Annotated in this window: 188 protein-coding genes, 12 tRNA genes, 3 rRNA genes, 3 other RNA genes and 2 pseudogenes (2 of these 208 running past the window's edge); 48 read left to right on the top strand and 160 right to left on the bottom strand. The window is 49.8% G+C overall.

The features are described 5' to 3' along the window. Positions 1-470, bottom strand: partial view of a sensor histidine kinase gene (locus MHI45_RS20290; RefSeq protein ID WP_076111538.1) — the 5' portion only. The gene continues 1,000 nt to the left of window position 1, outside the view; only the first 470 of its 1,470 coding nucleotides appear in the window; the start codon lies at positions 468-470; the stop codon falls past the left edge of the window. Next, positions 467-1,162 carry a response regulator transcription factor gene (locus MHI45_RS20285; RefSeq protein ID WP_076111536.1) on the bottom strand — a complete coding sequence of 232 codons (696 nt, stop codon included), beginning with the start codon at positions 1,160-1,162 and terminating at the stop codon, positions 467-469. Before MHI45_RS20285 ends, MHI45_RS20290 begins: the two co-directional genes overlap by 4 nt. 293 nt (positions 1,163-1,455) lie before the next feature. Between MHI45_RS20285 and MHI45_RS20280 the strand changes: the two genes are divergently transcribed. Next, entirely contained in the window at positions 1,456-1,890 is a 435-nt protein-coding gene (locus tag MHI45_RS20280; protein ID WP_256718147.1) for a hypothetical protein, read from the top strand. 196 nt (positions 1,891-2,086) lie between these two features. Here MHI45_RS20280 and MHI45_RS20275 read toward each other — a convergent pair whose 3' ends face one another. Next, the gene (locus tag MHI45_RS20275; protein WP_076111534.1) at positions 2,087-3,127 is read right to left on the bottom strand and encodes an AI-2E family transporter; all 1,041 of its coding nucleotides are present in this window, start codon (positions 3,125-3,127) and stop codon (positions 2,087-2,089) included. A gap of 205 nt (positions 3,128-3,332) precedes the next feature. On the opposite strand from MHI45_RS20275, the gene MHI45_RS20270 reads away from it, so the two are divergent. Beyond that, positions 3,333-4,172: an SDR family oxidoreductase gene (locus MHI45_RS20270; RefSeq protein ID WP_038584953.1), complete on the top strand. Its 840-nt coding sequence runs from the start codon at positions 3,333-3,335 to the stop codon at positions 4,170-4,172. Positions 4,173-4,215: 43 nt separating this feature from the next. Here MHI45_RS20270 and MHI45_RS20265 read toward each other — a convergent pair whose 3' ends face one another. From MHI45_RS20265 to MHI45_RS20225, 9 genes are all read right to left on the bottom strand, one after another. Next, positions 4,216-5,052, bottom strand: a complete 837-nt coding sequence (locus MHI45_RS20265) for an MBL fold metallo-hydrolase (RefSeq protein WP_340895341.1) — start codon at positions 5,050-5,052, stop codon at positions 4,216-4,218. A gap of 175 nt (positions 5,053-5,227) precedes the next feature. Next, the gene (locus MHI45_RS20260; protein WP_038584947.1) at positions 5,228-5,665 is read right to left on the bottom strand and encodes a hypothetical protein; all 438 of its coding nucleotides are present in this window, start codon (positions 5,663-5,665) and stop codon (positions 5,228-5,230) included. Positions 5,666-5,738: 73 nt separating this feature from the next. Further along, positions 5,739-6,656, bottom strand: coding sequence for an ABC transporter ATP-binding protein (locus tag MHI45_RS20255; RefSeq protein WP_341119339.1), 918 nt, complete (start codon positions 6,654-6,656; stop codon positions 5,739-5,741). Next, the gene (locus MHI45_RS20250; protein ID WP_076114553.1) at positions 6,653-7,666 is read right to left on the bottom strand and encodes an ABC transporter ATP-binding protein; all 1,014 of its coding nucleotides are present in this window, start codon (positions 7,664-7,666) and stop codon (positions 6,653-6,655) included. Before MHI45_RS20250 ends, MHI45_RS20255 begins: the two co-directional genes overlap by 4 nt. 15 nt (positions 7,667-7,681) lie before the next feature. Then, the gene (locus MHI45_RS20245) at positions 7,682-8,527 is read right to left on the bottom strand and encodes an ABC transporter permease (protein ID WP_076114552.1); all 846 of its coding nucleotides are present in this window, start codon (positions 8,525-8,527) and stop codon (positions 7,682-7,684) included. 4 nt (positions 8,528-8,531) lie between these two features. Beyond that, positions 8,532-9,482 (bottom strand): ABC transporter permease, encoded by a 951-nt coding sequence (locus MHI45_RS20240; protein ID WP_076114551.1) that lies wholly within the window; start codon positions 9,480-9,482, stop codon positions 8,532-8,534. An 84-nt stretch (positions 9,483-9,566) separates the two neighbouring features. Next, on the bottom strand, positions 9,567-11,180 hold the full coding sequence (locus MHI45_RS20235) for an ABC transporter substrate-binding protein (protein WP_076114550.1): 1,614 nt from the start codon (positions 11,178-11,180) through the stop codon (positions 9,567-9,569). A gap of 137 nt (positions 11,181-11,317) precedes the next feature. Next, entirely contained in the window at positions 11,318-11,749 is a 432-nt protein-coding gene (locus MHI45_RS20230; protein ID WP_076114549.1) for a peptidylprolyl isomerase, read from the bottom strand. Then, the gene (locus tag MHI45_RS20225) at positions 11,746-11,958 is read right to left on the bottom strand and encodes a hypothetical protein (RefSeq protein WP_038584928.1); all 213 of its coding nucleotides are present in this window, start codon (positions 11,956-11,958) and stop codon (positions 11,746-11,748) included. Before MHI45_RS20225 ends, MHI45_RS20230 begins: the two co-directional genes overlap by 4 nt. A gap of 232 nt (positions 11,959-12,190) precedes the next feature. On the opposite strand from MHI45_RS20225, the gene MHI45_RS20220 reads away from it, so the two are divergent. Together MHI45_RS20220 and MHI45_RS20215 are read left to right on the top strand one after the other, a co-directional pair. Next, a complete protein-coding gene (locus tag MHI45_RS20220) occupies positions 12,191-14,128 on the top strand; it encodes a glycosyltransferase family 2 protein (protein WP_076114548.1) in 1,938 nt (645 codons plus the stop codon). Further along, on the top strand, positions 14,125-14,385 hold the full coding sequence (locus MHI45_RS20215) for a hypothetical protein (RefSeq protein WP_144024514.1): 261 nt from the start codon (positions 14,125-14,127) through the stop codon (positions 14,383-14,385). Before MHI45_RS20220 ends, MHI45_RS20215 begins: the two co-directional genes overlap by 4 nt. Positions 14,386-14,857: 472 nt before the next feature. Here the strand turns inward: MHI45_RS20215 and MHI45_RS20210 are convergent, their stop codons facing one another. From MHI45_RS20210 to MHI45_RS20190, 5 genes are all read right to left on the bottom strand, one after another. After that, positions 14,858-15,175: a hypothetical protein gene (locus MHI45_RS20210; RefSeq protein WP_340895347.1), complete on the bottom strand. Its 318-nt coding sequence runs from the start codon at positions 15,173-15,175 to the stop codon at positions 14,858-14,860. 41 nt (positions 15,176-15,216) lie between these two features. Beyond that, positions 15,217-17,859: an ATP-dependent chaperone ClpB gene (gene clpB / locus MHI45_RS20205; protein WP_340895349.1), complete on the bottom strand. Its 2,643-nt coding sequence runs from the start codon at positions 17,857-17,859 to the stop codon at positions 15,217-15,219. A gap of 43 nt (positions 17,860-17,902) precedes the next feature. After that, a complete protein-coding gene (locus MHI45_RS20200) occupies positions 17,903-18,853 on the bottom strand; it encodes a DnaJ C-terminal domain-containing protein (RefSeq protein ID WP_341119338.1) in 951 nt (316 codons plus the stop codon). Positions 18,854-19,255: 402 nt separating this feature from the next. Next, positions 19,256-19,723 (bottom strand): Hsp20/alpha crystallin family protein, encoded by a 468-nt coding sequence (locus tag MHI45_RS20195; protein ID WP_341119337.1) that lies wholly within the window; start codon positions 19,721-19,723, stop codon positions 19,256-19,258. A 198-nt stretch (positions 19,724-19,921) separates the two neighbouring features. Further along, on the bottom strand, positions 19,922-20,476 hold the full coding sequence (locus MHI45_RS20190; RefSeq protein ID WP_076113910.1) for a GNAT family N-acetyltransferase: 555 nt from the start codon (positions 20,474-20,476) through the stop codon (positions 19,922-19,924). A 105-nt stretch (positions 20,477-20,581) separates the two neighbouring features. Between MHI45_RS20190 and pdxR the strand changes: the two genes are divergently transcribed. Next, a complete protein-coding gene (gene pdxR / locus MHI45_RS20185; protein ID WP_076113909.1) occupies positions 20,582-22,000 on the top strand; it encodes a MocR-like pyridoxine biosynthesis transcription factor PdxR in 1,419 nt (472 codons plus the stop codon). A 199-nt stretch (positions 22,001-22,199) separates the two neighbouring features. Here pdxR and MHI45_RS20180 read toward each other — a convergent pair whose 3' ends face one another. Next, positions 22,200-23,159: a helix-turn-helix transcriptional regulator gene (locus tag MHI45_RS20180; RefSeq protein ID WP_340895359.1), complete on the bottom strand. Its 960-nt coding sequence runs from the start codon at positions 23,157-23,159 to the stop codon at positions 22,200-22,202. A gap of 140 nt (positions 23,160-23,299) precedes the next feature. On the opposite strand from MHI45_RS20180, the gene MHI45_RS20175 reads away from it, so the two are divergent. Then, positions 23,300-23,725, top strand: a complete 426-nt coding sequence (locus MHI45_RS20175; RefSeq protein ID WP_341119336.1) for a VOC family protein — start codon at positions 23,300-23,302, stop codon at positions 23,723-23,725. A 111-nt stretch (positions 23,726-23,836) separates the two neighbouring features. Here the strand turns inward: MHI45_RS20175 and MHI45_RS20170 are convergent, their stop codons facing one another. Then, positions 23,837-24,304 carry a L,D-transpeptidase gene (locus MHI45_RS20170; RefSeq protein WP_341119335.1) on the bottom strand — a complete coding sequence of 156 codons (468 nt, stop codon included), beginning with the start codon at positions 24,302-24,304 and terminating at the stop codon, positions 23,837-23,839. A 542-nt stretch (positions 24,305-24,846) separates the two neighbouring features. Between MHI45_RS20170 and MHI45_RS20165 the strand changes: the two genes are divergently transcribed. From MHI45_RS20165 to MHI45_RS35215, 4 genes are all read left to right on the top strand, one after another. After that, positions 24,847-25,653: a DNA-binding protein gene (locus tag MHI45_RS20165; RefSeq protein ID WP_341119334.1), complete on the top strand. Its 807-nt coding sequence runs from the start codon at positions 24,847-24,849 to the stop codon at positions 25,651-25,653. Positions 25,654-25,666: 13 nt separating this feature from the next. Then, on the top strand, positions 25,667-25,816 hold the full coding sequence (locus MHI45_RS20160; RefSeq protein ID WP_179091859.1) for a hypothetical protein: 150 nt from the start codon (positions 25,667-25,669) through the stop codon (positions 25,814-25,816). 177 nt (positions 25,817-25,993) lie between these two features. Beyond that, positions 25,994-26,491, top strand: a complete 498-nt coding sequence (locus tag MHI45_RS20155; protein WP_341119333.1) for a hypothetical protein — start codon at positions 25,994-25,996, stop codon at positions 26,489-26,491. Positions 26,492-26,580: 89 nt separating this feature from the next. Continuing rightward, entirely contained in the window at positions 26,581-26,670 is a 90-nt protein-coding gene (locus tag MHI45_RS35215) for a putative holin-like toxin (RefSeq protein ID WP_368665128.1), read from the top strand. Between the two features lie 214 nt (positions 26,671-26,884). On the opposite strand, the gene MHI45_RS20150 is transcribed toward MHI45_RS35215, so the two are convergent. The 6 genes from MHI45_RS20150 to MHI45_RS20125 form a co-directional block, all read right to left on the bottom strand. Further along, positions 26,885-27,787 carry a DNA-3-methyladenine glycosylase family protein gene (locus tag MHI45_RS20150; RefSeq protein ID WP_083675908.1) on the bottom strand — a complete coding sequence of 301 codons (903 nt, stop codon included), beginning with the start codon at positions 27,785-27,787 and terminating at the stop codon, positions 26,885-26,887. Beyond that, on the bottom strand, positions 27,768-28,334 hold the full coding sequence (locus tag MHI45_RS20145) for a methylated-DNA--[protein]-cysteine S-methyltransferase (RefSeq protein WP_076113902.1): 567 nt from the start codon (positions 28,332-28,334) through the stop codon (positions 27,768-27,770). Before MHI45_RS20145 ends, MHI45_RS20150 begins: the two co-directional genes overlap by 20 nt. Beyond that, the gene (locus tag MHI45_RS20140) at positions 28,309-28,902 is read right to left on the bottom strand and encodes a bifunctional transcriptional activator/DNA repair enzyme AdaA (RefSeq protein ID WP_076113901.1); all 594 of its coding nucleotides are present in this window, start codon (positions 28,900-28,902) and stop codon (positions 28,309-28,311) included. The genes MHI45_RS20145 and MHI45_RS20140 overlap by 26 nt, the downstream gene beginning before the upstream one ends. A gap of 684 nt (positions 28,903-29,586) precedes the next feature. Continuing rightward, complete coding sequence (gene kdgT / locus MHI45_RS20135) at positions 29,587-30,591, bottom strand: 2-keto-3-deoxygluconate transporter (protein WP_076113900.1); 1,005 nt, start codon at positions 30,589-30,591, stop codon at positions 29,587-29,589. Between the two features lie 163 nt (positions 30,592-30,754). Further along, the gene (locus MHI45_RS20130; protein ID WP_231578447.1) at positions 30,755-31,687 is read right to left on the bottom strand and encodes a tripartite tricarboxylate transporter substrate binding protein; all 933 of its coding nucleotides are present in this window, start codon (positions 31,685-31,687) and stop codon (positions 30,755-30,757) included. Positions 31,688-31,942: 255 nt separating this feature from the next. Continuing rightward, positions 31,943-34,261 (bottom strand): helix-turn-helix domain-containing protein, encoded by a 2,319-nt coding sequence (locus MHI45_RS20125; protein WP_076113899.1) that lies wholly within the window; start codon positions 34,259-34,261, stop codon positions 31,943-31,945. 181 nt (positions 34,262-34,442) lie between these two features. Here MHI45_RS20125 and MHI45_RS20120 point away from each other — a divergent pair, with 181 nt between their 5' ends. From MHI45_RS20120 to MHI45_RS20110, 3 genes are read left to right on the top strand one after another with little or no spacing between them, the layout of a single operon-like run. After that, the gene (locus MHI45_RS20120; RefSeq protein ID WP_076113898.1) at positions 34,443-36,077 is read left to right on the top strand and encodes an SWIM zinc finger family protein; all 1,635 of its coding nucleotides are present in this window, start codon (positions 34,443-34,445) and stop codon (positions 36,075-36,077) included. Further along, a complete protein-coding gene (locus tag MHI45_RS20115) occupies positions 36,074-39,112 on the top strand; it encodes a DEAD/DEAH box helicase (RefSeq protein ID WP_076113897.1) in 3,039 nt (1,012 codons plus the stop codon). The genes MHI45_RS20120 and MHI45_RS20115 overlap by 4 nt, the downstream gene beginning before the upstream one ends. After that, positions 39,105-39,239: a hypothetical protein gene (locus MHI45_RS20110; protein WP_256718257.1), complete on the top strand. Its 135-nt coding sequence runs from the start codon at positions 39,105-39,107 to the stop codon at positions 39,237-39,239. Before MHI45_RS20115 ends, MHI45_RS20110 begins: the two co-directional genes overlap by 8 nt. 24 nt (positions 39,240-39,263) lie before the next feature. Here the strand turns inward: MHI45_RS20110 and MHI45_RS20105 are convergent, their stop codons facing one another. Then, positions 39,264-40,058, bottom strand: coding sequence for a hypothetical protein (locus tag MHI45_RS20105; RefSeq protein WP_076113896.1), 795 nt, complete (start codon positions 40,056-40,058; stop codon positions 39,264-39,266). 706 nt (positions 40,059-40,764) lie between these two features. Between MHI45_RS20105 and hflX the strand changes: the two genes are divergently transcribed. Then, positions 40,765-42,033 carry a GTPase HflX gene (hflX, locus tag MHI45_RS20100; RefSeq protein WP_076113895.1) on the top strand — a complete coding sequence of 423 codons (1,269 nt, stop codon included), beginning with the start codon at positions 40,765-40,767 and terminating at the stop codon, positions 42,031-42,033. A 516-nt stretch (positions 42,034-42,549) separates the two neighbouring features. Here hflX and MHI45_RS20095 read toward each other — a convergent pair. The 12 genes from MHI45_RS20095 to MHI45_RS20040 all read right to left on the bottom strand — a co-directional run bounded on the left by MHI45_RS20095 (position 42,550) and on the right by MHI45_RS20040 (position 62,758). Next, on the bottom strand, positions 42,550-42,750 hold the full coding sequence (locus tag MHI45_RS20095) for a hypothetical protein (protein WP_076113894.1): 201 nt from the start codon (positions 42,748-42,750) through the stop codon (positions 42,550-42,552). A 14-nt stretch (positions 42,751-42,764) separates the two neighbouring features. Further along, the gene (locus tag MHI45_RS20090) at positions 42,765-43,781 is read right to left on the bottom strand and encodes an HAD family hydrolase (RefSeq protein ID WP_076113893.1); all 1,017 of its coding nucleotides are present in this window, start codon (positions 43,779-43,781) and stop codon (positions 42,765-42,767) included. After that, positions 43,778-46,570 (bottom strand): glycoside hydrolase family 38 N-terminal domain-containing protein, encoded by a 2,793-nt coding sequence (locus MHI45_RS20085; protein ID WP_076113892.1) that lies wholly within the window; start codon positions 46,568-46,570, stop codon positions 43,778-43,780. Before MHI45_RS20085 ends, MHI45_RS20090 begins: the two co-directional genes overlap by 4 nt. A 40-nt stretch (positions 46,571-46,610) precedes the next feature. Next, a complete protein-coding gene (locus MHI45_RS20080; protein ID WP_076113891.1) occupies positions 46,611-48,326 on the bottom strand; it encodes a hypothetical protein in 1,716 nt (571 codons plus the stop codon). A 60-nt stretch (positions 48,327-48,386) separates the two neighbouring features. Next, positions 48,387-49,469 (bottom strand): glycoside hydrolase family 88/105 protein, encoded by a 1,083-nt coding sequence (locus MHI45_RS20075; protein WP_341119332.1) that lies wholly within the window; start codon positions 49,467-49,469, stop codon positions 48,387-48,389. Further along, positions 49,456-51,183: a glycoside hydrolase family 3 protein gene (locus MHI45_RS20070; RefSeq protein WP_076113889.1), complete on the bottom strand. Its 1,728-nt coding sequence runs from the start codon at positions 51,181-51,183 to the stop codon at positions 49,456-49,458. Before MHI45_RS20070 ends, MHI45_RS20075 begins: the two co-directional genes overlap by 14 nt. A 186-nt stretch (positions 51,184-51,369) precedes the next feature. Beyond that, a complete protein-coding gene (locus MHI45_RS20065) occupies positions 51,370-54,897 on the bottom strand; it encodes a carbohydrate-binding domain-containing protein (RefSeq protein WP_076113888.1) in 3,528 nt (1,175 codons plus the stop codon). Between the two features lie 140 nt (positions 54,898-55,037). Continuing rightward, positions 55,038-56,588, bottom strand: a complete 1,551-nt coding sequence (locus MHI45_RS20060; RefSeq protein WP_076113887.1) for an ABC transporter substrate-binding protein — start codon at positions 56,586-56,588, stop codon at positions 55,038-55,040. A 55-nt stretch (positions 56,589-56,643) separates the two neighbouring features. Continuing rightward, entirely contained in the window at positions 56,644-57,537 is an 894-nt protein-coding gene (locus MHI45_RS20055) for a carbohydrate ABC transporter permease (protein ID WP_076113886.1), read from the bottom strand. A 23-nt stretch (positions 57,538-57,560) separates the two neighbouring features. Beyond that, complete coding sequence (locus MHI45_RS20050) at positions 57,561-58,547, bottom strand: ABC transporter permease (protein ID WP_038584853.1); 987 nt, start codon at positions 58,545-58,547, stop codon at positions 57,561-57,563. 213 nt (positions 58,548-58,760) lie between these two features. Then, positions 58,761-60,890: a collagen-like protein gene (locus tag MHI45_RS20045; RefSeq protein ID WP_341119331.1), complete on the bottom strand. Its 2,130-nt coding sequence runs from the start codon at positions 60,888-60,890 to the stop codon at positions 58,761-58,763. 401 nt (positions 60,891-61,291) lie between these two features. Next, a complete protein-coding gene (locus MHI45_RS20040; RefSeq protein WP_076114254.1) occupies positions 61,292-62,758 on the bottom strand; it encodes an ABC transporter substrate-binding protein in 1,467 nt (488 codons plus the stop codon). Positions 62,759-62,905: 147 nt separating this feature from the next. Here MHI45_RS20040 and MHI45_RS20035 point away from each other — a divergent pair, with 147 nt between their 5' ends. Together MHI45_RS20035 and MHI45_RS20030 are read left to right on the top strand one after the other, a co-directional pair. Beyond that, the gene (locus MHI45_RS20035) at positions 62,906-64,759 is read left to right on the top strand and encodes a cache domain-containing sensor histidine kinase (RefSeq protein WP_076114255.1); all 1,854 of its coding nucleotides are present in this window, start codon (positions 62,906-62,908) and stop codon (positions 64,757-64,759) included. Continuing rightward, a complete protein-coding gene (locus tag MHI45_RS20030) occupies positions 64,734-66,359 on the top strand; it encodes a response regulator (RefSeq protein WP_341119330.1) in 1,626 nt (541 codons plus the stop codon). Before MHI45_RS20035 ends, MHI45_RS20030 begins: the two co-directional genes overlap by 26 nt. A 5-nt stretch (positions 66,360-66,364) precedes the next feature. On the opposite strand, the gene MHI45_RS20025 is transcribed toward MHI45_RS20030, so the two are convergent. From MHI45_RS20025 to MHI45_RS20010, 4 genes are all read right to left on the bottom strand, one after another. Then, the gene (locus MHI45_RS20025; RefSeq protein ID WP_340895401.1) at positions 66,365-67,087 is read right to left on the bottom strand and encodes a protein-glutamine gamma-glutamyltransferase; all 723 of its coding nucleotides are present in this window, start codon (positions 67,085-67,087) and stop codon (positions 66,365-66,367) included. Positions 67,088-67,196: 109 nt separating this feature from the next. Continuing rightward, complete coding sequence (locus MHI45_RS20020; RefSeq protein ID WP_341119329.1) at positions 67,197-68,465, bottom strand: PucR family transcriptional regulator; 1,269 nt, start codon at positions 68,463-68,465, stop codon at positions 67,197-67,199. 247 nt (positions 68,466-68,712) lie between these two features. After that, complete coding sequence (gene ald, locus MHI45_RS20015; protein WP_340895405.1) at positions 68,713-69,846, bottom strand: alanine dehydrogenase; 1,134 nt, start codon at positions 69,844-69,846, stop codon at positions 68,713-68,715. A 315-nt stretch (positions 69,847-70,161) separates the two neighbouring features. Continuing rightward, positions 70,162-71,388, bottom strand: a complete 1,227-nt coding sequence (locus MHI45_RS20010; protein ID WP_341119328.1) for a Zn-dependent hydrolase — start codon at positions 71,386-71,388, stop codon at positions 70,162-70,164. Between the two features lie 215 nt (positions 71,389-71,603). Between MHI45_RS20010 and MHI45_RS20005 the strand changes: the two genes are divergently transcribed. Continuing rightward, positions 71,604-72,479 (top strand): aldose 1-epimerase family protein, encoded by an 876-nt coding sequence (locus tag MHI45_RS20005; RefSeq protein WP_076114261.1) that lies wholly within the window; start codon positions 71,604-71,606, stop codon positions 72,477-72,479. A 96-nt stretch (positions 72,480-72,575) separates the two neighbouring features. Here MHI45_RS20005 and MHI45_RS20000 read toward each other — a convergent pair whose 3' ends face one another. Continuing rightward, positions 72,576-78,905 carry a cadherin-like beta sandwich domain-containing protein gene (locus MHI45_RS20000; protein WP_341119830.1) on the bottom strand — a complete coding sequence of 2,110 codons (6,330 nt, stop codon included), beginning with the start codon at positions 78,903-78,905 and terminating at the stop codon, positions 72,576-72,578. Positions 78,906-79,309: 404 nt separating this feature from the next. On the opposite strand from MHI45_RS20000, the gene MHI45_RS19995 reads away from it, so the two are divergent. Genes MHI45_RS19995 through MHI45_RS19980 form a run of 4 tightly spaced genes read left to right on the top strand, consistent with a single transcriptional unit; the run spans position 79,310 to position 83,965 of the window. Beyond that, positions 79,310-80,215 carry a glycosyltransferase family A protein gene (locus MHI45_RS19995; RefSeq protein ID WP_076114262.1) on the top strand — a complete coding sequence of 302 codons (906 nt, stop codon included), beginning with the start codon at positions 79,310-79,312 and terminating at the stop codon, positions 80,213-80,215. A gap of 30 nt (positions 80,216-80,245) precedes the next feature. Then, positions 80,246-81,301 (top strand): glycosyltransferase family 2 protein, encoded by a 1,056-nt coding sequence (locus MHI45_RS19990; protein ID WP_076114263.1) that lies wholly within the window; start codon positions 80,246-80,248, stop codon positions 81,299-81,301. Beyond that, complete coding sequence (locus MHI45_RS19985) at positions 81,298-82,440, top strand: polysaccharide pyruvyl transferase family protein (RefSeq protein ID WP_076114264.1); 1,143 nt, start codon at positions 81,298-81,300, stop codon at positions 82,438-82,440. Before MHI45_RS19990 ends, MHI45_RS19985 begins: the two co-directional genes overlap by 4 nt. Further along, on the top strand, positions 82,430-83,965 hold the full coding sequence (locus tag MHI45_RS19980; RefSeq protein WP_076114265.1) for a lipopolysaccharide biosynthesis protein: 1,536 nt from the start codon (positions 82,430-82,432) through the stop codon (positions 83,963-83,965). Before MHI45_RS19985 ends, MHI45_RS19980 begins: the two co-directional genes overlap by 11 nt. A gap of 124 nt (positions 83,966-84,089) precedes the next feature. Here MHI45_RS19980 and MHI45_RS19975 read toward each other — a convergent pair whose 3' ends face one another. Then, positions 84,090-85,208, bottom strand: coding sequence for an IS4 family transposase (locus tag MHI45_RS19975; RefSeq protein WP_341119327.1), 1,119 nt, complete (start codon positions 85,206-85,208; stop codon positions 84,090-84,092). Positions 85,209-85,616: 408 nt separating this feature from the next. On the opposite strand from MHI45_RS19975, the gene MHI45_RS19970 reads away from it, so the two are divergent. Beyond that, positions 85,617-86,933 (top strand): glycosyltransferase family 2 protein, encoded by a 1,317-nt coding sequence (locus tag MHI45_RS19970; protein WP_340895415.1) that lies wholly within the window; start codon positions 85,617-85,619, stop codon positions 86,931-86,933. Between the two features lie 153 nt (positions 86,934-87,086). Here MHI45_RS19970 and MHI45_RS19965 read toward each other — a convergent pair whose 3' ends face one another. Beyond that, a complete protein-coding gene (locus MHI45_RS19965) occupies positions 87,087-88,178 on the bottom strand; it encodes a threonine aldolase family protein (RefSeq protein ID WP_340895417.1) in 1,092 nt (363 codons plus the stop codon). A gap of 192 nt (positions 88,179-88,370) precedes the next feature. Between MHI45_RS19965 and udk the strand changes: the two genes are divergently transcribed. The 8 genes from udk to MHI45_RS19925 all read left to right on the top strand — a co-directional run bounded on the left by udk (position 88,371) and on the right by MHI45_RS19925 (position 96,531). Continuing rightward, positions 88,371-89,012, top strand: a complete 642-nt coding sequence (gene udk / locus MHI45_RS19960) for a uridine kinase (RefSeq protein WP_038584819.1) — start codon at positions 88,371-88,373, stop codon at positions 89,010-89,012. Positions 89,013-89,577: 565 nt separating this feature from the next. Beyond that, a complete protein-coding gene (locus MHI45_RS19955) occupies positions 89,578-90,435 on the top strand; it encodes a carbohydrate ABC transporter permease (protein WP_340895418.1) in 858 nt (285 codons plus the stop codon). Further along, the gene (locus MHI45_RS19950) at positions 90,432-91,310 is read left to right on the top strand and encodes a carbohydrate ABC transporter permease (RefSeq protein WP_076113421.1); all 879 of its coding nucleotides are present in this window, start codon (positions 90,432-90,434) and stop codon (positions 91,308-91,310) included. Before MHI45_RS19955 ends, MHI45_RS19950 begins: the two co-directional genes overlap by 4 nt. A 55-nt stretch (positions 91,311-91,365) precedes the next feature. Continuing rightward, positions 91,366-92,754: an ABC transporter substrate-binding protein gene (locus MHI45_RS19945; RefSeq protein WP_076113422.1), complete on the top strand. Its 1,389-nt coding sequence runs from the start codon at positions 91,366-91,368 to the stop codon at positions 92,752-92,754. A gap of 82 nt (positions 92,755-92,836) precedes the next feature. Beyond that, on the top strand, positions 92,837-93,826 hold the full coding sequence (locus MHI45_RS19940; protein WP_038584810.1) for a LacI family DNA-binding transcriptional regulator: 990 nt from the start codon (positions 92,837-92,839) through the stop codon (positions 93,824-93,826). Positions 93,827-93,926: 100 nt separating this feature from the next. Continuing rightward, positions 93,927-94,922, top strand: a complete 996-nt coding sequence (locus MHI45_RS19935; protein WP_076113423.1) for an N-acetylglucosamine kinase — start codon at positions 93,927-93,929, stop codon at positions 94,920-94,922. Positions 94,923-94,928: 6 nt separating this feature from the next. Then, positions 94,929-96,263: a 6-phospho-beta-glucosidase gene (locus MHI45_RS19930; protein ID WP_076113424.1), complete on the top strand. Its 1,335-nt coding sequence runs from the start codon at positions 94,929-94,931 to the stop codon at positions 96,261-96,263. Between the two features lie 76 nt (positions 96,264-96,339). Beyond that, a complete protein-coding gene (locus MHI45_RS19925; protein ID WP_256718228.1) occupies positions 96,340-96,531 on the top strand; it encodes a helix-turn-helix domain-containing protein in 192 nt (63 codons plus the stop codon). Positions 96,532-96,594: 63 nt separating this feature from the next. On the opposite strand, the gene MHI45_RS19920 is transcribed toward MHI45_RS19925, so the two are convergent. After that, a tRNA-Leu gene (locus MHI45_RS19920) sits at positions 96,595-96,678 on the bottom strand. Between the two features lie 186 nt (positions 96,679-96,864). Here MHI45_RS19920 and MHI45_RS19915 point away from each other — a divergent pair. Genes MHI45_RS19915 through MHI45_RS19905 form a run of 3 tightly spaced genes read left to right on the top strand, consistent with a single transcriptional unit; the run spans position 96,865 to position 99,306 of the window. Then, entirely contained in the window at positions 96,865-97,878 is a 1,014-nt protein-coding gene (locus tag MHI45_RS19915; protein ID WP_076113425.1) for a DUF4037 domain-containing protein, read from the top strand. Further along, complete coding sequence (locus tag MHI45_RS19910; RefSeq protein WP_076113426.1) at positions 97,875-98,312, top strand: DUF3788 domain-containing protein; 438 nt, start codon at positions 97,875-97,877, stop codon at positions 98,310-98,312. Before MHI45_RS19915 ends, MHI45_RS19910 begins: the two co-directional genes overlap by 4 nt. 4 nt (positions 98,313-98,316) lie before the next feature. Next, positions 98,317-99,306 carry a hypothetical protein gene (locus MHI45_RS19905; protein ID WP_076113427.1) on the top strand — a complete coding sequence of 330 codons (990 nt, stop codon included), beginning with the start codon at positions 98,317-98,319 and terminating at the stop codon, positions 99,304-99,306. Positions 99,307-99,632: 326 nt separating this feature from the next. Here MHI45_RS19905 and MHI45_RS19900 read toward each other — a convergent pair whose 3' ends face one another. Together MHI45_RS19900 and MHI45_RS19895 are read right to left on the bottom strand one after the other, a co-directional pair. Further along, complete coding sequence (locus MHI45_RS19900; protein WP_076113428.1) at positions 99,633-100,538, bottom strand: copper amine oxidase N-terminal domain-containing protein; 906 nt, start codon at positions 100,536-100,538, stop codon at positions 99,633-99,635. Between the two features lie 90 nt (positions 100,539-100,628). Beyond that, a complete protein-coding gene (locus tag MHI45_RS19895; protein WP_076113429.1) occupies positions 100,629-101,519 on the bottom strand; it encodes a copper amine oxidase N-terminal domain-containing protein in 891 nt (296 codons plus the stop codon). A gap of 319 nt (positions 101,520-101,838) precedes the next feature. Here MHI45_RS19895 and MHI45_RS19890 point away from each other — a divergent pair, with 319 nt between their 5' ends. Further along, a complete protein-coding gene (locus MHI45_RS19890; RefSeq protein ID WP_341119326.1) occupies positions 101,839-103,638 on the top strand; it encodes a helix-turn-helix transcriptional regulator in 1,800 nt (599 codons plus the stop codon). Positions 103,639-103,787: 149 nt separating this feature from the next. On the opposite strand, the gene MHI45_RS19885 is transcribed toward MHI45_RS19890, so the two are convergent. Continuing rightward, the gene (locus MHI45_RS19885; RefSeq protein WP_341119325.1) at positions 103,788-107,528 is read right to left on the bottom strand and encodes an alpha-L-arabinofuranosidase C-terminal domain-containing protein; all 3,741 of its coding nucleotides are present in this window, start codon (positions 107,526-107,528) and stop codon (positions 103,788-103,790) included. A 189-nt stretch (positions 107,529-107,717) separates the two neighbouring features. On the opposite strand from MHI45_RS19885, the gene MHI45_RS19880 reads away from it, so the two are divergent. Then, a complete protein-coding gene (locus MHI45_RS19880; protein ID WP_038584778.1) occupies positions 107,718-108,143 on the top strand; it encodes an LSm family protein in 426 nt (141 codons plus the stop codon). Positions 108,144-108,273: 130 nt separating this feature from the next. On the opposite strand, the gene MHI45_RS19875 is transcribed toward MHI45_RS19880, so the two are convergent. Then, complete coding sequence (locus MHI45_RS19875) at positions 108,274-108,876, bottom strand: lysozyme inhibitor LprI family protein (RefSeq protein WP_081965642.1); 603 nt, start codon at positions 108,874-108,876, stop codon at positions 108,274-108,276. Positions 108,877-109,042: 166 nt separating this feature from the next. On the opposite strand from MHI45_RS19875, the gene MHI45_RS19870 reads away from it, so the two are divergent. Beyond that, the gene (locus tag MHI45_RS19870) at positions 109,043-109,582 is read left to right on the top strand and encodes a response regulator transcription factor (protein ID WP_341119324.1); all 540 of its coding nucleotides are present in this window, start codon (positions 109,043-109,045) and stop codon (positions 109,580-109,582) included. Here the strand turns inward: MHI45_RS19870 and MHI45_RS19865 are convergent. The 7 genes from MHI45_RS19865 to MHI45_RS19835 form a co-directional block, all read right to left on the bottom strand. Continuing rightward, positions 109,567-110,685 carry a GerAB/ArcD/ProY family transporter gene (locus MHI45_RS19865; RefSeq protein WP_341119323.1) on the bottom strand — a complete coding sequence of 373 codons (1,119 nt, stop codon included), beginning with the start codon at positions 110,683-110,685 and terminating at the stop codon, positions 109,567-109,569. The two genes, MHI45_RS19870 and MHI45_RS19865, sit on opposite strands and share 16 nt — an antisense overlap. A 33-nt stretch (positions 110,686-110,718) precedes the next feature. Then, entirely contained in the window at positions 110,719-111,939 is a 1,221-nt protein-coding gene (locus MHI45_RS19860) for a Ger(x)C family spore germination protein (protein ID WP_341119322.1), read from the bottom strand. A gap of 13 nt (positions 111,940-111,952) precedes the next feature. Then, positions 111,953-113,575 carry a spore germination protein gene (locus tag MHI45_RS19855; protein ID WP_341119321.1) on the bottom strand — a complete coding sequence of 541 codons (1,623 nt, stop codon included), beginning with the start codon at positions 113,573-113,575 and terminating at the stop codon, positions 111,953-111,955. A 235-nt stretch (positions 113,576-113,810) separates the two neighbouring features. Next, on the bottom strand, positions 113,811-116,597 hold the full coding sequence (locus MHI45_RS19850) for a glycoside hydrolase family 3 C-terminal domain-containing protein (protein ID WP_341119320.1): 2,787 nt from the start codon (positions 116,595-116,597) through the stop codon (positions 113,811-113,813). Between the two features lie 205 nt (positions 116,598-116,802). Further along, the gene (locus MHI45_RS19845; protein WP_038584764.1) at positions 116,803-116,994 is read right to left on the bottom strand and encodes a hypothetical protein; all 192 of its coding nucleotides are present in this window, start codon (positions 116,992-116,994) and stop codon (positions 116,803-116,805) included. A gap of 186 nt (positions 116,995-117,180) precedes the next feature. Further along, positions 117,181-117,591, bottom strand: coding sequence for a hypothetical protein (locus MHI45_RS19840; protein WP_076113442.1), 411 nt, complete (start codon positions 117,589-117,591; stop codon positions 117,181-117,183). After that, positions 117,584-118,033, bottom strand: a complete 450-nt coding sequence (locus MHI45_RS19835) for a LytTR family DNA-binding domain-containing protein (protein WP_076113443.1) — start codon at positions 118,031-118,033, stop codon at positions 117,584-117,586. Before MHI45_RS19835 ends, MHI45_RS19840 begins: the two co-directional genes overlap by 8 nt. 231 nt (positions 118,034-118,264) lie before the next feature. On the opposite strand from MHI45_RS19835, the gene MHI45_RS19830 reads away from it, so the two are divergent. Both MHI45_RS19830 and MHI45_RS19825 read left to right on the top strand, forming a co-directional pair. After that, the gene (locus MHI45_RS19830) at positions 118,265-119,575 is read left to right on the top strand and encodes a putative DNA modification/repair radical SAM protein (RefSeq protein WP_076113466.1); all 1,311 of its coding nucleotides are present in this window, start codon (positions 118,265-118,267) and stop codon (positions 119,573-119,575) included. Further along, positions 119,575-120,462 (top strand): TIGR03915 family putative DNA repair protein, encoded by an 888-nt coding sequence (locus MHI45_RS19825; RefSeq protein ID WP_083675870.1) that lies wholly within the window; start codon positions 119,575-119,577, stop codon positions 120,460-120,462. The genes MHI45_RS19830 and MHI45_RS19825 overlap by 1 nt, the downstream gene beginning before the upstream one ends. Before the next feature lie 593 nt (positions 120,463-121,055). Here the strand turns inward: MHI45_RS19825 and MHI45_RS19820 are convergent. The 19 genes and pseudogenes from MHI45_RS19820 to MHI45_RS19730 form a co-directional block, all read right to left on the bottom strand. After that, on the bottom strand, positions 121,056-122,183 hold the full coding sequence (locus MHI45_RS19820; protein ID WP_445667506.1) for a glycoside hydrolase family 88 protein: 1,128 nt from the start codon (positions 122,181-122,183) through the stop codon (positions 121,056-121,058). 40 nt (positions 122,184-122,223) lie between these two features. Beyond that, the gene (locus MHI45_RS19815) at positions 122,224-124,554 is read right to left on the bottom strand and encodes a helix-turn-helix domain-containing protein (RefSeq protein ID WP_341119318.1); all 2,331 of its coding nucleotides are present in this window, start codon (positions 124,552-124,554) and stop codon (positions 122,224-122,226) included. Positions 124,555-124,596: 42 nt separating this feature from the next. Continuing rightward, positions 124,597-125,481, bottom strand: coding sequence for a carbohydrate ABC transporter permease (locus MHI45_RS19810; RefSeq protein ID WP_341119317.1), 885 nt, complete (start codon positions 125,479-125,481; stop codon positions 124,597-124,599). Between the two features lie 85 nt (positions 125,482-125,566). After that, on the bottom strand, positions 125,567-126,484 hold the full coding sequence (locus tag MHI45_RS19805; RefSeq protein ID WP_076113447.1) for an ABC transporter permease: 918 nt from the start codon (positions 126,482-126,484) through the stop codon (positions 125,567-125,569). Between the two features lie 86 nt (positions 126,485-126,570). Continuing rightward, positions 126,571-128,148, bottom strand: a complete 1,578-nt coding sequence (locus MHI45_RS19800; RefSeq protein ID WP_076113448.1) for an extracellular solute-binding protein — start codon at positions 128,146-128,148, stop codon at positions 126,571-126,573. 550 nt (positions 128,149-128,698) lie between these two features. After that, complete coding sequence (locus tag MHI45_RS19795) at positions 128,699-129,385, bottom strand: hypothetical protein (RefSeq protein WP_144024451.1); 687 nt, start codon at positions 129,383-129,385, stop codon at positions 128,699-128,701. A 133-nt stretch (positions 129,386-129,518) separates the two neighbouring features. Beyond that, positions 129,519-130,307 (bottom strand): vWA domain-containing protein, encoded by a 789-nt coding sequence (locus MHI45_RS19790; RefSeq protein ID WP_052092410.1) that lies wholly within the window; start codon positions 130,305-130,307, stop codon positions 129,519-129,521. 111 nt (positions 130,308-130,418) lie between these two features. Further along, positions 130,419-131,162, bottom strand: a pseudogene (locus MHI45_RS19785) (serine/threonine protein kinase); the annotation flags it as partial. Between the two features lie 74 nt (positions 131,163-131,236). Continuing rightward, positions 131,237-131,539 (bottom strand): pore-forming ESAT-6 family protein, encoded by a 303-nt coding sequence (locus MHI45_RS19780; RefSeq protein WP_038584744.1) that lies wholly within the window; start codon positions 131,537-131,539, stop codon positions 131,237-131,239. Positions 131,540-131,556: 17 nt separating this feature from the next. After that, on the bottom strand, positions 131,557-131,856 hold the full coding sequence (locus MHI45_RS19775) for a WXG100 family type VII secretion target (RefSeq protein WP_038584741.1): 300 nt from the start codon (positions 131,854-131,856) through the stop codon (positions 131,557-131,559). A 36-nt stretch (positions 131,857-131,892) separates the two neighbouring features. After that, entirely contained in the window at positions 131,893-132,144 is a 252-nt protein-coding gene (locus tag MHI45_RS19770; RefSeq protein ID WP_076113450.1) for a methyltransferase, read from the bottom strand. Continuing rightward, positions 132,137-136,762, bottom strand: a complete 4,626-nt coding sequence (gene essC, locus MHI45_RS19765) for a type VII secretion protein EssC (protein WP_076113451.1) — start codon at positions 136,760-136,762, stop codon at positions 132,137-132,139. The genes MHI45_RS19770 and essC overlap by 8 nt, the downstream gene beginning before the upstream one ends. A 61-nt stretch (positions 136,763-136,823) precedes the next feature. Beyond that, positions 136,824-137,570: a hypothetical protein gene (locus MHI45_RS19760; RefSeq protein ID WP_076113452.1), complete on the bottom strand. Its 747-nt coding sequence runs from the start codon at positions 137,568-137,570 to the stop codon at positions 136,824-136,826. 38 nt (positions 137,571-137,608) lie between these two features. Further along, on the bottom strand, positions 137,609-139,459 hold the full coding sequence (locus MHI45_RS19755; RefSeq protein ID WP_076113453.1) for a hypothetical protein: 1,851 nt from the start codon (positions 139,457-139,459) through the stop codon (positions 137,609-137,611). A gap of 58 nt (positions 139,460-139,517) precedes the next feature. Then, positions 139,518-139,982, bottom strand: coding sequence for a DUF5085 family protein (locus MHI45_RS19750; protein ID WP_076113454.1), 465 nt, complete (start codon positions 139,980-139,982; stop codon positions 139,518-139,520). A 1-nt stretch (position 139,983) separates the two neighbouring features. Beyond that, complete coding sequence (locus MHI45_RS19745; protein WP_076113455.1) at positions 139,984-140,433, bottom strand: DUF5085 family protein; 450 nt, start codon at positions 140,431-140,433, stop codon at positions 139,984-139,986. Then, on the bottom strand, positions 140,430-141,203 hold the full coding sequence (locus tag MHI45_RS19740; protein WP_076113456.1) for a hypothetical protein: 774 nt from the start codon (positions 141,201-141,203) through the stop codon (positions 140,430-140,432). Before MHI45_RS19740 ends, MHI45_RS19745 begins: the two co-directional genes overlap by 4 nt. Positions 141,204-141,212: 9 nt before the next feature. Next, entirely contained in the window at positions 141,213-142,394 is a 1,182-nt protein-coding gene (locus MHI45_RS19735; RefSeq protein WP_038584723.1) for a hypothetical protein, read from the bottom strand. A gap of 24 nt (positions 142,395-142,418) precedes the next feature. Then, complete coding sequence (locus tag MHI45_RS19730) at positions 142,419-142,748, bottom strand: hypothetical protein (RefSeq protein WP_076113457.1); 330 nt, start codon at positions 142,746-142,748, stop codon at positions 142,419-142,421. Between the two features lie 644 nt (positions 142,749-143,392). On the opposite strand from MHI45_RS19730, the gene MHI45_RS19725 reads away from it, so the two are divergent. Continuing rightward, positions 143,393-145,774, top strand: a complete 2,382-nt coding sequence (locus tag MHI45_RS19725; RefSeq protein ID WP_076113458.1) for a GH36-type glycosyl hydrolase domain-containing protein — start codon at positions 143,393-143,395, stop codon at positions 145,772-145,774. A gap of 115 nt (positions 145,775-145,889) precedes the next feature. On the opposite strand, the gene MHI45_RS19720 is transcribed toward MHI45_RS19725, so the two are convergent. Together MHI45_RS19720 and MHI45_RS19715 are read right to left on the bottom strand one after the other, a co-directional pair. Next, positions 145,890-146,861, bottom strand: a complete 972-nt coding sequence (locus MHI45_RS19720) for an aldo/keto reductase (protein WP_076113459.1) — start codon at positions 146,859-146,861, stop codon at positions 145,890-145,892. Between the two features lie 28 nt (positions 146,862-146,889). Next, positions 146,890-147,384, bottom strand: a complete 495-nt coding sequence (locus MHI45_RS19715; protein WP_256718229.1) for a MerR family transcriptional regulator — start codon at positions 147,382-147,384, stop codon at positions 146,890-146,892. A 210-nt stretch (positions 147,385-147,594) separates the two neighbouring features. Here MHI45_RS19715 and MHI45_RS19710 point away from each other — a divergent pair, with 210 nt between their 5' ends. Both MHI45_RS19710 and MHI45_RS19705 read left to right on the top strand, forming a co-directional pair. After that, on the top strand, positions 147,595-148,611 hold the full coding sequence (locus tag MHI45_RS19710; protein WP_076113460.1) for an AraC family transcriptional regulator: 1,017 nt from the start codon (positions 147,595-147,597) through the stop codon (positions 148,609-148,611). Positions 148,612-148,754: 143 nt separating this feature from the next. Then, positions 148,755-149,549 carry an SDR family NAD(P)-dependent oxidoreductase gene (locus tag MHI45_RS19705; protein ID WP_076113461.1) on the top strand — a complete coding sequence of 265 codons (795 nt, stop codon included), beginning with the start codon at positions 148,755-148,757 and terminating at the stop codon, positions 149,547-149,549. 216 nt (positions 149,550-149,765) lie between these two features. Here the strand turns inward: MHI45_RS19705 and MHI45_RS19700 are convergent, their stop codons facing one another. The 9 genes from MHI45_RS19700 to MHI45_RS19660 form a co-directional block, all read right to left on the bottom strand. Beyond that, on the bottom strand, positions 149,766-150,023 hold the full coding sequence (locus tag MHI45_RS19700) for a hypothetical protein (protein ID WP_076113462.1): 258 nt from the start codon (positions 150,021-150,023) through the stop codon (positions 149,766-149,768). 156 nt (positions 150,024-150,179) lie between these two features. Beyond that, on the bottom strand, positions 150,180-150,449 hold the full coding sequence (locus tag MHI45_RS19695; protein ID WP_076113463.1) for a DUF6809 family protein: 270 nt from the start codon (positions 150,447-150,449) through the stop codon (positions 150,180-150,182). Positions 150,450-150,475: 26 nt separating this feature from the next. Further along, positions 150,476-150,637, bottom strand: a complete 162-nt coding sequence (locus tag MHI45_RS19690) for a hypothetical protein (protein ID WP_179091843.1) — start codon at positions 150,635-150,637, stop codon at positions 150,476-150,478. A gap of 298 nt (positions 150,638-150,935) precedes the next feature. After that, the gene (locus MHI45_RS19685; RefSeq protein ID WP_076113464.1) at positions 150,936-151,436 is read right to left on the bottom strand and encodes a hypothetical protein; all 501 of its coding nucleotides are present in this window, start codon (positions 151,434-151,436) and stop codon (positions 150,936-150,938) included. A 164-nt stretch (positions 151,437-151,600) separates the two neighbouring features. Next, a complete protein-coding gene (locus MHI45_RS19680) occupies positions 151,601-151,987 on the bottom strand; it encodes a retropepsin-like aspartic protease (protein ID WP_076113465.1) in 387 nt (128 codons plus the stop codon). Continuing rightward, a complete protein-coding gene (locus MHI45_RS19675) occupies positions 151,984-152,241 on the bottom strand; it encodes a hypothetical protein (protein WP_341119316.1) in 258 nt (85 codons plus the stop codon). The genes MHI45_RS19680 and MHI45_RS19675 overlap by 4 nt, the downstream gene beginning before the upstream one ends. A gap of 267 nt (positions 152,242-152,508) precedes the next feature. Then, positions 152,509-153,084, bottom strand: coding sequence for a zeta toxin family protein (locus tag MHI45_RS19670; RefSeq protein ID WP_076114557.1), 576 nt, complete (start codon positions 153,082-153,084; stop codon positions 152,509-152,511). Next, on the bottom strand, positions 153,077-153,274 hold the full coding sequence (locus MHI45_RS19665) for a hypothetical protein (protein ID WP_076114558.1): 198 nt from the start codon (positions 153,272-153,274) through the stop codon (positions 153,077-153,079). Before MHI45_RS19665 ends, MHI45_RS19670 begins: the two co-directional genes overlap by 8 nt. A gap of 83 nt (positions 153,275-153,357) precedes the next feature. Continuing rightward, the gene (locus MHI45_RS19660) at positions 153,358-153,903 is read right to left on the bottom strand and encodes a DUF6155 family protein (RefSeq protein ID WP_076114559.1); all 546 of its coding nucleotides are present in this window, start codon (positions 153,901-153,903) and stop codon (positions 153,358-153,360) included. Between the two features lie 91 nt (positions 153,904-153,994). Here MHI45_RS19660 and MHI45_RS19655 point away from each other — a divergent pair, with 91 nt between their 5' ends. After that, positions 153,995-156,439 (top strand): TOTE conflict system archaeo-eukaryotic primase domain-containing protein, encoded by a 2,445-nt coding sequence (locus MHI45_RS19655; protein WP_076114560.1) that lies wholly within the window; start codon positions 153,995-153,997, stop codon positions 156,437-156,439. Positions 156,440-156,633: 194 nt separating this feature from the next. Here MHI45_RS19655 and MHI45_RS19650 read toward each other — a convergent pair whose 3' ends face one another. The 7 genes and pseudogenes from MHI45_RS19650 to MHI45_RS19620 all read right to left on the bottom strand — a co-directional run bounded on the left by MHI45_RS19650 (position 156,634) and on the right by MHI45_RS19620 (position 161,112). Further along, positions 156,634-156,987, bottom strand: coding sequence for a hypothetical protein (locus MHI45_RS19650; RefSeq protein ID WP_256718298.1), 354 nt, complete (start codon positions 156,985-156,987; stop codon positions 156,634-156,636). Between the two features lie 78 nt (positions 156,988-157,065). Next, complete coding sequence (locus MHI45_RS19645; protein WP_076114561.1) at positions 157,066-157,443, bottom strand: hypothetical protein; 378 nt, start codon at positions 157,441-157,443, stop codon at positions 157,066-157,068. Positions 157,444-157,461: 18 nt separating this feature from the next. Then, positions 157,462-157,905, bottom strand: a complete 444-nt coding sequence (locus tag MHI45_RS19640; protein WP_076114562.1) for a UPF0158 family protein — start codon at positions 157,903-157,905, stop codon at positions 157,462-157,464. Between the two features lie 494 nt (positions 157,906-158,399). Then, a pseudogene (locus MHI45_RS19635) lies at positions 158,400-158,842 on the bottom strand (Rpn family recombination-promoting nuclease/putative transposase); the annotation flags it as partial. Between the two features lie 13 nt (positions 158,843-158,855). Further along, the gene (locus tag MHI45_RS19630; RefSeq protein ID WP_076114564.1) at positions 158,856-159,707 is read right to left on the bottom strand and encodes a hypothetical protein; all 852 of its coding nucleotides are present in this window, start codon (positions 159,705-159,707) and stop codon (positions 158,856-158,858) included. A 251-nt stretch (positions 159,708-159,958) separates the two neighbouring features. Next, positions 159,959-160,330: a transfer-messenger RNA gene (gene ssrA / locus MHI45_RS19625) on the bottom strand. Continuing rightward, the gene (locus MHI45_RS19620) at positions 160,285-161,112 is read right to left on the bottom strand and encodes an Rpn family recombination-promoting nuclease/putative transposase (RefSeq protein WP_179091892.1); all 828 of its coding nucleotides are present in this window, start codon (positions 161,110-161,112) and stop codon (positions 160,285-160,287) included. Before MHI45_RS19620 ends, ssrA (MHI45_RS19625) begins: the two co-directional genes overlap by 46 nt. Positions 161,113-161,287: 175 nt before the next feature. Here MHI45_RS19620 and MHI45_RS19615 point away from each other — a divergent pair, with 175 nt between their 5' ends. Continuing rightward, the gene (locus MHI45_RS19615; RefSeq protein WP_341159862.1) at positions 161,288-162,406 is read left to right on the top strand and encodes an IS4 family transposase; all 1,119 of its coding nucleotides are present in this window, start codon (positions 161,288-161,290) and stop codon (positions 162,404-162,406) included. A gap of 242 nt (positions 162,407-162,648) precedes the next feature. Here MHI45_RS19615 and MHI45_RS19610 read toward each other — a convergent pair whose 3' ends face one another. The 14 genes from MHI45_RS19610 to MHI45_RS19545 all read right to left on the bottom strand — a co-directional run bounded on the left by MHI45_RS19610 (position 162,649) and on the right by MHI45_RS19545 (position 182,280). Then, complete coding sequence (locus MHI45_RS19610) at positions 162,649-165,216, bottom strand: SNF2-related protein (protein WP_076113217.1); 2,568 nt, start codon at positions 165,214-165,216, stop codon at positions 162,649-162,651. Beyond that, positions 165,209-166,426 (bottom strand): hypothetical protein, encoded by a 1,218-nt coding sequence (locus MHI45_RS19605; protein WP_076113218.1) that lies wholly within the window; start codon positions 166,424-166,426, stop codon positions 165,209-165,211. The genes MHI45_RS19610 and MHI45_RS19605 overlap by 8 nt, the downstream gene beginning before the upstream one ends. Before the next feature lie 53 nt (positions 166,427-166,479). Then, complete coding sequence (locus MHI45_RS19600) at positions 166,480-169,197, bottom strand: DNA-directed RNA polymerase subunit alpha C-terminal domain-containing protein (protein ID WP_179091830.1); 2,718 nt, start codon at positions 169,195-169,197, stop codon at positions 166,480-166,482. A 586-nt stretch (positions 169,198-169,783) separates the two neighbouring features. Then, positions 169,784-170,148, bottom strand: a transfer-messenger RNA (tmRNA) gene (gene ssrA / locus MHI45_RS19595). A 193-nt stretch (positions 170,149-170,341) separates the two neighbouring features. After that, positions 170,342-170,821 (bottom strand): SsrA-binding protein SmpB, encoded by a 480-nt coding sequence (smpB, locus tag MHI45_RS19590; RefSeq protein WP_038584698.1) that lies wholly within the window; start codon positions 170,819-170,821, stop codon positions 170,342-170,344. 396 nt (positions 170,822-171,217) lie between these two features. Then, a complete protein-coding gene (gene rnr / locus MHI45_RS19585; protein ID WP_083675847.1) occupies positions 171,218-174,115 on the bottom strand; it encodes a ribonuclease R in 2,898 nt (965 codons plus the stop codon). 244 nt (positions 174,116-174,359) lie between these two features. After that, positions 174,360-174,593, bottom strand: coding sequence for a preprotein translocase subunit SecG (gene secG, locus MHI45_RS19580; protein ID WP_038584695.1), 234 nt, complete (start codon positions 174,591-174,593; stop codon positions 174,360-174,362). Positions 174,594-174,741: 148 nt separating this feature from the next. After that, a complete protein-coding gene (locus MHI45_RS19575) occupies positions 174,742-175,005 on the bottom strand; it encodes a hypothetical protein (RefSeq protein WP_038584692.1) in 264 nt (87 codons plus the stop codon). A gap of 125 nt (positions 175,006-175,130) precedes the next feature. Continuing rightward, entirely contained in the window at positions 175,131-176,417 is a 1,287-nt protein-coding gene (eno, locus tag MHI45_RS19570) for a phosphopyruvate hydratase (RefSeq protein WP_038584689.1), read from the bottom strand. Between the two features lie 58 nt (positions 176,418-176,475). Then, on the bottom strand, positions 176,476-178,020 hold the full coding sequence (gene gpmI / locus MHI45_RS19565; RefSeq protein WP_076113236.1) for a 2,3-bisphosphoglycerate-independent phosphoglycerate mutase: 1,545 nt from the start codon (positions 178,018-178,020) through the stop codon (positions 176,476-176,478). Then, the gene (tpiA, locus tag MHI45_RS19560; RefSeq protein WP_076113237.1) at positions 178,020-178,775 is read right to left on the bottom strand and encodes a triose-phosphate isomerase; all 756 of its coding nucleotides are present in this window, start codon (positions 178,773-178,775) and stop codon (positions 178,020-178,022) included. Before tpiA ends, gpmI begins: the two co-directional genes overlap by 1 nt. 33 nt (positions 178,776-178,808) lie before the next feature. After that, positions 178,809-179,990 (bottom strand): phosphoglycerate kinase, encoded by a 1,182-nt coding sequence (locus tag MHI45_RS19555; protein WP_076113238.1) that lies wholly within the window; start codon positions 179,988-179,990, stop codon positions 178,809-178,811. Between the two features lie 110 nt (positions 179,991-180,100). Beyond that, a complete protein-coding gene (gene gap, locus MHI45_RS19550) occupies positions 180,101-181,111 on the bottom strand; it encodes a type I glyceraldehyde-3-phosphate dehydrogenase (RefSeq protein WP_076113239.1) in 1,011 nt (336 codons plus the stop codon). 116 nt (positions 181,112-181,227) lie between these two features. After that, positions 181,228-182,280 carry a sugar-binding transcriptional regulator gene (locus MHI45_RS19545; protein WP_076113240.1) on the bottom strand — a complete coding sequence of 351 codons (1,053 nt, stop codon included), beginning with the start codon at positions 182,278-182,280 and terminating at the stop codon, positions 181,228-181,230. Between the two features lie 332 nt (positions 182,281-182,612). Between MHI45_RS19545 and MHI45_RS19540 the strand changes: the two genes are divergently transcribed. Next, positions 182,613-182,687 (top strand) — tRNA-Arg (locus tag MHI45_RS19540). Positions 182,688-182,879: 192 nt separating this feature from the next. Then, entirely contained in the window at positions 182,880-183,476 is a 597-nt protein-coding gene (gene clpP, locus MHI45_RS19535; protein WP_038584671.1) for an ATP-dependent Clp endopeptidase proteolytic subunit ClpP, read from the top strand. Positions 183,477-183,576: 100 nt separating this feature from the next. Here the strand turns inward: clpP and MHI45_RS19530 are convergent, their stop codons facing one another. The 23 genes from MHI45_RS19530 to MHI45_RS19420 form a co-directional block, all read right to left on the bottom strand. Further along, positions 183,577-184,215, bottom strand: a complete 639-nt coding sequence (locus tag MHI45_RS19530) for a GDSL-type esterase/lipase family protein (RefSeq protein ID WP_076113241.1) — start codon at positions 184,213-184,215, stop codon at positions 183,577-183,579. Positions 184,216-184,336: 121 nt separating this feature from the next. Further along, positions 184,337-185,437, bottom strand: a complete 1,101-nt coding sequence (locus MHI45_RS19525) for a PdaC/SigV domain-containing protein (protein ID WP_083675845.1) — start codon at positions 185,435-185,437, stop codon at positions 184,337-184,339. A gap of 236 nt (positions 185,438-185,673) precedes the next feature. After that, positions 185,674-186,432 carry an SIMPL domain-containing protein gene (locus tag MHI45_RS19520; protein WP_076113242.1) on the bottom strand — a complete coding sequence of 253 codons (759 nt, stop codon included), beginning with the start codon at positions 186,430-186,432 and terminating at the stop codon, positions 185,674-185,676. A gap of 126 nt (positions 186,433-186,558) precedes the next feature. After that, on the bottom strand, positions 186,559-187,083 hold the full coding sequence (locus MHI45_RS19515; protein ID WP_076113243.1) for a GNAT family N-acetyltransferase: 525 nt from the start codon (positions 187,081-187,083) through the stop codon (positions 186,559-186,561). Positions 187,084-187,230: 147 nt separating this feature from the next. Further along, on the bottom strand, positions 187,231-187,500 hold the full coding sequence (locus tag MHI45_RS19510) for an HPr family phosphocarrier protein (protein WP_019914358.1): 270 nt from the start codon (positions 187,498-187,500) through the stop codon (positions 187,231-187,233). Between the two features lie 97 nt (positions 187,501-187,597). Then, on the bottom strand, positions 187,598-188,527 hold the full coding sequence (whiA, locus tag MHI45_RS19505) for a DNA-binding protein WhiA (protein ID WP_076113244.1): 930 nt from the start codon (positions 188,525-188,527) through the stop codon (positions 187,598-187,600). Between the two features lie 42 nt (positions 188,528-188,569). Further along, a complete protein-coding gene (locus MHI45_RS19500) occupies positions 188,570-189,505 on the bottom strand; it encodes a gluconeogenesis factor YvcK family protein (RefSeq protein ID WP_179091833.1) in 936 nt (311 codons plus the stop codon). A gap of 57 nt (positions 189,506-189,562) precedes the next feature. Then, positions 189,563-190,462 carry an RNase adapter RapZ gene (rapZ, locus tag MHI45_RS19495; RefSeq protein WP_076113245.1) on the bottom strand — a complete coding sequence of 300 codons (900 nt, stop codon included), beginning with the start codon at positions 190,460-190,462 and terminating at the stop codon, positions 189,563-189,565. A 46-nt stretch (positions 190,463-190,508) separates the two neighbouring features. Then, on the bottom strand, positions 190,509-191,459 hold the full coding sequence (locus MHI45_RS19490; RefSeq protein WP_038584650.1) for an ROK family glucokinase: 951 nt from the start codon (positions 191,457-191,459) through the stop codon (positions 190,509-190,511). 319 nt (positions 191,460-191,778) lie between these two features. After that, the gene (locus MHI45_RS19485; protein WP_076113246.1) at positions 191,779-193,038 is read right to left on the bottom strand and encodes a DUF438 domain-containing protein; all 1,260 of its coding nucleotides are present in this window, start codon (positions 193,036-193,038) and stop codon (positions 191,779-191,781) included. 42 nt (positions 193,039-193,080) lie between these two features. After that, positions 193,081-193,308, bottom strand: a complete 228-nt coding sequence (locus MHI45_RS19480; RefSeq protein WP_038584645.1) for a DUF1858 domain-containing protein — start codon at positions 193,306-193,308, stop codon at positions 193,081-193,083. A 204-nt stretch (positions 193,309-193,512) separates the two neighbouring features. Further along, positions 193,513-194,466 carry a thioredoxin-disulfide reductase gene (trxB, locus tag MHI45_RS19475; RefSeq protein WP_038584642.1) on the bottom strand — a complete coding sequence of 318 codons (954 nt, stop codon included), beginning with the start codon at positions 194,464-194,466 and terminating at the stop codon, positions 193,513-193,515. Positions 194,467-194,626: 160 nt separating this feature from the next. Beyond that, positions 194,627-196,369: a tetratricopeptide repeat protein gene (locus MHI45_RS19470; protein WP_076113247.1), complete on the bottom strand. Its 1,743-nt coding sequence runs from the start codon at positions 196,367-196,369 to the stop codon at positions 194,627-194,629. 351 nt (positions 196,370-196,720) lie between these two features. Next, positions 196,721-197,671, bottom strand: a complete 951-nt coding sequence (locus tag MHI45_RS19465; protein ID WP_038584636.1) for a ribose-phosphate diphosphokinase — start codon at positions 197,669-197,671, stop codon at positions 196,721-196,723. Between the two features lie 23 nt (positions 197,672-197,694). Continuing rightward, a complete protein-coding gene (gene hisJ, locus MHI45_RS19460; RefSeq protein ID WP_076113248.1) occupies positions 197,695-198,522 on the bottom strand; it encodes a histidinol-phosphatase HisJ in 828 nt (275 codons plus the stop codon). 13 nt (positions 198,523-198,535) lie between these two features. Continuing rightward, positions 198,536-199,267 (bottom strand): bifunctional phosphoribosyl-AMP cyclohydrolase/phosphoribosyl-ATP diphosphatase HisIE, encoded by a 732-nt coding sequence (gene hisIE / locus MHI45_RS19455; RefSeq protein WP_076113249.1) that lies wholly within the window; start codon positions 199,265-199,267, stop codon positions 198,536-198,538. Further along, positions 199,264-200,022 (bottom strand): imidazole glycerol phosphate synthase subunit HisF, encoded by a 759-nt coding sequence (gene hisF / locus MHI45_RS19450; RefSeq protein WP_038584629.1) that lies wholly within the window; start codon positions 200,020-200,022, stop codon positions 199,264-199,266. Before hisF ends, hisIE begins: the two co-directional genes overlap by 4 nt. 74 nt (positions 200,023-200,096) lie before the next feature. Beyond that, positions 200,097-200,846 carry a 1-(5-phosphoribosyl)-5-[(5-phosphoribosylamino)methylideneamino]imidazole-4-carboxamide isomerase gene (hisA, locus tag MHI45_RS19445; protein WP_076113250.1) on the bottom strand — a complete coding sequence of 250 codons (750 nt, stop codon included), beginning with the start codon at positions 200,844-200,846 and terminating at the stop codon, positions 200,097-200,099. 41 nt (positions 200,847-200,887) lie between these two features. Next, on the bottom strand, positions 200,888-201,511 hold the full coding sequence (gene hisH, locus MHI45_RS19440) for an imidazole glycerol phosphate synthase subunit HisH (RefSeq protein WP_076113251.1): 624 nt from the start codon (positions 201,509-201,511) through the stop codon (positions 200,888-200,890). A gap of 1 nt (position 201,512) precedes the next feature. Further along, entirely contained in the window at positions 201,513-202,124 is a 612-nt protein-coding gene (gene hisB, locus MHI45_RS19435) for an imidazoleglycerol-phosphate dehydratase HisB (protein ID WP_076113252.1), read from the bottom strand. Continuing rightward, entirely contained in the window at positions 202,114-203,421 is a 1,308-nt protein-coding gene (gene hisD, locus MHI45_RS19430) for a histidinol dehydrogenase (RefSeq protein ID WP_076113253.1), read from the bottom strand. The genes hisB and hisD overlap by 11 nt, the downstream gene beginning before the upstream one ends. Positions 203,422-203,454: 33 nt before the next feature. Next, positions 203,455-204,099: an ATP phosphoribosyltransferase gene (gene hisG, locus MHI45_RS19425; RefSeq protein ID WP_076113261.1), complete on the bottom strand. Its 645-nt coding sequence runs from the start codon at positions 204,097-204,099 to the stop codon at positions 203,455-203,457. A 59-nt stretch (positions 204,100-204,158) separates the two neighbouring features. After that, the gene (locus MHI45_RS19420; protein ID WP_076113262.1) at positions 204,159-205,376 is read right to left on the bottom strand and encodes an ATP phosphoribosyltransferase regulatory subunit; all 1,218 of its coding nucleotides are present in this window, start codon (positions 205,374-205,376) and stop codon (positions 204,159-204,161) included. A 299-nt stretch (positions 205,377-205,675) separates the two neighbouring features. On the opposite strand from MHI45_RS19420, the gene gntK reads away from it, so the two are divergent. The 3 genes from gntK (at position 205,676) to MHI45_RS19405 (ending at position 210,345) form a co-directional block, all read left to right on the top strand. Then, on the top strand, positions 205,676-207,205 hold the full coding sequence (gene gntK / locus MHI45_RS19415) for a gluconokinase (RefSeq protein WP_439823188.1): 1,530 nt from the start codon (positions 205,676-205,678) through the stop codon (positions 207,203-207,205). Between the two features lie 275 nt (positions 207,206-207,480). Further along, complete coding sequence (locus MHI45_RS19410) at positions 207,481-208,869, top strand: MBOAT family O-acyltransferase (RefSeq protein ID WP_076113255.1); 1,389 nt, start codon at positions 207,481-207,483, stop codon at positions 208,867-208,869. Positions 208,870-208,905: 36 nt separating this feature from the next. Further along, positions 208,906-210,345, top strand: coding sequence for a copper amine oxidase N-terminal domain-containing protein (locus MHI45_RS19405; protein ID WP_076113256.1), 1,440 nt, complete (start codon positions 208,906-208,908; stop codon positions 210,343-210,345). A gap of 100 nt (positions 210,346-210,445) precedes the next feature. Here MHI45_RS19405 and MHI45_RS19400 read toward each other — a convergent pair whose 3' ends face one another. The 29 genes from MHI45_RS19400 to MHI45_RS19260 form a co-directional block, all read right to left on the bottom strand. After that, a complete protein-coding gene (locus tag MHI45_RS19400; protein WP_076113257.1) occupies positions 210,446-211,645 on the bottom strand; it encodes an acyltransferase in 1,200 nt (399 codons plus the stop codon). 168 nt (positions 211,646-211,813) lie between these two features. Next, on the bottom strand, positions 211,814-212,332 hold the full coding sequence (locus MHI45_RS19395; protein WP_179091832.1) for an acyltransferase: 519 nt from the start codon (positions 212,330-212,332) through the stop codon (positions 211,814-211,816). Continuing rightward, positions 212,329-212,982 (bottom strand): pyrophosphatase PpaX, encoded by a 654-nt coding sequence (gene ppaX, locus MHI45_RS19390; RefSeq protein ID WP_076113258.1) that lies wholly within the window; start codon positions 212,980-212,982, stop codon positions 212,329-212,331. Before ppaX ends, MHI45_RS19395 begins: the two co-directional genes overlap by 4 nt. 7 nt (positions 212,983-212,989) lie before the next feature. After that, positions 212,990-214,021: a prolipoprotein diacylglyceryl transferase gene (lgt, locus tag MHI45_RS19385; protein WP_076113259.1), complete on the bottom strand. Its 1,032-nt coding sequence runs from the start codon at positions 214,019-214,021 to the stop codon at positions 212,990-212,992. Between the two features lie 12 nt (positions 214,022-214,033). Next, on the bottom strand, positions 214,034-214,972 hold the full coding sequence (gene hprK / locus MHI45_RS19380) for an HPr(Ser) kinase/phosphatase (RefSeq protein WP_038584597.1): 939 nt from the start codon (positions 214,970-214,972) through the stop codon (positions 214,034-214,036). A 300-nt stretch (positions 214,973-215,272) separates the two neighbouring features. Next, complete coding sequence (locus MHI45_RS19375; protein ID WP_038584594.1) at positions 215,273-216,394, bottom strand: ABC transporter ATP-binding protein; 1,122 nt, start codon at positions 216,392-216,394, stop codon at positions 215,273-215,275. 107 nt (positions 216,395-216,501) lie between these two features. Further along, the gene (locus MHI45_RS19370) at positions 216,502-217,596 is read right to left on the bottom strand and encodes a PucR family transcriptional regulator (RefSeq protein WP_038584592.1); all 1,095 of its coding nucleotides are present in this window, start codon (positions 217,594-217,596) and stop codon (positions 216,502-216,504) included. Between the two features lie 109 nt (positions 217,597-217,705). After that, positions 217,706-218,674, bottom strand: coding sequence for an NAD(P)/FAD-dependent oxidoreductase (locus MHI45_RS19365; RefSeq protein WP_076113263.1), 969 nt, complete (start codon positions 218,672-218,674; stop codon positions 217,706-217,708). A gap of 142 nt (positions 218,675-218,816) precedes the next feature. Beyond that, positions 218,817-218,889 (bottom strand) — tRNA-Lys (locus MHI45_RS19360). Between the two features lie 7 nt (positions 218,890-218,896). Further along, positions 218,897-218,982: transfer RNA gene (locus MHI45_RS19355), tRNA-Tyr, on the bottom strand. A 5-nt stretch (positions 218,983-218,987) separates the two neighbouring features. Further along, positions 218,988-219,063: transfer RNA gene (locus MHI45_RS19350), tRNA-Phe, on the bottom strand. 28 nt (positions 219,064-219,091) lie between these two features. Beyond that, positions 219,092-219,169: transfer RNA gene (locus tag MHI45_RS19345), tRNA-Asp, on the bottom strand. A gap of 16 nt (positions 219,170-219,185) precedes the next feature. Beyond that, positions 219,186-219,261: transfer RNA gene (locus MHI45_RS19340), tRNA-Thr, on the bottom strand. A 39-nt stretch (positions 219,262-219,300) separates the two neighbouring features. Beyond that, positions 219,301-219,376 (bottom strand) — tRNA-Val (locus tag MHI45_RS19335). Positions 219,377-219,384: 8 nt separating this feature from the next. Next, positions 219,385-219,461, bottom strand: a tRNA-Met gene (locus tag MHI45_RS19330). A 26-nt stretch (positions 219,462-219,487) separates the two neighbouring features. Further along, positions 219,488-219,579: transfer RNA gene (locus MHI45_RS19325), tRNA-Ser, on the bottom strand. An 82-nt stretch (positions 219,580-219,661) separates the two neighbouring features. Then, positions 219,662-222,588, bottom strand: a 23S ribosomal RNA gene (locus tag MHI45_RS19320). A 239-nt stretch (positions 222,589-222,827) separates the two neighbouring features. Continuing rightward, positions 222,828-222,903 (bottom strand) — tRNA-Ala (locus MHI45_RS19315). 23 nt (positions 222,904-222,926) lie between these two features. Further along, a tRNA-Ile gene (locus tag MHI45_RS19310) sits at positions 222,927-223,003 on the bottom strand. Between the two features lie 39 nt (positions 223,004-223,042). After that, positions 223,043-223,159 (bottom strand): 5S ribosomal RNA (gene rrf, locus MHI45_RS19305). A 105-nt stretch (positions 223,160-223,264) separates the two neighbouring features. Continuing rightward, a 16S ribosomal RNA gene (locus MHI45_RS19300) occupies positions 223,265-224,820 on the bottom strand. Together the 16S, 23S and 5S rRNA genes with 10 tRNA genes alongside form the textbook arrangement of a ribosomal RNA operon. Positions 224,821-225,165: 345 nt before the next feature. Then, on the bottom strand, positions 225,166-225,432 hold the full coding sequence (locus MHI45_RS19295) for a pro-sigmaK processing inhibitor BofA family protein (protein ID WP_076114539.1): 267 nt from the start codon (positions 225,430-225,432) through the stop codon (positions 225,166-225,168). 31 nt (positions 225,433-225,463) lie between these two features. Further along, positions 225,464-225,721, bottom strand: a complete 258-nt coding sequence (locus MHI45_RS19290) for a DUF2508 family protein (protein WP_076114538.1) — start codon at positions 225,719-225,721, stop codon at positions 225,464-225,466. A gap of 231 nt (positions 225,722-225,952) precedes the next feature. Continuing rightward, on the bottom strand, positions 225,953-226,549 hold the full coding sequence (recR, locus tag MHI45_RS19285; protein ID WP_038584584.1) for a recombination mediator RecR: 597 nt from the start codon (positions 226,547-226,549) through the stop codon (positions 225,953-225,955). A 36-nt stretch (positions 226,550-226,585) separates the two neighbouring features. After that, positions 226,586-226,897 (bottom strand): YbaB/EbfC family nucleoid-associated protein, encoded by a 312-nt coding sequence (locus tag MHI45_RS19280; RefSeq protein WP_038584581.1) that lies wholly within the window; start codon positions 226,895-226,897, stop codon positions 226,586-226,588. A gap of 49 nt (positions 226,898-226,946) precedes the next feature. Next, the gene (gene dnaX / locus MHI45_RS19275) at positions 226,947-228,722 is read right to left on the bottom strand and encodes a DNA polymerase III subunit gamma/tau (protein ID WP_076114537.1); all 1,776 of its coding nucleotides are present in this window, start codon (positions 228,720-228,722) and stop codon (positions 226,947-226,949) included. Positions 228,723-228,867: 145 nt separating this feature from the next. Beyond that, an RNA gene (gene ffs / locus MHI45_RS19270) (signal recognition particle sRNA large type) lies at positions 228,868-229,136 on the bottom strand. Positions 229,137-229,277: 141 nt separating this feature from the next. Further along, a complete protein-coding gene (gene rpmE / locus MHI45_RS19265) occupies positions 229,278-229,475 on the bottom strand; it encodes a 50S ribosomal protein L31 (RefSeq protein WP_076114536.1) in 198 nt (65 codons plus the stop codon). A 117-nt stretch (positions 229,476-229,592) separates the two neighbouring features. Further along, positions 229,593-230,686: the 3' portion of a radical SAM protein gene (locus MHI45_RS19260; protein ID WP_076114535.1), read on the bottom strand. Its footprint extends 184 nt past the window's final position; only the last 1,094 of its 1,278 coding nucleotides appear in the window; its start codon lies off the right edge, out of view; it ends in the stop codon at positions 229,593-229,595.

The raw sequence follows: 230,686 nt of genomic DNA, 5'->3' as shown, positions 1-230,686 counted from the left end.
TACTGCAGCTGCACAACACCCATCTGCTTCTCCGGTCCTTGCACAGGAGCCAGATAAAGCAGCTTATCATCCGCTGCGTTCTGGTAGGCGATTTTATTCTGCAACGCATAGGCCAGCGCACCGGAGACATCCTGCCCTGCCGGGTCAGTCTCACCTTGGACCGAGCTGCCAACGATCTGCCCCACCGCATCGTAAAGTGTGACTTCCAGGCCGGTGAACCCGGCCAGCTCAACAGCCAGCGATCTGCCCCGCTGCTGCATGAATGCCTGCGGTTTGAGACGGGCACCCGTATAATATGTCTGCTTCACCCGCAGATTCACTGTTTTGACATGCTGGTCCAGGTAGTCTTCAGCCTGCAGCTGCTGGTTCCTGGCTACACCTTGCAGCACAAAATAGCTCAGCACACTTACAGCCAGAATGAGCAGTACGGCCAGGAACAGGCTGAATTTCAGCTTGATGCTGATCCTCATGGGTAACTCCCGGCAGGAATGGCTTTATAGCCGATCCCATAGACGGTTTGCAGCACATTCTGGTACGGCTCGCCCAGCTTTTTGCGCAGCCGCTGGATGTGGATGTCCACCGTACGTGTACCTCCGGCATAATCCATTTCCCATACCTGTTCCAGCAGCTCTTCGCGCATATAGACACGCTGCGGGTGGGACAGCAGGAGAAGCAGCAGATCAAATTCCTTTGGCGTCAGCTCAAGCTGCTGCCCGTCAAGCTCGGCGCTTCGCCGTCCGGGATACACGCGCAGCGCCCCATATTCGATAATCTCGCCCGGAGTCTCTCCGCCTTGTTTGTCCAGCCTGCGCAAGAGCGCCTTGACACGGGCCAGCAGCTCACGGATTTCGAACGGCTTGGTCATATAATCATCCGCGCCCAGCTCCAGGCCGACGATTTTATCAACGATATCATTTTTGACGGTTAACAGAATAATCCCGATGTCCTTCCGGTTCTCCAGCCTGCGGCATACATCGTATCCGCTCAGCTTCGGCATCATCACATCCAGCACCATGGCATTCGGCCGGAAGGTCAACACCTTATCAAGCGCCTCTTGGCCGTCAGCGGCGGTGTCCACCTCATAACCTTCACGGCGGAGCGCATAGGCAATCGCACTTACAATGCCCGGCTCGTCATCGACAACAAGCACTTTTTTAGCCATCTTCGGTTCACCTTCCCGCTTCCGGTTTAATTATTTCTTGGCCAATTGTTCTAATTGTAGTATACCTTTGTTCGCCTGTTTGACCAAAACCCTTGCCTGCTTCCAAAAAAACGAACCCGCTTGCCAATTTAAACGTAGTATTCGTCAGGAGCCCAATTTTTAGGTTATCTTAAACCAGACTTAAGCTTAGCCTCAGCTTCACCGTTTACAATAAGCTTAAGCTAAAGTTCTAATTGCCGTAACCTACGCCCCTTGATTGATATAACATTACACTTAAAGTGAGGATGACACTGATGAATATAAAACATATGAACATGAACATTAAACGCATGAACATTAAACGGGTGATGATTGTCGGAACGATGATTGTGGCCATGTCCTTTGGAGGAACCACCTGGGGCAAGCCTGCAGCAGCCGCAGCGGCCGCTCCAGTAGCCAAATGGTCCACTTCTACCAATGTGGCAGACAAGGATGAATTACTGGAGGCACTGAATCAATCCTCTGACGAGGATTTGTACGAGGCACTCTATGACGGGAAGTCCTTACATGATATCGCTGTAGAGAACGGCGGGAATATTGACAGCGTTATTCACCTGCAGGTAGCCCAGTTAACCCAGCAGCTTGATGCCAGACTGGCAAGCGGAAGCATTACTTTGGAGCAATATACCGCTCAGAAAGCCGAACTCAGCGAGCTTGTGACTCAAAGCGTTCTTACCTCATTCGATTAACGGGAACTACATAACAATCGCAAGTGGAAACGGATACCGTCCTCAAAAGGACGGTATCCGTTTCAGCGAGAAATAGAAGGATAATTTATAGCGTACAGCATATAAATGCTTATATTTGAACAAAGAAAAAGTGGCATTCCAACTTTCGTTAAGTAGGAATGCCACTTTTTATTATGCAACTAAGGAATCTGACGGGTTATTGAATCTTTTTCGATTCAATATCCACAGGCACCTGCTTCTCCCGGGTAATATCCAGAATATCCAGGAAGAAGACGAAGATCGGAATGCCGAGAATAAGTCCCCATACGCCGATATAATGCTCGGAGAACAGCAGCACGATAAAGGTGTAGAACATCGGCAGGTTCATTTTGGAAGACATCAGCTTCGGATTGAGGAAATAGCCTTCGACAAAATGCAGCACTGCAATCATCGCCAGCACATAGATCGTCATTTCCAGCCCGCCGATGCTATAGCCGATAATGCAGAGCGGAATCAGGGAGATGACAAAGCCGACAACAGGAATCAAGCTGAGCATGAAGATCATGATCGACAGCGCGAAGAGGTACGGGAAGCCAAGAATCCACAGCCCGATGACCGTGAAGAAAGTATTGAACAATGCTATCAGAATTTGGGCTTCAATGACTTTGCCGAAGGAGGAGATGAATTTTTTGCCGAAATACTCCAGCTCCACATAGAACCAGGAAATCTTGCTCTCTCTCAGGCGGGAGGTAAAACTGACAATCCGGTTCTTCTCCAGGATGAAAACAAAGCTCAGAATGGTTGACAATACGAAGGTTGTGCCCCAATTGCTGATCTTGAGCACATAATCAATGCCACTCTTCATATAGGACTCATAGTTCAAATCCTTCAGCATGTTGAATAAATACTGCATAATCTCATTCTGCGGAATATCTTCAGAGGTTAAGGTGCTGAGAAAATTGGTTAATTGCTTAATTTGCTCAAAAACCTTGGGCAGATATTTGACGAGGGCCATCACGATCATGCTGATTAAAGCAAGATATAAGATGATAATAATAACCTTACTGTTCACCTTAACAAATCTACTGGTCCGCTTGGTCAGCAATACCTGAAAGCTGTTCATTACATAAGCAATCAAAAACGTCAGCAGCACCAAATTCAGCATGTCTCGAATACTGTACAGCAACAGTGCGATCAGCGCCAGAATCAAAAACCGCCGGGCTGTTAAATTCGCGTAGTAACGCTTGAATACTTCCATTGTTCCTCTCCATTCGCTTGCAATTAGGACTTTTATTTATAGTCTACAGTAATGAAATCACTTATAGCAACTTGGAGGGCCCCTAAAATACGCGGAAATACAAACTTTATGTCAACTTATCAGAGCCGAGCCTATATTATGCTATAATGTGGAAAATAATCGCTAAATATGCAGAATTATTTCTGCCACTGGAGGTCTTTATCTTATGGGAAAAATCATCTGTATTACCGGAGCCTCATCCGGAATTGGCCTGGCCTCGGCCTTGAAGTTCGCGCGTGAAGGCTGGATCGTCTACGCTGGTACACGAAACCCCGCACGTGATCAGGAACAGTACCGTGGAGAGAGCAATCTTCATTTTGTAGAGCTGGAGGTTACGAAGCCGGAATCGGTTCAGGCTGTGATCGAGCGGATTGATCAGGAGCAGGGCCAACTTGATGTGTTGTTTGCCAATGCGGGCTTTGGCTATCTCCGGGCGCTTGGACAAGCACCGCTGGAGGACATTCAAAAGGTGTTCGACACTAACGTATATGGCGTCATGCATACGATTCGGGCCGCGCTGCCGCTGTTGCGCCGCACCGGATATGGACACATTGTAGCCACTTCAAGCGTCGGCGGACTGGTTGGCCAGCCGATGAACGAGATCTACTGCGCCAGCAAGTTCGCGGTGGAGGGCTTGCTGGAAAGTCTGGCTACCTACTACAAGCCGCAGTTCAATATTGATGTCACGCTGCTTGAGCCGGGAGCCATCGCCACTGAATTCAACAAGACCGTGCTTGGTCATGTAGCCGACACCGGAGGAATTCTGGAGGACGAATATAAGCCGGTTCTTGATGCCTATACCGCGACATTCCTGCAGCGGAACGTGGTGCCGCAGACCGCTGCTTCTGTAGCGGACGTCATGTGGGACCTGGTGCATATGGAAACTAAGCCGCTGCGGATCCGCACCTCGGAACAGGCGGAAGCCTTCGTCTCCCGCAAGATAAGCACAGACCCTACCGGACTCGAAGGTGTGCTCAACACCCGCAAGATCCAGCTCAATCTATAAACGGCTTGAAAGAGGAGCTGGCTCTAAACTGCGTTTCCGGTCTTCAAGTCTCACCGGCAGTTTCGGCCAGCTCCTTCTCTATCAGCTCCCTGTTGCTCCGGTGGAATTTGGCCATATTACGCGGGAACGCGCAGCCGTCGATCAGGCGTTCGATGTCTTCCTGCTTGCCTTCGGCTATAGCTGTCCGCAGATTATGAATATAATCGAGACCTGCGGCTTGGCGCCGCGAGATTTCGGGCAGGCTGTCGGCCGCTTCCCCATGTCCGGGAACCAGCAGCATGATGGCATGATTGGCAAGGATCAGTTCCAGTTTGCCCAGCGTCTGCTCGTAGGAACGGCTGTTGTCATAAATATAAGGGAACTCCACGTCCGACAAATAGTCTCCGGCAATGAACAGTCCGAGCGGTTCAACCAAGGTAAACAGTCCATCATCCGTATGCCCCGGCGCAACATAGCCGGTCAGCACCATATCTCCGAATACTAGCCTTTGCCCATCCTGTTCTATGATATGATCCACTGCCGGATAATTTGTCTCGTAAGGCCTTCTCAGATAGTAATTGTCATCAAAGGTCCGGAGATCCTCGATAATCGCCTTCCGCTCTTCTTCGCTTTTGCCGGCAAATGCTCTGCTGGCGATAACTTCGGCCTCCTTGAAAGCCCCATACCCGATAATATGATCATAATCAGAGTGCGTGAATAACAGCAGCAGCCGTCTGCCGGCAAGGGTATTCTCTACATACTGCCGGATTTCCTCCACTTCACGCGGCAGCCAGCATGGATCCACCACCAGCACACATTCTACAGTCTCCACTACAAGCGAATTGGTCTCATAGAGATCACTCTGAAATAGTGTAACCCCTGCGCTTTTCGATTTTAACACCGATTCCCCTCCTAGCCCGGATCAACGTTTCTATTTCACACCAGCAAAATTCTTATGTCTACCTTATAAGTTCACATATAAATACTTATATTTCAATAAAAAAAGATTGCCCCGGCAGCGCCAGGCACAATCTTCTCTGATGTCGATAGAACTTTATGAATGCCTTGTACCCCGTTTACCGCTGGATCGGCTCAATCCGGTATACTCCCGCCTCAGCCTGTCCTGAAATAATATGCCATCCGAAGGAGAGCACCGCTTCCAGACGGCTTTTCTCAGCGTCCGTCAGAGCCAATTCCACCGCTTCCTTGCCTTCCTCCAGCTCAAGCTGCGCCTCTTTGCCGAGGGCTACGGCAATCCAGCTGCGGATTCCACGAATGGTATTGTACTTGATCTGGTAGCCATCCGTTACCGCGCGGCGGTACTCCTCCGGCTGCTCCGCAGCGAATGCTGCCAATTGCTGATAGTCAAAATGGAATTCACTTTCGTCCACCGGCAGTTCTCCCCCGGAGGTTATTCCGAGCAGCTGCCCGCTCTCCCACCCCAAGGACCGCAGCGATTCCAGCAGCAGCGCATCCCATTGCGATAATTTAACTTTGCCCGATGTTTCTGTCATTGTATGACCTCCCTCCAGTAATAACACCATTAACTCAGCCTATCCTTATTTCAAATCATAGCACAGCTGGCCTTTATTCCGCGAAGTCGTAGGCCACAAAGTGGCCTGGGCTCACTTCCTGCAGCTTGACGGCTTCGCCCTCGCCGCGCGAGACAGAGAAGCCGTCGAGATGAATTCTCTGATTCACCTTCATTGGGTCTGTCTCCAGAATGGAAGACAGCAACGCTTTAGTATACGGATGAATTGGGTTGTCGTACAGCTCATCGCTCTCCGCAACCTCGACAAGGCGTCCGCCGTACATGACGCCGATCCGGTCGGAAATATGCCGGACCATCGACAGATCATGGGCGATGAAGAGATACGTCAGTCCGAATTCGGACTGTAAATCCTCCAGCATATTGACGACTTGAGCTTGGACGGAGACGCCGAGCGCCGAAATCGGCTCGTCACAGACGACAAATTCAGGCCGCACGGAAAGCGCTCTGGCGATGGATATCCGCTGGCGCTGGCCGCCGCTGAACTCATGAGGGAAGCGGTACAGATGCTCCCTCTTGAGTCCTACCTTCTCCAGCAGCAAGGCCACCGCTTCTTTGCGTTCTTCACCCTGGTGCACGCCATGGATTTTCATCGGCTCGCTGATCAGCTCCAGCACATTCAGACTGGGATTCAGCGAGGAATACGGATCCTGAAAGATCGACTGAATCCGTCTGCGGAAAGGCTTCAGCTGCTTCTCGCTAAGAGAGCCGAGCGACTGGCCGTCAAATGACACCTCGCCGCCTGTATAATCGTATAGCCGGAGCAGGCAGCGTCCTACGGTCGACTTGCCGCTGCCCGATTCTCCGACCAGTCCGAAGGTTTCGCCCCGGCGGATTTGGAAGCTGACGCCGTCGACTGCTTTCAGCACGGCGGTGTCCCGTCCGCGCATATCTTTGCCTTTGGAGAAATGCTTCTTGAGATTGTTCACATCCACCAGCACATCGCTTTTACTCACAGGGTTTCCCCTCCTTCCGCACGAACTGCAGCAGCTTCCGGCGCGCCTTCCGCCAGCCAGCACATTGAGCGGTGGCCCGGAGACAGCTCGGTTACCGGAGGCCGCTCGCTGCAGCGGGCAAAGGCATGCGGGCAGCGTTCCATAAACGGGCAGCCCGGCGGCGGATCCAGCAGATCCGGCGGCGTGCCCTCAATCGGAATAAGCCGCTCGCGCGAGCCGCCGCCACGTTTCGGAATCGAGCGCAGCAGGCCTTGGGTATAGGGATGCTGGGGGCGGTAGAAGATATCCTGGACCGTCCCCTCCTCCATAATAAGCCCGCCGTACATCACGATTACCCGGGTGCAGACCTGCGCCACCACACCGAGATCATGGGTGATTAGCGCGACAGCGGTCTCCGATCTTCCCTTCAGCTCTTTAAACAGGTCAAGAATCTGCGCCTGGATCGTTGCATCCAGCGCGGTTGTCGGCTCGTCGGCAATCAGCAGCTCCGGCTGGCAGGAGAGCGCCATGGCGATCATCACCCGCTGCCGCATTCCTCCGCTGAATTCATGCGGATACTGCTTCAGCCGCTGCTCCGGATCACGAATGCCCACTTGGCGCAGCATGTCCGCCGCTTCGGCATAAGCCGCTTCTTTATTCAATCCGCGGTGTCTGCGGATCACTTCCGTTAATTGCTGCCCGATTCGCTTGACCGGATTCAGCGAGGTCATCGGGTCCTGAAAGACCATGGCGATCCGGTTGCCGCGCAGCTTGCGCCACTGCTTCTCCGAGAGCCCGTTCAGACTCTCGCCGCGGAACTCAATATTTCCGGCGGTGATGCGGCCTGGAGACGTAATCAAGGACATAATCGCCTTGGCCGTGACACTTTTACCACTGCCGGATTCCCCGACGATTCCCACGGTTTCACCGGCATCTATATGAAAGCTGACTCCCCGGACCGCCTGGTTCTCCCCATCGCGGGTAGAGAACGATACTTGCAATTCCTCAACAGACAGCAGCCTCTGCGTCATGATGTCTTCACTCTCCTATCTCCGGATCAGCTTTGGTTCAAAGCCAACCCGCAAAATATCACCCAGCACATTAAAGCTCAGTACGGTTAACAAAATCATCAGCCCGGGAAACAGCGCCAAGTAAGGCGCCTGGGCAATATAGCCCTGCGCGCTGTTCAGCATGCTGCCCCAAGTGGCATGCGGCGGCTGAACGCCGAAGCCGAGAAAGCTCAGCGAGGATTCCATCATAATGGCCGAAGCAATGTTGTTCGTTGCCCCTACAATAATGACCGGCACCAGACCGGGAAGAATATGCCGCCAGATAATGCCTGTGGCGCTTTGTCCCGACGCCTTGGCGTACAGCACATATTCGCGTTCCTTGATCGTCATCGCCTCCGCACGGATAACCCGGGCTACATTCATCCACATCAGGAGCGCAATAATGATGATAATGTTGCTGACGCTTGGTTTCAGAAACACGCTGAGCAGCAGCAGAATCAGGAAGGAAGGAATCGACATGATAACATCCAGCATACGCATCAGGAGATTATCCAGCCAGCCGCCGAAATAGCCGCTGATTACGCCCACTGTTACCCCAATGACGGTTGCCACAACCATCGAGGCGAAGCCAACCAGCAGGGACACGCGGCCGCCGTACAACGCTCTGGCCAGATAATCCCGTCCATAGTCATCCGTTCCAAACCAATGGGCGGCCCCCGGCGGAGTTAGTCTCGCCATCGCATCCATTGCATTGGGATCATAGCCGGACAGGAAGGCAAAAATGGCTCCAAGGGTAAATACAATCAATATTACGAGAGCGGCGACACCCAGACCGTTCGTAAACAGCTCTGATTTTAGATTTTTCCATTTACTGCGATTCATGAGGTCACCCCTTTAATTTAATTCTCGGATCAACGAAGCTATAGAGAATATCCGCCACCAGATTGCCGATAATCAGCATCAGCGAAGAGAATAGCGTGATCCCCATAATGACCGGGTAATCCATTCCCTTGACTGCCGTCATTCCCAGCGACCCGATGCCCGGCCAGGAAAATACCGTCTCCGTCACGATGGCCCCCGCCACCAGATCGCCCATAGACATGCCGAGCAGCGTAATTACAGGCAGCAGCACATGCTTCATGACATGACGAAACAGTATCGTCGACTTCTTCGAGCCAAAAGCATACTGAATCTGCACATATTCCTCTTTTAGCTGTCCGATGGTGCTGGAGCGGATGTAGCGCACGTATGTGGCGAGAAAACCAAAAGCCAGAACAGAGCAAGGCAAAATCCCGTGCTTCAGCACATCAACCGCCGATTCCACGCCAATCGTACGCATCCCCATACTCGGCAGCAGATGCAGTTTAATGGCAAATAAGTACATTAGCAAAATAGCCAGCCAGAATAATGGCACCGAAATCCCGATGTAGGAGATGAAATTAATCAGCTTGTCGGCCCAGCGGTTGCGGTTCGCACCGGCAATCAGGCCAAGGGGAATCGCCAGCAGCACCGCAAGCAGGATCGCACTGCCCATGAGTCCGGCTGTCGCCGGCAAACGGTCCAGAATTTGATCCAATACCGGCTGATGGTTGACCAGGGAATACCCGAAGTCGCCCTGGGCGATTTCTTTGATCCAGATAAAATATTGAATATACGCCGGCTTATCCAGCCCCAGGTTATGGCGGATGCGCTCGATATCATCGGCATGCATATTCGGTGTTACAAAGGACAGCACCGGATCTCCCGGAGCCAGCTTGATCATCGTAAAACAGACAACCGACACGAAGAACAACATCGGGATCGTTTGCAGCAGTCTACGAAAAATGAGTTGTCTCATACGCATATTCTCCCAGCTCTTGATCAGCAAAAAATAAGCTGGATGTCCAGCTTATTTTTTGCCGTACTTATTTTTCGCTGCGCTTTATTTCAAATAGATTTTGGACAAATCTTCGAAAATAACGACAGGCTTCAGAACAGCCTCTTCAATTCCGCCATAGGCGTTGGACACGGCTACGACAGTTTTAGTATAAGCGATTGGGTAGATCGGTGCATCTTCAGCAACAATTTGCTGTGCTTTCTTGTAGATCTCGCCGCGTTTGGCTGTGTCAGCCTCGCCGGCTCCATCCTTCAGCAACTGGTCAACCTCTGGATTCGCATAATGCGAGTAGTTGGAGGAAGCGCCCGAAGTGAACAGGATGCGGTAAGCATCGGGATCATATCCCATGATGTATCCGGTCAAAGCCAGCTCGTAGTCCTTAGCCTTCAGGTCAATAAACTTCTGCACCCAGGCTGAGGAATCCATATTCTGCAGTTCAACCTCTACGCCGACCGCTTTAAGCTTCTGCTGCACATACAGGGAGATGGCTTCCTGTGTTTTGTTGCCGCTTTGCACAATATATCTCAGCTTGAGGTTGCTGACCCCAGCCGCTTCCAGCAGTTCCTTTGCTTTGGCGACATCATTGTCATACGTAGTCACGTCATTGGAGAAATATAGCGCGTCCGGAGTCAGGAATGACTTCGCCGGATCGGCATATTCACTGGAAGTGTATGCCGTTTGGATCAGTTCATCACGGCTAAGCGCCAGGGACAAAGCTTGACGTACTTCTTTTTTAGCCAGAACACCTGTGTCGCTGTTGGCATTGAACATCAGATAAGCCAGGCGGCCTTCACTGTAAGGCAAGATCTGAAAATTATTTGTAGCCTGGATAGTCGCTACATCCTTTGGATCCAGGTACTGCACGTTGATCTCGCCATTCTGCAGGGCAAGGTTGGCAGCGTTCGTATCCTTGGCAATCCGGTAAGTTACGGAATCCAGGTGCGGCTTACCGCCGAAATAGTTATCGAATCTTTCCAGTGTAAGATACTCACCGGCTTTATATTCTTTAAACTTGAATGGGCCCGAACCTACAGGAGAGGCGTTTTTGGTGCTTTTCTCCAGATCGGTTTCGTTCTCAAAAATATGCTTTGGAATCGGGAACACCTGTACCAGCGCAGCTTCGAAAGCCGGGCTGACTTGCGGCAGCTGGAATTCTACAGTCACATCATCCACTTTCACCGCTTTGACCGGCTTGTCGCCGATGACAAAGCTGGCTCTGAGGAAGCTGTTCTGTGCCTCATCCAAAATGCTGTCAATCGTAAACACTACGTCGTCCGCTGTCAGCTTCTCTCCGTCATGCCAGGTGAGTCCGCTTTTCAGCTTCAGTGTATAAGTAAGATTATCGGCCGAAGGCGTAAGGCTATCCGCCAGATAAAATGTTTTCTCTCCGTTTTTAACCTGGAACAACGGGGCATACAGCGCCTGGTCAATCGTCAGGCTGACCCGGTCACCTGCATAGTTCGGATTAAGCACTACCGGATCGGAAGCCACCCCGATAATCAAGTTCCCGCCGTCTTTGGGTTCACCTGCCGCAGGCTGCTGCGAGGCGTCCGGTGACTGGCTTGCATTTGTTGATGCTGCGTTATTCCCCCCGGAGCACGCACTGATCATAACCGTTAACAATATTAGAACAATAACCCCTGATAATCCTCTACGCATTTGTTTCTCCTCCATGTCTATGAGCAACTTCACTACTTCTGTTATGAATTATATATCGGAATACTCGGGATTACAATGGATGCAAATTCACAATAATGGGAGTTCGAGGGAATCGCCTGTAAAGACGGGTAGGGCGTCTAATGATTCCCCACCTTGACCTCTGACATGATATCCCCGCGCTTCAAGGCGTCCACATGCTCCATTCCTGCCGTGACTCTTCCGAACACCGTATGCCAGGGATCCAAATAATCAAACGTATCATAGCAGATAAAAAACTGGCAGCTGCCGGTATTAGGCCCGAAATGAGCCATCGACAAGGCGCCGCGCACATGCTTATGGGGATTATTCTGCGTTTCACAGGGGATTTTATCGGTACCTCCACGCCCCGTGCCTTCGGGACACCCGCCTTGAGCTACGAACCCGCGGACTACACGCTGAAAAGTCAGGCCGTTATAAAAGCCGCTGTTCGCCAGCTTTTCAAAATTGGCTACGGTACCCGGGGCTTCCTGCTCATGAAGCTCAAGCTCAATAACCTGTCCTTGCTCCAGTCTGATGGATGCCTGCTTCATGATCTCCCCTCCGGCTCTTCATTTCTATAAGGGCCGCCAATATGGGCAACCGTCTTGGCAGCTTCCTCCGGCGCATAGATCTCCTGTACATCCTCGTCCCGCAGCGGACGGTAGTTCCCCTCCGCATCATGCCAGAACACCTCGGCACGCGGATTCATTGCCAGCAGCAGATTGATCAGCTGTTGTACTTTCAGCGGTGATTTATCCATAGCGATAGCGCCACTCCTCCCGTCAGCCTGCTGACTGCCCGTTGCAGTCTTTAAGCGGTATTGTACAACAGGCCGTCTCCAGACACCAATCCATAAATTCCCACCCCCTTTAAAAAATAAGGGTTAGTCTAGTACCTCTCTAAATATATTGAATACATATAACCTATATCATCTATTTGTAAATCCAAGGGGATGTTCTATTAATGATGACCCTGTACTGGAATGGAAAGCTATGAGCGGACCCCAGACACGCGTACTGCTCGGCAGCCCGATCCACCAAAAACCGCTGATCCTGCACCAATTTCTAAAATCACTGCTGCGCCTGCGGCTTGACGGTGTTGAGCTGGATTTTTATTTCATTGATGACAATGAGGATGAAGCGTCCAGTTCACTGCTGCAGGAATTCTCCAAAAGCGCCAATAATGTATTCCTGCAGTCCTCCGGCTTCCGCGATACCTATGTCCGGGATGACCATACCCATTTCTGGAATTCTGGCCTGGTTTGGAAGGTGGCTGGCTTCAAGAACCTGATGATCCGGCGGGCTGAAGCCTTCGGCTATGATTATCTGTTCCTGATCGATTCGGATTTGATCTTACATCCGGACACGTTACTCCACCTGATCCAGACACAAAAAGATATTATCTCGGAGGTCTTCTGGACACAGTGGCAGCCAAATACGATGCTGCAGCCGCAGGTCTGGATGCATGACGAGTACAACCAGTGGGAGGCACTTCCGGGGGAGAAGCTTACCCACGAGGAGATCAACCACAGATTTCACGCCTTTCTGTCTAAGCTGCAGCAGCCGGGAATCTATGAGGTTGGCGGACTTGGCGCCTGCACGCTGATCAGCCGCCGGGCTATCGAGTCCGGGGTAAGCTATGATGTGATCCGGAATATCTCCTACTGGGGCGAAGACCGCCATTTCTGCATCCGTGCCGCCGCTCTGGGCATTCTGTTATATGTCGACACCCACTATCCTGCGCTGCATCTCTACAGGGACAGCGACCTTAGTAAGGTGGATGATTATATCCGGCTGACGTCACCCGCTCCGGAAGCAGCTGTAGACGGGACGGATGACGGGGCAGATGCAGCAGACACGGCGGGAACGATGGGAGACGCACATGAAACAAAAGCTGCCGCTGCACCGGGAGGCGTACAACGAACGGAGGCGGTTCCGGGAGTTGTAGAAGAAACGGAGGGTTCTGCGGCACCGGGAGCTGTAGAAAAGTCGGAGTCGGAGGCTGGCCCATCGGCAAAAGCCGCAGAGCCCGCAGAACCGGAAGCGGGATCCGGGGAAACGTCGGTTCAACAGGATTCGCAGCCGCATTCTGCTCCGTGGACAGCGGCTGAGGCGAAGGTACGCCTGAGCAAAGACCTGCCAGCAATGCCGGGAGATGAACCCGCTGAGGCAGCGGATCGTGCCGCCAATGCCCTCACGTCGGCATCCTCCGCCAATGCTTCCCCGGCTGCCAGACGACCGAAGCTGACCTTGACGATGGTCGTCAAGAATGAGAGCCAGCGCTTTCTGCGGCAGATTCTGCAGGAGCATCGCAAGTATATCGACGAAGCCGTCATTATTGACGATGGCAGCACGGATAACACGGCTGACATTTGCCGGGAAGCCCTTCAGGGCATTCCACTCCGTCTTATACACAACACCGTCTCCAAGTTCAGCAATGAGGCAGAGCTGCGCAAGCAGCAGTGGGATGAGGTTGTTAAGAGTGGGCCGGAATGGATCCTGAGCCTGGATGCGGATGAGATTTTTGAGGAAAGGTTTGCCGGGAACATCGACGCCCTGCTGCGGGAGGATGCTTGCGACCTGTTCTGCTTCCGGCTCTATGATTTCTGGGATGATCATCATTACCGTGAAGACAGGTATTGGCGTTCCCACCACAGCTATCGTCCGTTTCTGCTCCGCTACCGCGAGGGTTTCCCCTACATCTGGAATGAATCGCCGCAGCATTGCGGACGGCTGCCGGAGAATATTTTTGAGCTGCCCCATCAATTAAGCAATTTGCGGCTTAAGCATCTCGGCTGGTCCCGGCCAGAATTCCGGCTGGATAAATATTTGCGCTATATGCTGCTTGATCCGGATGGAATATACGGTTGGAAAGAGCAATATGCCTCCATTCTTGAGCAGCACCCGAATTTGGTTCCTTGGATAGAGTGAGAGGTAGCATACTGGACCCTATGCGGTTTTTCATGCAAATTTCACTGTACGCATCAACTAAACGAAACTATATTCTGCAGCTGCTGGCCGTGTTCGTCAGTTTTCTGATCTTCGGCTCGATGGCCGTTTCGGGCACGATGATGAATCTGTCCCATTTCTACGGCCTCAGCTCGACAGTAGCACCGCTGATTACTCTACCGCCATTTGAAGAATCGCGGTCATCTGCTCTAGGGCGCTGTTGCCCTCAGTTTTCTTGAGTAAAGTGCATTTTTAGTTGAAAGCTGCACCATTAGCCTATACAGTTCCAATAGCACAAAAAGAGCGTCCACCGGCCATACATAGCTGGTGGACGCTCTTTTTGTGCCGGACTTGGACAATTTGGTGCAGCAGGTAGCAGTAGATACCCTTAATCTGCACCAGTTACTTCGCTTCACCAAGTGCAATAAATGGATGTCTGCCGTAAGCAGATTGATTGCGGAATTGCGGAATTGTGGAATTGCGGAATTGTGGAGTACAGAATTTCAATTCCAGATCTATAGCTGTATTTCGTGCAACTATTCCCAGCCAAAAAGGCCAGAAGCGGCTTATAGTTGCAGTTCCTGCAATTAAAAAACCGTCACAAGGCTGAATGGGCGGGAAATCAAAAAAATAGCTGCACGAAATACAATTAAACCTCCACCGCATGGATAACGGGTCCATTTAGTTGTACGAAGTGCAGCTATCTGCTGATCAGATCGGAAGAACTGCCTTGGCAGCCAATTCCAGCCAAGGCAGGGCATCGCATAGTCTGAACTGAGCGGTGCGCGATGTGGAACGCAAAGTACCAGCGCCCTGCTTCGCAGTGCGGAGTGCGGCACCAGTAGTGTTTCGCAGCGCAGAGTACGCACCAGTAGTGTTTCGCAGCACAGAGTACGCACCAGTAGTGTCACGCAGCGCAAAGTGCGCACCAGTAGTGTTATGCAGCGCAGAACGCGCACCAGTAGTGTTTCGCAGCACAGAACGCCTCGTATCGCGAGTTTCTTCGTGGCGCGGAACATAGCGCACCAAGGCCGCTGCTCCCTGCCAGACACAACTTATCTGCCAGCTTCTCACACTGTGCTTATTTTCTCCGCCGGCTCCGGCTTGGCAATGGAAACTTTCAGCTCACCGCCCACATGGTGAACCTCCAGGACGGATCCCTCCGGCGCTTCCCCGGCAATGAGGGCGCGCGCAACAGGTGTCTCCAGACTGCGCTGGATGAACCGTTTGAGCGGTCTTGCTCCGTACACCGGATCAAAACCCTCCTTGGCGATGAACCGCACCGCCGCCTCGCTTAGCTTAAGGCCAACCCCCCGGTCGCTCAGACGCAGACGCAAGCCGTCGACCAGCTTGACAACGATCTGCTCAATTTCAGCCAATGTCAGCGGCTTGAACATTACGATATCGTCAACCCGGTTCAGGAACTCGGGACGGAAATGCCCGCTCAGTTCCTTCATGACTCTGTCCTTAACCGCCTGGGTAAGCTCCCCATTATCATCGGTGCCCTGGATCAGATGCGGCGAGCCGATATTTGAGGTCATAATGATAATCGAATTTTTGAAGTCGACGATCCGGCCTTGCGAATCGGTCAGCCGCCCGTCATCCAGCAGCTGCAGCAGGATGTTGAACACATCGGGATGGGCCTTCTCCACCTCGTCCAGGAGGACAACGGTGTAGGGCTGACGGCGCACCGCTTCGGTAAGCTGGCCGCCTTCCTCATAGCCGACATATCCCGGAGGCGCGCCGACAAGGCGCGAGACGCTGTGCTTCTCCATGTACTCCGACATATCAATACGGATCATGCCGTCTTCACGGTCGAACAGCGATACGGCCAGCGCCTTTGCCAGCTCGGTTTTGCCAACACCGGTCGGCCCGAGGAAAAGGAAGGAGCCGATGGGCCGGTTCGGGTCTTTGATGCCTGCCCGGGCCCGGAGCACGGCATCTGCTACCAGCCGGACCGCCTCCTCCTGCCCGACAACCCGCTCATGCAGCGTATCCTCCAGCCGCAGCAGCTTATCCCGCTCGCCTTCGACCAGTCTGCTCACGGGAACTCCTGTCCAGCGGGAGACGATATCCGCGATTTCTTCCTCTGTCACGGCCTCGCGCAGCAGCCGGGTCTCCTGATCTTGCTGCGCCGCTTCCTCCGCAGCCTTCACCTGCCGCTCCAGATCCGGGATGATGCCGTAGCTCAGCTCCGCCGATTTGTTGAGGTCGTAGATTTCCTGCGCATCCACCAGGTCCTTGCGCGCCTGCTCCAATTTTTTCTTCAGCTCACGGATGCCTTGAATAGCTGACTTTTCCTTTTCCCAGCGCGCAGTCATCCCGAGATGCTTCTCCTTAAGGTCGGCCAATTCACGCTGCAAGGATTCCAGCCTACGTTTGCTGGCGTCGTCAGTTTCCTTCTTCAGCGCAGCTTCTTCAATCTCCATCTGCATCAGGCGGCGGGTCACCTCATCCATTTCACCCGGCATGGAGTCGATCTCCGTGCGGATCATTGCGCAGGCCTCATCCACCAGATCAATCGCCTTATCCGGGAGGAACCGGTCCGTGATATAGCGGTTCGACAGCACGCCCGCTGCTACAAGTGCGCTGTCATGGATTTTGACCCCGTGATGCACCTCAAAACGTTCCTTCAGCCCGCGCAGAATGGAAATCGTGTCCTCCACATCCGGCTCACTGACCAGCACCTGCTGGAAACGGCGCTCCAGCGCCGGGTCCTTCTCGATATACTTGCGGTACTCATCCAGCGTTGTCGCCCCGATACAGTGCAGCTCGCCGCGGGCCAGCATCGGCTTCAGCATGTTGCCGGCGTCCATCGCTCCTTCCGTTTTGCCTGCTCCGACAATCGTATGCAGCTCATCAATGAAGAGAATGATCCGGCCGTTACTCTCGCGTATCTCCTTTAGGACCGCCTGCAGCCGCTCCTCGAATTCCCCGCGGTATTTGGCTCCGGCGACCAGCGCACTCATATCGAGCGAAAAAATCGTCTTGTCCTTCAGTCCCTCTGGCACATCCTTGCGGACGATCCGGTGAGCCAGCCCTTCGACGATGGCCGTCTTCCCTACGCCCGGCTCCCCGATCAGCACCGGGTTGTTTTTGGTTTTGCGGGAGAGGATGCGGATGACCCGGCGAATCTCCCCGTCACGTCCAATAACGGGATCAATCTTGCCGGCCCGCACTTCGGCCACCAGATCGCGGCCGTATTTCTCCAACACCTCGTAGATGGCTTCCGGCTCCCGGCTCGTCACCCGCTGGTGCCCGCGGATATCTGCAAGCACAGCCAGCAGCTTGTCGCGTGTAATCCCCCGGCTGGCAAACAGTTCGCGCAGCTCGCGGTTTTCGCTGCCGGAAACAGACACCATGGCCAGTACGGCATGCTCTACGGCAACGAACTCATCCTGCATCCCTGCCGCTTCCTTCTCGGCCTGCTCCAGTACGGCAATCAGCGATGGTGAAGCGTACCGCCGCATCGTGCCGGCACCCGATCCGCTGACGCCGGGCTTCCGCTGAAGCAGCTCATCCGTGCCCTGCAGCAGCTCGGCAGCGGGAATATTCATCTTCTGCAGCAGCCGCGGCAGCAATCCATCCTGCTGCTGGAGCAGCGCCTTAAGCAGGTGGAGGTTATCGATCTCCTGATGTCCGCCCGCTCCCGCCAGCGATTGTGCGGCTGCAACGGCTTCCTGCAGTTTTTGTGTTAGTTTGTTGAAGTCCATCTCCTTCATCACCTTTCCCTTTCTTCATCGCTCCTATATCTAATTACCCTCTGGCGGCTGTGCGCCGCTGCGCTCCGGAGCCTTGGCGTTTGGCTCCGGCCTGAAAGCTTGCACCCTCGGCCAGACGGTGGTAAATGTTCTTCTCCGCTTCCGTAGTTCCGGGCGGGATGACAATCTCAATCGCGAACAGGATGTCACCGTTTGTGCCGTTCGGGCGTTTCAGCCCCTTACCCGGAATCCGCAGCGTTTTCCCGCCCGTGATCCCGGCGGGAATCTTCAATTTAACACTGCTGCCATCGGGCAGCGGCACTTTGGCTTCTCCGCCCAGCACGGCCTGCCATGGGGCAATTTCCACCGTCCCATACAGATCGCCGCCTTCGGGCTCGTAAATCGCATGCGGCAGGATATGCAGCGTAATCAGCACGTCCCCACCCTGCGCAGCAGCATTCCCTCCGCCGGGAATCCGCAGGACCGTACCTTCGGGTGACCGCGCCGGGATGCTGACGTTCGCGTCTTTGCCAGCGACCTGTACCCTTACTTTCCCGCCCTTGTAAGCCTGCTCCAGCGTAATCTCCAGCTGAGCCTGCATGGTGCCCTGCGCTTGACCCCACGGTCCTCCCCCGCCTTGCCGCGCACCGCCGCTGCCGGAGAAAAAATCGAATCCGGCCCGGTCCGCCGCACCACGGCTGCCGAAGAACATGCCGAACAAATCCTCTTCGGAAATACCGCCGCCCCCGGAACCGGAATGCTGCGTCCCGCCCGTATTTGCGCCGCCAAATCCGTAGCGGAGCTCTTCATCGTAGGCTTTGCGCTTTTCCTCGTTGCCCAGCACCTCGTATGCTTCTGCCACTTCCTTGAATTTCATATCCGCTCCAGGAGATTTATTAACATCGGGATGCCACTTTTTGGCGAGCTTTTGATAGGCTTTTTTAATCTCCTGTTTGGAAGCCTGACTGCCTACCTCCAAGGCCTCGTAATAGTTTTTTGCCGCCAATCGAACCTCTTCCTTTCTGCTCGCTGCACCCATCCTCCGGCGCTTTCCGCTTGTATTCTTAAATATATTCTTCCCGTCCCATCAACTGGTAATTCGTCAGCCGGAGCAGCCCTGTGCTGCTGCTTTACCTTGTCTCTGCTGCTGCCCACGGGGGATATACTCTCAGAAAAGACGCACCATAGCCGGAAATCCCACTACAATGCGCCTTCTATGGTTACTGCTATATGAAAAGCCCGGTGAAGCCGCTGCAACTGCAGGGATCAGAGGGGCATGCGGCATAGGCCGCCCTGCCCGGAACCCCTTTTTACACAGCTCATTCTTCCAGGCTTGAAAGTCTCACTTTACCTTCTATCCGCGTGCGGGACTCTCCAATTTCCCCGGATGTTATAGCCCTGGAATATGTTACTGAAGCTGTTCTCCCGATGAACCATTATCCTGGATCTCAATGCGTTTGCCCTGAGATTTCTGCTGCTTCGGTACTTCCAGCGACAGCATGCCGTCTTTCAGGGAAGCCCGGATTTCATCTTCGGCAATATCCTGCACATAGAAGCGGCGCACATACTCCCCGTACCGGCGTTCTCTGCGCACTACCTGATGTTCTTCGTTCTCTTGAGCATTCTCTTCCTTGCGTACCGCTTTGATCGTCAAATAAGGACGGGTATAATCAATGTCGATTTCCTCTTTTTTGAAGCCGGGAAGCTCGGCCTCGATCAGATAGGCCTGACCGCTCTCGCGGATATCCGTCCGGAAGGACTGGGCAGCGCCGGTCATCGGGGCAAAAAATTCATCATTAAACACATCGTTTAAAGACTTAGCCAGCACACCAAACACATCATCTCTGCGTTTTCCAAAAGGCACCAAATCAAACATGATCCATTCTCCTCTCAATGTCTTGAATTTTGAACTCAATTTTGACTTTGACTTTATTTGACCTTATGGCTTTATTATAGTCCGTCTCCCGCTGGATGACAAAACCGGAATAAGCCGAAAATCCGGCAAATCCCGGCGTTTCGGCTTATTTTATATTACAAATTTTAGCTTTTTTAATTATTTGACCTTATTTGACCTTTATCGTAAATAACGCTCCCGGTGCTCCTGCTCCAGCATGCCCATCTTGATCACATCATGGTATTCATGGTTATAAAAAAGCGCCTCCCGCTGCACGCCCTCCCGGACAAATCCGATGCTCTCATATACATGAATAGCACGGCTGTTGTAGCTAAAGACCTCCAGTTCGATCCGGTGCAAATTCAGAATCCCGAAGCCATAGTCCAGCATAAGCAGCAGAGACTCCCGGCCGTAACCCTGTCCCTGATGTTTCCCTTCGCCGATGGCGATCCGCAGATTCGCATTCCGGTTGTTCCGGTCGATATCCTGAATCGCAATGTCGCCGATCACCTCGTCATTCTCCTGAAGGGCAATCAGCAGAAGCACTGCGCTGTCATCCCCGGCTTTTCGCTCAATATACCCCGCGATCTGTTCCTTGTTGATATGCTTCTGGGTGCCTGTGAGGTAGCGGGTCTCCTTATCGTAGAACATGTGGTAGTACAGTTCGGCGTCTTCCCCGTTAAGCGGACGCAGATACACTTTGTCTCCATTTAATAACCCGGACTGCTTGTTCATTGCTGCCAACTCCTGTCTCTTAGTGTAGCTCTATGATATTGCAATACTGTATACTATAAAATAGACAAAATCATTCAATTTCAAAGGACAGATGGAGAGGATAATATGCTGCTTGTCCCCGCTCTCAGCGAGAACCATGAAGTTCCCTACTTTATTCAGCTATATCATTATTTCAAAAAAGAAATCATCAGCGGCTCCTTGCCGGCCGGTACCCGTCTGCCATCAATTCGTGTGTTTGCCGCCCAGCTAAGCCTCAGCGCTACACCGGTCGAGCTTGCTTACCAGCAGCTGCTGTCCGAGGGCTTCATCGCAAGCAAGCCGCGCAGCGGCTATTATGTTCAGCCTATGCATATGTTCAGCGGGCTGACAGCCGCCGCAGGCGCTCCGCCGCTGCCCAGCCGCCCGATAACAGCCCGCGACTCCCGGCCGTATGCTTATGATTTCCATATGTCGAAAAACGACTTTTCCCTGTTTCCCCACAAAATATGGCGCAGCCTCTATCAGGAACAGCTCGCCAACCCTGATCTGCTGCAATATGGCGATCCGCAGGGTGAGCCTGCCCTCCGCGAGAGCATCGCCGCCCATTTGCGGCAATTCCGCGGGCTTCGCTGTACGGCGGAGCAGGTTGTAATTGGCGGGGATCAATATACGCTATGTTCTCTGCTTTGCCTCATACTGCAGGGCAGCAGCAAACGGCTCGGCATTGAAGATCCGGGCTATCATCTGCTGCCGGCAGCATTCCGCAGGCACGGATTTGAGATGATTCCCATTCCTTTACAGGAAGACGGAATAGATGTGGAGAAGCTCTATACCAGCAGGGCCAGCAGCGTGTATATCTCGCCTTCCCACCAGTTCCCCAGAGGCATGACCCTGCCGATCGCCAAACGCCACGCCTTGCTGGACTGGGCCCGTTCAACGGACAGCATAATCATTGAAGACGACTACGACGGTGAGTTCCGCTATCACGGAAGGCCGATTCCCGCACTGCAGGGACTTCTGGAAGACAGCCCCGTAATCTACATGTGCAGCTTCGCGCAGTCTCTAGCCCCTGCCCTTAGCATTCACTACATGGTTCTGCCGAAAGCACTGCTGCCGCTGTATCACCATTTGGCGAGGGAGCTGTATCTGGAGCATTCAGCCTCCCGGCTGAATCAGATCGCGATGCATTATTTTATGGAAAGAGGGCATTTCGAGAAGCATCTGCGGAGAATGCGGCTGCTCTACCAGAAAAAACATGACCTTCTCCTCCGCTCCATTCAGCGCTATTTCGGAGACCGGGCAGCCGTAAGCGGAAGGGACGCCGGATTTCACATTCTGCTCACACTGAAATCCGGCGGCAGTGCACGGCAGCTTGCGGCTGTGGCAGAAAAGGCCGGCATTCGGGTTACCCCGATGTCTTATACCTGGTGGGAGCAGCCCGAAAACGATGACCCTGAGTTTATCCTTGGATTCGGGGGCATCCCTGAAAACCTGATCGAAGAGGGAATCCGCCGTCTGGCTGAGGTATGGCTGCCCTTGATTTAACGAAGTTATTCAGCAGACCATTCAGGAAGGTGAATCCCAAGGACCCTTAACCATTACCTTGGCTCGGACAGACCGCTGCCGGCCGGAAGGCTCCTTTGACCTGGCGGATAAGCAATTCATCCGCATGACCAAATAGCGAAGTTAATCCCCCGGCCCGCTGGGGTACGCTAATCCCCGGAAACAGCCGCAGCATTTCCTGTCAGCTGTATTTCTTCAGCATTTCGGCAAGCATACCCTTTAGTTCCTCCACCAGCTCCGGCGGTTCGTGGACCGTTGCCCCATTTCCGAGCCCCATAACAAATCTGGCAAAAAAGCGCAGATCGCTTCCAGGTACCTTGCCTTCCAGCCATCCGGTCCCGTCTTCACGCCTATGCAGCAGGGATGCCGACCACAGCTCGGCCTCACAGCTCTGGACCCCCGCTTTCCCAAGCTCTACGTGAAGTTTGACCCGTTCCTCTTCAGGCACCTGCTCCATGGCGCTGTAAATCTCCTTATTTCCCAGGTGGATATGCCGCAAATCCAGCGGCGCTAACCCCGAATGGTCATAGTCCGCCGAATGGATCCGGTCGCAGCGGAACACACGGATATCCCCGCGCACAAAACAATAAGCCGGGCAGTACCATAAGCCGCTGCTGGCATAAATGCCGACAGGCTGTATCGCTCTGCACGACTGCTGCCCTTTGGATTCATAGTCGATCCGCAGCACTTTCTGATCGGTAGCCGCCTCCAGCAGGATCGACAAATAAGGAAACTCTGCCTGCCTTGACGGAGTCACGAAATCAATCCGGTTCTTCATCTCATCAATCCGGTCGCGGACATCACCGGACATATAATTATAAAATTTGTGCAATGCTGATAGGGACTCTTCTTTAAAGGGCAGATACTGATAGTGGCGCAAGGCATGGCTGGCAAAAAAAATCGCCACCGCCTCCGCTTCCGTAAAAGCAATCGGCGGAAGAATCCGCTCGTTCAGCACCTGATAACCCCCGTGGGGGCCTACTTCGGAATACAGCGGCACCCCAAGCTCGCCAAGCTCCTGTAAATCCCTCAGAATCGTCCGTGTAGAGACCCCGAATTCGTCTGCCAGCTCCCTGACGGTAAACTTCCGCCTGCGGTTGACGGTCATCATCAGGTCCAGCAGTCTTTTCGATTTGGACATGCGCCAGCCTCCATTCAGATGATTTGAAATTGGCTTCATTCACTTTTCTATTCATGACAATACTTGTCACCATTATAGACTACAATGAAATCAAAGCCCAGCCGCAAAGGGCAAATACAGCTTGAAGGAGCGAATTAGAAATGAGTATCCAATTAAATCCTTTTATCCTGCTTGACGGTACGGCAGAGGAAGCCATTGCTTTTTATCAGGAGAGCCTGGGAGCAAAACTACAGTTTAAGCAAACCGTGGGACAAGGCCCGCAGAATCCGGATTCACCATTGTCGGACGAAGAAAAAGCGCGTATCGCCCATTCTGTCCTGAGTGTGGGAGACACGGATTTTTTTGTAGCCGATCTTGACATCGGACAGGTGCTGCAAACAGGCAACGGCATCAACATCTGCCTTTCGACGGAGGACGCCGGGGAAGCGGAACGATTATACAACACCCTTAAGGAAGGCGGGCAGGTTGACTTAGAACTGGGTCCGGTCTATTTCAGCCCGGCCTACGGCATGATCACCGACAAGTTCGGTGTAACCTTTCAAATCTTCACCAAGCGGCCACGGTAAAAAAACAGGCCATGGCTCCTGCCCTTCCAAAGGCAGGCAGCCATGGCCTGTATCTGTATTTAAGTGCCCCGTTTGAAACGGCTTGAACAAATGTTGATTTTGTTCCTTAGATTAAACTTCCGCGATAGTAACCTTTCCAGTACCGCCGCCTAATGTGGATAGAACATAAATCAAGCTGTTTTGGTCCTCATTCGAAAGTCTTACGCAACCATGTGTCGGACGTAGTGGATAAGAAGGGGCACCTGTATCTGCTGGATCTCCACCATGAATCCATAGACCTGAGCGGCCATTTTGTTCTGCAATTAACGCATTGCCACTAACAGGGTCCATTATGATATATTTCGACGGGCCATAAGAACGTTTATTTTTAACCGTTTGGGGCATTGGCTCTTTCGAGATTGTTGCTGAATATACCCCGGTTGGTGTATGTCCGTCAGTCTGAGACCAAGGATAACCGTATTCTGAGCGGCCAAGTGCTTGTACAGGACCAAATACTAAAGCCCCGCTATCATTATACATTTTCAGTGAACCCAATTTTGTCCGGTTTGCGTTCAAGTTAACCCGAATGTGGTATCCCATTTATAAAACCTCCAATTTTTTTTGAAGGATTAGCTGATGGAGTGGCAGAGGCTAATAGATAACTCCATATCATTGTGCTCTGCATCAACCGCCTTCTATTAATAGGGAGTTAGAGGAGGAGGATTTACAACCACGGATTACTAATTATCAACTTTATTTGGAAAATATTATTTATTCTCAAGTCTAATCCTGAATATACAACTTTGATTATATCTGTGACATAAACTCCGTTTTATTCAAGAGATGTCTCTTTTAGAGGTGTCTCTTTTCCTTTATAGATATAACTTATTCAGACGTAGCTTTGTTTCGATATTGCAGCGTCTGAGCTTATCTCAAGCGTTTTTGTATGACGCATATCGGACGTCCTGCATATTTTCCATATAATGAATTTTTTTGTATAAAAATACCTTTAAGTGTGACATGGGTCACTTACTAGTATGGGTGAAATAAAGAACAATGATTAGACAAAGAAATTCTAATTTTGTATTTTGTGGAATAAATGGAGAAACTTTTTTTCGCTTTTTACGGAAGGATGGATCATATTGGAGTTGGATCTTAACGGGATCAATGCTGATTCATTGGTTCAGATGCTACGGGCATCATTTACCCTTGAAAATTGGGACGGTATCCTCCAAATCGCCGATAGGCTATACAGCGAGATTAATCAATTCTACAGCATATATCAGCGGGAGCATGCCGACGGCCAGAAGGTGTGCAACTTCGGATTAAAACGAAGCATCGTCTATTACTTCGGCTATTCTATGTGTTTGAAAGGAATCGCGCTTGAGAAGCTGGGCCGATATGACGAGGCGAGAGAGTGCATCTCGAAGTATGAGGATTTGGGATGGATTAACGGTATGAACGCCGAGGGCTGTGCCGAGGTTGAATATTATCGTGAAATTGCCCTAGCTAATCTGCACGTGATCGAACTGAACGAGGGGAACACCACCGCGCTTCCGGATTACCTGGTTTTCCTACGACATAACGAAGAAGAAATCCTGCCAGGCATGATATACATCCTGGAGTCAGCAATCAAGCATAAGTACAACGTCGATGAGGTGCTGATCGAGTTCAAAGAGCAGATCGACTCGATGGGGGAATACTACATAACAAAAAGGAACATCCGGTATTACATAGATTACATTTATTTGAAAGCGAAATATTATTACATAAATGGAAATATATATGATTCTATAAATTCGCTTCTATATTCTTTGGCATCATCAGTTAAGCTTAAAGATGATACAGGGTTCCGTAAGTCAGCGGTTCTCTTTGAGAAACTCCGAAATCAAACAACTTCCGGGCAACTGGACGAGTACCTCTGCTTGATGGAACAAATACTAGACTAGGGAGGATTTCAAAATGAAGAAAAAAATGTTTACGCTCATCTTTATTGTGGTCGCTTTGGTAAGTGTTAATGCTGCTCTTGTCAGCGCGGACGCAGGATCCACCGGCACGGATAAGATTGCAAGCGGCGGCATCGTACCGCTGCGCCACGGGGTAGACCATTAAATAAATCAATAGCCGGACGAGCCTCTGCAAACTCTGCAGAGGCTTTTTCATGAGCGTGTAAAAAAGTATGGGGCTATCAAAGCTGGTCTTATTTCCATTGATCACGGTTAACTGCCGGATTACCTTTACCGATAAATAAACCATTGTATAGTAAATAGCTAATATGGAGGATTAAAAGTGAAAAAGTACTTTGTTGGTTTTATTGCTGGGATCGTCCTCACATTGTCATCAACAGTGTTTGCGGATGATATAAGTGAATTAATTGGAAAAAAGGTTGAAGGAACCGCTAAGGTTAATCTAAATGGTAGCGTTATAGGATCGGCAGTAATTATTAATGGATCAACTTATGCTCCAATTAGAGTAATTGGTCAAGCTACCGGTCTAGATGTCGGATATGAAAAGGGAGTGGTTAGGTTAAATTCGCCAGACATTTCTGAAACGCCCAAGAAAACTGCGGATGTATTAAATGCGGAAATAGCTCTATACCAATCAACTCTACAAAATACAAAAGAAGCAGTTAAAAAAATAAAAGAAAACATAGCATCTAGAAAATATACAGGTGACGAATTAACTTACCTGCAGATTGATTTAGAACGTGCGCAAAAAATGATTCCCAAAGACGAAGCAAAGATAGCCGAGCTTGAGGCCCAACTCGCTGAACTGCAGGGACAATAAATAGACCGTACCCGTGTAGAGTACGGTCTGCTATAATAATCCAGTACAATGGCATAAGGGCGGTCGGCTAGTCTCCCGGAAGGGAGGTGATGCCTGTGGAGATAAAAGATGCGTTAACGTTAATGATCCAGTTTGCAATGTTGATGATCCTCATTTTATCCTTCAACAAAAAGAAGTAGACCGCCCATCTTGGTAGGGTGAGCGCGATCTACTTCTCCGTTGCCTTATACCAAGGCCGTCCGCTCTTATCGCGGATTGTACACTGGAGTCGTGTTGACGCACGGCTCCTTCTTTAATTGTATCTTAGCATATCGGTTTTTATACAACAAGGTGATACAAAAACAACCCAAAACTATTGACCGATTAGAATACTCGTTCACAGGCAGCGGATAGTCAATACAGCGCACGCCACAAATAAAATGTGGCATAGGCTTCCCAGCCGTGCCAGGGTACCGACAGTGCCAGCAGTTCCGCCGGGGTCGGCTTTCTATCCATGCCGGTGAGGAACTTCACCGCATTCTGCAGGCCGACATCTCCTACGGGGAAGGCAGTGGCGTCCCGCAGGCAGCGCATCCGCACATACTGCGAGGTCCACAGACCGATTCCCCGGATCTTCAGCAGCCGCTGCTCGGCGGCTTCAGGGGACGGCAGGGCCAGCAGCTCCTCCCGGCTCAATTCACCACCGGCGATCAGTGCAGCCACATCCAATAGGGTCCGCGCTTTGCTGCGGGTCAGCTGCAGACTACAGAGTTCTTCCATCGAGACCTGTAGAAACGTCTCAGGCCCCGGAAAATGATAATAAGTATGCCCTTCATATTCCAGCGACTTCCCGTATTCAGCGGTGAGTTGCTGCTTCAGCCTGTAGGCAAAAGCCAGATTGACCTGCTGGCCAAGAATAGCCCAGCATAAAGCCTCGAACAGATCGGGGATGCCGATGATCCGCAAGCCCCGTTCACTCGCCGCGAGCTTCTGCAAGAGCGGGTCTGCGTCAGCCAGCCGGTAGAACGGTGCAAGATCGCGTTCCAGATCGAACCATTCCACGATATACTGCGCCAGTTCCGCCAGAGGTTTCGGGCCGGGAAAAGCACCGGTCAGCAGTGTGGCTTGTAGACGCGGCGTACCGGCTGCAACCGTCAGCCTGACCAGCGACGGCGTTCCTTCCAGCATGAACAGCCGGGTAACCCCTTCCCCATCGGAACGGAACAGGCATTCCAGCGGCGAGCGGTTCATGTATTCCAGACATGCGGGCAAGTCAAAAAACTCCGGCAGCGGCAGCTCAAAAAGCAAATCGTTCATGTCCCGCCGCCCCCACATTCGTAATGCCTTCCAATTTTAGCAGCTCCTGCTTCAGCTTGAGGCCGCCCCGGTATCCGGTTAGTGTGCCGTTCGTGCCGATGACCCGGTGGCAGGGCAGCACGACCGGCAGCGGATTTTGTCCGTTAGCCGCACCCACCGCGCGGACTGCCTGCGGTCTTCCGATGCTTACGGCAAGCTCCTTGTAGGTCACTATTGCACCATGCGGAATACCGGCCAGCCCCATCCAGACCTCCTGCTGAAACGGGGTGCCCCAGAGATCCAAAGGGATACTGTTGAAGCTTATAGGCTCTCCGTTAAAATAACTCTCCAGAAGCTTCGTGGCCCCGAATTGATCGAAGATGCCAGCGTCCTCGCTGAACTGATGTGACGGTGCATAGGTTTTCAGCCACGATGCCGGAAGCACGCCTTGATCCTCCTGATAAGATATCCGGATTAGCCCCTTCTTGCTGGCCCACAACGTCCAGTCTCTATTCCCAACGTTGAGGGTATGATGGAAAATCTCAATGGTCTTGAGTGTCTGGGTCATGCTGGATTCCTCCTTTGAACTCTGTACGATATTCTGTCGGCGCAAGGCCGGTCTTCCGCGCAAACCATGCGGCAAAATGGGACGGTCCCTGAAAGCTGACCGCCTTGCCAACCTCAGCAATGGCGAGCCCGGTGTCCGCGAGCAGTCCGCTTGCTTTCTCCAGCCGCAGCTGGTCCAGCCTCGCGGCAGGAGACTGGCCGGTTACCCGCTTATAGGTTCTTTGCAGGTGAAACGGGCTGACTTTCAGCTGTTCAGCCAGTGACTGCAGCGTCAGCTTCTCTCCATAACGTTCTGCCATAACGGCATCTGCCTGTGCGGCAAGCACCGCGTCGGGTCTTAGCCTGCCGCCTTCCTCGGGGCGGCATCTTTTGCAGGGGCGGAAACCTGCCCTTGTCGCCTCCTGCAAAGAACCGTAAAAAACCACATTGCCCGCCTTCGGCGTTCTTGCCCGGCAGGAAGGGCGGCAGACAATATGTGTAGTCAACACCGCTGTATAATAAACCCCGTCATAGGTTGATTCCCGCTTGACTACCGAATCATAGACCTGTTCGAATAATGCCTGATCCATATGAAATCACCTCATACCGCCAGTATAAACGATTGCTTTGGCCTTATGCAGCCTATCGCAATAGGAGAGCAAGATTACGACAGTGAAGACCTATGCAACCGGGCTCTGACCAGTCCACCATACCGCGCGATATGCGCACAGGAGAGCAAGATTACGACAGTAAGACCTTTGCAACCAAGAATCTGACCAGTCCACCATGCCGCGCGATATGCGCACAGCGGTCCACTTCGGCCAGAAGGAAGCTTTCAACGCTGCCGGACTGGAGAGACGCTATTTATAGCAGAAAAGCCCCCTTTCATGCCCGGCGGACTGCAGTGTCGTTATTTCCTGTTTCCTGTGACAATTAGACAGTTTTTGTGAAAATAGCGGCGCTGAGGTCCGTTTCGCCCCCAATAAGACTGATTTTGCCGAAATAGGAGCGCTGGAGTCCGGTTGCTTCCACATGCCGGCTCATCTAAACCGGCAATCCAAGTGGAAACGGCTTTGCCGTCCTTTTTAAGGACGGTACCGTTTCAGCGAGAAATAAAAGGATAAGTTATCGTGTGAAACATATAAATTCTTATCTTTTAAAAAAGGACCCTCCGGCACCGCCTATTAGGCGTCCGGAAGATCCCAGCATGTTGAAGCTAACCTTAGCTTTAATAATCATCGACTATATAATATTTACGTTGTTATATGACGTAATTAGATTGCAGCTTTCTGAGTTTTCAGATCCACGGGGCCATCGGCAGCCGGGGGATTCTTTTTCCGCATATAGTCGGAATAGTATGCGGTAATGATCGGAACGAGAATAGAGGTGACAATGACGGAAGCCGCAACAAGTGCAGTGGCTGATTCTGCTGCCGGCAGGAGTTCAGGCTTCATATTGGCCACAAGCATCGGATTGGCTACGGCTGCTCCGGCGGTGCTGGAGGCGGCAAGTCCGGCAGTGCCGTTGCCGCCGCCGATAAACTTATCGGCCAGAATCAGCGGAATCCCTGTAATAATGATGACTACGATACCCAGCAGAATGCCGAGCAGTCCGGTATCTACGATGACTCCGAGGTCGATGGAGCTGCCCAGTGCGAAACCGAAGAACGGAATAAGTGTTTGTGTCGCTTTGCCAAAGTAGGTACGGAGATCATGATCCAGGTTGCCCAGAACAAAACCGATCAGGAAAGGAAGCACAGCACCCACAAAGACATGCGGTTCAAATACAGCTACCCCGGTGCTGCCCAAGATAAGCATCGTTACCAGCGGGCCGGATTCCAGTGACATCAGCACGAATGCGCCAGATTCTTCTTTGGTGCCATATTGCTGCATAATGGAAGCGTACAATCCGCCGTTAGTCATATCCATCGCGGAGATAATAGCCAGCACCGACAATCCGGCGAAGAAGCCGTTTTGAATGCCGCCCTCCGGCAGGAACTGGATCGCGATCAGGGCTATTACCCAGGCCACGGCAATTTTGGTCAGTACCAATGTACCTGATTTCCGCAGCACACTTCCTGTAGCGCGTACATCTATAGCCGCCCCCATACAGAAGAACCAAACCGCCAGAATCGGTACAGTCCCCGTCATCAGCCCTTTGGTGAAGCCGCCAAAATATTCGCCCGCATTCGGGAATGCGGTGTGAATAATCGCCCCGAGGAACAACGGCACCAGCATCATGCCGCCGGGAATTTTGTCCAGCGCTTTTTTAATTTTCATCTCTTATCAAACCTTTCATGTCATATTCTTAATTTTTGCATAAATTGATGATTTTACCTGAAGAAGGCGCAGCAAATCAGCCCCAAGACCTTACCTGTCCACTAAAGGTAAATCATCAATGAGCAGCAGATTCTGAGAAAATTTGCCTGACGGCGCTTTCATGTTACTTACGGCTTAGCCCTAGCTGCGGGATCATCCCGGAGAATAAATCGTCGCTTTCCTTTAATTGCTTGGAGAACGCTTTGCCGTCCGTGACCAGCAGCCCTAATCCGTTGATTTTCATATACTCGCGGAAGTCCCTGTCCTCTGTCCCTTTGATAAAGGCCCCGGCCAGCAGCTCGGCAATAGCGTCCGGCGTATCCTTCGGTACAGCAAGGCCCCTCCATGTACCTGTGAAATTGACATGTATCCCCGTCTCTTCCTCCAGCGTGGGTACGCCAGGCATTGCCTCCGATCGCTTATCGGCGTTGACCGCCAGTGTCCGCAGCTTCCCTTCATCCACATACTTTTTCACTTCGGCAGGGCTTACAGGCACTGCATCGACAAAACCGTCCATCAAGGCGGAGACGGCAGGGCCTCCCCCTTCAAAAGGAATATGCGCAAACTTCACACCGGTTTCCCGCTCCAATGTTACGGCAGCCAAATGCCAAATACTCCCCGTTCCTGCGTTCCCCATTTTCAATTCACCTGGATGCGCTTTCGCAAAGTCGAGAAACTCATTTACGGTTTGCCACGGCGCTTCGGCTCTTACGGTTATGGCGGAAGGATCAAAATTCGTTTGGGCGATCGGTTTGAACTTCTCATAGGTAATCGGAAGCAGTCCCAGATGCGGCAGGATAGTGAGCTCGGCAGGAAGAAATGTGACCGTATACCCATCGCCCTTGGCATTGGCACCCTCCATGAGTCCGACGGAACCTCCGCCGCCTGTACGGTTGAGCACGATAATCGGCTGGCCCAGTACCTTCTCTGTTGCTTTGGCTAAAGCTCTTGCTGTGGTATCCGTCCCTCCGCCCGCTGCATAAGGCACGATTAAAGTAATCGGTTTCACCGGAAAATCACCGCTTACATTCTCCCGGCTGTTATCGCTGGTTATCATGCGGTTTCCGGCCCATACCATCGTCAAAACCGCCAGGACGGATGCCGTCCAAATGCCTATTTTTGTTGTCCGTTTCAAGACCATCCCTCTTCCTTAATAATGACAATTGAGCCGCAGGCCACAATGGATCTACTGCCATGCGTGCGCCGCTTCACCCCCCAAATTTCTTCAATCACAGTCTCATTCACGAATCTGTGAAAGTTTTCTCAAATAGAACTTTAACGTAAACGGGGGGGTGCCATCAATCGTATAATCTTATTCTGAATCGTCAGAAACGCCGGAATGGCGCGGTTTTGGCCGATCTGCATATTCATTGGGATATTTGCTGCTCTCACGGAACTTGCCCGGGGTAACCGATTTGATCTTCCGGAAAGCACGGATGAAGCTGTTCTCATTCTGGTATCCGACCCGAAGCGCAATTTCGGCAATCCTCAGGCTGCTGCCTTGCAGCAGTTCACAGGCTTTATCTATTCTCAGGTTGGTCAAATAATCATATAGTGTCGTACCCGTCTCTTCCTTGAAGATGGTGCTTACGGAGGAGACGCCCATTTTGACATGGGCAGCGATATCCTGCAGTCCGATGTTATCCTGCAAATGAGACTCCATGTACCGGATCAGTTCCTGTACCATCAGATATTCTTTGGACTGTCTGTGCACTTCAAGCACACCTGACATATGGATAACAATACTGCAGAGCATTTCCTCAATATCGGACAAATCCATCGTCATCACTTGATGCCACGTATAATCCGCCAGCTCGGCTGGCAGCGGATGCCCCCCGGAAGTCGCCACATTTAGAATTTCTCCTATTAAATCGTCTACAACACGAACAACTTTTTGCGGCTGCACGGCTTTCTTGCGGGTATCAGCCGACCACTTGCGGACCCATTGCAGGGCAGTCGCAGCATCAAAAGACTTCAGCGCATGCAGCACTTCCAGCCTCCAGGCATCATCCGCCGCTGCGCCGCCTTCCTCATATTTGCTCTCCTTCGCCGAAAACTCACGGACATGACCGTAGCCTTCATATAGACGATAAGATAAAGCCAGCTCGGACTCCGAGTAGGACCGGGCTGCCTGTGAAATCGCAGAGACCGGTTCGCCGATGCCTATGGATACCGATATTTTTAAGACGTCGGACAGAATGGCAATCAGCTTACCGGCATCCTCGCGCAGATGGCCGCTGTTATCATCTTTGGGCTGCAGCAGTACCACGAGGTTGTCCTTCCGGGGAGTGGCCGTAACCGTCCGCCAGGCAGGCCCGAAGAACTCAAATACAATGTTGTTCATCGCATATTTAAGCAGCAGCTGATCCTCTTCCACATATGCGGAGGTCCACTTAGAATGGCGGTCTACAGAGATCGTCAGAATTACGAAGGGCCCTTCCTTCCAGCCTCCAAAGTAGTGCTCCCATTTCGTCAACGTCTCCTGCGTCCCGATGCTCCGGGTAATCAGATCGCTAACAAATTTGGACCTTAGCTCCGGCAGGCTCCATTCGGCCACCAGCGACTTGCTCTGAAAATCACCGACCAATTTGCCGATGACCGGCTCCAAATCATAAAGATTTCCATGACCGGCCAGCTTCTGGTCGGGCATCAGGAGTTTATTGATCCGCTTCAGCGGCCGGAATGCGGCAAAGCTGTAATAATAAATCGCGGAGCAGCCAACAGCGATCGAAATCAGCGAGAGCATCAGCATCATATTGCGCGCCGTCTTCACATTTTTCAGCAGCTGCTCCATCGGAACAAGGGAAATCAGCCGCCAGCCGGTGACATTCGAGAACGTCTGGTTCGCCATATAGGCTTTTCCTTGAAGCTTCACATGGGCAAACGGACTTACATCAATGTCCGACAGCACATTATTCATGTCCGCCAGAGGGAAAGGCAGATTGAGCTTGGGGTAAATCAGCTCTCCCTCCAGGTTATATACAAATTGATAGCTGGATAAATGGGTGTACATTTTGGAGAACAGCATGTCATAGTCCAGATCGATCAATACCGCGCCTGTGACGTCCCCGTTCCGGACAATCGGCCGGGCCAGCGAGAGCAGCTCCGTGCCGGTCAGCCGGGCATCCGTGCCGGTATATACTCTTCTTTTAATCAGCAGCGGCTTCTGTTTCATTTCATCAATCCATGAGTTCCAGGCATGCTCCGGTGCTTCTTCCCAGAGAGCTCTATACCCGTAACTGCTGGAGACGACGGAATGATCCCCGAACTTGATTACACTGATGGCATGGACATCCGGCTCCGTAGCGAGCGTCTTCAGGAAATTCTGCGGCTCTGCAGCCGCCAGCTCATTATCCGCCGGATTGGCATCCATATATTTAAGGACGGCCGGATGAAAGGCCAGATCGACCGCTTTATTATCAGATTCCCGGAATGCCCGGTTAGTCACATCCATGTTAATTTGCAGCAGCTCTACATTTGGCGTGTTCAGCTCAGTATCCAGCGCATTCCTATACTCTCTATAGGAGAACAGGCCAATTAGAGTAATTAATAGAGATACACTGAATGTCAGCATCAGAATCAGCCGGGTCTGCTTATTGTTCAGCAAGTATTTTAATTTAAATCGCAGCATGGGTGCAGCTTCATCCTTCCGCAGTTCGCTTAGTTCAGACCTTAGAGTAGCATGTTCGCCTATACGGCAATATGGAGCATGTCATATTCTTTAAGATTTTAGGGAGTTAAGGATAAGATCGTCACAAATGTTATAATGAGAAAATGAGTTAAGACCAATTTGCTACAGGAGACCAATTGCGATGCAGCGAAATTTCTACATGGCCGATCAGGAATGGGACAAGCTTATTTCGGACGTAGCCTATCAATTCAGTGACATCACCCTCAAGCGGGGATTTCAGTATTATAAGCAGGACCGTGTCCATGCGTTCAAAATGATCTCAGTCGGGAGCATTCTGGCGCTTGTGGAGGGCGGGGAAGACTACAGCGTAACTATTGAGCTGGATACCCTGTCCGCCAGCCGTTGCAGCTGCCCGGTACAGCATTCCTGCAAACATATGGCCGCTGTATTAATGAAGTATGCCGAGCAGCAGGGCCGGCTGGTGCATATGCTGGCCAATGCCAAGACGACCAGTCAATGGATCCGCAATCCGGTGGTCAAGGAGACTCCCGTTGCCGCTGGCTCCGCCCGCCGCAAGGAGCAGCTGGAGGAGCTGGCTGCCCTGGTTCCATCCGGAAATGTGGAGCAGTGGCGTGAATACTTAGCGCTGCTCACCGCACCGCTGGCGCCTACCGTGCGGAATTCCCAATACACCGACAGGGCGCTGGCGGCCATCTCCGAGGCCACTCCAGCGCTCCCTCCGGCCTCCGGGCTGTTATATAAGCTTCATGCCCATCTCTTTGTGCTGGAAAGCTTACTGAAACCGGCAGGCCCTCACGTCCCGGGAGCAGGTGCTTCTCTGGGTTATTATACCTCTGTTGCTGTCTCCGAGCTGCAAAAAGCGGTAACGGATCTCATGAAAAACAGCCTGCCGCTCGCCGCAGAGCCGGAAGCCTGGCCGCGGGTCAGCGAAACGCTGGCCTATCTGCGGCGGGAGATGCTGAATGAGCCGCGCGACCGTTCACGGGAACAGCCCTATTACTCCCTCTGCTACGATCTGATCTGGAGAGGCTGGATTGCACCGAATGCAAGCGGCCCGGCTATGTACCTGGAAGAGCTGGAATCGCTCCGCCAGACCGGCGAGGAAGCCGGCATATCACTCTCGCGCCACTCGCAGCAACTGGCGGAGAGCCGGATGTATTTCTATCTGAACGATGACAAAGGCGCCTGGGAGCTGCTTGGCAAAGCTTCCGAACGCCCGGGTCTCTACCCGGACGAGCTGATGAGCTTTCTGGCTCCCCTGGCGGAGGCCGGACATTGGTCACGCCTTGCTCTGTGGCTGGCCGAAATCGGCCCTCTGCTGACCAGCCGCCTATATAACCTGAAGAACTATGCCGGATACTGGGAGGAAGCCGTCCGCCGCCTGCCGGAGACCGAACCCCGGATGTGGGATACGCTGATCGACATGCTGCCGCTGTCCCGGGAGATTTATGAAGAAATGCTGCTGGATCACGGGCGCTGGCAGGAATGGATGGATTACCAGCTCTCCTCCGGCAAGGAACCCGCCGATTTCCGTGTCAGCGACCTCCAGCCGATCGAGAAAAACGCGCCGGAGCTGCTGCTCCCGTTCTATCATCAGGCGGCAGAACGGTTCGTGCTGGAGAAGAACCGGCACGGCTACAAAGCGGCTGTAAAACTGTTAAAGCGCTTGTCCAAGCTCTATAAAAAGCTGAAACGCGAGGAGCGGTGGGAACAATTTCTGGATTCCTTCACCTTCCGGTACAGCCGGCTTCGCGCACTGCAGGAAGAGCTGCGGAAAGGAAAGCTGATCCCATGAGCAAATATATGCGAAATATTACTGTCCAGCTTGCCTTAACCCAATATGGCGATGCGCTGATCTACGGGGTGGATGACAGGGATGATTATGTGCCCGGTGTTCAGCTTAAGCAGAAGCTGTTCTCCTGGCATGAGGAGTCTTTTTATGGAACGGAGTTAACGCTCCAGAACGCCGATGGGGTTGACCTTGTGGTTCTGCCTGCTGAGCAGGTCATCCCCTTCTTTGCGGAGCGCAGACTGCTGCGGCATGTCGGCTGGAGCTGGCAGGGCGACGCCGAACTGCTGACCGGGCTGGCGCCCGCCATCACCGGGCTGCTGGCGGAGAAGAAGTATGCGCCGAGCCTGTCCGCCTATCGCGAAGGCAAGCTGCAGTGGGACTGGGATGACAAGGCGCTGGAGCTGGCTGCGGAAGGCAGCGGGAGCGCACAGTCTGCCTTGCGCGGACTTACCGGGCGCCGGAACCTTGCGGACGGACTGCGTGCTGCCTTCTCGGCGGCGGTGTTCCAGCAGTATTACGGCACCGAGGCCGAAGCCGCAGACCTGCGCAGCGAATACCCGCTGCTGTTCAGCAGCAGCGCGGGTGCGGCAACTGCCGGCATGGACGACGACAGCTGGCTGATGTCTATCGGCTGGAAGGCGGACACGGCGCCGTTCCGGCCGGCCCTGCAATTGCTGGAGCCGGACGACGAGAAGTCGTACTGGCGGCTCCAGCTGCTCCTGCAGGACAAGCGCGATGAATCCGCGCTTGTGCCGCTGCGGCTCACCGGGGACGGCGAGCCGCATGGCCTGTGGCCGGCAGCGTGGACGCCCCACGTCCACGAGCGCGCGTCCGGGTGGCTGTCGCGCCTGCGCGAAAGCCTGGCCGGGGAGCACATCGGCCACGGGGACGATGTGCTTGGTGAACCGCTCAGCGACGGGGACGCCTGGCGGTTCCTGACCGTGGACAGCCGGCTGCTGCTGGAAGCCGGCTGGCAGGTGCTCCTTCCGGCGTGGTGGGAAGCCGCCAGCCGGAAGAAACCCCGCCTGCGCGCCAAGATCAGCTCCGGCGAGGGCAGCGGCAGCAGCGGCGGCCAGTCGCTGTTCGGGCTAAATGCGCTCGTCGATTTCGACTGGCGCATCTCCATCGGCGACGCCGAACTCTCCGAGGCGGAGTTCGCCGATCTGGTCGCACGCGGCGAGCGGCTCGTGCAGTTCAGGGGCAAGTGGATTCCGCTTGACCCCGCTCTGCTGGCCCAGATCCAGCGGGCCATGGCCGGGATGGACAAGTCCCAGGGCTTGTCCTTTCAGGATGTGCTCCAGCTGCACCTGCTGGGCGGCGGCGAAGAGCAGGACAACGAGGCGGCCGAGGCGGAGCAGGCGGAAGAGAATGCCGCCCGCTTCCGGCTGGAGGTCGAGCTGAACGAGCATCTGGTCCGGCTGATCGGCCAGCTCGGCCACCGCTCGGATTGGCCGAAGCCCGAGGTGCCGGCTGGCCTGCATGCCGAGCTGAGAAGCTACCAGCATGAAGGGTATGCCTGGCTTGTATTTCTGCGCCGCTTCGGACTCGGCGCCTGCCTGGCCGATGACATGGGCCTCGGCAAAACCGTGCAGCTGATCTCCTACCTGCTCCACTTGAAGGAACAGCAGGGCGAAGCCGGCCCATCAGCAATGGGGCCCGGGCGGCAGACCGACCCGCCGGACTGGCCGTCGCTGATTATCTGTCCGACTTCGGTGCTCGGCAACTGGCAGAAAGAGCTCCAGCGGTTCGCTCCGTCCCTGAACATCATGCTCCACTACGGAAGCAGGCGTCTCGATGCAGGTTACTTCTACGGCGCCGCTTCCCAGGCCGACGTGGTCCTCACCTCCTACGCCACGGCCGCGCTCGACCAGGAACTGCTCAAGCAGTTCACTTGGGCTACGGTTTGCCTGGATGAGGCGCAGAATATTAAGAATGCCGGAACCAAGCAATCTGCGGCGGTGCGCAGCTTCCCTGCCCTGCACCGGATCGCCCTGACCGGAACACCAATCGAGAACAAACTGTCCGAGCTGTGGTCGATTTACGATTTCATCACGCCCGGCTATCTCGGCAGTCCAAAAGCGTTCCAGGACCGGTTCGCGAATGCGATTGAGAAGGAACGCGATGCGGAGCGCACGGCGGATCTGCAGAAGCTTGTAAAACCGTTCATGCTGCGCCGCAAGAAGAAAGATCCGGCCATCCAGCTGGATCTGCCCGACAAAAACGAGATGAAAACCTATGTTCATCTCACGGCAGAGCAGGCCGCCCTCTATGACCAGAACGTAACCGGGCTGCTGGAACGGATGAAGCAGCTGGAGGGCATTGAGCGCAAAGGGGCGATTCTTGCTGCGCTGACCAGCCTCAAGCAGCTTTGCGACCATCCGATGCTGCTGACGAAGGAGGCGCTGCCTGATCCGGATGGCGAAGGCCAACTGGATACCACATCCCTGATTGAGCGTTCCTCGAAGCTCGAACGGCTGCTGGCGATGGTGCGGGAGCTGCGTGAAGAGAACGAACGCTGCCTGATCTTCACCCAATATGTCGGCATGGGCAAAATGCTGCAGGCCGTGCTTCGGCAGGAGCTGCAGGAGCCGGTCCTTTACTTGAACGGCAGCACGTCCAAAACGGCACGCGACCGGATGATCGAACAATTCCAGACGCCGCCGCAGGAAGGCGGGGATCTGCTTGCGGCAGGCCAGCTGCAGTCCGATCAGCCAAACGTCTTTATTCTTTCCCTCAAGGCGGGGGGCGTCGGCCTCAATCTGACAGCGGCCAATCATGTGTTCCACTTTGACCGCTGGTGGAATCCGGCTGTGGAGAACCAGGCCACCGACCGCGCCTACCGCATGGGCCAGACCAAGGATGTGCAGGTGCATAAATTCATTTCACTCGGCACGCTGGAGGAGCGTATTGATGAGATGCTGGAGAGCAAGCAGCAGCTCAGCGACGATGTGATCTCCGGCTCCGAGGGCTGGATTACCGAACTGTCTACAGATGCGCTGAAAGATCTGTTCACGCTGCGGCAGGAGTGGGTTGGCTAACCCGGCCCTCTCCTTTTTCCTTCAAGCTCTTGAAGCAGCAGGCATCACCTATAATGTGCAAAAAAAGAACATCTGCTGCATGCTGCATGCGCCGGTGTTCTTTTTGTATGCCCGGATTATGGAGTAAGACTGCTGTCCGGCGCAGCCAACCCTACCATTGCTCCGCCATTCTAAAGGTGGCTGCCAGATTATCCTCCCCGGCGAGCGAGCTGACCACAAGCGTTATCGCTTCCTCCTGAAGATCATAAAAAAGCTGCTGATTCAGAAGATTGACCACCACATCCTGATAAGCACCGGAAATCCCGGAGCCCAGGCCCTGCGTGATGACTCTGCCGCCCGTAACCGTCGAGCAGGTATAATTCACCTGCAGCGCCGTGTCATTTACGGAAATAGCGGTAGTCGGTGTCGGAAAATTAACAAAGCTGCCGTTAACGGTACCGCCGGCCACGATTTTGTAGCGGATGGGCGTTGACGCCAGAATTTCCACACCGTCAGGCCGGATCTCGGCGGCTACCCCTTCCGGAATCGTGAGCGCCCCATTTCTGCGGAAGCTGATTGCGGCGAAATCAGTACTGGTTACGGCGATGTTATCGCGAAACTCCGAGGTAATCCGGCTGACCGCAAGCTGCATCAGGCTGACCGGAAACCACTTTCCTCCACTGTCCACAAGAAAAATCTGAACACCCAGCTTTTCCTGAGAATAAGATACATTGAATTGAAAAAAGTTTTCGGTGATATTGTAGGTTTTGCTCACCACTTCCCTGTAGTTCACCTCGAACAATTCCTGGGCAAAGAGGGTTGCCGGACTTACATCATTGTTGAGGCCCGTTATATAGACCACTGCTTTGGCTGTTCCGCTATTTACAATTTTTATAACAGCCTGGCTGATCGGTCCTAAAACGCCGGTAGGATTCCTGGTGATTGTATTTGTAGTTAGAACTGCCATGGCTCATCCCTCCTTCCTATTAAGACAATTAGTATATTATATGCAGACAAGGTAGGAAGTTTCTGGTTGAATGGCAAGTGGCCAAAAAGCCGCAAATTCCAGAAGGTGCTTGCAAAGGATCAGGATTGCCATAAAATGACTGATGTGCTAAAATGAACACAACTTTTAGGAACGGAGGGTTGCAAATGAATGTGATAGATTATATCCGGATTCGTACTTTACGCGGCTAATCAGCTTTTAATAGCGCTAAAGCTCTGCCTTGTGCAGAGGACTCAGGATAGGTCTATCCATTTTTAAAGGCAACCCACAGCTTAACCCGGCGGACCGGGAACGCTCCGCCGCATTCGCCTTTAGAAATTTGCACAGCCATAGACAAGGAATTACCGCATGCACCAGCGGTGGAATAGGCAGCTATTCCCCTTTGCCGATGCTGGTTCTTTCCCTTTACCTTCTATGGTTATGCCCAGCTGGAAGAATCATTGCATTCTTTTATGATGCTCTTCCAGTCCTATTCTGTTTCCTCTACGATATTAAGCACAGGCCGCTGATTGCCTGTGCTTTTTTATGCTTTCGAAGCCAGTTTTTCACGAAGTCTATTCAGTGGGGTTATGCTCACAAAACTAGGTGTGTGCTTTCGAAGCCAGTTTTGCACGAAGCTTATTCAATGAGGTTATGCTCACAAAACTTTCAGGAGGCTGATAAATATATGGAATCCACACCACAACACGCAGTAATCGTCGGGGTTCAACTGCAGAATGAAACTAATTTCGCCTACGCCATGGAGGAGCTGCGCAATTTGGCCGCCGCCTGCAACATCAAAGTGATCGGGGAACTCAGCCAGAAAGCCAGCCGGATCAACCCCTCCCACTATATTGGCACAGGGAAGATTCAGGAATTGTCCCTTATGCTGGAGGATGAAGATACCCTTGTTATCTTCAATGATGAATTGACCCCTTCGCAGATCCGTAATCTGGAATCGTCGCTGGACCGCCAGGTGATTGACCGTACGATTCTAATTCTAAATATCTTCGCCGAACGGGCCAAAACCAAGGAGGCTCAGCTGCAGGTGGAAGTTGCCCAGCTGCAGTATATGCTTCCCCGTCTGACCGGAATGCGCGAGTCCCTCGGCCGACAAGGCGGCGGGGCGGGCCTGAAGAACCGGGGGGCCGGTGAAACCAAGCTGGAGTTGGACCGCAGAAGAATTGAGGAACGCATCTCGGCACTGCAGACAGAGCTGCAGACCCAGGTATCCAGGCGCCAGATTCAGCGGAAGCAGCGGCACAAGAATGAAGTCCCGGTGATCTGTCTTGTCGGTTATACCAACACCGGCAAATCCAGCCTGATGAATGTCATAGTAGAGACGTATCATCCGGGTTCAGGCAAGCAGGTATTTGCCAAGGATATGCTGTTTGCCACGCTGGAGACTTCGGTCCGCAGCATTAAGCTGCCCGACCAGAAAACGTTCCTGCTTACGGACACCGTAGGTTTTGTCAGCCAGCTTCCCCATCATCTGGTCAAGGCGTTCCGCTCCACACTGGAGGAAGTGACTGAGGCCGACCTGCTGATTCATGTCGTCGATATTTCCGATCCGCAGCATGAGCAGCATATGGCGGTAACTGCCGAGACCCTGAAGGCGCTGGGCGCAGACGGTATTCCAACGATCTATGCCTACAATAAGGCGGATTTGACGGACCAGCCCTATCCTGTTGTCCAAGAGAATTCTGTTATTCTTTCGGCTAAGCAGAACAGCGGAATCGCCGAGCTTACCGGGCTGATCCGGGGGCATGTCTTCAATGACTATATCCAGTGTGAAATTCTGGTTCCGTTCGATCGCGGCAGCGTCGTCTCGTACTTCAACGAGCATGCCCATATTCAGAAGATCAGCTATGAAGAGCAAGGCACAAAACTTCAGCTGGAGTGCAGAGCGGCCGACTATGAAAGATTCCGCGGGGATTTCATCGAGCTCCCGCAATAAAAAGGTGTACACAGAATAGGAGCTTGCCTCAGGTCCGGTGACCAGGGGCAAGCTCCTTTGTGGTTTAACTAAATACAGCTATGGAGGAGACAATTTTATATTATATTCGGTGTCCCTGATCAAATTTCACCTTGTGATGCGTATGACGTTGCCGCCCCGCTACCTCACTATCTTGCTACCTTGCTACCTTGCTACCTTGCTACCTTGCTATCTCGCTACCTTGCTACTTTGCTACTTTGCTACCTTGCTACCTTGCTATCTCGCTACCTTGCTATCTCGCTACCTTGCTACTTTGCAGCTCACGGATTCATTAGCGGGATTTACTGCCGCTATATAGAGATTACTCCGACAATCGAACACCTAACGGAAATTGTGCCCGCTAATATTTTACAAAAAGGCTTTATTGAAGAATAAGTCCATATTAGCGGCATGTATTCCCTGTATATCCCTCAAAAGGGCTGTCTGCACAAATATAGCGGGCATTTTTCCCGGTGCAATCATCATTTGCCGCTTTCCTCATGGATGCCAGTATCTTCGTTGAGGCTGCCTTCTCTGGAGATCAGCTGTACTCTTCCTCTTCCTCTTCCTCTCCCTCTCCTTCTCCTTCTCCTTCTCCTTCTCCTTCTCCTTCTCCTTCTCCTTCTCCTTCTTCTTCTTCTTCTTCTTCTTCTGCTGCTGCTGCTGCTGCTTCCTCTTCCTACTCTTCGCCCGCAGCATGCACTCCCTAAGCCTCAAAAGGCCGCTGCCGGACCGTCCTCGCCAAGCAGCAGCGGAAGCATCTCCGTCAGGCTGCCAAATTCCTGCTGCAGCAAGGGCAGCACACCGCTGCTGCGGATATTGCCGCCAGTCACGCCGAGCGCTGCAAATCCGGCCAGACGGATCGAGATAACACCCGCCGCCGAGTCCTCAATGCCGACCACCCGGCGGCGCTTCTCCGTACTCAGGCCCAGGCCGATCCTTGCCGTCTCGGCATACAGCCAGGGATGCGGCTTCGGCGACAATTCACCCAGCGTGCCCGCCTGGCCGGGATGAAATGTCTGCCCGGCCGTAATGACCGCATCGTACATGCCGAACGGATCCCCTAGATCCAGCGTCCGGAAGGCTGACAGAATTTCCGGCCAAGCCTTCTCGTACAGTCCCGAGGTTACAAGTCCAATCTTTACGCCCTCAGATTTCAGGGTCTGGAGGAACTCTCCCAGACCGGGCGCAGGAACAAACGCCCCCGGCTTCCCCCGGCCCTGCATAATCTCCTTCATTTCATAATGGGTAATGTCAAAGTAAAGCTGCCGGGCCTCCTCTACACTGCGCTGCGGACAATATTTGGCTATGCAGTACTGCAGATGCTCCGACACGGAATGCCCGGAGACATGCGGCTCATCTTCGGGGCGCAGCGCGAAGCGGGGATTTCCCAGCAGCCGGGCCACCGTCTGCTCAATAATCCACATCCAGAAGCCTTCGCTGTGGACACTGGTTCCGTCCAGATCCATCAGCACCGCTTCTGCCGGACCCTCGAAAGCTGCATCGTGAAAAGGATACAGCGCTGGGGAACCCATCGAAGATTTCACATAACAAAGCGTTTTGTCTTCGTATACGATAAACTCAGTCTTACGGTCCTTCGGTGTCAGAATAGCGGCAACACCGCCAACTCCCCTGCGGAATAACCCATCTCCTCCGCTCTCCTGCTCAAAGAAGCCGGCGGCCAGCTGTGACATTCCAAGACCAAATCCAGGCAGTTTCTTCTCCGTCATTTCGCCCAGGCCCCCATAGAGATCTTATAGCTGGCGATCTTCTTGGCCGGTATCGTCACTGTCAAGAGATTGGCAGCCAGCTGCAGCTCCGCCTCATCCAGAAGCGTTTCGTCCATAAGGCAGCACTGCACCTGCTCCGGGGCGATGCCGAAGGTGATGTCCGCCTTCTGTTCCGTATCCGAACCGTTAAAGAGCCGGAGAATAGTTCCGCTGCCATCCTCCGCCTGCTTCACACAGCTGACATGAAGGCCAGGGTTATTCAGCGTAAAGAAGCTGGCCTCTGCCGGAAGCGCGCCATGCCCACGGCCGGAGGCTGCGATCCGCACAGGAGTGTACAGCTGCGCTGCCTGTGCAAGCAGATCCGCCGCCTGCCAATCTCCTTCATGAATGTGGATAGCATATTCAAAGCTTTGCAGGCCAGGGCACTGAATGCCCTGATCGGGGAGCTCCGTCAGCTTCTCTTCGCTCACTGCCAGCTTGATCCGGCAGGCCCGGATTAAGGTCAGCGCCAGGGTGCTGCGCTCATCCTCAAAGGCTTCATATTCATAGATCCCTTTGGGCAGAACCGCCAGTCCATCTGTTCCATCCGTCATGTCGACAAAGGTGCGCAGCGGATGTGTACCTTCGGCCCGTTCCGCCCAATCTGTGGAATCCGGCAGCGGAATGGGCCGTGATAACACATCATAATGGCTGTCGGCCCAAGTAACCCCGGTGCGCAACCCTGTAGGGAAATTGGCGCGCAGCCAGTGATCCTTGGCCCTATTATCTACCGTCAGCTTCACAAGTACATGCTTGGCGCCCTTTTCCAGCGTATAGGCTACCTTCACCGGAAGCTTTGCCATTACCCGGCTGCGCGACTCTCCGTCCCCGTAATCTGCCGGAGCCGCAAATTCATACTCCGCTTCGATCGTACTGCTCAGGGGACCGCTCACCGTTACCGCTACCTGGCTCAGCACACCAAGGCTGCTGTATTTGCGGTCATGCAGAGGAGACACATGCTTCCAGGCATTTCCGTTCTCTCCCTGATCGCTCAAATAGTTGAGGCTGTTGTAGCTTCTGCCGGTTGTTTTATTGTGCAGATCCAGCGTTCCGTCAGGATTCACCTGTACTTTCAGAAATTCATTCTCCATTGTGTCGGGTCCTGTAATCAACGTGCCGCTGCTGCGCAGCTCGTGCGCCTCCGGCACAATCCGGTACGTCCGGTAGCCGAGTCCGGGCAGGCGGGTCAAGCGGGCCAACAACCGGATGCGGCGGCTCTCCAGGATCGTGGGCACATCCCAAATGCTGTCCACGAACACGCTGGAATTGCCGCTTGCAATGGCCTGGCGTTCTACCAGCGGGTCCAGCGCCGAGCTTAGGCTGACAGAAAGGGCCTCATTGACTCTCGGCACCTCCAAATCGAGCAGCACGACTGCATTCCGTTCCATCGGCAATGGATTATAAACTATCAGCTGCATCTCACCCTGCTCTATGCCTTCAGGTGACAGCTGCGAGGCGATGTACGCCATCGCATCCTCCGTTACGATATCCCCGATGTCGCCGGCTTTCCGGTATCTGTACTCCATATCGGCGCAGACGTTGTCCGGCGCACAGCCTCCGTTAGCATCATGGGTATGGTTGGACAATAAATACCGCCATCCCCGCTCCATGTATCCTGCCGGATAGGCAGCCCCCAGCGCCGAGGCCAAAGAGGCGAGCGGCTCTGCATAATACACCAGCGCATTGCTGGCCGAGAAGTCCATTTGCTTCAGGTAGGTTCTCGCACTGATCGTTCCCGGGAACAGGAATGTCCACATCCCTTCCTTAAGGTAAGACCGGCGCTCCCCTGTGAGGACAGGAAGATGCTCCCGGTCCAGATGTTTTTGCGCCTCCTTCCAGAAGCCCTCCAGATCTGTCTGCTCGATGTTATATTTATCCCCCAGTAGTTCCCGGGCATCGGCAATAATCTGCGATTCCAGAGGATGGGCTACCGAAATATCGTGTCCATGCATCGCCAGGAACACTTCGGTCGTGAAGTGGCGGCCTTCACGCTCAATCATGTCCTCAACTGCCTGCTTCAACTTCTCCTTGTCGTATTGGACAACCGGAGATTTAATCTCGTAAGCCTGATCTTCTCCGGACAAGGCATCCGACAGCCGGAAAGGCAGGTCATTCTCCTTGCCCCACTGATAGGTCTTGTCAAAAACCGTACCGCGGGTCACTGCACGGTGAACCTGGTAATACCAGTTATAACGAGCATACAGGCCAAAACGGCTGGCAAGCACCTGCGTTCCGTCAGGCGCGCTCCAGATCCATTCTGCATCGGCCTCGTGGTGGGAGATGCCGCGGTAGAACATCATTTTATCAAGTCCGAAGTCCTGGAGAATCTGCGGCAGCTGCCCGGTCTGCCCCCAGGAGGACGGGGTGTAGGCGACCGTTCCTGTCTTGCCGCCGAATTTCTCCACCACGCTCCGGCCCAAGATCAGATTGCGGACCAGCGCCTCATGCGAGATGCTGAACTCCTCGGCCAGCGTATAATACGGGCCGGCGATCAGCCGCCCTTCCTGCATCAGCTGTTCAAGCTGTCCCCTGCGCTCCGGCCGCATTTCTACATAATCCTCCAGCAGAATGGAATGGCCGTCCAGCGTAAAGGACGCATATCCCGGATCAGCAGCGAGAATATCCAGTGTCGTATCCAGCATGGTCAGCAGATTCCGGCGGGTCCGCTCAAACGACCGCCGGAACTCCCGGTCCCAGTGTGTATTAGAGACAACCTTGATTTGTTTGATATGGGAGGTGTCTGGTTTCATGAGCTTCCTATCTCCTTTGTCATTCCAGTCTCGGGAAACTTCATTCTGCGGGACCCGGGCGCAGGGTCAGGGAGAAAGCTTCAGGCTCCTCTGTGCTTCCGCTGATCCGCAGCCTGCCGCTGCTGGTCATCTCCACCAGCGGCCTTGGAATGTCCCCTCCCTCCTGAATATCCAGAGAGAATACAAACGCCGCTTGCCGCAGATGGGTGAAATTAATGCTTTTACGCAGGCCGGAATACAGCACCATATCCACCAGGATGGCATCCTCGCCCATGTGAATCTCCCAGCCCCAGCTCCGCTTGGCTCCTGAATGTCCCGTGAATGCCGCGAACCATGTGGTGAGGCGCAAGATGGTCTCTCCTATCTTGATCACAGCCCCGTCTTCTACAGTTTCGGTGGAGATGCCGTCCAGGCTGCCCCCGATCTCCAGTCTCAGCCGGAAATCCCCGGCTTCAATCTCACCGTCGATGCGGTCCAGGTTGGGGTGGGTATCTCCCCCATTGGTCAGAAAATCCACTCCAAACAGGAGATGCCCCTGATCCTGTCTGGCTTTGAAACGGGCGGAACAATAGTCATAGCCGTCATGCAGACAGCGGAGCTGAATATAGGAGGGTGAACCGTCATTATCCACATAAGCCACCAGCGGTCTTCTCTGATTCCACAGGTCACTGTCTGTAAAGGAACCGATGCTAACCTGCGGGTTCATAAAGGTGACCGCCCATTTGCCGCTGCCGTCGCCCGCATTTCCTTCGTAGAGCTGCCGCACTTCTTTTGTCCCCCTAACCTTAAATGCATCCAGATAAGCGGCCGGGCAATAGAATCCGCTCTTGTACCACTCCTCTTCATAAGGCAGCTCCTCCCAAGGAAAAAACATAACCTCCCCTTGAGTTGCGACCTGCAGAAAAGCCTTGCTCTGATCATTCAGAAGCGTCTGATAGGAGCGTGAATGCGGCCCGGACCACTGGGCGGTCGCAGGATGATAATACCCGGCGACCGCCTGCCAGGTCAGCTCGATCAGCTCATCGCTGAGCCTTTTTACCGTGCTGTCTGTAGTCTCGGAACGCAGCTTGGACAGCTCCAGAATAGCGATATAGGTATAGACCGGGCTGTTGTACTCCTGAAAGGCCCCGCGCTGCTGTGTATACGCATACAATTTCTCTAAGCGCTTCAGACCGTACTCGGCATAATCCTCGCGGCCCAATTGCTCCCCGGCAATTCTCGTAACGAAGGCTCCAATAATGGCAATATTGGTGTAATCCGGACCGACATTCCGCTTCATAATCGCCTCGCAGGCATAATCAATGGAGCGTATGACGTCTTCACGCAGAGCCTCCGGAAAGCGCCAGCCATGGCGCGACAACGCCTGAATCAGCCGGCTGCCGCAGAAATCGGCCCAGTTCCAGTCCGGAGGCGACATTTGCGCAAGCGGCTCTTCATAGAACCATGACCAGATTCCGAAGGTAGCATGGCTTCGGTCCGTATCCTGCAGGGAAATCACCTGCCTGATAATATCAAAGGCCCGCTGCTCCATCTCAGCCAGTTCGGTATCCAGCAGCCCAAGTGCATACGAAAGCGAATCTCTGGTGGAATGGATAAACTCCGCCTGCTTCAGAGTTGTATGATAACCCGGGCTGCTGAACGGCGAGCGCAGCATGCAAATTTCCGGATCATAACGGGACTCCAGCATGCGCATTTTACGGATCAGCATTTGCTGCTGGTCTATCCCTTGATTGGTATTGCCGGTCATCTTGTTCATCGATCTCCCTGCCTTTCACTGGTAAAACGGTTTGGCTGATCCTACTGGGACAAGGCCGGATCACCGACCCAGACCCAGACCCAGACCCAGATCCAGATCCAGATTCAGTGCCTGCGCCAGCAATTGCATGACCAGCCCCTGCCCGTACAATGACGGGAACAGCGCAATTTTGTTATACGCCTCCTCAGACGGCATGACGGGGGTGCCTCCCGACACACCCTGCACTTCACCGTTATCCTGGATAAGCGGGAGGATGCCTTCAAGGGTGACCCGGACGCTGCCGAGATAAGAAGGTTCGAGCATACCGTGCCTGACTCCCTGAATGAAGCCGCAGGCGATGCCCGCGCTTCCCGATGTTTCCTGATAATAGTCCTGCCTGTCGAGCACCGTATGCCAGAGTCCGCCCGTGCCCTGGCAGGACCTCAGCGCTGAAGCAAGCTCCGAATAGCGGCTGTACAGCTCTTCGGGAACTGGTACAAGTCCCTTGATTCCGGCTACAATTTGCGGGACAGCAAGGGTAATCCAGGCGTTAGCCCGCGCCCAGCGGACGGCCGACATATGGCTGCCCTCCCGGCAGTTCCAGCCGTGGAACAGCAGGCCCGTCTCCGGGTCCTGCAGCAGCCGTAGATGAAGCAGAGTCTGCTGCAGCGCAGCCTCGGCCATGCCGCGGTCTCCGGTCAGACTGGCGAGCCGCGCCAGAAACAGCACAGCCATATATACCGTATCTGCCCAGACCTGCTCAGGGAACAGGGCCGCTTCAGTGACGGTATGCTCCAGCGCGCCTTCCCGGGTCCTCGGTGCATCTTCCAGCATCCAGGCGGCGGTTTCCTGCGCTTTGTGCAGAAACCATTCATCCCCAGTACGCCGGAACAATTCGGGGAACACGGCATAAGGAGCCATGGAATTAATGACTTTCACGCCTTCTGCCTTCTGCTTATTCCGCTCCACCCATTGCAGCAGGTAATTCATGGCCTTGTCCTGTCCGCCAGCCGTTCCATAATCCAGTATGGAAATCAGTCCGACCCCGGGGACCCAGTCCCAGTGATCCATGTCCATTCCCCAATTTCCTTGGTGCCGGGGGGAAATCATGCATTCGAACAGCAGATCCAGCTTTTCCTCTAATAACTGCTTAGTATCGGGCATGCTGAAGCCCCCTTGGAATGATGTTCATTCCCTCAGGATCTGCCTGCACCGGTGATCCCCCTTGAAACGGAATCTCCCCGAACAACGCCTTAACTGTCAACGCCACCGTATCTTCATGCAGTGAATACGCATTTACCAGCGTGTCGAGAAACGGTATATCCCGGAGCAGGTACGGCGTGGCAAAAGAGATCCCGATCGGGTGGATCGTCTCCGCATGCTGCATCGCCCAGATCGCCTTGGCCGCTTCCCCCACTGGACGAGCCGTGTTCATCATGCCGTGGAGCGGCAGAAAATAAGGCGTAAACGCAGCATCCCAGCGAATCCCGGATTGTTCCCACTTCTGCAGCGTATTCAGCGGTTCGAATTCATCCAGAATATCCACCTGCAGCCCTCTGGCCTTCAAGTGCCCGACAAACAGCTCCATGCGGTCATATTTGCGTCCCTCTGTCACTTTGTTCAGCATAATGACGAGAACTCTGCGGGTCGTCTGCGGATTCAGGGGCAGGAGATTTCTCCGGTTACGGACCAGCGTAATACACCGCCCGGCGAGTGTCGTGCTTAGTTCTCTAGCCTCCCGGTCCAGCTCAGGATGCAATTTGTCATTCAGCAGCGGCGCAGCGGAGTGATCCCGGCCCTCGGCATCCAGATGCTGCATACCCAGCTCTGCCTTCATCTCCAGAACCCGCCGGACACTTGCGTCCAGCCGTTCCATCGTTACCTTGCCGCTGGCGACTGCCCGTTCCATGACTTCAAAATAGTTCACACCCGGCCACAGCAGCACATCGGTCCCGCAGTTGAAACAATCCACGATCCGCGTCTCATAATCACCCCAGGCCAGAAATCCGCCCATATCCAGCGCATCCGACAGGACAACTCCCTCAAACCCCATGCGGTTCCGCAGAAGCTCTGTTGTAATGCGTGCCGAGACCGTAGCCGGAACAGGCTTATTCCCCTGCGCATTCGCCTCCAGCCAGGGAAGGGCGATATGTCCTGTCATATACGACATCACGCCCTGATCAATCATCTGCTGGGACACCCGGCCATAAGTGGCGAACCATTCCTCTTCGGACAAACCGTTGATGGTGGTAATGATATGCTGATCCCTGTAATCCACCCCGTCTCCCGGAAAATGCTTGGCACAAGCGGCAATACCGTAATCCTGCATTCCCCGCATCACGGCGCTGGACAGGCGCAGTGCCCGCTCCGCATCATCGCCCAGACAGCGGGTCGTAATCACCGGATTCATCCAGTTCAGCAAAAGATCCGTACCTGGCGCCAGCGCCCAGGTAAACCCGGCCGCACGTCCTTCGATTGCTGTATACTTGCCGTACTCGTAGGCCAGCGCTTCATCATCTGCTGCGGCAAGCGCAAGCAGCGGAGGAAAAGCGGTTAAGCTTTTGACTGCAGAACCTGCCCCGAACTCCAGGTCGCCCGAGAACAGCAGCGGATATTTGCTGACCTTCTGAAGCAGCTCCACCCACTCGCGGTATTCCTCCGCTTTTCCGGCAGCCTTCTGAATTACCTCTCCGCCGATAAAGAAGCTGCCCACCGGATATTTCTCCAAATACGCCCTTATAGTCCCTTCGTTCATCCCTTGGAATGGCAGCCTGCCCGCATGATCCTGCATCGTCTGCCCGATCTTTTCACGCAGGCTCATGGATCGTAAGGTGCGCTCTACCCAGTCCCGCTCTTCCTTAGCTAATGCCTTTCGCATGGTCACGATTCCTCCCGGTAGTTTCTAACCCCAGTGTAACGAAACCCGGCGCCACTCTAAATAAAGGCAACTACAAAATAAGTTCAAAATTCTATAAACATCTAGAATCTTCTACAATTAGCAAACTGAAAAAACCCGCAGCTTCGTGATCCAAAGCTGCGGGGGGGAGGCTGGCCGATCCTTCGATCAATTCAGGCTGATTTGAAGGGTCTTGTTTAACTTGTTATTCTCCTTGTTCATCTCCTCATATCGCCAGATATCGTTGACAAAAAAGCTGATAGTGAAGTCTCCGATGGTCGGCACTGTCCACCTTGGCGTTCCCTGGGCACTGCTGTTGGCCGTAAGGGTAATTTCCTCGCCCGGCTGGATGACCGTGTTATTGGTGTCCGACCAGGATACGACCCCGCCGTTGACGGAGAAGGCACCGCCTGTAATCTGTCCCAGCCCGGTGGAATTGTTCAGCGGGGTAGGACGCACGCCGATATTTTTAACCTTGGCCCAGAAGATTAAGGAATCGCCCAGCTCGGGGGTCACATTGCTGGAAGGTGTGCCGTCGCTGTTTACGATATTCCAGCCGACCTCCGTGACGGTCAGATCCGCCATCGGAGCCGGGAGTGTAGACTCATAGCCCTCGAACTCGAAGCCGTGGACCATTATCGTTCCGGTGTTATGGACGACCTCGATCCGGTGCAGCCCATAGTCCAGACCCGTCAGCTCGTAGACGATCTTGTTCTCGCCTTCCAGTCCGGCCTGGGGAATGACAACGGTCTCCTTATATTGCCCGTCGACGTACACATCTGCGCTGCCCATATTGCTCTTAATATCCGATCTCCAGCGGACACCGATTCCGTTAAAGTTAAACACCGCCGACGAATCCGGCGAGTAGGTTACATGGGATACCCCGTTCGGCGCCGTTTCAAACCCGGTATAGTCAATATAGGCATGATCATGCTCTACCGTGTACCAGGCGGACACCGGAACATAAAGGCCTTCCTCCAGCTTGAAATAATCGAGATTGGCACCGTTGCCTGCGGAAGTGAAGCTGATCGTGTTATAGCCCGGCTGAAGCGTAACGCCGAACTGTCTGGCAGTAATGTTGCTGTTCCAGCTGCCCGTTGAAGGCAAGGTAACCGTGGACAGCCTTTGTCCATTCACGACGATATTTTTCTTCGAGTCCTGATTGGAAGCGTATGCAATAGTCAGGGTATAGCTTCCGCCCAATTCCGAATACAATCCCTGAATCGAAATGCCGCCGCCATGGGTCTGCTCCACAACCTTTCCTCCCGATGCACTGCTGTTGTTGCCGATTCGCAGAGGCAGGGCAAAGGAGGCAGCTTCCGCTTCAAACTTGGTGGGATCTCCCGGGACATGCGGCGTGATCGGCATGGCCGATGTAGTTGCCGATACGGCTGAGCTTAATGCTGAAATATTACCGAAGTCATCCACGGCTTGAACCCTGTAGCTGTACTGCGTTTCCGGGGCCACACTATAGTCACTGAAAAAGGTTATCCGGCCCGGAACCGTCATCACCGGAGTAACCCCGCCGTCACGGTACACGTTGTAGCTGACTACCGCATCATTATCGGTTGAGGCATTCCAGGTCACCTTGATCTGCTCATGGCTGAGCGCCACCGCTGCAGGACTTCCGGGTACAGATGGCGCTTCTGTCTCCAGCTTATCCAGAATATACTGGACCGTTTCGCCGGCTCCCAGGGTAACCGTGAGGGTGATATGCGGCGTTGCCGTAAGCTGCACGGTGGAGTGTGCGGCAGCATAGGAATTACCCGCTCCGAACACTTCTCCGGCATATTGTCCGCTGCCAGGCATCGTTACCCGAACCTTCATCGTCATCGGCTTTTTCTCGAAATTGACAAAGTTCAGCAGGATTTTATCCGATTCCGCCCCGATAGCCGTGGTACCCAGTACCGATGTATCCACCGCGCGGAAGTATACCTTTTTCATGTTCAAGTTCGAGGTGCATCCGCATGTATTCAGCACTTCGTAGCTCAGCGGACGGCCATGGGTAGCGTACGCGGCAGCCAGCCTGCGGAATGTCTTCAGCCGCGTCTCTCCTGCCTCGCTGCTATTGGCTGGCACCGCAACAGTATCTTCATAACGGTGCGTATTCCAATTGATACCGGAAGCAAACAACCCGAATTCAGTGCCGTCGTTAAAGAACGCCGCATGCTGCATAATATGGTCTACATATCCAATGTTTCCGCGCATCTCCCGGTCAAAAGCAGCGGCGAACCTGTAGGCATAGGTTCCATACTTCGTATTGTCGGAATGGTTGTCATTGGTGCCTGTTTCGCTCATCGCCATCTTTTTGCCGAAGCCGTCATCCGCGTCGCCATAGACCCGCAGATTCTCATACAGGCTGCCGCCCGGCAGCGGCTGCACTCCTGTTCCGCCATAGCTGTGCCCATTCGTCACATCGGACAGCTCCTCGATCTCCCTGCGCTGCTCCGCGTCCCGCTCCCAGCCGTCAGGGATGCCGTTATAAGGCCAATACGCCCAACCCGGCGCAACAATCTTGAGATAGGGCTGACTGTTCGTTGCCCGTTCTTCATCCATCAGCTCATGCGTGGCTACCACGGCTTTCTGGGCCCAGCCGAACAGCCCCGGTTCATTGCCGGTTTCGGCATACTGGTACAAATCACCGAACTTGCTGACAAAGTTAGTGTAATAACTCCGGAGTGCTGCCGGGACTGTGCCGCTGCTTAGCTCGCTGTTATTTCTCCAGTTGCCTCCGATGATGTTGACCATCGGCTCAAGGTTCAGATCACGTAGCGTTGCCAGGTAGTTTCGCCCCTGCGGGTCCCAGCCAGCGCTGGTATCAGACCAGAAAGAGGCCCGCATCCAGTTGCCGCTGTAGGCAATGCCCATCCACTTGGCCATAGGCCCCAAATGGCGGATCGCATGCTCGTCGTATTTGAAGGTTGCCGCGGCAATTGTACTTCCCAGATGGACATACCGTCCATGGATCGGCTCGACAGCCGGTGCATTCAGTGACTCCAGCTTGAAGTAGTCCCACTCGAACCATAAGTATTTGTCTCCGTCATAACCGGGAGCCTGCGGATCCGCGTACAACCCGCGATCCACGGTTAGCCGGACTGCATTTCGCCCGGTCTTCAGCTGTTCCTTGGGAATGTATAGCCTGTAGGTTTGTTTCCAGGTGTTCTCCAGCGTCTTCTCACCGTCATTCAGGCCGGTGATCTGAATAAGTCCGCTCATGAGACCGTTTGTAAATACAGCAAGCTGGGGAATAGCTGTGCTTGCATCGATAACTTTGAAGCTAAACTGGACTCCATATTCAGGGACCTGGCTCAAATGGAAGGAAAGATTCATGAATCCGTTGGCATCGGCCTTCATGCCCTTGGGGACGTTGTCCCAGTGGCCCGGGGGTACGGGAACTTGGAGAGTTTTGCTGTAGACATTGCTAAAGACGGTAAATTCTGCAGAGCTATTATCCGAATCGCCGACCTGCCATAACAAGGTCATCGGAGGTTCATAGGTTGATGCAGTCACCGTACTATTGTGTACGGAATCCGCGGCCGCTTCTTGTGAATCGGCCTGTTGTCCAATCACCTGACTTGTAGCAATTTCATCTTTAGAAGCGGCGGTTGCCAAACCCATTGAACCATCCGGTATCCAAAAGGTCATCAGCATCAACGCCAGAATGAGCAGTAAAGCAATGTTTTTTTGAATTCGCACAATAAACACCCTCTTCTAATAAGGTAGATTCGGGGCACCCCAAGTGCTGGCTAGGCGAATATGAATACCCGAAATCCGGGCAAGCGGCCATTACGGCCAGGCTATTTGCCGGATATCGGGTCTGCTACTGCTGCGGCTCCTTATTTGGCGGCCAAAAATGCATCCATTTGCGCTTGAATCTCGTTAATCACAGCTTCCAGTCCTGCAGCCTTCAGCTTGCTGTTCATTTCTTTGAGGATAGGTTCCGGATCTTGCTCCCCGGAGTACAAGGTATTCTTATACTGCTTTGTAATATTGATCAGTGCCCCAATCTGCGATTGCACCTTCGTCGAATCAAATACGAATCCGATGACCGGCGAAACTTTGGAGTTCTTGTTCCAGTCTGTATAGAGCTGCACGCGTTTCGGGTCTTCATTCTTGTTCAGGTAGTTGAGCAGCACGTTCCCGATCATCCAGGAGGATACGGAGTTGTAGCCGCTGTCCGCAATGAAATCGACAGTATTCTCGCCAACCTTGTTGTAGTGTTTGCCTTCAATACCGAAGGTAAGCAAGTTGTAGAGGACAGGATCTGTATGAATCAGGTTCATAAACATCATAGCGCGTTCCGGATTCTTCGATGTTCTGGAGATGGCGAGCATCGAGCCCTGCAAGCTTTTGGTGCTTACTTGAACCGGAAGCAGCGTTTTGATGATCATCGGTTTCTCAGCGAGCCGCGTCCAGTCGTTGGTGGATGTAGGATTCATATTGCCGTACACGAACCAGGCTTTGCCGCTTTTCACCGCATCCTTAAGCTCAGTCTTGTCAGTGGCCCCGTTCTTGTTAATGTATCCGGCTTGATACCACTTGCGGATCAGCTTAAGTCTTTCCACAATTTCAGGAGTGTCATATTCGTTGAACACCTTCATGGTTTTGTAATCAAGCAGCGTTGGAATTTCATTGCTTCCGTCCAGATCTTCACTTTCCGGATACACCGTGAACCAGTTCAGGCTGTCTGTATGGTTCATGAACAGCGGCGACATGGTCGGCTCCTTCTCTTTAATGGTCTTCAGCATCGGCTCAATATCCTCCAGCTTGGTGATGCTGTTGACATCGAAGCCGTACTTGTCGACAATCGCCTTGTCAAATGCGAACCCTACCGATTGACCCAGCTCTTTTTCCGTTGGAACCGCATACAAATGTCCGTTTACAGTAGCCGCTTGGAGATAAGCGGGATTGATCAGTGCCTTGGTTTCTTTGGCATAGGTATCCAGCAGCTCTTCCAGCGGCAGATACGCGCCTTTGGCGGCATTGGTCATGAAGTTCCAGGTATAGACCATGTCGAACACTTCACCGGATTGGATCATCAGATTCACTTTATCCGCCGGTTTATCCCAGCTCAGCTGGTTAATCTTGATTGTGGCATTAATTTTATCCTTCAAATAAGCATTGATGGCCTGCTCAACAGATGCTACATCCTTATCCGGACCGCCCGGGAGATACAGGGACAGTTCCACCTGCTCCAGCTCATTCGTTGTTTCAGTTGCTTCGGTTGCTTTAGCAGTTTCAGTGGCGGCTGGGGCTGCTGTGCTTTCCGCGGTTTTCTCGGGGGCGGCGGTTTTATTGTTATTATTATTCCCGGAGCACCCGCTGAGTGTCATTCCAATCATAAGTACAAGTGAAAGCAGTAGACCCGTGCCTCTTTTACCTGTCATTACTCTTTTCCTCCCTTTGACTTGAAAATATATGCTAAATCGGTGGATTCCGAGGTTAGCCTTTAATGGACCCGAGCGTTAAACCCTTGATGAAATAGCGCTGGAAAAACGGATAAGCCAGCACAATCGGACCGATTCCGATCAGCGCCATCGCCATGCGGATGGTTTCTCCCGGCAATTTGGCCAGTTCTGTGGCCGAGCCTTGAATCAAGGCGCTGTTGCGGCTCAGATAATCCGCCTGCGAGATCATTTTATACATCAGGTATTGCAGGGAATAGAGCTTGGTGTCGGTAATAAAAATCATGCTGTTAAACCAATCATTCCAGTAATGCAGGGTGTTGAACAATCCAATGGTGGCAAAGACCGGCAAGGAGAGCGGGAACACAATCCGAAAGAAGGTTCTTAGTTCCCCGGCACCGTCAATTTTGGAGGCTTCAATCAGCGCAGGCGGCACAGACATCTGGAAGTAGGTTTTCATAATCAGCACGTTAAAAGGCGACAGCAGCATCGGGATAATCAAGGACCATATGGAGTTTTTCAGATCCAGCACCTGGGTATACACCATGTACCATGGCACCAGCCCCCCGCCAAACAGCATCGTGAAGAAGATCAGAAAGGCGAAGAAGCCGCGATATTTGAAATCCGTCCGTGAGATCGGGTACGCATAGAGTGAAGAGATAAATACGCTGAGCAGTGTACCGACTATCGTCACAAAGATGGATACGCCGTAGGCTTTTGCAATGATGGTGTAATCCTTAAAGATATAGGCATACGCCTCCAGACTAAGCTTCTCCGGGAAAAATTGATAACCGTTGAGCACAATATAATCATAGTCGGTAATCGAGATCATAAAGACCAGCACAATCGGCAAGAGACAGGCTATCGTCAGGATGATAAAAATAATATGGAGTATCATATTCGTTACTTTGGATATTTCGTTATTGGTCACAGCTTCTCCCTCCTCTCACAAATTTAGAAAACGGCCTGGTCTTTGTCGACCTTGCGCACGATCCAGTTGGAGCCCAGGACCAGGAAGAAGCCGACCACCGATTGGTATAAGCCTGCCGCTGCGGACATGCCCAGATTGCCCATATTGATAAGCGCGTTGTATACATAGGTATCAATGACCAGTGTTGTCGGATACAGCGCCCCGGAGTTTAGCGTGGTCTGGTAGAACAGCCCGAAGTCGGAGCGGAAGATGCCGCCAATCGCCAGGATGGTCGTGATGATAATGACCGGCCGGATGAGCGGAATTGTGATATGAAGAATCTGCTTCCACTTGCTGGCACCGTCGATCAGAGCTGCCTCATAGTATTCGGAATCAATGCCGATGATGGCCGCAAGATAAATGACACAGCCGTAGCCCACACCCTTCCAGAGGTTAATCAATGGCAGAATAAACGGCCAGTATTTCGGCTCCGAATACCAGTTGATTTCATTCAGTCCAAACAGGGACAAGACACCTTTATTAATGAAACCGTATTCAACATTCAGAAAGGCGAACACCAGATAACTTACAACGACCATAGATAAAAAATAAGGAAAAAACATAATGCTCTGATAAAATTTCGCGGCCAGCTTATTTCTCAGCTCGTTCAGGGCAATCGCAATCGAAACCGCAATGACCAGATTGAGAATAATAAACACGAAATTGTACAGCACCGTGTTTCGGGTAATAATCCATGCGTCCGAGGTCGCGAACAGAAATTTGAAATTATCCATCCCCACCCACGGGCTTCTCAGGATCCCATCAACATAGTTGATATTCTTGAATGCAATGATGATTCCGAACATCGGCAAATAATTGTTGATGAGCAGAAAGATCAAACCGGGCAGCAACATCAGCAGCAGCACCTTATGTTTCAGCAAATGCTTAAATACGGACCCTTTTTTGGCTCCCGGCCGGACCGGTGAGCTTTGTCCAGTGTTGATCGCGCTCCTCTTCTCATGAGTAATCATCACTTCCGCCTCCTGATTCCTTAAGCAGTCTCTCTCTTCCATGACTTAAGTTTAGCCGGAGAGCGGCGGCTTCTAAATAAGGTGATCTATAATAAAAGTTCGAAATCCTACAGTCTTTTGTGTAGAAAAAGAGAGGGCTTGAAAAACCACACATGCAAAAAAGAGCAGCCTACTGTGGGCCACTCTTTTGTGAATACTGCAAAATGGATATTCTTAAGTGAGTCTGTGAACAGACCATACAATGCCTGAAGAGGTGCTGCCCAGATCCAAAGGAACTGTCAACCCATCGGATTCATAGAACAGGCCGATCACATCGCCTGCCGTCAACTCGAATTCTCCTGCCAAGGTTACTGTACCGTTACCTAATATCGTGCGGAGCGACAACACAAGTGCAATGTTTACATTCAGCAGCGGAAATAACCCGCTTACCAAATCTGTTGCTACAGGCGAGGTTCTCCGTACCACAAAGGCCGGATCGACTCCTGCGCCCAAAGCTACCGAAATTGCTGCAGTTGTAGAATAATTGACAGTCGCTTCAATGGAATATCTGCCTGTTGCCGGTATGGTATAGTTTCCTGTAGTTTCATTGAATGTTGGACTATCATAATATGGCGACGCCACAGTCCAGCCTGTGAGCTGGGTACTTGTCGTAACCGAAAGTGCCGGCAGCAACGCCGAGAAGCCTTCAGTTGCAACACCCGCTCCCGTTGCTCCTGTTACCCCGGTGGCTCCCGTTGCTCCTGTGACTCCTGTGGCTCCTGTCACTCCGGTAGTTCCGGTTGCTCCCGCTACTCCGGTCGCTCCCGTTACTCCAGCAGCTCCAGCTTCACCAGTTGCTCCTGTGACTCCGGTCGCTCCCGTTACCCCAGCAGCTCCAGCTTCACCTGTTGCTCCTGTAACGCCAGTAGCTCCAGTCGCACCCGTTACTCCAGTAGCTCCAGCTTCACCTGTTGCTCCTGTGACTCCGGTTGCACCCGTTACTCCAGTAGCTCCAGCTTCACCAGTTGCTCCTGTGACTCCGGTCGCCCCCGTTACTCCGGTTACTCCAGCCTCACCAGTTGCTCCTGTAACTCCGGTCGCTCCGGTTACTCCAGTCGCTCCAGTCTCACCAGTTGCTCCTGTAACGCCAGTAGCTCCAGTCGCACCCGTTACTCCAGTAGCTCCAGCTTCACCAGTTGCTCCTGTGACTCCGGTCGCTCCCGTTACCCCAGCAGCTCCCGTTGCTCCTGTGACTCCGGTCGCTCCCGTTACCCCAGCAGCTCCAGCTTCACCTGTTGCTCCCGTTGCCCCAGTCACTCCAGCTTCACCCGTTGCTCCTGTGACTCCGGTCGCCCCCGTTACCCCAGCAGCTCCCGTTGCTCCCGTTGCTCCTGTGACTCCGGTCGCTCCCGTTACCCCAGCAGCTCCAGCTTCACCTGTTGCCCCTGTTACGCCAGTAGCTCCAGTCGCACCCGTTGCTCCCGTTGCCCCAGTCACTCCAGCTTCACCCGTTGCTCCCGTTACGCCAGTAGCTCCAGTCGCACCCGTTGCTCCCGTTGCCCCAGTCACTCCAGCTTCACCTGTTGCTCCTGTTGCTCCTGTGACTCCGGTCGCCCCCGTTACCCCAGCAGCTCCCGTTGCTCCTGTGACTCCGGTCGCTCCGGTTACTCCAGTAGCTCCAGCTTCACCTGTTGCTCCCGTTACGCCAGTAGCTCCAGTCGCACCCGTTGCTCCCGTTGCCCCAGTCACTCCAGCTTCACCCGTTGCTCCCGTTACCCCAGCAGCTCCAGCTTCACCGGTCGCACCTGTTGCTCCAGTCACCCCAGTCGCACCAGTCTCACCCGCACCTGTTGCTCCTGTCGCACCGGTAGCTCCGGTTGCTCCTGGTAGTCCTGTTGCACCCGTTGCCCCGGTCTCGCCAGCGCCCGTTGCTCCTGTTGCACCAGGGGCACCAGTAGCTCCTGTCGCACCGGCAGGTCCGGTCGCTCCAGTTATACCTGCAAATCCTCCTGACAGCTCAGCGAATACCAGCCGGTGCGCGGTTACTAATTGGCCGGCACTGTCTTTCCCCCACAACGAAACCTGGATCGGATCATCCGCCGGGCTTTCACTTGGGGTAATGAAAATGAATTCAAAAGCATCCAAATCAGCATAGTAGCTAGTAGTTATCACTTGGTTTGCAGCAACGTTGATAGATTCGCTAACATACAGATTCCGCACTCCGCCAAGCATGTAATAACCTTGAACAGACACTGTGGAAGCCTGGACATCGCTGCGGTTATCAATTCTGACGGTAACCCGCTGAGTCGGTCTCACACCGCCAACCAAGTTATTTTCTACCGGTCCTGTTGACAATAAAACCATTACTCTACCACTCCTTATAAAATAAGTTTCCCACCCTGACTACCTGCTGCTGTTTCCCCCTTCTCCCAGACATACGCCGGTCTCGCAGCCCAATAATTTTATGGCTTGGACTATTCAATCCAGCGCATACTGAGTGATTTATATACTAATATTCCGGCCCTCTCCTGACGGTGTGGACGTAAGCTGCACTCTTCATAAACAGGGCTTGGCATTCCGCCGAAAGAGGTGTCCGCCCAAAGCCGCCTACAAGGACTTCCGGCGCTGCCGGTTGAAATCACAAAGAGACTGTTCCGCAGCCCCATTCGGCTTCAGCACAGTCTCTTATCGCAATACAGCACATTTTCAGTTCACGTACATTCCGGCCTGCTACGTACTCCCGTCAGCAGCTTACTCTATCCATCCTAATCCTCACTTAACAGATTCTCCAGACTGTTACCCTTCAGCGGGTCTTTAGGGTTGAACTCGGGATAAATATACTCCTCATGCTTAAAAGAATACCCGGTAGCCGCGATATCCAGCATCCGGTTCAGCCGCTGCGTCTCGCTGCGCAGCGCCTCTTTCAGCTCCTTCTCCCCGGAGAGGATCTGCAGATACAACTGCATCCGCGGACGGTCGCCCGAGTCGCGCGGCTCGACCGAAACCGTATTGGGATCATATTGGTCCATGATTTGCGGGGAGAGCGGATATATTGAATCTTCTGCGGCAGGATAAAATTCCGAGAAATGCCCCAGCCCCGGAGCCATGTTGGGGAGCTCCAGAATGCCGTCAACCACCGGCAGCGCCAGTGCCTGCTTGAATAAAATCGTCAAAAACTCCTTCGATTGCAGAAATTCCCAGACCTTCACCGCCGCCTCACGGTTAGAAGCGGCACTGTTCACAACGAGCGGAGAATGTGGAATCATCATCAAGGCTCCGGCCCCCTTTTGGGCTGCTGATGTTACCGGCGGCAATGCCACTGCCCAGTCATCCTTTGGCATATATTCCTGCAATTTCACATAATCTTTGCTCGTTACATACATCATCCCGATATTGCCATCGGCGAACTGCCGCAAGGCACTGTTGCGCTTCAGCAGGGTTTCTCCCGGATACAAGCTGCCCTGAGCCTTCATATCCAGCAGCATCTGCAGCCATGGGGCATAACCGCTCAGATCATAACGGCCGGTGCGGTAATTATAAAGATAAGTCCCGCTGTAGGTACTCGACATCTCAAGTCCCGTCTGAAGACTATACTGGCTGTCTCCCGCCGGGAGGCCAAATCCGTATTTATTAACGCCGACCCCGGCCTGGCTGATCTTCCCGGCGAACCGCTCCATATCCGCAAACGTAACGGGCGGCTGCTCCGGATCAAGACCGGCATTGCGGAACAGCTGCTTGTTGTAAATCAACCGTACCGTCTCAATACTGGAGGGCATAAAATAAATACCGCCCTTATACAGCGAACTGTCCGCAAAGTCTCTCGCCCAAACCGGGAACCTGTCTAAATCGCCGGGATTCAGAAAAGAAGATAATTCGGCCAGATACCCCTTCTCCACATACGTCGCCAGCCAGCCATTATCGACGCTGAACACATCCGGCCCTTGGCCTGATGTCATCAGCATGTTCAGTGTATCCCCATAGACATCCGTTGAAAGATTCATGATTATAATCTCAATATGGTCTGGATTGCTCTTATTGTATTGATGGATCGCATTCTTCACTTCCAGGTTCTCCGTCCAGTCATATAGTGCAATTCTGATCTGGGTAACCGGGACTGCCTCAGGCGCAGGCTCGGAAGCGAAATCAACCAGCAGCGGACGGTCATAAGCGACAGCATAGGCCACAAGCCCGCAAAGGACCAAGGCAATTCCTAGGAAGAGGATTCGTTTCACCGTGCACCTCCTGCGTTGACATCAAGACTTATCGCGTTTTACAATGGATACCAGCTATTGGGTTAAACTCGTTCAGTATTTAATATATTCCAATAATATCCGTTAAATGGCAAGGGAGAATATTCACAGGGCCAGAGGAGGATTCAAATGAAAAAACTATTTGATACTCTTTCCAAGACCCTCTTCCTGTACAATTTCAGCATCCGCAGCCGGCTCATCCTCTACTTTCTCTTCCTTGTCCTTCTCCCGACCACGATCATCTCCATTACCGTTTACAATAAATCGGCGGATATCATCACCCGTAATGTCAATACATCGATTGAGAACAATCTTAATCTTGTACAGGATAATCTGGCACAGCGCTTCGAGAGCGCCAACAATTCCATGGTCTCCCTTTACCTCAATACCGAATTCGCAGATTTGATCTCTTCCAACCGGCCTACCGACAGCACCGGCATTATCAATGAGTTGGCTGCCCTGAACAAAATGCTGGAGAACTTCCCTGCAAACGGGACCCCGGGAAGCAGCTTTGTCCCTATGCTGTATATGCTGAACCGCCCGGAATATACCCAATACAACTTCTCCAGACGGGTCTTTAATATCGACCAGATCTCACTGAAGCCATGGTATCTCGGCATACCGGCCAGATCCGATTTCACCGTGGTCGGCCTAAGCTCGCTGGACTCCCGGTTTACGCTTAAATTCGCCAAACGTCTGTTTGGCATACGGCATGCCCAGCTGCCTTATGTCGGGCTGCTCACCATCGATATTCCCGTGACGGAATTCGGCACACTGCTGGAGCACTATAAGCCAACGACGGGAAGCAGGATTTATATTGCAGACCAGACCGGAACTATTGCCATCAGCCCCGAGGAGACCCTGATCGGCCAGAACATCAGCACACAGGATTATTATGGCAAAATGGCTGCCGAACCCGCAGACCCCGGCATCTTTCATTCCTTCCATCATGTGATTCAGGGCGAAAATATGCTCGTGAGCTACAAAAAAATAAAAGCCACCGGCTGGACCATTCTTTCCACCTCGCCCATAAGCGAACTGAATGGAGAATTAGCCTCGTTCCGGCGGGTGATGTATGTCGTCATCGGCATATGCATGCTGGTATCCCTGATGATGGCCCTGCTGCTGTCGGAGAATATCTCTGCTCCTATACGCAAATTCATCCAGTCGATGTCACATGCCGAAAGCGGGAATTTCAACATCATTATCCGCTACCGGCGCAAGGACGAATTTTCCTATCTGTTCAACCGTTATAACAAGCTGCTGCAGCAAATCAAGGCACTAATCGACAAGCTCTATGTCACTGAGCTGCGCAAGAAAGAAGCCGAACTAAAAACATTGCAGGCCCAGATCAATCCCCATTTTCTTTATAACACCCTGGATTCGATCAACTGGCTGGCCATCAATCATGATGTCCCCGAGATCAGTCATATGGTGACCTCCTTATCCGACTTCTTCAGGTACAGCCTCAGCAAGGGGAGGAACATCATCCCGCTGCGGGATGAACTGAAGCAGGTGGAGAGCTATCTGGAAATCCAGCAATTCCGCTTTCAGGATAAGCTCGCCTATGAGCTGGAGAAAGCCGACCCCCGGCTGCTGGAGGAATGCCTCGTAGTGAAGCTGAGTATCCAGCCGCTCGTGGAAAATGCGATTATTCACGGAATCCAGCAGCGGCGGGGAAAAGGTACAATCCGCATAAGGGTGGACTCTTCCCATGATGTCCTTTGCATATCGGTTTTTGACGACGGCGTAGGGGCGGACCCGGAGAGGCTGAACCTGCTGCTTACCGATCAGCAAGGCAACCAGTCTTATGGCATCCGCAATGTGCATATGAGAATCCAGCAGTTTTTTGGCGAGTCCTACGGCATCCGTTATTATGCCAACACCGAAGATCAGGTAGGCCTACTGGCTATGATCCGGTTTCCGGTCGTTACTACTTGGGATGAGGTGATTGAAGATGTTGACGATGATCATAGCGGATGATGAGCCGTTTATCCGCCGTAGTCTGATCCACGGGTTCAAGTGGCAAGAGGAGTTCGGCCTTGAGGTCATCGGTGAGGCGGCAGACGGCGAGGAGGCCTATGAATTATGTATAAAGCATACACCGGATATTCTGTTCACCGATATTATGATGCCCTTTCTGAACGGCCTTCAGGTCGCCGAGAAGCTGAAGGCCGCCGGTTGTCCAACCAAAATCATCATCATCAGCGGCGCGCAGGATTTCTCCTATGCCCAAAGTGCGATGAAGGTTAATGCCGAAGGCTATATTCTAAAGCCGGTTAAACTGGGTGAAGTCAAAGACATCTTTCATAAGGTCATTGCCCGGATTCACCATGAAAGAGATAACCAGCTGAATTTGAATCAGTTGAAGAAGCAGCTGCACGACAATATGCCGCTGATCCGCGAGAAATTCCTGCAGAACCTGATCGCCGGACTATACCGCAATGAAGGGGAGATTTGGGAGAAGATTGACTATTTCGCCCTTCCTTTTAAACGAAAAGACCCACTGACGGTAGGCGTATTGCAGCTTGACGATTACGGGGCGGCAGTAGACAAATTCACGGAGGAGTATAAGCAGCTGCTCTATTTCTCCATCCAGAATATTATGAGCGAGTGTCTGAACAGCCACCCCTGCGGAATCGGCTTTGTAGCCAGCGAAAATGAGTTTATTATGATCTTTTGTCCGGGGGAGGAGCCTGCATCAGACTCCATCTCAAGCCTTTGCGAGCAGATTATCGCCAGTATCAAAGAGTATCTGCGTCTTGACGCCTCGATTGGCATCGGCAGAACCTGTATGCTCGCCGGACAAATCGAGAACTCCTATAAAGATGCGCTGGCCGCGCTGGCTTACAAATTTTATACCGGCCATGCTTCCATTCTCCATATCAAGGATATTCAGCCGGATACGGAAACGCTGCAGAGCACTTTTTTTTATAAATTCCATGCCCAGCTGATGAATGAGCTCAAGGCAGGCCATACGGACAAAGTAATGGAGCTGCTGGAAACCCTGTTCACCATGCTTGAAGGACCCAAGCTGCAAATCGGTTATGTACAGAGCATCTGTGCGGAGATCATCTTCACTTCTGCAAGAGCCCTGTATGAAATTGATGAGGAAATCGAACGGGTGCTGAATGACCGGATTACCATCATGGATACACTCTACATCCAGAAAAATATTGCCGGACTCAAAAGCTACATACTCTCTCTTTTTCATGATCTAAGCACATATGTGGCAGGCAAAAACACCTCAAAGAACAGCAGAGCCATCAACAAAATCCGGAGTATCGTGCAGGAAGGGTATGCCCAGGAGCTGTCCATCTCCAGGATTGCAGAGGAGGTCTTTCTGACCCCCAACTATATCAGCCTGATCTTCAAAAAAGAAACCGGTGAAACGATCACGGACTACATCACCAAGATCCGCATGGGCAAAGCCAAAGAGCTGCTGCAGACTACAGATCTGAAAGTGATGGAAATTTCCGAAAGGGTAGGCTATGAGAACCCCCATTATTTCAGCACCGTGTTCAAGAAAACCGTGGGCGTCCACCCGCTCAAATACCGGTCCGACCAGGAAGAGACGCCGTAATCCGGCTATTTATAAATATAGGATTTCACACCTATCCTGGAGAAAATGGTGTTTCTGGCACCCTTGTTCTCCGGCGTAGGGACAGCCGCCCTCATCGCTAATCCACTAATATAGGCAAAGTTGGGATGCAGCGCCTCGTCGGTAAAATAAGCAGAAATCCGGCTTCCCGGCACTCTGTGCCGGTTGAGTGCGGCAATCATTTGCGCCGAGCTTTTGATGCCCAGCCCATGCCCATAGTAGCGGTCATCCCCAAGCATGATCGCATTCTCCCCCTGCCATTCCGGCTTATCCGGGTTATGGTCGGGATTCTTGAAATAGACCACATCACCTGGCAGCATATCAGACTTCTCGAAGGTAGTAATCATCTGCAGATTGCTGTCATAATTCCAGTCCCACAGGAAGATGTCGCCGAAATGCCGGTCAAAGGCAGCTTCCCCGATCGCCCCGATCGTCGCTTTATAAAGAATCATCACCATAGCCATCGCGCATTCGAATGCATATAGAGATCCGTTCTCAAAAATATCATTGATTGCCGCCGAGGGTGCGACACCTTCCTTCAACTGAAATCCGCCGTTGTCCGTACGGGTCCAATACCTCGGATTGCAGCGGGAGTTCTTAAAGTTGGAAAAGTCAGTTCCGCCGGCATTCATGGATTCCGCCGCCGCGATAATCCCCGCCCGCATGCTCCGTTCAAACGACGGATCTCCGGGTCCATATCCAATCCCCATTCTGCACTGCCCCTTTCATCTTAAGTTCACAAAATATAGGTTATTGTACGTGTCGGGACTTCAGTTGGTGCGGGGCAGCTGAAATTTATCGAGATAAACTTCAGGCACTTTATTCGGAGCTGCCGGCTTCCTCCGGAAACCAGCGGTTCACCTGTGCGGTCTCTTCGGTCAGGATATCCAGATAGATAGAGGTCCGGTAATTGGTCTCCTTGAGGCTTTTGCCCGTAATCTCGGCGATCCGGTTCAGCCGGTACATTAATGTGTTGGTATGGATATGCAGAAATGCGGCGGACGCCTTCAGATTGCCGTTCAACGACAAGTAGACGGCGATCGTTTTCAGAAAATCGCTTTTGTGTTCACGGTCATGCTCCTTCAGCGGATACAGCAGTGCGCTTCGGCGGGTCATGCTGCGTTTCTGCTCCATAATGGCCGGAATATACGCCCAAAAGCCGATTTCCTCATACAGCAGCAGCTCGCGGGCATGATAGGGCAGCAGCTTTTTAAGCTCCAGAATGGACAGTGCCTCCCGGTAGGCGACAGCTGCCGAGGTATATTCCCGGTATCCCGGACTGCAGCCTGCCGCTAGCGTACAGCTTTCGCTTTTGCCCATATCGCGGATCAGCTTGTGCACGAATGAAGCCAGCCTCTCTGTCCCTTCTACCGGAAAAAGAAACGAAAACAAAATAATCAGCCGGTTCTGCTCCGCCGTCAAAAACAGCAGGCGCTGCCCGGCATAGGTGTCCATCATCTGGCGAAACCTCAGCAGAAAATGCTCGTCGATCACCCGGTTGCTCTCCAGCACGCCGATAAAGTAGCTTTCCGGCAACAGGATCGACCCGTTCTCCGCTTCCTGACGGATGCGCGGCTCATTTTCATAGTGCGAGGTCAGCAGCTTCCAGAAGAAATCTTCATGCGTCTTGTCCTGCTTCATCTTCCACCCGCGCTGCTTCAGCAGATAACGCCCGGCGATGCCGGCGGCCTTCTCCACAATGCTCTCCGCATGACCTGAGGCCAGATTACCCCGGTCCACAACCCAGATATAACCGAGGATTTCCTGCTGGTATTTGATGCACATGGCAAGCCGGGGTCCAAGCCCAACCTCCATAACCGCCGGAATACGGATCGGATGTGCGGCGTTCTCCAGCTGATGCATCACGCCTTTTTTCCGGAGACCAATAATGACTGTATTCGGAACACGTTTGCCGATGATGGTAGAGATGCGGGCCGGGTCGCTTTCAAACTCATGGGAGCTGTACCCGATGACATGGTGGTTGCTGTCTTCAATCGTTACCTGAGACTGGAGCGATTCGCTGAGAGTATCCGCCAAGGATTCCATACTGTCAAAAAAACGGTCAAATATTGGCTCTGAATTTGTCATATTCCCACCCCAACCTGAAGAATAGCCGAATCTTGCGCTATAGAGTGATTACATTATAGTACTCCGGGCAGCGGCTGACTATAGGGTGATGAAAGAAAACCTAACATGTCCTAAAGTAAATGATGAGCGTATCGCTAACTCCCCTCAAATTTTCGATTTTCCGCCCCAAACCCGGCAACAAAAACAGCCCGGCAATTTCACCGGACTGCTTAAGATTAACCTTCTGCTCTTTTTTCGGTTCTATATATTAGATCAGAGTGAACTCTTGTTCTAATGCTTTCTCTACCGTGAAGTACTCTTCTCCGAGAGCTTCCGCTACAGCCTGGCAGGTAATCTTTCCATTGGCCACGTTGACACCGCTCTTCAGGCCGGCATCGTCCTCAATCGCCTGGAATACCCCTTTATTGGCAATTTGCAGCGCATAAGGAACTGTAACATTGGTTAATGCAATCGTTGAGGTTTTGGCTACAGCGCCCGGCATATTTGCTACCGAATAGTGCAGTACACCATATTTCTCAAATACCGGATTATCATGTGTGGTGACCCGGTCGATGGTTTCAACGATACCGCCTTGGTCAATCGCCACGTCAACAATGACGGAGCCCGGCTTCATCGACTTAACCATTTCTTCAGTGACCAGCTTCGGAGCTTTCGCACCCGGGATCAGCACTGCGCCGACCAGCAGATCCGCTTCAGCAACCGCTTTGGCAATGTTATAAGGATTGGAGATTAGCGTATTAATCTGTGCGCCGAAGATATCGTCCAGCTGGCGGAGTCTGTCCGCGCTGAGGTCAACAATCGTCACTTCCGCCCCCAGGCCAATCGCCATTTTGGCTGCGTTTGTGCCGACTACCCCACCGCCGATAATGCTGACCTTGCCTCTGCTGACGCCGGGAACACCAGAGAGCAGAATGCCTTGTCCTCCGTAGTTCTTTTGCAGAAATTGTGCCCCGAGCTGCACGGACATCCGTCCGGCCACTTCGCTCATTGGCGTAAGCAGCGGCAGGGTACGCTCATGGACTACTGTCTCATAGCCGATGGCGAAGACGCCTTTGTCCTTGAGGGCGGATGCCAGGGCTGGCTCCGGAGCCAGGTGCAGATAAGTGAAAAGGATGAGGCCCGGGCGGAAGTAGCCATATTCGCTTTCCAGCGGTTCTTTCACCTTCATCACCATTTCGGCGGCTGCCCATACGGCAGAAGCTTCAGTGATTAGCTCCGCTCCGGCGGCGGCATATTCTTCATTCAGAAATCCGCTGCCTGCTCCTGCTCCGGCTTCCACCAGCACTTTATGTCCTTCGGCTACCAGGCTGACTACTCCGGCAGGGGTAATGGCTACGCGGTTCTCATTGTTTTTAATCTCTTTGGGTACACCAATAATCATCGTTAATCGCTCCCGTCTTATGCGCTTCTCTTATGTAAAGAATTATAACATGTGATTTCTCAAGACAATTTGGTAAAAAATAAAAACTTTATCTGCCATGATTGTGTTTTTACACAATGGAGCTGATGGACATCCGTTAATCATTTTACCAAAGCGTTGGTGTATATAGCAAACCGGTGAACCCCGCGCTCAAAAAAAGACACCAGCTCAGGTGTCTTTCGCACTGAATTATTTTGTTAAGAAGATGGGGAACTTTCCGCTTATAGGAAGGATTTAAGAGAAATTCAAATTATGTGTCATGTTTTATTACATCGGTTACTTAGATAATATAGCCAGTACTGTTTCCAGTACAACATTTACCCCTTTTTCGCATTCTTCATAGGAGGTAAGTTCTTCTTCGCAGTGGCTTTTCCCGTTCACGCTGGGCACAAAAATCATTGCCGATGGCAGAAAACCAGCCACAAATTGGGCGTCATGCCCTGCTCCGCTGGCCATCTTTTTACTGCTGTAGCCCAGTCTCGTTGCTGCCTGCTGAGTCAAAGCGCAGATCTCCGGATCGAACCACACGGTATCGCGGCCCCATAGCTTGGTCTTGGACACCGAACACTCCAGCAGCTCTTCGGGCAGGCCGCCTATAATATGCTCAACTTCACGAACAATATCCATAGCCTTATGTCTAGCCTCGACGGTAAAAATCACCTTATTAGGAATGACCGTATGAATATTAGGCAACACGTTCATTCTGCCCATCGTATAGACCAGTTCCGAATCCAGCACACCCAGCTTGCTCCGCAGCTCCGCAATCAGGTCGGTGGCGGCAAACAAGGCATCCTTGCGCATATCCATCGGCGTAGTTCCGGCGTGATCCGATTCACCCGTCACTTCAATCTCATAGCAGGCCATGCCTACGACACAGCCGACCAGGCCAATGGCGAGATTCTCTCTCTCCAGCACAGGTCCCTGCTCGATATGCAGCTCCAGATATGCAGCCGCTTCCTTGATCCGGTTCGCAGCCTCTCCCGCATAGCCGCTCGCTTCCAATGCCTCTCCAAAGGTCGTCCCTTCCGGGTCCTTTTTCTTCAGCATTTCCGCCTTGTCGAACTTCCCGGACAATACGCCGGAGGCCATCATCGAAGGCTCGAAGCGTGCACCTTCCTCATTAGTGAAATTCATCACCGTCACCGGCAGCCGGGGCTTGATGCCATGGTCAACCAGAGTGCGTACTACTTCCAGGCCGGCTATGACGCCAAGCACACCATCGAAGCGGCCGCCCTTCTTGACCGTGTCCAGATGCGAGCCAATCACCACAGGCGGCCCTGCTTCCGTTCCTGCGAGCGTGGCGTACATGTTGCCCATATCATCCACTTTGACCGACATACCCAGCTCTTCACAACACGCAGCGAAGTAATTCCGCACCTTCACATCCTGCTCCGACAACGACAACCGGGTAACTCCGTTATTGTCCGTACGCCCAAAATCGGCAAAGGCCTCAATCGTATCCTTCAACCTCTCACCGTTCACGAATATTTGCTTAAGCTGCATGGGCCTATCCCTCCATTTTGAACGCATACTTATACAGATTCATTGCTTTCTATATATGTTATACCATTGCGTCAGATTGTCATTTTACACACTGTAATAATTATTTTTCTGAATTGTTCACGATGTGTTACAACGCTGCTAAGGAAGTCTGTTAGAATATGAGCTGTCAGCAAGGAAGACGGGCTGGCCAACCATTGTGAAAGGGGAGTAATCTTATGAACACCATTTTACGCAGCGGCTCAGCACAGGCTGAGATCAGTACCCTTGGAGCGGAGCTTGTCAGCTTCACCAGAAAAGACACAGGCACTGAATATATATGGAGCGGGGACGCCGCCTATTGGACAGGCCGTTCTCCGGTGCTGTTCCCGATTATCGGGGCTGTCCGGAACGGAGAGATCAAGGTTGGTGGACAAGCGTATAAACTTGCCAACCACGGCTTTGCCAGACGCAGCGAATTTACAGTCGTTGAAGCGGACGAGTCCCGTGCGGTCTTCCTTCTCACCAGCAGCGAGCATACCCTGTCCAGCTATCCGTTTCAATTCAACCTGTATATTACATACACGCTGAACGATAGCACTCTTAAGCTGGATTACCGGGTGGAGAACATTGATGGAGGCAGCATTTCCTTCCAGCTCGGCACACATCCTGCATTCAACTGCCCGCTGGATCAGAACGGAAGCTTCAGCGACTATGTGCTCGAGTTCTCCGAAACCGAAAACCTCGACCGGGAGTTCCTGAATGATGCAGGACTTCGGATCAGCGGTAAATCGGAGACTGTGCTGAGGGAAGAGCGCAGCCTTCCATTATCCCATGAAATGTTCAAGGACGGCGCGCTTATTTTCCAGAATGTGAACTCCCGGCAGATCACGCTGAAAAGCAGACTTACCGGAAAAAGCGTTGCTGTATCCTTCGAAGGCTTCCCGGATCTCGGCATCTGGCAGCCGCTGAATGCACCCTTTGTCTGCATCGAGCCTTGGCAGGGATTCGCAGACATTGATGTCTTCGAAGGCGAGCTTTCGGAAAAAGAAGGCATTGTCACCCTGTCGCCAGGAGAACGTTTCGCCAGCTCCCTGACGATAGAAATTAATTAATACCTGCACGCTTCATAACACCTTTCCGTATTTTCAGCAAAAAAGAAGGCCGTTAGCCCACTGATGGGCTACGGCCTTCTTCGTACTTATATGTTTTTATTGACTAAGCGTTTCTCCACCTTCAATCCGCACAGTGAACGTGTGGTTATTGGAAGCTTCCTCAATTTCAGTATAAGCCCAGTGTGTCGTTGGTACGTCGGGCCAGCTTGGTGTGGTGACACCGTATAACGGTCCGCGTCCGAACAAACGATTGACAACCTTTACGGCTTCAGCGCGTGTCAGGCTACCGGTTGGACGGTACGTACCGTCCTCATAGCCATTGAGAATGCCAGCCTTGCTTGCGGCCTCAATTTCTCTGGCCGCCCAGTGGCTAGCCGTATCCTTGAACCTGCCGGATGCAATAGCCGTAGTGTCCAGCTTCTTGTATCTCGATGCAACGGCAGCTATTTCTCCGCGGCTGATAGGGGCATCCGGAAGGAATAGGCCTTTATCGTTACCCTGCATCAACCCTGCCTCCTTGACGAATTGAATCGCACCCTTCGCCCAGTGACTATCCTTCACATCCGGGTAAGTGGCAGCAGCTGGCGCAGCGGATGCGTCATAGCCAAGGTTTCTCGCCAGAATCGCGGCCATTTCCGCACGGGTAATAGAATGGTTCGGCTTGAAGGTTCCATCTGTAAAGCCGTTGATGAAGGCTTTGTGTTGGTTCAGCTGCTGCTGTTGTTGCTGCTGCGCTGCCTCTGTTGCCGCCAAAAACTCCTCCCAGCCTTCCATGTTCAGAATGGTGAAGGTACTGAATTTGTTCACCTCGAACTGCAAGCCAAGTTCGCCGGATTTGTAATCAACAACCTTCGCCTTCTTCAGTTCCTTGTCGCCATCACTATGTTCGATAAAGATGACCAGATTGGACAGGAAGTCTTCTCTTTCCGAGAGATTGGCTGGCAGCTGCACGTCACGCAGAGGGAGCGTTAATGTAACCGGTCTGCTCTGCATATTGGTCTCGATAGTCATGGGACGGGCGACAACATCAATTTGTTTATCAGCTGCTATTTCTCTGACAATCCGCTCGATTCTTGCCCGGTCTTCGACCTCTTTGCGCAACGTCTGGTCTTTAATCGGCACTACATGGAAATATAGATCTTCAGTGAAATTATCCAGTGATAATTGTGATATGAGAATTCTTACGTTCTCCGTGAAGATCTCCATGTTCACGTTGGAGTCGCCGAGTGTCTTAATCGCATCTTTAGGAACATTTACATTAATATCCGCAACCTGATCCTTCTCATCAGGGATCATGATCCGGGCCGTATTATCCGAGGATCCGGCAATTTTCCGGACAACCTCCTCCACCCGATCCGTGGTTAAGTTGACTACATCATGCAGGATTCCACTTGAATCCCGCGTGCGTTGGATAACCGTTTCAGCCAGCACAGAACCTTGACCCAGTTGTCCTGATTCTACCTTCACGGTTATCCGCTCTGTCGACGCTGTCGCAATTGGTGCGACAGGTACCGCCGGTTCAGCTGTTGGCGTGGCCGGTGTCGGCGTAGCTGTCGGCTCTGCCGTTGGCGTGGCCGTCGGTTCTGCCGTTGGTTCTGCCGTTGGCGTAGCTGTCGGTTCTGCCGTTGGCGTAGCTGTCGGTTCTGCCGTTGGCGTAGCCGTCGGTTCTGCCGTTGGCGTAGCCGTCGGCTCTGCCGTTGGCGTAGCCGTCGGCTCTGCCGTTGGCGTAGCCGTCGGTTCTGCCGTTGGCGTAGCCGTCGGTTCTGCTGTTGGCGTAGCTGTCGGTTCTGCCGTTGGCGTAGCTGTCGGTTCTGCCGTCGGCGTAGCCGTCGGTTCTGCTGTTGGCGTAGCTGTCGGTTCTGCCGTTGGCGTAGCTGTCGGTTCTGCCGTCGGCGTAGCCGTCGGTTCTGCCGTTGGCGTAGCTGTCGGTTCTGCCGTCGGCGTTGCTGTTGGTGTCACCGTTGGTGTTGGTGTAGCTACAGGCTGGGCCTTGATAACTTTAATTGTGTATATCTTTACAGTCCCATCCTCAGCAGTGACCTGAATATCAAATACGTTGTCCCCTTCAATCAGATTATCTAGAGAGGCCCCGTCTCTTCCAGTGATTTGGCTTTTCGCTTTTCCATCAGCCACTATCGGACTTAGGACGATGGAGTTCACATCATTTCCTACCTCTACCGTATAACCGGAAACGGCAGGATCAAAGGTGGGGTCCAAAGCTCCGACATCTACACTGATACTCCCCAAAGTAGCATCAGACGAACGTGATTGTCGGATGATTTCCACCTTGTATACACTTTCTGTCTTTCCATCCTGAGCTGTAACCTTCAGGTTTACGATGTTCAGCCCTTCCACCAGCGAAATAGGCATCGGACTATCTACCGTGACACCATTTACGGTTATCTGTGCATTCATGTCCCCTTTGGCAGCATCCAGTTCAACCCGATCCACTTCATAGGGTACCGACAAGAAGTACTTGAAGACTTCAGCGGAGAACTGGGGATTCAGAGCTTCTGTTCCTCTTGCAGAGCTGACGGTCAAATCAGTAAGAGAGGAATCCTTCGGCAGAATGGCACGATTCACAGTAACGGAATAGGTTTTTTTAGTGCTGGCATCACCAGCCGTAACCTCTACTGTAATTTGATTCGTGCCCTCATCCAGTGCTACGCGGTCGCCTGTTACGCCGGCAGAGGTTCCATTCTTCTTCAAGATGTAGGTTGCCAGCTCATTATTAGTCCTAATTAAAAAATCGGCGTTGCTTACATTGTTGTCCACATTGACTGAATAATCACCGATGCCTGCCTGGAAAACCGGTGTTAATTCGCCAGGGAAAATCGTCATATTCAGCAGAGTTGCATCTTTACTTGGATTTCGCACCAGATTAATGGTGTATACCTGCATGCTTCCGTCTTGAGCCGTGACCTTGACTTCAATAACATTCAAGCCTGTGGTCAGAGGCACAGCGTTCAGGTCTTCGATCCAAACCCCATTCACAAATACGGAGGTGCTTGCATTTGCATCATCAACAACTGCACTTAGCTTAGCTACAGAAACTTCATCCTCGACCGTACCGCTATAATTGAAAGTGCCCGGAACGGATGTAAGGGTGATCGCATTATCCGATAAGTCACTCATCGTCAACTCGAGCAAATTCGCATTCGACGAAGCTGCACGGACGATAGTTACCGTGTATTCCTTGGTAGTCACTTTATCAGCGGCCGTAACAACTACTGTAACTACATTTTCTCCTACATTCAAAGGAATAGGCACTCCTCCAGCCGACTCCAGCCCATTGATGGTATAGGTTGCCTGTTCATCACTTGTAGTTGCTGCAACTGCCATGCTGGTAACATTGTTCGACACATACTCATAATAGGTTGAGGTTCCGCGGTCGAAGCCTCCCGATAATGTTTTGCCGGACAAAGTGATATTGGTCAAATCCGCATCAGAGGAAGCTTCACGGACAATCGTCAAAACATAATTCTTTGACGTTATCCCATCCTGAGCCTTGACCAAAATATTAAATTCGTTGACACCAACCTGTAGATTTACCAGTCTTGGCTGAGCATTCACCGCTACATTTCCACTCAGGCTGACCTCTGCGTTTGCATCCTCAGGAGTAGGAGTAATCGTAAGCTGAGCGATACTGTTAGCCACGGTCACACCATATCCGGTTTGATTTTTGTCAAAAGAAGGATCGACTATTCCTTCTGAAAGGACCAAACTGGACAGATCGGCATTGGAAGAAGCCTTTCTGATAATATTTACGAGGGTTGTTTTTACACGGACACCACTCTGTGAAGTCACCACGATCTCAACCGTGTTCAAACCAACATTTAAGTTCTTAGTATAGGCAGTATCATCAATATGAATATTGCCGTCCACTACAAGGCTTGCCGCAGCATCCAGAAGCTTTGGAGTAAGCTCCAGCGAGGACACCTCATTAGCAACCTCAACCGAATACCCCGTCTCATTGTTATTAAAGGCAGGCGACAACGTTCCCGAAGAGACGGTCAATCCCGAAAGATCTGCCACATCCGAAGGTGCACGCAGAATAACCAGACTATATGACTTCTTCGTCACTCCATCCTGTGCCGTTACCTCGATCAAGTACTTGTTATTCCCTGCTGCAAGACCCGTAATGAGAAAAGGCGTACCACTCGGGTGATCCACGCCATTCACCTTGATGCTTGCACCTAATGCGGCTGTCGGAGTAAATTCCGCAGTCGTTACTGCGTTTGCGACTTCCATTGTGTAGTCCGCCTGATTGGTATTGAAGACTGGCGACGGTCCACCCGGGGAAGCGGTCAGATTAGTCAGAGAAGCATCCCCCAACAGCTTTCTAACAATCACAACCTCATAGGTTTTCTTTGTTTTTCCGTCCTCTGACGTTACTACAACGGAAATCAGATTCTTCCCGTAGGCCAAGCTGACATTCCCAGTGGCATCAACAGATTCCGTAGAACCAATAGCTCCACCGTTTAATGTCGCTGTAGAGAAAAGGTTCGACTTCTTCACGTCCACTTTAACCGAACTTACATCATTTTCGACGGTAGCGGTATAGTTGGACGTATTACTGCTGTAGCTTGGGGACAGCGCAATGGCTTGTCCGCCGCTGGACAAGGCCAGTCCATTCGCCACAGCCAGATTGGCATCATTTCCCGGATAACGGATGATATCAAGCTGATATTCCTTGAAATTGGATGAGAATTTATCGGCTACTTTAATCTTTATGGGCTTATATACACCCACAGTCAGGCCGCTGACAGTAAACGTAGGGTAGGAGCCCGTTACCGTGACGCCAGACCCATTGTCTGCGTACGCTGTTACATTTACATCAGCGGGATTCACCGCTCCTACATTTATATCGATACTGTTGTTCGGACTGCTTCCACTTTTGTTGGGAACATGCACTTTATTGTAGATAATCCCCCGGTTAAAAGCAGGTGCCATCACACCCACAGAGGGCGAAATGAATTTAAGATCAAATTTCCCGGCCACAACACTCAATAAAAAGCTGCTGTTGCTTGAAGTAATTCCATCGTTTACTGTGACTTTGATGGTGGAGGTGCCTGTCATGTTTGCTGCCGGAGTAAGATGGATACTTCTTTCCGGGCCTTCACCTGAAAAGGTAATATTGCCATTCGTCAAAAGGGCCGTATTCGACGAGACCGCAGAAAGCGTCAGCATGTCGCCGTCATCCACATCGGTCAGTTTAAACGGCTTCGATACAGGAGTATTCACCGGTGTTACCACATTGGTGTTGAACCCTGTGTCGGACTGCCATCTGCCACTTACGATGCTGCCATTTCTTGCTCCCGTGGAGGAATCCTTGGCGACCGCTCCATCACTTGGATTATTGAATTTGTAGTTGGCCATCAGACCCGCTTCAGATCCGCTCAGACTAGTGTTCATCTGACTTTCAATCTCCGCCTGGGTCTTTGCCTTATTCCATATCCGGTAGTCTCTCATGCCCCCCGTATAATTGGCATCCTGGGACCATGTACTCTCCCCTATATAGTTATAAGCTCTCGGCAGATTGGAATTCTGCGCCTTGGCTTTAGCCATGTCCGTCAGATCCATAAATCCGCTGCCTTTCAGAATCCCGTTCCAGTAAATATAGGCCTTTTTCTCCACATGATTATATACGGCGGCCACATGAACCCATTGATTCAAGGGCAATCGCTCCGTTGTCCGCACCAGGTAAGCTTTAACTCTGGTACCCTTTTGCGGCAATGCTTCAAGTGCTATTCTCCCTGTATTTCCTTCAAAGGTAAAATGCAAATTAAAATTATCAGGACCGTGAGAGGTATCAAAGATACGCCCCCATGACGGAGCACTGCTGGCGTTCACCCACGTTTCAATCGTGAGGGAATTAGCATATATGTCCAGATCCGGAAGGGTTACGTATCCCTTACCGTCAAAATCAAGGTAATCATTGCCCCCAGACTCGGAAATATAAGGAGTATCGTTAACAGGCAGGACTTTGACCTGCGCGGTTTCCTCAAATTCCCCAAAAGCCGATTCTTTTCCTGTATAGGTCTCATTCACATTTACATAGTTAGGAGGATTTCCGCTGGATTCCGCTGGAATCAGCCAGTCGCGGTGCTTGATGCCTACAGTTCCGTTCCAATCCTTCTTCGGAACAAACCGGATCATTACACCGCTCCCTAACACAACAATCTTGCCCGGATCAGGAGCTACAATCGACAGCCATACGCCCGAGTTGTTTTTGTACTGCCATTGCCCGTTGGTGTTATCCACCTCGGTGATGCCAATTCCGCTTTGATTTAAATCTGAAATGTTTTTCCCCGCAGGTTCCAGCGTGTCCTCGAGAATGGTATCCAGCGGTATTGAAGTCTGTGCCTGAGCAACATAGGGTATAGCGTAAAAATTGCTAATGATCAGGATGACAACCAAAGCCATGATCAAGTGTTTTGATCCTCTTTTTATTCCCACAAATTCAGCCCCATTTTTCTAAGATGTCCTTGCTGTTTAACTATGTCTGTTCTGCCCTCCCTGGCTTAGTCTGGAAAACGCTTATAATCTAATTATCGGAATTTTAGATAGCGCTGATTATGTCGAATTTATAGAATTTATTGTTAATTTCAAAAAATTGTTACTAATTACTCGGAGAAGCATCCGCTAGATCCCCAAACCATTTAGTCAGGACATTTTATGCCTTCGACAAACTGCTCCATGGTGGTCAATAAGTAAACTAAAGTAGTATATACAACCTTTCTCTGCCAATAGTAAGCTTAAGTTAGCTTATAATCCCAAGATTATTATGATTAATATAGATGGGAGAATCGGATAAGGGAGTGGAGTATATGCAAGGATTGTCAGTGGCTATCTGCACGAGGAACCGGGTACAGGACCTGACACGGTGCATTCATTCTATAACTAAACAAAGCATAGGCCGGACGTATCCTATAGAGGTCATTATCATTGATGACGGAGAGATTCCCGAAGGAACCCTCAAGGGGTTCGAAGCCTTATTGGCCGGTTGCGGTTATCCCCTTTTGTACCACAGCAAAACTGAACGGGGATTATGGCTGTCCCGAATCAAGGCGGTGGAGCTGTCTACCATGGACAAGATCCTCTTCCTTGATGACGACGTCGAAATCTCCGATCATTACCTGGCCACTTTAATCCAAACCTACCTCGACCATCCGAACTGCGCAGGTGTCGGCGGGGTCGCCATCGGGATGCGCAACAGCTTCCTCGGCACGATCCGCTGTCTGCTCTCCTTCCAGCAATCTCTATCGAGCGGCAAGCTTTCCTTAAGCGGCCAGGCCGGCTCCATGTACAATTGGCATAAGGCACGGAAGATCTTCAAGACAGAGTTCCAGCACGGCTGCAACATGTCCTTCAAGAAAGAGGCCATTCAAGACCTCAAACCCGTCCCCTGGCTCCAAAGCTACAGCGTCGGTGAAGACATTCTTATGTCCCGTATCGCGCAAGGTTCCGGCCCCCTTTATATCAATCCCGAACTTAAACTTCTGCATCATGAGTCCCCGGCCTCCAGAGACAATCTTGAGAATGTAGCTTATATGAGAGTGCTGAACCATGTGCATTTGCTCAAGGATAAACGTTCGGGACCTGTCGGTTATCTCGCCCTGGTCTGGACGACGCTCTATCTGATTTTGCGGGAACAGCCTAAGAAGAATACAGCTGCCATCAGCGGCTACAAAAAAGGGCTGAGAGAAATATTTTCCAGGCAAACCGCCGGTTAATCCATCAAACCTCAGGAAGGGAGTGGCCGCATGAGTGTGAGCATTGTAGTGCCCATGTACAATTTAGAACGTTATTTAACACCTCTGCTGCTCTCACTCCTGGAACAGAGCGGGAAGAGGTTCGAGCTGATCATGGTCGATGACGGCTCGACAGACCGGACGTATGAGGTGGCCGCTGACTTCCTGGAGAAGCATCCTGATCTGCGCTCGAAGCTGATCCGCACTCCCAATTCCGGAGTGAGCGCCGCAAGAAACACCGGTTTGGCTTCAGCTACAGGAGATTATGTGCTGTTCCTGGACGGAGACGATTACGCCGACAGCAGCCTGGTGCTGAGTATCGAGGGCGCCACGCGGTCCACGGATCCGGATGTGGTCTGCTGGGGCTACAACCTCGTCCGGGAGGATCAGTCGACAATTGTAAGCTTCACTTCCGGTCAGTCCGACACTACGGGAAGCGAGGCGCTGCAGAATATTTTTGTACACAAAAGCCTGAGAATCTGGACCGGAAGCATTGCCTTCAAGCGGAGCTTTCTCCTGGAGAACGACATCCGCTACACGGAGCGCTGTGTGAACGGAGAGGATCAGGAATTTATCTATAAAGCCTTATCCAGAGCGTCCCGGGTGATCTCGATCCCCGACGTATTGTCCTATTATGTGCAAAGGATGTCATCCATTACAGGCACGTATAATGTGAACAAATTTGATGTCGTCGCTGCCTTCAAGCGGGTGGATGAATACTTCAAAGCCCATCCCTTCAGTGAGGCCAGCACCATCTCGGAGCTCCTCCTGACCCGGGAGATGACGGAGAACTACTTTTACAATCTCAAGACCTGCCTGAACGGCACTTCGGGAATCCGCATGCGTGACCTGCTTCATGACATTGAGAAGACCTACCCTCATTTGAACCACGAGATGCTGCTCATTATGAAACGCTACAGCGGGGATGACAGACAGCTCGCTTTTAGAATCAAAGCCTTCTTAATTTCCCCGCCTTTATATGCGCGGTTGATCCACATGGACAGAAGCTGGCTCCAGTTCAAACATAAGCTCAAAACCATGATCACCAGAAAGGAAATTAAGATATGAAGAAGATGATGGTAAGCGCATATACAGAATTCAATTTGGGCGATGATTTGTTTATCAAGGTACTCTGCGAACGGTATCCGGATACCCGTTTTATGATCATTGCCCCCCGTTTATATAAGCTGGTATTCAAGGATATCAAGAACCTCAAGGTCTATGCTTCGGACTCCGTCCTGTTCCGGGGAATTAATTATGTCTTCAGAAAATTAAAGCTGCATAACAACTTTCTGCAGAGATTTCTGGGTGATCAGTCAGATGGAACCGTACATATCGGCGGGTCTATTTTTATGCAGGGAGAACACTGGGCGGAATATGTGGCGAACGCGGAAGCCATGCGCAACAAGAGCAAGCCGTATTATTTGATGGGCGCCAATTTCGGTCCCTTTACGGATGATGAGTATTACCAGGTGCACCGGCGGATTTTCCCGGAATATACCGACGTCTCTTTCAGAGAGCAATACTCCTATGATTTATTTAAGGATTTGGGCAATGTCCGAATGGCTCCGGATATTATCTTCCAGCTGAAATATAACGCAAACGAAACCTCATCCGGACAAAAACCTCCAGCGGGCCAAACGATTGCGATTTCGGTGATTAAGCCGTCGTCCAAGAACTTAAGCGGTTTTGACAACCTCTATTATGAAAAAATGAAAGATGTTGCAGTCTATTTCATCAAGCAGGGTTATGCCGTGCATTTCATGTCATTTTGCCAGCATGAAGGCGACCAGGAAGCCATTGGGCAGATTATCGGTCTGATTCCGGCAGAATTTCAGGAGCAGACCCATGTTCACCTCTATAAAACAAACATAGATGACATCCTCGCCGCGCTGGCAGGTGCCAGCTGTATTGTCGCTTCCAGGTTCCATGCAATGATTCTCGGCTGGGTGTTTAACAAGCCTGTCTTCCCGGTGGCCTACAGCAGCAAGATGGTCAATGTCATGCAGGATGCCTATTTTACCGGAAAATACACCGATTTCGCCCATTTGGCCGAGCTTACGCCGGAAGAGGTGTATGACAGCATGGCCACTAACCGGCTCGACGTGACGCTGCAGGCAAATCAGGCAGAGAAGCATTTTGAACAATTGGACGCTTATCTGTCACCGGCACCGTTTATGGAAGGGAGAAGAAGCTATGAAAGCTAAACGGAGCCTGCTGAACCTCGGCTTTGGCCTTACCAGCCAGGTAATCACAATTATTCTCGGCTTCTTCATTCCAAGACTGATTATGGTCAACTACGGCTCGGAAGCCAATGGTCTCATTGCATCCATCGTGCAGATCATCAGTTACTTCGCCCTGCTTGAAGCCGGGGTCGGTGCAGCTTCGCTGCAGGCTCTGTATAAGCCGATAGCCAACAATGACCGGGGTCATATCAATTCGATTCTCGCAGCAACCTCCAGCTATTATAAAAAAACGGGAATGTACTATTTTATCTCCGTCGTATTGCTTGCAGTCATTTATCCGCTGGTCATCCACTCGGAGATCAACAAAGTGAGCATCATGGCGATTATTTTATTCTCGGGTCTGGGCGGAGCCATCAACTATTACTTCCAGGGCAAATTCAGAATTCTGCTGATCGCCGAGGGTAAAAGCTATGTGGAGACGTCCATCGTCACCATCGCAAATATTCTGAACAATGTCGTGCGGATCATCCTGCTGCTGCAGGGTGTGAACATCATTGCCGTGCAGGCTTCCTTCTTCGTGCTCACCCTGCTGCAGATCGTCGCTTTCTATTTCTATTCGAAGAAATATTATAAGTGGATCGACCTCAGCCACAAGCCGGATTTTGCAGCCATTGGCCAGAAGAATTCGGTTATGGTGCATGAGATTTCCTATCTCATCTTCCGTAATACGGACGTGTTGATTCTGACTATATTTACGAACCTGAAGATCGTCAGCATCTACGTGATGTACAACATGATCTTCACCATTGTCGACAACATCGTTCAGACGGTCAACGGAAGCATAAAGGCCGCCTTGGGCCAGAGCTACCATGAGGGAAAAGAGGCTTTCGTGAAGTTCTATGATGCTTACGAGGTCTATTTCATGGGTCTCATCTTTGCCATTCTGACCGTTGTCTATATCATCATCCTGCCGTTCATGAAACTGTACACGGCTGGCGTCAACGATGTGAACTATATTAATGCCTGGCTGCCGGTTCTATTCGTGGTGATTAAATTGTTGACCAATGCCCGCACCACCTCCAACAATATCATTACGATTGCCGGACATTTCAGAAACACCCAGTTCCGCTCTATTATGGAGTCGGCGATCAATCTGGGGGCTTCGATCATTTTCGTCATCTTCTTCGGAATTTATGGCGTGCTGATGGGCACCATCGCCGCCCTGCTGTACCGTTCCATTGATATTGTCGTGTATGCCAGCCGGGTATTGCTGGAGCGCAGTCCATGGATCACTTTCCGCAGATGGCTGACCAATGTTGCGGTCTTCGCTGCCATCGTTTTTGTCACCACCAAGCTCGACCTCAGCATCACCTCATACACCGGTGTGATTCTGTGGGCTGTGCTGCTCGGCATCATCATCCTGCCCATCTATTTCCTGGTCGGATCGCTGATGGAACGCGAGGTATTTCTCTATACCTGGGGTTATCTCAAAGGCTTCCGTACGAAGCTCAAGCTGAAGCGCAAGGTTACGGCCGGGCAAGCTTAAGCGGAGTGGAATGTATGAGATGTGTGATGTGTGGGGGCGCGCAGGATGCGGGAGTTGCGTAAGATGAGCGCTAATTTACTGAATGCCACGCTTTAATTGCACTTTATACAGGTCTGTTGATTAGCTAAATTATGGAAGTGGGGAACACTACATTGGCTAAATAAATCCTCCATTCCGGTGGTAAAGTTTCCAAAGTAAATAACCGGTCAAAGTCGACGAATGTTAATTTAGCACTCGGATGCACCGCAGCATTTCCCTGCTCAAACAGGAACTTAAGCAAAACATAAATCAGTAAAGCTGTGTACAGCTGTCCATACACTGCATTTGGTGTTGTTCCGAATAATTTTGGAATGTTTAGATGCTGCTTAATCCAACGAAAAAAGACTTCGATCTGCCACCGTTTTTTATAGATTTCTGCAATTCCTTCGGGGGAATACCAGTGCAGATTTGTGGCGAGAATAACGGGATTTCCTTTGGGATCCTCTAGGATGACCACCCGAAATCTGTTCTGGGAGAGTGCCATGTTCTTTCCCAATTGGCAGGTCAAATCTTGCTTAATACTTCCCGAAAAGGGACGCTTTCGACATCGTGAGATTGGATTCGTAAAGGTTGTATTATCCCGAAGCCGAATCACAAAATACTGCCGGTTTTCCTGCTCTTGGTAACTGTCAAACAGCTTGTGTTTACCATAAGACCGGTCTGCCACCAAAATAAATCTTCTGTCCAGCAGGTCAGGGCAACTCTTCAAATCAGGCTCATATCCAGTCGTTTCGGTAACTTTGTGCAATTCGCCTTGGTCTCCAATGATCCCCACGTGTAGCTTAACGCCTGCTTTTTGGCCTTTGTGCGGAGCCCAAGTCAACCGTCCCAGACCTACCGTAATCGTAGTGGAATCAACGATTAGCAGCTCCTTCGGAATACCGAGTACACGCCGAGTCTTTCGATTGCACAGCCCAATCATGAGATCTAGCAAACGCTTGAATAATTGAAAAGGAACGTCTTTGGCTTTTTTCGAGAGGGTTGAGTGATCCACAGAACGCTGCCCACAAAGGGCCATTCGCTGTTCTCCGTCCCGATACCCCTCCCACTGCTGGAAGGCGGCTTCGGCCAAAAATAGAAATAAATCATAGACAGTAAACTTTCGCGCCACATCGATATACTTTAGTTCTTCCAAGAATGGGAGCATTTTTTCTTCGGGAATCACCAATTGCAGAATATTCGATAATGAAGTAGACTTTTTCATGAGGTCGCCTCGTTTCGGATGTTTGTAGGGGTACAAACACTTTACCGAATGAGCGGCCTTTTTTCTACCTTTTTCTGGTTAATCAACAGACCTGCACTTTATACAACTAAAATCGGGTATTTTGGGGCGAAAAGAGAAGTAGTTGTATTCCGTACACTCAAATAGACTGACTTCGGGTAAAACGAACTGCATCGCTAGTTTTAACTGTACAAAATGCAGTTATTACTCAAAAGTCCCTGTGTAAGCACCCTATAGTTGCACTAAATACACTTATACAGACGGCGGCGCTGCAGGATTATCTTCCGGTTCGATATTTATGACAAAACATAAGCATATGCTTCCATAGCAAGTTTTGCACGAAGTACATCAATGAAGCAGATGCTAACAAAACTTTGAGGAGGGCTGAATATGGATCACAGCGAGGAATTGCAACAGGCCGGCTACCGATTACTCCATCAGCTCCATGACGATATTCAGCATTTCTCCGCCGAAGAGCTGTCACGCGAAGCCATTGTACGCCGGGGGCGGGAGATTACCAGCAAGGAAAGCACACCCGCGATCCAGGAATATCTGGCAACCTTGACCGGAGTGATCGAGGCTTATTTGGCGGGGAGAGCGGCTGAGGATGCGCTGGAGTACTATTTATTGCGCCAATTTCATATTGAATTGAATACGATTGAGGGACTGCTTACGCAGCTTGCCAGACTCAGCAGCGGAACCGGGGAATCAGAGAACCTGCTGCCTGAATCCGCCGATCCGGCTGTTTATCCGAAGGTCAGCGTCATTATCACTACTTATAATAGAAAAGACTTCCTGCATCAGGCGATTCAGAGCATTCTGCGGCAGGATTATCCCCATAAAGAAATTACCGTCATTGACGACTGTTCCAGCGATGGCACGGACGAGATGATGCACACGAATTTTGGCGGTGACCCGCGTGTCATCTTCATGCAGAATGAAACCAACAGCGGGCCGGGGAATAACCGGCGCAAGGCTTTTGCCGCTCATGGAGACGGTGAATATATTCTGTTCCTCGATGATGACGACTATCTGATTGATTCCAGTTATTTAAGCAGAGCTGTGAATTTTCACCTGACGCATCCTGAGGTATCATTTGTGGCCGCAAACGTATTTCTGGAATACTCCAAAAGCCGGAAGCTCACGATCTCCAGCCTGCAGCTGGCCAGCATTACCGGCAAAAAGGATTATTTCATGAATTTCGAGCAGAAGGGTTATCCCAAGCCTGCCTCTACACTAACCACAGTCTTCAAACGCGAAGCGCTGATGAGCATGGACATTCTGAACATGAACATGGTCAACGATGCCTCAATTTACCTGCGTGCCCTGCTGATCGGCGATGCCGGGTTCATTGATTGTTTGGCCGGGGTGTACCGGATTCATGGCAATAACATCACCTTTCATCTCAGCCAGTCGTTCCTGATCGAGAACCTGGAGGAGAAGCGGCTTATCCGCAATATGGCGATTGAACGCTACGGCTACAACAAGCAGGAAATGAACGAATGGTTCAATCACAATGTGTATGACACGATCTCTTATTACCTGATGAATTCGGCCAAAAGTCATACCGACTTCAAGTTCATGTACAGCTGGGCCAGCAGCCATTCTCCCAAAGCTTACAGCCAGCTGAAACGCCAGTTCCGCACCAAGCTGATGAAAAAACAGCTGCTGCGGGTATCCTTCGTTCGCTCGCTGCTCAACCGGTAACTTCGACTGCACCCATACTAATGTAGTAACCAGACACCTCGCGGGGTGTCTTTTTTCCGTGTAACCAGTACCCTTTATAGAATGACAAAAGCAAACAATTGCAAGACAAAAAACAGCACCCTCCTTCATCGGGAGGATGCCATTTGAACTTTGTCACACTTGCTTTATTAGCTGATCCAGCAGCTTAACCGCTGCGCCAAGCTCTGTTTTGGGGATAATGCCATAGCGGTCACCGATATGCATCTCAAAAAAGCAGGAGGTTTCCCCTGTTTCCCTCAGCGAAGACGTCAGCCCCACTCCGGTTTGCTCATACACTGTAACCAGTATCGGTTCAAGCTGCTCCTTGGCCATGGCAAAATGGACATGGAACATGTTCGAGACCGGCTGCTGCGGAAGCGTGGACACCTTATGGCAGCCGCCCAACAAAGCAGCAAGCTCCTTGGCCTCCTCATAGTATTGTCCCATCTTACCGGCTCTCTGCCGGTAATAATAGCGGGCCGGGACAATGTACGGGTAGAGGCTGACCAAGTCGCCGCCATGCCGCCGTTTCCAGATCTTCGATTCCTCTGTAAACTCCCTGCTGCCCGCGAGAATGGCACCGGCGATGCCGCCAATCCCTTTATAGAAGGAGATATATACGCTGTCAAACAGACTGCAGACTTCAGCTGCCGTCTTTCCGTAATACGGCAGCACCTCAAACAATCTCGCGCCATCGAGATGCAGGATAATGCCCTGCCCGCGGCAATAGGCGGAGATGGCTTCAAGCTCAGCATACTCCGGCAGCTGGCCGCCGATTTCGCGCTGCGGCAGCTCCAGCAGCAGACAAGCAATATCTCTTCCGATGTTCTTCACATCATCCAGTGTAATTAAGTTGTCCTTATCCGCAAGAAGCAGCGGCTCGATATGATGCAGCTCTTTAAGCCCGTCCTGCTCATGAATCTCCAGATGGCATAAAGGATGATACGCAACCGTCTTCATCCCCTTACGGTCGCACCAGATTCTAAGAGCAATTTGCTGGGCCATGGTTCCGCTGGGGAAAAAGACCGCCGTCTCCTTCCCGAGAACTTCCGCCATTTCAGCCTGAAAATTCTCGATCAGCCTGCCCCCTCCGTAAATATCGCTGTCCGTCTGTCCATCCACTCCGGCAAAGGCCTCTTTCAACACTTCAATGTCGCGTTTCCCGTGTCCGGCCAACTTCATAGCCGTGGCGTTAAAGGCTTCAAGCAGTGATTTTGTCTCACTCATCCCGGTAAATTCTCCCTTCATCTATACCTACATCTGCATCGAATACCTTAAATTATATCATTTCAGGCCAAAACTCCTGAATTTTTTGAATGTTCACGTTTTATTCCCCGTACCGAGATGAAATAAATTGACCGCTGTGCTACAATATTGAAATTGCAAAGGCAATCGCTTAGGGAGGTTTATTAAAACACCATGCTTATTATTGGTATCGCCGGCGGGACCGGTTCCGGCAAAACGACAGTAGCTCGCTCCGTCATTGACCGTCTGGGAACAGACAAAGTGACGTTCATATCTCAGGATAACTACTATAAAGACCATTCTTACCTCAGCATGGCTGAGCGCGGAGCAATCAATTACGATCATCCGCTGGCCTTCGATACGGAACTGTTGATTGAGCATCTGGATTGTCTGAAGGCCGGACAAGCTGCGTACGCTCCAGTGTATGACTTCACAGTTCATGCCCGCTCCACTGACAAGACGGTTGAGCTTGCGCCCAACAACATTGTTATTCTCGAAGGGCTGCATGTGCTTTCCGATGAGAAGCTGCGGGAACAGCTGAACATCAAGGTATTTGTAGATACAGACCCGGATGTGCGTATTCTCCGCCGGGTGCTGCGGGATATTGAAGAACGCGGCCGGACCATCCGTTCCATCCACACGCAATATCTGACGACGGTAAAGCCAATGCATGAGGCGTTTATCGAGCCTTCCAAGAAATACGCCGACCTCATCATCCCTGAAGGCGGACAGAATCAGGTTGGTATCGAGTTGTTGTCCGTATTGACCGAGAAATATCTTTCAGGCGATGAGCAGTGGAACGGAAACACGCGGTAAACAAGTGGAAACGGCTTCGCCGTCCTCTACAGGACGGTATCCGTTTCGGCGAGAAATAGAAGGATAATTTATAGTCTTATATTTTGAAATGATACGTAACAGGTACCGTCCTTTTTATAAGGAGGGTACCTGTTTTTTTGAAGTAATATCAGTAATCCATGGAATAAAAGCTCCACTTTGGCAGTGGATTCTAGTCAGGAAAGCAAATCGGCATCAAACAAACCCAGCCCAATTCACACTGTTGAGTTATATAACCTTACATCCGTATGAAATTCTCATGTTTTTTCAGCAACAAAATATAAAAAACTATACCAAATGTTATTTTATTTGACTGGTAGCGCTTTATTCAATAAAATAAGGGTTGATTATTTCCGGTTCATCCACTATGATAATGTCATCAGGTGGATTTAAAAGTTAAAGCGATTAAACTTTATAAATAATAAATACAGTAATATTGCCTTTTTACGACATTTATTTACGACAAAAGTTAAAGCGCTTATACTTTTAAGATCGAAAGGTTGGTGTGTCCGTGATTAAGAGTGAGAGCAGGCGTCGGACGTTCTACATGTATCTGTTTATTTCGCCCTGGCTTATCGGTTTCCTGGTCTTCGCGCTGTACCCCATCATGTCATCGCTTTACTACAGCTTCACCGATTACGACATTATTCACCCTCCCAGATTTATCGGCCTGGCCAACTACACTGAAATGTTTCACAATGATCTGTTCTGGAAGTCGGTAACGGTCACGCTTAGATACACCTTTATCAGTGTTCCGGTACAGATGCTGCTGGCTCTCGGCTTTGCGCTGCTGCTGCACCAGACGATTCCCCTGCGGGGCTTCTTCCGGACAGCGATGTATTTTCCCAGCATGGTGTCAGGCGTCGCGATGTCTCTACTCTGGTACTGGATCTTCAATCCACAGATTGGCCTCTTCAACTACATGCTCTCCTGGTTTGGCATTCACGGCCCGGCCTGGCTGATGAGTCCGGACACCGCACTATATGCCCTGATCATCATGTCCTTCTGGACAGCCGGATCCGGTATGATTCTCTTCCTTGCAGGGCTGCAGGGCGTGCCGTCCAGCCTAATTGAAGCCGCCAGACTGGACGGTGCGGGCCGCTTTAGAATTTTCAAGAACATTACGCTGCCGATGATCTCTCCCGTGCTGCTCTTCCAGCTGATTATGGGCCTGATCGACTCCTTCCAGGTCTTTACCCAAGCGTTCGTCATGACGCAGGGCGGTCCCAATTATTCCACCTGGTTCTATGTTTACAATCTGTACAACACCGCCTTTAAGGAATACCGGGCAGGGTACTCGTCAGCTCTTGCATGGGTGCTGCTGATCGTTGTACTGGTGTTCACGGCCATCATTATGAAGCTGTCCAACCGTTATGTTCATTACGAAGGAGGGGAACGCCGATGAGTACCGTCAAGGCCACCAGCCCCCGGGTGCCAACTTCCCATTCCCGGCGGAAAGCAGATCCCGTAAAGATCATTAGCTTCATTACCTTGCTAATTACAACCTTCCTTATGCTGCTTCCGCTCTTCTTTATGGTCTCGACCTCCCTGAAATCGAAGCGGGAAATGCTGAAATTTCCGCCGACCTTTCTCCCGGAGAGCTGGGCCTGGAGCAATTACACGGAGATTTTTGATACGCTGCAGTTCGGCACACTGTATAAGAACAGCCTGATCATCGCCGGACTCACCGTCATTGGCACCCTGCTCTCCTCGGCACTGGTGGCCTACGGCTTCGCCAGATACAGAGGCCGGGGCAACCAGCTCTGGTTCGCCCTGCTGCTGAGCACGATGATGCTGCCTTATCCGGCGATCATGATCCCGCAGTTCGTGCTCTTCTCCAAAATGAACTGGATCGACACCTTCCTGCCGCTTGTCGTGCCTGCATTCTTCGGTTCCGCCTATAACATCTTCCTCTTGCGGCAATTTTTCTCTACGCTGCCCGAGGAGCTGTTCGACGCCGGACGGATCGACGGCTGCGGCGAACTGAAGATGTGGCGTACCATTGCGCTGCCGCTGTCCGCACCGGCACTGGCGACCGTCGCCATCTTCGCTTTTATTTACAGCTGGAACGATCTGCTCACACCGGTGCTCTACTTAAGCTCTTCGGACAAATTCACACTGCCGGTCGGCATGGCCTCGCTTACCTCGTCGCGGTTCCGCATCCCGCCTTGGCATCTGCTGATGGTCGCCTCCGTGCTGGCTATGGTTCCAATCGTCACCCTGTTCGCGGTGGCCCAGAAGCAGTTCGTGGAAGGCATAGTACTGACAGGCATCAAGTAATCTCCGCTGTACTCTTGGCGGCCAAATATACTTGAAATGATGGAGGGATTCGCTCATGAAAAGGAACAGTATAAGGAAGTCATTCGCACTGCTGCTTGCAGCGTCCATGGCCTTGATGGTGATGCTGTCAGGCTGCGGAGGAGGCAAGTCGGCAGGCAATGTGGCCCCGGGAAACAAAAACACCGGAGACTCCGGCGGTTCAGAGAAACAAGTGACCCTTACCCATTACACGATTGATTCGGAAGACCGCACCTTTATCGAGAAGCTGATTCCCGATTTCGAGAAGGAGCACCCGAACATCAAGGTCAAGGTGGAAAAAGCGCCGTATGAGCAGTTTGACAGCAAGCTCCAGACGCTGATTGCCGGAGGCAAATCTCCCGATGTCACCAGCCACTACGGCTACGGCGGGTTCGCAGAATATTACAACAAAGACATGCTGCTTGATCTGACCGGCCTGATCGCGGAGGAAGGCTTCAAAGCCGGAGATTACCACATACCGGATAACCTGATGAAGATCTACACCGTAAACAACCGTACCTACGGCATCCCGGTCAATATGTATGTCACCCTGATGCTCTATAACAAAGATATGTTCGATGCTGCGAAGCTGTCCTATCCGCCAAGCGACTATGAGGATAAGAGCTGGACGTTTGAAAAGATGGTCGAGGAAGCAAAAAAAATGACGCTCGTCTCCGACGATATCGCTAAAACACAATACGGTGTCGACTTTACCTGGGCCGAGCGGGATATGCGGCCGCTGTATTTTGGGGCGGAGCCTTACTCCGAGGACACCTGGACCAATGGGGGCGTTCCTTCCGAAACTCATTTCGATTCTCCGGAGGTTATTGCCGCATACCAAAAGCTGTTCGATCTGATCTTCAAGGATAAAGTCTCGCCGAACTCCGAGTGGAGCAAAAGCGTAGCCGGCCAGAACGGCGATCCATTCGTTGCAGGCAAAATCGGCATGTCGATCGGCGGCTCGTGGAACCTTGCGGGAGCCAATGATTTCCCGTTCAACATCGGCGTGGCCGCAGTGCCATGGGGCGGCAATGACAAGGTGCGCAGCACCCTGTTCGTCGACCCGCTAATGATTCTGAAGGACTCCAAACATCCGAAGGAAGCTTTTGAATGGATTAAATTCCTGCTGACGACTGAAGTTCAGGAGAAATCGATTGAGCTGAGCGGCGGCAACCCGCCTGTGAACACCGAAGCAGCAGAAGCCTACTACAAACATTTTGACGGCATTGATCCCGAGGATGTGAAGAAGGTATACGAAGGCGCTGTTAAATATGGCTATGAATCCTACAACCACCTCATCACTAAATATTCGCAGATCAATGATATGTTCATCAATGAGCTGCAGCCTGTCGAGACCGGACACAAAACCCTTGAAGAGGTGATGCCGGTCATTCAGAAAAAAGTTACCGAAATTATTAAGAGATAAGACGTTTAGCGGATATTCCGTAAGCCTTGTATACTAAAGATAGAATAAAGCTTCGGAAAATCCGCCGCAAGGAGCGTTAGCGATGAAAGTAAGTATTTTTGATGTAGCCAAAAAATCGGGATTGTCCGTTGTCACCGTCTCCCGGGTGCTGAATGGCGCCGGGACGGTGCGGGAGAATAACCGCCAGAAGGTGCTGGATGCAATCAAGGAGCTGGATTATCGGCCCAATGCGGCTGCGCGCAGCCTTGCCAGCGGCAAGACCGGGATTATCGGCCTTATCGTAACGACACTGCAGGATTCCTTCTTCGATGCCGTGGTCAAGGAGCTGAATGACGTGCTTGCCCTGCACGGCTACTACCTGGCCATCTCCATCTCGACAGGCATCGACTTCAATGAGAACCACTATCTGATTCAGGAGGACCGGGTAGATGGACTGATTCTGCTCTCCCCGATGCAAGAAGACAATTATATTGTGGAATTGAAACGGCGGGGAATCCCCTATGTGCTGATTGATAATCAGCAGGAGGGGAATGACGCCTATTCCATCACCATTGATAACTTCAAGGGCGGCTATGCGGCGGGCAGCCATCTGCTTGAGCTTGGCCATACCTCCATCGCCCACCTCTGCGGCAATGAGATGTTCCGCAGCACACGGGAGCGGCGCGGCGGCTTCCTGCAGGCACTGCAGGAGAAAGGGCTGGAGCCGTTTGAGATTGTCCATGGCGATTTCGATATCGGCATGGGCTATGACACCGGCAAACGCTGGCTGCAGGCGGGCAAGCTGCCCACGGCTGTATTCGCCGGGGATGACAATATCGCGTTGGGATTGATCAACGCGCTGATGGAGGCCGGCATCTCTGTGCCGGAAGAGGTAGCCATCGTCGGATATGACGACCACTATATCGCCTCACAGCTGCGCCCGCATCTGACAACTTTGCGCCAGCCGGCGGATAAGATCGGGCTTGCCGCTGCCGATATGCTGCTCAGACGCATCAACGGAAATATGAAACGCGGTGCTAACATCCGGATTGATCCGGAGCTGATTGTACGTGACTCCACCTCTTCCAGGTAGAACCGCACCTGCAATCATTCCGCCTGCGGGCTTTCGAAGCCAGTTTTGTACGAAGAGATTCTGAGACGTGATGCTCACAAAACTTTAGGAGTGACGACCATTGACTTACTACTTGGGGATCGATGGGGGAGGAAGCAAAACCTATGCCCTGCTCTGCGATGAGCACGGCAATGTGCTTGGCAAGGGCAGGAGCGGCAACGGCAATCACCAGATTAGCGCTACGGAAGCCGCTGCGAGCATTCGCGAAGCCTCCTTCGCCGCACTGGCGGAAGCCGGGCTGCAGCTAGGCGATATCAAGCATGCTTATCTCGGGCTTGCCGGCGCCGACCGGAAGACGGATTATGATATCCTCCACCCGATGATACGCGGGATCGGATTTACAAATTATACACTCAGCGGCGACCCGATGATTGGACTAAGGGCGGGTACGGGCCGGCCTTACGGGGTCGCGCTGATCTGCGGCACAGGCACCAACGCCGCCGGACGCAATCCGCAGGGCCAGCATTATCAATGCGGCGGCTTCGATTATATGTACGGCGATTTCGGCGGCGGCGGCTCGCTGAATATCGAAGTGTTCCGCACCGTTATCCGCGCCTGGGACGGCCGGGAATCCCCCACCCTTCTGACTGCGCCGCTGCTGAAGCTGCTCGGCTATGAGTGGGTGGATGATATGTACAATGACTTTCTTGATCACGGCAAGCATGTGCCACTTGACGCTGCCCGCCTGTTATTCCCGGCGGCCGCCGAAGGAGATGCTGCGGCGCTAGCGATTCTGCAGCACCAAGGCATGGAGCTGGGCAAAGCTGCCGCAGCAGTCATTCACAAGCTGGGCATGGAGAAGGACACCTTCGACGTAGTGCTTGTCGGAAGCCTGCTCACCCGGGGCGACCGCGGCTGGATCCGCGGACCTATCAGCCAGGCTGTACAAGAAGCAGCTCCGCTTGCCGCTGTAGTCACCTTATCCACTGAGCCTGTGGTCGGTGCTGTCTGGTCAGCCCTGGAAAGTGACGGCCTCACCATTACCAGCGATATTTATGAGAAGATGCGTGCGTTTCAGGATTTCGATCTTATCCCTATCACAACAGGACAGGAGTGATTTATCTTGACAGCTAAGCAAGGACTGAAAATCGCCGTTATCGGCGGAGGCTCTTCGTATACACCGGAACTGGTAGAAGGATTCATTCTGCATTACAAGGAGCTCCCCGTCCGCGAGCTCTGGCTCGTGGATATTGAACAAGGACAACGCAAGCTGAATATTGTCGGCAGTCTGGCTAAACGCATGGTCGAAAAGTCCGGCCTGCCGATTGAAGTCCACCTCACCACCGACCGCCGCAAAGCCATAGAAGGCGCGGATTTCGTCAGCACACAAATCCGCGTCGGCATGCTGGATGCCCGGGGACGCGACGAATCCATACCGCTGAAATATGGCGTCATCGGCCAGGAAACGACCGGCCCCGGCGGAATGCTGAAAGCGCTGCGCACGATCCCCGTCATCCTGGACATCTGCCGGGATATCGAAGAGCTAGCACCTGACGCCTGGCTGCTGAATTTCACCAACCCGGCAGGAATGGTGACCGAAGCCGTACTGAGATATTCGAACGTGAAGAGCATCGGCCTCTGCAATGCCCCCATCGGGCTGATCAAGGAGGTATCGGCCAAATATAACGCCGCACCTGACCGGATCTATGCCGAATTTGTCGGCCTGAATCATCTGCACTGGATCACCCGCATTGATGTCGAAGGCGAAGACATGCTGGATGACATGCTGGCCGACACCGCCGGCTACAGTGCAAAGAATGTGCCCGCACGGGAGTGGAATCCCGAGTTCCTGCAATCGCTGCGCGCCGTGCCCTCTTATTATCTGAAATATTTCTATATGACCGATGCGATGCTTGAAGAGCAGCAGGAATCGTTCAAGGAAGGCGGGAATCGCGCCGAAGTGGTCAAACGTGTGGAAGAAGAGCTGTTTGAGATCTACAGCAATCTGGAGCTGAAGGAGAAGCCGAAGCAGCTGGAGCAGCGCGGCGGATCCTTTTATTCCGAGGCGGCGGTGAACCTGATGCGTTCGCTGCACAACGGCACGAATGACATCCAGACCCTTAATGTCGCCAACCGCGGTATCCTTGACTTTCTTCCGGAGGATGCCAGTATCGAGGTCAACTGTGTCGTGACCAAGACCGGACCGCTGCCGCTGCCGCTGACCAGAATTCCGCAGATGGCCAAAGGGCTCATCCATGCCGTCAAAACCTACGAGCAGCTTGCAATTGATGCCGCCGTAAGCGGTGACCGTAGCCTGGCTATTCAGGCGATGGCTCACCATCCGCTGGTCCCTTCGGTCGAGGTAGCTATTGCTATGCTTGATGAAATGCTGGAAGCGAATAAGGAGTATCTGCCCAACTTCTTCCCCTCCGCAGCGGTTCCCGCTCCGGCGCAATAAGCAACTCCTCCCCTAACTCAGAAGAGACTGCTCCCCCCTCGTATGATGCAGCGGGTGAAGCAGTCTCTTCATTTAATTGCTGATCATCACCCGGCAGATGATTTCCGACATCGCCGAGCAGTGCGGATTCAACAGCTTCTCCCAGTTCAACCGCGTATTCAATAAGCTTAGCGGCATGTCTCCGTCCGCGTTCCGTAAGCATCAGGCCACGCCCAGTCCAAGCTCAACCCTGTTGTCCTACTCAGCTGAAGCTCATTTGAGCAGCTGAACCCAATGAAAAAAAGCTCCTGAGCTGTCCGTAGGGACAATTCAGAAGCTTTCTTTGTTGGTATGCGGTCAAGAGGACTCGAACCTCCACGATATTGCTACCACTGGCACCTGAAGCCAGCGCGTCTGCCAATTCCGCCATGACCGCAAAGTATTGTTTATTGCAGTGCAGGAATTAATATATCATGATTTTAACAAGAGGGCAAGTTAATTTTTATTTAGCATTTAAATTTTGGCGTTTAAGACTAATATCATAGGTGGACCGCTTTCATAGCTATATATTATTACTAACGATTTCCCATTCGGTCACAGATCAATAACGAGGTGATTCTGTATGAGCAGGCCTTATGTAACGGCAACAAGCACCAACAAGCTTCATTTGTTCCTTGCGGAACTGGATAGCAGAATGAAGGATTTTGAATCTTTGGACGGCGTTCTGGGCATCACCTTGAACGGCGGATTATCCCGCGGGTATGCCGACGAGTTATCGGAGATAGATTTGGTTTTCTACTTGGAGTCCTCCCCGTATGAGCTGTGGAACAGTGGGCAATCCCCTATCCCCCTAGGTATTACCAGGATCGGCAGCTATCTGTATGACATCAAGATCTCAGATCTGGAAGAAGAGCAGCAGCGGTCATGGGAGAGCGTGGCGCTGTGGGATTTATCCTATGCAAAAGTCCTGTACGATCCCACGGGGCAAATCGCCAAAATGATGTCAGAAAAGCTGGCGCATACACCAGAGCCGCTGCATGCCGAAGGCTTGTTATTCAATTGCTGGTGGTATTTTCGGCTGGCCGGGGATATCTGGATTCACAGAGGTGATCCCGTGCAGGGCCACTCCATGCTCAATATGGCAGCGATCCGCTTGCTGGAGGCCTTATTTATTGCCAACCATGAATATGTGCCGCATGAGAAATGGCTGGTCCACATGAGCAGAACGCTGCCATGGACTCCGGACTGCTGGGAAACAAGACTCAAGGAGATGATGAGCACCGGGGACCTCTCCAAGGATAGTCTGATTGTAAGACAAGCCATAATCGAGCATCTTTGGCGGGAAGTCGATTCTTATATCATCAGTAAGGAATGTCCGGGCTACAACTTGAATGTAATGCACAAAACCTTCTATGATCTGCTGAAATTTCTGCTGCCTAAAGACAGTCTCCCCATCAAGGAATGGACGGATCGCATGGGTTTATCCATGTTGTCGCGAGAACCTTTTGTCCGCTTTACCTCCGTCACGAAAGACCAAATCATTGTAGATAAGCACAAACTTCTATCCATTCAACCGGAGGAACTAGACTCGTGGTTTGCGGCCTTAGTAGAACAAATTAAGGAGGAGTCAGAGTGAATAGCCAGCGATTATGTGATAAAGAAGTTGTTCCTACGGAAGAACAGATCTATACGTTTCTTGGCGCAGAGGCCAAGCAAGCATGGATCGAACTCAGCCGCTTTGCCGAGCAAAACTACGATCACCAGCCAGAACTCAATTTTGGCGGAAAAAATTATGGCTGGAATGTGAGATACCGCAGGAGCGGGAAGACCTTATTTGCTATGTTTCCGGAAAAAGAGGGCTTTACCGTTCTGCTTGTACTCGGGAAAAAGGAGATCGAAGCGTACACGGCTAGAATGGAAGAGTTCGGGGCATATTTCAAATCGGTGTATGAAGCTGCTGCTCAATTCCACGATGGACGATGGCTATGGATTAAAGTGCATTCTATAGATGAACTTAAAGATATTGAGCAAATGATCCTGATCAAGAAAAAACCCAAGAAGCGGGGGTGATTGGATGAACTGGAGAATTAAAGAACGGCTGCATTTCGGAAAAGAACGGAAGCTTATCGACGGCTACTGCCACTTTGGCTTTCATAATCCACAAGGGACCCGGTATATTCTAGACCATGATACACACTGGGTTGGGGAAATCGCGGCGGATACGGACACTCTGAACTGGACGGCCGGAAATCAGATCGTCAGAGAACATGTTAGGCATATCTATGCGGATATCCTCAACCCTACTTATATTACCTTTCCGGATAAGGAGACCGTTATCGTCGCCAGCAGCGGGAATAACAAAGTATTCGCAATTAACCCTGCTGCCGGAGAAGCCCGGTTGCTGATAGATGGAGCGGCTTGTGGATTTAAGGATATTGGGAATTGTGAGTATGATTCTGCCGGCTTCTTGTGGATTAATGAAGTGACCGGATGCCGGATCCATAAATTTGATCTGAAAGGTAATTTAATGACTACGCTAGGAACGGGTGAACCGGGATTTCAGGCGGGCACAGTATCTTTTACACAGGTGCAGTTTAACTGGATTTATGACTTAAGACGGGGAGCGGATGGAAACCTGTATGTGCTGGACAGCAAAAACTACTGTGTGCGCAAGATTGATCCCGTTAATGAAGAAGTCACGGTGATTGCGGGAACGGGAAGTGGCGGTTACACCGGAGATGGAGGATCTGCGCTCCAGGCTACCTTCGGTTCAAGCAGCGGAGAACATTTTGACGGGCCATGGTCACTATCTCTCGACGAAGCCTCCAATCTGTATATCGGAGACACGCAAAATCATGTCGTCCGCAGGGTTGACCATAGCTCCGGGATCATCACCACCATTGCCGGAACCCCGCACATCGCTTCTCCAACGGAGCATGTTCTGGATACTCCCAATCCCTTCAGCCTTCAGCTACCGAGAATATGCAGCCTCGATTATTATGACGGTCAGCTGTTTGTTCCTGAATGGGACGGGGAGCTGATTATTCTGGAAAAATGCCCATGACTGTCGTCCGGCTCAACTGCCGGTTGGAAAACGCTGCCCCTCTCCCCTCCTTGAATTCATGGTTATTCCATAGTCCGTTCCCAGGCTCTTTCTGGAGGGGTTTAGTTATGGAGAACAGTTCTATTTGGATTCAGGCCATATCCAATGTAGGGGTCGGGCAGCAATGGCTTTTTATCTAATGGTCAGTTACCGCAAGACCATTGATGATTTAAAAACCAATGTCCAAGAGTTAAAAGAAAGTGTCCGCGACCTTATACAAGCGCTCAAAGAGAAGGGCTGACTACTGAAGAAATCGGGGACTCGAAATTACCGAGTTCCCGGTTATCTTAATTTTCTTCCGGAAAATTAATAATAATATCGCTCAATTGTTTAGGATTTGCAACTGTATGAGAGAACTCTGCCGATCCATCCATACCAATAATCCCATACTCTCCTTTATCGTAAACAAACTTTTCATCATTAAAATAGATTAGCCGAGACATTAATTTAGGCTGCACACCCCAAAGAGTATCTATGCCTGTATCTAAAAATTTAGCCAACGGACTAGACGAGTTCTTCTGATTTGAAGCCACCATTTGACCTTCCCAGACAAGGCTCATATATCCGTTTTTCATCTCGTAATAGTAAATGCTAGTATACAAAATGAAATAGAACTTAGAATAGTCTTTTTCATTAAAAATATAGCTGTAACTATGACTTTCCGGACGCACAGTGGATATATAAAATTGAACCCTTGGCATCCCAGTAACAGCTAATCTGGCTTTAGCCAGATCGCCGCTTTTTATCTGGGTTTGAGTTTCAGGATCTGGAGAAACAAGCACAATACCGTTATTTTTTGAATCCCAATCGACAAGCACTCCGAAATTTTCGCTGATGAATCGCAGAGGAACATAAACTGTGTTCCCCTTCACAAGAGGAGGCCTATCCAAGTCTAGTTTTTTGTCATTCATCATCGCAACATCACTGTTTATGACAAGACTCAATCTATCAGAGGTGGCCTTGTTAATAATTAATACTGTTTTGGACCTGCTGTCCCAATTCACCTTGTAACCCAAAGATTGAACGGTACGAATAGGAACGTAACTAATACTGTTTTTAATCAAAGGTGCAGCCAAATCAGTTAAAAAGCTTCCATCTACATTTAACTGAATAGGCTTTGCTGCACTAGCTATACTGTTTAATGAAAATAAAATAAAGAAAGTGCTAAGAATTGAAATTAATGTTTTTTTCAATTTAATCCACCCTTTACTTTTTAGTTGATATAACCATTTAAAAATACTTCAGTTTAAAGTAAAGCTAAATAAAGAGAAAGTAGACCCTGTCTAATTCACAACTTTATCCGTTCGAACTTCATCAGGAATGGATTGAAGCATTCCAACTAAAAGATTTGAACTATCGTCTCGCATGCTCCTTAAAACATCTTTTGAATCCACTCTACCATAGGTTACATCTTTTGAATCTCTCGCAAGATCAAAGTAAACCTCATTTTTTTCTGGTTCAGGTCGCTTTCCATACTCTTTTGAATACACACCTGATTTGCCTACTTCCTCTACTCCCTCCCAAACTAAATAGGTTAGATCATTTTTAATCTCATAATAGGAAACTAAATTTCCCCATACGTGGTAGTATCGCAAGACCTCACCTTCAGGGAAATACAACTGATGGGATGACATTTCTTTACTTGAGGATAGTTTATTTTCTCCAATCAAAGGAAGAGACAGGGCAATTTTACGAGCAGCGAGTAAATCATCGCCCTGATATAAGGTAGAATAGGTATTTATCTTATCCCAACTATGAATAATTATTTCATTTGCATCTTTAACCCATTTCACCTCTGCTTTAAAAGCTTCACTAATGAAACGTAAAGGGACCATAATCCGATTATTTTTGACTTGAACAGAGGACTCCAATTTTATTGTATTCCCTCCATACGTAACCTCTTTTTCTCCTGCTTTAAGAACTAACTTATCCTGGTTCACTTTTGTTGTTACAGTAACTGTTTTATTTATTGAATTCCAATTCAAATTAAGATTTAACTTTCTCAGGGAATCTAATGAGACCATGGTTATTCCATTAATTATGACAGGTGGTGAATCTGAACTGACTACTTCACTATTGATAATAAGAGTAACCGGTGATTTTGCATATATTGGTATTGAACTACACAAAAATACTAAACACATTACTAATAAAATACTTATCATTTTTTTCATATTTCTACATACCTCCCATTTTTTAGACTCATTTATAATAGACGCAACCAAACATGCAAAAGTTTTTCAAAAAAAAAATTGCGAACGTTACGCATCTCCTCTAAATTCATTTACATGTGAGCATTTTGAAGAAGTTACCTCTTCTGTTCCTGAATGGGACGGGGAGCTGATTATTCTGGAAAAATGCCCATGACTGTCGTCCGGCTCAACTGCCGGTTGGAAAACGCTGCCCCTCTCCCCTCCTTGAATCCATGGTTATTCCATAGTCCGGGATTATAATGAAATTACGACGTCGAATTCAATTTCGGGAGAGGTAATTATGATCAGTAGCGAAAAAGTCGGCAAACGCATCGCCATGCTCCGTAAAGAAAAACAGCTGTCCCAAGAACAATTGGCCGAACAGCTCAATGTCACGGCTCAAGCCGTCTCCAAATGGGAAACAGGGAAGTCCCTGCCCGAAACCGCCACCCTTCCTTTGCTGTCCAGTGTACTGGGCCACCCCATTGACGGCATTTTGCTGCCCCAGGAATTAGTCGTACTTTCCGCCGTATACACAGACGGCCGGGATTCCCATGATGTCACCCACTTTGTGAACCAGTTCGTGGCCGGCAACAAACTGTCCTTCACCGTCAGCGATCATATCTTTCCCGGCTGTCTGTCCGGCGACCGCTCCAAGGTGCTGATTCTCAGATATGAGACGCCTGCGGGAATCTATTCAGCCTATGCGCTGAAAGAACAGCTTCTGACGATTGATGTCCATTCCAAAGGGTATACCTCCGGCAAAAGCGGACTGGAATTTGTGTACGCCTCCTATGGAAATGAGCTGATCCACCGGAATGTTTTGAAGAAGATGCAGCATTATGAGTTCTTTCAGTGGGAGCATTTCACGGTCAGCCACGAGCTTTTCCCAAGCCTTATCGACAATGAGGGCAACGATTATCTGCTGCTCCTCTACTTGAATGCCGAGGGTATTCATGCGGTAAGCTGTGCCGAAGGTGAGCAGATTCACTACAGCCCGGACCGGACCCGCCTCTTTGCCATCCAACCGTCCCGGCAGCATTATATTGTTGAGAATGTAGGCCGACTTGGCTTCGGCCAAGGAATGGACTGTTCATGGGCAGGAGCCTTCTATCTGTCTTTGAGCACAAGGGGGATTGAGACTACCTATGAGCAGGTAATGGGGGTGTCCGGGGCATGCTGGAGAATTTCTTTTACACCTGTGTGGGATTATAGCTCAGCCGATGCGCTCGTAGCCTATGATTATTCAGCTGCTGCCCATAAAGCCTATGGTCTTACAGCCAGCCGGGCGAACCGGCTTACACCGGAAGAACGCAAACAGGAGAAGCAAAAACTAATGGACAGCATTCGGAAGCATCAGCTGCCGATAGCGATCAACCTCAGGGTTGCCCCCGAGTGGGGCGTAATTACAGGGTACTTGGACAATGGGGATACCCTGCTGTGCCGCAGCTATTTTGACGGGGAAACCTTCGAGGGTCTGCACGACGATCCAGAGTTCCAGAGCGATATGAGGGTCAGCAAGGGCTATTTATATGTGGACCATTGGCCTTATATGCTAATGCGCTTTGACAGCCAGGCTCATATACCGTCAGCTCTGGACAACTTCTATGCTTCGCTCAGGGTCAAGCTGGACTCTATGAGGGCCGATGACAATAGAGGGTACCGGCTCGGCTATAAGGCTTTTGATACCTGGTGCGAAGGTCTGCTCAGCAGCCGGTGGTACCAAGATGCAGAAACCTCTGATTTTGGACGCAGGTTCGGCGTAAACTACTTTTGCATGATGGCACTAACCGATGCCCGTAGAAGCGCCGCAGCTTACTTAAAAGCATCGCTGCCGCTGCTGCAGCATCCTGCCGAAGCCGGCGCGCTGGCTGAGATGGCCGGGGTGTATGAACAGATCGACGCCTTACTTGAAGGTTTTTACAAGGAAATGACCGATCCAGCTTCTATAGAGCCGGGCGTTTCCCCCCGCCCGTTCTGGACGAATGAGCACCGAAGCCGGCAGGCGGAGCTACTGCAAACCGTAAGCATGCTCGAACACCGTGGAGATGAGCTGGCTAAAGAGATACTGGAGAACAGCCAGCGCCATGCAGAGGCTTAAAGACTTTCTTCATAAATAGAAGTATAGGAACAAATGATAAAAGAACCTGTGGCCCTTGAACTGGGTGACAGGTTCTTTTGTTCAGCTTATTTGAGGATCACGTGGGCAAATCCTGGCGAAAGCCTGCATTGTACAGAGCAGACGCTTCTTTATGCCTTAAGATCCAGCACCAGCACATTCACCGAGTTAGCAGGCAGATTAAGAACAATATTGCTGCTGTTCAGTGTAATCTCCCGCTCGTCAGGCACGATTCGCTCATTGTTCTTCTGGTTTACATTAGGCACATGTACAAGCTGGGCTTCGCCGGTCAGGGTGATCAGCTTCGCGGCTGCCTCGACCTTCAAATCTTCAAGCTGCAGCTGCGTTATTTTGTCTACATCATCGGCATTCACAAGCTTTACATACACATGCTTCGCGTCTTTTGTAACCGAGTTGAAGATCTCTCTGTTGTAGGCCTCCAGCTTGTAGTCCAGCACCTTGCTGGCTGCTCTGCCGTCCGTATACGAACAGATCAGGCTCTCTCCGGTTTCACCACCGTAATTCACTGTAATCGTGTATTCCGTGTTGTCGGAAATCTCTTCATAGCTGGCTGCTCTAAGATTGCCTGCCGCCGTGCTGGAAGAGTAGTCGCCCAAGGTATAGGCTTCCACACCTTGCTTGTACACCTTCACACCGGTAGCATTGCCGCCATAGCTGATAGCATATTCGAGGACGTCCTTGTTCTCCGGTGAAATGTCAGTCAGCCCTGCGCCCACGTAGAAACCGTCCTCCCCCGCGATTCGCGAAGCAACAACCTCCACCTTGTAATCGGTCCAGCTGTCATTCAGGATGTACAGGCCGTTCAGCCCGCTGGCCTGCGCCTTAAGTACAAGCCCTTTATCCGCCTGAACGGTATACCCTGCGGAACCGGGGATGGCCTGCCAAGCCGGAGCCAGCGTCTGTGTAAAGTCCTGATCAAGCAGCACACGGCCATCCTTGTTCGACGTTACGGTCACGCGCTTCACCAGAATATCAGCATTGCCTGCCGCCACTTCAATTCCGCCATGAGGAAGGAGTGCTGCCGGTTTGCCGTTTCTATACGTGGAGAAGGAGGTTGCCAGTACTTTATTGCCCAAATATTTGGCATACAGCTGCTGCACATAATAGTTCGGGGTGAACCACACCGTCTCATCGTCGAACCAGATGCAGTCCGGTGTCCAGCGGTAGGTCCCGTCCGTCAGCACCTTGTTGAACAGCGGCGCATAGGCGGCGAGCAGAACGACATCCGCATTGTTTTCAAATCCGGTCATAACCGCTGCCTCTGCTACTGCGCCAGCCAGTGTGTTTTTGTCCGTAGAAGCATATTCCCCGACAAATACCTTGGAGGTTTCCTTCCAGTCGATGCTGCCGTCAGCGTTATACGCTCTATAGTAGTAATTATACCGGTCGGCATTCGCAAGCAGATAGTCATTGGAACGGTAGTAATGCTCATCGGCAATCGTGTCCATGTAGTTGCTCTGCTGCCCGTACCAGGTTACCGTTTCTTCAATTACTTTATGCCCGTCGGCAAAAGCCACCTCAGCCGATCCGCTGAGATTGCCGCTCAGGAACTTCCAGCCCTGTTGGTACGCATCATCGTCCGCTTGCGCGCCAACCGTGGAGATAATATGCAGCTCATGCCCCGGATAGTTTTGCTCCATATAGGCATCTATTGATGTCTTGAACACTTCAAAGTTGGCGAAGAACTCTGTACCCCAGTTCTCGTTGCCTACGCCCAGATAGCGCAGATCAAACGGAGCTTCATGGCCCATCTTGCTGCGCATGGCCGCCCATTCGTTATTCTCGAAGTCCATGCTGATGGCGAAGTCGATCAGGTCGGTAAAGTTCTTGATGTAATACTCCCGTAATTCGCCTCCGGCCGGATGGGCGTAGTCCGAACGCGCCTGGCACAGCACGCCGCAAGCCATCACCGGAAGCGGAGTTGCATTAAGGTCTTCTGCCAGCTGGAAATATTCCATATAGCCGAGGCCCATAGTCATCATGTAGCCCCATACGTTGTAATTTTCTTTGCGCAGCTCAACCGCTCCGATGGAATCCTTCCAGTCATACACATTCTCCCAAATAAATGAGCCTTCAGAGATGCAGCCGCCGGGGAAACGCAGGAATTTCGGATGCATGCCGACAAGCGCGTTCACCAGATCTTTTCTCAGCCGATAGTTCGGGTTGCCCGTATAGTTGGCGTGAGCCGACCGGGAGTGCGCTTCCTCGCCTGCCCCCCATACATCCTGCGGAACCAGGGACACCATGTCGATCGAAATTTCACCCGAAAAAGCAAGCGCCAGCTGGCCAAGAGCCGTAGCCGAACCCGTCAGCACAAGCTTGGCATCCACTCCATACTTCTTCCAGGTGTTTCCGCCCTCCACTTTCACGAATACGGAATCACTGATCGCTGACCCGTCCGCTCCCTGAAGCTGCAGCGTAATTGTACCGGCTGACTCTGCCTTCGCCCAGATCGTGAAATCGTACTTCGCGCCCGTTAGTATGGACATGGCACAATTTCCGTTGGAATCAGCAAACCCTTTGTTCTGAACCACGGCGCCATCTGCCACCGTCACATAATAAGCATTTACTTCCGGGTCCTTTACGCCAAAATGTTCATTTAGTCCGCCGCTGTGCTGCGGGAGCATCTTACCGGTATCTCCGGACCACGCGAATAAGGGCTCGCGGTTCCGGCCGGTGGAGCAGCCGCATTCCCCGGAAGTATGGGAATAGGTATCAAAAGCAAAAGATTCGAACGAGCGGTTCTGCACCAGCTCAGCATAAATTCCGCCGTCCGCTGCGTTGTTAATGTCTTCATAGAACAAGCCGTACATCACCTCGCTGACATCGAGGATTTCCTTATTCCCATGGATGGTCAGTGTATATGGAGGCAGGTCCTGCGGCAGCACTGAGACGTCGAAGCTTTTTTCCATAGAGACAGGCCCCCGGGTCAGAACTGCGGTAAGGGTTGCCGCTTGAGCAGAGCTTATTTCCTGAACCTGTCCATTATCCAGAAGCGCCGCAGGCTGGCTAGATTTCCAGCTCACTTCAACTTTTCCGCCCATCAGCGAAGCCGGCAGTGACAAGTCCTTAGTGATTATGGTCGTGGGGAAGGCAAGATACTTGTCTCTGGCCAGCCTTACGATCTCTTCATTACTCAAAGAATCGCACATCACCTCAATGACCTCGTCCATCGACAAACCCGCTTTATAAATCCGCATATCCGAGAGCGAGCCGGCAAAGTCTGCATCCGCAGCAAACTGCGAACGGCCGATAAAGTTGCTGCTGTAGTTGTCCGAATCCGTAAAGGTCGCAAACCATCTGCGCAGCTGGGCATAGTTGCCGCTGGAGGTCTGGCTGATCGAGCCGTCGGCCACGGCTTCACCGTTCACATACACCACCGGACCCGCACTGCTTAAAGTGCCGCCTTGCGTACCCGTTACCGACATGGCAATGTGCATCCACTCGCCCCCGGCAAATCCTCTGCCCGGATCAACGGCCAGATCGCCGTGGGCAGACAGAGTACCGCGCAAATTACGTGTCAGGAACAGATAAGGCCCTTTCTCCCCTTTGCCAAAGTCAAAGATCCGCTCCCATACGTTAGCACCCTTGGCAAAGTTCACCCATGCAGCAACGGTTATCCCCGTGTTGTCGCTTACATCTTGAAGCAAGTCCGCCGGAAGCCGGACATACGAGGTTCCTGCATCGCCACCCGCAAATGTTGCAGCCACTCTGCCGCTCACCTCGGAGATTACCGGTGCTACCTTGCCGAAGGCCTCTCCGTTCCGCCCTTGTCCAGAGCTGTCTTTAGCGATATGGTCTGCATCCTCGAATTTGTAATGTGCAATGATTTGATCGCGGAAATTAGTCATTAGGGTCTCTCCTAACCTTTTATTCAATATAAATATGAATCAGTTTATAAAAATAAATACCATATAGCTATACTACCTCATTAGGCGGTTATTTCTCAACTTTTTTTGCCATACTCGTGGAACTAGCACAAGCCGTATCCAATCCTCTGTGTACTATAGGAGTAAATAGAACAATGAGGTGATCTGCAAATGGGCAATTCAGCAAGAGTGCGCAAGCAGGCAAAACGATTGAAAGGCCGAAAGGTCTGCATTACGCTGCATGACGGGCGTACCTATGTAGGATGGATAACCGGACTCGATCAGGGGGCGCTGATTCTCTCCAAACAGCGCAGTAGCCATAAACCACGTAGAACTTCCACCTCCCGTTCGCAAAAGGCCACAACCTCAGCATTTCTGCCGATGCTCGGATCCTTGCTCGGAGGCTCGGGTGCCGGCGCTGCCGGACTGGGCGGGGGGCTAGGCGGACTGGGCGGACTGATGGGCGGCGGACTCCGCTTCTTCGGAATGATTCAGAAAGCTATGCCGGTGATGAAGATGGGCTACGGCATGATTAAGACAATCAGACCGTTTATGAGTGGGCTTAAGGGATTAATGGGGGGCGGCGGTGGGGTTTAGCAGCTTAGGGGCTGAATAAAGAAGAACCAGCTTTGCCTTCTTTAACAAAGAACGACATCCGTTTCTTCATATATTTTCATACAATATTAAAAAGACACCCCGGGGGTGTCTTTTTTGCGATGTATCCTGTTCACTTCATATACAGCTCAACCAGCTCATAGCATCTTTCCTTCGTGACCCCTGACTGGGTCGCTGCATATTCCAGCGGCTCCATCGTTCCGCCTTCAAATTCTGCCGCTGCCTTCGCCGCCGTTTCATCTCTTTCTGTGATCCATTTTAATTGCTTTTCTTTTAATTTGGCCATTTCATCTTTCGGGAGCTGCTGCTTGAGCACCTGGTAAATCTCATTTAGAGCCGCATCCCACCGTCCGTACTCCTTGTCCGCAGCCTCGATCATCGCCGCCGTTGTCCCTTCATCAGATAAAGCCTGCAAATCCGTAAGCCCCTCTTCAATCTTATCCAGCTTCTTCAAGTAGTCCTGCTTCATCGATCCGGCGGCAGGCTCCTGCCCGGTTGCAGGCGACGCTTCCGGCGACGTTTCCTCCGGTGTGGCTTCCGGGGTTGTTACCGGGGTTGCTTCTGGTGTTGTTGCCGGTGCCGGCGCCGTTGCTGTTACTGTTTGCTGAGCAGTCTGATCCGGCTCTGCCGAATTTACCTTGCTGTCTGCATTATTACTGCAACCGGCAAATACTAAACTGCAGGTCAATAGAGTCAATATCATTGTTTTTCTCATTCTTCCTCACCCTATCATCGGTTTATAGTATATATCGTGTGGTTTGGCTTACCTTTTAGCAGAGGCTTATTTGTATATATTACCTGCATTGGCAGCATTGTAATCATCGCAGGTATAGTTAAAGATATACTTTCCTTCCAAAAACTAAAATGGATATACTAGAAACATGAGACAACAACAAATTCTGATCGTTGAAGATGACGAGACTATTGCCTTTGGACTTAAAGTGTTCCTGCTGCAAAAGGGTTTTGGTATTCAACATGCCGATCGGGTCAGTACCGCCAAAAATATGCTGACCGCCAGCCCCCATGATCTGATCCTGCTGGACTGGAATCTTCCTGACGGCAACGGCTATGATTTCTGCTCTTATGTCAAACAGATGTCCGATATTCCGGTAATCTTCCTGACTGTGCGGGATGACGAGCATGATATCGTGCAGGGTCTGGATATGGGGGCTGATGATTATATCGTTAAGCCGTTTCAGCTTAGTGTGGTACTTTCCCGCATCCAGGCCGTACTGCGCCGGACAGGAATCGCCGCCCCTGCGTCAGCCCGCCTCACCTGCGGAGCACTTCTGCTCGATCCGGTCAAAACGCAGGTGTTCTGCGGCGGAACAGAGGTACCGGTGACCGCTGGTGAATATCGCCTGCTGCTTCTTCTGCGACCTTTTGGAAATATAAATTTAGATCCTCAACTTTTCTCATGAGCTGGACGGTTTGTCCGCTTTTTTCGCTTTCTGATAAGGATTATGATAAGAAGCAATAAGGGTAGAATGATCTGAAAAACTGGAAAAATGTAATTTAGAACAATTTGTCTGCCAGCAACGATATGATGGGTATAATTTGGAGATAAGAAGGATAATCCGTAAACTAGAATGGCGACAGGCAACACCCACTTTTTATACCCAACACCGGTTATTTTTTCGAGTCCGATTACGGCACCATTAAAAAAAGCAGTCATTTTAACAATTAATCCAAGAAAGAGAAGCAAGGTAAACAGTGCGTCCATCCGCTCAAATACTTCAGCAAAGTCAATCAGTTGCACGGTTTCCAGTAGAGGCAAAGTGCTATACATTGCTATTTTTGGACCCAAAACAAAAATATTCAGTTGATTAATAAATGTCAGTGAGAGTGCCGTAATGACATAACAGGTAATCACAGCTCTGTTGAGTTTTCTTCCTGTATGGACATAGGGATAAAAAACTAGAAATAATACAGTCTGTCCGAACGGAAAAGAGACAATCTCCGGTATTGCCGCATTAAGAACAGGCTTCCACCCGGATTCCAAAACTGGAAGCATAAATTGGAAATGGAAGAGGCCGGTGACAGGAATCAGAATACTGATTAGGGCATAGCTAACTAACACAACGGGAAAAAGAATGACGCACATCAGAAACATTACTCTATATCCATAACGTACGGTATTGGAAACAACAAGGATGACGATCAGCATGATAATCCATAGCGATGTCTGGTTTAACAATGTCATTATAGTGATTTCGCCAAGATCGCGTAAATTTCGTGATACTTCATAAACGAAATAGCCCACAAACAGAAGGTTCAGGAATGTTCCGAGATATTTCCCCATATAACGGCGAAACAATAGGAACAGATCTAAAAGGGGCTCCTGATGATGAATACCCAAGTGTATTAGAAGCACGAACAGACCGGCCAATGCCCCTACCAGCATGGCTAACCAGGCGTCCTGCTTAGCCTCTCCCCCCATGAAAAATAAGGTTGTGCTGCCAACCTCGAATAACGAAATACATATGACCAGCTCCGATACCCGAATTGTACTGCTTTGGCTCATTTATTTCATCTCCTGTTTATGTTTATGTAGTCATTAATCATCTTCGGATTCGAGCAGCCGGCTAAATGAACTCTGAAATAAACCGGGCCGTTTCAGGTTCACTTCTACATCGATGTCAATGTCCATGTTAGCAATTTCCTCAGGCCAAGTTTCTTTTAAACTTTTCCAATCCTCGGGGGATTTACGGTGTATTTTATTGCCGATTCCCGCAAGGTCGACTTTTAAATGCTGTACCGCTTTCCATCCTTCCAGGATTTGCGAGCCAATAATCTTCTCTGCCTGCTGCTCCAACTTGTCAATACTTTGCGTTTTTAAAAGATCTTCAGGTGTAGTGGTCCCCAAAATCTCACCTACAACCACTTTAGCCTTGACTTTTATCGTATAATGCAGAGGCCCTTTTACCGGTGTAACTTTTACCTTTGCTTTTCGGATCAGGAAAGCGGACACATTGGCATCCTTACTTTTATAGCTTAGAGTGATCGTATGTATACGGTTGGTTAGCCAGGAGAGTCCCACACTCTCGTTTTGGTCCAGTGTTCCAACCATTTTTGCTTTCTGGAAGACGCTTAACCCGGAAATCTTTAGTTTGCTGCTGGCCGAGGTCTGTTGGAATACACTTGCCGACTCTAAATTTGAGCTGTCAGTGCCTGTAATAGATACTTCTGGAACTCCAGCAGCGCCGCTGTCGGAACTGATGCCCAGAGCCAATTCATGTACGGATACCGAAGGGTAATACGAACTTAACTGCTCATTTTTTTGCAGGATGTTGGATAACGCTCTGCCGGGAAGCTTCTCCGGGGGGATCAGCTTCTTCAAATAATCTCTGGCTTCGCCATTGGCAACTAAGACTTTAACTGTTTCCCGTGCATCAGGATTACGATAATAAGTGTCTAGAATTTCTTCAATTCCGGTTTTTGCTGCTTGTTTGCCAATGATAAGAATATTGGTATGTGCAAAATACAGCTTACGCGGATTTTCCCGGGTGCTGGCCGCTACAGCCTCTCTGATGGTTTTTCCATGTGCCGAGAAGGTATGCACAGCGGCTTGAGATCCGCCTGCACCGGATGATCCGCCTGCGCCGGAAGACATTGCCGATGGAATGATGACCTGGTAAGTAATTGTCCAGTCCCCCTGCTGCCCATCAAATCCGGTTGCTGTTGTAATTCCTAATTCGTTCATTTCAATTCGGTTTCCGCAGCCTGCAAGCATTAGACCAGCAACAAGCAAAATGGCAACTACCCAGCATCGGTGCACATAGATCTCTCCTTTAAGCTTTTGGTTCAGGCTCGTCTGCACTGCGGACAATGTTGTTCGAACCGACAGGATATTGGTGAGGAGCCTGTCTTTTTTTGTTAGTTCCGGATTTTATATTGGGTCTTGTTTTCATTGCCCACCAGGGTGCCCGAATTAGCAGATCTTTCATATTTGACTTGTAAAATGGACTGTATGGCAATAGATAGTCACTACCGAACGATTTTAGAGAGAGCAGATGAGCTAAAATAGGAACAACCCCTGCCATAATTCCGAATAAACCGAGAGTTCCTGCCAGCAGCATGAGAATAAAACGCAATAAACGTACGGCAGTTGCCATACTGAAGTATGGAATGACAAAGTTGGATATAGCAGTAAAGGAGACGACGATTACCATTGCGCCCGAGACCAGACCTGCTTCTACCGCTGCTTGACCAATAACCAGAGCTCCTACTATGGATATGGCTGGACCAATCGCACGGGGCATCCGGACGCCTGCTTCACGAATCACTTCAAAGGTTAATTCCATCAGCAAGGCTTCCAGCAGAGCTGGAAAAGGAACCCCTTCCCGTTGGGCGGCCAGAGTTACTAACAGGATGGTGGGAATCATTTCTTGATGGAACGTTGTCAAGGCAATGAACAAGGAAGGAAGCAGCAAGGAAACCATGAACGATAACAGACGGATCACCCGCAAAAAAGATGAAATGTCGTAGCGCTGGTAATAATCTTCGGCTGTCTGGAAGAAATTATAAAAAGTTACCGGGGCGATTAATGCGAACGGTGTCCCATCCACCAAAACAGCTACTTGTCCATCTAAAAGGCTTCCAGCAACGGTGTCCGGGCGTTCTGAATTTAACATTGTAGGAAAGGGAGTAAGCGGCGCATCTTGAATGAATTCTTCGATATAGCCACTTTCAAGGATACTGTCTGTATCAATGGTCTGAAGCCGCTTAGCGATCTCCTGAACCACACCGGGATCGGCAATTCCTTCTATGTAGGTTACAATGACAATGGTTTGCGAATATTGGCCGATAATGTGGCTGTCAAACTTAAGATCAGGTGTCCGCAGTTTCCTTCTGATCAGAGAGATATTGATTGAGATATCCTCTGTAAAACCCTCTTTCGGCCCCCGGATCACCCCTTGCGAAGTAGGTTCCTCCACGGCTCGTCTGACCCCGCCGGCAATGGAGACAGCCAGAGCAGATTGTAAACCATCTATTATAATGACGGCACTGCCTGTAAGGACAGCTTGATAAATCTGATTTTGCGAATCAATCATTTGAATATTTCCTGCAGGCAGTGTTTTTTTTAATAAAGAAGCTGCAAGATGTTCTTCTAACCGGTTAGAGGATGTATCGGCTAATTCTTTAACTAAGCTTTCAATAAGATCGGATAACAGGCCTGGGTCGATTAGCCCTTCAATATAACAAACGGCAAGAGGGCCGGTGTGCTCAGGATTATCGGAAAAGTCCCGGATGGTAAAGTCAGGGCTTTGACCCAGTCTCTTTTTAAGTGTGCATAGAGTACTGGCTAATGATGCATTTATAGGCTCGTTTAAGGCCTGATGTTTGGATTTTACCGCATCCTGGTTGGAACCTTTCGCTGGTCTCAATACATTTTTAATCCAGTGTTTTAGCATGATTAGCCTCCTCTCCTGAGAATACTATTTGCGGTCATTCCCCAATGTATGCATAACAGGACATCCATAAACAATCCGCTGGGCTGGAAGAAATTATTTTAAAGATTTCAGACTGGATTTAGGCGGACAAATCCCTCATTATCAAAGTGCCATTATATTATTCAGGAATCAGCAAAAAGAGAGCACCCCTAGGGGCACTCTCCTGTACTTCATATGGTTAGTTTCTTTGCAGCCTTTACACTTGTTTGAATTCAATCGCGTTAATCTGCATGCCTGGTTTGACGAAATCAAACTTCATTTCATAGAGGCCTGCTTCCAGCTCAATCTTCACGAGCTTCAGCGTGATCCATCTGCCGTCCGTTCCATTGGTTTGAATAGTCGTCACCACTTGATCGTTTAGAGTCATATTGCTTGCACTCTGAGCCAGCTCTGTATCCGGAGACATGACGCTTGCAAAGATCCGGTATACGCCTGCTTGATCAACTTTTATGAAGGTCGATCCGGCTGCAGCTGTTTGGACCACTGCATTGTCAGCTACGGTTTGGGCTTGCCCAGCGGCAAGAGCCGGATTCGCCTTGAAGGCATCAACCGTTTCTGCAATCACTTGTTCTCTGGAGAACACAGGTGCCTGCATCAGGAACTCACAAATATTGATAGCGCTGCGCTGCAGCTCTCCACGGGTCAGAGTGCCATTGTCCAGGGATTCAATCGTGTTGTCTCCCCAGACATTGGTTTCTGCACCATAGTTGCTGACAACCATATACAAGTCATTTTGTGCACGGACCATCCAGTTTGTGTTCCTCCGGTCAGCAGGACCTCCATCCACGACATCGTTCATTATCGCCCACCAGTCGGTCATCACGATGCCCTTGAAGCCCCATTCTCCGCGAAGAACCGTAGTATTCAAATCATAGTTGGATGCCGCCCAATGCCCGTTCACCGGATTATAGGAGGTCATAATCGAATTGGCTCCACCCTGTTTTACCGCGATTTCAAAACCTTTCAGATAAATCTCACGGAGCGCCCGTTCGGACACAATCGCATCCACCTTACTGCGGTGCTTCTCCTGATTGTTGCAGGCAAAATGCTTCAGTGTGGCGTTCGAGCCGCCCTTCATAATCCCGCGGGTGCAGGCTGCAGCAAAAACCCCTGAAATCAGCGGATCTTCCGAAAAATACTCAAAATTGCGCCCGTTCAATGGACTGCGGCGGATATTCAGACCCGGTCCCAGCAACGCATCTACACTGTTGCTTAACAGCTCCCGGCCTTCCATGACATACAGCTCTTCCACCAATTCAGCATTCCAGGTTGCTGCCAGCAAGGTTCCAATGGCAACCTGTGTCGCCTTCTGCCCGCTGTCCATGCGAATGCCCGACGGGCCGTCTGCGGTGCAGCCAACCGGAATTCCATAACTGAACAGCTGATCGCTTACTCCACCGAAAGCCGAAGCCGTACCCGGTGTAACGAGCGGACTGCTCATGCCTTCGCCTCTGACAATCGCCGCCAGATCCTGGTCGCTAAGCTGGGCGATAAAAGTCTCCATGCTGACTTTGCCTTCATGGACATCTCTTAATTTATATCCTTGATTGCCGGTTTGCGCTAAGGCTTCAGGGAGATTGCTCTGAATACGTTCAGCCATAGAAACCTTTTGTTTCGGTACCTCTGCATAGGCAAGTTCATAAGAGCCATCTGCTTTGCGGACTCCCGGGTGTATTCTTGTAAAGCTCTCCGTCGGCGCCAGCGCCTCTTGCAGCTGCTCCACAACCTGAAGAGCTTCCACGCTGTAACCGCTCTGTCCTTCCACGCCAACTTCGGCCAGCGCTTTAACACTGGTTCCCACGTAAAGGCGGTATGTCCCGGCTTCCAGCACATAAGCAGAAGCATGACCGGTCACTCCGGCGTCATCGTAAGAGGCCATCGAATGAACAGGGAAGCTTACAGTCAGACGCTGCGATTCACCCGGCTGGAGAAGTCGGGTCTTCACGAAGGCAGCCAAAGCTTTGGCCGGCTGGCCCAGCTTGCCTTGCGGCGCTTCATAATAGACCTGAACGACCTCTTTTCCCGCAAAGGCAGTTCCCGTATTAGATACGTTTACTTCAATAGCAATGTAGGCTTCTCCATCCTTGGTGATCACTTTGGCTTCTTCCGGCTTCACTTCAAACCGGGTATACGATAGACCGTATCCAAATTCAAATTGAACCCGCTCCGGGCAAAACGTCTCAAAATAACGATAGCCCACATAAATATCTTCCTGATAGAAGTTCTGGAGTTCATTACCGTAATTACGGGTCGAGGGATAATCCTCGATGGAATATGCAATCGTATCGGTTAATTTACCGCTAGGTGTCACTTCTCCGGCCAGCACGTCGGCAATCGCATTGCCACCCTCCATACCGCCCTGCCAAGCATAAATCACACAAGGAATGGGGTGCGCATAACCTTCATCGTTCAACCAGCTCATATCGATAATATTGGAGACATTCAGCACAACGACGGTTTGCTCAAAATAGGCCGTCACCTGCTTCAACATCGCTTTTTCTTCATCATTTAACTGGTAGCTTCCCGGTTCGTCGGCATTATCCTGGTCTTCTCCGGCCGTACGTCCGATCACTACGATAGCTTTATTGGACTTAGCTCTTGCCTCTGATACCAGTTCATCGGTTAAAGGCATCTCCTTCTGGTGCCACGGCTCTGCAGCCCAGCCCCCGCCGCCATTATCAAAAGGGTTGCTCTCAATCCACGTTTCATATACAGCTGCCAATGGCTGGTTAATAGAAATGTTCTGTTTACTCCGAAGACCATCCAGCAGATTGGTTGTATGCGAAACATGGACACTGCCGCCCGAACCGGTTCCGCTGCGATAATAATTCACCTGGGTTCTGCCGAAAATGGCAACGTTGTCACTTGCCTGAAGCGGAAGAACTTGTCCTTCATTCTTTAACAGCACTGCACCTTCTGCGGCGACGACTCTGCTGAATTCAGCAAACCCTTCTAATGGAACTCCAAAACTTTGTGTGCTCAATGTATTCTCTCCCTATTATCATCTCTATACTTATTTCAACAACTTAATATTAATATACAAGCTCAGCTTCTATAAAAGCAAAGTTTCATCTGTTAATATTGTGAATATTCGGCTTGTTCATCCACCCAGACATTCCTAAACACCCGCTCCATGAGCGGGTGTTTAGGAAAAGCACGAAGGGGCGCGGTCCCCGGCGGCCTGATTTTTATTTTTTACGCCGTTGTTTCGTCATCCGGTTATACATCACAAACGCAGCTATAATCGCGCCGATCATGCCGACGCTGGTCGCTGAATCATTGCCCATGCCAAACAGAAGGCACAGGTTCGTAACCACACTTCTCGTAAGCAGCGCAACCAATATCAGCATCAACGGACGCCAAATGTTATATCCTCTCATCCCTGCAACACCCCTGACCTAATTTTCACAAATCGGCAAACCCACTCAGCCTAAACCAACAATCTAATCTACTATTAGATGCTATTATAGCATAAGTAGGAATGCGCATACATTTTGGCCAGATTACAGAGCCGGGAGTAGTTAATTCCTTAGGAATAACACTTTCGCCCCCCGCCCCGCTGCAGCCTACTTCAGTATCTTGTTCAGCTCTTCCACTCTTTTCCGGCTGTCTATTCTAGCGTAGAAATAAAAAGCTATGGTGTGCAATACAACCGACAATAACAGCATTCCGGGCCACCAGGGCAGAATAACGTGAAACATATCTTGTGAAAATAACCAGACAATCAGCATTCCGCCCACTATCGTAATAATGGAGGAAATCAGAATATTCCAGAACGGCTTTAAAGTGAAATGATTCCATAAGGCATCGTACATAATTCCAAATAATACGGCCGATATTGCAGCAATCCCCGCAACATGCCACAGGTATACCATACTGATCGGTTGTTCCCTATAAAACAACGTTAACAGTAACGTTACCCATAAGGATGTCACCGTAAATACTTGAAAAAAAGAATGCTTGAACTGGCTAATCATGATATCTCCCCCTGAATTGTTTAATGTAATAGCGGCTGACAAAGTAACTGGAATGATCCGTGAGCACCACTTGAATCCTTGCGTTGTCTGTGGATGAAAACTCTTTAATATAACCCGTATTGATGATGGTTTGATTATTGATTTTCATAAAAAGGGCTGAATCCAGACTTTCGTTGACAACCTTCAACCGTTTATTGAGCAAATACCTTTCCCCGGTAATTACACGTACGCTGCACATGCGGTCTTCCGCTTCAATTACAGCAACCGTACTCCACCCGATTTGAACATGGCGGTCATTTTTCGCGTTGATCACTACAAGCTTTTTCTCTGCGGTATGAATAGCCTCTTTAATATTCCCCCAATGTTCCTTTTCCGCAGGATGGGTACTTACTTTGGCGACACCCCGGTCTAATCCTGAATCGGCTTCAAATATAACGTTCAATGCTGCGCCCTCCTTTCACAACTAATCTTATAAGCAAAACCTTGCTAAAACTATAGTATTGCGTTTTCTTGCAAAATCCTGCGGCTTTGTTGCACGGCGCGCTGCGGTGCATATGCACTGACACGAAAGGACACCCTTATGTGTGTATTTTTATGTATTTCTTTGATTTTGACAAGAACATTTGTTCGGGTTATACTTTTCCCAAGTGAGGGGGATTTGACCGTGGATATCATGGAGAAACTCGAAATTTTAACGGCTTCGGCCAAATATGATGTGGCCTGTACCTCAAGCGGATCGGACCGCAAAAGTCAGGCCGGAGGCATGGGCAATGCCGTCAGTATGGGCATCTGCCACAGCTTTGCGGCGGACGGCCGCTGCATTTCACTGCTAAAGGTGCTCATGACGAACAGCTGTGTTTATGATTGTGCGTATTGTGTCAACCGCAAATCGAATCAGACGCGCCGTGCTGCATTTACACCGGAGGAAATCGCAGACCTCACCATGCAGTTCTACCGCCGCAATTACATTGAAGGCCTGTTTCTCAGCTCCGGCATTATGCGTAACCCCGATTATACAACCGAGCAGCTGATTGCCGCTCTGGATCTGCTGCGGAACGTCCATCATTTCGGGGGCTATATCCATGTGAAGGCGATTCCCGGCGCAGATGATATATTGCTGTCCAGACTCGGCCTGCTCGCCGACCGCATGAGCGTCAACATCGAGCTGCCCTCCAAGGAGAGTCTTGGCCGGCTTGCTCCCGATAAGAGCAAACAGTCCATTCTGAAACCGATGGCCCTTATTAAAGAGAAGATAAACGAGAATTCTTCGGACATTGTCAAATACAACCATGCTCCCCGCTTCGCACCGGCCGGGCAGAGTACACAAATGATCGTAGGGGCAACACCGGATACCGATTACCAGATTCTCAACCTCACGGAAGGGTTGTACCGGAAGTATGGGCTGAAGCGTATCTTTTACTCTGCCTACACCCCCGTGGTAGAGCATTCGCTGCTGCCTTCCCTGGACACCAAACCTCCGCTCCTGCGGGAACACCGGCTCTATCAGGCTGATTGGCTGCTGCGCTTCTATGGCTTTCAGGCCAAGGAGCTGCTGGATGAAGCGGCGCCCAATTTCAATCCGCTGCTTGATCCCAAATGCAGCTGGGCCATCAATCACCGCGAGCAGTTCCCGGTTGAAATCAACCGTGTGCCGTACGAAACGCTGTTGCGTGTACCGGGCATCGGCGTAAGGAGTGCTCAGCGGATTGTAAAAGCACGGCGGGCGGGAACATTGGATTTTTACGCGCTGAAGAAGCTCGGTGTCGTGCTGAAGCGCGCTCAATTTTTCATTACCTGTAAGGGAAAAATGCTGGAGGGGTTAAAAGTCGGCGAGCATACCCTGCTTCGTTCACTCATGTCCGGCCAAGAGCTGTCCCCGTTTCTACAGCCGCAGTACGAGCAGCTTTCCCTGTTCGATGACACGTATTTGGCAGCCTTGCCTGCAGCGGGAGCGGCAGCACTGAGGAAAGGAGAATCCTCCTGATGTTCAAGACGGCCGCTCTGGCCTATACCTATGACGGCAGCTTTGAGGGCCTGCTATGCTGCGTGTTCGAGAGTTATCAATGGAAAGAAACCCCGCTTACCATACATTCGGAGGGTGAGGGGCAAGGTCTGCTGCTGGAATCCAAATGGATTGAGACCGACAACGCCAAAGCAGACCGGGTGCTGCGCTCCATACCTCTGCGCATCTGTCCTGAGGCCGAAGAGCTTGTCCGTTTAGGATTCTGGACATGTACGCCAGACAAGGAACTGCTGCTGCTGAATTTTCTGTATCTCGGCTTCGCACATGGCCGCAAGGTTATGGACATGCTTGCCGATGATACCGTGAATGCCTTGCAGAAGGCAGTACAGCATCTGCGGCGGGAAGGGCATCTTTTTCTCGGTTTTGTGCGGTTTTCCGTTTACGGTCCGGTCATGGCGGCGGTGATTGAACCCCGCAACTACGTGCTCCCTGTCATTCAGGAGCATTTCTGCGACCGGTTTCAGGGCGAAAGCTTCATGATCTATGACAAGACCCATAGGATGGCGCTGATCCATCAGCCCGGCCAAGAAGCCATTATTCCACTGCAGGAATGGATACCCCCGGAGCCGGATGCGGCTGAAGAAGCCTATCGCCGCCTGTGGAAGAAATTCTATACTGCCATCGGTATCCAGGAGCGCCGCAACGACCGGCTGCGTTCCTCCCTGATGCCCAAGCGCTACTGGAAGCAACTTACGGAAATGGACGGGGGCAATGCGGCGGTACCGGTGCTCACAGCAAAACAGGCGCAAACTACACGACTGAAGAGCAAGGAGCGGCGTGAAGTGCACCAAGTAGAAACGGCTACACCATCCTTACAAGGACGGGATCCGTTTCAGGGAGAACGATAAGGACAATTTACAGTACCATTTTCTGATCACATGCGGAGAAAGGCGTTTCGCTACTAGGTAGTTTTTTGTGTGGAGGCTTACGTCTCGGTGTTCCAGGGACTTCGCTCTTCTTCCGAAGGCGTGTGTGTGTCCGGAAAGTGTATTCCTGGCTCTGAGTACAAACGGACCGAGTTGCACTTATTTGGGGCTTTTAGCCTGTTACAGTAGGAAAACGGACTCCAGCGCAGTTATTTTTCCATGATGGCCGCTTTTAGATAGAATGCAGAACAGATAAGGTCGTCTGGGTCCGCAAAAGAGAATAAACAGGGGGTTTACTCTCCATAGCGTCTCCTGAGTCCGTCCCTCGTAATTAAGGGGGACCTACTTTCAATATTGCTTCCCCAGAGCTCTTCCAGTTTGAAGACACACTCTAGCATATAAATCTTTAAAAAACACTCTGGAGGAGTGTTCGTGCGGCTGTAACCTGCATCCCCTGATCATTCGTGTATTTTAATCCGCTTCAGCAGAACATCTGCTCTAAAAGCACAAAGAGCACCCATCCAGGTGCTCTTGCTTATGCTTCTCCAGCTTGAAAGAGCAAGCTTGCTTCCGGGCTACCGCTCGTACCAGTACCCCGGAATGCCCCGCTCCAGCCGCATCAATGCCTCCAAATAGTAATAATCGCCCCAGATGGTGTAATCATCCGGGGACTCGCCACCTCTAACGGAGTACGAACCATGCTTTAGCAGGCCTTCCGCTTCCTCGGCACCCTGCGTGGAATAATGCTCTGCCAGTGACTTCACTGATGCCTCCGCAGCGTCCAGAAAAAACTGGCGTTCCGGATCATCGGCATCCAGCTGCGAAGCTATCTCCAGCAGGCCGCAGGCGGCGATGGCAGAGGCGGAGCTGTCCCGTTTCGTATCCGGCCCCTGCGGAGCGTCAAAGTCCCAATAGGCTACCTGATCCTCCGGCAGATGGGCGATGAAGTAGCGGCCCAGGCGCTGCGCTGTCTCCAGCATCTCCGGGCTCTGCAGATAGCGGCTGATCAAGGCGAAGCCGTAAATGCCCCAGGCCTGCCCGCGGGTCCAGGTGGAACCGTCGCTATACCCTTGGTGTGTTCCGCCCCGAATCGCTTCTCCGGTCGCCGGATCGAAGTAAAAGGTATGGTAGCTGGAATCATCACCGCGCACCAGAAAACGGCGGGCTTTGCGGGCATGCAGTTCTGCAGCCCGGCGGTATCTAATGTCACCGGTCTGCTCCGAAGCCCAGAGCAGCAGCGGCAGATTGAGCAGGCAGTCTATAATAATTCGCCCGCCATTCACCGGGTCCCCTTCCGGTCCCCAAGCCTGGATCAATCCCGCTTCTTCGCGCCAGCGCTTCATTAGCATGTCCGCAGCCTCCAGCGTCAATTGTCTTGCGGCGGCATCCTTCTCAATAATCCACTGCGCCTTGGAAGACAGCGAATACATAAAGCCGATATCATGATGATCGAAGATGATCTTATGGTCCATGCGGCGGCGGAAATTCTGCACGGTTTTTACCGCCTGTCCGCGATAGACGGGATCGTCACTGTATTCAGAGCACAGCCAGAGAATACCGGACCAGAAGCCTGCCGTCCACTCTGTGTTGTCATTCAGCGTATAATGCTCATCGCCTGCGCTCACATGGGGGAACCGGTCCCCGAATCTTGAGATGTTGCGTTTGGTCACGCCAAGCGCATCTTCAATCGCTTTTTTCCACATGCCAGTCATTGCTCCTTTACTAATTTCATTGAAATGTTCATCAACTCTCGTGGTGGATTAACCGGTTATTTTGCTTATATTGGCCGGGGGTGATCCCCTCATATTTTTTGAAGACGCGGATGAAGGAGTTGCTGTTCAGGAAGCCCACACGCTCCGATACCTCCTGCACGTTCAGTTCGTCCTCCTGTAATATCTTCTTGGCTTGTTCAATTCTGTACTGATTAATATAGTCGATGACATTTACCCCGGTCTGTTCCTTGAAGTACTTGGAGACATAGGTAGGGTGGAAACGGAAACGCTCCGAAATGTGGGTCAGTCCCAGATTAACATCAGAATAGCTCTCATGGATGAAATCAACCAGCTGATCCTTCAGCTCCGTATTGTGGGACCGCTTGCGTTCATGAACCATTTGGCAGACCGTCTCCAGAATCCGCAGCAGTTCCGCCTCAATCTCCTCAAAGGTCTCGCAGGCAAACAGCTGGCGGATCAGCTCGTTGCGCTGAGTTAGTTCCTTCCGGTCATCGCTCTTCATCTGCTCGGTGGCCTTCAGCATGGTGCCGATCAGCTCGAACATCAGACAGCGGGCCAATTCGACAGACAAGGGCTCCCCGGCGAAATTGGTCATCAGGATCTCATTCATGACCTCGGTGGAGCGGGCATAGTTGCCCGTGGCGATATAATTGACCAGCTGCCGCTCCAGATCCAGCGGATAATACAATTCCTCTTTGGGCTGGCGGATCCGGTTCTGGTCAATAATCTGGCCAATGCCCAGAATCAGCCGGTATTCGAGCGCCTCCTCCGATTCCCGGAAGCAGGCTGCGATTTCCGCTATGGATTGGCGGATGCCGCTTACTCCCACCGAGAAATAGACCAGGAAACGCGATTGGATGAAATGCTGCGCCTCTTCGGCGGACTTGATCAACTGCGGGAGTGCCTCCCCAGCACTTCCCCGGATATTGACCAGAAAGGCAATTCTTCCGTCCATCTCGGCGGAATAGACGGGACCCACTGCGCTCATCAGCTCCTCCAGCACATTGGTTAGAATCAGATGGACGAATTGAATTTTCTTCTCCTTATCCTCCGGCTCTCTGGTGCGGAATAATCCCCCATAATTCTCGATATGCAGGAGCAGTACGGCAAAAGAATCCGTCTCCAAGCGAATGCCCAGGTGCTCCATCTCCGCAGCAAGCTCCGCTCCAGGCCGCACCCGTCCCTTCATCATTCTCGACAGGAAGCTGCTGCGCACCATTGTCTGCTGCTCTTTAAGCCTTGTAGCGAATTGATCCTGCTCTTCCCAGGCCCGGGTCAGCACGTTTTGCAGAATGCCGAATTCATCGTCCCGCTGCTCCAGCTTCACTTTGACTTTATCGGAGATGATATTCATGATCCGGCCGAGCGGCCGGTAATTTCGCCGGGTGAACCACCAGGCCGCCACGCCGCCGAGCATGAGTACGGCCGCAACCCCGGCAAAGGTGATGTTGCGGATGACCGTCAGCTTTTTGGCATAAATGCGTGTAGGAACAATAGAGACATACTGCCAGTCCTGCACATTGGAGGAAATCTGCGAGACCGTCACGGATTCACCGTTCCATTCTGCCGTTCCTGTCCTTCTTCCGGAATCTTTGTTCAACTGCAAATAAGCCTTTATAGTGTAAGGGGTTTCAATAGGTCCGGTAGAAAATAGCGTGCGCCCGTCACGGTCAAGGATGAATACTGTGCTCTCCTTGTCCAAACGCACATTATTTATAGCCTGCTGGAACCGGTCGGGGTCCAAAGTGACCACAAAGGTAGCCGGACTGTCGCCGGTTGCCTGAATAGGGAAGGGCTGGAGATAGACCAGCGTCTCCTCAATGCGCTGATCCTCACTCCGAACCTCCATTTTGCGGAACACACTTTCGCGGGATTCCTGCATCAGCCGTGTCCACTCCTGCTCGGTCACGCCGGTCCCCTCATAATAAATCTCATACAAAAAGTTCTTAGAAACCAGCGAAGAGGAGGATAACGCCACGTCGGAAGCTTTGACATAAATATATAATTCACGGATCAGTCCATTCCCGATCCGGATGGATTTGAGGTTTTTGATCAGATCAAGCCCCATCAGCCGCCATCTTGCATCCTGTTCGGAAGCGTGGTTGATGAAGCTGCTAAGCTGGGAATCAGCCATTAGCTGGCTGCTGATACTTCCGATATCTCCCATCTGGCTGTCGATGTTCTCCTGCACCTGGGACAGCAGAACCATATTCGAGCGGTTGACTTCCTCCTCCAGCAGATTGCGGGATTCCACAAAGACGGCTGCGCCGATGAGGATAGGAATGAGCAGGATTACCAGATAAGAGATACTCCAGGACAACAGGATGCTCTTCTTCTTCATGGGTCTCCTCCTCAAAAGTAAGCTTTGGCGGCAAAATTTGAATTATTCCTTAATGGCTCCAATCATAACGCCTTTGACAAAATATTTCTGCAAAAACGGATAAATGAACAGAATAGGCAGTGTGGCCACCATGACCGTTGCGTATTTCACACTTTCACCGATGGCCTCCTTGTCGCCCATTGCCGCTGCCGTCGTCATCGAATCCGTGCTGTTCTGAATCAGAATTTCCCGCAGCACCAGCTGGAGCGGATACAAATTACGGTCGCGGAGATACAGGATCGCACCAAACCAGGAGTTCCAGTGAGCCACACCATAAAATAGAATCATTACTGCAATGACCGGCATGGATAAGGGTACCACAATCCGCCAGAGGATGCGTACCTCTCCCGCACCATCAATCCTTGCCGATTCCAGCAGGCTTTCGGAAATCTCCTGAAACGAGGTGCGCATAATGATCAGATTATAGCTGCTGACCAGTCCCGGCACGATGAGAGCCAGTAAATTGTTACCCATGTGCAGCGTGTTGTTAATCAGCAGGTAAGTTGGAATAATCCCGCCGTTGAAGAACATCGTGAACACAATGGCCAGCATAATCGGATTCCGGAGCATGAAATTTTTGCGGGACAAGGTATACGCGCCAAGAATGGTGAACAGCAGATTGAGCGCCGTCCCCAGCACCACAATCACAATCGTATTCCGGTAGCCGGACAGAATGCTGGGATTGCTCAGCACCAGCTTATAGCTGTCCAGATTGAACCCTTCAGGGAAGAAGAGCAGACCGCTGTGGGCCATTAATCGCCCCGAGTCGCTAAGCGATGCATTCAGTACATGCAGCAACGGATACAAGGTGAAGATGATCATCACGACCATCAGGAGCATATTTGCCCCGTCAAATAGCCTTTCTCCAATCGTTCTTTTTATTTTCATGGAAATCCCTCACTTTATCTTCCCAGGTGAATGTGTGCTTGCACGCCTGCATGCGCTTAACTTCACCTTTGGAGTTTAACACGTACTAGAACAGCTTATTGTCGGATACCGCTTTGGATAGACGGTTGGCGCCAATCAGCAGGATAAAGTTGACGACCGACTGGAATAGGCCTACAGCTGTGGTGTAGCTGAACTCGGCGCTTTCACTGATCCCTTTGCGATAGACAAAAGTAGAGATGACATCCGCCGTATCGTAGACATTCGGATTATAGAGCAGGATAATCTTCTCAAATCCGATCTCCATCAACCCGCCAATGCGCAGAATAAGCAAAATGACAATCATCGGGATGATGCCCGGCAGGGTGATATGCCACACCTGACGCATCCGGCTCGCGCCGTCCACTTTAGAAGCATCGTACAGCTCGGGATTAATTCCGCTAAGGGCAGCCAAATAAATAATCGTGGAGAAGCCAAGCTCCTGCCAGATGGATGAAGCAGTGTAAATGGTGCGGAAATTGCCCGGATCACTCAGCAGGGCGCTGCTCTCGCCGCCGAAGAAGACAATAATGGAGTTAAACAGCCCGTCCCGGGACGAGAAATCCACAACCATTCCGCAGATCACCACAATAGAGATAAAATGGGGAATATATGAGACCGTCTGCACCGTGCGTTTGAACATTTCATGCCTCAGCTCATTCAGCAGCAGCGCAAGCAGAATTGGAGCCGGGAATCCGAACAACAGCTGATAGAAGCTTAAGACCAGCGTATTTTTGAGAATCCGCCAGAAATAATAACTCTGGAAAAAATCCCGAAAGTGCTGCAGCCCCACCCAATCACTGCCCCAGATTCCTTTGCCGACCGTATACTCTTTGAAGGCAATTACTGCTCCGTACATCGGCAAGTATTTAAACACGAGAAAATATAAAACCACCGGGAGGGCCATCCAATAGATCGCTTTGTTTTTTTTGTAATTCAACCAGATCAGGGAAAGCTTCTGCGGCATAGTCTCCCTCCTTTCTTAATCGTTCATGACAACATTCCCGCGGGGGCAAACATGTCCCTCCACCGCACCGCGGGCTGTCTTCCTTCTTATCTGGCGTTGTAGCGGTCTACGGCTGCCTGCTGAATTTCAATCGCCCGTTTGACGTTGAATTTGTTGATCTGCGCGGTGAACTTGTCGAAGTTCTCAATCGGCTCGGCGCCGATGACGAATTTGATGAACATTTCATCGCGGTAGGTGGTAATGTCGCTCATGATTTTGCTGTACTCGCTTGATTCCTCCGTGGTCAGACTGACTGGTGGGAGACCCACCTTGAGCGTATTGTCGCTGTATTTGGAAAAAAGCACGACCGCATCCTTCTGCTGCTGCAGCTGATAATATTGCTCGTTATACCGGTCGTCATCTTCGCCTACAAACGGATAGTTGGCAATGAAATGCTTCGCCATCGCCTGGACCACAGACAATCCGTCCGGATTCTTCAGAATCTCATCCGTATAGGTCGGATACCCGTCCTTCATCGTATAAGTTACACCCTCTACGCCAAAGTTCTTCAGCATATGGCCTTCTTCACTGAAAAAATAGTCCAGCGCCTTAACGGTTTCTTCCGGGTTCTTGTTGCTTTTCGTAATTGTGGCTCCGGCACCGCTCCACTCCCAGGACCGGCCGGTGAACATCGGCTCATCTCCCTTGTTCACAACCGGGAACTGGACGGCAGTCAGATTGGCATCCGGTTCCTTCTCCTGCAGTGCAGGCAGATACCGGCCAATGCCGCCGCCAATATAGGCAAAGAATGCGCCAGCCTGGCTGCCCAGAATCTTGGCATCATAGGTCTTCTGATCATTTGTGGCGAAATCGGGATCAATCAGTCCTTCTTGATACCAGCGGTGGAATGTGGTCAGGAATTCCTTGAATTCTGGCTCGGTCGGCCCGAACGCTACCTTGCCGTCTTTCAGAAAGATCGTATTCGTAATTCCATAGGCTTCTAAGAAATTTGCGGCTGCCGGTCCCATCGTGGTCAGCTTTGGCGGTGCGCCGTACAACAGCGGAGCGGTGACGCCCTTCTTGTCCTTGAAGGCCTTCAGCACAGTCTCCCATTCATCCAGGGTTTCAGGCTTTTGCAGATTCAGTTCATCCAGCCAATCCTGACGGATGAACGTACCGCCGAAGGTTTTATACTCGCCCAGACGCAGATGGGGAATCGCGTAGATGTCTCCGTTATCCGCTTTCAATTGTTTCTCAACCTCGGGATTCTCCTGAAGAATCTTCTTCAAATTAGGCGCGTACTGGTCAATCAGGTCGTTCAGCCTAATAATCGTTCCGTCATTATACAACTTGGAGTAGTCGCCATACACGAACATCACATCCGGCAGCTCATTCGAAGCAAGCATGACATTAAACTGCTCGGTCTCGGCACCCACGGCGGGATGCTGGAATTCCGTCTTAATGTGGGTCTGTTTCTCCCATTCCTTAATCGCCGTGATTTCACTCATGTTCTTCAGCGTGATCGAGACATTCGTATTCAGTGACGCCCAGATCGAGATCGGTGTAGGAGCGTCCGTCTGCTCTTTTCCCGCATGCTCATTACTGCCCGAGCAGCCTGCCAGCCCCCCCATTGCGAGCAATAAGCCGGTGCCAAGCGCAATCCGTTGTTTCCATGATCTCTTCATCTTTTCACATCTCCCCCATGTGTTCGTAATAGGTCCGCTTGCTCCTTCAACTTACCGCCTCCCTGCTCTCTTGCCTATCTTCCATTCTTGCCGCGATATCGATAAATTGACTACAGCCTGTACACCACAGGAATTGTATATGGATGTTAAAAAATCAAGATTGCTTAGCATCTGAGCAAAACCTTGTAGTGAGCTCAAATGATTGTGTCTGCGAATTCACAAATGTACCCCATAGATTTAACGCGGTAAAGCGTATGGCTACACCTTACTATAAAGTGGCGCAAAAAGAAAAAAGACACCGGATGGGATGTCTTTTAAATGGTGCTCCATTTTATGCAATTCTGTGCTTTATTGCGGGCCATCTTGCTCTTAGGGCTTCATTCCATGGACCACATCCAAGATTAAGAGTATATTATCAGAATCCTGCTTACAATATTTTGTATTATACTTAAATAAAGGACGATCACCACAATGTCCGTTTTACTTATGTATAGTTTATTTTCTCAACTTATTTGGCAGCCCTACTCAAATGGTTAGGACTAACCAACAATTAATCCCAGCGAATTTCCAAAAAAGAAACATCATCACTGGCAACATGGTTATACGACGTTTCAATCATCTGTCGAAGTTCCGCGTTTTCCGGATACCTCTTCCAATTCCTGTATCCCATTAGTCCGTCCGTGAATATTTGTATACAATTCGGTCCACCGGAACCTTTTGCAAGATCCATAGTCAGAATAGAAGGTCCCTCTCCCATAACACCATGACAAGTCGACCAACGGTTCCATTGGGAAAACCCGCTTACCAAGCCTGGAATCTCAGTGCCATGATCGAAGAGACGAATAGCTGTATCTCCCAGCCAGGCTACGGTGATCTGAACCTTGTTGCTGTCAGCCGTGTAGCTAATCTTACCGCATACAAATGTAGTCTCGCTGCCCTTCAAGCGTTTCTCCTCCAGTACTTCGCGGAAGAGGCCGCCAATATGCGAAGGGAGTTCATAATGGTTGATCATATTTGTAGCCGGGGCGGTCATCTGCTGCAAGCCTGAAGATAACTTGTACTTTACAACTTCGCTGTCCGCAGAATTAAAACAATCGGATTCAGATATGAATTGCAGCAGAGAATCCCCTAGGTATTTTGCTGCTAAATTTCCGTAAAAGGACTGGCTGACCCCATCACATACACAGAACAGGATGCTGTCATCCGTTACTTTATAGGTTATATAGTCCTGTCCCACATCATCTCCCTGCCGTGTCTCTCTGGAACGGGCATAGGTGCAGCGTATGGAATAAGGTCCTGCTTGCAGTGACGACAGAGGATATTCCAATCGTTGGTCAATCTGAAATAATCTCATCTCTATCATCACTGTCCTATCGTATCGGAGTAGACGCAGATATCTGGAAGCCTAAAGACACCATTTCGTGACTGCTGCCAGGCAGCATCATCAGAGCTCCGCTCTGCAGAGTATAAGAGAATTCAGTCATCATCTTACGGTAGCTTTCCGGAAGTGCAGAAGACATGTTTCTGAGTTTAAGCGCATAGTCATCCTTCAGATTCATTCCGGGCAGAATCCCCTTCCAGTTCCGCGGGTCGTTAACAGGTTCTTCGAGAAAATGATCATTTATAAAAATGTTCTCAATAAGCACATTCCCATCAGGTACACTCATCTCCATGATCCGTTTGGCCACCGGCTCGGGATCCTCTCCGGTATGCACGCCGTCAGTCATGTGGCAAATCAATGGAGCCGGACACTTCTGCATAAGGGGCAACTGCTCCAGAAGCAATTCCTCAGCTCTTTGAAACGCAAGTGCTGTATCCGTAAATCGCATGGGTGTAAGCTCTGGCAGCGTCGCCGTCCTGGCAATTTGATCGATCGCCTTGATGCCTCCCAGCAAGTCGTCCACCTCGTCACTGTAAGGAAGAATAGCGATCCGATAACGTGCTGCAATCCGGCTCCCCTTAGTGGAGCGGTAGACCATTTGCTTTATGGTAGAAACCAATGCTTTTTTCACTAAATCTATTCTTCTGACATTATTCATTTCCAACCCCATTGAAGCACTAACATCAATTAGATAAATAATCAATGCCGGAGTGCTTTGCGTAGCCTGTACTGTATATTTTTCCCTGGGGGCTAATCCCCCGGTTAAATCTCCAGTCATTGGTGAAGCTCCATCCTGATTATTGATCATAACCGTCGGTTCAACGACCGGTGTTTTATCGATCATTAATTTAGAGATGTTTTCTAATTGTTTTTTCACTTCACGCGCACTTTGAATCCTTTGATCCGGGTGCGTTACAAGTAATTTTTTGATCAGATTCACATATTCCAATGGAACCTCAGGAGAAATGAGTGCAAAGGTAGCATGAACGGAAGAATAATATTTTCCACCGGTGAGCAGGAAATAAAGCGTGGCCCCCATTGAATACAAGTCGGTCCGGAAATCCGTCTGCCCATTTTCCAATTGCTCCGGTGCTGCAAACACCAGTGTACCTAATGCAACAGTATCCTTTACCTGCCCCTTCTTGAACGTCCTTGCAATTCCGAAGTCAATCAGCTTCAAATTGTCGTATTCATCCACCATAATATTTGAAGGCTTTAGGTCACGAAAAATCACCGGTTTAGGCTGTTCATGTAAGTAATTCAGAATCTCGCACAGCTGCACGGCATATTTAAGCGCGCGCTGCACTGTTATCGGCGTCTTGTTATCCCCATATATCTCTTCAATCGTGTGCCCGTTCACATATTCCATCACCAGATAACTTCTTCCTTCAGCATCCGGCTCAAAATAATCCGCTATCTTCAGAATGTACGGGTGGGACAGATTGCTGAGAATCCGTATTTCTTCCAAAAAGCTGCTGCCATCGGTTTCAGAATCGATAATGATTTCCTTAACCGCCCAAACCTTACGATTCAATCTGGTATCCCGAACCCGGTATACAGTACCCATGCCACCTCTGGCAATAAGCTCTTCTACCAGATATCTCCCACCAAGAATCTCTCCGTATGTCAACATATTCCTTCTCCTATCCCTGGTTCAGTGCTAATAAGGGCAACGGACATTGTCCATTACCCTTTCTTCAGAAGCTGTTATTTGAATTGGCTCGCATTGTTTTTTATCGCGTTTTCCGTATCTTCATATCCCTTTACTGTTGTATCCAAGAAAGTAGCATAGGAAATAATAACATTCTTATATTCCTCAAAGCGGGGTTCCATTCCCTTAAATTTCTCACGAATGGTATTGCTTGCATCACTTTGCCAGGTGGAGGCAAGTGCGTTCATCTCCATTTTAATTTCATCCAGTCTGGCGCTGAGATTTTCATTAATGGATCGGATCGTTCCGGCAGTATTCGCTACCTCAGGTAGAGAAATTTGAATTCCTTCCGTTGACATACATGCAGCCCCCTTCTTTAATTGGTTAATTTCTTAGCAGAATTGATAATTTCACTTTGTGTATCCCGGTACATCTTGGCGCTCAGTTTTAGAAATTCGGAATATTTAAGGAGCAGATCATACATGTTCTTAAAATCCTCCTCAAACCCTTGAATCTGGGTAACATATGCCGTATTGTCGGCCCCTTTCCAAGCGGCACCCATCGCGTTTACCTCTGTGAATAACTTCTTGTATTGCGTGGCGTACTCAGACGCTTGACCATCCATCTTCTGTGCTGCTGATTCCAGCCGTGCAGGATCCACAGTAATTTTCGACATTATTTCTACTCCTTTCTGATTAAAAAAACATAAAATTTATATTAACAACAGCATGGAGCCGTTACTTAATCCCAGCTCCCTTGCCGATAGGTTAATATCAAGCACTGTAGCGGTCTCTTTATCGCAAATGACGGTATCTTCTGATCTGATATAGACCCCTCCCGACAGCTCCATGATTGCAGCTGCCAGCAAGCCTTCGATCTCGTGCAGACGAAGATCCAATGGAATGATTACATCGTGTGTCTGGCTGATTGCCGGAATATAGAGCTCAATAATGATCTTATCCAACGGGGACCTCCTCCTCCACGAGCGCACTGGCAGACAGCAGTTTCACCAGAACAGCCTTCCCGCGATGCACCACGTACCCGAAGTCGTCCCCAATCTCGCGGTACATCTCTTGGCTGAATCTGGCCGGCTTCATGTGGTACTGATCGGTAAAACCGTCTCCAATCCATATACCCTCACCTCCAGCCACATGCTCTTTAAACCAAGCTTCATAAGAGAATGTCGCGATATTAGCAGCCCGTTCAGCCAATATAAAATGAACCTGATAGGCGGCGCTCCCTTTCTCAAGCAGAACTTTCCACTTATCCTTGGCATCTACGGAGAGCCTGGACAGCAAGGCCGATACCGACAGCACAATTACCGTCAGTTTATTGAATACAGGAACCGGCTGGCCTGCAGCAAGTGCATCCTTAAAAGCGTTATTCCGCAGCACCAGCATATTGAACAATTCAATAACTGCCTGCTCAGCAGCATCGCTATGGTCATTGATATAGCGGCACTTCCTCTGAAAGTCTTCCGTAAACTGTCTATTGGCATCTAGCACCAACAGCTCCGAATCAGAAGAGCCTTGCTCCGAGAGCACCTCGACCAGGCCCTGCATGAAAGTAGTCATATCATGATCGCGGGAAGCTACCAACTGAATATAGCTTTGGCTGAGTTCCATATAGGAGACCTTTAGGCTGTCTTTCTCCACCCCTACAGGAATCAATCCGTCCTTCCAGCGGTGAATATCTTTCTTGAGGAAGGCAAGATCCACCTTGTCCGGCAATATCGGTATCTGTTCGGCAGGAGTTCCCGTCCATTGTTTCGCATAGCTGCTGCAGGTGCTTCGCAATTCATTCAGCAGATTATTGCCATTTGCCTGAATATGGGCCAGCTGAAATTCATAGACGTTATCTTTCTTGAAGATGCCCCTGCCCTTCAATTTGGAAGGGTACACGCCCCCCACATTGCCGAGTACACCGGAATAATCGGATGGATCATTCAGCTGGAGCACGTAGAGCTGCTTGAAATTCTGCAAGTTTTTGTACCGTACAGCTCCCGTATTAAGTGCAGTCAGCATAAAATAAATTCCATACTTCAGGCCTTCTCTGCTAAGCAGCGAGATCATCTCTTCCTTGCCTTCAAAAAGCTCAGTAAATACAGAATAGTTATGAATGATGACTAGTATAGAAGGCTCCTGTTCCGCAGATACGCGATTATAAGAACCGAAGTCACCCCCATACGGTGAGAATATTTTCTTTCTTTGTTCTATTTTTTGCTGAAGCATCTGGAAGAGTTTATTAACCCTTTCACTGTCGTGAGAGAAGACTACATCACCCACATGCGGTGCTTCTGAGAAGGCTCCCAGCGTTTCCGAACCGAAGTCCAGAATATATATATTGATTTCTTCGGGTGTATACTGCTCTATCAAGGAGAAGATGAGTGTCGTCAGAAAGACTGTTTTGCCACTTCCGGCCGTACCATACACGATTGCATTGCCGTCCCGGGAGAGCGGAAAGGTCATGGGCAGCTGCCTCTGGTTCACCGGATCATCGACCTCGCCGATTACAGGATTAATCTCACCATAAAATGAAGGAGAGTTAGGGTACTTCTTCTTCAATTCATGCAGATAAATCACAGCAGGAATCGGCTCCAGCCACAGCGGCCGGATCTTGATGCCTTCTTCAATAGCAATGTTGGAGAGATACTCATTAATCTTGCTAATCTGCTTCTCCGGATTGGCCTGTCTGATTTTTCGTTTATTCACAGCTGTTTGCTTTACAATACGGCCCAGCGTATCAATTATCGTGAGGTTCTGATCCGGTGTACGTTCCATCCGGTCCGATGGCTCATACGGTGCGCCGGCCCATGCAGATTGCCCTAGTTCAAACAGCTCGTTAAAGCCTACCTGCACATAAAATCTGCCAGTAACGGACAATTCGGCGGCATCTGGTCTTTTGATTACATCCATACTGTCGGCCCGCTCCTGGACCTTCAATGAAATTCGGAATTTGCTATTGCTCCAAATTTGGTCGTCTACGACTCCCGCAGGCTTCTGTGTGGCTAGAATCAAATGGATGCCCAGACTTCGCCCGATCCGCGCAGCACTTACCAGCTGGTCCATAAACTCCGGCTGCTGGGTTTTAAGTTCGGCAAATTCGTCAGAAATGATAAACAAATGCTGAAGCGGTTCGGATACCTGCCCTTCCCGGTAAAGCCTTTGGTATTTATAGATATCAATGTTGCTAAGACCAAGCCGGCTATGAATATCCTGAAATATGGCCTGGCGCCGTTTCAGCTCGCTTTGGATTGAAATCAGCGAACGCTTTACCGCAGCGCCGTCCAAATTGGTAATCGTTCCTGCAAGATGAGGAAGGCTAGAGAATGCGCTTGCCATCCCGCCGCCCTTATAATCGATAAGGATAAAGGCTACTTCATGAGGATGATAATTCACTGCCAGTGATAATATAAAGGTCATGATGAATTCACTTTTACCCGAACCAGTCATTCCGGCAATCAGCCCATGTGGACCATGGAATTTTTCATGCAGATCCAGTTGAAATAAGGCTCCTGTGGTATCCACACCAATGGGAGTTCCCAGTGACAATACCGGATCGTTATCCCTCCAGCGGGTTAAGGCGTTAAGATGCTCTATCTTTCCGACGCCAAACATATCAAGGAAGGTTAACATATCAGGCAAATTATATTTAGATCCTGACGTGTCAAGCTTGATGTTAGCCAGACGGACAGCAAGCGCAAGCTCGTTACGGATCTCATAAGGATCAGGGCGGAAAGATACAGCTTTGCCGGAAATATTATCTTTGTCAAAAATATTAGAATCTTCACCATCGCACTCAATCACCATGGAGCACTCTTTGGGAAGATGCATGAGCTGATCATAAAGATGCAAAATACTGAATCCAAGGTTCTTTTTCTGCTTTAATATTCCGTTGATTATTTCAGCTTTGCCCGCCAGTTGCTTGTCCGCAGCTATAATGACGTAATACGGCGACAACTCCCGTATTTCTTCATCAGATGAGAGCATTTCCCGGGCGGACAGCTCTTTTTCCAAATAGGTAGAAAGTTCCTTCACTTCATTTAGCTCCGTTGCGACAAACCGCAAACTGCCCTCTTCATTCCATACATGCGGCAGCCATTTCACAAATCCCCAAGTATCTTGTTCTTTTGTATCATAGAGAAAGACCAGCTTTAGTTCATCGTAGCTGTGAAGTGCGGTAAGCTGCAGGATCAGCTGTTTCGTAAGCATAACGGCGGCTTCCCTGGTGCCGATAATTCCCGCTATCCAATCCTCCGTCAATAACAGCGGCAACGGCACATTTTTCAGGAGCTTCGGTTCTTTGATAAACTCTTCTAATTCCTTCCGCAATTCATCTTCATCCAAGCTGAATCTTATTTCAGGATGCTTAATTTCTGCCTGCAGGTTAACGGTTCCCAGTCCCAGTCTAAGTGATAAAAAGTCATTATGCCTGCGGGTTCGCTCCCATAAATTACGCTTCTTTTGTTCTATGCGGCCAACGCAATCTTCTACAGTCACTAGGTTCTCATGTAAAATATCGCTTTGATAGGCACACTTATCTGCAATTTTTTGCCGGAGCTGTTCCAAATATGCCTTGTATTTCACATTTCTCTCCTGATTGCGCCGGCTTCTCCGCTTGCTCTCATGTCTTCTGGCCAAGATAGGCCATAATATTGTACCTAGCAGCATGCTCATAGACATTACTAGAGTAGGCATTGCATTTCTGACATTCCCCCCGGAACTGAGTGCATTCTGGAGGGCAAACAACCCTGTGAAAAGTGAGGCCATCCCCATGGTGATGGACGGACCCAGCATCAGCATGATTGGCAATTGTTCCATATTGCCAAGTGAAGGTGGAGGATCAATTACAAATTCCGCCTGCTGAATATCCCGCTTAAACCGGGGAGAACGGTAGAAGAATTCAGAGGAAATAGCGATCTCCTCCAATTCCTCCTCCTCAACCACAGCTGCTGTCTGCTTAACATACGGCTGAAACGCAGCTCCTTTGATTTTTAGCTGACCGTCCGGATTGTTCACGGCGATAAAATCGGGGCCAATAATAATTTTGAGACCGATAATATAAACGACATCTCCTAGTTTCAGCACTTTGCTGGTGACCCGTTTCCCATTCACAAACGTTCCGTTTGCGCTGCTCTGGTCTTGAATCGTCAGGGTAGAGCCATTGATCAACAGTTCAGCATGAAGGGATGAGGTATACTTATTGGCATAATGCAGATTACAATTTTCTGCCCGTCCAATCGTTATTTTGCTGTTTGCATGAAACTTCAGCTTCTTAAAGGTGTTTCTGTCACGGGAGACAGGCTCAGAGAAGAGCACTACATACTCATTCGTTCGGATAAGATGAATGGAGTACATGTTCATGGGTTCTATGGCAATTTCCTTAATGGTGGACTTGTTGCTGTCCAGAATAACGGCCTGTTTATTGGACTTTAGAATCCATTTCCCCTCAATGCCTTCAATGCTGATAACGTTCTCCTCATAATTCTGTTCATTTCTCTGGGTGATCCAGTATTGTCCCTTCTGTTTCTCGGGAAGAACACAAGTATAGATGACCGTGTCTTTAAGCAGTGATAGCTGCATACGTATCTTCACCCCCTATTCAAATCCACCAAATAGCCGGCACTAACTTCCTGCAGGAATACTATTTAATGAACACTGGATCAAACATGGCGAATTCCACTTTAGAAGCACCAAGACTGCTTATCGCAAATGTAATCTTATCCACATAACGTAGCGGCACAATCAAATTTTGGGGTTCTTGAGTGGACGTGTATGTGTACGATCCGTATAAGGTCGTTTGCCCGCCTTTATTTGTAAGATAAACATCTACCGTGACCGGCTGCGTGCTGACGCTTCCTAGCTTATGCTGAATTAGAGCCGCTTTCGCATTAAACTGTCTGTACTTTTCATCCAGTTGATAGGTAATCTTTGCCTGTCCCTTGCTATCCGGAGTATAGTCTCCAAGCATCGTATAGATATAATTCAAATGGGTGGTCCCGTTCTGCTCTTTAATCACAGTACTGCCGTCGTACATAATGCTGCTCTCTGCGTTCGTATTAACCACTTCAGGGGCTCCGATCAGGAAATCGTTGCCTGCCTCAATCGTGCCGGTGGTTGCGTAAACCTTCTTGCCCGTTGAATTTAAGATTACAGTCTTCCCGTCACGGGAACGCGAAGGTGCATAACCCAGCTCAGGCAGCATATAGCTGGGAAAATAAGCGTAGCCTTGGAATGTAAAAGGTTTATTTTTACTATTCACCGTAATCTTCGCGCCATCCACCTCAACACTATTAATATTGAATAGGGCTCCCTTTAAATCTGCCGCAAATACGGTAACACCTCCGAATAATAATCCACCGCAGATAAAGCCTGAGATAAACTTCTTCATATCTATTCCTCCTAAATGTTATATGTACTTTTGTATAACTACTCTCCTGTAAGCTCTTTTAGCATGCTTCGTGCCAGCTTGTTATTGCTATCCAGTGCTTTTAGTTGTTTAGCTAGACGAATAACCTTTTCCGTATCATCTTCAACGTTGTAGGCATAAAGAATGCTATCCTCCAGCGCTTTGATTTTTTGCTTCTTCGCTACTGATTTGGCGGTTGCCGCCGGTTTAGTTGTCGGCCTCGACGTTGGTTTAGCTGTTGGTTTAGCTGTCGGCTTCGGTGTTGGTTTAACCGTCGGCTGGGCTGTCGGCTTCGGCGTTGGTTTAACCGTTGGCTGGGCTGTCGGCTTTGGCGTTGGTTTAACCGTTGGCTGGGCTGTCGGCTTCGGCGTTGGTTTAACCGTCGGCTGGGCTGTCGGCTTTGGTGTCGGCTTTTCCGTAGTTACGGGCGCCAGAGCAGCCGCCGACGGGCTGGCAGCAACCGTTGGCTGGGCTGTTGCCGTTGGCTGCACCGTTGCTTGAGCGGCAACGTCAGCAGCCTCATTAGAGGGCTCCGATTCGCCCATCATTCCCCGTACAGTCAGACTGCCGCCGAGCACAATAGCTGCCGCCAATGCAATCAGCATTCCGAGCCGCCATTTCTTGCCTGCCGGCTGGCGCAGTTCTTCCTGCTCCGGCGCAGTTTCTTTCGAATGCTGTTCAGCCAGCAGAGACTGAATCACCTGTATGGAAACTTCGATTTCATGGCGGACAGCGGGATCAGCAACGGGACCGGCAAGCAACGCTGTGTAAGCCGCCAAGGCTCCATGTAGATCCCCTGAACTCTCCAGAATTCTTGCTCTACCCAGCGGTGCTTCATCCCATTCTGACAACTCTTCCATTGGAGTCGGACGAAGAATGGATGGGAGGGCCGCTGAAGTCATTGTTCCTTCCGCCCGGACCTCTTCGGAGGAGTCCGTGTAGCCAAGGCTGACCGATGATAAGGCAATATACCATTCTCCGAATGCCGGACATTGATATAGCGCGTCACTTTCCCATGCTTTACGGAAAAGACCCGCAACCTCGCCGCCGTAATTCTCAGTCAACACTTTATTAATTAAGGCTACTCTATCCTGATCCTCCTCCATCAATCCGGGGTCAAAATAGCTTTCACCCCATGCCGCTTCCCGAATCTCCGGATGGAACCATGCCAGCATCTCCGCGAGCAGGATGCTGCCGGAATAACGATCTGCATACTTGTTCCAAAGATGCTGATAATCACTTCTCCCGGAAGAGTATCCGGGTGATCCCATCGTCATATATTCAGGTCTGTCGAGGTGGACCGCATACATGTGCTCTATGTCGATCAGCTGAATGCATGATTTGACTAAGGGCATAATCTCATGCAGGAGTCCGGGAATCATAACGTTAGAGCCTGATAAATCCCCATGCGCCAACCCGCGCTGCTCCATGAAAGATAACACTTCAGCCAAGGATCTGGCGGTATGAAGCGCCGTTTCTTGGGGAATATCTTTCTTTTCCAGTATGATATCCATCCAGGTCGGACCATTGATCCATGGCATAAGAACAGCATACAGCAGCTCCGGGTGACTTCCCAACAGCTGCACGTCCCGCTGAGGAATCAATACATCCCGTTCACAGACCTGAAGTCCATCAATCTTTGAAAAGGCCGCAAGCTGCTCTGACAAATATACATTAGAAGGCTGCCGGAAGACGGGTTTGAATACTTTCAGCGCTTTGGAAATGCCGTCTTGAATGCTGGTGAGTTTATACACCGTACCTTGCCTGCCCTCTTGGCCGTAGGGGATCTCACTCATGAGCGGATGCCCCTGAACAACATAAACCTTCCCATCAATCACTAATTCTTCATTGGTTTCTGGATTGAATGCCATCTCCTTGCATCCTTTCTACATGCGGTTCAATTCGCTGATAACCGTCCTGTACCGCCGTTCACAGCCAAATTTCCTCAGCACTTTGAGCGCTGACTCCGATTTTGATAAACAAATAGGGTAATGTCCGGTCCCCGGAAACGATATGAAAAATGGGAGTCGTCTGGCGCAAATAATTGCTCTCCATATAGTGAAGCAGCTCTCCATAAGCGGTCTCCGTACTTGCTTCATAATCGGCAAGATCACAAGTAGAAATCATCCGGTCGATGCAGAAATAACTGTGGAAATGCATATCTTCTGTCACGTCCAGATAATCCTCTTGGATAGGAATAAAAAATTCAGCATGCATCATTTCATCCAGTGGAATATTGTTTATAGAATAGAATAAGGGACCTTTAATCGTAGCCTTAAGCTTGAATACATCACTCATAAAATCGGATAGCTGCTGCTCCAGATCCTTATAGTAGAAATGATACTTTCTGGAGACAACACTGGTGTACTTTATCGAATCCTTTGGATTTACCACACTATCCCTCCTTAATGACCGGAGCAAAGATATCAATAATTCCATCCCCGTAGACATCCAGATAGATATTGTAAAAGGGTTCCTCAAGCGTTAGCTGATAGGATTCTGCGCATGACCGCAGAACAGCGTATGACTCTTCGATATCCTCGTCGAGATCAGCGTGTCTGAGCAGCAGCCCGTCTGTAAAGTTCAAAGTTTCCGTAAAGTGATAATCCTCATTCCCCTCCATCTCTACAGGTGCATTAACAGGAATGTAGAAGGAATAGTCAGCCTCCCCTACGTCCAAATTCAGATTGGAAACTCGATAAATGATCGGACCTGTACCATATAAGCCACTGCTTACAACGGAATTACGAAGCTCTCTGGCCAGCTGATGCCATTCCTCTATTTTGCAGGTTTTGGTACAACTGATGACGTTATGGAATATAATCGGAGCCCGCTTTATTTTCATGCCTTGTGTCCCCCCCGTGGCTTCTGCTGCTTCGATTTACGCTGGTTGGGTGGTTGGATATGAAAAGATTGGAACCGCCCTTTGCAATATGCCAGCAGGATGAATTCAGGCAAGAACATTGCGGTGAGATACTGAATAAGTACACTAAGCACCAAGGCAATAACAGGCTCAAAGGATGTATAACTGCTGCTATCCGCGAACATCCTAGGCACAAATCCGGCAATAACGGCTCCGAGATAAATAACAGGGAAACTTATGTACGACTTGGACCCTCCAAAATTATATAATCCTTTTTCGCCTCTTCGTAAATGACCCTGTTTTACCCGATGTACTGCCCGCCAGGTGGAGAGGATCAGAAAAAGAATTCCGCCTAACAACATCAGCAGACCGAGTGATGTCATGAACGGCTCCGCTCCCCTGTCTTCACACATAAGAAAATAAACCAAATAGATCTCAAGCGAAAATTTCAGGGAAATGAAACATAGTATATAGGCCTGAATTTTTTGATATTTGTAGGCCAATTTCTCATTATAAAATAAAAGCGCAGCCAGCAAATGGAATGCCCAGAGGACTATGTCTACAATTAAATAAATCATCCATCTCGAATCGGTGTTATCACCATAGAGAACCGCATTAAGCGAAACCGCGATCATTACAGCACTGAACACTAAGGTAGCTATAATAAATACAGATACACCATCAGGACGCAAGCGTTCACGCGCGGCTTCCTTTATTTTAGCGAAGTACTCCTCGTTATATTGCTTTAACATGTGAGCCTCCTACCATATCAATTTGTTCAAGCCCTTTCCGATGTTTGATACAGCACCACTGATAGCGTCGCAAGTAGCATCAACGGCATCGTTAACCAAATCTTTCGTATGATCGACTACACTTTTCGGCGGCGGACCTCCGAACTTGGCATTGAGGGCAAAGTTTATAGCTACGCCTGTGGCGAGCCCCACTACAGTTCCCAAGGGTGGCACCACAAACGAGCCGATAACGGCACCAGTTGCTGCTGCACCCGCACCGGCGGCAACATCCACCGTGGTGTTTACAGCAAACGTACCGGTGTTCTTCAAGTTAAAATCCCATTTCCCGCCGTCTCTGAAGGTCTCCACAAAGTTATCTCCTACCGCCAGAACCGTCCCGGCCGCACCTAGAAACTTCCCGCCCTTAGACAAGACCGTCGTATTTTTCCAGTTAAAATCATCCCAGAGCGTCATCCCGTCTTTATAAGAAGATTTGAATACATCCTTCATATTTTGTAATCTGTTGCTTCTTCCATTGATGAATTGTTCTACAGGAGCCAGTCTATTAAAACGGTCCATATTATCTTGGATAACTCCATGGCCATCAACATACAGAGGTATTCCGTCCCCGTTAATTAACCGGTTCACGTATCGCTTCTTGAAGGTTCCACTTTCTCCGCCTAAGAGCCGGACCAACCCGTCTCTATACTCCATATAGTGTCTGCCCGTAACCATTTCCGCATTGACGAGCTGAATGAGAATCTTCCCGTCTTTTTTAACGGTTTTAAACTGCAAATCTTTATACCGGAGTAATGTATCCGAGTTCGTAATGCCAGAGAATACATCATTCACGGCATTGCGGAAGGCCAGCAGAAAGAAAGGATCGCCAGCCAATTGAGATTCATACTGGTCTATGGGGTTTGAGCTGAATGACAATCCGACTTTAACCAAATAATCTTCAATATCAAAATATTTTCCACTTTCATTCTCCACAAACCTCTTGAAATTCCCCAGCTTTTCCTGTAAATCCCCCAGCTCTTTACACAGGTTGCCTAACCGGCTGCCTACATCACTTCGCGACAGAACTCTATTGTCAATTTGACCAAGCAACCGGGAAAGTCTGCTCACTGCGTCAGATAAGTCAGAGGTGTACTTAGAAAGATGGGTTGATGCAATTTGAATAAGATTCTCATCTAGGAAAATGGTATTCAATACAGTGTCCTCCCGGCACAGACTTTATTTAGTATGCGAACTATTCTTGAGCTGCTTCATTGCTGCCTCTCTAGCTGCGATTTCTGCTGCCTCCTTCGCATCTTCTTCTTGTCTTATCGTATTTGCCGTAGATATAATATCCGACTCAATCGCTCTAAGACTTGATGCGACCCTTCCAATACTTGTTTGAATCAGTTCCATAGCATGTGTCATATGTATAGTTTCATCTGCATCCCAGCTTTTTCTCAAACTTTCCTTGTACAACTCGAGATTTTCTTTGATTGCGCCCAGAGAAACTTCATGCTGGCCGATCTCCCGGGCAATTCCACTCTCTCTTTGAACATCAATTTTCATATAATCATCCTTTCGCAGGGTAGATTAACTCCCAACCCAAATAAACACTAAATGTGACCTATGTACAAGCTTCCGTGGACCTAATGCATATATAGAATACATAAAAACTTGGTTGATTCATTATATAACCACACAATACATACATTACTTACATTACCATCAAAAACGACATGTTAAACTGAATTTTGCATATTACGAAAAAAAAGTCCTTCGACGCAACAATAAGGCCGATAAAACCCTTCCGTTTTCCCGTCTTTATTAGAAAAACTTGAAAAATCCTTATATAGATTGAACTTGGAATTTAAAAAGGGTGGAAGTGACGGAGGGGAAGTTTGGAACTGGAGGAGCGATAGCGTCCGCCTTTGTCTGTGGATTTCAACCGCAAACTGCGGAATAAAATCAAGAAATCTGCAGACAACAGCGGCCGGAAGTCCAAACATTCTCCGCAGTTACGACAATAACCCAAACCAGAAAGATCTTAAGTTTAAACTATATAGTTTGATATTCTTTGTTGATTTTTCACAAATATGGGGTTATAGGTTGATTAAAACTATCTTATAATGAAATTGGGCCGGGAAACTTCACCCGTTTGTGAACGCGCGTTTATTGCCCTGCCCATCATCCACTTTATAGGAGGAATGGTTATGCAATACGGTCACTTTGACGAAAAAAACAAAGAGTATCTCATTACGAAACCGAATACGCCTGCCCCTTGGGCGAACTACCTGGGCTCGCCGGAATACGGCGCCATTATCTCAGGAAACGCAGGGGGATACAGTTTTGTAAAGTCTGGAGCCAACGGGCGGCATGTCCGCTACCATTTTAATTCAAAGGACGAGCCTGGACGCTACATTTACGTGAGAGATTTGGAGCACGGGGATTATTGGTCCGGTTCTTGGCAGCCCGTGGGTAAAGATCTGGATCAGTACAAGTCGGTATGCCATCATGGAACCGGATACACGAATATCGTCTCGGATTACGACAATATCCATACAGAATCATTGTATTATGTACCGTTGAACAAAACCTACGAGGTATGGCGCATGAAGGTCCGCAATAATGACTCCAAAGCACGGAAGCTGGCTCTCTTCGGATTTGTTGAATTAACCAACAATAACAATTACGAGCAGGATACCGTCAACCTTCAGTACACGCTGTTCATCTCCCGGACCTACTACAAAAACAATATGATCCTTCAATCCATCAATGAAAACGTTCCCGAGGATCAGAGCTGGAGATTCTTCGGTGCTGCAGGCGCAGAGGTAACCGCTTACGATGGCGACCGGGATACGTTCCTCGGCGATTACCGCAGCTACGGCAATCCGGCCTCCGTTGCAAACGGCCAATGTAGCAATTCATTAAACTACAACACCAACTCCTGCGGTGCTCTGCAGATCAACGTAGAGCTGCAGCCAGGAGAAGAGAAAGAAATCGCCTTCCTTCTGGGACAATATGATGAGAAAGGTGCGTCCGAAATTCTCAGCCACTACAAAGATTTGTCTGTCGTTGACAAGGAACTCGAAGAACTGAAGGCATTCTGGCACAGCAAACTTAACCGCTTCCAAGTCCAGACACCAAGCGATAATCTGAACAACATGATCAACACCTGGAACGCATATCAATGCTTCATCACTTTCATCTGGTCTCGTGCAGCCTCCTTCCAATACTCCGGTCTTCGTAACGGACTCGGCTATCGGGATACCGTACAGGATATTCAAGGTATCATTCATCTGGATCATGAGATGGCCCTCGAGCGTCTGAGACTGATGATTTCCGCCCAGGTCTCCAACGGCGGTGGACTTCCACTCGTGAAGTTTGATCATAACCCTGGGCATGAGGGCACACCAGACGACCCGGAATACGTACGGGAAACCGGTCATCCCCACTATCGCGCCGATGACGCCTTGTGGCTGTTCCCAACCGTCATTAAATACTTAAATGAAAGTGGCAACTGGGACTTTACAGATGAAGTGATACCTTATTCGGATAAAGGCGAAGGCACGGTGTACGAGCATCTGCGCCAGGCACTTCAATTCAGCCTGGATCGTATGGGTGCACATGGCATGCCGGTCGGGCTTCATGCGGACTGGAACGATTGTCTGCGTCTCGGAGCCAAAGGTGAGTCGCTATTCGTCGCATTCCAGCTGTACATGGCCTTCAAAGTGTTCATGGAAATCGCGCAAAACAAGAACAAGCCGGACGACGTAAAGTGGGCACAGGGCCTGCTTGATGAGCTCGACGGGAACATTCAGAAGCATGCTTGGGAGAACGATCAGTTCGTCCGCGGATTCACCGAAGATAACTATACAATTGGCTCCTGGGAGAATGATGAAGCAAAAATCTGGCTGAATCCGCAAAGCTGGGCCGTATTAAGCGGCGCCGCCCGCCCGGAACAGGCAAAGGTCTCCATGGATAAAGTGTACGATAATCTGCGGACCGATTACGGCACCATGTTATTCTACCCGCCGTTCCGGGAATACGGCCTGCCTGTGGCTCTGATGGCCCTTTTCAACGCCTCCACCAAGGAAAACGCCGGCATCTTCAGCCAGCCGCAGGGATGGCTCATCTTAGCGGAAACCATGATTGGCAACGGTGAACGCGCGTTCGAATACTTCCTGAATTGTAGTCCGGCCAGCATGAACGATAAGGCCGAAATCCGTAAACTTGAGCCTTACGTACATGGTCAATTCGTCGAGTCCAAAGACAGCCCGTATCGAGGCCGGGCGCATGTCCACTGGCTCACCGGCACCGCCTCGACCGTGATGGTCTCTCTGGTGGAGGGCATCATGGGGATTCAACCGCAGATGGATGGCCTTCGCATCAACCCATGTGTTCCTTCCAGCTGGAATGACTTCTCCATGGTTCGGGAATTCCGCGGCAAGAAGCTGAACATTCAGGTGGAGAACAAAAACGGCGTCCAAAAAGGGGTTACCCATATCGTCATTAACGGCGAAGAAATTCAAGGCGACCTGATCCCAATCGCCAAAATGAAAGCTGAAAACAACGTGCTAGTCATTATGGGATAACGCCCTCCTTCCATTTGATCAGCCAGCTTAGCTCATCATATATACCAGCAGCAACCTCTATCCGCTTCGGACAGAGGTTGCTTTCTTTGGCCCCTAGTGAAATATGAGATGATTGTTAGCCATTCAGTTGCGACATCAGTTCTTTCATATAACGGGTTCCATGGACTTCGTTTTTGGGGCTTACATTTTCAATCCGCGCTAAGTCCTCAGGGGTCAGCTCAATAGTTGCGGAATTTGCATTCTCCTCCAAATATTTGATTCGTTTCGTTCCCGGGATCGGCAGTGCGTGATTAGCGATCGTCCATGCGATAGCCAGTTGTGAAGGCGTGCAATTTTTCTCGATGGCGATTTCCTTGATTTTATCTACAATTTCTATATTCTTCTGGAAATTATCGCCTTGGAATCGGGGCATATATCTGCGCAGATCATTTGCATCCAAATCCTCGAATTTCCGAATTTCACCGGATATAAAACCTCTGCTTAACGGACTGTAAGCGATATGCGTAATGCCGAGCTCTCTGGCAGTGGGGAGAACGTCATCTTCAATGTCCCGGCTCCATAGAGAATATTCACTTTGCAATGCAGAAATGGGATGCACTGCATGCGCACGGCGAAGCGTAGAAGCAGATGCTTCAGACAGGCCGAGACTGCGTACCTTGCCTTCTTTAACCAAGTCAGCCATAGCGCCAACGGTTTCCTCGATGGGAATATTGGGGTCTACCCTATGCTGGTAGTAGAGATCAATATAGTCTGTGCCTAACCGGCGGAGACTTTCTTCTACGGCCTTTTTTACGTAAGCGGGATGACCGTTCAAACTTTCATAGTTAGGGGTATATGCGAATTTGGTTGCAATAATTGCCTGATCCCGGCGGCCTTTGATAGCTTTCGCAAGAAGCTCCTCGTTGTGCCCATTTCCGTACACATCGGCCGTATCAAGCAGATTAACTCCGATTTCTAGCGAGCGGTGAATCGTCTTGATGGACTCCTCATCATTGGTTTCTCCATACATGCCAGGAGACATACCCATAATTCCCAGGCCAATTATAGAAACGACTATATCGCTGTTTCCTAGTGTTCTTTGCTTCATAACTTGATACCTCTCCATCTATTCAATATTATTGTTTGCTGGCACTATCCATTTGGCTCAGCAGTTTACTTTCAGAAGGAAGTCTCCCTTTTTCTATCTCCTCGTAGATGACAAGCTTATTGTCCACTGCTTCAAGTGCTTCAGCAAGCTCGTACTGACGCCGCTGCAAATCCTCTTTATATTCGCTCAGAATCACTTTTCTCTGCGGAATGGTTGAATCGCCGTCTAAAGCAAGGCGGACCATATGCTTCAATGTAGATATCTTCATTCCTGTTGCCCGGAAGCAGGACATCAGTCTCATCCAATCCAGGTGTTCTTGCTCAAACTGACGGTTTCCATGCTCATCTCTTTGAATATAAGGGAGCAGCCCCTCCTTCTCGTAATAACGAATTTTATGTGCAGGGCAACCTAGCCGCTCCGAAGCCTCTTTTATGGAAAAAGACAAGATGGTGACACTCCTTTCATGCTCGTATTTGGATGTAATCGACCGGGTCTTTTTCAGCTTAAGGGTTAATGTGTACATTAAGGCAACCCCCCAATTTAATAGAGAACCGATAAAATTTTAATCCCATGAACCGGACATAATGACAGCAATACACAAGGAATCGGCAGAGTAGACTTTTGAACAGACTAGAGAGTATGCTTGGTGTTCATATGTTAGCATAAGGCTATTGTGTTTTATTTATTTTTTATTCAGCGGCACATCCGTGTAATCAGCAAAGGAGACCTGTATATGAAGTTACATACCACGAAATATATTAAATTTCCTTCTGGCTTTTGGTCCGGATTACAGCAGTTAGGGATTGCTCCAAGGGATGTAGCTCGGCAAGCCGGGCTGCCGCTTACCGTAATTACTGAACCTAAAGTCACTGCCGCAGAGTATTTTGCGATCTGGCAGGCTTTTTCGGATCTCATAGGGGATATTGCCAAAGCGATCATTGGACTTGTATCTGTCTTTGAATCGGCACAATTCCCGCCTGACGTCTTGGCCACTTACCACGCCCGTGATTATCGGGATGCTCTTTGCCGCATGGCCAGGTATAAACAAATGTGTCCCCCTGAAAGGCTGCTTATCATGGAGGAGGGTGAGGAATGCACCATCGAGCTGGAGTGGCAGCATACGGAAGAGTCCGGTCCGGAGGTATTGGTCGGGATCACACTGGCGTATCTTCTGGAACTTGGACGCCGGGGAACAGGCAAAGTATTGAATGCACGAAGGGTCGAATTTTCACGTCCCATGGGTGATGTGCAGACGCTGGAGGCTTATTTCGGCTGTCCAATCCAAATCGGTACCAGCGGGAACCGGCTCACACTGCGGCGCCAAGACTTGGACATTCCTTTTGCAACGTATAACGAAGAACTGCTGGAAATTTTGACACCTGTCTTAGACCGGACGCTGAATGAAAAGCAAAACACTACTTCTATTACTGAGACAGTAAAATGGATCATCAAGCGGAGCCTTATGGGAGGGCTTCTTGACATACAGTCTGTCGCAAAGGAGCTTAATATGAGCGATCGGACGCTGCAGCGCCGGCTAACTGAAGAAGCCACGAGCTTCAAGCATCTGTTAACGCAGGCCAGGCATGAGCAGGCAAGGGCATATTTGGCCGACCCGTCACTGGATATTAAAGAAGTAGCTTGCCTAGTGGGATACGAGAACCAGAATTCGTTTTACCGCGCATTCCGTATATGGGAAGGCGATACGCCCTCTCATTGGCGTTCGGAGAATGTAGGCTCTCACAATAAGTAAAATTTAAATAAATTGGCGCGTGATGCAAGAAGATTGGCGCTGTGAGCTAGTTACTGAGCCGCCCAAACAAGGTATTATAATCCCTATCGGAACGCAAGATTATTCTTGAGGTTCTATATAACTTCATTTAGGGGAAATGTATCATGGATATGGGATTACACAATAAAACAGCTTTAGTTACAGGTTCAACGAAGGGTATCGGTAAAGCCATTGCTATTGAACTGGCCAAAGAAGGCGTGAATGTACTGATTAATGGAAGAAATTACGAAGAGGTAGAACAAACGGTAAACGAAATTCGTTCGAAATTCCCGGCTACTTCTCCTCAAAATGCCACTGCAGATATTGTGGATGTTACGCAGAGAGAAGCCTTGTTTGAAAAATATCCTCATGTGGACATTTTGGTTAACAATATGGGCATATATGAAATTATGAGTTACGATGACGTAACCGATGAAATATGGGATAAATACTTCCGTACGAATGTGCTTGCTGCAAACGGATTATGTAAATTTTATCTGCCTAAAATGCTGGAAAACAATTATGGACGCATGATTTTTATCGCGAGCGAAGAAGCCGTAATGCCTTCAGGTCAAATGCCGCAATACTGCATGACCAAATCAATGCTGCTCTCACTTTCAAAAAGCTTATCAAAATTAACCATAGGAACGGAAGTGACCGTCAATACGATAATGCCTGGACCAACACTTTCTGAAAATGTGCATCAGATCATTGAGGGAGTCTACGCCGATGACAATATAACGTTCCCCGAAAAAGAGAAAAAATTCATGGCCGCAAACCTGCCTCAGTCTGAGATTCAACGATTTATCAGACCGGTCGAAATCGGAAGACTAGCAGCTTTTATATGCAGCCCTTATGCTTCAGCATTTAAAGGTTCTCCAATCCGTATGGACGGGGGAATGGTGCCGACGATTTATTAAAGGATCACTGTGTTACAACGGGCAGCTGGCCAGATTGATCTGCTGCTCGTTGTAACTTAAACGGAATTGATATAAGAGTTCATAGTCGTACGATATCCGTGTTCAAAAGTATGTTGGCAGAAACTGTATCAACCAGCACCTTTTCCAGCTTTAATTCTCTCCCCCTAAACACAACAGTCATGCTTACGAAGGGAAGCCCATAAATTTCTGTTATATTCATCTTGGTCCTCTAATTCCCACATATCGTTCTCGTGCCACAACCTCAGGACGGGAGGTGTGAAAAAAACAATACTCACGATGTGGATCTTCCTGGTGCAACTCACTGTACCGCTTCAATGCTTTAGTAGAATCCTCATAGGTGTCGATCACGGACATTTCTTCAATAAAACGCTGGCCTTCCTTAGAATAGGCCTTAGTCGCCTCAAGAACGACCCATTCATTAGGAAAACGCTCCTGAACTTCATCCCATCGCATCTTGGACACCTCCGGTTAAATAATTACTATTACTACAGCATATCGGGTTGCAAATTCCGGTTTTTTCTCGTAAAAAACAAAACTATCCACCTCAATGACAGAAAAAGACACCTTGATTGGTGCGGAAATCCCTAAAGAACAGGGCTTCCGCCATTCTTAATCATCGACTAGAATTTCAATCATCATCGCCGCTCCGGTCTTGAGTCCGCACACAAACGCAGCCGTCATATCCATCCCCTGCACTTGCGAATACAGCTCCAATAAAGACTCCAGTTCCTCAAAATCTCCTTCGGACAGCTTGCCTTTCCAAATTTCTATAGACTCGATGATTTGTTTGTTTAACGGGCGATAATTAGAATCTTTGGGAATAACGTGCTCGTTAGGGAACAAACTACCGTGGTATAGGGATTCGAGAATGCTTGGCATGGGGGCCTCCTCTATAAGATTCAGGATTAAAAATGATATAAACCAGCGTAGCATATTTGCAGAATATATGTGGTACGCTTAGGCGTAAGAAAAGATTTATAACCCTGCTTTTCAAGCATATTTTTAGCTAACTTTTTGTAATCTTCAATCTGAAATTCGCTCTTTTTTTCAATGATCAGTAACGTCATTTACATCACTCCAAACCTATTTTTATACTAATTAGTATGTTTTCAAAAATAGATTTATGATTACTCTTTGTTACTGATAGAAATCACGCTCTTGCTAGACACTGGCTTTATCAAAATACAGTAGCACGCGAAAAAGACACCTCTAAAGGTGTCTTCACTGATACTATTTATGGAGCGGAGCCGTGGCTTGGCAAATCCACAATTCGCCGCCGTGTGATGCTTAGGTTGTTTGGGGATGTGGCATGAATGAACCAATAACATTAGTAACCGTAAATTCACAAACAATAGGCACCTTTTTCTATCCTAAAAACCGTCCTATATCCTCATGTGTAAACATATCTTCGTTTTCAAAAAGAATTTGAGAGAAAGTATTACTCATAAGTTCTGCTACTACTCCAGTTACACCATAGTTTAGTTCACTATAATTTCTGTCCAGATAAATATTTTCATCTGAAAAATCAACTTTCGCCTCAGCTGCTTTCTCTACTAATTCGAATGCATCGTTAAAAACTAAGTTGAATTCCAGTTTATGTGCAAGTTTATTTCTTACACTATTTATTTGTAGCAATAAATCTTCCATTGGTGCAGAAATCCTATCAACACCTCTCACTATCTTCACTTTATTGTGAAAACTGTTTGTTATATTTTTTAGTGCTTCTGGGTTTTTAAAGGAGCGCACAATAATCTCACTTAGCAGTGTTTCTATATAGAGTTGTCCTCGAATAAAAGCTTGGAATGGTTCACCATAAGCTTCACCGCTCGCATAAGTAATAATATTTCTAGGATCAGTTTGATGCATTTCCCCATCCCCTTACGAAGGTTAATATACACAATGAACCCTATTAAGCATATTTAACCGTTGTGGGTTGTATGGACAAGGGTTGAGTTTTCCGAGGGGTGGGCGTGCACGTGCAGAGCCAAAATTCGGCGCGAGCCGTTGTTAGAGCTGTACACAGTGGCCGGTTAGCAGCTGCCGGTTTTTAGTTTCATTGCTCCGGCGTCAATCACACCTCCTACTTGTTTCAAGAAGTTAAAACCAAGGATGCCGTCGATTTCCATGCCATAATCCATATTCCCGATTTCCACTTGAAAATCATTAAGTATTGCTTCATCGACTATAATCGAATCCAGGTACTTGGTGTACACATACTCTACACCACCTACACCCCGTATAATATCAACGATATCATTTCCTTCAGGAACCATACCAATCTCCTGCACAATATTCGCATTCAAAAGCGTACTTGCAGAACCTGTATCAAGCAGAACCTTCTCAAGCTTTAACTCTCTCCCCCTAAACACAACAGTCATGCTTACGAAGGGAAGCCCATAAATTTCTGTTATATTCATCTTGGTCCTCTAATTCCCACATATCGTTCTCGTGCCACTACCTCAGGACGGGAGGTGTGAAAAAAACAATACTCGCGATGTGGATCTTCCAGGTGCAACTCACTGTACCGCTTCAACGCTTTAGTAGAATCCTCATAGGAGTCGATCACGGACATTTCTTCAATAAAACGCTGGCCTTCCTTAGAATAGGCCTTAGTCGCCTCAAGAACGACCCATTCATTCGGAAAACGCTCCTGAACTTCATCCCATCGCATCTTGGACACCTCCGGTTAAATAATTACTATTATTATAGCATATCAGGTGGTATCTTCTAAACCAGAGTCAGGCCTCCACCCGATCTTTGGAGCTCTTTTATAAAGCGGTATTCTTCCAAAAATCCAACTACAAAAGCTTCCTCTTCTTCGAGACCCTGTTCTATGCTCACGGCGGGGGTTGCTGCTGGAATTGTACGAGATAGCCGTTTAGCAAAGACGCTCCATGTCCCTTGCTCTGGCTTAATAAGCCTAACCTGGAGCAACTTGTTACAAGTACAATTCCAAAGCTCCCCTAGCCCACGTAGGAATCTCTTCTCTGCAAAAGCTGATCTGTGAACGTTTAATCTCCGCCACAACCTCAGGTTCACTGGTGTTGTCGATAATGGTGACTTCGTCCGAAATCTCCAAAGCTGGCTTCAGGTTACTTAAAGATTGACCATATCGCCACCGGATGTCTTCTTCCGCAATCCAATGCCCTCCTTGTTCCACTCTTGAAGCTACCCGATCAATATGCATTTGCACATCCTGCAAACCAATATAATACATGACGACTTTATAACCTTGTTCCTTGGCTGTCATCATATGACGTAAAACAAAACTTCCCGACAGAGTAGTCTCTATAGCAAAATTTTCTTTTCGCCCGATTAATTCCCTTATTTGCTTTACAGCCTCTCGTCCGGCAGACAGGTCTGCACTTCTGGGATCCTCCGGGTTAATCCTTTTAGCAATCTGGTCAGGATCAATAATGGTTCCAACATAATCCCTCATTTGAAAGCTAATTGTGCTTTTTCCGGCCCCATTAGTGCCAGCAAAAACCGTCATTACAAACTCTGGTTCAGTCATGACTAACAAGCTCAGTGCGATTTCCGGCTACATCGTAAGTAATCTCGAATTTCTGCCCTTTGGCATCTTCACGTATCCGCTTACCATCCTTTATATAATAAATGGAGGCTCCAGCCTTTTTGGCCTCTGCGATTGCATGCTGATTGGCCTTTTTCAATAACCGTTGTAATTCTTCCCTTTGGGGCAGCATTAGGATAGCACCTCGCTCGGATTTCGATTTTTATTTATAATATTATAACACAATCCTTACGATTAATAATTCGTCCGTATAAGCTACTCAAGGTCTTCTTCTTCATCTATTTGTCCTAAATAGTCATTATACACATCAATCATATCAAATCCAAAACCCCAGCCAATATCCTGACTGCTCAGCATTAACCGGTTGCATCGATCTACAAACTTGTCTTCTAATTGATTGTCTACAATATGCTTTAAGGCTTGTTCATATATGCTTGCTATAGTATGGTAAAATTTTTGATCAATGTCTCCAAATGAAAGTGTGAAGTCCACTCCACATTCCACTGTAAAAATCATGATTTCTGCAATTTGCTCCTTGTTGTTTGAAACATTACTAAAATCCTTTATTGCTTTCTTCATAATCGGGTACCGCAAAATCTCCCCCTTATGATGGCCAAATTCCTTCTCAATAATTTTCTTGTACTTGGTTAAGACCTCCCCTTGATCAGGAAATAGCACGGAAAAATAATGCTCCTGAATGATCGGATATTTCTTGGCCAAATTCAAGACTTCAGCTTCAAGCTCTTCCCTCGTAAGATTGTTCAAATGCTTTTTAATGGTTGAGTTTCTTAATTTCAGCATTATGATGATCTCCTTAATCCGGTGATAATTCCCAGAATTATTACTCTACTGCTTACAAGGTATAATATAAATAAAACGCGAGGACCAATCAATGGACAATTTGGAGGACAAATATAACGCAGCTTTAGCACATATTGAAGAACTTAAGCTGGAGGTCGCCCGGTTAAAAAGTCTGCTGGGGCTTACGGTTGAGGAGAATAGAACAAGTACGGATGAACAAACAACGACTAATTCCACTTCTCCGGCAAAAGTAAGCAAAGAAACAACTGTTGGAGAATCGAATGTTCACCAGTACTCAACAGTAGAGGACAAGCTCGCAATATATCAAAGTTATTTTCGCGGAAGAGACGATGTATACCCGATTCGCTGGAGCAACAAGCAAGGCAAGTCCGGCTACTCGCCCGTCTGCGCCAATGAGTGGACTTCGGTGTGTGAGAAACCCAGAGTGAAATGCTCCGTTTGCAAACATCAGAGCTTCATGCCCCTTACAAACGAAGTGCTGTCATCCCATTTAGATGCAAGGCAAGACAGAACGATTGGCATATATCCAATGCTGCCGGATGAAACCTGCTGGTTTTTGGCAATGGATTTCGACAAACATGATTGGAAGCAGGACGTTACTGTCGTAATGCAGATATGTAGAAGCCATGAAATCCCTGCACTGTTAGAGCGCTCCCGCTCCGGTAATGGGGGTCACATCTGGATTTTCTTCAGTCAAAATATTGAAGCTGCTACTGCCAGAAGATTTGGAATGACTTTACTGAGTCTAACCATGAACAAGAGATATCAGATCGGCATGGAATCCTACGACCGCCTGTTTCCCAATCAGGATACGCTGCCCAAAGGCGGATTTGGCAACCTAATTGCTCTGCCGCTTCAGGGTGGACCACGTAAACAGGGAAACAGCAGCTTTATTGATGAACACTTCGAGCCCTATGCTGACCAATGGAGTGTTTTATCCGGACTTGGCAAGATGAGCGAAGACGAAGTAAAGCAATTTATATACACGCACGGGGAACATAGACTGTTCAATAATGACACCCTGATAGCAGCATCTGACGATGAAGTAACCGGAATGGCAGAGGAACAGAGTAATTATATTCAGAAGCAGCCGATTTTGATGGAATCATTGCCTGCTGAAATACAGATTCTGCATTCAGATCGTCTTTATATTCCTAAGTCTGGACTTCCTTCAAGTGCCGTTCATGCTCTGATTAAATTGGCGTCGTTCTCCAATCCCGATTTTTATAAAGCACAAGCTATGCGGCTCTCCACCTACGGTAAACCCCGGGTTATCTCATGTGCAGAGGATTTGGAGAGTTATGTAGTTCTTCCACGGGGATGCTTGCAGGATCTGTTATCCTTTTTTGAGCAAAACCAGGTCAAAGTATCACTTGAAGATCGTCGTTCGTCTGGAATCTCAATAGAAGCAAAGTTCACCGGTACGCTAACCACTCTTCAGGATACAGCGGCGAGAGCGATTCTAAACAGGGATATAGGCGTCCTCTCGGCGGCAACCGCATTCGGTAAAACTGTCGTAGCAGCCAGCATCATCGCTTCAAGAAAGACAAACACCCTTATTCTGGTGCACCGCCGAGAGCTCATGGAACAATGGCAGGAGCGATTGCAAACCTTTCTCGAAGTTCCAAAACAAGCGATCGGTATGATCGGCGGCGGCAAAAACAAAAGAACCGGCATCATCGATATTGCTGTCATTCAGAGCCTCAACTATAAAGGGATTGTTAAACCTATTGTAAGTGAATACGGGCAAGTCATTGTGGATGAATGCCATCACGTATCAGCCTACAGCTCCGAACAGGTTCTTCGTGAAGTAAAAGCTAAGTATGTATTCGGCTTAACTGCCACACCTAAACGCCAGGACGGACAAGAAGCAATCGTACGATTCCAGCTTGGACCAGTGCTATTAAAGGTGGATGCCAAAGCCTTAAGCAGCTCCAGAGGATTTTCTTTAAGAGTTATTCCTCGGTATACCCATTTTCAGATCAAGCCAGGAGAAAAGATTTCCGGTATTCAGGACATCTATCAGCAACTTGTAGACAACGAAGAACGTAATACTCTTATTTTTGACGATTTGCTTACCTGCCTGGATGAAGGCCACTCTCCGCTGCTACTGGTTGAACGAACCGCTCATGCTGAATATTTTGCAGAGAGATTGCAGTCTTTTGCGAAAAACGTAATTGTGCTTAAAGGCAGAATGGGGAAAAAACAGAGAGAGGCTCTACGCGCCCAAATCGCCTCTATTCCAGATGATCAAGAACGTGTGGTTATCGCGACCGGAAAACTGATAGGCGAAGGCTTCGATGATGCCAGACTGGATACCTTGTTCCTTGTCCATCCTATCTCTTGGTCAGGCACCTTGCAGCAATATGCGGGCCGCTTGCACCGAAGTCATGTGAATAAAGAAGAAGTAAAAATATATGATTATATCGACCTTCAGGTCCCTATGTTAATGGCGATGTTCAAGAAAAGAGTGAAAGGCTATCGGAAGATGGGATATAAGGGGGCGGAGCTGTAACGTTTTAATACAATGGAAAAGACGTGTAGAGCCCCTTTCCCAAAAAAAGCTGAAAAGCCTTGCCGGGAAGGGGGTTCTAGAAACTAGAAACTAAGGGGTGGACGTGCAGAGCCACAATTCGGCGGGGATTGTTGCTGAAACTGTATGTAGATAGCCGTTTAGCGAATGTTAGTTTCAGTTGCATTTCTCCAGTATCAAAGATTTCTGTTATATACATCTTGGCCCTCTGATCCCCACATATCGTTCTCGCGCCACAACCTCAGGACGGGAAGTGTGAAAAAACAATACTCGCGATGTGGAGTTTCCTGGTGTAACTCACTGTACCGTTTCAATGCTTTGGTAGAGTCCACATAGGAGTCAATCACCGACATTTCTTCAATAAAACGCTGGCCTTCCTTGGAATAGGCCTTATTCGCCTCAAAAACGACCCATTCATTAGGAAAACGCTCCTGAACTTCATCCATCGTACCTTGGACACCCCCCTGTTCCATTCGAGAAGGCTGCTTCTTGACATATTCCAAGAGCCGCAAACATTCTTGCTCCTTCACAAGAATCCACCCGACACATAATTACGCCCCCTCTTCATTACATCTTTGCGGCTGATTAAGCCCCACTAAAAGCGACTTTTAATTGGGCTGCTCGGGGTTTGGCAGCTTTACATAGTGAGTGGAATAGTGTCGTTCCACTTGGTCGTTACCTGATTTCGAGAAACGTAGCGGGCGTTTCGAACCTTTTCCCCAGGACATATAGGCGGTATAGGATTCTTTAAGGTTGATCTCCCTTGCAGTTTTTCGGAATTCTTTCATGATGAAGCTGAATTGACCCAAGTTGCCATGAAGAACCCGTTCAAGATATGGAACCCTTCCTAATCTCCATTCCTCAACAAGCTTCGGAGAGACCTTCTCCATCTTCAAGAACAAATCCAGTGGGCTCGCATACCCTTTTTCCCAGATCAATTGTTGCACCGTATGACGAACCTTCTTCTGTAACTCTTGTCTATTCAAACAAACTACGCCCTTTCATTATGAAAAAGGAATATTGTTATTGTGCTTTTCGCTCAATTCATTGTAATCCAGCTCAAACCGATCCATCCACGATTGGATTGCTTCTTCTGCATACTTGTTTTCGAACCTGTTCCACTCTTCCCAAATATCCAATCTATCAAGCGCATCCTTAAACCTTCTAAAAGGTTTATTACCACCAAGAGCATCAAATAATTTATCCTCGGGATCGGATTCAGTACGCTGAGCAAATTTTGTCATTACATAAAATGCCTCATTTGAATCAATCTTTGGAATATCGATATAACGTTCTTCGTTTTCCTCGTCATCCCAGTCGATTCCCGGTTCCCCTGTATACGACTCATCTAAATCCAAAATGACTTGTCCAGTATGCAGATCCAAATAATACGGGTGCTCAAAGTTGTTATCCAAGTAAGCATCAATAAGCTCGTCCATTAATTTCATTTCGATCGACCTCACTTGATTTATATGATCCTATTTTAGCAGAACTATTTCAGTGTGGGCAAAATTAAGCAGACAACTTGGAAGTCCGAAATATTAGGAGCCATTATAGCCATTTGGACTACAATTCAGGTCTTGAAAAATATAAAAAATGCGCTCTAGGAGAGGGTTTCGAGATGGAGGGGAGCCGAACCCCAATCCGAAGATAGCGGCACATAACTTTCTACGAGTGCATTCACAGTTTTGATGTCACCCTAGAAGCCCCTCGTAACCGGGTCCCCTTTGGGTCAGCCTGATTATCTTCTTCCTTCTTCCGTCCTGGCGGAGACCAGACGGTGTATCCCACTATTTATTAGACCCTATCCCTGTCACATGGCGATGCAGGGCAGAAGCACGCGCACAGTTTCTTTAGGCTGCGAAAGTGTTGTTGTTTTGTTGGTTGCCGTTTTAATAGGCTTTAGCGTTGATGAAGCTTGCATGGTAAACAACACCACATGTTAAGGATTTAACGACTTTATTTCACTTTCACTAAGCCCTGTTGCCTTAGCTACAGCTGCATAATCCATCCCCATTGCCAGCAACTTACGAGCGACTTCTCTTTTCCCTTTGTTTACGCCTTCTGCAATACCCGCAGACTTCGCCCCCTCAACCATAGATGCTTCATCATGCAAATATTTCTGTCTAGCCTCATACAATCGTCTGGCATCCGAATCCCGACTCAAATATTGCAAAGTATCCATAGCCTTTTCCAAACCCGGCTCATTCATCTTCAGCACCTCCCATTGTGATGTATCGGCACCCGTTAAGAACAATAGCCAATTAATCAGCCCGCCCGCAGATGGAATACGTTATGATATTGCTCATTCTTTAAGAACCCATAGTTTAAAATGTTAATCGTCACGCATTTATTCAACTCAGGATATTTGTCTCCCTCGCTGAGGCACGCCAGCAACCTAATCACTATAGTTGATTCCTTGCCCATCCTTCCAACACATACATACTTTATTAGAAAACTTACTGCCCATATATTTAGCTAAGATGGTCTTTTCGTCGTTGGGTATACGATTATATTCTAGAAATTCACTAAACATTATATAATCCTTTATTTCAATCTTTTGGAGTGAATATCCCTTTTGTAAGCGAAATAGTTTCTGTAGCTTATTCCAAATTTTATATGCTTCGTTCTGTTCGAAACTTATTTTTTTATCTTCTTCTCTGCGCCTTGCTAATTGATGATGATGTTTTTTTATGGCTCCATTTTTACCACGGGAAACCATCATTTTTAAGCTAAGCGACTTCACACGCTCAATAATTTCAAGATGATACCAGAATGGCTCTTCAAAGAGCTCATAATCCGTGACAGCTTGGATGATATCCTCATTTTCCGTACCCGAGATATCATATCCATGCGCTAACAATTGCTGAATGAGACGGTTATTATCTGTTTCTGACAGAACCTCAATATAACATCCAAAAACAAATTTTCTAACCACATCTTCGTACTTTTCTCCAAAACTATTATGTAAAAAACCGATACCACTTGTATAGCTAGCTGTAGATTGCCCGGTATACTCATCAAAAAAGTCTTCAACACTATAATAATCATCAACCGAGATTAAATCATTTTCCTGAATCAGCATACCCGAACAATCCCATGGAGAATCGTATTCGTGAGTAATTTTATATTTAGGTGTGAACATGAAGTCATATGCTAACTCTTCGGCTAAATTAGTCAATAATACCGGAAACTTCGCCTTAACCCTGCTCCTTATTTCTTTCGAAATCACTTCTAAAGAATGTTTCATTCTTCCATCTCCTCCATCAAAAAGACCATGCTTAATAAATAATTTGGCACGGTGCTTCCGTTGAAAAAGTATATAATGATTTGTTAAAGAATAACATACTCACACCATATTTTCACTCTCGAATCCAATTCCTAAACGGTGGAGGATGTAAGCACAAAAAAAGTTATACCCTCCTTTTAACGAGTACGTATCATCTAACACTTCTGCTAAATCAAAAAAAGACACCCCTAAAGGTGTCTTTCACTTACTCCATATGGAGCCGAGGGGATTCGAACCCCTGTCCGAAGATAACGGCACATAAGCTTCTACGAGTGTAGTCACGGATTTGATGTCACCCTAGAAGCCCCCCGTAACCGGGTCCCCTTCGGGTCAGCCTGATTGTCTTCTTCAGCTCACCGCAGGCGGAGATGAGACAGCGTATCCCACTACTTGTTAGCCCCTATCCCTGTCACATGGGCGATGCAGGGTAGAAGCACGCACACAGTTTCTTAGGCTGCGAAAGCGTAGTTTGTTTGTTATTTGCCGTTTAATAGGCTTTAGCGTTGATGAAGCTTGCCATCGCCATACAGGCAACATGTTAAAACCTGATAGACTTGATTTCACCTTCACTAAGCCCTGTCGCCTTCGCTACAGCTGCATAATCCATCCCCATTGCCAGCAAATTGCGAGCCACTTGAAGCTTGCCTTCAATAATCCCAGCTGACTTTGCCCCTTCAACCATGGACGCTTCATCATGCAAATACTTCTGTCTGGCCTCATACAATCGTCTAGCGTCCGAATCCTGACTCAGATATTGCAGGGTATCCATGGCCTTTTCCAAACCCGGTTCATTCATCTTCAGCACCTCCCATTGTGATGTATCGGCACCTTTCAGAAACAGTAACCAATTGATCAGTCCGCCTTCAGACGGAACACTATGTTCATCTAGCTTCGGCAACTCCAAGAAATGAACCTCGATGTCGTCAATTAACGATATCCCCGTCCGGTCTTCCCGCAAATGAAATACGTTATGATATTGCTCATTCTTCAAGAACGAATAGTTTAAAATGTTAATCGTCACGCATTTCTTCAACTCTGGATATTTGTCGCCCTCATTGAGTTGACTCGCATATCGTTTGCTCCAATAAAAGAGCGTTCTTTTCTCTATATCGTACTTATTAAACAGCTGCATCTCTATATCAATCAGTTTACCTTCAGAGGTCTTGGCATAAACATCAAAAATGGATTGTTTGTCGAGCGGATCGTCTTTATCCGTATATGGGTTCATCAGGATGATCTCGGTCAGCGGCGGCTCACCAGCTTCCGTGAAAATGCGGTTAAGAAACGCCAGCAGCACATCCTTATTGTTCTCGCTGCCAAATATCCGTTTGAATACGAAATCCACACGTGGGTCAAGCAAATACATCGGCATCAGCTCCATTCTTTATTATTATAGCATTTATCAATGGTTTTGAACCTTGTAAAGAAGTATAAGTTCCTTCAGATTTAGACCTATTGATTAACCAGAAAAAGGTAGAAAAAAGGCCGCTCATTCGGTAAAGTGTTTGTACCCCTACAAACATCCGAAACGAGGCGACCTCATGAAAAAGTCTACTTCATTATCGAATATTCTGCAATTGGTGATTCCCGAAGAAAAAATGCTCCCATTCTTGGAAGAACTAAAGTATATCGATGTGGCGCGAAAGTTTACTGTCTATGATTTATTTCTATTTTTGGCCGAAGCCGCCTTCCAGCAGTGGGAGGGGTATCGGGACGGAGAACAGCGAATGGCCCTTTGTGGGCAGCGTTCTGTGGATCACTCAACCCTCTCGAAAAAAGCCAAAGACGTTCCTTTTCAATTATTCAAGCGTTTGCTAGATCTCATGATTGGGCTGTGCAATCGAAAGACTCGGCGTGTACTCGGTATTCCGAAGGAGCTGCTAATCGTTGATTCCACTACGATTACGGTAGGTCTGGGACGGTTGACTTGGGCTCCGCACAAAGGCCAAAAAGCAGGCGTTAAGCTACACGTGGGGATCATTGGAGACCAAGGCGAATTGCACAAAGTTACCGAAACGACTGGATATGAGCCTGATTTGAAGAGTTGCCCTGACCTGCTGGACAGAAGATTTATTTTGGTGGCAGACCGGTCTTATGGTAAACACAAGCTGTTTGACAGTTACCAAGAGCAGGAAAACCGGCAGTATTTTGTGATTCGGCTTCGGGATAATACAACCTTTACGAATCCAATCTCACGATGTCGAAAGCGTCCCTTTTCGGGAAGTATTAAGCAAGATTTGACCTGCCAATTGGGAAAGAACATGGCACTCTCCCAGAACAGATTTCGGGTGGTCATCCTAGAGGATCCCAAAGGAAATCCCGTTATTCTCGCCACAAATCTGCACTGGTATTCCCCCGAAGGGATTGCAGAAATCTATAAAAAACGGTGGCAGATTGAAATCTTTTTTCGTTGGATTAAGCAGCATCTAAACATTCCAAAATTATTCGGAACAACACCAAATGCAGTGTATGGACAGCTGTACACAGCTTTACTGATTTATGTTTTGCTTAAGTTCCTGTTTGAGCAGGGAAATGCTGCGGTGCATCCGAGTGCTAAATTAACATTCGTCGACTTTGACCGGTTATTTACTTTGGAAACTTTACCACCGGAATGGAGGATTTATTTAGCCAATGTAGTGTTTACAACTTCCATAATTTAGCTAATCAACAGACCTGCTTCAGATTAAACTAACTATTATCAGCAAAAACAATCATTATAACGAAAAAAGACACCGATTAAGGTGTCTTCTGCTTTACTCCATATGGAGGCGTGGCGTGGGTAAATCTACAATTCCCCGTCACTTGTTGCGTCATATTTATGGGAAGGTGGCATAGCTACACGTTTTAAGCGTCGAGCAGTTGAGATTTTCAATTATTGATAATATTAGAGTGTGAAATTTATCTATAATCTAAGACCTGAAAAAATAAGATCTAAATCTTCTTCCGTTGTATTACCTCGTTCAAGCATGTTGTTTTCAATCGCATCCAACATAACTTGCTCTTTTTCCTTAAGACGGAGATATATCTTTTCATCCAAGGAATATGGATCTCCATCTTTGGTAAAGAATATTTCCTGTGTAAAAAAGTACTGGGTGTACTGATTGTTTGGCAGCCCCAAGCGATGGATACGATCTTTCGACTGCAGGAGATGAACAAGATTATAGCTGTACTCAAAATATATTGCATCATGGCAAACAATGTGCAAAGATACAGACTCAGCCAAGGTGTGTGGATTAGTAATTAGGACATCAATCTCACCTTTTCGAAATGCTGATAAAATCACCTGACGCTCTTCCATACTAATCGCTCCATAGATGCAAGCAGTTCGAACCCCTGCTGTTTCCAAAGCCCCCTTAATATTCATCATAGAATCAATAAATATACACCAAATTAATACTGGTTTGTGATCTCTATGAAGCTGTAAGGCGATTTCTATACAGGCATCAAACTTTTTGGTGGTTACAATATTATTAATGAGAGAAACCACATCGTCGGAAAAGTCCACATAATCAATTTGCTCTATCTCTCCAGAGATATCCAAAACATCTGAAAACTCTGATAAGTCAAGTGAATTTAATAGCATTTGTGGATTTGATTCCAATTGCAAAAGACGAATGATTAGAGCAAGTTTATTCTTTGCGTATTTTAGCAGCAGTATCTGAAATAATTCATTTTCAGGGCGGCTGGCCATTACTTGGATAAAAGAATCTGGATTTGCTGCCGGTACTTGTAATTCCTGTTTTGTTGTGCGGCAAAAGAAGGGCTGTAGTTTCTGGTTAATAACGGTAATATCATCTGGACTTGGGTCTTTCAATTGTGGAATAGTGAACCCAAAAAAATCAGCATATTCATCGTGATAAAGAATATCCAACAGGTTCCTAATGTCGGTGTACGAATTAGGTATAGGAGTTCCCGTAAGTGCAATTGTGTAGCAAGCATCCTTTGCGATTTCAAGTGCATCAAAAGCGCGGCGGCCATTCAGAGCTTTCACTTTATGCACTTCATCAAACACGAGTAATGTTTCAGCATCTATTAGCTTTTTGATTTCTGTCACATAAGTCCCTAAACTCTCATAGTTAAACAACAGAAGATTCTTATTTCCCGTATCATACAAAATGGCTTGCTGTTTATCTTTGGTAGATCGATAACTTGGATCATGTATGCTAAATAATTGAACCTGCTGCTTCATACCGAAGCAGGCTTTGAATTCATCAACCCAAGAGCCAAATGAATTTTTCGGCCCAACCATAACAATTCTTTTGACCAGTCCTTGTGATTGCAGGTATGAGTATACCCCTAAAACTGACGCCGTTTTCCCTGATCCAGGGACAGAGAAGTTGCTGGATTTTTTCATGCTACACATGAAAAACGAATCCCACATTTGCTTGTCTCGAAGTTGTCGATAAAAAGCGCAATCGACAACTGCTTTATATTCAGCAAACTGTGCTCGTATAATAGGATCTTGCTGTTTTATGAAAAGTCCAATATTAGCTCGCTTTTCAATATACATTTCTCGGTTTGCGATATAATCATGGAGTCGTTGTGTGGTAAAGAAGCGATAGGCTCGCTTTTGGGCATCTTGCTCTAGAATACCAATGATTTTCTTGTAGGATGGGTAAGTTAAACTGCTTTTAAAATGAATAATATGGTCATTACTCCGTTCTAAATCAACATATCGCTTGAGCCACCGTTTATAAACTGCATTATTTAAAAGAAGTGACGGTTCAATTTTAATGTCAAGCTTTAACCCATCGTCGTAATCCAATAAGAGACAACTTGGTTCAAGCTGTACAGTGTCGATAATGACCTTCCCTTTGCTGTGAGAAACAATTTCTCTATGAAGAGTTTGGCTCATATCACAGACGAGGACATTTTCAACCTTGTTATTCCAAAGATTTTCAAATATTTCTTTGCTTTTGACGATTTTTGAATAATCGAAAGCCGATGCCTGCCAACTGCAGGTAATGTCAAACGCTTCGTAATTGGTATTATAAGCCGCCGCAGTTTCATTATTTGATCCTCGAAAGCAAATCACATCCCCTACTTCATCTTCCATGACGCCGAATTTATCGTGAAAGATTCCTAAGCGAGTAAAGGCAATCTTAATGTCAATAATCCCAAGTGAAATCAAGTAGGCAAGATTAGAGATATTGCGCTCTTCCTCAAGAGATAGAGTTTCTCTCAGCCTTCCTAACAATGCTAGATTGACCTCTTCCCGCAACTGGTATCCTTCTTTAATTTGTCGATAGTCATATTCTGATAGTTCCGCCGAAACAATCATACGGCACTTATTTCCTCGACGTGCAAACACTTCTAGACCTTTTGCATAATTGGCAAGCGCTTGGGCTGAAAAATAAGCAGTAGCTCTATCATAACTGATGCACTCGCGCAAGATCGGGGTATAGAAAGAGGATCCAACATCATCTTCATAAGAAGAATATGTAGCTTTCAGCGAAAGATCTTTAAACATCTAGTTCTCCTCTAATGCTATCTAATATTTGTTGAACCAAGTCAAGCTTTTCACGTATATCTTCTTTTTGCTCATCTGATATTTTCTTAAATATATTCGTATCAATGGTATCAAGCATTTCATATGCCTTTTCAGCTTGCTGCGCAGGGCGATTTCGGCTAGCATCTCCGTCCGCTTTGCTGATCCACTTTTCAGTGGATCTAGAAAATTCTGATTGAATTTCTTTTTGTGAACGTATCTGTTCATTTATTATTTTTTCGGTCATAACTGGGTACTGCTCCACAGCATCACAAACATTTTCTATTAAATCTGATTGTTCAGCAAGATATTCATCCAGAAGTCTGGAGTTTGATGCAATTTTACCAATTTTTCTTATATATCTATTTGTATCTCCAACTGGTGCCATAAGTAATTGAGCAAATACATTGTTTTTCAAATCCTCACGGCTATCATCATTTTTCACCTTACTTAACATACTATACAAGTCTTTTAAAGATTCGGAGAGATTCATGGTACGAGCTAAATGGAATTGTTTAGGTGCGTTAATGAATTCCAAAAATTCCACCATCAGTCTTGATTTTTCCATCTCTCGCTTAATGTCTGCTTCCGTTTGATTAGCGCTGCTAGCATATTCACGTGCTGTAAGAAGTTTATTTTCTACAATATCATTATAAATACCCACCAGTCGATCAATCGGATTATAGTCAACAGGTTTGTCCACACCATGCTGAAGAAACAATTCTAGCATTTTGATTTGTTTAGCATTGTGAGCAAAATTGTGCTCTAAAATAACAGCTTCAAAGTATTGTGTTTTTCCGGTTTTTTGTTCTAAATTACGCATGCAAGTGAAGCGCCGGTTACCATCTATGATCCTACCATCAGTCAAAACAACCCCAGCCTCTTGTTGTCCAATGAGTTCAATATTGTTTTGTGTTTTTTTCAAAGCTTCTGGATTACTTTCAGTAATAAAGCCTTGAATGATCTGGTTATATTGCTCTTTATCCTCAATGTCAATATGAATAATCCCATTTTCCGCTTTATACTGACTGATCCAAGTCGCAATGCGATCATTCTGATCATTATAATACAGCTGATCTAGCCGGATTTTATATACGGTGTAAGTTTGCATGTGATTATCCACCGATAACTTTTTGGTCAATGTTGTTGGTAAAATACTTCTGTTTTCAATGCCTTCTTTAAGTAAACTCAATTGAATATTACCTCCTCATATTTATCATGTAATAGCTCATCGGCAAACAAATTTTAAATTTCTTCAAAATATACATCGTAGTCAGCGTAAACTTTTTGAGTTATTGTATCATAGTACATCGCGCTTCCTTTGATTGTTTCGACTATTTTATACCAATCAAAGTTTATATTGTAATCACTTGATAGCTTTTCAGTCAGCTCATAAACATCTAAAGATAGTGATTCACTAGAGTACAAAATCCATTCCAAAAAATCGATTAAGGATACTTTTTCACTTCCACGTCTGAAAAGTTTGTTTTTTCCCATTCGGCGATAGGTAAAATGCTCCTTATCTTCTGAAAGTAACGAAGCATAAAACCATTCGTCAAAGCCAAGCTCATCGAGGGCATGGGTAAAACCTTTTTTTTGCAGGGAGTATACTGTGAAATATTGTGAATCAGCTGCTCTATATGCTTTGCAGCAATAGTCCAGTATGGATTCTTTTTCTACACCAACACAATTTATTCGGCGAAAATGAACGTACTTTAATGGTGCATATTCTAAAATTTCATAAGCCGCCCTTAGCTTATAAACCTCCGATGTATATGCTATAGTGTTTAGCACTTCCTTTGGAAAGAACTGAGCATCTACTATATCCTCTGTAGTAAGAATCATACGAAAGTAGTCAGTTGCGGATGAATACTGGTCTTTAATTGCATAGTTCGTATAAACCCGCAATCCAAGTGTCTTTAATGTGTATGGATTCAGCAGTTTGGGATCAGCTTTAGGGAATTGGCACACATACAACTTTCGAATATCAGACAAGAGATAGAATTCTCTGGATAGTAGTTGCTTCATTTTGGAAACCATTATTTCAGGGAGAATCGGCACATCTATCTTGTAAATACCAGAATAAAAATACTGATCGAAGTTTTTCATGTAGTTGGCTAGCACTGTTTGAGACAAAACGCCGTATGCGTATTCATATGCTGCAGCAAAATCTGTATTTTTGACAGGAGCGAGAGCCAACAACATCTCCATTACCTGAGTATCTCTGTCTGCTGTCCCGAACTCTATATTCGGCATCCGCTTAAAGTTTATTTGTGGGTAATCTTCACTTGTGCAGATCTTTTTAAGTAGATTATGCAACTCATATTCATCCTGAATGTCATAATCACTCATCAACTCTGGATACTCCCGAAAGAACTTGCGTGTTGAATACTCTACATTCTTATAACTGCTCAGATTAAGGTCGTTGAGCAGATCAGTGTAATCATACGCGTCAATATTGTAGTAGCGAAGTTTTTGTCCATATTTCCACAGAACATGGTTGCTCGCTGCTAACTTGTTGGAGTATCCGCGATCCATCACCGAAAACTTAGGATTATCCTGTAGATTTAAATCTTCTAGTAGCATCTTATATATTTGCGAAAATTCTTCAAAGGTAAGGCCCTCAACGCCCGACGTGCGCAATATGTATTCACTAAGCTCAGAGCGGCTACAAAGAACTCGCTCGCTACCAAGTACCACGTGATTTTTATAAAGTATTCGTTCTGCGCCCTTTTTAAAATAGTCTGGAAAATCAGAATCTATCGCCAATTCATCTACAGGAAGTTCCCCTTTTTTATAAGCAATAGACAGGTAGTTGTATGTTATTGCCGTTTCCTTGAATCCTAAAAGAAAATCTTCTTTTGCTATGTCATATTTCTGAAAAACATGCGCAAACATATCTTCACTCAGAGTAGGTGCCTTACGGATACACTTTGTTTCAATTTGCTGTATGCGTTGTCTCGATAGATTCAGGCTCTTTCCAATCTCATCTAATGTCTGTCCGGTGAGTCGTCTCGTCAAAACAGCACTATCTTTTGATTTTGACAAGGATGCAGCATACTCAAGAGACGTTGGATATTTCCGCTTATATATTTCAGCATGTAAGCAGAGCAAATTGCCATCCTGTATCAATTCTGATATCAGACTATCCACTATTAATTCATTCTGTAAAAATGAAGGTAGGAATCTCACCAAATTAAACTTATCCATCCCATAAGGTTTGGATTCCAATTGCTTCAAAGTAGTTTCTTTGATTGCACATCTCAAAAGGGGCAAACCATAGAGTTTTGAAATCAGATGTTCATCGATCTCTACAGCTGAACCTGCTGTAAATAACCTACCATTACAATTCGCGACCAGCGGAAGAATATCCTCATATAGTTTGCCTGCATGAACGTCTATTTTCTTAACAACTTCCTGAACGATCCTAAGGCAATCCTCATTAATTTCGGAAACTGAAACTTCATTGTGAGAACTTCGAGCTGCAGGCATTGGTTGCAGGACAAGTAGAGTTATGGCTTCAATTATTTCTTTCACGCTCTTTGAGCCCATTTTGGGGATTTCAAATAAGTCAGTCTCGGTCTTATCCAACAACATGGAAATATAGTTAATTCCTGCTCCCTTTAAGCAATTGAATGATCTCTTTGACAACTCAATGTCCTCTATAGGCAAGTCTCGATATGATAGGCCGTCCTTTCCAATGAACCGCACATCCAAATTGTCCTCTGCCTCTTGGTCTGCATTACAATTCAAAGGATCAATCTCGTAATTAGCTATCTCTTCAATTACTTCTGTAATTTCTGTTACAGTTTTAACCCCCATGTTTTTAAGACTCGGGAACTTTTCTATAGGGAAGTCCTGCAGATCACCCACGCTAACGATGCCTGCTCTACGAAGAGCGTTGAATGCTCTTGCAGATAGATCTAATTTTCCTATTGAATCTAATCGCGTCAAGTACTTCACTACATTCCCTCGTTTCACAAAGAATATCATCAATGAATGTGGCTCTACACCAAAGTTAATTGCTTGATACTTTTCATTATCCACTATTACATGTCGTTGCGCTGAGCATTACTTTCGAGCAAAAGTCCCTGAATGTATCGTTCTCGATAGCAGATGATATAGTATCGATACTGAAAGGTTAATATACGATTGTTTCTACGTTGTACTGTAGCGAGGAGTGGTTAAAAGTATTTCTTCGATTGTGTAAATTGAATTTTTATTGTTACACCTTGATGTTGAAAAGTATAACTGGGCTGTATCTTCCTTTTCCTCCATCAAAAGCAGTATTTCCTTCTATTCTCTCGAATTTCAGCATTGAATATCTTGAATTATCAAACACAATATAACATAATCGCCCAAAATTAGACAATGTCTTGATTACGAATCTAGTAACAAATTGACTCTACCGAAAACTACTGAAGCTGTCACAAGAAAAAAAACAGCCATCTCAGAAGATACTCTGCGACAACTGCTTTCTTAGTTTGGAGTCCACGTCAGAAGGTCGTCATCTGATGACGACCTTCAAACTGAATGTTGTGGATTTACAGGATGGAGCCGAGGGGAGTCGAACCCCTGTCCGAAGATAACGGCACATAAGCTTCTACGAGTGTAGTCACGGATTTGATGTCACCCTAGAAGCCCCCCGTAACCGGGTCCCCTTCGGGTCAGCCTGATTGTCTTCTTCAGCTCACCGCAGGCGGAGATGAGACAGCGTATCCCACTACTTGTTAGCCCCTATCCCTGTCACATGGGCGATGCAGGGTAGAAGCACGCACACAGTTTCTTAGGCTGCGAAAGCGTAGTTTGTTTGTTGTTTGCCGTTTAATAGGCTTTAGCGTTGATGAAGCGGACGCGTCCCCACTACTCGCTACTCATGCTCGAACTACCCCCGTCGAATCCAAGAACGGCCCCTCATTAAAAGGGCGCTTCGGATTAAGCGGACCAGCGAGCAAAAGTGATCCGATCCACAGTCTCTTCTTCAAGAAGACTGCAAAGAAGCATTAAGCTTTACTTACACAGTATAGCACATTTATCAACACTTTAACACGAAGGTTAAAGGAATTGAAGGTGGAATCTGGAACATCGGGCAATCTCCTGCCCGGGCTTATCTTGCGATCTTTTGCTTGTCGCGCAGCACACGCTGAATATCACGCTGAGCATCACGTTTTGCGGCAGAATCGCGTTTGTCGTACTCTTTCTTCCCTTTACCGAGGCCGATCAGCAGCTTGGCGTATCCGTTGCGGACGTACACCTTCAGCGGCACGATGGTGAATCCCTCACGCTTGGACTGTCCCAGCAGCTTGTGAATCTGCTCTTTATGCATCAGCAGCTTGCGCGTACGCGTCGGGTCGGTAGGATTGGAGCGGTTCCCTTGTTCAAAAGGGCTGATATGCATGTTGTGCACGAAAATCTCACCGTTTCGAATCGTCGCAAAAGCATCGCCAATATTCGCGCGTCCATTACGCAGCGACTTGATTTCTGTGCCGGTCAGCACCAAGCCTGCTTCGTAAGTGTCCTCGATGTAATAATCATGGGAAGCTTTTTTGTTCTGGGCGAGCACTTTCCCGTCTGCTTTTTTACCCATGAGAGTCACTCCTTGAATCGTATTCCTAAGCAGAGATAGTCAGATCGCCTTAACAAGCAGGTAAGTCTGATTATCCAAACGTCAGATCTATATTGTATCAAAAGCGCTCCGGGGAACGCAAGGAAGCAGCGCCCATTCACCACCAGGCATTTTGACATATGTATGTCAGTAAGCCCCGCTTTGGAGATAATTTATATACAATATGATGGATAAATAGAAAATACATTCTGGCACAACACCACATAGGATATAAATGGGTTAACGTTAATCCCAGTGTAGGGAGACTTTGACTTGGAAGTTTATGCATTCCTTTTGCGGGGGACCCCGAACATAAAATTCTTTATTAGTAAAAAAGCGCCGCTCCCTTCACGGGAACAGCGCCTTCATCATCTCAGTTTACTCCTGAGGTTTTTTCTTCTTTTTCTTTCGGCGTACTGCGCCTTCAGCATTGCTGCCTTTGTCGCTGCGCTTAGCGGCTACCTTGTCGGAGGTCTCCACGTTTCCTGGAGTCACGGAAGGGCCAATGAACACGCCGCTCTTGTTCTTCTTCTTGCGGCGCCCCTTATCCTTGCCTTCTGCGCTTCCGCTGCGGCTCTCGAACCCGCGATCCTCCCGGCTGCTGAACCGGGTGTTCGCGTCAACGCCGCGCAGCTCGCCGGCACCTTGCTCGCCTGAGCCGCCGGCTGGCGCGCCGTAGCCGCCCTTGCCGGAGCCGAAGCCGAAGCTGATGCCGCGTCCCCCGGCACCGCCTCCGGCCTCTCCGCCGCGGCCACGTCCCCCGCCGCTGCGCTCGCGCGGTGCACTGCTGCCGCCCGCTTCGCCGTTCAGGGCGGCGTAAGCCCGGCGTGCGGCCTCTGCAGGGCCGCCGCTGCCACGCTTGGCGCGTCCGCCTGCAGACGCGCCGCTACCGGCCGCCGCGTCTGTGCGCGGCGCTTCCCAGGCGCCGGTTCCCACCGCGCCGGACTTGCCTCTGCCGGCGTTCAGCGCGCCGCCGGATTTGCCCTTGCCCGCGCCGACAGCGCCGGGCTTGCCTTTACCGCCGGTGCGGCCCTTACCGCCGGTTTTCCCGCCGGACGGCTTGCTGAAGCCGCCGGCACCCGGACGGCCGCCTTTACCGCCGCGTCCGCTATAGCTGCGGTGCTCGCCCGCCGCACGCGGCTTCATGTCGACCAGCTCGAAGTCGATCGTGTGGTCGTCCATGTTGACCTTGGCGACGCGGATCTTCACCTCATCGCCAATGCGGAACACCTTAGAGGTGCGCTCGCCGATGAGCGCCATATGAGCTTCGTCAAAGTGGTAGTAATCATCGCTCAGCGCGCTGAGACGGATTAAGCCTTCGACGGTATTTTCCAGCTCGATGAACATGCCGAAGCTGGTTACACTGCTGATCATCGCCTCGAATTCCTCGCCGACCTTATCCTGCATATATTCCGCTTTCTTCAGCTGCTCCGTATCACGCTCTGCTTCCACTGCTACGCGTTCGCGTTCAGAGGACTGCTGCGCGATGTCAGGCATCCGGCTGGACAGGTAATCATGACGCTTCTGGCTTAGGGCACCACCGTTCTCGATCACCTCGCGCATCACGCGGTGAATGACAAGGTCCGGGTATCGGCGGATCGGCGATGTGAAGTGGGAATAATATTCCGCCGCAAGTCCAAAATGGCCCGTGCTCTCCGCATCATACTTAGCCTGCTTCATGGAGCGCAGCATCATCGTGCTGATGACTGTCTGCTCCTTGGTGCCTTGAATGTCCTCCAGCAGGCTCTGCAGCGCGCGGGGGTGGACAGAATTGCCGCGTCCCTTGACGTGGTAGCCAAAATTAGCGGCAAAGGCCATAAAGTTCTGCAGCTTCTCCGGGTCCGGATCTTCATGTATCCGGTAGAGGAACGGCACTTTTAGCCAGTGGAAATGCTCGGCTACCGTCTCATTGGCCGCCAGCATGAACTCTTCGATAATTTGCTCGGCTACTGAACGCTCACGTTTTACGATATCAACAGCTTTGCCGTTCTCGTCGACGATGATCTTGCTTTCTTCAAAGTCAAAATCAACCGCTCCCCGCCGCATCCGCGCATCGCGCAGCTTCATGGCCAGTTCCTTCATCAGACGGAAGTCCTCGATCAGCGGACTGTACCGCTCCAGCAGCTCCGGATCTTCGTCTTCGACGATTTTGCGGACATTGGAGTAAGTCATTCTTTCTTTGGTGCGGATTACACTCGTAAAGACATCATGCTTCACGACCTTCATATGCTCATTAAATTCCATCTCACAGGACATCGTTAACCGGTCCACCTGCGGGTTCAAACTGCAAATCCCGTTAGAAAGACGGTGCGGTAGCATCGGAATTACCCGGTCCACCAGATACACGCTGCATCCGCGGTCATAAGCTTCCTTGTCGAGCTCCGAACCTTCGCGCACATAATAGCCGACATCGGCGATATGGACGCCCAGCTTGTAATGCCCATTCTCCAGCCGCTCCACATTGACCGCATCATCCAGATCCTTGGCATCTTCACCGTCGATGGTGACAATGTTAAGCCCGCGTAAATCGCGGCGTCCCTGCTGGATAATCTCTTCATCGGTAATGGAATCCGGCGCCTGCTCCGCTTCGGTCATCACTTCAGACGGGAAAGCCTCAGGCAGCTGGTGCTTACGGATTACGGATAAAATATCAACACCCGGGTCGTCCTTATGTCCCAGAATTTCAATGATTTCCCCTTCAGCCGCAGTGCGGCCTTCCGGGTAATTTACAATGCGGACCACAACCTTCTCACCGTCAACCGCTCCCTTAAAGGACTGCTTCGGAATAAAGATATCGCGGTTAATCCGCTTGTCATCCGGCAGCACAAAACCATAGGTCTCCAGGCTTTGGAATACCCCAACAGTCTGGAGCACACCTCTTTTCACGATCCGCACCACTTCGCCTTCCATCCGCCCGCCGGACGGGCTCTTCGAAGTGATCCGCACCAGTACGATATCCCCGTTCATCGCACCCTTTAAATCGTTGGCGTGTACATACACGTCGGGATGATCACGGTCGTCCGGGATTAGAAAAGCAAACCCCTTCGCATGTGCCTGCAGCCGTCCGCGCAATAAATCCATGCGTTCCGGCACGCCATAACGGGCATTCCGGGTCAGCACGACTCTCCCGTCCTGTTCAAGCTCCAGCAGCAAATCCTCGAACGCTTTAAACGACGCGCTATCCTGCAACTCGAAGTGGCTTACCAATTCGTCATAAGTGAGCGGTTTATAAGCGGTCTCCCGCATAAAATCAAGCAATATTTCCTGTGTTATCAAGTTAGTCACCTCGGCCCTCCGCAGCCTTCAAGCGCTGCTGGCATATATGTATGTCTTGTCCTGCTTCACCCGAAATCATTCAAGTAAAATTTACCTTTATATACTTCATACCCTAGTATACACGAAATCAATCCAGAGCATCCCTGTAATGATTATCACAAAGTTAACGCAGTCCAAAAAATTGCACCAAAAAAGCCCACGCCCCATTCTATTCAGAACAGTGCGAAGGCTTATTGTAGACGTCCTAATCAACTACAATGGCAACAACGATCGCCATAATGAAGAATCCAGCTGCCAGTGCAACCGTTACACGCTGCAGTACAAGCTCCATACCGCGTGCTTTAGTTTTACCGAAAAGATGCTCAGCACCGCCGGAGATGGCACCGGAGAGACCTGCGCTTTTCCCTTTTTGCAGAAGAACGACCGCAATCAGACCGACGGAAAAAATCAGGAGAACTACTTTCAAAAAGATATCCATTCACTTCCACCTCCTACGTCCAAGCATCACTATCTATGCTAAATTAGGTTTTACGTTTCATAAACAGCATTTTTATTTTATCATAGCTACCGTATGAATACAACCTTCTGACTACGAATCTAGTTTGGAGATACCGAGTGTCAATCTCCTATGCCTGTCTCCTGAAAAACGTAAGAGTCAGCAATAACAGCGCGGAAATCACAATGATAGGAACACACATAAAGGCATAGGCAATCCCTTCCCAGCGCCCAATCACCGAAAAACTGAGCACGAGCAAGATTGCACCGCCAACCAAGCCGACAATCCCCGGATAAAACGTGAGCCCGGAATGCAGTCCCCGGATTCGTGTAAAAACTAAGCTTATGATTACAATCAGTATTCCAATCGCAATCCCTGCCACAATAGCATTCATTCAATCCACTCCTTCCAATTATCTACATTTATAGAATACCTATTCAGAGCGGCAGATGCAATTTCAAATAAAAAAGAGCCTGCCGGAAACCGGCAGACTCTTTGAAAAGCCTGACTCAAAAATAATTATCTTTTGAGGTTGTAGAAGGATTTCAGGCCGTTGTATTGAGCCAATTCACCCAGTTCATCTTCGATACGAAGCAATTGGTTGTATTTAGCGATACGGTCTGTACGGGAAGGAGCACCTGTTTTGATTTGGCCGGCATTGGTTGCCACAGCGATATCAGCGATGGTGCTGTCTTCGGATTCACCGGAACGGTGAGAGATAACTGCAGTGTAACCTGCACGTTTAGCCATTTCGATAGCATCGAAAGTTTCAGTCAAAGTACCGATTTGGTTAACTTTGATCAGAATGGAGTTACCGATACCTTCTTCGATACCTTTAGCCAGACGCTCAGTGTTGGTTACGAACAAGTCATCGCCAACGAGTTGGATTTTGTTGCCCAATTTCTCGGACAGCAATTTCCAGCCTTCCCAGTCATCTTCGGAGCAGCCATCTTCGATGGTGATGATTGGGTATTTATCAGCCCAAGAAGCGAGCAGGTCAACAAATTCAGCTGGTGTGAAGGATTTGCCTTCGCCTTCCAGGTGGTATTTGCCATCTTTGAAGAACTCAGTGGAAGCAACGTCCATACCAAGGAATACGTCAACGCCTGGTTTGTAGCCAGCTTTTTCGATAGCTTCCATGATGGAGGACAATGCATCTTCGTTGGAAGTGAAGTTAGGAGCAAATCCGCCTTCGTCGCCAACTGCAGTGTTCAGGCCTTTAGCTTTCAGTACCGATTTCAGAGCGTGGAAGATTTCAGCGCCTGTACGCAGTGCTTCTTTGAAGCTAGGTGCGCCAACTGGCAGAACCATGAACTCTTGAACGTCTACGTTGTTGTCGGCATGTGCGCCGCCGTTAACGATGTTCATCATTGGTACTGGAAGCTGTTTAGCGTTGAATCCGCCCAGGTATACATACAAAGGTACATCCAGAGCTGCTGCAGCAGCGCGGGCTACGGCCATGGATACAGCCAGAATTGCGTTAGCGCCGAGTTTGCCTTTGTTGTGAGTACCGTCCAAAGTGATCATCAATTTGTCGATGCCCAGTTGGTCAAGAGCGTCCATACCGATTACTTCAGGAGCGATGATTTCATTTACGTTCTCAACAGCTTTCAGAACGCCTTTGCCCAGGTAACGGTTTTTGTCTTCGTCACGAAGCTCTACAGCTTCATGAGCGCCAGTGGAAGCGCCGGAAGGAACGATAGCGCGGCCTTTAGCGCCGGATTCCAGATAAACATCAACCTCTACAGTAGGGTTACCGCGGGAGTCGAGGACTTCGCGAGCGTACACATCAGAAATAATAGTCATGTAAGTTAATCTCCTTTTATCATGGGTTTTGGTAGTGATGGTGAAGCTTAAATCCTGCTTATTTACGGCTGGCGATCATGGATTGTCCGGTCATTTCCGCTGGTTGCGGAAGTCCCATCAGATCCAGAATCGTCGGTGCCACATCAGCAAGGATACCGGATTCGCGCAGTACAACATTTTCAATAGTTACGATGAAAGGAACCGGGTTGGTAGTATGAGCCGTGAACGGACGTCCGTTCTCGTCAAATACCATATCCGCATTGCCGTGGTCGGCAATGATGATTGCCACGCCGCCTTTGGCTACAACGGCATCCACAACTTTACCCACACATTCATCCGTCACTTCAACAGCCTTGATTGTTGGCTCCAGCATGCCGGAGTGTCCAACCATATCAGGATTCGCGAAGTTAAGGATAATAGCATCTTGTCTATCCGCTTCGATTTCCGCTACGCAGGCCGCCGCCACTTCGTATGCGCTCATCTCAGGCTGAAGATCATAAGTTGCTACTTTAGGAGAGTTGATCAGGATGCGGGTTTCCCCAGGAAGCTCTTCATCGCGTCCGCCGCTGAAGAAGAAGGTTACATGCGGGTACTTTTCAGTTTCCGCAATACGCAATTGCTTCTTGTTCTGCTGTACCAGCACTTCACCCAAGGTATTATCCAGGTTCTTCGGTGAGTAGGCCACGAAGCCCTGCACCGTTTCGCTGAATGTAGTCAGACATACGAAGTGCAGGCCTTGCGGGAACAAAGGACCCCGGTCAAAACCACGGAAATCCGAGTTGGTAAAGACTTGGGACAGCTGAATCGCGCGGTCAGGGCGGAAGTTCAGGAACACAACGGAATCGCCGCTTTCCACTACCGCAACCGGCTTGTCGTTGCTGTCTACGATAACACTAGGCTCAACGAATTCATCATACACGGAATTCTGATAGGAGGCTGTGATCGCCTGCAGGGCATCGGTATATTTCGGACCTTCGCCATATACCATAGCACGATAGGCTTTCTCTACACGCTCCCAGCGTTTGTCACGGTCCATTGCGAAGTAACGCCCGGATACCGTAGCAATCTTACCTACGCCAACCTCTTCAATCTTGGCTACGAGATCCTGAACGAACTTTTGTCCGCTGTCAGGAGGTACATCGCGGCCGTCCATGAATGCGTGAATATACACTTCGTGCATATCTTCTTTCTTGGCCAGATCAAGCATGGCAAACAGGTGGCTGATATGACTGTGTACGCCTCCGTCGGAGACCAGCGCATACAGATGAAGCTTTTTGCCGGTTGATTTGGCGTTTCTTACAGCAGCAACCAGCGTTTCGTTATCAAAGAATTCTCCGTCACGGATAGACTTGTCAATCCGGGTCAAATCCTGATATACGATACGTCCGGCACCGATGTTAAGGTGTCCTACTTCCGAGTTACCCATTTGTCCTTCCGGCAGACCTACAGCTTCGCCGCAAGCGGTCAGTGTGGTATTCGGATATTGTTTCAGGTAACGGTCATAGTTAGGCTTGTTGGCTTGAGCAACAGCGTTGCCTTCAGTCGTATTGCGCAAACCGAAACCGTCCATGATGATTAACGCTACAGGTTTTGGTGCTGACATTACTTCGCCCCCTCAACGAGTGAAACAAAGGAAGCTGGCTGCAGGCTGGCACCGCCGACAAGAGCGCCGTCGATGTCGCTTTGACTCATGTACTCCGTTACATTCTCAGGCTTCACACTGCCGCCGTATTGAATACGCACAGCTTCAGCAGTTGCTTCATCATACAGACCTTTTACAAGGGTACGGATATAAGCAATAACTTCGTTGGCATCCTGGGAAGTGGAGGATTTGCCTGTGCCAATGGCCCAGATAGGCTCATAGGCGATAACCACCTGAGCAGCCTGTTCGGCACTGAGACCGGCAAATGCAGCTTCGGTTTGAACTTTACACACATCTTTTGTCTGATTAGCTTCGCGCTCTTCAAGCTTTTCGCCTACACAAACAATTGGAGTGATGCCGTGACGGAATGCCGCATGCATCTTTTTGTTCACGATTTCGTCCGTTTCGCCAAAATAAGCGCGACGTTCGGAGTGCCCGATGATAACATACTCAATGCCAAGGTCCTTCAGCATTACACCGCTGATTTCACCTGTGTAAGCTCCGTTATCTTCGAAGTGCAGGTTTTGTGCACCGATCTTGATGCTTGTGCCTTTTACTGCTGCTACCAGTGCTGGCAGGTTAGTAAATGGAGCGCAAACAACAGTCTCTACGCCTGCTACTTCTGCTTGGCCTTTGACTTCAGCGATGAAGCCTTCTGCTTCCGGAACGGTTTTGAACATCTTCCAGTTCCCGGCGATAATAGGTGTTCTACTCATAGTAATGGATTGCCTCCTTCTACCGTCTACGTCTTACTTGTCGTTCAGTGCTTCTACGCCAGGAAGTGCCTTGCCTTCCATGAACTCGAGTGATGCGCCGCCGCCAGTGGAGATATGATCCATTTGGTCAGCCAGGTGGAATTTCTCTGCTGCAGCTGCGGAATCACCGCCACCGATTACAGTGTAACCTTCGGTTGTCGCACAAGCCTGCGCTACAGCCTTTGTACCTTCAGCAAAGATGTCGATTTCGAACACACCCATAGGTCCGTTCCATACAACCAGCTTGGAGTTTTTGATGATATCGGCATAAATTTCACGAGTTTTAGGACCGATGTCCAGACCTTCCCATTCAGCAGGAATGTCAGTTGTATCAACAATTTTGGTGTTGGCGTCTGCGCCGAACTTATCGGCTACAACTACGTCAACCGGAAGTACGAAATTTTTGCCCAGTGCTTTAGCCTTCTCGATAAATCCAAGAGCGACATCAAGTTTGTCGTTGTCTACCAAGGAATTTCCGATTTCGAAGCCTTGAGCTTTAGTGAATGTATAAGAAAGGCCGCCGCCGATCAGTACATTGTCAGCCAAAGTCAGCAGGTTGTCGATAACGTCGATCTTGTCTTTAACCTTGGAACCGCCGATGATGGCAGTGAAAGGACGCTCAGGGTTCGAAAGAGCTTTGCCCAGAACAGACAATTCTTTCTCCATCAGAAGACCGGATACAGCCGGCAGGAAGTGAGCGATGCCTTCAGTCGAAGCATGTGCACGGTGAGCTGCGCCGAATGCGTCGTTGACGAACAGGTCAGCCAGTTCCGCGAACTGCTTAGCCAGTTCAGGATCGTTCTTTTCTTCACCCGGATAGAAACGGACATTCTCAAGCACAAGTACATCACCGTTGTTCAGTTCAGCAATTTGTGCTTTAACAGCATCGCCGATCGCTTCATCAGCTTTGGCAACTGGTTTGCCGAGCAGCTCGGACAGACGTACAGCAGCACCGGTAAGGCGCATGGAATCAACGAATTGACCCTTAGGACGGCCCATATGGCTGGCCAGAATGACCTTTGCACCGTTCTCGATCAGGTATTTAATCGTTGGAAGTGTTTCGCGGATACGTGTATCATCAGTGATTTTACCGTCTTCCACTGGCACATTGAAATCGACGCGTACAAATACGCGTTTGCCTGCTACTTCTACATCACGGACGCTCTTTTTGTTCATGATTAGTTTCCTCCACACCCATATTGGTTCACTCACGAATCCATTTAGAAAGAGCGGAAACAAGGAACTTCTGTTTCCGCTCTATAGATGCTGCTTATATAAAAACGATCTTATTGAGCAAGTTTAGCGAAGTGTTCCAAAGTGCGAACGAGTTGTGCAGTGTAAGACATTTCATTGTCGTACCAAGCAACAGTTTTAACCAGTTGTTTGTCGCCAACAGTCAGGACTTTAGTTTGTGTTGCATCGAACAGGGAACCGAAAGTCATGCCTTTGATGTCGGAAGATACGATTTCATCTTCAGTGTAGCCGTAAGTTTCTGGATCGGAAGCTTCTTTCATTGCTGCGTTCAGCTCTTCAACAGTAACGCTCTTGTTAAGAACAGTAACCAGCTCAGTCAGGGAACCTGTAGCTACAGGCACACGTTGAGCAGCTCCGTCAAGTTTGCCCTTCAGATCTGGAATAACCAGGCCGATGGCTTTAGCAGCACCGGTAGTGTTAGGGATGATGTTCTCAGCAGCAGCACGGGCGCGTCTGAAGTCGCCTTTAGCGTGTGGAGCATCAAGAGTGTTCTGGTCACCAGTGTAAGCGTGGATAGTTGTCATCAAGCCTTCAATGATACCGAACTTGTCGTTCAGCACTTTTGCCATTGGAGCCAGGCAGTTAGTTGTGCAAGATGCGCCGGAGATAACTGTTTCAGTACCATCCAGAATGTCATGGTTAACGTTGTAAACGACAGTTTTCATGTCGCCTGTAGCTGGAGCGGAAATAACTACTTTCTTAGCTCCGCCTTTCAAGTGTTTCTCAGCTGCTTCTTTAGTTGTGAAGAAACCTGTGCATTCCAGCACGATGTCAACACCGAGGTCGCCCCAAGGAAGTTCTTCAGGGTTGCGGTTAGCCAGAACCTTAACTTCTTTGCCGTTTACTTTGAAGAATCCGTCGTGCACTTCAACTTCACCCTGGAATTTACCTTGAGTTGTATCATATTTAAGCAAATGAGCAAGCATCTTAGCGTCAGTCAAGTCATTGATTGCTACCACTTCGATACCTTCTACATTTTGAATACGGCGGAATGCAAGGCGTCCAATACGTCCAAAACCGTTAATACCAACTTTTACACTCATTGAATAGTTCCTCCTAGATTTCGTTTTATTTATTCAAGACAGGCCGTTAAGCTTGTCAAGACAACAATGTTAAGTATAATGCAAAATAACTGCGAATGCTCTCCAGAAACTGGATGCTATAGGATCTGCTGTATTTGTGTGTCGATTTCTTTGCCGATTTCGACAGCCGCTGCCTCGTCTATGACGAGTATGTCCTCTTGCCCAAACCGCAGCATCGCATGGATGGCCTTCGCCTTGCGTTTGCCTCCGGCGATTCCGATGACAACTTCCGTCCGGATAATATCCTCCAGTCGCAGTCCCATCGTCAGCATGGTATGGACTACCTGGCCGTCTTCATTGAAATAGTAGCCGAACGATTCGGCAACCGCGCCTTCTTCCTGTATTTCCGAGACCGTAGCCTCATCAAGCTTACGGCGGTGGGTCATTTCAATGGCATCGCCAATTCCATGAACAATAATACGCGATCTGCGGATGATTTGCACGATTTCTCCAATATTGGAGTCCAGCGCCAGCGATTGATAAGCATCTCCGCTGAGCAGATCGGGCACATGCAGCAGCCGATAATTGGCTCCAAGCCGTTTGGCCATCGTCGAAGCAATGGTATTGGCCTGAATCTCCATACTTTCCCCAAGTCCTCCGCGCGCCGGAACAATCCAGGCGTTCTTATAGGAATGGGATAACGGCGGTGTCAGCTGATCGGCCATTTCGGCCAGTGTCGAGCCGCCGGTGACAGCAATCGTATCGCCTGCACGGAGCACACCCAGCAACGCTTTGGCGCCTGCCCGGCCCAGCTCACGTTTGGTAAACAGCGATGTCTCACAATCGCCAGGCACTACTATGACTTTACTAAGACCGTACGTTGAGCGAATCTTCTCTTCCAGATCATCCAGGCCGAACAAGCTCTTGGCGATCGGCTCCAGCAGGTCAAGCAGTCTGCGCCCGGCATCGCTGATGCGCATGCCGACACTCTCGATCTCAATGAGCCCTTGCGATTTCAGAAGATCCGTCTCGGCGCGCAGTACCCGCTCAGTCATATCAAGCGAAGCGGCGAGCGTCCTGCGTCCGATAATATCGGACAGCATGATCTGATGTAGAATCGTGTACCGTCTCTTAAGGGTTTCCATGAGATCAGGCAGAAGCTGCTTTTGGATTTCTAATAAATTACGCATGCTTTCACTCCTGCAACTTCGTCTTTCTCTATTCCCTTGTTCGTGGTCTCAAAATGTCCCGGGTTAACTTTTTAAGTCCCACCCATATTCTACCCAAATATTACGCGGAGTGCAAGTCTTCCGAGAGTATAATTCTCAACCTCTTTTCATCTTATACATCTGCCAAGCCATGTAAGGGGCGGAAAGTCTTGTGCTGGCCGCACAAACGCCCAAACTGTATACTTCCGGCCGGGCTGAAAATGAGGCCACAGAGATCCGGGAAAAGATATTTTCCAAACAACAGGATGAATCCATTGCATTTGCATAATAAGTGTATTATAATAATTTCTGTTGCGCCCGTGGTCCAATGGATATGACGTAGGCCTCCGAAGCCTGAGATCCAAGTTCGATTCTTGGCGGGCGCGCCATTATTTTCTTATTTGTCTATAATTTAGCAGCACCCATACTATTGATTAACCAAAGAGCCAGGTGATGGCTCTTTTTTTTGCAACTAAGTTTGACTTTCTTTGACTTTTTGTTTGAATTTGTTTATCATGTGGTTAATACGGTAACAGTAAAAATGAACACATTCGAAGAACCAATTCAAGGAGGTTTTCCACGTGAGTTATATTCCTATGGTAGTAGAACAGAGCAACCGCGGTGAGCGCGCTTATGACATCTATTCCCGCCTGCTGAAGGACCGCATCATTTTCCTTGGAACGGAGGTTAATGACGTGGTAGCCAATTCCATCATCGCGCAAATGCTGTTTCTGGCTGCCGAGGATCCGGAGAAGGATATTCACCTGTATGTAAACAGCCCTGGTGGCTCCATTACAGCGGGTATGGCTATATTTGATACAATGCAGTACATCAAACCGGATGTATCGACGATTTGCGTAGGTATGGCCGCTTCGATGGGAGCTTTCCTGCTGAACGCCGGTGCCAAAGGCAAACGTTTTGCACTCCCTAACAGCGAAATTATGATTCACCAGCCTCTGGGTGGTGCTCAAGGTCAGGCAACGGACATCGAAATCCGCGCCCGCCGCATCCTCAAGCTGCGCGACAAGCTGAACCGCATTCTATCCGAGCGCACAGGACAGCCGCTGGAACGGATCGAAAAGGATACCGACCGCGACTATTTCATGAGTGCAGCTGATGCAGCTGAATATGGTATTGTCGATAAAGTTATCGAGAAGACGCTGCCTGCCGGCGTTTAATACAAGCAACAACAAAGAGGCTGGTTGGGACCACAAAGTGATCCCCGCCAGCCTCTTTTGCTGTTTTATAGTTCAGGTACATTATTCTATTGATGAAGAATTACCCCAGACGCCCATACCCCAACGTGTCCAGCTTCCCGGCGATAACACGGTAACCTCTTCCGTTAGGATGCAAATGATCAATTGACAGCAGCCCCCGCTCGTTGCCGGCAAACTCATTATATATAGAGGCGAACCGGCATACCGGGCTGCTATATCCCGCAGCATAGCGGTTAAACTGCCGCACCCAATCCGTCGCTTCTGTCAACTGGGGATAGGGGTTATACAGTCCTACTATTCTGATAATATAGGGTCTCCGCATGCCCGCCTTCAACTGCGAAAGCGTGCCCATAATGTCATTCAAATTACGCTTGCATTCCCGGAGCGCTTTTTGCAGTACCGGAGCCAGATCGCCCGGCCGCCCGCCCGCCGCTTTGGCCGCCTTGATCAAATCGTTGCCGCCAATGGACATCGTAATCAATTCGGCCTCGCTGATGGCAAGCCGATAGTTGTAATCCCCCTTCAGCCTCTGCTCCAATCCATCTGTGGTCAAACCGTTGACTCCCAAATTGGATAATTCGATCGGCACCCGCAGCCGCACCTCGGCCATCCGGCGGTAGACCGGAACAAACCCATTGCCCGGCAGAGCTCCAAATCCTGTCGTTAACGAATCGCCAATCGCCGTATACTGAATACTCATCGTTACTTTCCCTCCCCGCTCCTAAGCTGGTTTCTCCTTTAGCTTATGAACGGTTAGGTGATCCGGTAACGGAGAAATGTCCGTATCCGGCATTGGCGGATTCGCAGCCCGGTCACTGTATTTACTTCAATGCGGCAAATGGACCGCTTCCGCTGGGGAGCAGCTCCTTGAACGTGAAAGTAAACTCAGGAAATCCGGCAGCATATGCAGTGTATTCATACAACTGGAAGAAAAGGACCGCCTTGCCGTCTTTCAAATAGAAATCCTTCTCCGTATTCAGGCCGGTAAAGCCGCCAAGATACCCGCCATTTGCTTTCAGCAGCTTCGCCAGCTTTGCATTAAGCTCTTTTTTATAGTTGGGGTTGGCACCGAATAAATCTCCAAGCAATAGCTGCTTTCCGTCCTTGAGCGAGAAGGTAAAGGCATTGCGGAAGGTCATTCCATGAGCGCCGCCGGTATACCCATACTGGCTGGTCACAAGGCTGAGCACCCCGTCCTGATTGTACGTAACCACGTATCCTCCTTCGTATTCATAGGGGCGGTCATCTTTGGCTCTATTGGCAATTTCCTTCTCAGCCCCTTCCGCATACTTGAGGAACGTCTGCTTAAGGGTATTATTAATCGCTGCCTGCGCCTTGGCATTGTCCAAACCGCTGATTTGCGGGTAATCCAGCTTAATCGGCGCGTCCTTGTAGTCCTTGCTGTAAGTTTCAGTCGTTACCGTAATTGGATTTTGTGTTTTCTTCATCACATTTAACCGTCCGGAGGCAGCATTCCAATCCCCCTTATAGCCCAAATAATCGCTGAGCAGATCAAAGGGCACATACAGACGGTTATTTATAATCTTGCCTTCAAACTCTCCCAGGAAATAATTATTGACCGAGATGGAGGTGCCGTAATCGGAGACCATCAGCTTGGTTCGTGTAATTCCGTTTCCGACCGTATAAGTTTTCTCCGTTTTATCATACGTCAACGGCATACCCAGAGTATCACGCATAAAAGCAACCGGCACCCATACTTTCCCTGCGCTTACGATCCCGGTATGCTGTGAAATCGTTCCGTTTGTTTTTAATACAACCAGTGATGAATTGACCTTAGCCTGTGTCTTGGCCGCTGCGGCCTGGCTCGTCTCTGCAGGCAGAAGAGCTCCGCCCAGCAGCAATCCTGCTGCCATTAATCCTGCGCCCCATTTAAGGGCCTGTTCTTTCGACATATACTTCATACTTTTTTCCCCTTCCACTGGTACGATGATTGACTCTTCCCATTATAGAATAAACAGCAACCGTGGTTGTTACAACGCTCCTTACAGTTTCTTAAAGTTTCCCTGCAAATATTACGAGTCTTATTACATTACTTTAAACAAATTGAGAGATTTCACACCTGCTTCTATACTTCAAAAGCAAAAAGAGACGTTGCCTCCGCCATCACAGCGGAAGCAACGCCTCACCCGTTGCTTACTTATTTCAGCTCATACATTACACTAAGCTGGGTGGATACTTTAACCTCTCCCGCTTCAACCGAAGTGCCTGCAGCCATATCAGCCGATGCTTTGGACATTTGAGCGCTCTCCATATAGACAACCGGGTTATTACCATCATCGTTCTGGATAACCGTTACGACCTGGCCCAGACTGCGTTTGGCCACTTTGGCAATCGCGGCTGCCTTCACATCTGCATTAGCCATTGCTTTCTCAATAACCTGTGCTTCGAATGCAGAAGGATCCTCGATGGCAAACCGTGCACTTCCGATGCTATTCGCTCCCGCGGTAGAAGCGGCATCCAGCAGTTCCCCGACCTTAGTCAGATCACGGTAGGAGACTTGCAACGTGTGCTGGGCGTTATAACCCTTAACCTGTTGACCGTCTTTTTCAGTGTAGGCGTAATTAGGCTGCACATAAAATTGGGTACTCTGAATGTCCTTATCCGCGATACCCCAGGTTTTTTTCAGCAGGTTGGTCAGCTTAGTGATTTTGGCTCCATTGGACTTCTGTGCTTCTTCAGCTGTTGCAGCAGAGGTGCTGACGCCGATTGACAGATATACGATATCCGGCTTGATCGAAAGCTCGCCTTTACCTACAACACTAACGACATTTCTCTGCACGTCCTCAGCAGCGTAAGCCTTTTCAGGAGCCTGAAGCACTCCACTTAACGCCGTACCCCCTACCAATAAACTTCCCGCCAGCAATACGGTACCGACTGTTTTACCCCATTTCTTCATCCTTGCCATCCCCTTTCATTCTTCAAAAATTGTTGGTACCCTCTAGACGGAACTGCTTGGCAAAAGTTGCATATCCCCCAACGCTTCTGAAGAAAAAATTTGCAGAGGCTACATTCTGCCTGCATTTCACGTCTCAATCCAAAACCTCCGGATCACGTTGCCGTCCTCTTCGATGTATGAACTATCCTCCAGCCCGCCGTTTCTGCGGATCGTCCGTTCGGAAGCAATATTGCTGTCATCGCAAACGACAAGCGCTTTGGTAATCCCAAGCCCGCCCGCCTTCAGCAAGGCCTGTCTCAGAAGCTCGGTTGCCAATCCCTTGCGCCGCTCAGAGTGAAGTATCCCATATCCAATATGTCCCCCGCTCTGAAGCAGTTTCTCAGTCAGGCGATGCCTTATATTTACTGCACCCACCACTTTGGAATCGGCATTCACCAACCAGTATGTAGAACTAGGTACCCAGCCTTCTTTAAGATTTACGCCATCCGCGTTATCCTGCAAATACCGGACCATAGCCGCGAAGTCGGTAGGATCAATGCCAATTACCCAAGGAACGAACATCTCTCCGCCTGCCAGCCATTCCTCGTAAAATGCCAAGTACTGCGGCGCCAGCTCTACTGTTGGCTCTGCTAAAGTCACCTGATTGTGCATGCTCATTCTCCTTGTAGTTTCATCAAATTCAAATTTCCTAAACAAGGTAATAAAAAAAGCCCGCAAAGGGGCTTTTTAAACTGGCTGTCTCCCGGAGAGGGAGAGCAGCAACGTTTCTGGTGTACGAATAAGTAAGACCTTGCAAAATTATTGGTTCTCAAGCTCTTCCTTGCTTACAAGACTAGTCAAAGCGGTTACAGCTTGATCCGCATCGGCGCCATCCGCGCTAATATAAATCTCCGTGCCGGAACTGATCGCCAGGCTCATAATGCCCATGATGCTTTTGGCGTTAACCTTTTTATCGTCTTTTTCCACGAAAATCTCCGACGAAAACTTGTTAGCTTCTTGCACGAACAATGCTGCCGGCCGAGCGTGGAGCCCCGTCTTCAACCGTACAACTACCGGGTGCTTTGTCATGAAACGCTTACCCCCTATTTGAGATCTGCCCAAAAATTTCACATTAATTTTATAATATTATATCATTATAACCTCATCCACACTAGAAAAAAAATAATCAGCTTCCCCGAACCTTATCAGCCAGCTCGTCAATTTTGCGCAAACGGTGGTTTACACCGGATTTGCTGACCGTTCCCTTCAGCATCTCGCCCACTTCCTTGAGGTTGATGTCCGGGTGTGCCAAACGGATTTCAGCGACCTCGCGCAGCTTATCCGGCAAGCTTTCCAGTCCCACTTCACGCTGCAGCAGCTTGATGTTCTCAATTTGCCGCACCGCAGCGCTAATCGTTTTGTTCAAATTCGCCGTTTCACAGTTGACGATCCGGTTCACGGAGTTGCGCATATCGCGCATAATCCGCACATCCTCAAATTTAAACAACGCTTGATGCGCTCCAATCAGACTGAGAAACTCAATGATTTTCTCGCCTTCCTTGATATATAGGATAAAGCCTTTCTTGCGCTCTATGCAGCGGGCGTTCAGGTGAAATTCCCCAGCCAGATCCACCAGCGCTTTGCAGTGCTCCTCATACATGGAGGCGATTTCCAGATGGTAGGAAGAACCCTCCGGGTTGTTGACCGATCCCCCCGCCATAAATGCACCACGCAGATATGCGCGCTTACAGCAGTTTTTACCGACGATTTCCTTGTCGATCCCATCGGTAAAGATGAAACCTTCGGAAACAATCCGCAAATCCTTCAGGATCTCCTGAACACGGTTTGGGATTCTTACGATATAAACGTTATTCTTCTTCAAACGCATTTTTTTACGCACGAGCAGCTCGATATGGACCTGGTAATATTTCTTAAGCAAAGAATATACCCGCCTTGCAATCGCGGCGTTTTCCGTCGAAATGTCGAGAACTACCTTTTTGCTCGAAAGCTGCACCGAACCATTCATTCGGATCAGCGCTGACATTTCCGCTTTCTCGCAGCAAGGCTGGCTCTCCACCATCGTCAGCTCTTTTTTTGTAAGGGCCGCAAAAGACAAGGGGCTCACCTCTTTCATGTTCATCCAAAAATCAAACCAGAACTATCTGGATTTCCAGTCCTTCACTAACTGGTAAATATGATGACTGAGTTTATTCGTGTCATGCCGGAGATAAGTCTTGAATAAGACCAGCTTATCGGCAATGACCTTATAACCGTTGCCGTCCAGCACATCCCGGTCAAGCAGCACCGGGCGGGCACCTTTTTCCGCATATTTGACCTGAACCTGCTCCGGAATCTCGCCATCGTTGACAATGACGTAATCGAATAAGTGCAGGCCGACATGATCATATACCGCTTGAAGATGATCACTGACCGTGTAATTATCCGTTTCACCAGGCTGGGTCATCACATTGCAGACAAAGATCTTAATCGCTTCGGATTCTACAATGGCCTCCGCCAGCTTCGGCACCAGCAGGTTGGGAAGAATGCTGGTATACAGGCTTCCGGGGCCGCAGAGGATGGCATCCGCATTACGGATGGCCTCCAGCGCCTCCGGCAGCGGTTCCACATCAGCCGGCTCCAGAAAGACGCGTTTGATCCGTCCGCCGGCCTCCGGGATTTTGGACTCGCCGGTAATAATCGTGCCGTCCGACATCTCCGCATGCAGCACCACAGCGTGCCCCGCAGCCGGCAGCACTCTGCCGCGAACGGCGAACAACCGGCTCAGCTCACGGACAGCGGTGACAAAGTCACCGGAGATATCCGTAAGCGCTGCAAGAATAAGATTGCCAAGGCTGTGTCCGGCCAGTCCTTCTCCGCTGCTGAAGCGGTATTTCATAATCTCCGCCATCAGCGGCTCTACATCAGCCATAGCCGTGAGCACATTGCGAATATCGCCTGGCGGCGGCATTTGCAGCTCGCTGCGCAGAATACCGGAGCTGCCCCCGTCATCCGCCACAGTAACTATAGCCGTAATATCAAGCGGCTTTTCCTTCAAACCGCGAAGCATGACAGACAGACCGGTACCGCCGCCCATCACGACGATACGCGGACGCTGCCCTTGTTCTTCAGCCACTAATGATCCCTTCTCTCGTTAATGCCGATCACGCTCGGAATCCCGATGGCTAACCGCTACGGATTCCGTCTCGCTAACTCCAAGCATTTTGCCCAAATATTCCGCGATCGCTACCGAACGGTGTTTGCCGCCTGTGCAGCCGATGCCGATAATAATCTGGGATTTGCCCTCCTTGCGGTATTGCGGAATTAGGAAATGAAGCATATCCAGCAGCTTGGTCAGAAACGTCTGCGTTTCAGGCCATTTCATTACATAATCGTAGACATCGCTGTCTTGGCCAGTCTTGGGCCGCAGTTGATCCACATAGTGTGGGTTAGGCAAGAAGCGGACATCAAATACGAGGTCTGCATCGATCGGAATGCCATACTTGAATCCGAACGAGGTAATGTTAACGGAGAGTGTGCTTTTTCCAAGATGCGAAAACCGCGATACGATCTTCTCCTTCAGCTGCACCGGCTTCATGCTGCTGGTGTCCAGACACAGTGTAGCGGAATCCTTCAGCTCTTCCAGCATCTGGCGCTCCAGGCGGATGCCGTCAAGCGGCATCCCTTTGGGAGCCAGCGGATGATGCCGCCGGCTCTCCTTGTAGCGCTGGACAAGCACAGAATCCGTTGCATCCAGAAACAGAATCTCGCAGCCGATGGTTGACTCGTTTTTGATGTAGGCCAGCGACTCCGACAAAGCCGTAAAAAACTCCCGCCCCCGCAGATCAATTACGAGCGCCACTTTGGCAATTTTCCCCTTCGACTGCTCAATCAGCTCGGCGAATTTCGGGATCAGCACCGGCGGCAGATTATCGACACAGAAGAACCCGAGGTCCTCCAGACTTTGTACAGCAATGGTCTTGCCTGCACCCGACATACCCGTAATAATGATCAGGGTGGCACTAGCCGACGGAGATTGCTCCAATTCGGTCATTAAAGCGTCCCCTCCCTAAAATTAGTATATGAATAATTCCAGCTTATTAAGAACGTAACAAAAGGCCGGCAGCCCCAATAATACCAGCGTCATTACCCAGTTCCGCAGGAACGATGGTAACGCCTTTCTGCAATGGTTCGGGAGTCAGCTTGGCGAATACACGACGGACCTCGTCAAACAGAATATCTCCTGCCTTGGAGACACCCCCGCCAATGATAAACACTTCAGGGTTAAGCACCGCAGCTACCGCCGCAATGGATTTGCCCAGATAGAACGCTGCACGGTTAACAATTCGAATTGCAACTTCGTCGCCCGCTTTTGCCGCATCAAATACTTCCTTCGCCGCAATCTTCTCTACCAATGACAGAGAGGTGCGGTCCCCGCGTGCTACAGCATCATTGGCCATACGGATAATTCCCGTAGCAGAGGAAACGGTTTCCAAACAACCCATATTGCCGCAGCCGCACTGGATCGCTTCCAGGTCTGGCACTACAGAGATATGGCCCAGTTCACCGGCGAGACCGGCAAATCCTTGATACACCTTGCCGTTAATGATAATGCCGCCGCCAACACCCGTTCCCAGTGTGTAGCAGACGCAATTCTCAATGCCGCGTCCCGCACCGCTCCAGGCTTCGCCCAGTGCAGCCACATTCGCGTCATTGTCTATTTTCACAGGCTTGTTCAATCGGTTCTCCAGAATGGAGCGGATCGGCACATCTCTAAAACCTATGTTAGGCGCAAGGATGATGATTCCTTCACGAATGTTCGTAAACCCGGCAAGGCCCGCTCCTACACCGGCAAGCTGATCCCAAGAGTATGGAGAGTCCTCCACAATCTGGCGCACATATTTCTCGATGTTATCGATGACGGCATCGACGCCATCCGCAGTCCCTGTAGGACCTTCATAAGTGTGCAGCAAATTCCCCTCGGCATTGCAGATTCCAACCTTAATCGTGGTTCCACCTAAATCCACGCCAACGTAGATATTTTCAGACATGTAACAAGCCACCTTTTTCTATGCTAAAATAGTTAATCCTACGTACCCACTATAATAGAAGCTTTCTCTGCGGTCAAGGAAAGGCGGCACACCCGGCTAATTTGAAAGCTAAGCCCTCCAGAGCACATGAATTTATTGGCCAGGCAAGACACATGGACAATACACATGGCATAGTTAAGAAATGCAGAGCCGGGATTAATTAGAACTAAAACAGGTTTTTGCGGATTCAAAAAAGACTTCCCGGCCTTTAGGGGCGGGAAGTCAGGTAGATTTGCCGGGTTAACCGGCGAGGAACAAGTGTAGTAAATCAATCTTGTCATTATTCTGACAATATGCGTTTTTGCCCCTCCAGCGCACGAATCGGTGCGATATTCTGTGTGAACTCCAGCGTACCCATGTAGCGGCCCGCTTCATCGCGGACGGCGAAATAACGGATGTAGATAAATTTATCCTTAATCGCAATCCAGAAATCCTCAGCATCCTTGCGGCCTGCCTTAAAGTCTTCCAGTAATTTCTCGACCACATGAACGCTTTGCGGCGGATGGCAGTTCTGCACCGTGCGGCCTATAACCGCTTTGGTCCGGGCGAAAATCCGTTCCTTGCCATGTGAGAAATAGCGGACTACATCATTCTCATCAATGAACGTTATATCGACCGGCAGATGGTTCAGTACGGTCTCCAGTTGATGAAGCGACAGCAGGCCCGTCTCAAAACGGATAAAGCCCTGCGGACTTTCGCCTACAGCTTCACTCTGCACTGCAGCTCCTTCCGGTTCGTCAGCACGCTCAGGAATCCACTCCTGCTCCGGTGCAGTCAGGCAGAAGCCGATCTCATCGCTTTCTCTGGCTATCTTGACCCATTCATCTTCGGTCAGCTTGTCGAGCGCCATCGGCAGCAGAATATTTTCTTCCTTAAAGATCATCTCATTTACTTCCTGGATGATGTTCGTAAGCATAACTCCGATGTCCTCGGCTTGGCCGTTATACTGGCTGAGTGCAGCTTTAGCCTCTTTTATCATCGCGCGGATGCCGTCGTCCACACCCCACATGACCTTGGTCGGGCCATAAATTCCGTATTTCTCAAGATAAGGGAACAACAGGTTCTCTTTGCGGCTGTAATGCTTGTCGAGATCCAGCAGCAGGCTGAGATCCTCCAGCAGCTTGAAGATGATTTCTTCACTGGCATTCTTCAAAAATTTGCCGGCATGCAGCTCCAGGCGGAAGTTGACCAGACGTTCGATTTCGCGGTTCTCCAGCTTGAAGGTATGCACGGGATGACCAGGCTGCTCCTCCGGCTTCGAGGAACGGTGAATCTGCTCAATGGAGCCTTTGAAAATGGCCGTATGCACCGAACACAGTCGCTGGACCTCCGCTACAGGAATACCCTCCTCCGTCATCAGTGAATGCTCCATCGCGGAAATCTCCGCCACCGTAACATCGCCTACCGCTTCTGCGAAGCGTGCTTTGACCTCTTCCACACTTTTTCCGGCATGAAGTTCCTTTATAATTTCTTTGAGCATCGCCTGGCGGCGTGTCTGCTCAGGCACATCTACTTCGCGGTTGTTAATCAGTTCACTCATTGGAATTCCGCTCCTTTTATCATATCGTCTTGCAGATAATCTCTATTCAAGAATCTCGAAGCCATGGCGCTGAAACGTCAGCTTTACGGCGTCCGGATTCATTTTCTTCAGTTTGATTCCTTTGGACAAGGTCATGAAACGGCCTGCGGTCTGCAGCATTCCCGGCTTGGCAATATCCTGGAAACCCAGCTCTGTCATAATGTCCACAACCTCGGGATGCCGGCTCACCAGCTCGAATATGGATTCATCCATCTTCAGCACTTTGTTCATATGCATCTTCTCCCTACTGAGAATCCTTCTCAACAACAGCTTAGCATAGCCGATAGGGGGCAATAGTGATTGCAATCACTAAGTGAAAAAAAGTTCAATCCGAAAGTCCGCACATCTCTGAAGATAAAAGAAAAAGCCGGCTGGTCCCTGATTGAGGGACCAGCCGGCTTGCCTATTCAAAAGATATTTTAGAAGAATCTGTACTTATTTATCCAGCGTTTCGCTCCAGTCATGCACCATGGTGCCCTCCAGGAACTTCTCGGCATCCATCGCCGCCATACAACCGGTTCCCGCTGCGGAGATTGCCTGCCGGTAACGTGTATCCTGCACATCGCCGCAAGCGAATACACCCGGAATATTCGTTTCCGTCGTACCCGGATTCACCACAATGTACCCATTGGTATCGGTAGTAATCTGACCGCCCAGGAATGCTGTGTTCGGTGTGTGTCCAATGGCTACAAATACACCGTCCGCTTCCACCAGTTCTTCAAGACCTGTCTCGTTGTTGCGCACTGTCAGCCCTTTAACCCCGGCGTCGCCGACCGTTACTTCAAGCGGCGTGCGGTTAAGCGCCCAGGCTACCTTGCTGTTGTCGCGCGCCCGGTCCTGCATAATCTTCGAAGCACGAAGCTCCGGACGGCGGTGAACCAAGGTTACGCTGGAGGCAAACCGGGTTAGGAAGCTGGCTTCCTCCATTGCAGAATCGCCGCCGCCGACCACGACAATCTTTTTGTTGCGGAAAAAGAAGCCGTCACAGGTTGCACAAGTGCTGACCCCGCGTCCTACATTCTCCTGCTCACCCGGGATGCCCAAATATCTGGCCGAGGCACCCGTCGAGATAATAACTGTTTCGGCCTCCAGCACACCTAGTCCATCTACAGTTACTTTAAAGGGGCGCTGCGAGAAATCCACGGATTCCACCCAGCCGTTCTTGAATTCCGCACCGAAGCGCTGCGCCTGCTTACGCATGTTATCCATCAGGTCAGGACCGAGGATTCCCTCAGGAAAGCCTGGAAAGTTCTCCACTTCTGTCGTCGTTGTCAGTTGTCCCCCCGGCTGCAAGCCTTCAATCACGAGCGGGCTAAGGTTGGCACGCGCCAAATAAATCGCGGCAGTCAGCCCGGCCGGGCCTGTTCCGATTACAATCGTTTTGTACATCACTTTGGCCTCCTTACAAGTGGGTTATTTATTTGGAAGAAACGGCTGTAGGGCTTCTCGGAAGCCAAGATGCGTTTCAGGTGAACAATATAAAGGATGCAGTATAATACTCACTTTATACTTCCTTGCTTATATTTCCTTGCAGTCATGTTGCAAGTATCTAGATATTCTCCGTTGACGAGGGCAGGGTCTCCTGCCCGGGCAAGCTCCCGGGAATATCACATTCGTTGCTGATACGGCGTGCATACCGGCTTACCATGGAGGCAGAAACTCCATAATGCTGGGCCACCTCGCGATAGGTAATCGGCCGGTCATGCAGTTTGGCAGTCAGATATTCCAGAGCTGCGGCCCAGCCTCCCGTATGGCGGAAGTAAGGCACATCGGGATACAAATCGCTAACAAACTGCTTCCATAGGAGCTCGGCGTCCTTCTTCTGGATGGCATCATACCGCCGGTCCATCATTGATGCCGTATGGTCCAATACCCGCTGCCAGTCTTCTTTCCATTCCGGCGGCCCTTTATGGCTTAGCGGCGGGAGCTCCTCCTGGGGAGCAGCATTTGCATCCGGGCTGCTGCCGATCAGCCGCTGCAGGCTGAGCAGTGCCGCTTCCTGCAGCTTATCTTCCTGCAGCGGCTCCTGCGCCAGAAGCCCGTTCAGCACCTCGGACATCTCTTCGTCCTCGATCCAGCGCAGCGCTTCGGTCACCTGCAGCCTCGTGTTGGCATCACCATAACGCAGCGCCCAGAAGAACGAAGCGCGCAGCAGCGGATTGTTCCGCATTTCCTCGGTAAAGCTGTCCGTGTTGCCCTGCCACTGCTTGAGCTGCTCCTGAAATGGCAGCTGGTAGTTGTAGCTGACAAGAGGCATCGGTCTGCCTTCGGCCTGCGCCCCCTGCAGCTGTGACAGGAAGAAGCCCGGCACAGCCGATTCGGGATCCAGCTTGGCTGCCTGTCTCCAGCAGCGCAACGCTTCATTGTACAGGCTGCTGTTGCTGGCGGCCGCTGCACAATAATGATAGAGACCGGCGTCTCCGCCCACCTCTTCATCCTTCAGCAGGCGGCGGAAATGGCCATAGGCTGTTCTGTGTCTGCCCAGAATGCCCATCGTTGTGGCCATTTTGAACACATGCTCCTGATGAAACGGCACTGTCGCCTCAAGCATACGCAGCAAAACTGCCAGTTGTTCCTTGTCTCCTGCATACTGCATGAAGATGGCCATATTGCAAAGCGCATGCAGGTTGCCGGGATCCTGCTCCAGCACCTCGGACAGGCATTCCTTCGCTTTGGCAAAACGGCCCATGTAGAAGTAGGCGAGTGCAAGATTGTTATGAGCCGCCAGAAAGTCCGGCGTATTCTTAGTGATCTCCTCTAGCATCTTAACTGCCTGCGGGAACTTCCCCTCTTCCAGCAGCGTGCGGGCCCGGTCATGCTCGACCACGCCTTCACGGCTGCGGATCCGGATCAGCGGGGCAGGACGGTTCAGCTCATATTGCAGCAGCTCCATCAGTTCCTCGGACTCTGCCAGATATTCGCCGCTGGCATCCTCCTCAAGATAAGTGACCAGCGACCGCTCCGCCTCTTCAAAACTTTCCATATTGGCAAAGTTATTTGCCATATAGAAATGACATTCCGTCATTGCAGGGTCAATCTTCTCCAGCACATGGATCAAAATATCATTCGATGCTTCATAATCACCCATCTCAGATAATATACCCGCCATGTTGCAATGATTCACAGGGTTTTCCGGTTCATATTCAACAGCTTTGCGAAAATTCTTTAATGCCTTATCATATTGAAAGCGGTCCAGCGACCGTACGGCTCTTTCAAAGAAAAAATTGGCATCCAGAGTGACGGAAATAACATTACTGCCTTCCGCAACATTCTCTGAAGTTCTCTCAATCATGGAAGCAAGGCACCTCCCTTTGTAAGCTTCCTTATCCTCACGAAAAATAGGAGAGCGGCGCCTTCCGGCACCCTGAGCTCCCATCTTAAGCGTTCTTTCGTTTCCATTTATGGTCCCGACTGTCTCCAAATAGTATACCACATGTGGCAGGGAGATTCTCAAGCGCAAGGGAAACCATTTGGAGGGAAAAAGCTTGCAGCCGTGAGAGGTTCACAGGAATGAATGAGAACATCACAAGTGGAACCGGCTTTGCCGTCCTTTTTAAGGACGGTACCGTTTCAGCGAGAAATAGAAGGATAAGTTATCGTGTGAAACATATAAATTCTTATATTTACAAAAAAACGCGGGAAATTAAATCCCCGCGTCTCTGAACAGCTTATCTATAGAACCGCCTTCAATGATAATGCGTGTCGCCTCAGCCAGCATAGGTGCAACGGACAACACTTTAAAGCGGTTGGAATGGTCATCCGGAAGCGCGATGGAATCCGTGATTACCACTTCATCTATATTGGGATGATCCATGCGTACAAGCGCGTCACCGGAGAATAAACCGTGAGTTGCGCATATGATGCTGTTCTTGGCTCCCCGCTCCTTCAGGCCTTCCACCACATTCACAATCGTCGTGCCCGTATCGATCAGATCCTCAATAATAATCGGTGTTCGTCCTTCAACATCGCCGATAACATGCGTGATTACCGATTCGTTATGGGCCGGACGTTTCTTGATCATAATCGCGAACGGTGAATCCAGCCGGCTGGCCAGCTTCTCCGCCATGGAAGCGCGCCCGGCATCCGGCGAAACTACCACAAGATCGGAAAGTCCCTTCACCTTCAGATACCCGCTGATCAGATCAAGCGCCGTCAGATGATCGACCGGAATATTGAAGAATCCTTGTATAGCCGCTGCATGCAGGTCGATGGTAATGACACGGGTCGCTCCTGCAGTCGTAAGCACATCCGCGACCATCTTGGCCGAAATCGGCTCACGTGGAGCAGATTTACGCTCCTGCCGGGCGTATCCGTAATAAGGCACAATGATATTCACAGTTCTTGCCGATGCCCGTTTGGCGGCATCAATCATGACAAGCAGCTCAACGAACAGCTCATTGATCGGGTGTGCGAGGGATTGCACCAAAAATACGTCACAGTTCCGGATGCTCTCTTCATAATGCACATAAATCTCGCCGCTCTTGAAGCGGGTCAGCTTAATCTGGCCCAGCGGGGCGCCCAGACGCTCCGCAATATCTGCGGCCAGCTTCGGATTCGACGAACCGGAAAAAATACGCAATTGATGATGATGCATAGTACCCTCCTGGGGATCATAATTTATAGTTCAAACTGAACGGATGTACGGCGGCGTCCTTCGAATACCGCCAGCTCGCGGAAACCAGTGCGCCACAGCGAACTGCGCGCCTCCTGCAAGCCGTCTCCCAGCTTTGCCGGATCATGGGCGTCCGAGCCCAGGGTAAGCGGAATACCGAGTGCCAGCGCTTGCTGCAGCACATGCTCTGCCGGGAACATCTCCGCGCAGGGCTTGCTCAGCCCGGAAGCATTCAGCTCCATGGCTATGCCGCTGCTTGCAATTGCTTTCAGCGCATCCAGCTCCAGCTCCCTGACCTCAGCTTTACCTTCCGGTGTCTGCGGACCATAGCCGAATCGTTTGATTACATCCATATGTCCTATAATATCATATAATCCCGATAACGCCGACTTCCGCACAGCATCATAATACCTGCGGTATACCTCCATTACATCTTTGCCTTCCCAGCCATGGGTCTGCCGGTGATCCGTAATATCCCACTCCCCGAGAAAATGAACCGAACCAATCAGATAATCCCAAGGATAGGGCGACAAAAGCTCGCGAATCTGTTCTTCATAGCCTTCGATATAATCGGCTTCCAGCCCCACCCGCAGCTCAATTTTACCGCGGTAGCGCTCCTTCAGCGTCAGGCATTCCTCCACATAACGCGGAAGCTCGGCAAGCGGCATGGCCATTTCAGGATAATAGGTCTCCGGATTGACATGAATGAGCGGCAAATGGTCGGATAACCCAAGCTGCTCAAGCCCCAGCGCTATGCCGCGCTGCACGTACTCCTCCAGCTTCCCTACCGCATGGCCGCAGCGTTCATGATGGGTATGGTAATCGATATGCATGCGGAAAGCCCCCTTAGTCCCGGCGCGGCCGTTCGTGGCGGGCGCTCAGTTCCTCCAGAATCTCATCGAACGGAAGCTTGCGCTCCTGGAGCAGCACCAGCAGGTGATAGATCAGGTCGCTGACCTCAAGGCGCAGCTCGGCGTTGTCTTTATTTTTGGCGGCGATAATCGTTTCCGAAGCCTCTTCCCCTACTTTTTTCAGAATCTTGTCGACACCTTTGTCAAATAGATAGGTCGTATAAGCACCCTCCGGACGTTCGGCTTCCCGCTCGGCAATGACCCGCTCCAGTTCACCCAATACAGCAAAACGCCCGCTCCCTGCAAGGTTTGCAGAAGGCTCTGTCTCAGCTGCCTTAGCGACTGGTGCCGCTGCTGCTGCCGAAGCATTCAGTGGAATCTCACGGAAGAAGCAAGAGGTTTCACCGGTATGACAGGCGGGTCCCTCCGGTATAACCTTTACGAGCAGCGTATCGCTGTCGCAATCATAATGGATCGAGGTAATGGCCTGGGTATTGCCCGAGGTTCCCCCTTTATGCCACAATTCACTGCGTGAACGGCTCCAGAACCAGGTCTGGCCGCTCTCCAGCGAGAGCCGCAGCGACTCCGGATTCATATAGGCAAACATCAATACTTCCAAAGTGCCGGCATCCTGCACCACAGCAGGGAGCAGACCGGATTCATTCCAGCGGATGCCCTCGATCGCTTCTTGTTGGTTCAGGGTTCTATTCTCTTGTTCTTGGCTCATCGGATCTCTACCCCTTTTTGCTTCAGTTCTGTCTTCAAATCATGAATCGCGATCTCTTTATAGTGAAAAATGGTCGCCGCAAGTCCCGCATCGGCTTTGCCTTCGGTAAATACATCATAAAAGTGCTCAATCTTGCCCGCACCGCCTGAGGCAATTACGGGGATGCTGAGCAGATCGCAGACCGCTGCGGTCAGCTTCAAATCAAAGCCGTCCTTGGTCCCGTCCGCATCCATACTCGTGAGCAGTATTTCACCGGCGCCCAGCTTCTCGGCCTCCTTGGCCCAGGCCAGCGCACGGATGCCGGTAGGCTTGCGCCCGCCATGCGTGTACACTTCCCATTCGCCCCAAGCCTCATTATATTTGGCATCCATCGCCACCACAATACACTGGGAGCCAAAGCGGCGGGCCCCTTCCAGAATAAGCTGCGGATTGTTGACCGCTGCCGTGTTGATGCCGATTTTATCAGCGCCCGCGCGCAGGATCCGCTTCATATCGTCGGGAGTGGAAATCCCCCCGCCAACAGTGAAGGGAATGGCAATCTCGCCAGCCGTCTGCCGGACCACTTCAACCATGGTCGCCCGTCCTTCCACCGAGGCGGAAATGTCCAGGAACACCAGTTCATCCGCACCTTCACGGTCATACAGCGCCGCCAGCTCCACCGGGTCTCCGGCATCGCGCAGATTGACAAAATTAACGCCTTTGACTACCCGCCCGTCTTTCACATCCAGACAGGGGATGATACGTTTGGCTAACATTATGAAGTCCCTCCTTCAAAGGGTTCTGAGGGCATCCGCCTCGAATTCTCTTCGATCAAATTTTCCGCCCTATATTACAGCTGTCCGGCTGGACGTCCCAGCGCCTGCAGCGCCTCGGGAAGCTTGATGTTGCCGGTGTACAGCGCTTTGCCTACAATCGCTCCACCGATTCCGCTGCCGCTATGTACGCTCAGGCGCAGCAGATCGTCAAGGCTCGTAACTCCGCCGGAGGCGATGACGGTTTTGCCGCTGGCAGCAGCCATGGCCACGATTCCCTCGATATTCGGGCCCTGCATCATCCCGTCACGGGAGATATCCGTGTAGATAAACGTCTCTGCGCCTTTGGCTGCCAGCTCCTTAGCCAGATCCTCAGCGCGCACCTCGGAGGTGTTCAGCCAGCCATGGGTAGCTACGTAGCCATTCCGGGCATCAATACCGATAGCTACCTTATCGCCGTATTTGGCCAGCACAGCCTCCGTAAAGGCATGGTCATTGATGGCCGCCGTCCCGATAATGACGCGGCTGACTCCAAGACCGAGCAGCTTCTCCACATCAGCAAGACTACGGAGTCCGCCGCCCACCTGGACGGGCACACCTGCGTTTTTGGCAATGGCACCGATGATGGTATCATTAACCGGATGCCCGGCCTTCGCGCCGTCCAGATCCACGAGATGAATGAACTGGCCTCCCTGCTCTTCCCATGATTTAGCGACCTGCACCGGACTGTCATTATAGATCGTTTCCTGAGCGTAATCACCCTGCTGCAGTCTTACACACTTTCCATCCCGGATATCAATCGCCGGATACACGATAAATGAAGACATGTGGCGCTCCCCGCTTTCATTACAATATATTTATAGCGGACTTACGCCCGCTCTCCCTTAAGCTTTAGAAAATTCCCCAGCAGCTTCATGCCAAGCTCTCCGCTCTTTTCCGGATGGAACTGCATGCCGAAGACATGGTCCCGCCCGACCACCGCCGTGACCGGATGCCCGTAATCGGTTACGGCAAGCAAATCGTTCTCCTGTCCAACCACTGCATGATAGGAATGGACAAAATATACATGCCCCTCTTCCAGTCCCTCAAGCAGCGGGCTCTGCGGCTGCCGGAAGCTCAGCTTGTTCCAGCCCATATGCGGCACCTTATAGCCGTCACGGGGCGCGAACCGCACCACCGATCCCGGCAGGATGTCCAGCCCTTCGTGCTCGCCGTGTTCCACGCTGCTGCTGAACAGCAGCTGCATGCCCAGACAAATGCCAAGCACCGGCTGTTCCCCGGCGGCGGCCTCCTTGACCACAAGATCGAGCCCGCTGCTCCGCAGCTGTTCCATCGCATCGCCAAAGGCACCGACGCCCGGCAGAATGACACTGCTTGCCGCAAGAATTTCCCTGGCATCGCCTGTCACAAGACTCTCGTAGCCGAGACGTTCCACCGCCTTGCTGACACTGTGCAAATTGCCCATGCCGTAATCGACGATAGCGACGGTCATGCTACAGCACTCCCTTCGTAGATGGCACACCCTTTACACGCGGATCAATCTGCGTTGCTTCGTCCAGCGCCCGTCCCAGCGCTTTGAATATCGCCTCAATCATATGATGAGTATTGGAGCCGTAGTGTACTATCACATGCAGTGTAATCCGGGCCTCCAGCGCGAATTTCCAGAGGAACTCATGAACCAGCTCCGTAGAGAAGCTGCCCACCTGCTGCGACGGATAAGCCGCCCGGTATTCAAAATGCGGCCGGTTGCTGATGTCGATGACTACCTGGGCCAGCGCTTCATCCATGGGAATGAACACACTCGCATAACGCTTGATGCCTTTTTTGTCACCCAGTGCCTCGCGGAGTGCCTGTCCCAGACAGATGCCGATATCCTCCACCGTGTGGTGGTCGTCAATATCAATATCCCCCCGGCCCTCCAGAGAAAGGTCAAATTGGCCGTGCTTCGTGAATAAATCGAGCATATGGTTCAGAAAAGGCACATCGGTCTCCAGCTCGGCAATGCCGCTTCCATCCACAGCCAGGGACAGTGTGATATCCGTTTCGTTTGTTTTACGGCTAAGACCTGCTTTGCGAACAGCCTGTTCGTTATTGTTATTCTCCATGTTCTTCTCCGCCCTTCGCTTCATTCTCCAGCCTGATCTCTATCGCCCGTGCATGACCTTCCAGCCCTTCGCGTCTGGCCAACTCGATGATGGTTGCTCCATCACGCAGCAGCGCTTCCTTGCTGTAATAAATCAGGCTTGATTTCTTGATGAAATCATCCACATCAACCGGCGAAGAGAACCGCGCGGTGCCATTGGTCGGTATAATATGATTCGGTCCGGCAAAATAATCGCCGACCGGTTCCGAGCTGTACGGTCCCAGGAAAATTGCTCCGGCATTCTCGATGCTGCCTAGCAGGCCCATGGGATCTTCGACGACAATCTCCAGATGCTCCGGCGCCAGCCGGTTCACTACGGAGATGCCTTCCTTCATCGAGTCTACGACGATGATTGCGCCGTAGCTCTCCACTGAGGCGCGGGCGATGGCCTCGCGCGGCAGCTCCTGAAGCTGCCGCTCCACCTCGGCCGCCACGGCCTCTCCGAGGCTCTGCGACGGCGTCACGAGGATGGCCGAGGCCATCTCGTCATGCTCGGCCTGTGAGAGCAGATCAGCCGCGATGTAGGCCGGCTCTGCGGTTTCGTCGGCGAGCACGACGATTTCGCTGGGTCCGGCGATGCTGTCGATATCGACAGCGCCGTAGACCTCGCGCTTGGCCAGGGCAACGTAGATGTTGCCGGGGCCGCAGATTTTATCGACCGGCGCGATAGATTCCGTGCCGAAGGCGAGTGCAGCGATCGCCTGCGCGCCGCCCACGCGGTAGACCTCGCTCACACCGGCTTCCGCCGCAGCAACGAGGATGTAAGGATCGATGCCGTCCTTGCCGCCGGTCGACGGCGGTGTGACCATCACGATCTCCGGCACTCCGGCAATCTGGGCCGGAATCACGTTCATCAGCACCGAGGACGGATACGCCGCCTTGCCGCCGGGAACATAAACGCCCACCCGCTTCAGCGGGCGGATGATCTGGCCGAGGATCGTACCGTCCGGCTGCAGATCCATCCAGGAGCTGCGTTTCTGACGGGCGTGAAACGCCCGGATATTGACCGCAGCCGCACGAATCGCGGTTACGAACGATTCCTCAACCCGGCTATAGGCCGCCTGGAGCTCTTCTGCGGTTACCCGCAGCTGCGCCGGTGTCAGCGCCGCCCCGTCAAACTGCTCCGTATAGCGGAGCAGCGCAGCGTCGCCCTCCTGTTTGATGTCGGCTACGATTTGCTTCACGGCCTTGTTCTGCTCCGGCGTTCCGTATTCCACTTCACGCTGCAGATTAAATTCCCTGATCGATTGGACCTTCACCGCTCGTTCCCCCTTTGAACATCCATACTCATTTTATTTTAACTGAAGCCCCGGTTCTGCGATAACTGCCTGCAGACGGTCGCATAGCTGCTGGATCTGCTCATTCTTCATCCGGTAGCTTACACGGTTCGCAACCAGCCGGCTTGTGATTTCGAAGATGCTCTTCATTTCCACCAGTCCGTTATCCTTAAGGGTTTGCCCGGTCTCCACCATATCGACAATACGGTCGGCAAGGCCAATCAGCGGAGCAAGCTCAATCGAGCCGTTCAGCTTAACGACCTCCACCTGCTGGCCCTGCTCACGGAAATACCGCGAAGCTACATTCGGGTATTTCGTCGCTACCCGCTGCTGAATCCCTGGCTGCCAGTTCGGCAGCCCGATAATGGACATCCGGCAGCGTGCAATGCCCAGATCAAGCAGCTCATACACGTCGCGTTCTTCCTCCAGCAGCACATCCTTGCCCACGATGCCAATATCCGCCACACCATATTCAACATAGGTAGGCACATCAACCGGCTTGGCCAGAATAAACTCCATGCCCGCCTCAGGCAGTGAGATCACCAGCTTGCGCGACTCTTCGCCATCCGGCGGAATCGGCAGTCCCGCTTGGCGGAACAACTCTGCCGCTTTAGTGTATATTCGGCCTTTCGGCATAGCTACCTTCAGTATCTGCGCCATCATCATTAGCCTCCGTTTCCATTTCCCTCTGCAAATTGTTCATTTCTGTTCTCTCACGCTTAGCCGTGTTCGCTGACAAAAGACACAAATGTATAGATTTCACCATACTGCTCGCCGTCGGCTTCCACCGTCTCTGTGTCAAGCCGCTTCACCGTCTTCAGCTCTTCCGGCCCCGCTGCCAGCTTGGTTACAACAATCCGGCCTTGTGCGCGCAGCCGCGCGGCTTCTTCCAGCCCTTCGGTCCGCCGCAGCGCATCGTACTGGATCAATACCGGCAGCTCCGCCTCTTCCGGCATGCCGGATACTCCGTCCAGAATCCGGTTCGTTTTGAGTGAGAACCCGGTCGAAGGAATCGGGCGCCCAAACTGCTGAAGCAGATTATTATACCGCCCGCCGCTGCATACCGGGAACCCCAGCTCGGAGGCATATCCCTCAAAGGTCATCCCTGTATAATAAGAGAAATCTCCGATCATCGTCAGATCAATCAGCACATGCTGCGAAACTCCGTAAGAGACCAGCACCTCCCACACCTTGCACAGATGCTCAATAGAGGTCCGGGCCAGCGGATGGCTGCTGAGCTCCAGGGCCTGCCCGCAGATTTCCTTACCGCCGCGCAGCCGCAGCAGCCCGTCCAGCTCCCGCTTCTGGGCCTCCTTCAGATCCAGCCGCCGGAGGGTTTCCCGGAAAGCGACATAATCGCGGTTCAGCAGATGGCTTTTCAGCTCCTCCTGGGCTTCCGGCAGTCCGGCGACCGCCTCTTGGAAGAGTCCGTCCAGGAATCCGACATGTCCCATCGCGATTTTGAAAGACTTGACGCCCGCTGCCTGCAGCGACGAAATGGCCAGCGCCACGACCTCGGCATCCGCCTCAGGCGAATCATCACCTACAAGCTCCACACCAGTCTGGAAAAACTCCGCTTCCCGGCCGGCTTCCTCTTCGATTGCCCGAAATACATTGGCATGATAAGAAAGGCGGAGCGGAAGTGGCTCATCCTTCAATAACGATGAAACCACACGCGCAACCGGCGCAGTCATTTCGGAACGCAGCACCAGGGCCTGACCACGGTTGTTAAGCAATTTATAAAGCTTCTGGTCTGATGTGGAACTAGCCACGCCGACCGTATCGTAATATTCAAGTGTGGGTGTAATCATCTGCTGGTATCCCCAGCGGCTCATGCAGTGGAGCACGTCGTTCTCAATCTTGCGCAGCTTCGTTACTGCACGCGGGAGATAGTCGCGCACACCAGCCGGCTTCTCGAATCCCTTAGGTTTGGACATCTTCATTAGTCACCTCATCAGATATCATGCAAGTTATATATCGTTCACTTTACTATGGTAAAGTGGTAGCAAAGTAAAGCATTTGCAACATCGTATCATGATCCATCCTTTTGCGTCAATAAAACCTTACACCATAGACATAATATCTTAAGCACCAGCCGGAGGTTTACCTGAATTTTGCCTCAGCGTATACCGGATAATATAATAACCTTATATAATTGTACTTTATTCCCTGCTTCCAGTGTTCCAAGTATCTATTTTCCAATAGAAAGAAGGACTAACCGTTGAATACATCCTATATGATCGGCGTTGATATTGGAACCACCAGCACTAAGGCAGTCCTCTTCGAAGAAAATGGCCGAATCGCGGCACAGTCCAATCAGGGTTACCCGCTGCACCAGCCCTCCCCATCTGTGGCTGAGCAGGATTCGGAACAAATTATGAATGCAGTAACCGAAACCATTGCGGCGGTGATGCGGGACAGTGCTGTCCCCGCTGAAGCGGTGCTGTTTGTTTCTTTCAGTTCAGCCATGCATAGTGTCATTGCCGTAGACAATACAGGCAAGGCCCTTACCGCCTGCATCACATGGGCGGATAACCGCAGCGCTGCTTGTGCTGCCCGCCTTAAGAACGAACTCGGGGGACATGAATTATATTTGCGTACAGGAACCCCTATTCATCCGATGTCTCCGATCACCAAGCTGATGTGGCTTGGCGAAGAGCAGCCGGAGCTTTTTCGCCAGGCTTATAAATTCATTTCCATTAAAGAATACATCTTCGCCAAACTGTTCGGAGAATATGTGATCGACCATTCCATCGCTTCCTCTACAGGCATGTTCAACCTGGAGAAGCTGGATTGGGATGAAGAGGCGCTGAGCATTGCCGGCATTACCAGGGAGCGCCTTTCGAACCCTGTCCCTACCACCCATATCATGCAGGGGCTGCTCCCGGGGCTTGCAGCAGAACTCGGCCTGCTCTCCTCTACTCCATTTATTGTCGGCGCCAGCGACGGGGTCCTCTCCAATCTTGGGGTAGGTGCCATACAGCCTGGCGTTATCGCTGCCACGATCGGAACCAGTGGAGCGATCCGCACCGTAGTGGATCGTCCGCTTACCGATCCCAAAGGACGAATCTTCTGCTATGCCCTGACAGAGAAACACTGGGTCATCGGCGGTCCGGTGAATAACGGCGGCATGCTGTTCCGCTGGGTACGTGATGAATTTGCCGCCTCCGAGGTGGAGACTGCCAAACGCCTCGGCATTGATCCCTATGAAGTGCTGACACGCATTGCCGAACAGGTGCCTCCCGGCAGCGGCGGATTGCTCTTTCATCCCTACCTGACTGGAGAACGCGCACCGCTATGGAATCCGGATGCCAGGGGCTCCTTCTTTGGCCTGACGATGAATCATCACAAGGAGCATATGATCCGTTCAGTGCTGGAAGGGGTCATTTTCAATATGTACACCGTGCTGCTGGCCATGGAGGAGCGCATTGGCCGCCCGAGCAAGATTCTCGCCACCGGCGGCTTCGCCCGCTCTGCCCTGTGGCGGCAGATGATGGCCGATATTTTCGATCAGGAGGTTGTCGTTCCGGAAAGCTTCGAGAGTTCCTGCCTTGGCGCAGTTGTGCTTGGTCTTTATGCTATCCGGCGCATCGACTCCCTTGATCACGTATTCGGAATGATCGGCTCCACCCATCAACATCAGCCGATCCATGAGCATGCCAATGTGTACAAGCAGTTGCTGCCTATCTATATTTCCGTCTTCCGGAGTCTGGAAAGTCAATATGAGGCCATCGCCGGGTTTCAGCGTGAACAGTCGGGGGAATAAAGGAGCACTGGCTGATGATACCGGCAAGATGATATACATTCGGCACTCCCATATCTTTGAATACATCTCCCTGGTATCGGCTCGCCGTATGGCACTTGACAAAAAAACTAAAATATGGAATATTTGCCGCACATCGTTTTTTGTCAATTTTCAGGATTATTTCTTATTATTTGCCGTGTAAGGACTTACCCGCTAGACGTTTTTTTAGTATATTGAAACTTAGGGCCATAAACCAGCTATTTGAAGTCGAAAATTATGAAGAGGTGTTTGAAGAAGTGCTGTTTAACTCTTACGAATTTATATTTATTTTCATGCCGGTTACTGTGATAGTTTATTTTCTATTAAATCGCTTTCGTTTGCTCTACGCCAGCAAGCTTTGGCTAGCGCTTAGTTCCCTGTTCTTCTACTGCTGGTGGGATGTACGCTACCTTCCGCTGCTGCTGGGTTCCATCGCCTTCAACTATTTTATGGGCAGAACCATCTCCCATATGCAGAATGCCACGGAACGAAAGCGCAAACTAGCTTTGGCTTTCGCCATCATCATGAATCTGCTGCTGCTTATCTATTATAAATATGCCGATTTCTTCATCGGCAATGTCAACGCTCTGTTCGATACAGATGTTCCATTGCTCAAGATCGTGCTTCCGCTCGGAATCAGCTTTTTCACCTTTACACAGATCGCTTACCTGGTCGACGCTTATCGCGGTAAGGCAAAAGAATATAATGTGATCAGCTATGTATTGTTTGTAACCTTTTATCCGCATCTGATTGCAGGTCCGATTCTCCATCATAAGGAGATGATGCCGCAGTTCGACCGTTTGCGGGGCAAACGTTTTGATTACAGCAACGTGGCCAAAGGCCTTTTTCTGCTGAGCATTGGGTTATTTAAGAAAGTCGTTATCGCCGATTCATTTGCACCCGTAGCCAGCAATGGATTTGATGTGTTGTCCCAGTTGAATTTTATTCAAGCCTGGACAACCTCACTTTCCTACACCCTTCAGCTCTATTATGATTTCAGCGGGTATTCGGACATGGCGATTGGTGTTGCCCTGCTGTTTAATATCATTTTGCCCATCAACTTTAATTCACCATACAAATCCTTGAACATTCAGGATTTCTGGCGCCGCTGGCATATGACCTTAAGCCGCTTCCTGCGGGAGTATATCTATTTCCCTCTGGGCGGCAGCCGTAAAGGAACTACCCGCACCCATATCAACTCCATGCTGACCATGCTCATCGGCGGTCTCTGGCACGGGGCGGGCTGGACCTTTGTCTTCTGGGGATTCATGCATGGATTTGCCCAGTTCATCCACCGGATTTGGCAAAAAGCCAACATCAAACTGCCGAAATGGGTAGCTTGGTTTATCACTTTCCAATTTATTAATCTGACCTGGGTTTTCTTCCGGGCAACCAGTTGGGACAATGCCATCAAGGTGTTGAAAGGAATGGTCGGCCTTAACGGAATCGGCATCGCTTCATTGGACAAGACGATTGTATTGGGACTGGCTGTCTTCATGATTGTTGCTGTGCTATGCCGCAACTCTATGCAGATGCTGGAAGGATTCAAGCCGGGCTGGAAAACTGCCGTTTTTGCCGCAGCTTTGTTCTGTATTGCTGTCGTCTATTTCAACAAAGTCAGCGAGTTTCTCTATTTCAGCTTCTGATCCGGCCATTTCAACTGATAAAGGAGATTTATTGAATTGAGGCATAAAAAAACGAAATACAAAAAATTCATATTTCAATTTATAACTATGGTTGTCGTGTTCGCTGTTCTGATCGGTGCCTTTAGTTATGTGGTCGATCCCTTGCAGTTCTACCGCAAGGCCAGCTTCTATACTCCTAAACTCTCCTGGCAGGAACGATACCAGAATCCCGGGCTAGCCCGTAACTACAAATATGATACCATCGTTCTCGGCAGCTCCATGACGGAGAATTTTCTCCCCTCTGATGTAGGCGAGAAGTTGAAGGGCGACGTTCTTAAATTGTCCATTGAAGGCTCGACCATCGGAGAGCAGTATCAGACTGCAAAGGTAGCCTTCAAAACAGGCCAGGTCAAACAAGTATTATGGGGAATTGATTATTTCGCCTTCCGCAATAACAATGCAACCGGGAATGAAGAATTCCCCGCATATCTGTACGACAGCAATCCGCTTAACGATTACAAATATGTCTTCAATGAGTCTAATATTAAGTCGGCGCTTACAGCTTTGAGTAAGTCAGAGGGACGGGCGAACCTGCAGCTGTCTTCGCTTGAACGCCTGTACAACTGGGACAAAGCGGTTACCTACGGACGCGATTTAGTCATTAAGAACTGGAAGTCGGCACGAAACAATGAGGTCGCTTATGGCAACAACGAGGACCCGCTGGAATCGGTTAAGCAAACCTTTGATGAGAATGTGCTCAGCATAGTCGAGGCCCATCCGGAAACGAAGTTTTATTTCTACTATCCGCCGTATTCGATTCTGCGGCAGCAGGTTTGGTATATGACCAACCCGGAACGTTACGGCAACCAGCTGGAAATGAAACGTTATATGTTTGATAAGCTTAATTCCTATTCCAATGTTAGTATTTATGAATTCCAGACAGACAGCGACATCACCTATGACCTTGATCTTTACAAGGATCTGTCCCATCACTCCGGCGCTGTTAATTCTATAATTGTGGATGGAATCTCTAAAGGAACCCATCTGGTCACAGCAGATAACCTGGAAGAGGGGATCCAACTGCTGAAGCGGCAGGCCGAGAATGTAGTCGTCAATACAGAGGAGGGCACAGTCTATTCCATAGATCTCTCTCTGAACGGCGAGCCGCAGAGCTTCGGTTTCCTTCCGCCAACGACAGGAGACGTCATTATGGCTCCTCTCAAGCTCTATGCGCAGATGCTGGGGATCGCCTTCGATTATGATATCGATAAGAAATTGATTACTCTCGCCAAAGGAGACAGCGTTGCGGAACTGACTGTAGGTTCGGACGAAGCCCTGCTCGATGGACAAACCGTCAAGCTGGCTGCCCCCGTTGAGAACAAGATCGGGATCATGGCCGCTCCACTGGAGTCCATTCCAGCCTTGTTCGGAGGTTCAGTCACTTTGGGGCAGGAGAAAGACAAGCTGCTTGAAGTTGATATCACATTTGGGAAATAAGGCATACACCCGTAACTGTTCGATCTTAGTGCCTCATAACCGGGAACATCAAGCCATTGGCATTCTTCATGCCGATGGCTTTTTGCTGTTTCAACACTGGCTAAGCCTTTCCGTGGCTATTATCTAAAGTTAACACTGCTTCCGGCTCCCGCTTAGGTTGAGGTGCAAGCGAGCGGGGAACACTTCCGAATGCGATCCAAGACCACCGGATTTGGCGGAACGAGATCTGAACTACCACCCAGCTTATCCCCAGAGCCACTATAAGCCCTCCATGTACGAATAATACATAGGCCAAGGAGTCCAATGGAATGTTATACCGGAACCGGCGGTACAGCACCAGAATGAGCGGATGGAGCAGATACACAGCAAAGGAGATTTCCCCAAGCCTAGTCATAAAGGCATTAACCCCGCGGGAAGCTGTGCGATATATCAGGAAGGTGGCATGAAGCAGTACAAGCGCCGAAAGCATGGAGTGAGCATTCCAGAGCAGCTCGTACCACAGCGAGTTGACCCAATGGCCAAAATGCCGGCCTTGATACCATAGATGAATCTGAATGAAGGACGCAGCGAGCCAACTGCCCCAGAGCACTAGGGTCTCTCCTGTTTGTTTGTTGGACCACTCTTTGAAGGGCCGTTCCAGCCAAGGCTTGATTTTGTCAAAATGAATCGCTAGATAAGCCCCCATCATGTAATAAGCCATATACGTTGGAGCATAGCTGGCCTTATCCACAAGTTGCAGCTGATATTTATTCAGGAATACAAAAGCCCACTGGATGATGAGACCGAACGGTATAGCCCAGGTGACCATTGTTTTTGATTTCTGCATCAGTTGCAGGATCAGCGGAAAGACCAAATAGAACTGAATGCTGATAAATACGAAGTATAAATGAGTGTAGGCAGAGCCTGTAATGAGGGCGTACATAAAGGAGGATAGATTCGTTAACGGATCATCAAGCAATTGACCGTTTATGTAGAGAACCATTAGATGATATCCGATGGAGGCCAGCAGATAAGGCAAAAGGATATACGTTAGTCTCCGGCGATAAAAGTTAAGCATCAGCCCGCGGGTAACCGGACGGCCGTAGTAATTATAGAACAGTACAAAACTGCTAAGAAAAATAAAACAGGGAGTCCCGAATCTAAAAAAAATATTGACCCCGTTGATCCAAACATAATAAGGCGATTGAAGTGCCTGCTCTCCTGCTGCGAACGATGTGGCATGTACATGCAGTACACCAAGTATGGCCAAAGCCCGGAAAATATCCAACTGGGGCAGTCTTTCCTTTTTGATGGAATTCACTTTAAATCTCTCATCTCCTTCAAATTAACTATGCAAAGAGAGACGGTGCCTGCAAACTTTAGCTGTTGCTGCTCCTCTATAACGAAAAAAACCGCCTTACGTAACTATACCCAAAAGACATCATAATGCATCCTGGACAAGTAAAATACGTAAGCGGTTTGTTTCTAACTATAGGTCTTCTGTACGGTCTAACCGGTCTGATGAATCCCCCGGGCGCAGCTCCCGCAGCGGATTGCCTCCGACAAACGATCCGGCCGCCACATGCTTGTGCACAACCGAACCGGCCGCCACAACCGCGCCATCTCCAATCGTTACACCGGGGAGAATGGTTGTATTAGCGCCAATTAGAACATTTTCACCAATAATGACTTCACCAAGCCGATACTCTTTAATCAGGTACTCATGAGCCAAAATGGTGGTGTTATAGCCGATGATGGAGTTTTCGCCGACTGTAATTTTCTCCGGAAAAAATACATCCACCATTGCCATCAGTCCAAATGCCGTATGTTTACCCACCTTCATACCAAGGATCCGGCGATAAATCCAGTTCTTGAGCGGAAGAATGGGGCAATACCGGGCAATTTGGATAAAAATAAAATTACGGACGCCCTTCCATGGGCTAACTGTACGGTAAATGTACCAGAGTGAATTATGCCCCTCCACCGGATAGCGGGTTAGGTTTCTCACGATTCCCTCGTCCCTTGCCGGACTATCTCATATAAATCCGTCATGTCGTGGATAATATAATCCGGCTCATATTTACGAAGCGTCTCTTCCCCTTTAAGTGACCAGGCTACAGCTGCTACAGGCACACCGGCCGCTTTGGCCGATTGGATATCTACAATGCTGTCGCCTACCATCAAGGTATGGTGCGGGTCAACATCTAAGTTGCGGATCGCTGTCAGCACCGGCTCCGGATGCGGTTTAGGCTGTGTCACATCAGTAACCGTTACTATAGTTTCCATATACTTCAGCAGATCGAACATCTCCAGTGCCTTGAGCGTAGTCGGACGAATCTTCGTCGTTACAATCCCCATTCTAATCCCGCGCCGCGACAGCTCTTCCATCGTTTCATTCACACGCGGAAAAGAACCAATCAGCTCATCGTGATGCGCGTAGTTGTAAGAACGGTAGGACTTCTCCAATACGCTGGTATCCTCAAGGCCGGAGAACGCGTTCAGCTGCTGATGAAGTGTTGTTCCCATATGGGGGATAATCTGCTCCCGGGTCAGAGACGGAAGATTGTTCTCCTTCAGCGCATGCATGAAAGAGCCAATAATCAGTTCATTGGTATTCACAATCGTTCCGTCCAGATCAAAAAGAACGCATTCTATCATCGGGTTACTACTCCTTCGGTTCCGCATCCTCAGACTTGACCTTGTCAGGCGTTGCCGCCTGCGGGGCTTTTTGCGGTGTATTGACTGCATTCTCCGGGACCACAGAATCTGCCGCGACCGGCTTGGTGCTGACAATAGGATCGGAATAATGAGCCTTAGATTGACCGGTTACCCGGCGCACAATAATAAGTACTACGGCAGCCACGATAATCAGCAAAGCGAGCAGCTGCGAGATACGGATATTTCCATAGGCAGGATCAAAGTACCCTTGTTCAAAGCCCATCCATTTCATCGGGCTCCACAGGCCGTTGACGAATGAAGCTACACCGCTGCTGCCGTTAAAGCCCAAGCTGTCGGTACGCAAAGCTTCAATGAAGAAACGGCCGATTGAATACCAGATAAAGTAGGATAAGAAGATTTCACCCGCACGGACAAACCTTTGGCGGCGCAGCACCATAAGGAGTAGAATACCCAGCAAGCTCCACAGAGATTCGTACAGGAAGGTTGGATGATGGAACGCATTTTCTATATACATTTGATTGACGATAAAGTCAGGCAAATGCAGCTTATCGCGCAGGAACGACTCCTCAACAACCCCACCATAAGCCTCTTGATTGATAAAGTTACCCCATCGGCCAATCATTTGTCCGGCCAGCAGTCCAGGCGCGCAAATATCCACAACACGCCAGAATGGGTACCCTTTATAGCGGAAATAGATAATGGCGCAAATAATGGCCCCGATCAAGGCTCCATAAATGGCAATCCCGCCATTCCATATTTTGAAGACATCTATAAAGTTATCCTTATAGTCCTCCCATTTAAAAGCTACAAAATATATCCGCGCGCCAATGATCGCCGACGGCACTCCAAGCAGCAGCATATCCATAAAGAATTCCTGGGAAATATTAAACCGTTTGCCTTCCTGAATCGCGAGGAATAATCCGGCAAGTGCGCCGAATCCCAGGATCAAACCATACCAGTGAACGGGTAGTGAACCGATGGAGAATACAATGGGATTAATCGCTAATGAAAAAAACATGCTCTCACACTCCTAGTCCAGATCATCCATGTCTTCAGATATGGTAGCTGTAAGTTTATTGGTAAACTGCAGAGCCGCGTTAAAGCCCATTTGCTTCAAGCGGTAGTTCATGGCCGCAACCTCAATAATAACGGCAAGATTTCGTCCTGGCCGTACCGGAATCGTTACGAGGGGAACGTCCGTATCGATAATCCGTGTTGTTTCTTCATCCAGACCAAGCCGGTCATATTGCTTGTCCTGCTGCCAGGCTTCCAGCCGAACCACCAGCGTAATACGCTTATGATTGCGGATTGCGCCTGCACCAAAGAGAGTCATTACATTTATAATTCCGACGCCGCGGATTTCGAGCAAATGGCGGATCAGCTCCGGTGCCGTACCATGCAGCTGGTTGTCGGAGGTCTGGCGGATTTCCACGGCATCGTCCGCGATCAAGCGATGTCCGCGTTTAACGAGCTCAAGTGCCGTTTCACTTTTACCAATGCCGCTGCTGCCTGTAATCAGCATGCCTACACCGTATACATCGCAGAGAACGCCATGAATGGTTGCTGTAGGTGCAAGTCTGCCTTCAAGGAAGCTGGTCAGTCTACTGGAAAAAATCGTTGTAGCCATCGAGCTGCGCAATACCGGAAGCCCTTTTTCATTGCTTATGTCAATCAGCTCCTGCGGCACATCCAATGCTCTTGTAATGACAATACAAGGTGTATTATCCTTACAGATCCCGCGAATCCGGCTCTTGCGCTCTTCCTCCGAAAGCATAGAAAAGAAGGCCAGCTCTGTCTTGCCCAGCAGCTGTACCCGTTCTTCCGGATAATATTCGAAATAACCTGCTATTTCCAGACCGGGCCGATTCAAGTCATCCACTGTAATCGGTCTCTTCAGACCTTCATGCCCGGAAACAACCTCTAATTGAAAATGCTGTACCAATTCCGATACTTTTACCTTCTTAGCCATGTATGTCCGTCCTTTCGTCACCTAACGGTTATGTCCGCTTTCCTACATTTGGTTAACAACTCTTTCCATTCCATCCGTAGGTAATTCTCCTGCTATCTTAATTGATAATCCCCTTTAATGCAATCTTAATACCTGCTACCTTGCCCTTAGATCCATTGATATATAAGGAGTTGAACCCAAACCTGCTTATATTCTGCCCATCTATTCCTATAGCTTAGGAGGTCATTAGCGGAAGGCTCCAAGAAGACAAAAAAGCCGCCCTTTCAGGCGGCTTTCTTTAAAAGGGAAGATATTTCTATCTTAGCCCAACAATACGTTAAGTTCGGATTCTTTATCAAAGATGTGGATTTTGTTCATGTCAATTGCCAATTTAGGCTTGCTGCCTTCACGGGTAGTGGAACGTCCATCTACACGGGCAATTACAGTGTTGCTGCCCAGACCGCTCAAGTAAAGGAGCATTTCATGACCAAGGTTTTCCGTAACATCTACCAGCGAAGTGAAGATTGTGTTCGGGGAAGCTTCCAGGAATACTGGTTCTTCATGGATATCTTCTGGACGAACGCCCATGATCACTTCTTTGCCGATATAGCCTTTGCTGCGCAGGATTGTAGCTTTGCCTCCTGGAACTTCAACGTCAAGGTTCTCAGCGCGGAAGCGAACAGCGCCGCCAACATCGGACAGAGTACCATTGATAAAGTTCATAGTTGGGGAACCAATAAATCCGGCTACGAACAGGTTGGTAGGCTCATTGTACAGTTCTTCAGGAGAAGCTGCCTGTTGAATGATACCATCATACATAACTACGATACGGTCACCCATCGTCATAGCTTCTGTCTGGTCATGCGTTACGTAGATACAAGTGGTTTCAAGGCGTTTAACCAGTTTAGTGATTTCAGCACGCATTTGACCACGAAGTTTAGCATCCAAGTTGGAAAGTGGCTCATCCATCAAGAAGACTTGCGGATCACGGACGATAGCGCGGCCTAGAGCGACACGTTGGCGTTGACCACCGGACAGTGCTTTAGGTTTACGCTCAAGCAAGTGCTCGATATCGAGAATTTTCGCAGCTTCGCGAACTTTCTTGTCGATTTCTTCTTTCTTCACTTTACGCAGTTTCAAACCGAAAGCCATGTTTTGGTACACGCTCATATGCGGGTACAGGGCGTAGGATTGGAATACCATCGCGATATCGCGGTCTTTAGGAGCAACGTCATTGACTACACGGTCGCCAATGTACATTTTACCTTCGGAGATTTCTTCCAGACCAGCGATCATACGCAGGGTAGTGGATTTACCACAACCGGAAGGTCCAACCAGTACGAGGAATTCCTTATCTTTAATATCAAGATTGATGTCGATTACTGTTGCTTTATCGGAACCCGGGTATTTTTTGAAAATATGCTCTAAACGTACGCCTGCCATTGTATTTCCCCCTCGAGTTATTAGTTGATTATAAATAAATCGCTTTCTTGTACATTTATCTTACCCCAGACGTGCCTCGCTGGCTATTTGCAACGTTCACAAAAATCCTATTTTCTTTTCGTCACTTTATACAATAACATGGTTAACTTTACAATTGCTGCGTCGCCAAAGCTCCGTACATCGGCACCTGTCTCCTGTTTGATCTTGTCCAACCGGTATAGGAGCGTGTTGCGGTGGATGTACAATTTTTTCGCGGTCTCACTCACATTGCAGTCCATCTCGAAGAAAGTTTCCAGCGTCAGCAGCATCTCCTTATCCGCCAGCACCGAAGTATAGTCACCGATCTGTCCTAGCAGCTGCCTGCGCCGCTCATCAGGGATACTGTTCACCAGCCGCTCCATATGCAGCTCCCACGGGAGATGAATATAGTCGCCAACCTGAAAAATCCGTCCCAAAACAATCGTTTCCCGCAGCAGCGCAACCGAGCCTGTCAAACCTTTTACCGGGATGATCGCCGGTGCAACCGCCAGATGGAATACACCTACCCACTCACTGGCAATCAGCTCATGCAGCCCCATACAGGTCTGTGACAGAAGCTCATCTACACTCTCTTCCTCATCGTCCTTATCATCCCCGCCGGTCAGCAATTCCTTGCGGGCTAAAATTAACCATTCCTTCTCCTGCAGGGGGATAAGCAATATTTCGTTCTCAAAATAATTGCGCAGCAGCTTCATAAGCGAACGGTAAGAGATCTGCGGATTGTGGACATTCTCACTCACCAGCAGAAAAGGAATCATCTCGCCGAACAAACGCCCCTTCAGAGTGATTTCGTCAGGAATCTCTGCATCATTCTTCTCTTGCTCGAGCTGCGAATTCAGCCAGTTGCTCAGCTGCCGGGCCTCTACTTCTCCTTCTTCCTTTAACCCTGTGGCCTTGAGCGCGACCGCAAAATTCCGTGCCGCATAATTGACCAATTGCAATTCAAGGGCTGAAAGGCCATCCATCTCTACCCATATCGCAGTTATTCTTCCCTCGTTCTCATACAATGGTACCCAGAGATGACCTTCATGAGTGACCGGCTGATCCAACTCTTCTTTGCCTATGCCAAAAAGAGAAGCTGAATGCTGCCTCCCGAGTTGCTTGATTCCGGTTCTCTTTCCGGTGAGCTGCTCCAATTTTTGACGCAATGCCTCACTATCCATTGTCACCATACTCCACCACTTTTGCTCTTTTCGCCTATTTTATCATAATTCCCAACATTATGCGGCCTGGTCCCTCCGATTACTAAGACACAATCGACAATTTGAGGAATCATTTATTTTGTTTTACCATTTCGCTATGATTTTGCTTAGACGGCGGCAAGCTTACCATGGATATCTTCTTTAACTCTTTATGCATCCAAATACCGGCTATCGCTCCCTCGCCCATTGCAACTGTAGCTTGCTCTGCATGAACAGCGACATCACCAGCCACCCATAAATGCTCCACATTGGTCATTAATGAACGCTTATCCGCTTCGATATGCTTGTTCTTATGAAGCTTCACCCCAAGCTCTGCCGCAAGTTCCGAATGTACCGCATTGTTCCCAAAGGCGATAAACCCACGCTCCGCAAGCAAAGTATTTCCGCTCTCCAGGACTACCGCTTTAATGATTCCATCATTCTCCTCATCGATTCGTGCAACTGCTTCCTCTACGTATAAGATTCCTTGTTCATCAAGACGTTGGCGGTTTTCTGCCGATACCGGCTGGCATTCATGATTGATATAAGTCAGATCACCCGTACGCTCGCGCAAAACAAAAGCCATATTTGCCCCTACGTCACCTGAACCCAGCAATAGGGTCTGCCGGTTCTGAATTTCGTAGCCATCACAATCCGGGCATACATATACCGTCTTTCCTAATGTAGCTACAAGCCCCGGCAACTCAGGAAAGCGGTCCATTACACCTGTTGCAAGCAGCAATGTCTTGGAACTATAGCACTGATTCTCGAAACCGTTCAGCTGAAACAAACCATTCTGCTTATCTGCCTTAGTAATCCTATCCGTAACAAACTCTACCCCAGCAACTTCAGCCTGCCGCCTCCCCCTTGCCCTAAGCTCTTCACCGGATATTCCCTCTGGCCAGCCCAATATATTATGATAATTGCGGCAAATGTTAGGTCTTCCCCCTCCCGCGTCTATCACAAGCACATGGTGGGCGGAGTAACGTCCCAATTGAATCGCCGCCTGCAGACCGGCAAAACCGCCTCCAACAATAATTGCATCATATATAACGGGAATCCCCTCATTTCTGCTCAGTGTTATAAACTTATAATTAAACGGAGACAGAAATTTTAAACTCGATGTCAGCAATTTCATTTTCCTGCGTATGACGATAACACAAAAAATCCACCACCCGAAGGTGATGACTTTCTGATTGGGATGAGCCATGAAGGACTCGAACCTTCGACACCCTGATTAAAAGTCAGGTGCTCTACCAACTGAGCTAATGGCTCATAAAACTGGTGGAGGCTGATGGATTCGAACCACCGAACACGTACGTGAGCAGATTTACAGTCTGATGCGTTTGGCCACTTCGCTAAGCCTCCATATATGGTGGCGCGGGAGGGAATCGAACCCCCGACACAAGGATTTTCAGTCCTTTGCTCTACCGACTGAGCTACCGAGCCATAAAAAAAGCCATAAAACATAAAAAAATGGCGGAACCGACGGGATTCGAACCCGCGATCTCCTGCGTGACAGGCAGGCATGTTAGGCCAACTACACCACGGTTCCGCATTTGTAAAAATAATGGTGCCGGCGAGAGGACTTGAACCCCCAACCTACTGATTACAAGTCAGTTGCTCTACCAGTTGAGCTACACCGGCACGGTGTAAAAGTGTTGAAACGGTGTTGAATTGTGAAAATGGTGGAGGCTGAGGGGATCGAACCCCCGACCCTCTGCTTGTAAGGCAGATGCTCTCCCAGCTGAGCTAAGCCTCCGGGTTGTATGGTAGCGGCAGAGGGGATCGAACCCCCGACCTCACGGGTATGAACCGTACGCTCTAGCCAGCTGAGCTACGCCGCCACACTAACAATATTATGAATTTGAAATGGCGGAGAGAGAGGGATTCGAACCCTCGCACCGCTTACGCAGTCTAACCCCTTAGCAGAGGGTCCCCTTATAGCCACTTGGGTATCTCTCCAAACAAGTTGGTGCCATGTAAATTCATTCAGGAACCTTAATTCCTGAAAACTGAATCCGAAACAAATCTGCGTCTTAACTTGTTGGATAAGCCCTCGACCGATTAGTATTGGTCAGCTCCATGCATTGCTGCACTTCCACCTCCAACCTATCTACCTCGTCGTCTTCAAGGGGTCTTACTAATTGGGAAATCTCATCTTGAGGGGGGCTTCACGCTTAGATGCTTTCAGCGCTTATCCCGTCCGTACGTAGCTACTCAGCCATGCTCCTGGCGGAACAACTGATGCACCAGCGGTACGTCCATCCCGGTCCTCTCGTACTAAGGACAGCTCCTCTCAAATTTCCTGCGCCCACGACAGATAGGGACCGAACTGTCTCACGACGTTCTGAACCCAGCTCGCGTACCGCTTTAATGGGCGAACAGCCCAACCCTTGGGACCTACTTCAGCCCCAGGATGCGATGAGCCGACATCGAGGTGCCAAACCTCCCCGTCGATGTGGACTCTTGGGGGAGATAAGCCTGTTATCCCCAGGGTAGCTTTTATCCGTTGAGCGATGGCCCTTCCATGCGGTACCACCGGATCACTAAGTCCGACTTTCGTCCCTGCTCGACTTGTTGGTCTCGCAGTCAAGCTCCCTTATGCCTTTGCACTCTTCGAATGATTTCCAACCATTCTGAGGGAACCTTTGAACGCCTCCGTTACTCTTTAGGAGGCGACCGCCCCAGTCAAACTGCCCGCCTGACACGGTCCCCGTACCCGATTAGGGCACTAGGTTAGAACCTAGATACGATCAGGGTGGTATCCCAACGGCGCCTCCGCAGAAGCTTGCGCTCCTGCCTCTACGGCTCCCACCTATCCTGTACAGATCGTACCCAAATTCAATATCAAGCTGCAGTAAAGCTCCATGGGGTCTTTCCGTCTTGTCGCGGGTAACCTGCATCTTCACAGGTATTAAAATTTCACCGGATCTCTCGTTGAGACAGCGCCCAAGTCGTTACGCCATTCGTGCGGGTCAGAATTTACCTGACAAGGAATTTCGCTACCTTAGGACCGTTATAGTTACGGCCGCCGTTTACTGGGGCTTCGGTTCACAGCTTCGGATTGCTCCTAACCGCTCCCCTTAACCTTCCAGCACCGGGCAGGCGTCAGCCCGTATACTTCGCCTTGCGGCTTCGCACAGACCTGTGTTTTTGCTAAACAGTCGCTTGGGCCTTTTCACTGCGGCCCCCTCGGGCTATTCACCCTACCGAGGCACCCCTTCTCCCGAAGTTACGGGGTCATTTTGCCGAGTTCCTTAACGAGAGTTCTTCCGCGCGCCTTAGAATTCTCTTCTCGCCTACCTGTGTCGGTTTGCGGTACGGGCACCTTCTCCTGGCTAGAGGCTTTTCTTGGCAGTGTGAGATCATGACCTTCGCTACTATAATTTTCGCTCCCCATCACAGCCCAGCCTTAATGGTGTGCGGATTTGCCTACACACCAGCCTCACTGCTTAGACGGACATCCATCAGTCCGCGTCACTACCCTCCTGCGTCACCCCATCGCTCATAGCGGATTACGGTGGTACAGTAATTTCAAACTGTTGTCCTTCGACTACGCCTTTCGGCCTCGCCTTAGGTCCCGACTTACCCTGAGCGGACGAGCCTTCCTCAGGAAACCTTGGGCTTTCGGCGGATCAGATTCTCACTGATCTTTTCGTTACTCATACCGGCATTCTCACTTGTATGCTGTCCAGCGCTCCTTACGGTACACCTTCAACCTGCATACAACGCTCCCCTACCCCAGATGCAAAGCATCTAGCCATAGCTTCGGTGGTGTGTTTAGCCCCGTTACATTTTCGGCGCAGAGTCACTCGACCAGTGAGCTATTACGCACTCTTTCAATGGTGGCTGCTTCTAAGCCAACATCCTGGTTGTCTGTGCAACTCCACATCCTTTCCCACTTAACACACACTTGGGGACCTTAGCTGATGGTCTGGGCTGTTTCCCTTTTGACAATGGATCTTAGCACTCACTGTCTGACTCCCGGCAAGAAGTTAATGGCATTCGGAGTTTGACTGAGCTTGGTAACCCTTGCGGGCCCCGCACCCAATCAGTGCTCTACCTCCACCACTCCATTCACCGAGGCTAGCCCTAAAGCTATTTCGGGGAGAACCAGCTATCTCCGAGTTCGATTGGAATTTCTCCGCTACCCCCACCTCATCCCCGCATTTTTCAACATACGTGGGTTCGGGCCTCCAGTGCGTGTTACCGCACCTTCACCCTGGACAGGGGTAGATCACACGGTTTCGGGTCTACGTCCACATACTCAGTCGCCCTATTCAGACTCGCTTTCGCTGCGGCTCCGGCTTCTCACCTTAACCTTGCATGTTAAACGTAACTCGCCGGTTCATTCTACAAAAGGCACGCCATCACCCATGAATAGGGCTCTGACTTTTTGTAAGCACACGGTTTCAGGTTCTATTTCACTCCCCTTCCGGGGTGCTTTTCACCTTTCCCTCACGGTACTGTTTCACTATCGGTCGCCAGGTAGTATTTAGCCTTAGCAGATGGTCCTGCTGGATTCATACGGGGTTTCACGTGCCCCGCACTACTCGGGATCCGTCTCGGAGAGAACACAGTTTAGGCTACAGGGCTTTTACCTCTATCGCGGGCCTTTCCAGACCTCTTCGCCTACCATATTCCTTTGTAACTCCATGTGAGACGTCCCACAACCCCAAGAGGCAAGCCCCTTGGTTTAGGCTGTTCCGCGTTCGCTCGCCGCTACTGACGGAATCACTATTGTTTTCTCTTCCTCAGGGTACTTAGATGTTTCAGTTCCCCTGGTCTGCCTCTATCTCCCCTATGTATTCAGAGAGAAGTAACTGCGAATTACCACAGCTGGGTTTCCCCATTCGGACACCCCCGGATCAAAGCTTGCTTACAGCTCCCCGAGGCAGTTTCGTTGTTCGCCACGTCCTTCGTCGGCTCCTGGCGCCTAGGCATCCTCCGTGTGCTCTTATTAGCTTAACCAATCGCTCTGGTATTGGCTTATTCGCTCATCTTGTTTTAAACAGCGCTTCCAGATCACTCTGTCCGCCAGTCTGTTTAAAGCCAAAAGTCGCTCACAATCCAAAACCTTCGCTTAGTATCACTATTAATTAAAACTTGTTCACACAAGTTTCAGCTAAAAGATGTTCTAAAACGCAAATTCGTTTCGGTATCCAGTTTTCAAGGATCAAGTTTAAAGAAGTATTGAGTTTAAATCATTTTGGTGGAGCCAAGCGGGATCGAACCGCTGACCTCCTGCTTGCAAGGCAGGCGCTCTCCCAGCTGAGCTATGGCCCCATAATAGGATATTAAGTTAAGAATGGTGGGCCTTAGTGGACTCGAACCACCGACCTCACCCTTATCAGGGGTGCGCTCTAACCAGCTGAGCTAAAGGCCCTTATTCTATCAATGCACCTCATAAACTTCATAAGGTTGCGCTTGGCAGCGTCCTACTCTCCCAGGACCCTTCGGTCCAAGTACCATTGGCGCTGGAGGACTTAACGGTCGTGTTCGGGATGGGTACGTGTGGAACCCCTCCGCTATCGCCACCAAACGCATACGAAAGAGACTTGCTCTTTCAAAACTGAACACGAGTGAGTGTTTTGGAAGCTGAGCTTCCGATTTGAATGTCACCGTTGCAGGTGACGATTCTCCATAGAAAGGAGGTGATCCAGCCGCACCTTCCGATACGGCTACCTTGTTACGACTTCACCCCAATCATCTACCCCACCTTCGGCGGCTGGCTCCCTTGCGGGTTACCCCACCGACTTCGGGTGTTGTAAACTCTCGTGGTGTGACGGGCGGTGTGTACAAGACCCGGGAACGTATTCACCGCGGCATGCTGATCCGCGATTACTAGCAATTCCGACTTCATGCAGGCGAGTTGCAGCCTGCAATCCGAACTGAGACCGGCTTTGCTGGGATTGGCTCCACCTCGCGGCTTCGCTTCCCGTTGTACCGGCCATTGTAGTACGTGTGTAGCCCAGGTCATAAGGGGCATGATGATTTGACGTCATCCCCACCTTCCTCCGGTTTGTCACCGGCAGTCACTCTAGAGTGCCCAGCACTACCTGCTGGCAACTAAAGTCAAGGGTTGCGCTCGTTGCGGGACTTAACCCAACATCTCACGACACGAGCTGACGACAACCATGCACCACCTGTCTCCTCTGTCCCGAAGGCCGCCACTATCTCTAGTGGATTCAGAGGGATGTCAAGACCTGGTAAGGTTCTTCGCGTTGCTTCGAATTAAACCACATACTCCACTGCTTGTGCGGGTCCCCGTCAATTCCTTTGAGTTTCAGTCTTGCGACCGTACTCCCCAGGCGGAGTGCTTACTGTGTTAACTTCGGCACCAAGGGTATCGAAACCCCTAACACCTAGCACTCATCGTTTACGGCGTGGACTACCAGGGTATCTAATCCTGTTTGCTCCCCACGCTTTCGCGCCTCAGCGTCAGTTACAGCCCAGAAAGTCGCCTTCGCCACTGGTGTTCCTCCACATATCTACGCATTTCACCGCTACACGTGGAATTCCACTTTCCTCTTCTGTACTCAAGCCACCCAGTTTCCAGTGCGACCTCAGGTTGAGCCCAAGGTTTAAACACCAGACTTAAATAGCCGCCTGCGCGCGCTTTACGCCCAATAATTCCGGACAACGCTTGCCCCCTACGTATTACCGCGGCTGCTGGCACGTAGTTAGCCGGGGCTTTCTTCTCAGGTACCGTCACTCCGGTAGCAGTTACTCTACCGGACGTTCTTCCCTGGCAACAGAGCTTTACGATCCGAAAACCTTCATCACTCACGCGGCGTTGCTCCGTCAGGCTTTCGCCCATTGCGGAAGATTCCCTACTGCTGCCTCCCGTAGGAGTCTGGGCCGTGTCTCAGTCCCAGTGTGGCCGTTCACCCTCTCAGGTCGGCTACGCATCGTCGCCTTGGTGAGCCGTTACCCCACCAACTAGCTAATGCGCCGCAGGCCCATCTCCTTGTAGCAGATTGCTCCGCCTTTCATCCTCCGTCCATGTGAACAAAGGAATTATCCGGTATTAGCTACCGTTTCCGGTAGTTATCCCAGTCAAAGAGGTAGGTTGCCTACGTGTTACTCACCCGTCCGCCGCTAAGTTAATCCGGAGCAAGCTCCTTCATAACTCCGCTCGACTTGCATGTATTAGGCACGCCGCCAGCGTTCGTCCTGAGCCAGGATCAAACTCTCCAAATTGGTATTTAGAAAGAGCGATTGCTCAATTTGAAACATCTGACGAGAATTTACATTCTCACGATGAAGTTTCTAAAGCGTAAAAATACGCTGTGAAACTCATCAGTTTTGGATCTCACTTGCGTGATTTCCCACTCACTCGTTGTTCAGTTTTCAAAGATCAATGTCTCTTTTTTCGTCGTCGTTGCTTGTCAGCAGCGACCTTTATAATATATCACAGCACCCTTACTTCAGTCAAGCGTTTTTTTAATTTCTTTTTTCGCTTTCCTTATTGGCAAGTTATCAAGTGATATCTTGTCCAAAGGGCCGAGACTTAATGTATCATAAATTAATAACATGCGTCAACCATTAAAACAAAGTTATTTTTAAACCGAGCAGCATCAGGACTCCCGGAAGTCCAAGAATCGTTACTGCGCCTATGGTTGCCGGGTTTAAAGGAAGATAAACTTCCGTAAGCAATCCGGAGAAATTCACTATATAAATGCCCATCGCAGCAAGAATAAGATGAGTCCCAAACAAACTGAGCCAGGCCCAGCCTAATTTTTTACGAAAAACTATTAATATCAATAATAACCCGGATAATATCAATACGCCCATTGCAGCCAATCTTAGCATTATGCTCCCCCTTTACATATCTTGACCAAGCCTATAATAGACTGCGGTTAAGCCCCAAGCTTTTAGCATGCTTAAGATGAATTTGATATTTGCGTTCTGCTGCCTCCAGAATATATATCGCATAATCAATTTGATCCTGACCCAGCGCCTCATCAAACATCAAATAGGCTCTTTGCCACTCCGCTTGTGCCTTGGACACTTCGAGGAATACATTCCAGTGCTCATCCAAGTCTGACACTTGAACATTTTTTACATCGTTTCCCTGCTTTCTCGAGCCCCACCAACCCATTTGCGATTCCCCCTCAAGAATAATTCTATGCTTGATAACGCAGCTGCCGCGTCTTGCATATTCTCATTCATATAAAGATGGGGACAAACTTAGAACTAAAAAGTCCCACAAAGTAAGACGGCGGTTCATAGCCTATCTTGTATGTAATGTATCGTTCAGGACGTATGCGCCCTCCTATATAAAAAAGAAGCCCTCGCGGGCTTCCTTCGCTGATTATGATGTCAGAACTGCTTAGAGCTCACGACGGCCTTCCAAAGCTTTGGATAAGGTAACCTCGTCCGCATACTCCAGATCGCCCCCCACAGGCAAGCCATGGGCTATTCTGGTGATTTTAATATCGAACGGACGGACCAGACGGGAGATATACATAGCTGTAGCTTCACCCTCAATATTGGGGTTAGTGGCCATAATAAGCTCTTTCACTCTCTCGTCGCTCAGACGGGTCAACAGTTCCTTAAGTCTTATATCGTCGGGACCTATGCCCTCCATCGGTGAGATTGCACCCTGAAGCACATGATAATAGCCGTCGAACTCCTTGGTTCTCTCTATGGCTACAAGATCCTTGGAGTCTTGTACCACGCAGATCACTGAGGTATCTCGGGTTTTGTCCTGACATATACGGCATGGATCGGTGTCCGTAATGTTGCAGCAGACCGAGCAGTAATGAAGATTGCGTTTGACACTGACAAGCGCTTTGGCAAAGTCAATAACTTCATCCTCTTTCATGTTGAGTACATGAAAAGCCAGCCGGGCTGCTGTCTTCGGGCCGATCCCGGGCAAACGTGTAAAAGCTTCGATCAGCTTGGCTAGCGGTTCTGGATAATACAAATTGATGGTTCTCCTTTGGTCTGGAGTGGAGTAGGCCTAGAATAAGCCAGGGATCTTCATTCCGCCGGTGAATTTACCCATGTCGTTGTTAGCCAGCTCTTCAGCCTGGGTAAGGGCGTCGTTTACAGCGGTGATGACAAGATCCTGCAGCATTTCGATATCTTCCGGATCAACAGCCTCTGGTTTGATTTGCATGGACAGCAGCTTCTTATGGCCATTCACTTGTACAGTAACCACGCCGCCGCCGGAAGAACCTTCGATCGTCTTGCTTCCCAGCTCTTCTTGGGCTTTGAGCATTTGCTCCTGCATTTTTTTAACCTGTTTCATCATTTGGTTCATATTATTCATAAGTCGTCTCTCCTTTGGAATGCGCTTTTTGCGCTCATAGGCTTAAATGCTACTCTTTTATGACAACAAGGTCTTCTCCAAAGAGCTGGATAGCCTCGTCAATCCATGGTTCAGTCTTTGTCTCAGCAGTTTCATGCTCATGCTCGAGACGAAGCTCCTCCTTGCCCGGTTGTGCAGCAGACTTCTGCGCCGCTTCATTCCAGTCGCGCAGAAGTATCGTAACCAGACGGTAGGGTTTACCCAGCCGTGCAGCTAACACATTCTCAATCACCTGTCTGTTGGCCGGTTTCTCTGTGGTGTCCCGGTGAATTGTGTTCTTAAAGGCCACAAGCACCGCATCTTCCATTACAGACACAGGCTCACCGTCAACAAACCAGGCATGCACGGTTACCTTCTCCTCCTTCACCCCTTGCAAGACGACGCTCCATTGTTTAAACACCGAAGCGAAATCAGCACTGTCTTTACCGGCGATGAATTTATCCAGCTGCGGAGGCAGCTTGGAGGGTGAGGAGATTCGTGGAGCCGAGCTTTGGGCTGGCTTCTGGGCGGAAGCCTGATCTCTTGAGCCGTTACCGGATATCCCACCGGACTGCATAGCCTGCTCGAGCTTCTTCTCCAATGCGGCAATCTGACGCTTAAGAAGCTCTAGTTCCCCCGAATCCACGGAGGGGCTGCCGCTTGAAGGCTGCAGGGAGGCTGCTGAGCCAGGGGCAGCCGCCAGAATCGGAGCTCCTCCGCCCTGCTGCAAGCTGCATAACTTCATCAGCGCCACTTCAAACAAAGTCTGCGGATGAGTGGCATATTTCATTTCTCCCAGATAACGGTTCAGGGTCTCGACAATTTCAAACAGCCGCTCCCGGGAGAACGCTGCTGCCATGTCGCGGAATTCAGCAGGATTGAGAACCCGGTCTGTTAGCTGATCCGCGCCCGGCACCATCTTGATCATCAGCAGATCACGGAAATAATACAGCAGGTTCTCCAGACATTTGTCGGCGCTTTTGCCTTCGTGCATAAGCTGCTCGACAAGTTCCAGAAGCAGACCCATATCACCTTCCAGAATGGCTGTTGCAAGGCGGGCAAACTGCTCGGAAGGAATCCCCCCCGTCATTCCCAGCACTTGCTGGTAAGTCACATTGCCGTCTGTAAAGGAAGAAATCTGGTCCAGTATGCTGAGAGCATCGCGCATCCCCCCATCGGACAGGCGGGCAATGTACTGCAATGCATCTGCATCTGCAGTAATGCCTTCCTTCTGACAGATTTCAGTTAGCCGGCCGCTCTGCTCCTCGAGCGATACTCTGCGAAAGTCAAAACGCTGGCAGCGGGAAATAATCGTTGCCGGCAATTTATGAGGTTCTGTCGTCGCCAAAATGAACATGACATGGGGCGGCGGCTCCTCCAGCGTCTTTAGCAGAGCGTTAAACGCTTCTGTTGTCAGCATATGCACTTCATCAATAATATACACTTTACGGCGTACTTCGGTAGGCGCATATTTCACCTTATCCCGCAGATCGCGAATCTCTTCAACACCCCGGTTGGAGGCCGCATCAATTTCCTGCACATCCATTACGTTGCCCGCGGAAATCCGCACACAGGATGGACATTCATTGCATGGCTCCGGACCCGGACCGCGCTCGCAATTGACCGCTTTGGCGAGCACTTTGGCAGCACTCGTCTTGCCGGTTCCCCGCGGGCCGCTGAACAGGTAGGCATGCGAAACCCGCTGTTCACGAATCGCATTCTGCAGCGTCTGGATAATGTGCTGTTGTCCTACCATGTCTTGAAACGACTGCGGCCGCCAAGCACGGTACAGCGCGATATGTTCCACTATGCATTACCCTTTCTTAGGCTGCCGCTTTCCGGCATTTGTCGCTAATTTATTATACTATATTCCCCAGACTTTGACCAAAAACAAAAAGCATCTTTGCTTGTGGCAAAGACGCTATCATTAACGATATGTTCATAATATAAAACCGTGCACCTGTTATTGATGGCTGCGATCCAAGCGGCAACCCTACAAGACTGCTCGGGCTAGGCCACCCTCCGGCACAAGAGTAAACTTGCTTATGGCTGCTTCCTTCCGGACCTGACCAGGTTCACAAGCACTCATTGCGGAGGACCCAACCGTCAACACAGTCCATAGGGACCAAGGCCTCACATCGACAGCACCTCTAACAGGAATTCAACCTCGCTACAGCGGATTGCGAGTTACAGGGCACCGCTACCTCCCCGTCTAGCACGGCGAAGATAAGTATAGCTCACCGACCGGTAAAAATCAACCCGGCAAGCGGAAACGGGATTCTTTTCCTCTAGCATATAAAAACCCCCTGGCTAAAAAAGCCAAGGGGCAGTCCAATCTTATGCCACTGAAAGGCAAGGCTGATTAGATACCGTATTTCTTCTTGAATTTATCAACGCGACCACCGGCATCAAGGAATTTCTGCTTGCCAGTGAAGAACGGATGGCAGTTAGAGCAAATTTCGACGCGCAGCTCTTGTTTAACAGAACCGGATTCGAATGTGTTGCCACATGCGCAGGTTACCTTAGTAAGGTTGTACTTTGGTTGGATTGTTTGTTGCATTTGAATTTCACCTCTCATGCCCTAGGACTCATGCGGACCCAGAGTTATTAAACATACAACGGTATTTTAGCATGAAAGGTAGAAGTCTGCAATATGTTTGAAGCCCATATTTCCGTGCTACATATGGACTCTGCGCTGTTTGGCACGGGCCAAATCCGCTGGAGGGACATGAGTGAAGGAGCCTATAACCACACCCGGAAGTTCCTCGCGGAAAATCTCAAGCATCGTCTTCATACCCAGAATTTCGCCTTGCGCTGGAGGAATGAGTTCTAAATAACTCTCGGGATCAATGTTCAGATTACGCATCTGAATCAGTTTCAGATCCGTACGTCTTACAAATTCCACCATCGCCTCAATTTCTTCCTCGCGATCCGTGACCCCGGGGAAAATCAGATAATTGATAGACGTATATACACCCTGCGCCGCAGCGTATTTCAACGACTTCTCCACATTCGCCAAAGTGTAGCCGCGAGGCTTGTAGTAAGCGTTGTAATGGTCATCCAAAGCACTGATCGTACTCACCCGCATCAAATCAAGCCCTGCATCAACAATCCCGCGGATATGGTCGCTCAGCCCGGCGTTGGTGTTGATATTGATATAGCCCATATCGGTAACCGAACGCACTTCACGAATAGACTCAATAATTAATTTGGCCTGTGTGGAAGGCTCGCCTTCACAACCCTGACCGAAGCTGATGATGGACTCAGGCGTCTTCAGATGCTCCAGCATGACTTGAGAAATTTCATCCACCGTAGGCCGGAAGTTCATACGGGTCTGCGGTGATACAAACCCGCTGTCATCAGGCTGTTCGGAAATACAGCCAAAGCACCCGGCATTGCAAGAATAGGAGACCGGAACCGCACCTTCCCAACGACCTAAAAAGGTATTGGAGGAAGTCAGGCATTCATAGCCCAGCGCGCAGTTGGAAAGATGATCATAAAGACGGTTCTCCGGATACTTGGCGGTCAAATCACCGACTCCGGCTTCCACATTCTCCCGGTCACAATTCAAAGGGTTCCATTGTTCGGGATCGTCCGTAAGATCAGCAGCCACGTAGAAGCCGCCATCCTTCCACACTACAGCAGAATATCCGAACAGCGGAAGCTTATACGACTTGTCTGTCTTGACATAACCAGGAAGACAAAGCCTTGTAAAACCCTGCGGCAACAGTGCGCCTACAGCCTGCGAGCCTTTCGGCAACGGCAGCATTT

Origin of the sequence: Paenibacillus sp. FSL H3-0321, assembly GCF_038002865.1 — a bacterium.
In the GTDB taxonomy this organism is placed as follows: domain Bacteria; phylum Bacillota; class Bacilli; order Paenibacillales; family Paenibacillaceae; genus Paenibacillus_AQ.
The sequence above is the reverse complement of the archived record's forward strand: the minus strand, read 5'-3'. Positions and strand labels throughout refer to the sequence as shown.

Bases quoted from the DNA above. Each gene is read 5' to 3' on its own strand.
- MHI45_RS20285 (WP_076111536.1), bottom strand. From the start codon at position 1,162: ATGGCTAAAAAAGTGCTTGTTGTCGATGACGAGCCGGGCATTGTAAGT.
- MHI45_RS20280 (WP_256718147.1), top strand. From the start codon at position 1,456: ATGAATATAAAACATATGAACATGAACATTAAACGCATGAACATTAAA.
- MHI45_RS20275 (WP_076111534.1), bottom strand. From the start codon at position 3,127: ATGGAAGTATTCAAGCGTTACTACGCGAATTTAACAGCCCGGCGGTTT.
- MHI45_RS20270 (WP_038584953.1), top strand. From the start codon at position 3,333: ATGGGAAAAATCATCTGTATTACCGGAGCCTCATCCGGAATTGGCCTG.
- MHI45_RS20260 (WP_038584947.1), bottom strand. From the start codon at position 5,665: ATGACAGAAACATCGGGCAAAGTTAAATTATCGCAATGGGATGCGCTG.
- MHI45_RS20250 (WP_076114553.1), bottom strand. From the start codon at position 7,666: ATGACGCAGAGGCTGCTGTCTGTTGAGGAATTGCAAGTATCGTTCTCT.
- MHI45_RS20245 (WP_076114552.1), bottom strand. From the start codon at position 8,527: ATGAATCGCAGTAAATGGAAAAATCTAAAATCAGAGCTGTTTACGAAC.
- MHI45_RS20240 (WP_076114551.1), bottom strand. From the start codon at position 9,482: ATGAGACAACTCATTTTTCGTAGACTGCTGCAAACGATCCCGATGTTG.
- MHI45_RS20235 (WP_076114550.1), bottom strand. From the start codon at position 11,180: ATGCGTAGAGGATTATCAGGGGTTATTGTTCTAATATTGTTAACGGTT.
- MHI45_RS20230 (WP_076114549.1), bottom strand. From the start codon at position 11,749: ATGAAGCAGGCATCCATCAGACTGGAGCAAGGACAGGTTATTGAGCTT.
- MHI45_RS20225 (WP_038584928.1), bottom strand. From the start codon at position 11,958: ATGGATAAATCACCGCTGAAAGTACAACAGCTGATCAATCTGCTGCTG.
- MHI45_RS20220 (WP_076114548.1), top strand. From the start codon at position 12,191: ATGAGCGGACCCCAGACACGCGTACTGCTCGGCAGCCCGATCCACCAA.
- clpB (WP_340895349.1), bottom strand. From the start codon at position 17,859: ATGGACTTCAACAAACTAACACAAAAACTGCAGGAAGCCGTTGCAGCC.
- MHI45_RS20195 (WP_341119337.1), bottom strand. From the start codon at position 19,723: ATGTTTGATTTGGTGCCTTTTGGAAAACGCAGAGATGATGTGTTTGGT.
- MHI45_RS20190 (WP_076113910.1), bottom strand. From the start codon at position 20,476: ATGAACAAGCAGTCCGGGTTATTAAATGGAGACAAAGTGTATCTGCGT.
- pdxR (WP_076113909.1), top strand. From the start codon at position 20,582: ATGCTGCTTGTCCCCGCTCTCAGCGAGAACCATGAAGTTCCCTACTTT.
- MHI45_RS20180 (WP_340895359.1), bottom strand. From the start codon at position 23,159: ATGTCCAAATCGAAAAGACTGCTGGACCTGATGATGACCGTCAACCGC.
- MHI45_RS20175 (WP_341119336.1), top strand. From the start codon at position 23,300: ATGAGTATCCAATTAAATCCTTTTATCCTGCTTGACGGTACGGCAGAG.
- MHI45_RS20170 (WP_341119335.1), bottom strand. From the start codon at position 24,304: ATGGGATACCACATTCGGGTTAACTTGAACGCAAACCGGACAAAATTG.
- MHI45_RS20160 (WP_179091859.1), top strand. From the start codon at position 25,667: ATGAAGAAAAAAATGTTTACGCTCATCTTTATTGTGGTCGCTTTGGTA.
- MHI45_RS35215 (WP_368665128.1), top strand. From the start codon at position 26,581: ATGCCTGTGGAGATAAAAGATGCGTTAACGTTAATGATCCAGTTTGCA.
- MHI45_RS20150 (WP_083675908.1), bottom strand. From the start codon at position 27,787: ATGAACGATTTGCTTTTTGAGCTGCCGCTGCCGGAGTTTTTTGACTTG.
- MHI45_RS20145 (WP_076113902.1), bottom strand. From the start codon at position 28,334: ATGACCCAGACACTCAAGACCATTGAGATTTTCCATCATACCCTCAAC.
- MHI45_RS20140 (WP_076113901.1), bottom strand. From the start codon at position 28,902: ATGGATCAGGCATTATTCGAACAGGTCTATGATTCGGTAGTCAAGCGG.
- kdgT (WP_076113900.1), bottom strand. From the start codon at position 30,591: ATGAAAATTAAAAAAGCGCTGGACAAAATTCCCGGCGGCATGATGCTG.
- MHI45_RS20130 (WP_231578447.1), bottom strand. From the start codon at position 31,687: ATGATAACCAGCGATAACAGCCGGGAGAATGTAAGCGGTGATTTTCCG.
- MHI45_RS20125 (WP_076113899.1), bottom strand. From the start codon at position 34,261: ATGCTGCGATTTAAATTAAAATACTTGCTGAACAATAAGCAGACCCGG.
- MHI45_RS20120 (WP_076113898.1), top strand. From the start codon at position 34,443: ATGCAGCGAAATTTCTACATGGCCGATCAGGAATGGGACAAGCTTATT.
- MHI45_RS20115 (WP_076113897.1), top strand. From the start codon at position 36,074: ATGAGCAAATATATGCGAAATATTACTGTCCAGCTTGCCTTAACCCAA.
- MHI45_RS20105 (WP_076113896.1), bottom strand. From the start codon at position 40,058: ATGGCAGTTCTAACTACAAATACAATCACCAGGAATCCTACCGGCGTT.
- hflX (WP_076113895.1), top strand. From the start codon at position 40,765: ATGGAATCCACACCACAACACGCAGTAATCGTCGGGGTTCAACTGCAG.
- MHI45_RS20095 (WP_076113894.1), bottom strand. From the start codon at position 42,750: ATGCTGCGGGCGAAGAGTAGGAAGAGGAAGCAGCAGCAGCAGCAGCAG.
- MHI45_RS20090 (WP_076113893.1), bottom strand. From the start codon at position 43,781: ATGACGGAGAAGAAACTGCCTGGATTTGGTCTTGGAATGTCACAGCTG.
- MHI45_RS20085 (WP_076113892.1), bottom strand. From the start codon at position 46,570: ATGAAACCAGACACCTCCCATATCAAACAAATCAAGGTTGTCTCTAAT.
- MHI45_RS20080 (WP_076113891.1), bottom strand. From the start codon at position 48,326: ATGAACAAGATGACCGGCAATACCAATCAAGGGATAGACCAGCAGCAA.
- MHI45_RS20075 (WP_341119332.1), bottom strand. From the start codon at position 49,469: ATGCCCGATACTAAGCAGTTATTAGAGGAAAAGCTGGATCTGCTGTTC.
- MHI45_RS20070 (WP_076113889.1), bottom strand. From the start codon at position 51,183: ATGCGAAAGGCATTAGCTAAGGAAGAGCGGGACTGGGTAGAGCGCACC.
- MHI45_RS20060 (WP_076113887.1), bottom strand. From the start codon at position 56,588: ATGACAGGTAAAAGAGGCACGGGTCTACTGCTTTCACTTGTACTTATG.
- MHI45_RS20050 (WP_038584853.1), bottom strand. From the start codon at position 58,547: ATGATTACTCATGAGAAGAGGAGCGCGATCAACACTGGACAAAGCTCA.
- MHI45_RS20045 (WP_341119331.1), bottom strand. From the start codon at position 60,890: ATGGTTTTATTGTCAACAGGACCGGTAGAAAATAACTTGGTTGGCGGT.
- MHI45_RS20035 (WP_076114255.1), top strand. From the start codon at position 62,906: ATGAAAAAACTATTTGATACTCTTTCCAAGACCCTCTTCCTGTACAAT.
- MHI45_RS20030 (WP_341119330.1), top strand. From the start codon at position 64,734: ATGTTGACGATGATCATAGCGGATGATGAGCCGTTTATCCGCCGTAGT.
- MHI45_RS20025 (WP_340895401.1), bottom strand. From the start codon at position 67,087: ATGGGGATTGGATATGGACCCGGAGATCCGTCGTTTGAACGGAGCATG.
- MHI45_RS20020 (WP_341119329.1), bottom strand. From the start codon at position 68,465: ATGACAAATTCAGAGCCAATATTTGACCGTTTTTTTGACAGTATGGAA.
- ald (WP_340895405.1), bottom strand. From the start codon at position 69,846: ATGATTATTGGTGTACCCAAAGAGATTAAAAACAATGAGAACCGCGTA.
- MHI45_RS20010 (WP_341119328.1), bottom strand. From the start codon at position 71,388: ATGCAGCTTAAGCAAATATTCGTGAACGGTGAGAGGTTGAAGGATACG.
- MHI45_RS20005 (WP_076114261.1), top strand. From the start codon at position 71,604: ATGAACACCATTTTACGCAGCGGCTCAGCACAGGCTGAGATCAGTACC.
- MHI45_RS20000 (WP_341119830.1), bottom strand. From the start codon at position 78,905: ATGGCTTTGGTTGTCATCCTGATCATTAGCAATTTTTACGCTATACCC.
- MHI45_RS19995 (WP_076114262.1), top strand. From the start codon at position 79,310: ATGCAAGGATTGTCAGTGGCTATCTGCACGAGGAACCGGGTACAGGAC.
- MHI45_RS19990 (WP_076114263.1), top strand. From the start codon at position 80,246: ATGAGTGTGAGCATTGTAGTGCCCATGTACAATTTAGAACGTTATTTA.
- MHI45_RS19985 (WP_076114264.1), top strand. From the start codon at position 81,298: ATGAAGAAGATGATGGTAAGCGCATATACAGAATTCAATTTGGGCGAT.
- MHI45_RS19980 (WP_076114265.1), top strand. From the start codon at position 82,430: ATGAAAGCTAAACGGAGCCTGCTGAACCTCGGCTTTGGCCTTACCAGC.
- MHI45_RS19975 (WP_341119327.1), bottom strand. From the start codon at position 85,208: ATGAAAAAGTCTACTTCATTATCGAATATTCTGCAATTGGTGATTCCC.
- MHI45_RS19970 (WP_340895415.1), top strand. From the start codon at position 85,617: ATGGATCACAGCGAGGAATTGCAACAGGCCGGCTACCGATTACTCCAT.
- MHI45_RS19965 (WP_340895417.1), bottom strand. From the start codon at position 88,178: ATGAGTGAGACAAAATCACTGCTTGAAGCCTTTAACGCCACGGCTATG.
- udk (WP_038584819.1), top strand. From the start codon at position 88,371: ATGCTTATTATTGGTATCGCCGGCGGGACCGGTTCCGGCAAAACGACA.
- MHI45_RS19955 (WP_340895418.1), top strand. From the start codon at position 89,578: ATGTATCTGTTTATTTCGCCCTGGCTTATCGGTTTCCTGGTCTTCGCG.
- MHI45_RS19950 (WP_076113421.1), top strand. From the start codon at position 90,432: ATGAGTACCGTCAAGGCCACCAGCCCCCGGGTGCCAACTTCCCATTCC.
- MHI45_RS19945 (WP_076113422.1), top strand. From the start codon at position 91,366: ATGAAAAGGAACAGTATAAGGAAGTCATTCGCACTGCTGCTTGCAGCG.
- MHI45_RS19940 (WP_038584810.1), top strand. From the start codon at position 92,837: ATGAAAGTAAGTATTTTTGATGTAGCCAAAAAATCGGGATTGTCCGTT.
- MHI45_RS19915 (WP_076113425.1), top strand. From the start codon at position 96,865: ATGAGCAGGCCTTATGTAACGGCAACAAGCACCAACAAGCTTCATTTG.
- MHI45_RS19905 (WP_076113427.1), top strand. From the start codon at position 98,317: ATGAACTGGAGAATTAAAGAACGGCTGCATTTCGGAAAAGAACGGAAG.
- MHI45_RS19895 (WP_076113429.1), bottom strand. From the start codon at position 101,519: ATGAAAAAAATGATAAGTATTTTATTAGTAATGTGTTTAGTATTTTTG.
- MHI45_RS19890 (WP_341119326.1), top strand. From the start codon at position 101,839: ATGATCAGTAGCGAAAAAGTCGGCAAACGCATCGCCATGCTCCGTAAA.
- MHI45_RS19885 (WP_341119325.1), bottom strand. From the start codon at position 107,528: ATGACTAATTTCCGCGATCAAATCATTGCACATTACAAATTCGAGGAT.
- MHI45_RS19880 (WP_038584778.1), top strand. From the start codon at position 107,718: ATGGGCAATTCAGCAAGAGTGCGCAAGCAGGCAAAACGATTGAAAGGC.
- MHI45_RS19875 (WP_081965642.1), bottom strand. From the start codon at position 108,876: ATGAGAAAAACAATGATATTGACTCTATTGACCTGCAGTTTAGTATTT.
- MHI45_RS19870 (WP_341119324.1), top strand. From the start codon at position 109,043: ATGAGACAACAACAAATTCTGATCGTTGAAGATGACGAGACTATTGCC.
- MHI45_RS19865 (WP_341119323.1), bottom strand. From the start codon at position 110,685: ATGAGCCAAAGCAGTACAATTCGGGTATCGGAGCTGGTCATATGTATT.
- MHI45_RS19855 (WP_341119321.1), bottom strand. From the start codon at position 113,575: ATGCTAAAACACTGGATTAAAAATGTATTGAGACCAGCGAAAGGTTCC.
- MHI45_RS19845 (WP_038584764.1), bottom strand. From the start codon at position 116,994: ATGAGAGGATATAACATTTGGCGTCCGTTGATGCTGATATTGGTTGCG.
- MHI45_RS19840 (WP_076113442.1), bottom strand. From the start codon at position 117,591: ATGATTAGCCAGTTCAAGCATTCTTTTTTTCAAGTATTTACGGTGACA.
- MHI45_RS19830 (WP_076113466.1), top strand. From the start codon at position 118,265: ATGGAGAAACTCGAAATTTTAACGGCTTCGGCCAAATATGATGTGGCC.
- MHI45_RS19825 (WP_083675870.1), top strand. From the start codon at position 119,575: ATGTTCAAGACGGCCGCTCTGGCCTATACCTATGACGGCAGCTTTGAG.
- MHI45_RS19820 (WP_445667506.1), bottom strand. From the start codon at position 122,183: ATGTGGAAAAAAGCGATTGAAGATGCGCTTGGCGTGACCAAACGCAAC.
- MHI45_RS19815 (WP_341119318.1), bottom strand. From the start codon at position 124,554: ATGAAGAAGAAGAGCATCCTGTTGTCCTGGAGTATCTCTTATCTGGTA.
- MHI45_RS19810 (WP_341119317.1), bottom strand. From the start codon at position 125,481: ATGAAAATAAAAAGAACGATTGGAGAAAGGCTATTTGACGGGGCAAAT.
- MHI45_RS19805 (WP_076113447.1), bottom strand. From the start codon at position 126,484: ATGCCGCAGAAGCTTTCCCTGATCTGGTTGAATTACAAAAAAAACAAA.
- MHI45_RS19800 (WP_076113448.1), bottom strand. From the start codon at position 128,148: ATGAAGAGATCATGGAAACAACGGATTGCGCTTGGCACCGGCTTATTG.
- MHI45_RS19790 (WP_052092410.1), bottom strand. From the start codon at position 130,307: ATGACTGGAGATTTAACCGGGGGATTAGCCCCCAGGGAAAAATATACA.
- MHI45_RS19780 (WP_038584744.1), bottom strand. From the start codon at position 131,539: ATGTCAACGGAAGGAATTCAAATTTCTCTACCTGAGGTAGCGAATACT.
- MHI45_RS19775 (WP_038584741.1), bottom strand. From the start codon at position 131,856: ATGTCGAAAATTACTGTGGATCCTGCACGGCTGGAATCAGCAGCACAG.
- essC (WP_076113451.1), bottom strand. From the start codon at position 136,762: ATGCAGCTATCACTGCTTAAAGACACGGTCATCTATACTTGTGTTCTT.
- MHI45_RS19760 (WP_076113452.1), bottom strand. From the start codon at position 137,570: ATGAAGAAGTTTATCTCAGGCTTTATCTGCGGTGGATTATTATTCGGA.
- MHI45_RS19755 (WP_076113453.1), bottom strand. From the start codon at position 139,459: ATGGCATTCAATCCAGAAACCAATGAAGAATTAGTGATTGATGGGAAG.
- MHI45_RS19745 (WP_076113455.1), bottom strand. From the start codon at position 140,433: ATGAAAATAAAGCGGGCTCCGATTATATTCCATAACGTCATCAGTTGT.
- MHI45_RS19740 (WP_076113456.1), bottom strand. From the start codon at position 141,203: ATGTTAAAGCAATATAACGAGGAGTACTTCGCTAAAATAAAGGAAGCC.
- MHI45_RS19730 (WP_076113457.1), bottom strand. From the start codon at position 142,748: ATGAAAATTGATGTTCAAAGAGAGAGTGGAATTGCCCGGGAGATCGGC.
- MHI45_RS19725 (WP_076113458.1), top strand. From the start codon at position 143,393: ATGCAATACGGTCACTTTGACGAAAAAAACAAAGAGTATCTCATTACG.
- MHI45_RS19720 (WP_076113459.1), bottom strand. From the start codon at position 146,861: ATGAAGCAAAGAACACTAGGAAACAGCGATATAGTCGTTTCTATAATT.
- MHI45_RS19715 (WP_256718229.1), bottom strand. From the start codon at position 147,384: ATGTACACATTAACCCTTAAGCTGAAAAAGACCCGGTCGATTACATCC.
- MHI45_RS19710 (WP_076113460.1), top strand. From the start codon at position 147,595: ATGAAGTTACATACCACGAAATATATTAAATTTCCTTCTGGCTTTTGG.
- MHI45_RS19705 (WP_076113461.1), top strand. From the start codon at position 148,755: ATGGATATGGGATTACACAATAAAACAGCTTTAGTTACAGGTTCAACG.
- MHI45_RS19700 (WP_076113462.1), bottom strand. From the start codon at position 150,023: ATGCGATGGGATGAAGTTCAGGAGCGTTTTCCTAATGAATGGGTCGTT.
- MHI45_RS19695 (WP_076113463.1), bottom strand. From the start codon at position 150,449: ATGCCAAGCATTCTCGAATCCCTATACCACGGTAGTTTGTTCCCTAAC.
- MHI45_RS19690 (WP_179091843.1), bottom strand. From the start codon at position 150,637: ATGACGTTACTGATCATTGAAAAAAAGAGCGAATTTCAGATTGAAGAT.
- MHI45_RS19685 (WP_076113464.1), bottom strand. From the start codon at position 151,436: ATGCATCAAACTGATCCTAGAAATATTATTACTTATGCGAGCGGTGAA.
- MHI45_RS19680 (WP_076113465.1), bottom strand. From the start codon at position 151,987: ATGAATATAACAGAAATTTATGGGCTTCCCTTCGTAAGCATGACTGTT.
- MHI45_RS19675 (WP_341119316.1), bottom strand. From the start codon at position 152,241: ATGCGATGGGATGAAGTTCAGGAGCGTTTTCCGAATGAATGGGTCGTT.
- MHI45_RS19670 (WP_076114557.1), bottom strand. From the start codon at position 153,084: ATGACTGAACCAGAGTTTGTAATGACGGTTTTTGCTGGCACTAATGGG.
- MHI45_RS19665 (WP_076114558.1), bottom strand. From the start codon at position 153,274: ATGCTGCCCCAAAGGGAAGAATTACAACGGTTATTGAAAAAGGCCAAT.
- MHI45_RS19660 (WP_076114559.1), bottom strand. From the start codon at position 153,903: ATGCTGAAATTAAGAAACTCAACCATTAAAAAGCATTTGAACAATCTT.
- MHI45_RS19655 (WP_076114560.1), top strand. From the start codon at position 153,995: ATGGACAATTTGGAGGACAAATATAACGCAGCTTTAGCACATATTGAA.
- MHI45_RS19640 (WP_076114562.1), bottom strand. From the start codon at position 157,905: ATGAAATTAATGGACGAGCTTATTGATGCTTACTTGGATAACAACTTT.
- MHI45_RS19630 (WP_076114564.1), bottom strand. From the start codon at position 159,707: ATGAAACATTCTTTAGAAGTGATTTCGAAAGAAATAAGGAGCAGGGTT.
- MHI45_RS19620 (WP_179091892.1), bottom strand. From the start codon at position 161,112: ATGTATTTGCTTGACCCACGTGTGGATTTCGTATTCAAACGGATATTT.
- MHI45_RS19615 (WP_341159862.1), top strand. From the start codon at position 161,288: ATGAAAAAGTCTACTTCATTATCGAATATTCTGCAATTGGTGATTCCC.
- MHI45_RS19610 (WP_076113217.1), bottom strand. From the start codon at position 165,216: ATGTTTAAAGATCTTTCGCTGAAAGCTACATATTCTTCTTATGAAGAT.
- smpB (WP_038584698.1), bottom strand. From the start codon at position 170,821: ATGGGTAAAAAAGCAGACGGGAAAGTGCTCGCCCAGAACAAAAAAGCT.
- secG (WP_038584695.1), bottom strand. From the start codon at position 174,593: ATGGATATCTTTTTGAAAGTAGTTCTCCTGATTTTTTCCGTCGGTCTG.
- MHI45_RS19575 (WP_038584692.1), bottom strand. From the start codon at position 175,005: ATGAATGCTATTGTGGCAGGGATTGCGATTGGAATACTGATTGTAATC.
- eno (WP_038584689.1), bottom strand. From the start codon at position 176,417: ATGACTATTATTTCTGATGTGTACGCTCGCGAAGTCCTCGACTCCCGC.
- gpmI (WP_076113236.1), bottom strand. From the start codon at position 178,020: ATGTCAGCACCAAAACCTGTAGCGTTAATCATCATGGACGGTTTCGGT.
- tpiA (WP_076113237.1), bottom strand. From the start codon at position 178,775: ATGAGTAGAACACCTATTATCGCCGGGAACTGGAAGATGTTCAAAACC.
- MHI45_RS19555 (WP_076113238.1), bottom strand. From the start codon at position 179,990: ATGAACAAAAAGAGCGTCCGTGATGTAGAAGTAGCAGGCAAACGCGTA.
- gap (WP_076113239.1), bottom strand. From the start codon at position 181,111: ATGAGTGTAAAAGTTGGTATTAACGGTTTTGGACGTATTGGACGCCTT.
- MHI45_RS19545 (WP_076113240.1), bottom strand. From the start codon at position 182,280: ATGCGTAATTTATTAGAAATCCAAAAGCAGCTTCTGCCTGATCTCATG.
- MHI45_RS19530 (WP_076113241.1), bottom strand. From the start codon at position 184,215: ATGAGTATTCAGTATACGGCGATTGGCGATTCGTTAACGACAGGATTT.
- MHI45_RS19525 (WP_083675845.1), bottom strand. From the start codon at position 185,437: ATGAAGTATATGTCGAAAGAACAGGCCCTTAAATGGGGCGCAGGATTA.
- MHI45_RS19520 (WP_076113242.1), bottom strand. From the start codon at position 186,432: ATGAAGAAATGGGGTAAAACAGTCGGTACCGTATTGCTGGCGGGAAGT.
- MHI45_RS19515 (WP_076113243.1), bottom strand. From the start codon at position 187,083: ATGCACAATCAGGTGACTTTAGCAGAGCCAACAGTAGAGCTGGCGCCG.
- MHI45_RS19510 (WP_019914358.1), bottom strand. From the start codon at position 187,500: ATGACAAAGCACCCGGTAGTTGTACGGTTGAAGACGGGGCTCCACGCT.
- MHI45_RS19500 (WP_179091833.1), bottom strand. From the start codon at position 189,505: ATGGGCGGCGGTACCGGTCTGTCTGTCATGCTTCGCGGTTTGAAGGAA.
- rapZ (WP_076113245.1), bottom strand. From the start codon at position 190,462: ATGACCGAATTGGAGCAATCTCCGTCGGCTAGTGCCACCCTGATCATT.
- MHI45_RS19490 (WP_038584650.1), bottom strand. From the start codon at position 191,459: ATGTCTGAAAATATCTACGTTGGCGTGGATTTAGGTGGAACCACGATT.
- MHI45_RS19485 (WP_076113246.1), bottom strand. From the start codon at position 193,038: ATGAGTGAACTGATTAACAACCGCGAAGTAGATGTGCCTGAGCAGACA.
- MHI45_RS19480 (WP_038584645.1), bottom strand. From the start codon at position 193,308: ATGAACAAAGTGCTGAAGATGGATGAATCCATATTCGAGCTGGTGAGC.
- trxB (WP_038584642.1), bottom strand. From the start codon at position 194,466: ATGTACAAAACGATTGTAATCGGAACAGGCCCGGCCGGGCTGACTGCC.
- MHI45_RS19470 (WP_076113247.1), bottom strand. From the start codon at position 196,369: ATGATTGAGAGAACTTCAGAGAATGTTGCGGAAGGCAGTAATGTTATT.
- MHI45_RS19465 (WP_038584636.1), bottom strand. From the start codon at position 197,671: ATGCATCATCATCAATTGCGTATTTTTTCCGGTTCGTCGAATCCGAAG.
- hisJ (WP_076113248.1), bottom strand. From the start codon at position 198,522: ATGCATATCGATTACCATACCCATCATGAACGCTGCGGCCATGCGGTA.
- hisIE (WP_076113249.1), bottom strand. From the start codon at position 199,267: ATGAGCCAAGAACAAGAGAATAGAACCCTGAACCAACAAGAAGCGATC.
- hisF (WP_038584629.1), bottom strand. From the start codon at position 200,022: ATGTTAGCCAAACGTATCATCCCCTGTCTGGATGTGAAAGACGGGCGG.
- hisA (WP_076113250.1), bottom strand. From the start codon at position 200,846: ATGTCTTCATTTATCGTGTATCCGGCGATTGATATCCGGGATGGAAAG.
- hisH (WP_076113251.1), bottom strand. From the start codon at position 201,511: ATGACCGTCGCTATCGTCGATTACGGCATGGGCAATTTGCACAGTGTC.
- hisB (WP_076113252.1), bottom strand. From the start codon at position 202,124: ATGGAGAATAACAATAACGAACAGGCTGTTCGCAAAGCAGGTCTTAGC.
- hisG (WP_076113261.1), bottom strand. From the start codon at position 204,099: ATGGCGCAGATACTGAAGGTAGCTATGCCGAAAGGCCGAATATACACT.
- MHI45_RS19420 (WP_076113262.1), bottom strand. From the start codon at position 205,376: ATGTCCAAACCTAAGGGATTCGAGAAGCCGGCTGGTGTGCGCGACTAT.
- gntK (WP_439823188.1), top strand. From the start codon at position 205,676: ATGATCGGCGTTGATATTGGAACCACCAGCACTAAGGCAGTCCTCTTC.
- ppaX (WP_076113258.1), bottom strand. From the start codon at position 212,982: ATGATAGAATGCGTTCTTTTTGATCTGGACGGAACGATTGTGAATACC.
- lgt (WP_076113259.1), bottom strand. From the start codon at position 214,021: ATGTTTTTTTCATTAGCGATTAATCCCATTGTATTCTCCATCGGTTCA.
- hprK (WP_038584597.1), bottom strand. From the start codon at position 214,972: ATGGCTAAGAAGGTAAAAGTATCGGAATTGGTACAGCATTTTCAATTA.
- MHI45_RS19375 (WP_038584594.1), bottom strand. From the start codon at position 216,394: ATGGCAGGCGTACGTTTAGAGCATATTTTCAAAAAATACCCGGGTTCC.
- MHI45_RS19370 (WP_038584592.1), bottom strand. From the start codon at position 217,596: ATGGATAGTGAGGCATTGCGTCAAAAATTGGAGCAGCTCACCGGAAAG.
- MHI45_RS19295 (WP_076114539.1), bottom strand. From the start codon at position 225,432: ATGCTAAGATTGGCTGCAATGGGCGTATTGATATTATCCGGGTTATTA.
- MHI45_RS19290 (WP_076114538.1), bottom strand. From the start codon at position 225,721: ATGGGTTGGTGGGGCTCGAGAAAGCAGGGAAACGATGTAAAAAATGTT.
- MHI45_RS19280 (WP_038584581.1), bottom strand. From the start codon at position 226,897: ATGAATAATATGAACCAAATGATGAAACAGGTTAAAAAAATGCAGGAG.
- rpmE (WP_076114536.1), bottom strand. From the start codon at position 229,475: ATGCAACAAACAATCCAACCAAAGTACAACCTTACTAAGGTAACCTGC.